207 protein-coding genes, 1 tRNA gene and 2 pseudogenes (2 of these 210 only partly in view) are annotated in these 229503 nt (G+C 73.1%); 135 read left to right on the top strand and 75 right to left on the bottom strand.

Features of this window, described 5'->3' with window-relative positions:
* Positions 1-367, bottom strand: partial view of an ABC transporter permease gene (locus tag QSK20_RS01700; protein ID WP_285786760.1) — the start only. It extends 524 nt beyond the left edge of the window; 367 of the gene's 891 nt are visible here — the first part of the coding sequence; the start codon lies at positions 365-367; its stop codon lies beyond the left edge, outside the window.
* Positions 364-1278, bottom strand: a complete 915-nt coding sequence (locus QSK20_RS01695; RefSeq protein WP_285786759.1) for an ABC transporter ATP-binding protein — start codon at positions 1276-1278, stop codon at positions 364-366. Before QSK20_RS01695 ends, QSK20_RS01700 begins: the two co-directional genes overlap by 4 nt.
* Before the next feature lie 133 nt (positions 1279-1411).
* Here QSK20_RS01695 and QSK20_RS01690 point away from each other — a divergent pair, with 133 nt between their 5' ends.
* Positions 1412-2590 carry a sensor histidine kinase gene (locus QSK20_RS01690; protein WP_285786758.1) on the top strand — a complete coding sequence of 393 codons (1179 nt, stop codon included), beginning with the start codon at positions 1412-1414 and terminating at the stop codon, positions 2588-2590.
* Positions 2587-3267: a response regulator gene (locus QSK20_RS01685; RefSeq protein WP_285786757.1), complete on the top strand. Its 681-nt coding sequence runs from the start codon at positions 2587-2589 to the stop codon at positions 3265-3267. Before QSK20_RS01690 ends, QSK20_RS01685 begins: the two co-directional genes overlap by 4 nt.
* Positions 3268-3303: 36 nt before the next feature.
* On the opposite strand, the gene QSK20_RS01680 is transcribed toward QSK20_RS01685, so the two are convergent.
* From QSK20_RS01680 to QSK20_RS01670, 3 genes are read right to left on the bottom strand one after another with little or no spacing between them, the layout of a single operon-like run.
* Entirely contained in the window at positions 3304-4008 is a 705-nt protein-coding gene (locus QSK20_RS01680; RefSeq protein WP_285786756.1) for a TVP38/TMEM64 family protein, read from the bottom strand.
* On the bottom strand, positions 4005-4724 hold the full coding sequence (locus QSK20_RS01675; protein ID WP_285786755.1) for a type 1 glutamine amidotransferase: 720 nt from the start codon (positions 4722-4724) through the stop codon (positions 4005-4007). Before QSK20_RS01675 ends, QSK20_RS01680 begins: the two co-directional genes overlap by 4 nt.
* A complete protein-coding gene (locus QSK20_RS01670) occupies positions 4714-5961 on the bottom strand; it encodes a MurT ligase domain-containing protein (RefSeq protein WP_285787180.1) in 1248 nt (415 codons plus the stop codon). Before QSK20_RS01670 ends, QSK20_RS01675 begins: the two co-directional genes overlap by 11 nt.
* Before the next feature lie 419 nt (positions 5962-6380).
* On the opposite strand from QSK20_RS01670, the gene mraZ reads away from it, so the two are divergent.
* The 25 genes and pseudogenes from mraZ to QSK20_RS01545 all read left to right on the top strand — a co-directional run bounded on the left by mraZ (position 6381) and on the right by QSK20_RS01545 (position 33317).
* On the top strand, positions 6381-6812 hold the full coding sequence (gene mraZ / locus QSK20_RS01665; protein WP_285786754.1) for a division/cell wall cluster transcriptional repressor MraZ: 432 nt from the start codon (positions 6381-6383) through the stop codon (positions 6810-6812).
* Positions 6813-7019: 207 nt separating this feature from the next.
* Complete coding sequence (gene rsmH, locus QSK20_RS01660; RefSeq protein ID WP_285787179.1) at positions 7020-8132, top strand: 16S rRNA (cytosine(1402)-N(4))-methyltransferase RsmH; 1113 nt, start codon at positions 7020-7022, stop codon at positions 8130-8132.
* The gene (ftsL, locus tag QSK20_RS01655) at positions 8129-8737 is read left to right on the top strand and encodes a cell division protein FtsL (RefSeq protein ID WP_285786753.1); all 609 of its coding nucleotides are present in this window, start codon (positions 8129-8131) and stop codon (positions 8735-8737) included. The genes rsmH and ftsL overlap by 4 nt, the downstream gene beginning before the upstream one ends.
* Positions 8738-8740: 3 nt before the next feature.
* Positions 8741-11023, top strand: a complete 2283-nt coding sequence (locus QSK20_RS01650) for a peptidoglycan D,D-transpeptidase FtsI family protein (RefSeq protein WP_285786752.1) — start codon at positions 8741-8743, stop codon at positions 11021-11023.
* Between the two features lie 79 nt (positions 11024-11102).
* Positions 11103-12686, top strand: a complete 1584-nt coding sequence (locus tag QSK20_RS01645; RefSeq protein WP_502888824.1) for a UDP-N-acetylmuramoyl-L-alanyl-D-glutamate--2,6-diaminopimelate ligase — start codon at positions 11103-11105, stop codon at positions 12684-12686.
* Positions 12683-14080: a UDP-N-acetylmuramoyl-tripeptide--D-alanyl-D-alanine ligase gene (locus QSK20_RS01640; protein ID WP_285786750.1), complete on the top strand. Its 1398-nt coding sequence runs from the start codon at positions 12683-12685 to the stop codon at positions 14078-14080. Before QSK20_RS01645 ends, QSK20_RS01640 begins: the two co-directional genes overlap by 4 nt.
* Positions 14077-15201 (top strand): phospho-N-acetylmuramoyl-pentapeptide-transferase, encoded by a 1125-nt coding sequence (mraY, locus tag QSK20_RS01635; RefSeq protein ID WP_088982898.1) that lies wholly within the window; start codon positions 14077-14079, stop codon positions 15199-15201. Before QSK20_RS01640 ends, mraY begins: the two co-directional genes overlap by 4 nt.
* Positions 15202-15431: 230 nt before the next feature.
* Positions 15432-16871, top strand: a complete 1440-nt coding sequence (locus tag QSK20_RS01630) for an FtsW/RodA/SpoVE family cell cycle protein (protein ID WP_285787178.1) — start codon at positions 15432-15434, stop codon at positions 16869-16871.
* On the top strand, positions 16871-17977 hold the full coding sequence (murG, locus tag QSK20_RS01625; RefSeq protein ID WP_088982899.1) for an undecaprenyldiphospho-muramoylpentapeptide beta-N-acetylglucosaminyltransferase: 1107 nt from the start codon (positions 16871-16873) through the stop codon (positions 17975-17977). Before QSK20_RS01630 ends, murG begins: the two co-directional genes overlap by 1 nt.
* A 112-nt stretch (positions 17978-18089) precedes the next feature.
* The gene (gene murC / locus QSK20_RS01620; RefSeq protein WP_285786749.1) at positions 18090-19637 is read left to right on the top strand and encodes a UDP-N-acetylmuramate--L-alanine ligase; all 1548 of its coding nucleotides are present in this window, start codon (positions 18090-18092) and stop codon (positions 19635-19637) included.
* Positions 19634-20449: a cell division protein FtsQ/DivIB gene (locus tag QSK20_RS01615; protein WP_285786748.1), complete on the top strand. Its 816-nt coding sequence runs from the start codon at positions 19634-19636 to the stop codon at positions 20447-20449. The genes murC and QSK20_RS01615 overlap by 4 nt, the downstream gene beginning before the upstream one ends.
* Positions 20450-20689: 240 nt before the next feature.
* Positions 20690-21805 carry a cell division protein FtsZ gene (ftsZ, locus tag QSK20_RS01610; protein ID WP_088982902.1) on the top strand — a complete coding sequence of 372 codons (1116 nt, stop codon included), beginning with the start codon at positions 20690-20692 and terminating at the stop codon, positions 21803-21805.
* A 9-nt stretch (positions 21806-21814) separates the two neighbouring features.
* Positions 21815-22561: a YggS family pyridoxal phosphate-dependent enzyme gene (locus QSK20_RS01605; protein WP_285786747.1), complete on the top strand. Its 747-nt coding sequence runs from the start codon at positions 21815-21817 to the stop codon at positions 22559-22561.
* A 186-nt stretch (positions 22562-22747) separates the two neighbouring features.
* Positions 22748-23455 carry a cell division protein SepF gene (locus tag QSK20_RS01600; RefSeq protein WP_285786746.1) on the top strand — a complete coding sequence of 236 codons (708 nt, stop codon included), beginning with the start codon at positions 22748-22750 and terminating at the stop codon, positions 23453-23455.
* 29 nt (positions 23456-23484) lie between these two features.
* Complete coding sequence (locus QSK20_RS01595) at positions 23485-23784, top strand: YggT family protein (RefSeq protein WP_145836246.1); 300 nt, start codon at positions 23485-23487, stop codon at positions 23782-23784.
* A 52-nt stretch (positions 23785-23836) separates the two neighbouring features.
* On the top strand, positions 23837-24637 hold the full coding sequence (locus tag QSK20_RS01590) for a DivIVA domain-containing protein (protein WP_088982906.1): 801 nt from the start codon (positions 23837-23839) through the stop codon (positions 24635-24637).
* Positions 24638-24686: 49 nt separating this feature from the next.
* Positions 24687-25325, top strand: a complete 639-nt coding sequence (locus tag QSK20_RS01585; protein WP_285786745.1) for a hypothetical protein — start codon at positions 24687-24689, stop codon at positions 25323-25325.
* A gap of 9 nt (positions 25326-25334) precedes the next feature.
* Positions 25335-25637, top strand: a complete 303-nt coding sequence (locus tag QSK20_RS01580; RefSeq protein ID WP_285786744.1) for a DUF167 domain-containing protein — start codon at positions 25335-25337, stop codon at positions 25635-25637.
* Between the two features lie 22 nt (positions 25638-25659).
* On the top strand, positions 25660-27162 hold the full coding sequence (locus QSK20_RS01575) for a potassium/proton antiporter (protein ID WP_285786743.1): 1503 nt from the start codon (positions 25660-25662) through the stop codon (positions 27160-27162).
* Between the two features lie 223 nt (positions 27163-27385).
* On the top strand, positions 27386-27802 hold the full coding sequence (locus tag QSK20_RS01570) for a TraR/DksA family transcriptional regulator (protein ID WP_088985674.1): 417 nt from the start codon (positions 27386-27388) through the stop codon (positions 27800-27802).
* A 66-nt stretch (positions 27803-27868) separates the two neighbouring features.
* Positions 27869-28450, top strand: a pseudogene (gene lspA / locus QSK20_RS01565) (signal peptidase II); the annotation flags it as partial.
* Between the two features lie 89 nt (positions 28451-28539).
* Positions 28540-29481 carry an RluA family pseudouridine synthase gene (locus QSK20_RS01560; RefSeq protein ID WP_285786742.1) on the top strand — a complete coding sequence of 314 codons (942 nt, stop codon included), beginning with the start codon at positions 28540-28542 and terminating at the stop codon, positions 29479-29481.
* 57 nt (positions 29482-29538) lie between these two features.
* Positions 29539-30549 (top strand): hypothetical protein, encoded by a 1011-nt coding sequence (locus QSK20_RS01555; protein WP_285786741.1) that lies wholly within the window; start codon positions 29539-29541, stop codon positions 30547-30549.
* 96 nt (positions 30550-30645) lie between these two features.
* On the top strand, positions 30646-32388 hold the full coding sequence (locus tag QSK20_RS01550) for a MinD/ParA family ATP-binding protein (RefSeq protein ID WP_285786740.1): 1743 nt from the start codon (positions 30646-30648) through the stop codon (positions 32386-32388).
* A gap of 56 nt (positions 32389-32444) precedes the next feature.
* Positions 32445-33317 carry a DUF2567 domain-containing protein gene (locus QSK20_RS01545; protein ID WP_502888823.1) on the top strand — a complete coding sequence of 291 codons (873 nt, stop codon included), beginning with the start codon at positions 32445-32447 and terminating at the stop codon, positions 33315-33317.
* Here QSK20_RS01545 and QSK20_RS01540 read toward each other — a convergent pair.
* Positions 33232-33936, bottom strand: a complete 705-nt coding sequence (locus QSK20_RS01540; protein WP_285786739.1) for an LON peptidase substrate-binding domain-containing protein — start codon at positions 33934-33936, stop codon at positions 33232-33234. The two genes, QSK20_RS01545 and QSK20_RS01540, sit on opposite strands and share 86 nt — an antisense overlap.
* A gap of 102 nt (positions 33937-34038) precedes the next feature.
* On the opposite strand from QSK20_RS01540, the gene hisD reads away from it, so the two are divergent.
* The 11 genes from hisD (at position 34039) to hisF (ending at position 42262) form a co-directional block, all read left to right on the top strand.
* The gene (gene hisD, locus QSK20_RS01535; protein ID WP_285786738.1) at positions 34039-35364 is read left to right on the top strand and encodes a histidinol dehydrogenase; all 1326 of its coding nucleotides are present in this window, start codon (positions 34039-34041) and stop codon (positions 35362-35364) included.
* Positions 35361-36488 (top strand): histidinol-phosphate transaminase, encoded by a 1128-nt coding sequence (locus tag QSK20_RS01530; protein ID WP_285786737.1) that lies wholly within the window; start codon positions 35361-35363, stop codon positions 36486-36488. Before hisD ends, QSK20_RS01530 begins: the two co-directional genes overlap by 4 nt.
* Positions 36489-36656: 168 nt before the next feature.
* On the top strand, positions 36657-37268 hold the full coding sequence (gene hisB, locus QSK20_RS01525; RefSeq protein WP_088982917.1) for an imidazoleglycerol-phosphate dehydratase HisB: 612 nt from the start codon (positions 36657-36659) through the stop codon (positions 37266-37268).
* Positions 37269-37317: 49 nt separating this feature from the next.
* Positions 37318-37491: a CG2302 family histidine operon protein gene (locus QSK20_RS01520; protein WP_285786736.1), complete on the top strand. Its 174-nt coding sequence runs from the start codon at positions 37318-37320 to the stop codon at positions 37489-37491.
* A complete protein-coding gene (gene hisH, locus QSK20_RS01515) occupies positions 37488-38108 on the top strand; it encodes an imidazole glycerol phosphate synthase subunit HisH (RefSeq protein WP_285786735.1) in 621 nt (206 codons plus the stop codon). The genes QSK20_RS01520 and hisH overlap by 4 nt, the downstream gene beginning before the upstream one ends.
* A gap of 58 nt (positions 38109-38166) precedes the next feature.
* Positions 38167-38493, top strand: a complete 327-nt coding sequence (locus QSK20_RS01510) for a hypothetical protein (protein WP_285786734.1) — start codon at positions 38167-38169, stop codon at positions 38491-38493.
* Positions 38494-38506: 13 nt separating this feature from the next.
* Positions 38507-39232: a bifunctional 1-(5-phosphoribosyl)-5-((5-phosphoribosylamino)methylideneamino)imidazole-4-carboxamide isomerase/phosphoribosylanthranilate isomerase PriA gene (priA, locus tag QSK20_RS01505; RefSeq protein WP_285786733.1), complete on the top strand. Its 726-nt coding sequence runs from the start codon at positions 38507-38509 to the stop codon at positions 39230-39232.
* An 87-nt stretch (positions 39233-39319) separates the two neighbouring features.
* Complete coding sequence (locus QSK20_RS01500; protein ID WP_285786732.1) at positions 39320-39763, top strand: MarR family winged helix-turn-helix transcriptional regulator; 444 nt, start codon at positions 39320-39322, stop codon at positions 39761-39763.
* Between the two features lie 5 nt (positions 39764-39768).
* Entirely contained in the window at positions 39769-40194 is a 426-nt protein-coding gene (locus QSK20_RS01495) for an organic hydroperoxide resistance protein (RefSeq protein ID WP_285787177.1), read from the top strand.
* Positions 40191-41189, top strand: coding sequence for an NADP-dependent oxidoreductase (locus tag QSK20_RS01490; RefSeq protein ID WP_285786731.1), 999 nt, complete (start codon positions 40191-40193; stop codon positions 41187-41189). The genes QSK20_RS01495 and QSK20_RS01490 overlap by 4 nt, the downstream gene beginning before the upstream one ends.
* 251 nt (positions 41190-41440) lie before the next feature.
* On the top strand, positions 41441-42262 hold the full coding sequence (hisF, locus tag QSK20_RS01485; protein ID WP_285786730.1) for an imidazole glycerol phosphate synthase subunit HisF: 822 nt from the start codon (positions 41441-41443) through the stop codon (positions 42260-42262).
* 144 nt (positions 42263-42406) lie between these two features.
* On the opposite strand, the gene QSK20_RS01480 is transcribed toward hisF, so the two are convergent.
* Together QSK20_RS01480 and yczE are read right to left on the bottom strand one after the other, a co-directional pair.
* Positions 42407-42871 carry a hypothetical protein gene (locus QSK20_RS01480; RefSeq protein ID WP_285786729.1) on the bottom strand — a complete coding sequence of 155 codons (465 nt, stop codon included), beginning with the start codon at positions 42869-42871 and terminating at the stop codon, positions 42407-42409.
* Between the two features lie 67 nt (positions 42872-42938).
* Positions 42939-43583: a membrane protein YczE gene (gene yczE, locus QSK20_RS01475; protein WP_285786728.1), complete on the bottom strand. Its 645-nt coding sequence runs from the start codon at positions 43581-43583 to the stop codon at positions 42939-42941.
* Positions 43584-43643: 60 nt separating this feature from the next.
* On the opposite strand from yczE, the gene yczR reads away from it, so the two are divergent.
* Complete coding sequence (gene yczR, locus QSK20_RS01470) at positions 43644-45098, top strand: MocR-like transcription factor YczR (RefSeq protein ID WP_285786727.1); 1455 nt, start codon at positions 43644-43646, stop codon at positions 45096-45098.
* 80 nt (positions 45099-45178) lie between these two features.
* Here yczR and QSK20_RS01465 read toward each other — a convergent pair whose 3' ends face one another.
* The 3 genes from QSK20_RS01465 to QSK20_RS01455 all read right to left on the bottom strand — a co-directional run bounded on the left by QSK20_RS01465 (position 45179) and on the right by QSK20_RS01455 (position 48875).
* Positions 45179-47005 (bottom strand): AMP-dependent synthetase/ligase, encoded by a 1827-nt coding sequence (locus tag QSK20_RS01465; RefSeq protein ID WP_285786726.1) that lies wholly within the window; start codon positions 47003-47005, stop codon positions 45179-45181.
* A gap of 129 nt (positions 47006-47134) precedes the next feature.
* Positions 47135-48085, bottom strand: coding sequence for a terpene synthase family protein (locus QSK20_RS01460; protein ID WP_285786725.1), 951 nt, complete (start codon positions 48083-48085; stop codon positions 47135-47137).
* A 160-nt stretch (positions 48086-48245) separates the two neighbouring features.
* On the bottom strand, positions 48246-48875 hold the full coding sequence (locus tag QSK20_RS01455) for a TIGR03085 family metal-binding protein (RefSeq protein WP_285786724.1): 630 nt from the start codon (positions 48873-48875) through the stop codon (positions 48246-48248).
* Between the two features lie 153 nt (positions 48876-49028).
* Here QSK20_RS01455 and QSK20_RS01450 point away from each other — a divergent pair, with 153 nt between their 5' ends.
* From QSK20_RS01450 to QSK20_RS01440, 3 genes are all read left to right on the top strand, one after another.
* On the top strand, positions 49029-50915 hold the full coding sequence (locus QSK20_RS01450) for an ABC transporter ATP-binding protein (RefSeq protein ID WP_285786723.1): 1887 nt from the start codon (positions 49029-49031) through the stop codon (positions 50913-50915).
* 247 nt (positions 50916-51162) lie between these two features.
* Positions 51163-52890, top strand: a complete 1728-nt coding sequence (locus tag QSK20_RS01445; protein WP_285787176.1) for an ABC transporter ATP-binding protein — start codon at positions 51163-51165, stop codon at positions 52888-52890.
* 89 nt (positions 52891-52979) lie between these two features.
* On the top strand, positions 52980-53735 hold the full coding sequence (locus QSK20_RS01440; protein WP_285786722.1) for a DUF2470 domain-containing protein: 756 nt from the start codon (positions 52980-52982) through the stop codon (positions 53733-53735).
* A 126-nt stretch (positions 53736-53861) separates the two neighbouring features.
* Here QSK20_RS01440 and QSK20_RS01435 read toward each other — a convergent pair whose 3' ends face one another.
* From QSK20_RS01435 to QSK20_RS01425, 3 genes are read right to left on the bottom strand one after another with little or no spacing between them, the layout of a single operon-like run.
* A complete protein-coding gene (locus tag QSK20_RS01435; protein ID WP_285786721.1) occupies positions 53862-54467 on the bottom strand; it encodes a TetR/AcrR family transcriptional regulator in 606 nt (201 codons plus the stop codon).
* Positions 54468-54485: 18 nt separating this feature from the next.
* Positions 54486-55241, bottom strand: a complete 756-nt coding sequence (locus QSK20_RS01430; RefSeq protein ID WP_285786720.1) for an ABC transporter permease — start codon at positions 55239-55241, stop codon at positions 54486-54488.
* Positions 55238-55975 (bottom strand): ABC transporter ATP-binding protein, encoded by a 738-nt coding sequence (locus tag QSK20_RS01425; RefSeq protein ID WP_285786719.1) that lies wholly within the window; start codon positions 55973-55975, stop codon positions 55238-55240. The genes QSK20_RS01430 and QSK20_RS01425 overlap by 4 nt, the downstream gene beginning before the upstream one ends.
* A gap of 204 nt (positions 55976-56179) precedes the next feature.
* On the opposite strand from QSK20_RS01425, the gene hisI reads away from it, so the two are divergent.
* The 3 genes from hisI to QSK20_RS01410 are packed head-to-tail and all read left to right on the top strand — an operon-like array spanning position 56180 to position 58888.
* Positions 56180-56674, top strand: coding sequence for a phosphoribosyl-AMP cyclohydrolase (gene hisI / locus QSK20_RS01420; RefSeq protein WP_502888822.1), 495 nt, complete (start codon positions 56180-56182; stop codon positions 56672-56674).
* Positions 56671-58224, top strand: a complete 1554-nt coding sequence (locus QSK20_RS01415; RefSeq protein WP_285786718.1) for an anthranilate synthase component I — start codon at positions 56671-56673, stop codon at positions 58222-58224. Before hisI ends, QSK20_RS01415 begins: the two co-directional genes overlap by 4 nt.
* Positions 58225-58279: 55 nt before the next feature.
* Positions 58280-58888 carry a Trp biosynthesis-associated membrane protein gene (locus QSK20_RS01410; protein ID WP_285786717.1) on the top strand — a complete coding sequence of 203 codons (609 nt, stop codon included), beginning with the start codon at positions 58280-58282 and terminating at the stop codon, positions 58886-58888.
* On the opposite strand, the gene QSK20_RS01405 is transcribed toward QSK20_RS01410, so the two are convergent.
* Positions 58881-59144, bottom strand: coding sequence for a hypothetical protein (locus QSK20_RS01405; RefSeq protein WP_145836219.1), 264 nt, complete (start codon positions 59142-59144; stop codon positions 58881-58883). The two genes, QSK20_RS01410 and QSK20_RS01405, sit on opposite strands and share 8 nt — an antisense overlap.
* 510 nt (positions 59145-59654) lie before the next feature.
* On the opposite strand from QSK20_RS01405, the gene trpC reads away from it, so the two are divergent.
* Genes trpC through trpA form a run of 3 tightly spaced genes read left to right on the top strand, consistent with a single transcriptional unit; the run spans position 59655 to position 62539 of the window.
* Positions 59655-60458 carry an indole-3-glycerol phosphate synthase TrpC gene (trpC, locus tag QSK20_RS01400; RefSeq protein WP_285787174.1) on the top strand — a complete coding sequence of 268 codons (804 nt, stop codon included), beginning with the start codon at positions 59655-59657 and terminating at the stop codon, positions 60456-60458.
* A 46-nt stretch (positions 60459-60504) separates the two neighbouring features.
* Positions 60505-61740, top strand: coding sequence for a tryptophan synthase subunit beta (gene trpB / locus QSK20_RS01395; protein WP_285786716.1), 1236 nt, complete (start codon positions 60505-60507; stop codon positions 61738-61740).
* Position 61741: 1 nt separating this feature from the next.
* Positions 61742-62539 carry a tryptophan synthase subunit alpha gene (gene trpA / locus QSK20_RS01390; RefSeq protein ID WP_285786715.1) on the top strand — a complete coding sequence of 266 codons (798 nt, stop codon included), beginning with the start codon at positions 61742-61744 and terminating at the stop codon, positions 62537-62539.
* A gap of 389 nt (positions 62540-62928) precedes the next feature.
* On the opposite strand, the gene QSK20_RS01385 is transcribed toward trpA, so the two are convergent.
* The gene (locus QSK20_RS01385; protein WP_285786714.1) at positions 62929-63594 is read right to left on the bottom strand and encodes an NUDIX hydrolase; all 666 of its coding nucleotides are present in this window, start codon (positions 63592-63594) and stop codon (positions 62929-62931) included.
* A gap of 103 nt (positions 63595-63697) precedes the next feature.
* Here QSK20_RS01385 and lgt point away from each other — a divergent pair, with 103 nt between their 5' ends.
* Entirely contained in the window at positions 63698-64843 is a 1146-nt protein-coding gene (gene lgt / locus QSK20_RS01380; RefSeq protein WP_285786713.1) for a prolipoprotein diacylglyceryl transferase, read from the top strand.
* A gap of 13 nt (positions 64844-64856) precedes the next feature.
* On the top strand, positions 64857-66050 hold the full coding sequence (locus QSK20_RS01375; protein ID WP_285787173.1) for an FAD-dependent oxidoreductase: 1194 nt from the start codon (positions 64857-64859) through the stop codon (positions 66048-66050).
* 72 nt (positions 66051-66122) lie between these two features.
* Here QSK20_RS01375 and QSK20_RS01370 read toward each other — a convergent pair whose 3' ends face one another.
* A complete protein-coding gene (locus QSK20_RS01370; protein WP_285786712.1) occupies positions 66123-66968 on the bottom strand; it encodes a GNAT family N-acetyltransferase in 846 nt (281 codons plus the stop codon).
* 145 nt (positions 66969-67113) lie between these two features.
* Here QSK20_RS01370 and gltB point away from each other — a divergent pair, with 145 nt between their 5' ends.
* The 4 genes from gltB (at position 67114) to QSK20_RS01350 (ending at position 77102) form a co-directional block, all read left to right on the top strand.
* The gene (gene gltB / locus QSK20_RS01365) at positions 67114-71805 is read left to right on the top strand and encodes a glutamate synthase large subunit (RefSeq protein ID WP_285786711.1); all 4692 of its coding nucleotides are present in this window, start codon (positions 67114-67116) and stop codon (positions 71803-71805) included.
* On the top strand, positions 71798-73273 hold the full coding sequence (locus QSK20_RS01360; RefSeq protein WP_285786710.1) for a glutamate synthase subunit beta: 1476 nt from the start codon (positions 71798-71800) through the stop codon (positions 73271-73273). Before gltB ends, QSK20_RS01360 begins: the two co-directional genes overlap by 8 nt.
* 119 nt (positions 73274-73392) lie before the next feature.
* Positions 73393-76089, top strand: a complete 2697-nt coding sequence (locus QSK20_RS01355) for a hypothetical protein (protein ID WP_285786709.1) — start codon at positions 73393-73395, stop codon at positions 76087-76089.
* A gap of 215 nt (positions 76090-76304) precedes the next feature.
* Positions 76305-77102 carry an SGNH/GDSL hydrolase family protein gene (locus QSK20_RS01350; RefSeq protein ID WP_285786708.1) on the top strand — a complete coding sequence of 266 codons (798 nt, stop codon included), beginning with the start codon at positions 76305-76307 and terminating at the stop codon, positions 77100-77102.
* A 257-nt stretch (positions 77103-77359) separates the two neighbouring features.
* On the opposite strand, the gene QSK20_RS01345 is transcribed toward QSK20_RS01350, so the two are convergent.
* Positions 77360-78139 carry an SDR family NAD(P)-dependent oxidoreductase gene (locus tag QSK20_RS01345; protein WP_285786707.1) on the bottom strand — a complete coding sequence of 260 codons (780 nt, stop codon included), beginning with the start codon at positions 78137-78139 and terminating at the stop codon, positions 77360-77362.
* Positions 78140-78492: 353 nt separating this feature from the next.
* Here QSK20_RS01345 and QSK20_RS01340 point away from each other — a divergent pair, with 353 nt between their 5' ends.
* The 5 genes from QSK20_RS01340 (at position 78493) to QSK20_RS01320 (ending at position 82231) form a co-directional block, all read left to right on the top strand.
* Positions 78493-78927 (top strand): hypothetical protein, encoded by a 435-nt coding sequence (locus tag QSK20_RS01340; protein ID WP_285786706.1) that lies wholly within the window; start codon positions 78493-78495, stop codon positions 78925-78927.
* Between the two features lie 195 nt (positions 78928-79122).
* On the top strand, positions 79123-79944 hold the full coding sequence (locus QSK20_RS01335) for a TerC family protein (RefSeq protein WP_285786705.1): 822 nt from the start codon (positions 79123-79125) through the stop codon (positions 79942-79944).
* 2 nt (positions 79945-79946) lie between these two features.
* Positions 79947-80489 carry a dihydrofolate reductase family protein gene (locus QSK20_RS01330; protein ID WP_285786704.1) on the top strand — a complete coding sequence of 181 codons (543 nt, stop codon included), beginning with the start codon at positions 79947-79949 and terminating at the stop codon, positions 80487-80489.
* Between the two features lie 194 nt (positions 80490-80683).
* Entirely contained in the window at positions 80684-81478 is a 795-nt protein-coding gene (locus QSK20_RS01325; protein WP_285786703.1) for a lipase family alpha/beta hydrolase, read from the top strand.
* A 201-nt stretch (positions 81479-81679) separates the two neighbouring features.
* On the top strand, positions 81680-82231 hold the full coding sequence (locus tag QSK20_RS01320) for a hypothetical protein (protein ID WP_285786702.1): 552 nt from the start codon (positions 81680-81682) through the stop codon (positions 82229-82231).
* Positions 82232-82298: 67 nt separating this feature from the next.
* On the opposite strand, the gene QSK20_RS01315 is transcribed toward QSK20_RS01320, so the two are convergent.
* Positions 82299-83171: an aldo/keto reductase gene (locus tag QSK20_RS01315; protein ID WP_285786701.1), complete on the bottom strand. Its 873-nt coding sequence runs from the start codon at positions 83169-83171 to the stop codon at positions 82299-82301.
* A 320-nt stretch (positions 83172-83491) separates the two neighbouring features.
* The gene (locus tag QSK20_RS01310) at positions 83492-85084 is read right to left on the bottom strand and encodes a GMC family oxidoreductase (RefSeq protein ID WP_285786700.1); all 1593 of its coding nucleotides are present in this window, start codon (positions 85082-85084) and stop codon (positions 83492-83494) included.
* Between the two features lie 322 nt (positions 85085-85406).
* Between QSK20_RS01310 and pyk the strand changes: the two genes are divergently transcribed.
* Genes pyk through QSK20_RS01295 form a run of 3 tightly spaced genes read left to right on the top strand, consistent with a single transcriptional unit; the run spans position 85407 to position 88249 of the window.
* Positions 85407-86855 carry a pyruvate kinase gene (gene pyk / locus QSK20_RS01305; protein ID WP_285786699.1) on the top strand — a complete coding sequence of 483 codons (1449 nt, stop codon included), beginning with the start codon at positions 85407-85409 and terminating at the stop codon, positions 86853-86855.
* Positions 86852-87730, top strand: coding sequence for an acyl-CoA thioesterase (locus tag QSK20_RS01300; protein ID WP_285786698.1), 879 nt, complete (start codon positions 86852-86854; stop codon positions 87728-87730). The genes pyk and QSK20_RS01300 overlap by 4 nt, the downstream gene beginning before the upstream one ends.
* A 51-nt stretch (positions 87731-87781) precedes the next feature.
* On the top strand, positions 87782-88249 hold the full coding sequence (locus QSK20_RS01295) for an RrF2 family transcriptional regulator (RefSeq protein ID WP_285786697.1): 468 nt from the start codon (positions 87782-87784) through the stop codon (positions 88247-88249).
* 33 nt (positions 88250-88282) lie between these two features.
* Here the strand turns inward: QSK20_RS01295 and QSK20_RS01290 are convergent, their stop codons facing one another.
* Positions 88283-89731, bottom strand: coding sequence for a pyridoxal-dependent decarboxylase (locus tag QSK20_RS01290; protein ID WP_285786696.1), 1449 nt, complete (start codon positions 89729-89731; stop codon positions 88283-88285).
* Positions 89732-90138: 407 nt separating this feature from the next.
* On the opposite strand from QSK20_RS01290, the gene QSK20_RS01285 reads away from it, so the two are divergent.
* Complete coding sequence (locus QSK20_RS01285) at positions 90139-92415, top strand: rhamnogalacturonan lyase family protein (protein ID WP_285786695.1); 2277 nt, start codon at positions 90139-90141, stop codon at positions 92413-92415.
* Between the two features lie 194 nt (positions 92416-92609).
* On the opposite strand, the gene QSK20_RS01280 is transcribed toward QSK20_RS01285, so the two are convergent.
* Entirely contained in the window at positions 92610-93620 is a 1011-nt protein-coding gene (locus QSK20_RS01280; protein WP_285786694.1) for an LLM class flavin-dependent oxidoreductase, read from the bottom strand.
* 92 nt (positions 93621-93712) lie between these two features.
* On the bottom strand, positions 93713-94192 hold the full coding sequence (locus QSK20_RS01275; protein WP_088982979.1) for an Lrp/AsnC family transcriptional regulator: 480 nt from the start codon (positions 94190-94192) through the stop codon (positions 93713-93715).
* A gap of 83 nt (positions 94193-94275) precedes the next feature.
* Between QSK20_RS01275 and QSK20_RS01270 the strand changes: the two genes are divergently transcribed.
* From QSK20_RS01270 to QSK20_RS01260, 3 genes are all read left to right on the top strand, one after another.
* Positions 94276-95466: a trans-sulfuration enzyme family protein gene (locus QSK20_RS01270; RefSeq protein ID WP_285786693.1), complete on the top strand. Its 1191-nt coding sequence runs from the start codon at positions 94276-94278 to the stop codon at positions 95464-95466.
* Positions 95467-95636: 170 nt separating this feature from the next.
* The gene (locus QSK20_RS01265; RefSeq protein ID WP_285786692.1) at positions 95637-95978 is read left to right on the top strand and encodes a YciI family protein; all 342 of its coding nucleotides are present in this window, start codon (positions 95637-95639) and stop codon (positions 95976-95978) included.
* 21 nt (positions 95979-95999) lie between these two features.
* Positions 96000-97217 (top strand): RNA polymerase sigma factor, encoded by a 1218-nt coding sequence (locus QSK20_RS01260; RefSeq protein ID WP_352232267.1) that lies wholly within the window; start codon positions 96000-96002, stop codon positions 97215-97217.
* A 104-nt stretch (positions 97218-97321) separates the two neighbouring features.
* Here the strand turns inward: QSK20_RS01260 and QSK20_RS01255 are convergent.
* Positions 97322-97404: transfer RNA gene (locus QSK20_RS01255), tRNA-Leu, on the bottom strand.
* Positions 97405-97487: 83 nt separating this feature from the next.
* Here QSK20_RS01255 and QSK20_RS01250 point away from each other — a divergent pair.
* From QSK20_RS01250 to polA, 11 genes are all read left to right on the top strand, one after another.
* A complete protein-coding gene (locus QSK20_RS01250) occupies positions 97488-98108 on the top strand; it encodes an ANTAR domain-containing response regulator (RefSeq protein WP_285786691.1) in 621 nt (206 codons plus the stop codon).
* Between the two features lie 54 nt (positions 98109-98162).
* A complete protein-coding gene (locus tag QSK20_RS01245) occupies positions 98163-99341 on the top strand; it encodes a hypothetical protein (RefSeq protein WP_285786690.1) in 1179 nt (392 codons plus the stop codon).
* A gap of 261 nt (positions 99342-99602) precedes the next feature.
* Entirely contained in the window at positions 99603-100763 is a 1161-nt protein-coding gene (locus QSK20_RS01240) for a branched-chain amino acid ABC transporter substrate-binding protein (RefSeq protein ID WP_285786689.1), read from the top strand.
* A 105-nt stretch (positions 100764-100868) separates the two neighbouring features.
* Positions 100869-101819 (top strand): branched-chain amino acid ABC transporter permease, encoded by a 951-nt coding sequence (locus QSK20_RS01235; RefSeq protein WP_285786688.1) that lies wholly within the window; start codon positions 100869-100871, stop codon positions 101817-101819.
* On the top strand, positions 101816-102925 hold the full coding sequence (locus QSK20_RS01230; RefSeq protein ID WP_285786687.1) for a branched-chain amino acid ABC transporter permease: 1110 nt from the start codon (positions 101816-101818) through the stop codon (positions 102923-102925). Before QSK20_RS01235 ends, QSK20_RS01230 begins: the two co-directional genes overlap by 4 nt.
* Entirely contained in the window at positions 102918-103760 is an 843-nt protein-coding gene (locus QSK20_RS01225) for an ABC transporter ATP-binding protein (RefSeq protein ID WP_416903245.1), read from the top strand. Before QSK20_RS01230 ends, QSK20_RS01225 begins: the two co-directional genes overlap by 8 nt.
* Positions 103750-104460: an ABC transporter ATP-binding protein gene (locus tag QSK20_RS01220; RefSeq protein ID WP_285786686.1), complete on the top strand. Its 711-nt coding sequence runs from the start codon at positions 103750-103752 to the stop codon at positions 104458-104460. The genes QSK20_RS01225 and QSK20_RS01220 overlap by 11 nt, the downstream gene beginning before the upstream one ends.
* Before the next feature lie 36 nt (positions 104461-104496).
* On the top strand, positions 104497-105405 hold the full coding sequence (locus QSK20_RS01215; protein ID WP_285786685.1) for an ABC transporter substrate-binding protein: 909 nt from the start codon (positions 104497-104499) through the stop codon (positions 105403-105405).
* Positions 105406-105407: 2 nt separating this feature from the next.
* Complete coding sequence (locus QSK20_RS01210; RefSeq protein WP_285786684.1) at positions 105408-106391, top strand: amino acid ABC transporter permease; 984 nt, start codon at positions 105408-105410, stop codon at positions 106389-106391.
* A gap of 97 nt (positions 106392-106488) precedes the next feature.
* On the top strand, positions 106489-107241 hold the full coding sequence (locus QSK20_RS01205; RefSeq protein ID WP_285787170.1) for an amino acid ABC transporter ATP-binding protein: 753 nt from the start codon (positions 106489-106491) through the stop codon (positions 107239-107241).
* A 90-nt stretch (positions 107242-107331) separates the two neighbouring features.
* Positions 107332-110031, top strand: a complete 2700-nt coding sequence (polA, locus tag QSK20_RS01200) for a DNA polymerase I (RefSeq protein WP_285786683.1) — start codon at positions 107332-107334, stop codon at positions 110029-110031.
* Between the two features lie 279 nt (positions 110032-110310).
* Here the strand turns inward: polA and QSK20_RS01195 are convergent, their stop codons facing one another.
* From QSK20_RS01195 to QSK20_RS01180, 4 genes are all read right to left on the bottom strand, one after another.
* Complete coding sequence (locus QSK20_RS01195) at positions 110311-110742, bottom strand: DUF3140 domain-containing protein (protein ID WP_285786682.1); 432 nt, start codon at positions 110740-110742, stop codon at positions 110311-110313.
* Positions 110729-110947, bottom strand: a complete 219-nt coding sequence (locus QSK20_RS01190; protein WP_285786681.1) for a hypervirulence associated TUDOR domain-containing protein — start codon at positions 110945-110947, stop codon at positions 110729-110731. Before QSK20_RS01190 ends, QSK20_RS01195 begins: the two co-directional genes overlap by 14 nt.
* 99 nt (positions 110948-111046) lie before the next feature.
* On the bottom strand, positions 111047-111598 hold the full coding sequence (locus tag QSK20_RS01185) for a Uma2 family endonuclease (RefSeq protein WP_285786680.1): 552 nt from the start codon (positions 111596-111598) through the stop codon (positions 111047-111049).
* 103 nt (positions 111599-111701) lie between these two features.
* Positions 111702-112508: a class I SAM-dependent methyltransferase gene (locus tag QSK20_RS01180; protein WP_285786679.1), complete on the bottom strand. Its 807-nt coding sequence runs from the start codon at positions 112506-112508 to the stop codon at positions 111702-111704.
* Between the two features lie 347 nt (positions 112509-112855).
* On the opposite strand from QSK20_RS01180, the gene rpsA reads away from it, so the two are divergent.
* Positions 112856-114346: a 30S ribosomal protein S1 gene (gene rpsA, locus QSK20_RS01175; protein ID WP_285786678.1), complete on the top strand. Its 1491-nt coding sequence runs from the start codon at positions 112856-112858 to the stop codon at positions 114344-114346.
* Positions 114347-114457: 111 nt separating this feature from the next.
* Positions 114458-115639, top strand: coding sequence for a dephospho-CoA kinase (coaE, locus tag QSK20_RS01170; RefSeq protein WP_285786677.1), 1182 nt, complete (start codon positions 114458-114460; stop codon positions 115637-115639).
* Between the two features lie 36 nt (positions 115640-115675).
* Here the strand turns inward: coaE and QSK20_RS01165 are convergent, their stop codons facing one another.
* Positions 115676-117481: a hypothetical protein gene (locus QSK20_RS01165; RefSeq protein WP_285786676.1), complete on the bottom strand. Its 1806-nt coding sequence runs from the start codon at positions 117479-117481 to the stop codon at positions 115676-115678.
* A 298-nt stretch (positions 117482-117779) separates the two neighbouring features.
* Here QSK20_RS01165 and uvrB point away from each other — a divergent pair, with 298 nt between their 5' ends.
* From uvrB to QSK20_RS01145, 4 genes are all read left to right on the top strand, one after another.
* The gene (gene uvrB / locus QSK20_RS01160) at positions 117780-119888 is read left to right on the top strand and encodes an excinuclease ABC subunit UvrB (RefSeq protein ID WP_285786675.1); all 2109 of its coding nucleotides are present in this window, start codon (positions 117780-117782) and stop codon (positions 119886-119888) included.
* Positions 119889-119967: 79 nt separating this feature from the next.
* Complete coding sequence (locus tag QSK20_RS01155; RefSeq protein WP_285786674.1) at positions 119968-120741, top strand: helix-turn-helix domain-containing protein; 774 nt, start codon at positions 119968-119970, stop codon at positions 120739-120741.
* A gap of 24 nt (positions 120742-120765) precedes the next feature.
* Positions 120766-121134 (top strand): VOC family protein, encoded by a 369-nt coding sequence (locus tag QSK20_RS01150; RefSeq protein ID WP_285786673.1) that lies wholly within the window; start codon positions 120766-120768, stop codon positions 121132-121134.
* Positions 121135-121233: 99 nt separating this feature from the next.
* Positions 121234-122100 (top strand): helix-turn-helix domain-containing protein, encoded by an 867-nt coding sequence (locus tag QSK20_RS01145; protein WP_285786672.1) that lies wholly within the window; start codon positions 121234-121236, stop codon positions 122098-122100.
* Positions 122101-122132: 32 nt separating this feature from the next.
* Here the strand turns inward: QSK20_RS01145 and QSK20_RS01140 are convergent, their stop codons facing one another.
* On the bottom strand, positions 122133-122894 hold the full coding sequence (locus tag QSK20_RS01140; RefSeq protein WP_285786671.1) for an SDR family oxidoreductase: 762 nt from the start codon (positions 122892-122894) through the stop codon (positions 122133-122135).
* An 81-nt stretch (positions 122895-122975) separates the two neighbouring features.
* Positions 122976-123269 (bottom strand): antibiotic biosynthesis monooxygenase family protein, encoded by a 294-nt coding sequence (locus tag QSK20_RS01135; protein WP_285786670.1) that lies wholly within the window; start codon positions 123267-123269, stop codon positions 122976-122978.
* A gap of 522 nt (positions 123270-123791) precedes the next feature.
* Between QSK20_RS01135 and QSK20_RS01130 the strand changes: the two genes are divergently transcribed.
* Positions 123792-124790 carry a TerC family protein gene (locus QSK20_RS01130; RefSeq protein ID WP_285786669.1) on the top strand — a complete coding sequence of 333 codons (999 nt, stop codon included), beginning with the start codon at positions 123792-123794 and terminating at the stop codon, positions 124788-124790.
* A 211-nt stretch (positions 124791-125001) separates the two neighbouring features.
* On the opposite strand, the gene QSK20_RS01125 is transcribed toward QSK20_RS01130, so the two are convergent.
* Both QSK20_RS01125 and QSK20_RS01120 read right to left on the bottom strand, forming a co-directional pair.
* Positions 125002-125958, bottom strand: coding sequence for a C40 family peptidase (locus tag QSK20_RS01125; RefSeq protein WP_285786668.1), 957 nt, complete (start codon positions 125956-125958; stop codon positions 125002-125004).
* 60 nt (positions 125959-126018) lie between these two features.
* Positions 126019-127116, bottom strand: coding sequence for a mandelate racemase/muconate lactonizing enzyme family protein (locus tag QSK20_RS01120; protein WP_285786667.1), 1098 nt, complete (start codon positions 127114-127116; stop codon positions 126019-126021).
* A gap of 42 nt (positions 127117-127158) precedes the next feature.
* Here QSK20_RS01120 and QSK20_RS01115 point away from each other — a divergent pair, with 42 nt between their 5' ends.
* Complete coding sequence (locus tag QSK20_RS01115) at positions 127159-127956, top strand: tyrosine-protein phosphatase (RefSeq protein WP_285786666.1); 798 nt, start codon at positions 127159-127161, stop codon at positions 127954-127956.
* On the opposite strand, the gene QSK20_RS01110 is transcribed toward QSK20_RS01115, so the two are convergent.
* The 3 genes from QSK20_RS01110 to typA all read right to left on the bottom strand — a co-directional run bounded on the left by QSK20_RS01110 (position 127925) and on the right by typA (position 131433).
* The gene (locus tag QSK20_RS01110; RefSeq protein ID WP_285786665.1) at positions 127925-128602 is read right to left on the bottom strand and encodes a lysoplasmalogenase; all 678 of its coding nucleotides are present in this window, start codon (positions 128600-128602) and stop codon (positions 127925-127927) included. The genes QSK20_RS01115 and QSK20_RS01110 overlap by 32 nt on opposite strands.
* Before the next feature lie 53 nt (positions 128603-128655).
* The gene (locus QSK20_RS01105; protein ID WP_285786664.1) at positions 128656-129501 is read right to left on the bottom strand and encodes a serine hydrolase; all 846 of its coding nucleotides are present in this window, start codon (positions 129499-129501) and stop codon (positions 128656-128658) included.
* A 63-nt stretch (positions 129502-129564) separates the two neighbouring features.
* Entirely contained in the window at positions 129565-131433 is a 1869-nt protein-coding gene (gene typA, locus QSK20_RS01100) for a translational GTPase TypA (RefSeq protein ID WP_285786663.1), read from the bottom strand.
* Between the two features lie 134 nt (positions 131434-131567).
* Here typA and QSK20_RS01095 point away from each other — a divergent pair.
* Both QSK20_RS01095 and QSK20_RS01090 read left to right on the top strand, forming a co-directional pair.
* Positions 131568-132968, top strand: a pseudogene (locus QSK20_RS01095) (DedA family protein); the annotation flags it as partial.
* 662 nt (positions 132969-133630) lie between these two features.
* Complete coding sequence (locus QSK20_RS01090; RefSeq protein WP_285786662.1) at positions 133631-135106, top strand: alkaline phosphatase PhoX; 1476 nt, start codon at positions 133631-133633, stop codon at positions 135104-135106.
* Between the two features lie 57 nt (positions 135107-135163).
* Here QSK20_RS01090 and QSK20_RS01085 read toward each other — a convergent pair whose 3' ends face one another.
* On the bottom strand, positions 135164-137290 hold the full coding sequence (locus tag QSK20_RS01085; protein WP_285786661.1) for an MMPL family transporter: 2127 nt from the start codon (positions 137288-137290) through the stop codon (positions 135164-135166).
* Positions 137291-137427: 137 nt separating this feature from the next.
* On the opposite strand from QSK20_RS01085, the gene QSK20_RS01080 reads away from it, so the two are divergent.
* Together QSK20_RS01080 and QSK20_RS01075 are read left to right on the top strand one after the other, a co-directional pair.
* A complete protein-coding gene (locus tag QSK20_RS01080) occupies positions 137428-137943 on the top strand; it encodes a MarR family winged helix-turn-helix transcriptional regulator (protein ID WP_285786660.1) in 516 nt (171 codons plus the stop codon).
* The gene (locus QSK20_RS01075; protein WP_502888820.1) at positions 137940-139565 is read left to right on the top strand and encodes a CocE/NonD family hydrolase; all 1626 of its coding nucleotides are present in this window, start codon (positions 137940-137942) and stop codon (positions 139563-139565) included. Before QSK20_RS01080 ends, QSK20_RS01075 begins: the two co-directional genes overlap by 4 nt.
* A gap of 48 nt (positions 139566-139613) precedes the next feature.
* Here QSK20_RS01075 and QSK20_RS01070 read toward each other — a convergent pair whose 3' ends face one another.
* Entirely contained in the window at positions 139614-139817 is a 204-nt protein-coding gene (locus QSK20_RS01070) for a cold-shock protein (RefSeq protein WP_088983014.1), read from the bottom strand.
* 161 nt (positions 139818-139978) lie between these two features.
* Between QSK20_RS01070 and QSK20_RS01065 the strand changes: the two genes are divergently transcribed.
* Together QSK20_RS01065 and QSK20_RS01060 are read left to right on the top strand one after the other, a co-directional pair.
* The gene (locus QSK20_RS01065; RefSeq protein ID WP_285786659.1) at positions 139979-140674 is read left to right on the top strand and encodes a class I SAM-dependent methyltransferase; all 696 of its coding nucleotides are present in this window, start codon (positions 139979-139981) and stop codon (positions 140672-140674) included.
* 92 nt (positions 140675-140766) lie between these two features.
* Entirely contained in the window at positions 140767-141387 is a 621-nt protein-coding gene (locus tag QSK20_RS01060; protein WP_285786658.1) for a DedA family protein, read from the top strand.
* 90 nt (positions 141388-141477) lie between these two features.
* Here the strand turns inward: QSK20_RS01060 and QSK20_RS01055 are convergent, their stop codons facing one another.
* The 3 genes from QSK20_RS01055 to QSK20_RS01045 form a co-directional block, all read right to left on the bottom strand.
* A complete protein-coding gene (locus tag QSK20_RS01055; RefSeq protein WP_285786657.1) occupies positions 141478-141702 on the bottom strand; it encodes a hypothetical protein in 225 nt (74 codons plus the stop codon).
* 82 nt (positions 141703-141784) lie between these two features.
* Positions 141785-142438 carry an MBL fold metallo-hydrolase gene (locus QSK20_RS01050; RefSeq protein WP_285786656.1) on the bottom strand — a complete coding sequence of 218 codons (654 nt, stop codon included), beginning with the start codon at positions 142436-142438 and terminating at the stop codon, positions 141785-141787.
* A 7-nt stretch (positions 142439-142445) separates the two neighbouring features.
* Positions 142446-143159 carry a maleylpyruvate isomerase family mycothiol-dependent enzyme gene (locus QSK20_RS01045; protein WP_285786655.1) on the bottom strand — a complete coding sequence of 238 codons (714 nt, stop codon included), beginning with the start codon at positions 143157-143159 and terminating at the stop codon, positions 142446-142448.
* Positions 143160-143323: 164 nt separating this feature from the next.
* Between QSK20_RS01045 and rsgA the strand changes: the two genes are divergently transcribed.
* The 3 genes from rsgA to QSK20_RS01030 all read left to right on the top strand — a co-directional run bounded on the left by rsgA (position 143324) and on the right by QSK20_RS01030 (position 148096).
* On the top strand, positions 143324-144370 hold the full coding sequence (rsgA, locus tag QSK20_RS01040; RefSeq protein WP_285786654.1) for a ribosome small subunit-dependent GTPase A: 1047 nt from the start codon (positions 143324-143326) through the stop codon (positions 144368-144370).
* A 187-nt stretch (positions 144371-144557) separates the two neighbouring features.
* Positions 144558-147497, top strand: coding sequence for an excinuclease ABC subunit UvrA (gene uvrA / locus QSK20_RS01035; RefSeq protein WP_285786653.1), 2940 nt, complete (start codon positions 144558-144560; stop codon positions 147495-147497).
* Between the two features lie 116 nt (positions 147498-147613).
* Entirely contained in the window at positions 147614-148096 is a 483-nt protein-coding gene (locus QSK20_RS01030) for a Rieske (2Fe-2S) protein (protein ID WP_285786652.1), read from the top strand.
* A 65-nt stretch (positions 148097-148161) separates the two neighbouring features.
* Here QSK20_RS01030 and QSK20_RS01025 read toward each other — a convergent pair whose 3' ends face one another.
* Positions 148162-151404, bottom strand: coding sequence for a penicillin acylase family protein (locus QSK20_RS01025; RefSeq protein ID WP_285786651.1), 3243 nt, complete (start codon positions 151402-151404; stop codon positions 148162-148164).
* Positions 151405-151577: 173 nt separating this feature from the next.
* Between QSK20_RS01025 and QSK20_RS01020 the strand changes: the two genes are divergently transcribed.
* Positions 151578-152534: an exonuclease/endonuclease/phosphatase family protein gene (locus QSK20_RS01020; RefSeq protein WP_285786650.1), complete on the top strand. Its 957-nt coding sequence runs from the start codon at positions 151578-151580 to the stop codon at positions 152532-152534.
* Positions 152535-152586: 52 nt separating this feature from the next.
* Positions 152587-154521 carry an excinuclease ABC subunit UvrC gene (uvrC, locus tag QSK20_RS01015; protein ID WP_285786649.1) on the top strand — a complete coding sequence of 645 codons (1935 nt, stop codon included), beginning with the start codon at positions 152587-152589 and terminating at the stop codon, positions 154519-154521.
* A 3-nt stretch (positions 154522-154524) separates the two neighbouring features.
* On the opposite strand, the gene recQ is transcribed toward uvrC, so the two are convergent.
* Positions 154525-156375 (bottom strand): DNA helicase RecQ, encoded by a 1851-nt coding sequence (recQ, locus tag QSK20_RS01010; protein WP_285786648.1) that lies wholly within the window; start codon positions 156373-156375, stop codon positions 154525-154527.
* 744 nt (positions 156376-157119) lie between these two features.
* On the opposite strand from recQ, the gene QSK20_RS01005 reads away from it, so the two are divergent.
* The 3 genes from QSK20_RS01005 to QSK20_RS00995 are packed head-to-tail and all read left to right on the top strand — an operon-like array spanning position 157120 to position 160936.
* Complete coding sequence (locus tag QSK20_RS01005; RefSeq protein WP_285786647.1) at positions 157120-159576, top strand: sensor histidine kinase; 2457 nt, start codon at positions 157120-157122, stop codon at positions 159574-159576.
* The gene (locus tag QSK20_RS01000) at positions 159573-159965 is read left to right on the top strand and encodes a roadblock/LC7 domain-containing protein (protein ID WP_285786646.1); all 393 of its coding nucleotides are present in this window, start codon (positions 159573-159575) and stop codon (positions 159963-159965) included. Before QSK20_RS01005 ends, QSK20_RS01000 begins: the two co-directional genes overlap by 4 nt.
* Positions 159962-160936, top strand: coding sequence for a TAXI family TRAP transporter solute-binding subunit (locus QSK20_RS00995; RefSeq protein WP_285786645.1), 975 nt, complete (start codon positions 159962-159964; stop codon positions 160934-160936). The genes QSK20_RS01000 and QSK20_RS00995 overlap by 4 nt, the downstream gene beginning before the upstream one ends.
* Positions 160937-160975: 39 nt before the next feature.
* Here the strand turns inward: QSK20_RS00995 and QSK20_RS00990 are convergent, their stop codons facing one another.
* Together QSK20_RS00990 and QSK20_RS00985 are read right to left on the bottom strand one after the other, a co-directional pair.
* Positions 160976-161449 (bottom strand): carboxypeptidase-like regulatory domain-containing protein, encoded by a 474-nt coding sequence (locus QSK20_RS00990; protein ID WP_285786644.1) that lies wholly within the window; start codon positions 161447-161449, stop codon positions 160976-160978.
* Positions 161450-161671: 222 nt separating this feature from the next.
* Positions 161672-162607 carry a trypsin-like serine peptidase gene (locus QSK20_RS00985; RefSeq protein WP_285786643.1) on the bottom strand — a complete coding sequence of 312 codons (936 nt, stop codon included), beginning with the start codon at positions 162605-162607 and terminating at the stop codon, positions 161672-161674.
* Positions 162608-163301: 694 nt separating this feature from the next.
* Between QSK20_RS00985 and rapZ the strand changes: the two genes are divergently transcribed.
* From rapZ to secG, 7 genes are all read left to right on the top strand, one after another.
* Positions 163302-164204, top strand: a complete 903-nt coding sequence (gene rapZ / locus QSK20_RS00980; RefSeq protein WP_285787168.1) for an RNase adapter RapZ — start codon at positions 163302-163304, stop codon at positions 164202-164204.
* The gene (locus tag QSK20_RS00975) at positions 164201-165319 is read left to right on the top strand and encodes a gluconeogenesis factor YvcK family protein (RefSeq protein WP_285786642.1); all 1119 of its coding nucleotides are present in this window, start codon (positions 164201-164203) and stop codon (positions 165317-165319) included. The genes rapZ and QSK20_RS00975 overlap by 4 nt, the downstream gene beginning before the upstream one ends.
* Before the next feature lie 80 nt (positions 165320-165399).
* Positions 165400-166380, top strand: coding sequence for a DNA-binding protein WhiA (gene whiA, locus QSK20_RS00970; protein WP_285787167.1), 981 nt, complete (start codon positions 165400-165402; stop codon positions 166378-166380).
* A gap of 262 nt (positions 166381-166642) precedes the next feature.
* Positions 166643-167647 (top strand): type I glyceraldehyde-3-phosphate dehydrogenase, encoded by a 1005-nt coding sequence (gap, locus tag QSK20_RS00965; RefSeq protein WP_088983031.1) that lies wholly within the window; start codon positions 166643-166645, stop codon positions 167645-167647.
* Positions 167644-168900, top strand: coding sequence for a phosphoglycerate kinase (locus tag QSK20_RS00960; protein WP_285786641.1), 1257 nt, complete (start codon positions 167644-167646; stop codon positions 168898-168900). The genes gap and QSK20_RS00960 overlap by 4 nt, the downstream gene beginning before the upstream one ends.
* A complete protein-coding gene (gene tpiA / locus QSK20_RS00955) occupies positions 168900-169691 on the top strand; it encodes a triose-phosphate isomerase (RefSeq protein WP_285786640.1) in 792 nt (263 codons plus the stop codon). The genes QSK20_RS00960 and tpiA overlap by 1 nt, the downstream gene beginning before the upstream one ends.
* 93 nt (positions 169692-169784) lie before the next feature.
* Positions 169785-170039 (top strand): preprotein translocase subunit SecG, encoded by a 255-nt coding sequence (gene secG, locus QSK20_RS00950; RefSeq protein ID WP_285786639.1) that lies wholly within the window; start codon positions 169785-169787, stop codon positions 170037-170039.
* 209 nt (positions 170040-170248) lie between these two features.
* On the opposite strand, the gene pgl is transcribed toward secG, so the two are convergent.
* The 6 genes from pgl to tkt all read right to left on the bottom strand — a co-directional run bounded on the left by pgl (position 170249) and on the right by tkt (position 178647).
* Positions 170249-171019 (bottom strand): 6-phosphogluconolactonase, encoded by a 771-nt coding sequence (pgl, locus tag QSK20_RS00945; RefSeq protein ID WP_285786638.1) that lies wholly within the window; start codon positions 171017-171019, stop codon positions 170249-170251.
* A 139-nt stretch (positions 171020-171158) separates the two neighbouring features.
* Entirely contained in the window at positions 171159-172175 is a 1017-nt protein-coding gene (locus QSK20_RS00940) for a glucose-6-phosphate dehydrogenase assembly protein OpcA (protein WP_285786637.1), read from the bottom strand.
* Positions 172172-173722 (bottom strand): glucose-6-phosphate dehydrogenase, encoded by a 1551-nt coding sequence (gene zwf, locus QSK20_RS00935; protein ID WP_285787166.1) that lies wholly within the window; start codon positions 173720-173722, stop codon positions 172172-172174. The genes QSK20_RS00940 and zwf overlap by 4 nt, the downstream gene beginning before the upstream one ends.
* 2 nt (positions 173723-173724) lie before the next feature.
* Positions 173725-175374 carry a phosphoglucose isomerase-related protein gene (locus QSK20_RS00930; RefSeq protein WP_285786636.1) on the bottom strand — a complete coding sequence of 550 codons (1650 nt, stop codon included), beginning with the start codon at positions 175372-175374 and terminating at the stop codon, positions 173725-173727.
* A complete protein-coding gene (gene tal, locus QSK20_RS00925) occupies positions 175371-176492 on the bottom strand; it encodes a transaldolase (protein ID WP_285786635.1) in 1122 nt (373 codons plus the stop codon). The genes QSK20_RS00930 and tal overlap by 4 nt, the downstream gene beginning before the upstream one ends.
* Before the next feature lie 16 nt (positions 176493-176508).
* Positions 176509-178647, bottom strand: coding sequence for a transketolase (gene tkt, locus QSK20_RS00920; protein ID WP_285786634.1), 2139 nt, complete (start codon positions 178645-178647; stop codon positions 176509-176511).
* Positions 178648-178935: 288 nt separating this feature from the next.
* Between tkt and QSK20_RS00915 the strand changes: the two genes are divergently transcribed.
* The 3 genes from QSK20_RS00915 to QSK20_RS00905 all read left to right on the top strand — a co-directional run bounded on the left by QSK20_RS00915 (position 178936) and on the right by QSK20_RS00905 (position 181343).
* Positions 178936-179892: a heme o synthase gene (locus QSK20_RS00915; RefSeq protein ID WP_285786633.1), complete on the top strand. Its 957-nt coding sequence runs from the start codon at positions 178936-178938 to the stop codon at positions 179890-179892.
* Between the two features lie 186 nt (positions 179893-180078).
* Entirely contained in the window at positions 180079-180414 is a 336-nt protein-coding gene (locus QSK20_RS00910) for a hypothetical protein (RefSeq protein ID WP_285786632.1), read from the top strand.
* Positions 180415-180428: 14 nt separating this feature from the next.
* Positions 180429-181343, top strand: coding sequence for an ATP-grasp domain-containing protein (locus QSK20_RS00905; protein ID WP_285786631.1), 915 nt, complete (start codon positions 180429-180431; stop codon positions 181341-181343).
* A 192-nt stretch (positions 181344-181535) separates the two neighbouring features.
* Here the strand turns inward: QSK20_RS00905 and QSK20_RS00900 are convergent, their stop codons facing one another.
* Entirely contained in the window at positions 181536-182519 is a 984-nt protein-coding gene (locus QSK20_RS00900) for a COX15/CtaA family protein (protein WP_285786630.1), read from the bottom strand.
* Between the two features lie 99 nt (positions 182520-182618).
* Here QSK20_RS00900 and QSK20_RS00895 point away from each other — a divergent pair, with 99 nt between their 5' ends.
* The 8 genes from QSK20_RS00895 to QSK20_RS00860 all read left to right on the top strand — a co-directional run bounded on the left by QSK20_RS00895 (position 182619) and on the right by QSK20_RS00860 (position 189417).
* Positions 182619-183377 carry a helix-turn-helix transcriptional regulator gene (locus QSK20_RS00895; protein ID WP_285786629.1) on the top strand — a complete coding sequence of 253 codons (759 nt, stop codon included), beginning with the start codon at positions 182619-182621 and terminating at the stop codon, positions 183375-183377.
* Positions 183374-184804, top strand: coding sequence for a Fe-S cluster assembly protein SufB (sufB, locus tag QSK20_RS00890; RefSeq protein WP_285786628.1), 1431 nt, complete (start codon positions 183374-183376; stop codon positions 184802-184804). Before QSK20_RS00895 ends, sufB begins: the two co-directional genes overlap by 4 nt.
* Positions 184805-184895: 91 nt before the next feature.
* The gene (sufD, locus tag QSK20_RS00885) at positions 184896-186047 is read left to right on the top strand and encodes a Fe-S cluster assembly protein SufD (RefSeq protein WP_285786627.1); all 1152 of its coding nucleotides are present in this window, start codon (positions 184896-184898) and stop codon (positions 186045-186047) included.
* Positions 186047-186373 carry a non-heme iron oxygenase ferredoxin subunit gene (locus QSK20_RS00880; protein WP_088983048.1) on the top strand — a complete coding sequence of 109 codons (327 nt, stop codon included), beginning with the start codon at positions 186047-186049 and terminating at the stop codon, positions 186371-186373. The genes sufD and QSK20_RS00880 overlap by 1 nt, the downstream gene beginning before the upstream one ends.
* A complete protein-coding gene (sufC, locus tag QSK20_RS00875; RefSeq protein ID WP_285786626.1) occupies positions 186373-187146 on the top strand; it encodes a Fe-S cluster assembly ATPase SufC in 774 nt (257 codons plus the stop codon). The genes QSK20_RS00880 and sufC overlap by 1 nt, the downstream gene beginning before the upstream one ends.
* Before the next feature lie 20 nt (positions 187147-187166).
* Entirely contained in the window at positions 187167-188471 is a 1305-nt protein-coding gene (locus QSK20_RS00870; protein WP_285786625.1) for a cysteine desulfurase, read from the top strand.
* A complete protein-coding gene (gene sufU / locus QSK20_RS00865; protein WP_285786624.1) occupies positions 188471-188944 on the top strand; it encodes a Fe-S cluster assembly sulfur transfer protein SufU in 474 nt (157 codons plus the stop codon). The genes QSK20_RS00870 and sufU overlap by 1 nt, the downstream gene beginning before the upstream one ends.
* A complete protein-coding gene (locus QSK20_RS00860; RefSeq protein WP_285786623.1) occupies positions 188941-189417 on the top strand; it encodes a metal-sulfur cluster assembly factor in 477 nt (158 codons plus the stop codon). Before sufU ends, QSK20_RS00860 begins: the two co-directional genes overlap by 4 nt.
* Positions 189418-189492: 75 nt before the next feature.
* Here QSK20_RS00860 and QSK20_RS00855 read toward each other — a convergent pair whose 3' ends face one another.
* The 9 genes from QSK20_RS00855 to QSK20_RS00815 form a co-directional block, all read right to left on the bottom strand.
* Entirely contained in the window at positions 189493-191406 is a 1914-nt protein-coding gene (locus tag QSK20_RS00855) for a TOMM precursor leader peptide-binding protein (RefSeq protein ID WP_285786622.1), read from the bottom strand.
* Positions 191403-193403 (bottom strand): TOMM precursor leader peptide-binding protein, encoded by a 2001-nt coding sequence (locus tag QSK20_RS00850; protein WP_285786621.1) that lies wholly within the window; start codon positions 193401-193403, stop codon positions 191403-191405. Before QSK20_RS00850 ends, QSK20_RS00855 begins: the two co-directional genes overlap by 4 nt.
* Positions 193400-194284, bottom strand: coding sequence for a TauD/TfdA family dioxygenase (locus QSK20_RS00845; protein WP_285786620.1), 885 nt, complete (start codon positions 194282-194284; stop codon positions 193400-193402). Before QSK20_RS00845 ends, QSK20_RS00850 begins: the two co-directional genes overlap by 4 nt.
* Positions 194277-196037 (bottom strand): nitroreductase family protein, encoded by a 1761-nt coding sequence (locus QSK20_RS00840; protein ID WP_285786619.1) that lies wholly within the window; start codon positions 196035-196037, stop codon positions 194277-194279. Before QSK20_RS00840 ends, QSK20_RS00845 begins: the two co-directional genes overlap by 8 nt.
* 1 nt (position 196038) lies before the next feature.
* Positions 196039-196845 (bottom strand): ABC transporter permease, encoded by an 807-nt coding sequence (locus QSK20_RS00835; protein WP_285786618.1) that lies wholly within the window; start codon positions 196843-196845, stop codon positions 196039-196041.
* Positions 196838-197632, bottom strand: a complete 795-nt coding sequence (locus QSK20_RS00830; protein ID WP_285786617.1) for an ABC transporter permease — start codon at positions 197630-197632, stop codon at positions 196838-196840. Before QSK20_RS00830 ends, QSK20_RS00835 begins: the two co-directional genes overlap by 8 nt.
* Positions 197629-198648: an ABC transporter ATP-binding protein gene (locus QSK20_RS00825; RefSeq protein ID WP_285786616.1), complete on the bottom strand. Its 1020-nt coding sequence runs from the start codon at positions 198646-198648 to the stop codon at positions 197629-197631. The genes QSK20_RS00830 and QSK20_RS00825 overlap by 4 nt, the downstream gene beginning before the upstream one ends.
* Positions 198645-199991, bottom strand: coding sequence for a glycosyltransferase family 2 protein (locus QSK20_RS00820; RefSeq protein WP_285786615.1), 1347 nt, complete (start codon positions 199989-199991; stop codon positions 198645-198647). Before QSK20_RS00820 ends, QSK20_RS00825 begins: the two co-directional genes overlap by 4 nt.
* A 113-nt stretch (positions 199992-200104) precedes the next feature.
* Positions 200105-200305, bottom strand: a complete 201-nt coding sequence (locus QSK20_RS00815) for a hypothetical protein (RefSeq protein WP_285786614.1) — start codon at positions 200303-200305, stop codon at positions 200105-200107.
* 247 nt (positions 200306-200552) lie between these two features.
* On the opposite strand from QSK20_RS00815, the gene QSK20_RS00810 reads away from it, so the two are divergent.
* Positions 200553-201200, top strand: a complete 648-nt coding sequence (locus QSK20_RS00810) for an acVLRF1 family peptidyl-tRNA hydrolase (RefSeq protein ID WP_285786613.1) — start codon at positions 200553-200555, stop codon at positions 201198-201200.
* A 76-nt stretch (positions 201201-201276) separates the two neighbouring features.
* Here QSK20_RS00810 and QSK20_RS00805 read toward each other — a convergent pair whose 3' ends face one another.
* Both QSK20_RS00805 and QSK20_RS00800 read right to left on the bottom strand, forming a co-directional pair.
* Positions 201277-202275: a MerR family transcriptional regulator gene (locus tag QSK20_RS00805; protein WP_285786612.1), complete on the bottom strand. Its 999-nt coding sequence runs from the start codon at positions 202273-202275 to the stop codon at positions 201277-201279.
* 73 nt (positions 202276-202348) lie between these two features.
* Complete coding sequence (locus QSK20_RS00800; RefSeq protein ID WP_285786611.1) at positions 202349-203026, bottom strand: HEAT repeat domain-containing protein; 678 nt, start codon at positions 203024-203026, stop codon at positions 202349-202351.
* A gap of 244 nt (positions 203027-203270) precedes the next feature.
* Here QSK20_RS00800 and QSK20_RS00795 point away from each other — a divergent pair, with 244 nt between their 5' ends.
* Complete coding sequence (locus tag QSK20_RS00795; protein WP_285786610.1) at positions 203271-204212, top strand: DUF559 domain-containing protein; 942 nt, start codon at positions 203271-203273, stop codon at positions 204210-204212.
* Positions 204213-204310: 98 nt separating this feature from the next.
* Positions 204311-204658 (top strand): DUF3024 domain-containing protein, encoded by a 348-nt coding sequence (locus tag QSK20_RS00790; protein WP_285786609.1) that lies wholly within the window; start codon positions 204311-204313, stop codon positions 204656-204658.
* Here QSK20_RS00790 and QSK20_RS00785 read toward each other — a convergent pair.
* Together QSK20_RS00785 and QSK20_RS00780 are read right to left on the bottom strand one after the other, a co-directional pair.
* On the bottom strand, positions 204574-204897 hold the full coding sequence (locus QSK20_RS00785; protein WP_285786608.1) for a hypothetical protein: 324 nt from the start codon (positions 204895-204897) through the stop codon (positions 204574-204576). The two genes, QSK20_RS00790 and QSK20_RS00785, sit on opposite strands and share 85 nt — an antisense overlap.
* Positions 204898-204908: 11 nt before the next feature.
* A complete protein-coding gene (locus QSK20_RS00780; protein ID WP_285786607.1) occupies positions 204909-205184 on the bottom strand; it encodes a DivIVA domain-containing protein in 276 nt (91 codons plus the stop codon).
* Positions 205185-205489: 305 nt separating this feature from the next.
* On the opposite strand from QSK20_RS00780, the gene QSK20_RS00775 reads away from it, so the two are divergent.
* Positions 205490-205729 (top strand): winged helix-turn-helix domain-containing protein, encoded by a 240-nt coding sequence (locus tag QSK20_RS00775; RefSeq protein ID WP_285786606.1) that lies wholly within the window; start codon positions 205490-205492, stop codon positions 205727-205729.
* A 183-nt stretch (positions 205730-205912) separates the two neighbouring features.
* On the opposite strand, the gene ypfJ is transcribed toward QSK20_RS00775, so the two are convergent.
* Positions 205913-206830 (bottom strand): KPN_02809 family neutral zinc metallopeptidase, encoded by a 918-nt coding sequence (ypfJ, locus tag QSK20_RS00770; RefSeq protein ID WP_285786605.1) that lies wholly within the window; start codon positions 206828-206830, stop codon positions 205913-205915.
* Positions 206831-207056: 226 nt separating this feature from the next.
* Here ypfJ and QSK20_RS00765 point away from each other — a divergent pair, with 226 nt between their 5' ends.
* Positions 207057-208661, top strand: a complete 1605-nt coding sequence (locus tag QSK20_RS00765) for an ABC-F family ATP-binding cassette domain-containing protein (protein WP_285786604.1) — start codon at positions 207057-207059, stop codon at positions 208659-208661.
* A gap of 142 nt (positions 208662-208803) precedes the next feature.
* Here the strand turns inward: QSK20_RS00765 and QSK20_RS00760 are convergent, their stop codons facing one another.
* Both QSK20_RS00760 and QSK20_RS00755 read right to left on the bottom strand, forming a co-directional pair.
* On the bottom strand, positions 208804-209367 hold the full coding sequence (locus QSK20_RS00760) for a GNAT family N-acetyltransferase (RefSeq protein ID WP_285786603.1): 564 nt from the start codon (positions 209365-209367) through the stop codon (positions 208804-208806).
* Positions 209368-209380: 13 nt separating this feature from the next.
* Positions 209381-209980, bottom strand: a complete 600-nt coding sequence (locus QSK20_RS00755; protein WP_285786602.1) for a cadmium resistance transporter — start codon at positions 209978-209980, stop codon at positions 209381-209383.
* A gap of 240 nt (positions 209981-210220) precedes the next feature.
* Here QSK20_RS00755 and QSK20_RS00750 point away from each other — a divergent pair, with 240 nt between their 5' ends.
* The 3 genes from QSK20_RS00750 (at position 210221) to QSK20_RS00740 (ending at position 213359) form a co-directional block, all read left to right on the top strand.
* Positions 210221-210448 (top strand): helix-turn-helix domain-containing protein, encoded by a 228-nt coding sequence (locus tag QSK20_RS00750; RefSeq protein ID WP_007072022.1) that lies wholly within the window; start codon positions 210221-210223, stop codon positions 210446-210448.
* Positions 210449-210494: 46 nt separating this feature from the next.
* Positions 210495-211259 (top strand): enoyl-CoA hydratase/isomerase family protein, encoded by a 765-nt coding sequence (locus tag QSK20_RS00745; RefSeq protein ID WP_285786601.1) that lies wholly within the window; start codon positions 210495-210497, stop codon positions 211257-211259.
* Between the two features lie 132 nt (positions 211260-211391).
* Positions 211392-213359, top strand: coding sequence for an ABC transporter ATP-binding protein (locus QSK20_RS00740; RefSeq protein WP_285787165.1), 1968 nt, complete (start codon positions 211392-211394; stop codon positions 213357-213359).
* Between the two features lie 11 nt (positions 213360-213370).
* Here QSK20_RS00740 and mug read toward each other — a convergent pair whose 3' ends face one another.
* The 6 genes from mug to QSK20_RS00710 all read right to left on the bottom strand — a co-directional run bounded on the left by mug (position 213371) and on the right by QSK20_RS00710 (position 218172).
* The gene (gene mug, locus QSK20_RS00735) at positions 213371-213985 is read right to left on the bottom strand and encodes a G/U mismatch-specific DNA glycosylase (RefSeq protein WP_502888818.1); all 615 of its coding nucleotides are present in this window, start codon (positions 213983-213985) and stop codon (positions 213371-213373) included.
* Positions 213982-214776 carry an SDR family oxidoreductase gene (locus QSK20_RS00730; protein WP_285786600.1) on the bottom strand — a complete coding sequence of 265 codons (795 nt, stop codon included), beginning with the start codon at positions 214774-214776 and terminating at the stop codon, positions 213982-213984. The genes mug and QSK20_RS00730 overlap by 4 nt, the downstream gene beginning before the upstream one ends.
* A gap of 210 nt (positions 214777-214986) precedes the next feature.
* Positions 214987-215544 (bottom strand): SCO6045 C-terminal-like domain-containing protein, encoded by a 558-nt coding sequence (locus QSK20_RS00725; RefSeq protein WP_502888817.1) that lies wholly within the window; start codon positions 215542-215544, stop codon positions 214987-214989.
* A 101-nt stretch (positions 215545-215645) separates the two neighbouring features.
* Positions 215646-216509 carry an MbnB/TglH/ChrH family RiPP precursor modification enzyme gene (locus QSK20_RS00720; protein ID WP_285786599.1) on the bottom strand — a complete coding sequence of 288 codons (864 nt, stop codon included), beginning with the start codon at positions 216507-216509 and terminating at the stop codon, positions 215646-215648.
* Positions 216506-217429, bottom strand: coding sequence for a TIGR04222 domain-containing membrane protein (locus QSK20_RS00715; RefSeq protein WP_285786598.1), 924 nt, complete (start codon positions 217427-217429; stop codon positions 216506-216508). Before QSK20_RS00715 ends, QSK20_RS00720 begins: the two co-directional genes overlap by 4 nt.
* Positions 217430-217599: 170 nt before the next feature.
* Positions 217600-218172, bottom strand: a complete 573-nt coding sequence (locus tag QSK20_RS00710; protein ID WP_088983071.1) for a TetR/AcrR family transcriptional regulator — start codon at positions 218170-218172, stop codon at positions 217600-217602.
* 92 nt (positions 218173-218264) lie between these two features.
* Between QSK20_RS00710 and QSK20_RS00705 the strand changes: the two genes are divergently transcribed.
* Both QSK20_RS00705 and QSK20_RS00700 read left to right on the top strand, forming a co-directional pair.
* Positions 218265-219116 (top strand): carbon-nitrogen hydrolase family protein, encoded by an 852-nt coding sequence (locus QSK20_RS00705; protein ID WP_285786597.1) that lies wholly within the window; start codon positions 218265-218267, stop codon positions 219114-219116.
* 279 nt (positions 219117-219395) lie between these two features.
* Positions 219396-220337: a serine protein kinase RIO gene (locus tag QSK20_RS00700; protein ID WP_285786596.1), complete on the top strand. Its 942-nt coding sequence runs from the start codon at positions 219396-219398 to the stop codon at positions 220335-220337.
* A 122-nt stretch (positions 220338-220459) separates the two neighbouring features.
* Here QSK20_RS00700 and QSK20_RS00695 read toward each other — a convergent pair whose 3' ends face one another.
* Positions 220460-220708: a DUF2630 family protein gene (locus tag QSK20_RS00695; protein WP_145836117.1), complete on the bottom strand. Its 249-nt coding sequence runs from the start codon at positions 220706-220708 to the stop codon at positions 220460-220462.
* A 77-nt stretch (positions 220709-220785) separates the two neighbouring features.
* Between QSK20_RS00695 and QSK20_RS00690 the strand changes: the two genes are divergently transcribed.
* The 8 genes from QSK20_RS00690 to QSK20_RS00655 form a co-directional block, all read left to right on the top strand.
* Positions 220786-221706: a GNAT family N-acetyltransferase gene (locus QSK20_RS00690; RefSeq protein WP_285786595.1), complete on the top strand. Its 921-nt coding sequence runs from the start codon at positions 220786-220788 to the stop codon at positions 221704-221706.
* A gap of 225 nt (positions 221707-221931) precedes the next feature.
* Entirely contained in the window at positions 221932-223254 is a 1323-nt protein-coding gene (locus QSK20_RS00685) for a cytochrome P450 (RefSeq protein WP_285787162.1), read from the top strand.
* Positions 223255-223268: 14 nt separating this feature from the next.
* On the top strand, positions 223269-224159 hold the full coding sequence (locus QSK20_RS00680) for a terpene synthase family protein (RefSeq protein WP_285786594.1): 891 nt from the start codon (positions 223269-223271) through the stop codon (positions 224157-224159).
* Between the two features lie 169 nt (positions 224160-224328).
* Positions 224329-225948: a prenyltransferase/squalene oxidase repeat-containing protein gene (locus QSK20_RS00675; RefSeq protein WP_285786593.1), complete on the top strand. Its 1620-nt coding sequence runs from the start codon at positions 224329-224331 to the stop codon at positions 225946-225948.
* 98 nt (positions 225949-226046) lie between these two features.
* Complete coding sequence (locus tag QSK20_RS00670; RefSeq protein WP_285786592.1) at positions 226047-228575, top strand: sensor histidine kinase; 2529 nt, start codon at positions 226047-226049, stop codon at positions 228573-228575.
* Between the two features lie 91 nt (positions 228576-228666).
* Positions 228667-229092 carry a roadblock/LC7 domain-containing protein gene (locus QSK20_RS00665; RefSeq protein ID WP_088983080.1) on the top strand — a complete coding sequence of 142 codons (426 nt, stop codon included), beginning with the start codon at positions 228667-228669 and terminating at the stop codon, positions 229090-229092.
* A gap of 6 nt (positions 229093-229098) precedes the next feature.
* Positions 229099-229485: a DUF742 domain-containing protein gene (locus QSK20_RS00660; protein WP_088983081.1), complete on the top strand. Its 387-nt coding sequence runs from the start codon at positions 229099-229101 to the stop codon at positions 229483-229485.
* A protein-coding gene (locus tag QSK20_RS00655; RefSeq protein WP_285786591.1) for a GTP-binding protein crosses the window boundary here: on the top strand, positions 229466-229503 show its start. It continues 559 nt past the right edge of the window; 38 of the gene's 597 nt are visible here — the first part of the coding sequence; its start codon is at positions 229466-229468; the stop codon falls past the right edge of the window. The genes QSK20_RS00660 and QSK20_RS00655 overlap by 20 nt, the downstream gene beginning before the upstream one ends.

The raw sequence follows: 229503 nt of genomic DNA, 5'->3' as shown, positions 1-229503 counted from the left end.
AGGCGTACTCACCGCCGATCGCGACCGCGCCGACACTGCTCGCCGCGAGCACCACGAAGAGCTGTGTCTGCTGGGGGAACGCATCCCACAGGGGGTTCAGCACGTTCCGCCGGTCGGCGGGCCAGTCCGTCCACTGCCGGCGGGTGTCGAGGCTGGCGTGGACGGCGAACCCGACCGTGGCGAGCAGGATCAGCCCGAGGGCGCCCCAGGTCGACCGGAGCGACCAGAGCTTGATCCACTCGGCGGCGACCAGGTCCCGGAAGCGGACCGGCCCGGTCGGCACGGCCGGACGGGCGTCGCCGTGGCCGGGAGCGGCGTCGAGGCCACCCCGGCCGGCGTCGCCGGTCCGGTGGCCGGCGGCGGTCATCGGGCCACCTCCCCGGCCCGGTGCTCGACGCTGGCGGCGGTCAGCGCCATGAACGCCTGCTCCAGCGAGGGGGTACGGGTCACCAGCTCGTGCACCGGGATCCGGTGGGCGGCGGCGAGATCACCGACCCGCGCCGCGCTGAGGCCGGTCACCGTGACCGACCCGTCGTCCTCGGCCCGCACCACACCGCCCTCGGCGGTCAGCCGGGCGGTGAGCGTGGTCTGCTGCGGGGTACGGACGGACACCGTGGTCCGGCCGCTCGCCGCGGCGAACTCGGCGAGACTCTGGTCGGCGAGGAGCCGTCCCCGGCCGATGACGACGAGCCGGTCGACGCAGTGCTCCATCTCGCTCATCAGGTGGCTGGAGACGAAGACCGTCCGTCCCTGGCCGGCCAGTTCCCGGAACAGGCCGCGTACCCAGCGCACCCCCTCCGGGTCCAGCCCGTTGAACGGTTCGTCGAACAGCACCACCGGTGGGTCACCGAGGAGCGCGGCGGCGATTCCGAGCCGCTGCCGCATGCCGAGCGAGAATCCACCCACCCGCCGCCGGGCCACCCCGGCGAGGCCCACCTCCCGCAGCGTCGCGTCGACGCGGGTGCGCGGGATGCCGTTGCTGGCGGCCAGGGCCCGCAGGTGTGCCCCGGCGCCGCGTCCGCCCTGCACGTCGGCCGCGTCGAGGAGCGCGCCGACGTGACGCAGCCCGCGTGGCCGGTCCCGGAACCGGACACCGTCCACCGTGACGGTGCCGCTGGTCGGCGCGGTGAGACCGAGGATCATGCGGAGCGTGGTGGACTTGCCGGCTCCGTTGGGGCCGAGGAACCCGGTCACGTGACCGGGGCGCACGGTGAGGGTCAGGTCGTCCACGGCCGTGGTGCGGCCGTACCGTCTGGTCAGCGAGGTCAGTCGGATCATGCGGTCCAGGCTGTCGGGCCGCCTCCGCCCGGTCGTCGTGCCGGCGGCCACACCCGACCACCGGCGGTACGCCCCGGGGCGTACGCCCCCGGGCCGATGTCCACCCGCTTCCCGCCTGGCTACCGTGTGCGGCATGCCTGCCGCCGTACCGCCGCGCCGCCTGCCGGCGCTCCTGTCGTCGGTGCTGCCCTGGGTGGGCGTCGCCGCGCAGCCCGTCGCGGTGCTCTACGCCCCCGTGGCGGAGTCCGGCGGCGGTGGGCTCGGCTTCGGCGGCTGGTGGATCCCGCTGCGCTACCTGCTGCCGGCCCTGGTGGTCGCCCTTCCCGCCGGCCTGCTGCCGCGCCGCCCCCTGGTGGCGCTCGGGATGATGCTGGCCGGAGCGACCATGGTCACCGCGACGGTCAACTCCGGTGAGGACAGCTACCTCTCCGACATCTGGTACCTGCAGTTCCTCGTGGTGGACGTGACGGTGGGGGTGGTCGTGGCGAGCCGTTCCCGCCGGCTCGCCCTGCCGGCCACCGCGCTGGTGCTCGTGGTGCAGGTCGTCGTGGCCTTCGTCAATCCCGGCACGGACCCGGTGAACCGCGCCGTCCTCTCGGTCCTGGCGGTCGTCACCGCCGCGACGGTGGGCAGTTCGGTTCGCGCCCGACGCCGTTACGCCGTCGCGCTGCGGTCGCACGCCGCGGCCGAGGCGGTCACCGCCGAGCGGCTGCGCATCGCCCGGGAACTGCACGACATGGTGGCCCACAGCATCGGGATCATCGCCATCCAGGCCGGCGTGGGCGCCCGGGTCATCGACACCCAGCCGGCGCAGGCGCGGGCCGCGCTGCGGACCATCGAGGCCACCAGCCGGGACACCCTCGCCGGGCTCCGGCGCACGCTCGGCGCGTTGCGTCGCCCGGAGTCCGCGTCGTCACTGGACCCGACGCCCGGTCTGGACGACCTGGACCGGCTGGTGGCCGCCGGGGCGGACGCCGGGATCCGGGTCGACCTGCGCCGGGTCGGGCGGGGAGCCGTTCCGGACGACATCGGCCTCGCCGTGTTCCGCATCGTGCAGGAGGCGGTCACCAACGTGGTACGGCACGCCGGCACCGACACCTGCCGGGTGGTGGTCGAGCAACGTCCCGACGAACTGGGCGTGGAGGTGACGGACGACGGTCGGGGCGGGCCGGTCGGCGGCGAGGGACACGGCATCGTCGGCATGCGGGAACGGGTCGCGCTGCTGGGCGGCCGGTTCACTGCGGCTCCCCGTCCCGAGGGCGGCTTCCGGGTGGTCGTACGGCTGCCCCTGCCGGCGGCGGTGAAACGGTGACCGTGTCGGGGGAGACCGCCGGTCGGATCCGGGTGCTGCTCGTCGACGACCAACCTCTGGTCCGCGCCGGACTGCGGGTGCTCATCACGGACGCGCCCGACATCGAGGTCGTCGGTGAGGCGGGCACGGGGACGGACGCCGTCCGGCTGGCCCGGGACGTCCGGCCCGACGTGGTGCTGATGGACCTGCGGATGCCCGGGATGGACGGCATCCGGGCCACCCGGGAGATCATCGCCCAGGGTGGGCCGAGCCGGGTTCTCGTCCTCACCACCTTCGACGACGACGACCACGTGCACGCCGCGCTGCGGGCCGGGGCGAGCGGTTTCCTGGTCAAGGACATGGCCCTCGACGACATCCTCGGCGCGGTCCGGGTGGTGGCCGCGGGGGACGCCCTGCTCGCACCGGGTGTCACCCGCCGGCTGGTCGCCGAGTTCGCCCGCCGCGCCGCGCCGGCCGCCCGCCCCCGACCTCTCGACGGGGTCACCGAGCGGGAACGGGAGGTGCTGACCCTGGTCGGTCGTGGCCTGTCCAACGGCGAGATCGCCGCCGAACTGATGATCAGCGTGGCCACCGCGAAGACGCACGTCGGACGCCTGCTCACCAAGCTCGACGCCCGGGACCGCGTGCACCTGGTGATCGCCGCCTACGACGCCGGACTGGTGACCCCGGCGGGCTGACCCGCCGGACGCCGGAACCGGCCGACCTCTGGCCGGTCACCCGGGCGGGCCGGCCGCCCCACCGGTGGCGCGACGGCGCCGTCGTTCCGCCCGCCACCAGGTGTGACCGAGCACGACGGTGGCGATCAGGCCCAGTCCGGCGGGAGCGACGGTCAGCCAGTTCACCTCGTCGGGGGTGCTGACCGCCGCGCCGAGCGCCGCATAGCCGAAGGCGGTGGGGGTCGAGGCGAGCACGCTGCCGACCAGGAACGGCAGCAGCCGCGCGCCGGTGGTGCCGTAGCCGTAGCTGACCAGCCCGAACCCGGAGATCGGCAGGAGCCGTACGGTCATCACGCCGAGCACGCTCTGCCGGGCGAACCAGCCGTCCAGCCGGGCGAGGCGGCCCCGGACCCGTTCGGCGACGAACTCCCGCCCGAGGGCCCGGCCGACCGCGAAGCCGAGCGCGGCCGCGAGCAGCGCGGCGCCGAGGGCGTAGACGGCTCCTTCGAGAGCGCCGAAGAGCGCCCCCGAGGCCAGCGTGACGAAGGTGCGGGGCACCAGCGCGACCAGCAACAACGCGCCGCCGGCGATGGCGGCTACCGGGGCGGCCCGGCCGAGGCGGTCGGCGTGCGCCGGCAGTTCGGCCAGCTCCGGCCGGGGCACCAGCACCAGCAGCAGCGCGAGGCACCCCAGCAGGAGCAGCAGGGACGCGAAACGGACGGCCGACCGCTGCGCGAGCAGCCGCCGGGCCGCCGGGATCATGGCCGGGCGGCGGCCACCGCGGCCTGGCGTTCGGCGCGCAACCGGTCGGGCCAGGTGTCGTTCAGCGGGGGAAGCTGGTGCGCCCCGGTGGCCCACCTGAGCAGCAGGTCGGCCAGGGCCGGGTTGCGGGCCAGCGCCGGACCGTGGGAGTAGGTGCCGAGCAGTTTGCCCCGCCAGGCCCCCTCGGTCTGGCCGTCGTTGCCCACTCCGGCGGTGACCCGGGCCAGCGGCGCGACGCCCGGCCCCAGGTGGGTGCGTCCACCGTGGTTCTCGAAGCCGCTCAGCGGGGGCAGGCCCAGCCGGGGGTCGATGTCCCCGGCGAGCTCGCCGACGGCCCGCGACGGACCCCGGTCGGACTCCAGGTCGAGCAGGCCCAGCCCCTGGCAGCGGGTGCCCTTGGCGAAGAACGAGGTGCCGAGCAACTGGTAGCCGGCGCAGACCCCGAAGACCACCGCACCCTGGGCGACCGCCTGGTGCAGCCCGCCGTCGGCGAGCAGCCGCTGCGCGCCGAGCGCCTGCGGGCCGTCCTCGCCGCCGCCGATGAGGTAGATGTCGGCGGCCGTGGGCAGCCGCTGGTCGGAGCGGACCTCCAGCACCTCGACCGGCATCCCGCGCTGCTGCGCCCGGCGGGCCAGGATCAGCACGTTTCCCCGGTCGCCGTAGGTGGAGAGCAGGTCGGGATAGACCCAGACGATGCGCAGGCTCTCAGTTGACACGGTCCAACTCCGCTCGGATGTCCTGGAACGCGGTGTAATTGGCGATGACCTCCAGGCGGCCCGGTGGGACGCCGCGGACCGCCTCGTCGAACGACCGGACGTGCTGGAACGGCACGTCGTTGACGTCGAGACGGACGGCCAGGTCGAAGGCCCGGTCGCCGGTGATCAGCACCTGCCGGCCGCGCAGCGGGCTGAAGTCGACGTCGAACAGCCAGGAGGTGTCCAGGCCGTCGGGGTCGCGGGCGTTGATGGAGAGCAGTGTCGGGGCGTGGTCGGCCATGTCGAAGGCCTCCAGCCAGCTCGCCGGGTTCTTCGCCAGCAGCAACCGGATGTTGCGCCCGTCCCGGTCGACCTGCGCGTACCGGCCGGCGATCGAGGTCACCTGGCCGAGGCGGGAGACCGCGTCGACCGGACGGACGCCGAACTCGGCGGCGACGGCGAGCGCGGTGGCCGCGTTGCCGAGGTTGACCCGGCCGGGCAGCTGGAGGAAGACCTTGTGCCACGCGCCGGTCGGGTCGACCACGCCGTCGTCCTCGACCACCCACTGCGGCTGGGGGCGGCGCAGCGGGCAGCCGGTGCACCACCACTGCTCGCCGGAGCGCTGGATGGACGAGCCGCACTCGGGGCAGACCCAGGAGTCGTCGTGCCACCGCTGGCCGGCGCTGAACCAGACCACGGTGGGCGGGGTGAGCCGGTGGTCGTGGCTGGCCGGCGGGGTGGCCGCCCAGACCACCATCGGGTCGTCGGCGTTCGCCACCACACGCATCTCCGGGTGGCGGACCAGCGCGGCCCGCCAGAGCTGCGCCATCATGGCGACCTCCTTGGCCCGGTCGAGCTGGTCGCGGGAGAGGTTGAGCAGGGCCACCACGTGTGGCTCGGTGGCCTCCATGACCTGGGCCAGGTAGTGCTCGTCCACCTCGAGCACCGCGTAGGGGGTGCTGCCGGCCTTGGCCAGCGCGGAGGTGTGGCCGGTGGGCATGTTCGCGCCGAAGGAGTTGGTGGCGACCGTGCCGAGCACGCCGACCGCCGCGGTGGTGAGCCGGGTGGTGGTGGTCTTGCCGTTGGTGCCGGAGATCAGGGCGATCGCCCGGCCCGCCGAGAGGTGGGCCAGCAGGTCCGGGTCGATCTTCAGACCGATCCAGCCGCCGATCACCGAGCCGTCCCCACGGCCCGCGGCCCGCGACAGTGCCGCGGCCGTACGCGACACGGAGCTGGCCACCTTTGCCCGCAGGGGCATCTTCGCGTCCGTCACGCGAGCGAGGTTACCGGACCGCCCGCTCCGTCAGATCGCCGCCGACGGCGAACCGTTCGGGCGGGGGGCTCCACCCGCCGGGGCGACCGGGCGGCCGGGCGGACGCGCGGCACCCGCCGGCCGGGGACGGTCGGTGCGCCGGCCGGGTGGATCTTGGTCCACCGGATGGAGTCGATCTATGTCGGAAAACGGACGCCGGCTGGGGGACGTTCCGGCCCTCCACTCCGCTCCACCCCTTCTGACGTGCGGTTTTGTCTTTCGGCGCGGCGCGCCGAAGGGTCGTTTCCGGTTGCAGGTGGAGGGAAGTGGAGTAGAGTGGAGCGCAATGGTGAGGCCGGGAGGGCCCACCGGCCCGGGGGGTCAGCGGCGCCGCGAACGCCGCCGAAGGGCGAGGGGGTTGGGCCGTGTTCCTCGGCACCCACACTCCACGCCTGGACGACAAAGGCCGGTTGATTCTCCCGGCGAGGTTCCGGGACGGGCTGGCGGGGGGTGTCGTGATCACCAAAGGGCAGGAACGCTGCCTCTACGTCTTTCCGACGCCCGAGTTCCAGCGCATCGCCGACCAGTTGCGTCAGCAACCGATGACGCACAAGGCCGCGCGGGCGTACAGCCGGGTCTTCTTCGCCAGCGCGCACGACGAGGTTCCCGACAAGCAGGGGCGGGTCACCGTCCCCGCCCACCTGCGTGAGTACGCCGGTCTCGACCGCGACCTGGCGGTGATCGGCGCGCACACCCGGGTGGAGATCTGGGACCGGACCGCTTGGGAAACCTACCTCGCGGAGAGCGAGGAGGATTTCTCCGACATCTCCGAGGGGGTGTTGCCCGGCGGTCTGTAGGGCGTGACGACGCCCGGCGTACTGCGAGATCTCCAGCCGCTTCGCGTTCCTGGCACCCCTTCCCCGGTGCCAGGGGCACGATCCGGTCTCTCCGAGCCGCGGTCGGGGAGCGGGCGGGAGCGGATGGGGATCTGGCGGTACGACGGGGCGTCGTGGCGACGACGCAGACAACACGAGAGAGAAGGTCCGGTACCAGTGGGGGTCGACATGGGGGAGCTACGCGGCACGCACGTGCCGGTACTGCTCGAGCGGTGTCTCGAGCTACTGGCCCCCGCGCTGGACCGGCCCGGGTCGACGGTCCACGTCGACGCCACCCTGGGGCTGGCCGGGCACGCCGAGGCGGTACTCGAGGCGCATCCCCGGACCACCCTGATCGGTCTGGACCGGGACACCGAGGCCCTGGCGCACGCCCGGGCCCGGTTGGCCCGGTTCGCCGACCGGGTCCACCTCGTGCACGCCGTCTACGACGAACTGCCCGAGGTGCTCGACCGGCTGGGTGTCCCGGCCGTCGACGGGATCCTCTTCGACCTCGGGGTCTCCTCACTGCAACTGGACGAACCCGACCGTGGGTTCGCCTACGCGCGGGACGCCCCGCTGGACATGCGGATGGACCAGACCCGGGGGACGACCGCGGAAGAGGTGGTCAACACCTACTCCCACTCGGACCTGGCCCGCGTCCTGCGGACCTACGGCGAGGAGCGCTTCGCCGGCCGGATCGCCTCGGCGATCATCCGGGAGCGGCAGCGGGAGCGGATCACCTCGACGGCCCGGCTGGCGGAACTGGTCCAAGAGGCCATTCCGGCACCGGCCCGACGAACCGGCGGTCACCCGGCGAAGAGAACGTTTCAGGCTTTACGGATCGAGGTAAACAGGGAACTGGCAGCGCTGGAGACGGCGCTGCCGGCCGCGCTCGACGCACTGACCGTGGGTGGCCGCATGGTGGTCCTGTCCTACCAGTCACTGGAGGACCGGCTCACCAAGGCGGCGCTCGCCGAGCGGACCCGACGTCAGGGTCCGGTCGACCTCCCGGTCGAACTGCCCGGCACCGGCCCGACGTTCCGGCTGCTCAGCCGGGGCGCCGAGCTAGCCGGGGAGACGGAGGTCACGGCGAACCCACGGGCCGCGTCGGTGCGACTGCGTGCCGCGGAGCGGATCGACCCCGACGCGGAACGCCCGGGCGGTGCCGAACGCGAACGGTACCGCCGGCGGGTCAGGGCGATGCACCAGGGGGTGGGGTTGCCCAAGGGTTCCACAGTGGACCTGCGGGTGGCCCCGGACGACGGCACGACGACGGACGACGAAGAGGGGGAGGGATCATGAACGTCAACAAGCGCGACCGCCGGGACTCTCCCGGCGCGGGGCAGCGTACACCGCGGTCGGGGGGCCGGACCGTGGCGGCGCGGACCGCGTCGGTGGGCACCGGTGCCACCGGACCGGACCGTACCCGGCGACAGGGTGAGAACCGCGCCCGGGAAGCGCGCGAGTTCCCGACCCAGGGCAGTGCCGCGCTGCAACCGGCGCCGCGGAGCGGCAGCGCCACCCGGCCGACCGCGCCGCGCCTGCGGGTCGCGCCGCCGCCGCCGGTCTCCGTGCCGCGCGCGCCGTTCGTCGGCCTGGTCCTGGTCCTGGTCGTCGGCGGGGTGCTCGGCATCCTGCTGGTCAACACCAAGATCAACGAGAACGCCTTCCGGCTGGAGAAGCTCCAGCAGCAGCAGGCCAAGCTCGACGTCGACCAGCAGCAGCTGGAGAAGCGGATCGCCGAGTCGGAGGCGCCGGGCAACCTGACCGCCGAGGCACGCAAGCTGGGTCTGGTCGAGTCGGACGACCCGGCCTTCATCCAGCTGCCGGACGGGCAGATGATCGGCGTACCCCGCCCGGCGAGTGGCCAGCCGGCCATCACGAGCCAGCAGGGCACGGGAGACTGACCCGTGGCCCCCAGACCAGAGGAACCGCGCCGGGACGCCACAGGCTCCCGGCGCGGTTCGTCACGTGCCTCCGGTGACCGGGGTGGCGAGCCGCGTGAGCCGGGCGTCGGCGGGATCTCCGGCGCGCGGTCGTACACGCCCCGGGGCCGTACCGTCCGGGAGAGCCACGACGAGCGCGCCGGCACCGCCCGGGGAACCGGCCGGGACGAGCGCGTCACCCGGCAGTCGGGGCTGCCGGGCCGCAGCGAGCGCGAGGAACGTACCGCCGCCGCCCGCCGCACCACCGGCGCTGACCAGCGACGCAACCCGCGTGGCACGCGTTCCGCCGACCCGTTCCGCCCGGCCCTCCAGGTGCTCGACGGAGGCCGGACCGGAGCCGGGCGCACCGGCCGCCGGGCCGCGCCGGCCGCCCGGACCACCGTGATCCGGACCGTCGACCCCGCCGGCACCCGGGCCGGCGCGCGGGGGACGGCACGAGACGGCGGCCCGCCGGACGAGGAGCCCACACCGCCCCGTCGTCGTGACCGGCGACCGGCGACCGCCGCGCGGCGGCCCGTCCGCAGACCGCGCCGTCCGCCGTTGCTCGCCGACCCGCGCCGCCGGCTGCGGCTCGGCACCGTCCTGACCCTCGCCCTCTTCGCCGTCATCGGTATCCGCCTGGTCGCGCTCCAGGCCGTGGAGGCCCCGGCGTACGCCGGCGGCGGCGTCACCGACCGACTGCGTAAGGTGGACCTGCCCGCTCCGCGCGGGGCGATCTACGACCGGGACGGCAACCCGCTGGCGCACAGCGTCGAGGCCCGGTACGTCTTCGCCGACCCGACCCGGGTGAAGGACATCCCGGCCGCCGCCAAGGCGCTCTCCCCGCTGCTCGGCATCCCGGTCTCCGACCTGGCCGAGCGGATGGCCCCGCGCGTCCGCGAGGACGGCAAGGAGTCCGAGTTCGAGTACCTCGCGCGGGGCGTCGAGATCGGCACCGCCAGGAAGATCCTGGAGCTGGAGCTGCCCGGTATCGGCGCGCACCGGGACGAGCGCCGCGAGGTGCCCGGGGACGACCTGGCGGCGAACCTGATCGGATTCACCAGCCAGGACATGGTCGGGCTGGAGGGTCTGGAGGCCCGCTACGACGACCTCCTCGCCGGTGAGGACGGCAAGCGGGTCTTCGAGATCGGCGCGGGCGACCTCAGCGCGCCGATCCCCGGTGGCTACCGCGAGACCACCGAGGCGAAGCCGGGCAGCTCGCTCGCGCTCACCGTCGACCGGGACCTCCAGTACCGCTACCAGGAGATCCTCAGCGACCGGATGGCGAAGGTCAACGGCAGCACCGGCGCGGCGGTCGTCATCGAGATCCCGTCCGGCGAGATCCTGGCCCAGGCCAGCCACCCCACCTACAACGCCGCCGCCCCGGAGAAGAGCAAGCCCACCGACCGGGAGGACGCCGCCACCAGCTTCGTGGTCGACCCCGGCTCGGTGCACAAGGCGATCACCTTCGGCGCGGCGCTCCAGGAGGGGGTGATCACGCCCGACACGACCTTCCCGGTGGAGAACTACATCGTCAAGGGGGACACCCCGTTCCGGGACACCCACCCGGCGAACGGCCAGCCGATGACTCTGGCCCGGATGATGGCCTACTCCTCGAACGTCGGTACGATCAAGATCGCCGACCAGCTCGGCAAGGAGAAGCTGTACGAGTACCAGCAGCGGTTCGGGCTGGGCAAGCCGACCGGGGTGGGCATGCCCGGCGAGGCGCCCGGCCAGTTGCTGCCCCCGTCGGAGTGGAGCGGCTCGTCGGCCGGCTCGGTGCCGATCGGGCACAGCGTGGACGCCACCCCGTTGCAGATGGCCGCCGTGTACGCGGCGATCGCCAACAACGGCACCTGGGTCCAGCCCCGCCTGGTCAAGGAGACCATCGACCCGAACGGGAAGCGCACCCCCACCAAGCCGCCGGTCACCCGGACGGTGCTCAGCCCGGAGAACGCCAAGGCCCTGCGCGCCATCCTGGAGGCGGTGACCACCGAGGCGGGCGCCACCGGCGTCACCGCGGCCGTTCCCGGCTACCGGGTCGCCGGCAAGACCGGCACCGGCTGGCGGCTGGTGGACGGGAAGAAGCAGCCCGGCGAGGTGGCCTCGTTCATCGGGATGGCCCCGGCGGAGAACCCGCGCTACGTGATCGCGGTCTTCGCGCACACCCCGGGCGGTGGGGGCGGCGCGATCGCCGGCCCCGCCTTCCGCGACATGATGGGGTTCACCCTGCGTCACTACAAGGTGCCCCCGACCGGGGAGAAGTGACCGGAGTTCACGGTCTATCCGCGCTGACCAGGCAGACCGGGACATCATCGGTGAGTGGGGACGAACCACCGGGGCGGCTGTGCGGCCCCCGCCGACCGACCGGGTAGGGTCTGACGCCGTGCCCGGCAATCCACGCCCCCGTACCGTGATCGGAATCCGGCTCGGCGCGCTCGCCGCGCGACTCGGTGTCGAGCCGCCGGCGCAGGCCGCGGACGTGCCGGTGACCGGGGTGACCCACGCCAGCCAGGAGGTTCGCGCCGGCGACCTGTACGCCGCGCTGCCCGGCGCCCGCCGGCACGGCGCGGAGTTCGCCGCCGCTGCGGCGGCGGCCGGGGCGGTGGCCGCGCTGACCGACGAGGCCGGGCGGGCGGCGGTGGCCGCCGCCGGGCTGCCGGCACTGGTCGTCGCCGACCCACGGGACGCGCTCGGCCCGCTCGCCTCCGCCGTCTACGGCGATCCGACCGAGGGGCTCACCGTCATCGGGGTGACCGGCACCGCCGGCAAGACCTCCACCGCCTACCTGGTCGAGTCCGGACTGCGCGCCGCCGGCCACACCACCGGCCTGATCGGCACCGTCGAGACCCGCCTCGGCGACCTGGTGGTGGACAGCGTCCGGACCACCCCGGAGGCCACCGACCTGCATGCCATGCTCGCCGCCGCCCGGGAACGCGGGGTGACCGCGGTGGTCATGGAGGTCTCCAGCCACGCGCTGGCCATGGGGCGGGTCGGCGGCGCCCGGTTCACCGTCGGCGGGTACACCAACTTCGGCTCCGACCACCTGGACTTCCACACCGACACCGCCGACTACTTCGCCGCGAAGGCCCGCCTCTTCGACGGCCGCTGCGCGACCGAGGTGCTCAACCTCGACGACCCGGCGCTGCGTCCGCTCTTCACGCCGGCCACGGTCAGCTACTCGGCCGCCGGCGACCCGACCGCCACCTGGTGGGCCTCGGACGTCGACGAGGCCGGCTACGCCCAGCGGTTCACCGCGCACGGCCCGGACGGGCTGACCGTCGCCGCCGGCGTGGCGCTGCCCGGCCGGCACAACGTCGCCAACGCCCTGCTCGCCATCGCCAGCCTGGTGTCGGTCGGGGTGGACCCGCGTACCGCCGCGGCCGGAGTGGCCGACTGCCCGGGCGTGCCGGGGCGGCTGGAGCTGGTCCGGGCGCCCGGCCCGGTGAAGGGCGTGGTCGACTACGCGCACAAGCCGGACGCGATCGTCGCGGCCCTGGCCGCCCTGCGGGAGCTGACCGTCGACGGTGGCCGGTTGATCTGCGTCATCGGGGCCGGCGGGGACCGGGACCGGGGCAAGCGTCCGGTGATGGGGGCAGCCGCCGCGCAGGGGGCCGACGTGGTCCTGGTGACCGACGACAACCCCCGCACCGAGGACCCGGCGGCGATCCGGGCCGAGGTCCGGGCCGGTGCCGAGACGGCGGCCGGCGCGCCCGCCGCCCGGCCGGTGACCGTTCGCGACGTGGCCGGCCGACGTGCCGCCATCGACGAGGCGGTCCGCACGGCCGGTCCGGGTGACGTGGTGGCCGTGCTCGGCAAGGGCCACGAACGTGGCCAGGAGGTCGGCGGCGAGGTGTTGCCGTTCGACGACCGGACGGAACTGGCGGACGCGCTGCGCGCCCGCTTCGGAGACCGGGTGGAGCAGTCGTGATCGCGCTGACGCTGGCCGAACTCGCCACCGCCGTCGACGGACGGCTGGTCGGCGCCGACCCGACCGCCACGGTGCGCGGTCCGGTCGAGTTCGACTCCCGTAAGGTCCGCCCCGGCGGACTCTTCGTCGCCTTCGACGGGGAGAAGGTCGACGGGCACGACTACGCGGCCCGCGCGGTGGCCGGCGGCGCGGTCGCCGTCCTCGGCACCCGGGAGGTGCCCGGCGTGCCGATGGTGCTGGTCGCCGACGCGCTCGCCGCGATGGGCCGGCTCGCCCGTGCCGTGGTGGACCGGCTGCCGGGGCTGACCGTCGTGGGCATCACCGGCTCCTCCGGCAAGACCACCACCAAGGACCTGATCGCCCAGCTCACCGTCCGGCTCGGCCCGACGGTGGCTCCGCCCGGGTCGTTCAACAACGAGCTGGGCCACCCGTACACGGCGTTGCAGGCCGGACCGGAGACCCGGTTCCTGGTGCTGGAGAAGGGCGCGCGGGGGCTGGGCCACGTCCGTTACCTCTGCGACGTGGTGCCGCCCCGGATCTCGGTGGTGCTCAACGTCGGGGTGGCGCACATCGGGGAGTTCGGCTCCCGGGAGACCATCGCCCTGGCCAAGGGGGAACTGGTCGAGGCGCTGCCGGTCGACGGGCTCGCCGTGCTCAACGCCGACGACCCGCTGGTCGCGGCGATGGCCGACCGCACCCGGGCGCGGGTGGTCCGCTACGGCGAGGCGGTCGACGCCGACGTGCGGGCCACCGACGTGACGCTGGACGAGCGCGGGCGCCCCTCGTACACCCTGGTCACGCCGGAGGGCAGCGTCCCGGTGCGGCTCGGGCTGACCGGCCGCCACCAGGTCTCCAACTCGCTGGCCGCCGCCGCAGTGGCCCGGGAGTTGGGCATGCCCCTGGCCGACCTGGCCGAGGCGCTCGGCGGGCTGGGGCTGGTGTCGACCCGGCGGATGGACGTCTTCGACCGCCCCGACGGGGTGACGGTGATCGACGACTCGTACAACGCCAACCCGGCGTCGATGGCGGTGGCGCTGCGCGCGCTGGCCGGCATGCGGCGGGACGGGCGGACGATCGCGGTGCTCGGCTACATGGCCGAACTGGGCCCGTTCGAGGTCGACGGGCACCGGGAGGTCGGCCGGCTCGCGGCCGAACTGGGTGTCGACCGGCTGCTCGTGGTGGACGCGGCGGCGGCACCGATCCAAGCAGGCGCGACAGCGGTAGGAAACTGGGGAGGAGAATCGGTGCTGCTCACCGATCAGGCAGCGGCCGTCGAGGTGCTGCGCAGTGAGCTACGGCCAGGGGACGTGGTCCTGGTCAAGGGCTCCCGGTACCGCACCTGGGAGGTGGCCGACGCGCTGCGCGTCGACACCGGGGGTGGGGACGCCGCATGAGGGCCGTCATCGTGGCCATCGGGGTGGCCTTCCTCGTCTCGCTCCTCACCACCCCGATCGCGATCAAGGTGTTCACCCGGCTCAAGGCGGGACAGCCGATCCGATCCATCGGGCTCGCCAGCAACCAGGGCAAGAAGGGCACCCCCACCATGGGCGGGGTGGTGTTCATCATCGCCACGGTCATCGCGTACGTCGCCGGGCACCTCGCCCTGACCACCCTGCCGGACCAGCAGATCGCCCAGGTCGAACCGACCATCACCGCGCTGGTGCTGCTGGGGCTGATGGTCTTCTCCGGCGCGGTCGGCTTCGTCGACGACTTCGTCAAGGTCCGCAAGCGCAACAGCGGCGGCATCAGCGCGCGGGCAAAGCTGATCGGCCAGATCCTGGTCGGCGCGGTCTTCGGCGTGGTGGCGCTCTACTTCCCCAGCAGCATGACCGACGCGAGCGGCGCGATCACCAACGTCGAGACCGTCGGCAGCACCACCCTGAGCTTCATCCGGGACATCCCGGCGCTGGAGGTCGGCAAGGTCGCCTCGGTGGTCATCTTCATCTTCGTGGTGATGGCGGCCACCAACGGCGTGAACCTCACCGACGGTCTGGACGGTCTCGCCACCGGCGCGTCGGTGATGGTCCTGGCCGCCTACGCGCTGATCGCGTTCTGGCAGTACCGGCACTGGTGCGCCGACCCGAACTACACCGAGGACTACTGCTACACCGTCCGGGACCCGCTGGAGATCGCGCTGATCGCCGGCGCGGCGGCCGGGGCGTGCGTCGGCTTCCTCTGGTGGAACACCTCGCCGGCCCGGATCTTCATGGGCGACACCGGCGCGCTCGGCCTGGGCGGGCTGATCGCCGGCATGGCGATGTCCACCCGTACCGTGCTGCTGCTGCCGATCATCGGTGGGCTTTTCGTGATCATCACCATGTCGGTGGTCATCCAGATCATTTCCTTCAAGACCACCGGCAAGCGGGTGTTCCGGATGTCCCCGCTCCAGCACCACTTCGAGTTGGCCGGCTGGAGCGAGGTCAACATCGTGGTCCGTTTCTGGATCATCGCCGGGATCGGGGTGGCCATCGCGCTCGGCCTCTTCTACAGCGAGTTCCTCGCCAACGTCGGCTGACGCCCGTCGGGTGGTAGCAGGGGTCCCTTGTTACGCAAAAAGCGGTAGCAGGGGACCCCTGCTACCACCCAGGCGGCAAGCCGACACGCCGAGAGTCGGGGGTTCCGCGCGAAGCGGGCGGCGGCAGCGGCGATGATGGGCGGGTGGGGGAGGACCGAGGAAACACCAGGACGGTCGACGGGCAGCCGCGGGGAGCCGCCGCGGGGCGTACCACCGACCCGCCCGCGCCGCTGCGCGGCCTGGACGCCGCCGGTGGGCTTGCGGCGTTGCGCGGCCTGCTCGCCCGGCCGCTGGCCTCCTACTACCTGCTGATCTCCAGCGCCGGCCTGCTGCTGGTCATCGGGTTGACCATGGTCTTCTCCGCGACCAGTGTGAAGGCGTACGCCGAGGAGGGGAACGCCTTCGCCGCGCTCACCAAGCAGGCGATCTTCGCGGTGATCGGCATCGTCGCCTTCTGGGCCTGCCAACGACTGCCGGCCCGCACCTTCCGGGTGCTCGGCGGGCCGGTGCTCGGGCTGTCGGTGGCGTTGCTGGTGCTGCTCAACCTGCTGCTGGTCTACGGCCGGCTGTTCGACACCGACCCGAGGATCGGCCCGTTCGAGGCGGAGCTGCTCTGGCTCTACCTGGGACCGATCGGGTTGCAGCCCTCCGAGCTGGCCAAGTTCGCCATGGTGCTCTGGGGGGCCGACGTGGTCGCCCGCAAGGGCGTCAAGCTGGGCTGGTGGAAGGAGCTGGCGACCCCGCTGTTCCCGGTGGTCGGGCTGCTCTTCGTCCTGGTCGGTTACAACGACCTGGGCACCATGCTCTGCCTGTTGGCGCTGGTGATCGGCCTGCTCTGGGCGGCCGGGGTGCGCAAGCGGGTCTTCGCCGTGCTCTCCGTGGTCGGCCTGGTCGGGGTGGGCCTGCTGGTGGCGGTCGCCTCGCTCGGCGCCGGCTCCGGGGTGAAGGGCGAGGAGAACTACCGGCTGGCCCGGCTGACCATGTTCATCGACCCGCCTCCTCCCGAGGAGTGCAAGATCGCCGGCTGCTACCAGCTCGCCCAGGCCCGCTACGCGATCGACCTGGGCGGCTGGTTCGGCACCGGGCTGGGCCAGAGCCGGACCAAGTGGGACTGGTTGCCCGCGGCCAACAACGACTTCATCTTCGCGGTCATCGCCGAGGAGCTCGGGGTGGTCGGGTGCGTCGTGGTGCTGGTGCTGTTCGCGGTGCTCGCGTACACCGGCCTGCGTATCGCCCGGCGGGTCGAGGACCCGTTCCGGCGGCTCGCCGCCGCCGCCGTCACCACCTGGCTGGTCAGCCAGGCCGTGATCAACATCGGTGGGGTGGTGGGGCTGCTGCCGATCACCGGCCTGCCGCTGCCGTTCATCTCCGACGGCGGCAGCGCCCTGGTGGTCACCCTCGCCGCGATCGGGATGCTCGCCTCCTTCGCCCGGGCCGAGCCGGACGCCGCGCGAGCCCTGCACGCCCGTCCGCCCGCCCGATGGGTCCGACTAGTGTGGGCCCCGTTGCCGCCGCTTCCCGGCCGGCGTCGCCGGCCGGCGACGCCCCCGGCCGACCGTGGGTCCGTACCCCGGGCGCGGACGCGGCGGAAGGACGACGACGAGACCGCTCCGCGCGGCGCCCGGGGCACCCGGACCCGCGCCGGGTCGGCCAGTGAGAGGAGACGCTGATGGGTCCGCTGCGTTCGGTGGTGCTCTGCGGAGGGGGCACCGGGGGACACATCTACCCGCTGCTCGCCTTCGCCGACTGCCTCCGCCGGCACGACCCGAACGTCCGGATCACCTGCCTGGGCACACCGAAGGGCCTGGAGAACGAGCTGATCCCGCCGCACGGCTACGACCTGCGCACGATCCCCGCCTACCAGCTGCCGCGCTCGGTCAACATGAACCTGGTCCGTACCCCGGGTCGGATGTGGACCGCGGCCCGCGCCGCCGGCAAGGTGATCGACGAGGTACGCGCCGACGTGGTCGTCGGCTTCGGCGGGTACGTCTCGGTGCCCGGCTACCTCGCCGCCTGGCGGCGGGACCTGCCGATCGTCATCCACGAGGTCAACGTGCCGCCGGGCGTGGCGAACCGGCTCGGCATGAAGTTCACCCAGCACGTGGCGGTGGGCTTCCCGCACCAGCCGGTGCAGGCCGAGGCGCTGCGCGAGGCCCGGGTGGTCGGGGTGCCGCTGCGGCGGGGCATCGCCGGGCTGGACCGGGTCGCGTACCGCAACGCCGCGCGGGCCCGCTTCGGGCTCCGTCCCGACCTGCCGGTGCTCTTCGTCGCCGGCGGCTCGCAGGGCGCCCGCTCGATCAACCTGGCGGTGGCCGGGGCGGCGAAGGAGCTGGCCCGCTACGGCGTGCAGGTGCTGCACGTGATCGGCGCCCGCAACGAGCCGGTGCCGATCCCCACCGACCTGCCGGTGCCGTACGTCACCCTGCCCTACCTGTCCGAGATGGAGCTGGGCTACGCCGCCGCCGACCTGATGCTCGGCCGGGGCGGGGCGATGACCTGCGCCGAGGTGGCCGCGATCGGCCTGCCCACCATCTACGTGCCGTACCCGCACAGCAACCAGGAGCAGAAGCGCAACGCGCTGCCCGTGGTCGAGGCGGGCGGCGGGCTGCTGGTGGACGACGCCGAGCTCACCCCGGACTGGCTGGAGCGGACGGTGATCCCGCTGATCCGTGACCCGCACCGACTCGCCGCGATGGGCGCCGCCGCCGCCAACTACGGCCGGCGCGACGGCGACGAGGCGCTGCTCCGGTTCGTCCACGAGGCGGTGGCCCGGTGAGCCGGGCGAACACGACTGGCCCGGTGCGCCGGGTGACCACCACCGGCCCGGTGCCCCGGGCGAACACGACCGGCCCGGTGCCCCGGGCGACCGCGACGGGAAGGCACCATCCATGAACACCGCGCAGTTCTCCCCGGCCGGCACACTGACCGCCGAGGACCTGGGCACCATCCACCTGATCGGCGTGGGCGGGGTCGGCATGAGCGGCCTGGCCCGGCTCTTCCTCACCCGGGGCATCCGCACCACCGGTAGCGAACTGCGGGAGTGGCCCTCGCTGGCCGGCCTGCGCGCGCTGGGCGGCACCATCCACATGACCCACGAGCCGGCCAACCTCGACGGTGTGGACACCGTGGTCTACTCGTCGGCCATCCCGGCGGACCACCTGGAGATGGTGGAGGCCCGCCGGCGCGGCCTGCGGGTGCTGCACCGCTCCGAGGCCCTCGCGGCGGCGATGACCGGCCGGCGGGCGGTGGCCGTCGCCGGCACCCACGGCAAGACCACCACCACCTCGATGGTGACCATGGTGCTCCAGCAGGCCGGGGAGGACCCGTCGTTCGTCATCGGCGGGGAGATCTCCGAAGTGGGCTCGGGCGCGCACCACGGCACCGGGCAGTACTTCGTGGTGGAGGCCGACGAGAGCGACCGGTCGTTCCTGATCTACCGGCCGTTCGTCTCGGTGATCACCAACATCGAGCCCGACCACCTCAACACCTACGGCGACTTCGCCACCCTGAAGGCGGCCTTCGCCGAGTTCGCCCGGCTCACCGACCCGGAGGGCTTCATCGTCACCTGCGCCGACGACCCGGCCACCCGGGACCTGGCCGCGACGCTGCGGGCCGAGGGCCGCCGGGTGTACACGTACGGCGAGGCGCCCGACGCCGACCTGCGGCTGACCGGCACGGCGTCGTCGGCCCGGGGCGTCCGCTACCTGGCCGAGGTGGACGGACGCGCGCTCGGCGAGATCCGCCTGCCGGTGCCCGGCCGCCACATGGGACTCAACAGCGCCGCCGCGGTGCTCACCGCGTACCTGCTGGACCTGCCGCTGACCGCCGCCACGGACGCGCTCGCGGCCTTCCCCGGGGTGCGGCGGCGGTTCGAGCGCAAGGGCGTCGCCGACGGCGTCCTGGTCTACGACGAGTACGCCTACCACCCGACCTCGATCACCCTGGCGCTGCGGACGCTGCGCGAGGTGGCCGGCGAGGGACGGCTGCTCGTGGTGTTCCAGCCGTACCGGCTCTACCGCACCCGCGACCTTCAGGCGGAGATCGCCGAAGGGCTGGCCATCGCCGACGAGGTGGTGCTGCTGGAGGTCTTCGGCCCGGGTGAGCTGCGCCAGCCGGGGGAGGGGTCGGCCGCCCTGGTCGAGGCGATCGACCTGCCCGCCGAGCGGAAGGTCTTCGTCGACTCCTGGGAGGCGGCGCCGGTGGAGGTGGCCCGGCGGGCCCGTCCCGGCGACGTGGTGGTCACCATGGGCGCGCCGCCGATCTCCCTGATGGGTGACCAGCTCCTCGACGCGCTGCTGGCCCGGACCGGCGACCCCGGCGCGGCCGGCCCGACGGCCGCCGAGGCCCCGGTCGGCACCACCACCGCCCCGGTGACCGACGTCGCCCGGGACGCCCCGGCCGCCGGCACGGACGGCGTGTCGCCCGCGGCCGGATGAGTCCCGGCCCGGCGCGGGGACGGACGGCCGGCACGGAGCCCGGAGGGCGGCGCGGCCCGGTCCGCCGGTGGCAGCTGGTCCGGGCCGGCACCGACGCGGTGCCGCCGTCGACCCGTCGCTTCATGCAGCGCGCCCGGCAGCGCCGGCTGCGTGCCGCACTGCCGTGGGCGGTGGCGGGCGGGGTGCTGGTGCTCGCCCTGATGGTCACCTGGGTGCTGCTCGGCACCGGCCTGTTCGGCGTGCGCGAGGTGCGGGTGGTCGGGACCGAACTGGTCACTCCGGTGCAGGTCCGGCAGGCGGCGGCGGTGCCGGACGGCGTCCCGCTGGCCCGGGTCGACCTGGCGGCGACGGCGGGCCGGATCGGCGAGCTGCCGCCGGTCGAGCGGGCCACGGTGACCCGGGACTGGCCGGGTGCGCTGGTGGTACGGGTGGTGGAGCGGACGCCGGTGGCGGTGGTCCCGCAGGGCGAGCGGTTCGTCGTGGTGGACCGGTTCGGGGTGGCGTTCCGGACGGAACCGACGCGCCCGGACGGCCTGCCGCTGGCCCGGGTCGCCCGCCCCGGCCCGGACGACCCGGAGACCCGGGCGGCGCTGGAGGTGCTCGCCGTGCTCACCCCGCCGTTGCGCGAGGCGCTGGTGGACGTCACGGTGGAGGGGCTGGCCCGGATCACGGTCCGACTCTCCGAGGGGCGCACGGTCGTCTGGGGCGACGCGACGCGGGGCGAGGACAAGGCCCGGGTGGCGGCCACCCTGCTCGGTCGGGATGCCGACACCATCGACGTCAGTGCCCCCGACGTGGTGACCTTCCGCTGATCGGGGTGGCCGGGAGGGTGAGCCTGCCCGCTCTCCGCGACGACACGCCGGTCAGGTCCTTGGCTCATCGGGCGGGGACGCTTACGTTGCCCGGAAGAGGATCAATAGTTGACATAACTGTAAGCCTCTAGTAGAGGGTGAAGGTTAACCCTTCGTCTTCACGGGTGATAGTTGACGTCGACGGCGATCCGGGGCGAGCCGTCGGTCGGCGTGACCAATCTCGAAGGGAAAGGACCGGAGATGACACCTCCGCACAACTACCTGGCGGTCATCAAGGTCGTCGGCATCGGGGGCGGCGGGGTCAACGCCGTCAACCGGATGATCGAGGTTGGGCTCAAGGGCGTCGAGTTCATCGCGATCAACACCGATGCGCAGGCGCTGCTGATGAGTGACGCCGACGTCAAGCTCGACGTCGGCCGGGAACTGACCCGGGGGCTCGGCGCGGGCGCCAACCCCGACGTGGGCAAGAACGCCGCCGAGGACCACCGCGACGAGATCGAGGAGGTGCTCAAGGGCGCCGACATGGTCTTCGTGACCTGCGGCGAGGGCGGCGGCACCGGCACCGGCGGGGCGCCCGTGGTGGCCAACATCGCCCGCAAGCTCGGTGCGCTGACCATCGGTGTGGTCACCCGGCCGTTCTCCTTCGAGGGCAAGCGGCGGCAGGTGCAGGCCGAGGCCGGCATAGAGGAACTGCGCAACCAGTGCGACACGCTGATCGTCATCCCGAACGACCGGCTGCTGGCCCTCGGTGACCGGGGCATCAGCATGATGGACGCCTTCCGCCAGGCGGACCAGGTGCTCCTCTCCGGTGTCCAGGGCATCACCGACCTGATCACCACGCCCGGTCTGATCAACCTGGACTTCGCCGACGTCAAGAGCGTGATGAGCGGCGCGGGCAGCGCGCTGATGGGCATCGGCAGCGCCCGGGGCGAGAACCGCGCCGTCGAGGCGGCCGAGGCGGCCATCTCCAGCCCGCTGCTGGAGCAGAGCATGGACGGCGCGCGCGGCGTGCTGCTCTCCATCGCCGGCGGCTCCGACCTGGGCCTGTTCGAGATCAACGACGCGGCCCAGCTGGTCACCGACGCGGCCCACCCGGACGCGAACATCATCTTCGGCGCGGTCATCGACGACGCGCTCGGCGACGAGGTGCGGGTGACCGTGATCGCCGCCGGCTTCGACGGCGGTGCGCCGGCGTACAAGGCGGTCGACTCGGGGCGCAAGACCAACCAGAACCAGCCGACCACCCCGCCCGCGCCGACCCCGCAGCAGGCCACGATGCCCCCGCCCAGCCAGTCGCCCCGTCGGGTGCTCTTCGACGACGTCGACGTGCCCGACTTCCTCAAGAACGGGTCCTGAGACGCGCCCATGACCGACCGGACCACCCAGGTACGCCCCGACCGCCGTGCCGACCTCGCCGCCGGGCTGGCCCGGGTCCGGGCGAGGATCGCCGAGGCCTGCGCCGCCGCCGGGCGGGACCGTGCCGAGGTGACGATGATCGCGGTGACCAAGACCTACCCGGCCGGTGACGTGCTCGCGCTGGCCGGGCTCGGCGTCGCGGACGTGGGGGAGAACCGCGACCAGGAGGCGTCCGCCAAGGCCACCGAGGTGGCGGCGGCCGGGGCGCACCCCCGGTGGCACTTCATCGGGCAACTCCAGCGCAACAAGTGCCGGTCGGTGGTCCGCTACGCCGACGTGGTCCACTCGGTGGACAGTGTCCGGCTGGCCGACGCGCTCGGCGCTGCCGCCGGCTCGGAACGGGACCGGCCGTTGGACACGTTGGTGCAGGTCAGCATCGACGGTGACCCGGCCCGGGGTGGGGCCCTGCCGGACTCCGCCGACCCGGACCGGGGCCTGCTCCGGGTGGCCGGGGCGGTGGCCTCGGCCGCGCCGCTGCGGCTGGCCGGGCTGATGGCGGTGGCGCCGCTGGGCTGGGAGCCGGAGCGGGCGTTCGCCCGGCTCGCCGAGGTGGCCGAGGGGTTCCGGGCCGTCCATCCGGGAGCCAGCGCGCTCTCCGCCGGCATGAGTGGCGACCTGGAGATCGCGATCGGATACGGCGCGACACATGTCCGCGTCGGCAGCGCGTTGCTCGGAATGCGTCCCACGCTGCGGTAGCCTTCGCGGGAAGGCAAATTACATCAGTGTTGTTTGGGCCGGCGTCCCATGTCGGGGGTCAGGCGGACGACCGCGAATCGTCCGTTGCGGTTGCCGGCCCGGTCCGGTGGGCAAGGGGAGTCCCAACGCGACACGCGGGCACGGGCACGGGGGCGCGTGCCGCACGGCGGACGGAAGGGCGCGGCGATGGGTGCACTGCGCAAGGCGGGGGTCTGGCTCGGTCTCGTCGAGGAGGACGACGAGCGGGGCTACGACGACGGTGGCTACGAGAAGGGTGGCTACCGCGAGTCGCGGTACCGGCAGAGCCGGTACGCCGAGGAGTTCGCCGACGACGATGACGACGACAGCGACGACCCGCCGGCCCCCCGGCCGCGTGCGGGCGAGCGGACCCGGCTGACCGAGCGGGCGTCCGCCCGTGCGGACAGCGACCGGGCCGACGCCGACCGGCTGGAGCGTACCGAACGGACGGAGCGCGCGGAGCGGGCCAGCGTCCGCTCGATCACCCGGTCCGGCGCCGGGGAGACGTCCGGCGTGGCGTACCACACCCGGGACAACCTGGCCCTGGCGCCGCAGGCCCAGCCCCGGGAGCGGGCGGTGGTCGCCGAGGAGGAGCAGCGTTACCAGATCACCACGCTGCATCCGACGACCTACCGCGAGGCCCGGACCATCGGCGAGCACTTCCGCGACGGTGTCCCGGTGATCATCAACCTCACCGAGATGGACGAGGCGGATGCCCGCCGTCTGGTGGACTTCGCCGCCGGATTGGCGTTCGGGCTGCGGGGTACGATCGAGCGCGTGACCAACCGGGTGTTCCTGCTCTCGCCGGCCAATGTCCAGGTCACCGCGGAGGACAAGGCCAAGATTGCTGAGGGTGGCTTTTTCAGCCTGGGTTAACACCCCCCGACCGAGGGACGTCGCCTACCGTGTTGTCGATCCTGCTCCAGGTGCTGTACCTGATCCTGTACGTCTTCCTGCTCCTCCTGCTCGCCCGCTTCGTGCTCAGCGCCGTCCTCCAGTACGGTCGCCGCTGGCAGCCTGGTCGGGGAGCGTCGGCAGGACTGGAATCCGTGTGGAGCGTCACTGATCCGCCCCTCAAGGCGTTGAGGCGGGTGATCCCTCCGCTGCGGATTGGTACCGTGAGCATCGACCTGGCTTCCCTTGTGCTCCTGGTTATCCTGTTCGTGCTGATGGAGTTCGTGTTAAGGCGGCTGATTCTCGGGTGAACACCCGGTGACCCAGCCCGCTACGCGGCCGCAACTGACCCGAGGAGTTTCGATGCCGCTGACCCCGGCCGACGTTCACAACGTCGCCTTCAAAAAGCCGCCGATCGGCAAGCGGGGGTATGACGAGGAGGAGGTTGACGCCTTCCTGGACGAGGTCGAGCGCGAGCTGGCCCGTCTGATCGAGGAGAACAACGAGCTCCGCGCCCAGGTGGAGCGCGGTGGTCGTGGTGCCGCCCCGGCCGGCCCCGGCGCCGACCCCCGGCTCGCCGCCGAGCTGAACGACGTGAAGGCCCAGCTGGACCGCATCCAGCGGGACAAGGCCGCCGCCGAGCAGGCCGCCCGCGCGATGCAGGCCGAGCTGGAGCAGGTCCGTTCCCAGGGGGCTCCGGCCGCTGGCGGGGACGGTGAGCAGCAGGCGCTGCGGGTGCTGATGATGGCCCAGCGCACTGCCGACGACCACCTCTCCGACGCCCGCCGGGAGGCCGACCAGCTTCTCTCCGAGGCCCGGACGAAGGCCGAGGAGGTCACCCGCGAGGCCCGCAACAAGGCGGACGCGCTGGAGCGGGACGCCCGCCAGCGGCACCAGGAGGCGATGGGCGGGCTGGACGCCAAGCGCACCGCGCTGCAGAAGCACATCGAGGAGCTCAAGCAGTTCGAGCGCGAGTACCGCACCCGGCTCAAGGCCTACCTGGAGAGCCAGCTGCGTGACCTCGGCGCCCGGGGCCAGGACCTGGAGGCGGACATCACCCGCACCGAGGGTGGCCGCAGCGTCGGCAACGGTGGCCTGGCCGCCGCCGGCCTCGGCGGGTCGTACAGCGGGGGCCGCTCCAACGCCCTCGAAGCCGGCCACTGAGCCCGGTCACCAGCTGACCCGGATCGGACGACGCGACGGGGGATGAGCCGTGATAGTCGGCAGTCTCGTGCTCATCCTCGTCGCCGTCGTGCTCCTGGTGGCTGGTCTCGTCGGCGGCTCCAGCGTTCTGCTGGTCGCCTCCATCGGGGCCAGCCTGCTGGCCGCCGTGGCTCTCGTGGTGGGTGCCCGCCAGGTGGCCACCGCCCGGGCAACGGCGGATGCGGCAGTCTCGACCGATCGTCGGCGTGAGCCGGCGGCGGCCGGGGCGACAGCGACCGGTCCCCGGCGCACCGCCGGGCCGACCGTAGCGGCCCAGTTCGCCCCCACGACGGACGGCACCGGTGACAGCGGGTGGCGGCAACCGCCCGGGTCGCCGGTGGCCGAGTCGGAACCACCGGGCCCGCCCGGTGCACCGGCCGCCGAGATCCGGGACGACGATCCGGGGCCGGCCGACGACGAGCCCGGTGTGCAGGAGGTCTCCCCGGCCGACGCGGCCCGGGTGGCCCGGCTCGACACCGAGGTCCTGGTGGTCGACGGTCGACCCCGCTACCACGTCGCCGACTGCCTCCACCTGCTCGGTCGGGAGCCCGAGCCGCTGCCCGCCTCCGAGGCCGTCGAGTTGGGTTTCACCCCCTGCGCGGACTGCGCACCGGACACGGTCCTGCTCGCCGACTCCCGCCCGTCCTGACCGGTCGCCGTGGGCGGGGAGGCACTGACCGTCGCGGTCCGGGTCAAGCCCGGGACGTCCCGCGCGCGGGTGGGCGGGCGGTACGACGGCCCACACGGCCCGGCCCTGGTCATCGCGGTGAACGCCCCCGCGGTGGACGGCCGGGCGACCGAGGCGGCCCGGCGGGCACTGGCCCAGGCGCTCGGCGTACGACCGGCGGCGGTGTCCCTGCGTGCCGGCGCGGCGAGCCGCGACAAGCTCTTCCTGGTGGCGCACGCCGAACCGGCCGTGTCGGTGTTGCTCTCCCGACTGCGCGACGGACCGGACGGGTGACGGTCGTCCCGGGCGGGCGTCCGTGACGCACGACCTGGACGTCGCGCTGCTGGTCGGCGCGGCGGTCCTGCTGGTGGCCATCGGGGCGGTCCGGTTCTCCACCCGGCTGGGTGTGCCGAGCCTCCTGGTCTACCTGGCGCTCGGTGTGCTGATCGGCCGGTCCGGCCTGGGCATCCGGTTCGACGACGCCGAGCTGACCCGGATGCTCGGCTTCTGCGCGCTCATCGTGATCATCGCCGAGGGTGGGCTCACCGCCCGGTGGAGCACCCTGCGTCCGGTGCTCGGGTTGGCCACCGCGCTCTCCACGGTGGGGGTGCTGGTGAGCATCCTGGTGGTGGGGATCGCCCTCCACCTCCTGCTCGACCTGGACTGGCGGCTCGCGCTCCTCTACGGCGCGGTGCTCTCCTCGACCGACGCGGCGGCGGTCTTCGCCACCCTGCGCCGGCTGCGTCTGCCGCCCCGTCTGGTGGCCACTCTGGAGGCCGAGTCGGGGATGAACGACGCCCCGGTGGTGCTGCTGGTGGTGCTGCTGTCCCGGGGCTTTCCGCTGCCGCACCCGTGGTGGTACGAACTGCTCCTGGTCGGGTACGAGCTGACCGCCGGCGCGGCGGTGGGCTTCGCGGCCGGACACCTCGGCCGGCTGGCGTTGCGCCGGGCCGCGCTGCCCTCGGCGGGGCTCTACCCGATCGCGGTGGTCGGGTTCACGGTGCTGGCGTACGCGGTCGGGGCGTCGGTGCACGCCTCGGGGTTCCTCGCCGTCTACGTGGCCGGGGTGCTGCTCGGCAACGCCCGGCTGCCGCACCGGCAGGCGATCCTCGGCTTCGCCGACGGGCTGGCCTGGCTGGCCCAGATCGGCCTCTTCGTGCTGCTCGGGCTCCTGGTGACCCCGGCCCGGTTGGACGAGGCGATCCTGCCGGCCATGGTGGCGGGTCTGGCGTTGCTCTTCCTCGCCCGGCCGCTCAGTGTGGCCGCCGCGGCGGCGCCGTTCCGGTTCGGGATACGGGAGCAGGCCTTCCTCTCCTGGGCCGGGCTGCGCGGCGCGGTGCCGATCGTGCTCGCCACCATCCCGCTCTCCGCTGGGGTGCCCGGTGCGGACCGGCTCTTCGACTCGGTCTTCGTGCTCGTGGTGATCTTCACGGTGGTGCAGGCCGGGACGTTGGCCCCGGTCGCGCGGCGGCTGCGGGTGACCGCGCCGGCCGAGCCGGCGGAGATCCGGGTGGAGACGGCCCCGCTGGAGCGGATGCGGGCGGACCTGCTCCAGTTGGAGGTGCCGGCCGGCTCCCGGCTGGCCGGGGTGCACGTCGACGAGTTGCGGCTGCCGCTCGGGGCGTCGGTGACCCTGGTGCTGCGGGACGGCACCGGTTTCGTGCCCGGCCCGGACACCCGGCTGAAGGTCGGGGACAGCCTGTTGATCGTGGCGACGGCCGGGGTGCGGGACGAGACGGAGCGACGGCTGCGGGCGGTCAGCCGTCGGGGACGGTTGGCCCGCTGGTTCGGCGAAACCGGGAACGATAGCGGCGATTGACCTGCTATCGTCCTTTTGCTCCGATTGAGGATTGTTCGGGGATGAAATACGGGATATCGGTGCGGCACGTTGTCGGACGCCTGTACGTTCCGTATTCTTGCGAATCTCTGGAGTGCGCGACGGCCCTGTCGCGCGCCCCTTTTGTTCATGGGGGACGCCACCGCCGGCGACCCCCGTCCAGGCACCGGGGACCGCCGCGGGTGCCGCGGCCGAGGGAGTGACGATGGCGAAGCCAGACACCAGGACCGCCGGCCGGAAGTCGACGGCGAAGTCCCCCCGCAGCGCGGCCGAGACCGAGAAGATCCGGGCTGCCCTGGCGGCACGGCGTGACGAGTTGCGCGCCGAGTACGATCAGACCCTGAGCGAGATCACCGAGCTCCAGCGCGACCGGCTGACCGACTCGGCCGGTGACGACCCGGCCGACACCGGCTCCCGGACCTTCGAGCGGGAGCAGGAGATCTCTCTCGCCAACAGCATCCTGGAGCGGATCACGCAGGTCGAGCGGGCACTGGAGCGGCTTGACGAGGGCGGCTACGGCTGGTGCGAGCGGTGCGGCAACCCGATCCCGGTGGAGCGGCTCGCCGCCTTCCCGTCGGCCACCCTCTGCGTGACCTGCAAGCAGCTGGAGGAGCGCCGCTGACGCGTGCTCCCCGGCGGCCGGGCCGAGGTCGGTGAGCGATCACCGCGGAACGTCGATGGGGAGCAGATGACGGCAGCAGGGCCGGACGGGCCCGGAACCGCCGAGCCGGGCGGTGGCGGGCCCGGACGCCGGGCGATCGTGGTGCTCGCCGGCACCGCCGGGCTCGCCTTCCTGGCCGACCTGTCCACCAAGCACCTCGCGTTGGCCACGCTGGACGACCGCGACCCGGTCCGCCTGCTCGGCGGGACGGTCTACCTCACCTCGACCCGCAACAGCGGCGCCGCGTTCAGCCTCGGCGCCGACCACACCTGGGTCTTCTCGCTGATCACCATCGCGGTGGTCGGCTGGATCGGCTGGATGGCGCTGCGCCTGCGGTCGGTGCCCTGGGGGCTCTCGCTCGGGCTGGTGCTCGGTGGTGCGTTCGGCAACCTCGCCGACCGGATCTTCCGGGCACCGGGGCCGTTCGTCGGTCACGTGGTCGACATGGTGAGCCTCTTCGACCCGTACGGTCGGGTGTGGCCGGTGTTCAACCTCGCCGACAGCGCGCTGGTCTGCGGGGTGGCGCTGGCCGTCTTCCTCGAACTCACCGGCCGGCAACGCGACGGCACCCGCCTCGGCGCGGACGGCCCCGCACCGGCCGGGAGTCCGGCGGAGACAACGGACGCCGCGCGGTCGGGGGAGACGCCCCCGACCGAGGGCCGCCGGGAGAGCACCGACGTCGAACTGGGGGAGCGGGCATGACCACTGCGTACGGAGACGGCGACCACCGTTCCCTGCCCGTCCCCGACGGCCTCGACGGCATGCGGCTGGACCAGGCCGTGGCCCGGCTGTTCGGGCTCTCCCGCACCGCCGCCGCGGCCCTGATCGACGCGGGCGACGCACTGGTCGACGGCGTGGTCCGGGCGAACTCGCACAAGGTCAAGGCGGGTTCCTGGCTGGAGGTGACCCTGCCCGCGCCGGCCGCCCCGCCGACCGTGGTGCCGCAGGCGGTGCCGGGGCTGCGCGTGGTCTACGCCGACGACGACATCGTGGTGGTGGACAAGCCGGTGGGGGTGGCCGCCCACCCCAGCCCCGGCTGGACCGGTCCGACCGTGATCGGCGGGCTCGCCGGGATCGGTCACCGGATCTCCACCAGCGGCGCGGCCGAGCGGCAGGGCGTGGTGCACCGGCTGGACGTGGGCACCACCGGGATCATGGTGGTGGCCAAGAGCGAACAGGCGTACACCGCGCTGAAGCGGGCCTTCAAGTACCGCGAGGTCGACAAGCAGTACCACGCGGTGGTGCAGGGCCACCTCGACCCGCTGAGCGGCACCGTCGACGCCCCGATCGACCGGCACCCGAACCACGACTACCGCTGGGCGGTGGTCTCCGGTGGCAAGCCGAGCATCACCCACTACGACACCATCGAGGCGTTCCCGGCGGCGAGCCTGGTCGACGTCCGGCTGGAGACCGGTCGGACCCACCAGATCCGGGTGCACTTCTCGACACTGCGCCATCCCTGCGTGGGCGACCTCACCTACGGCGCGGACCCCACCCTGTCGGCCCGCCTCGGCCTGTCCCGACAGTGGCTGCACGCCCGCGCGTTGAGCTTCCTGCACCCCCGAACGGGGGACGAGGTCCGCTTCGTGAGCGACTACCCTGACGACCTGGACCGCGCGCTGGGACGCCTGCGCGACTGACGTGCCGGCCACGGCGGCGGTCCACCGGTCACCCATCCGACGAGGGGACGGTCATCCGTGCGCGCCGGTGAGCTGTTGCGCCGACTGGACCAGCGGTGCCTGCCGCCGCTGGTCCGCGCCCTGACCGGTCGGGGCGGCCCCCGGCCGCGACTGCTGGGCTGGGTCGCGCTCGCCTCGGTGGGCGCGGTCCTGCTCACCGCGGCCTGGGCCACCGGCCGCCCGCCGGTCGGCGACCGGACGGTGGGGGAGGTGACCCGGGTCGGCGTCGGCGAGGGCGACTCGATCCCCGGCTACCTCCGCTCCGCCGGTGACGAGCTCGCCGCGCTGCCCGACCCGGCGCCGTCGGCGTCCGCCGGGTCGACCTGGGCGCTGGTGTCCCTGGCGGAGTACCTGCCGCCGGAGCGGCTCGCCCCGGTGCTCGGGGACGTCCCGGTCTCGGCGGTCTTCGGCCGGGTGCCGCTGCCCGGCCGACAGACCCAGATCGTGCGTATTCCGGCGCTGCGCGTGCCCGAGGACGTGCGCGCCGGAATGGTCGAGCTCGCCGGCCGCAAGGACCGGGAGGCGGCCGACTACCGGGCCCGTGGCGCGGAACTGACCGGCGACACCCCGCAGGAGCGGGAACTGCGCGGGTTCTACGCCAGTGGCGCCGAGGTGGCGGAGGTCGAGGCGGCGGCCTATCGCGCCGGCTGCTCCTGCGTGTACGCGGCGGTGGTCCGGGCCGAGCCGGCCCGGCTGCGGACGGTGGCGGCCCGCCCGGGCGTCCGGGCGGTGGACCCGGCCCCGGAGATCGAGCGGTTGGACCGGACCGTCTTCACTCCACCCCTGCCCGAGCAGGAGGACCTGGTCCGCCCGCCCGCCGACGAGCGGCTGCCGACCGCGTCGTCGCCCCCGCCGACCGGCCGCCCCGCACCCACCACGACGCCGGAAGGTACCGTGACCAGCGCCCCGGCTCCGACCGCGCCGCCCAGCCCGGCCGGTCCGGGCGGGGCGACCACGGCAGGACCGGAGCCGTCCGGGGCCGGCACGTCCGCCCCGATCGACGGGCGCGATTCCGAACCGCCGCCGTGAGACCGGCGACGGGGAGGTGCGCGTACCGGTGTGGTCCGAATAGGGTTGGCTTCGTAGCCTGTCAGGCGGAGATCGATGGCGCTGGGAGGGCGAGCCTTGGACGGCACCGAGACCGGTTGGGGTCGGTCGGCCGAACCAGCACCGCGTTGGCGCACGCTGCTCGACCGGGCCCGGCTCGGTGGCCGCGGCGGCGGGGAGCAGGTCGAGGCCGACCGGGAGATGGACGAACCGTTCCTGCCACCGGCACCGGAGCCACTGCCCCGGCGGGGTGGCGGCAACGGTTACGCCGGTCGGGCGCGGGCGGTCGAGCCGGTGTACGGCGGGGAGTACCGGTCGGATCCGGGGTATCCGGCTGACGCCGGTCACCCGGCCGAGTCGGCGTACCGTGCGGATCCCGGCTACCGGTCCGAGCCCGGGTACCGCGTGGAACCGGTGTACCAGGGCGGGACGACCTACCCGCCCGAGCCGACCTACCGGGCCGAACCCGGCTACCGCGCCGACGCCGAAACCGGCTACCGCGCGGGTTCCGGCTACCGGTCCGACAGCGCCTACCGGCCCGACGACGGCTACCAGGCCCCACCCGCCTACCGGCGGCCCGAGCCGGCCTACCCGGCGGAGCCGGCGTATCCGGCCGAGCCCGCGTACCAGCCCGAGCCGGTCTACCAGCCCGAGCCGAGCTACCGGGCGGAGCCGGCCTACACCGAGCCGGCCTACCAGCCGGAGCCGGCCTACCAGCCCGAGCCTGCGCACCCGGTCGAGCCGGGGTACCGCGCGGAGCCGTCCCCGCCGGTGGAGTCCCGTTACGCGCTGCTGGAGCAGTACCGGCACAACCCCTACCCGGCCGAGAGCCGCTACCCGGCGGTGGAGAGTGGCCACCGCCAGCCGGAGCCCGCCTATCCGCCGGCGGTGGAGAGCGGCCACCGCCAGCCGGAGCCCGCGTATCCGCCGCCGGTGGCCCGGGCGGCGGTGCCGGCAGTCGTCGACCGGGGCTACCCGGCCCGGCTGGAGTGGCGTCCGCAGGCCGCCGAGAACGAGCAGGAGCGGGCCGCGGCGATCCTGCGCCGCGACTTCGGCACCCCGCGCGTGCTCGCGTTCGCCAACCCGAAGGGCGGGGTGCACAAGACCACCGCCACCGTGCTGGCCGCCGCGACGGTGGGCAGCGTGCGCGGGCGGGGCGTGCTCGCCTGGGACGACAACGAGCTGCGCGGCACCCTCGGGCTGCGCGCCGGCAGCGCCCGGCACGCGCGGACGATCCGGCACCTCATCGCCGACCTGGCCTCGATCGAGATCAGCCAGGGTCCCGACCTGGTGGAGCAGCTCGACGACTACCTGCGGCACGCCTCCGACGGCTCGTACGACGTCCTGGCCGGGGAGGAGAGCCCCCGCTTCGCCCAGAAGCTCGACAAGTACACCGTGCAGCGGGTGCTCGACCTGCTCCGGCGCACCCACGACGTGATCTGCGTGGACACCGGCAACAACGTGGAGAGCCCGAACTGGCGGGCGGTGATGAACGCCGCGGACCAGCTCGTGCTGACCACCGTTCCCCGGGAGGACGCGGCGTTCAGCGCCGACTGGATGCTCGACTGGCTGCACGAGGTCGGCATGGGCGAGCTGGCCGACAACGCGGTCACCCTGCTCTCCTGTCCCAACCCGGAGCGCTCGTCGCTGCTGGACGACTTCCAGCGGCACTTCGCCACCCGGACCCGGGCGGTCGCGGTGGTGCCGTACGACCCGGCCCTGGAGACCGGCTCGTCGATCGAGTACCACCAGCTCCAGCCGGCGACCCGTGAGGCGTGGCTGCGCGCCGCCGCGGTGATGCTGGAGCCCTTCGCCCGGTGAGGTCGTGGTCGGCGACCGGCGTGCCGTCACGTCGGGCTGCCTGAGAGGATCACCGGGTGAGCCCGGCAGTTCCCGATCCCGACCGTCCCGTCGACCCCGCCGACGCGGCGCACTCTCCGCCCGCCGGCACCGACGGCTCGTCGACCGCCGTGCCACCGACCGGCGCCAGCCCACCAGCCGGGTCCGACGGGGCAGCGGACGCCGACGCGTCGACCGGGCCCGACGGACAGCCCGACGGCGGCGGACCGACCGGTCCTGCGGGACCGGACGGCACCGGTGTGCCGACCGGGGCCGACGGACCGGTACGGCGGGCGCTGACCCGGGCGGCCGGCGCGGTCGGGCTGCTGACCCTGCTGGGCGTCCCCCTCGGGCTGCTCTGGGCCACCCTCGCCCCGGGCACCCCGGTGGTCAAGACCACCGACGGGGCGGTCTACGCCGAGGCCCAGCCGGAGCAGCCGATCGCGGCGGACGGCTGGTTCAGTCTCCTCGGCCTCGGCTTCGGGGTGCTCGTGGCGCTCGGCCTGTGGTTCCTGCTGCGTCGGCACCGGGGCCCGCTGGGGCTGCTCGCGGGCGTCCTCGGCAGCCTGGGCGCGGCCGTGGTGGCGTGGCAGTCGGGCCGGCGGGTCGGGTTGGCGGAGTTTCAGCGGCTGCTGGTCGAGGCCCCCACCGGGCAGCACTTCGACAAGCCGGCCGACCTGCGTGCGGGCGGCGTCGACCAGGTGCTCGGCCTGCTGCCGGTGCCGCACGGCAACCTGCTGCTGCCGGCGTTCGCCGTCGCCGTGACGTACACCCTGCTGGCCGGCTGGTCGCGGTGGCCGTCGCTGCGTCCGGAGCCGGAGGAGGTCAGTTGGGTGCCGGCGGGGACGCCAGTTCCCGCAGCGGCACCGGAACCGCCCGCACCTGACGCAGCAGAGCCGCCTCGCGGTTGAGCAGCCGCAGCTCGGCGCGGAGCCGGCCGGCGGTGTCGTCGATGGCGAGCAGTCGCTGACGATCGGCCACGGTCAGCGCGGCGGTCGCCGCCACCAGGTGGGAGAGCACCGTGGGGTCGTCCGGCAACTGTTCGGCGATCGCCTCCGGATCGGGCCGGATCAGCGTCAGGTACTGCCGGAACACCGCGATCACCCGGGCGGCGAGCAGCCCGGTGCTCTCGTCGGCCTCCTCCGGTTCGGGCAGCCACTCCACGTCGCCGGTGAGGTACGGCGCGGCGTGCTCGTCGATCCCGGTCAGCCGGAACCGTCGCCGGCCCACGGTCACCACGTCGAAGCCCCCGTCGGCCAGCTCGGTGATCTGCCGCAGCTCCGCCGTGCAGCCCACCTCGTGCAGCGTCATCCCGGCCAGGCCCGGCGGCGACCCGTCGGCCGGCGCGGGCGGGGCCACCTCGGAGCCCCGCTCGATCGCCACCACCCCGAACTCCCGGGGCGTGCCCTCGGGACGGGCGAGCAGGTGACGGATCAGCGCGCGGTACCGTTCCTCGAAGATGTGCAGCGGCAGCACCAGCCCGGGGAAGAGCACCGTCTGGAGTGGGAACACCGGCAGCCGTGCGGTCACGCCGTCGAGGGTAGCCCGATCCGGTGGGGCGTGGCTCGCCTCACCGTCCCGGCGTTCGGACGCCTCGCCGGGCTCCCGCGCGCGGCCGCCTAGACTCGCAGTGTGCTGAATCGGATCGACCTGCGGGGGAGCGACACCGACCCGCGCCGCCTGCTGCCCCGTGCCCGACTCGACGTCTCCGTGGCGGTCGAGCGGATCCGTCCGCTCGTCGAGGCGGTGCGGGAGCATGGTTACCCGGCGATCCGGGAGGCCAGTGAACGCTTCGACGGGGTGGCCCCGGAGCGGCTGCGGGTGCCGGCCGAGGCCATCGCCGCCGCCGAGGGGACGCTCGACCCGGCCGTGCGTGCCGCGCTGCTGGAGTCGATCGCCCGGGCCCGCCGGGTCCACGACGACCAGCGCCGCACCGACCACGTCACCCGGGTGGTGCCCGGCGGCACGGTCACCGAACGCTGGGTGCCGGTCGACCGGGTCGGCCTCTACGTCCCCGGCGGTCTGGCGATGTACCCGTCCACCGTGGTGATGAACGTGGTCCCGGCCCAGGCCGCCGGCGTCCGCTCGCTGGTCGTGGCCAGCCCGCCGCAGCAGGACAACGGCGGCCTGCCCGACGCGCGCGTGCTGGCCGCCTGCGCGCTGCTCGGCGTCGACGAGGTGTACGCCGTCGGCGGCGCCCAGGCGGTGGCGATGCTGGCGTACGGCTCGACCACCGACGCCGACGGGGCGACCCGCTGCGCGCCGGTCGACATGATCACCGGGCCGGGCAACATCTGGGTCACCGCCGCGAAGCGGCTGCTGCGCGGGGTGGTCGGCATCGACGCCGAGGCCGGCCCGACCGAGATCGCCATCCTCGCCGACCACACCGCCGACCCGGCGCACGTCGCCGCCGACCTGGTCAGCCAGGCCGAGCACGACCCGCTCGCGGCGAGCGTCCTGGTCACCTGCTCGGTGACGCTGGCCGACGCGGTGGACCGCGAGCTGACCCGCCAGGTGGCCGCCACCAAGCACGTCGAGCGGGTCACCACCGCGCTGACCGGTGAGCAGAGCGGGATCGTCCTCGTCGACGACCTGGAGGCGGGACTGCGGGTGGTCGACGCGTACGCCGCCGAGCACCTGGAGATCCAGACCGCCGACGCCCGCGAGTGGGCGTTGCGGGTGCGCAACGCCGGGGCGGTCTTCGTCGGCGCCTGGTCGCCGGTGTCGCTCGGTGACTACTGCGCCGGCTCCAACCACGTGCTGCCCACCGGCGGCTGCGCCCGGCACTCCTCCGGCTTGTCCGTGCAGTCCTTCCTGCGCGGCATCCACCTGGTGGAGTACACCGAGGAGGCGCTGCGCGAGGTGGCCGGGCACGTGGTCACCCTGGCGAACGTGGAGGACCTGCCCGCGCACGGCCAGGCGGTGCGGGTCCGCTTCCCCGGGCAGGCCCTGTCATGACCGCCCCCGACGACCTGCCGGTCGCCGCCGCACCCGACGAGGCGCCGGTGCGGGCCAGCCTGGACGACCTGCCGATCCGCGACGACCTGCGGGGCCTGAGCCCGTACGGCGCGCCGCAGCTCGACGTGGCGGTGCGGCTGAACACCAACGAGAACTCCTACCCGGTGCCCGAGCCGGTGGTCGAGGCGATCGGCAAGGCCCTCGCCGCCGAACTGCGGGACCTCAACCGCTATCCGGACCGGGACGCGGTGGCGCTCCGCGCCGACCTGGCCGGCTACCTGGGCCACGGACTCACCGTCGACGGGGTCTGGGCGGCCAACGGCTCGAACGAGATCCAGCAGCAACTGCTCCAGGCCTTCGGTGGTCCGGGGCGGCTGGCGCTGGGCTTCACCCCGGCGTACTCGATGCACCCGCTGCTGGCGCTGGGCACCGGCACCGCCTGGCAGCCGGCCCGGCGCGGCGCGGACTTCGGGCTGACCGTGGACGACGCGGTGGCCCAGGTCCGTGAGCACCGCCCGGACGTGGTCTTCCTCTGCTCGCCGAACAACCCGACCGGCACCGCGCTCGTCCCGGAGGTGGTGGCCGCCGTCCTGGACGTCGCTCCCGGCATGGTGGTGGTCGACGAGGCGTACGCCGAGTTCGCCCGACCCGGCACGGTCAGCGCGCTCGCTGTGCTCCCCGGCCACCCACGCCTGGTGGTGACCCGGACGATGAGCAAGGCGTTCGGGTTCGCCGGCGGACGCCTCGGCTACCTGGCCGCCGACCCGGCCGTGGTGGCGGCGGTGCAGTTGGTGCGGCTGCCGTACCACCTCTCCGCGCTGACCCAGGCCGCCGCCCGCGCGGCGCTGGCCCACCGGGACGCCCTGCTCGGCACGGTGACGGCGATCATGGCCCAGCGGGACCGGATCGTCGCGACGCTGCGGGGGCAGGGGCTGCGGGTCGCCGACAGCGACGCCAACTTCGTGCTGTTCGAGGTCGGCGGGGACCAGTCCGTGGCGTGGCGGGCGTTGCTCGACCGGGGGGTGCTGGTCCGCGACGTCGGCCTGGCCGGCTGGCTGCGGGTCACCGCCGGAACCCCGGCCGAGACCGACGCCTTCCTGGCCGCCATGGAGGACATCCGGTGAGGACGACGTGTCGAGCCCCGCAGTCGCGAACGAAAGGTTGTCCGGGTGAGCGCGAGGAGTGAGCCGGTCCTGCGAGCCCCGCAGTCGCGAACGAAAGGTTGTCCGGGTGAGCGCGAGGAGTGAGCCGGTCCTGCGAGCCCCGCAGTCGCGAACGAAAGGTTATCCAGCATGAGCCGGACCGCCCGGGTGGAGCGGACCACCAAGGAGACCAGGGTGCTCGTCGAGATCGACCTCGACGGCACCGGCGCGGCGGAGATCAGCACCGGCGTCGGCTTCTACGACCACATGCTGCACCAGATCGCCCGGCACGGCGGCTTCGACCTCACCGTGCGGACGGTCGGCGACCTGGAGATCGACGCCCACCACACCATGGAGGACACCGCGCTCGCCCTGGGCAGCGCGTTCGACCAGGCGCTGGGGGACAAGGCCGGCATCCGGCGGTACGGTTCGGCGACCGTCCCGATGGACGAGGTGCTGGTCCGCGCCGCGGTCGACCTCTCCGGCCGGCCGTACGTGGTGCACGACGAGCCGCTGCTCACCCCGTACATCGGGCCGGTCTACCCGACCAGCATGACCCGGCACATCTGGGAGTCGTTCGGGCAGGCCGCCCGGATCACCCTGCACGTGGACGTGCTCCGGGCGGCCCGTCCCGGTGGCCACCCGGACGCGCACCACGTGGTGGAGGCGCAGTTCAAGGCGGTCTCCCGGGCGCTGCGCGAGGCCACCGCGATCGACCCGCGCTCGGCCGGCGTGGTGCCGAGCACCAAGGGGGCGCTGTGACCGCCGGGCGTCCAGGGGGCGCTGTGACCGCCGGGACGGGGCACCGCTGATGGGCGCGGTGCTGCCCTCGCTGCTGTTGATCCTCGCCGGCATCCTGGTCGGCGGGGTGGTGTCCCTGCACCGGCAGGGGGCCGCCCGGAGCGTGGTCGTGGTGACCGGCCTGCTCGCCCTGCTCGCCACCGCCGGAGGCGTGCTCTGGCTGATTCCGGAGGTGACGTCGTGACCCGCGTCGTGGTGCTCGACTACGGGTCGGGCAACCTGCGCTCCGCCGAGCGGGCGCTGCAACGGGCCGGGGCCGACGTGACGGTCACCGACGACCTGGCCGCCGCGGCCGCCGCGGACGGACTGGTGGTGCCGGGCGTCGGGGCGTTCGCCGCCTGCATGGCCGGGATCGAGGCGCTCGGCGCCGGCCCGGTGATCGCCGACCGGGTCGCCGCCGGCCGTCCGGTGCTCGGCATCTGCGTCGGCATGCAGGTGCTCTTCTCCCACGGCGAGGAGCACGGGGTGGTCACCAAGGGGCTCGGCCTGCTGCCGGGCGGGGTGACCCGGCTGGCCGCGACCCGGCTGCCGCACATGGGCTGGAACACGCTGCGCCCGCCGGCCGACTCGACGCTGTTCGCCGGGCTGCCCGAGGACGGACGGTTCTACTTCGTCCACTCGTACGCCGTCGCCGACGTGGCGGCGCTGACCGCCGCCGGCGCGGTGGTGACCACCAGCCGCCACGGAGAGGACTTCGTCGCCGCCGTGGAGCGGGGCGCCCTCTCGGCGGCCCAGTTCCACCCGGAGAAGTCGGCCGACACCGGCGCGCTGCTGCTGCGCAACTGGCTGGCCACGCTGTGACCGGCAGCCGCGTGGACGCGCCGGGCGGCACCGGCACGCGGGGCGGGTGGGCGGGGCGGTGAGCAAGGAACGGGCCCGACTGCGGGCCGTCCGAGAGGCCGAACGCGAGCGGGAGAAGGCCGCCCGGGCCCGGAAGGTGGCCCGCCGGGAACGCCGGCGGGCCCTGCTGCGCGGGCTGCGGCCACGCTGGCAGCGGCGGCGGACCGGCCGCCTCCTGGCCCGCCGGAGCCGGGCCGAGCGCGCCGGCATCGTGGTGCTGACGCTGGCCGTGCTGGCGTCGATCTGGACGCTGGTGCCCGATCCCGCGCTGCGGGTGCTGCTGATGGTGCTACTACTGCTCGTACTCCCGGCGATCGTGGTGATCGCCCTGGACCGTCGTACCTGACAAGGAGAACACGTTGAGTCTGACCCTGCTGCCCGCCGTGGACGTCGCCGACGGGCAGGCCGTCCGTCTCGTGCAGGGCGCCGCCGGTAGCGAGACCACCTACGGCGACCCGCTGGAGGCGGCGCTGGCCTGGCAGCACGACGGCGCGGAGTGGATCCACCTGGTGGACCTCGACGCGGCCTTCGGCCGGGGGTCGAACGCCGGGCTCCTCGCCGAGGTGGTGCGTCGGCTGGACGTCAAGGTGGAACTCTCCGGCGGGATCCGCGACGACGCCTCGCTGCGCGCCGCGCTGGCCACCGGGGCGGCCCGGGTGAACATCGGCACCGCCGCCCTGGAGGATCCCCAGTGGTGCGACCGGATCTGCGGCGAGTACGGCGACCGGGTGGCGATCGGGCTGGACGTGCGGGGTCGTACCCTGGCCGCCCGGGGCTGGACCCGCGACGGCGGTGACCTGTACGAGGTGCTGGAGCGGCTGGACAAGGCCGGCGCGTCCCGGTACGTGGTGACCGACATCACCAAGGACGGCACCATGCGTGGGCCGAACCTGGACCTGCTGCGCGAGGTCTGTGCCCGTACCGACGCCCCGGTGATCGCCTCCGGTGGTGTCTCCACGCTGGACGACCTGCGCGCCCTGGCCACCCTGGAGCCGGTCGGGGTGGAGGGGGTCATCGCCGGCAAGGCGCTGTACGCCGGCGCGTTCACGGTGGCCGAGGCGCTGCGGGTGCTCGCCGACGCCTGACCCGGCACCCGGCCCGGCACGCGCCGGGCCGGGTCCCGCCCGGCCCGTCAAGTTGTGCACAATCAAATTGCGAGCTACCTTTTCCGGGTGGACGACGACCTGGTTCTGCGCCGGCAGGTGTGCTTCGCGCTCTACACCGCCTCCCGGGCCGTCACCGACGTGTACCGGCCGATCCTCGACCGGCTGGGGTTGACCTACCCGCAGTACCTGGTGCTGCTGGTGCTCTGGGAACGCGACGCCGCCCCCACCGTCTCCGAACTCGGCACCGAGCTGCGGCTCGACTCCGGCACCCTCTCCCCGCTGCTCAAACGGCTGGAGGGGGCCGGACTGGTGGTCCGCCGCCGGGCGGCCCGCGACGAACGGCGGGTGGAGGTCGAGCTGACCGACGCCGGCCGCGCGCTGCGGGAGCCGGCCTGCGACGTGCCGCACCGGGTCGCCGCCTCCACCGGCCTCACCCTCGACGAGCTGGTCGCGCTCCGCGACACCCTCACCCGGGTGACCGAGACCATCCACCGACAGAAGGGGAAGTGACCACCATGCAGGTGCTCTACACCGCCGCCGCCCACGCCACCGGCGACGGCCGGGACGGCCACGTCCGCACCTCCGACGGCACGGTCGACCTCGACCTGGCCGTACCGAAGGAGATGGGCGGCGCCGGCGACGCGGCCAACCCCGAGCAGCTCTTCGCGGCCGGGTACGCCGCCTGCTTCCACTCGGCGCTGCGCCTGGTCGCCCGGAAGGCCCGGGCCGACGTCAGCGGCTCGGTCGTGGACGCCGAGGTCGGTATCGGCCCGAACGGCGACGGCGGGTTCACCCTCACCGTCGCCCTGCTGGTCGACCTGCCGTCGGTGCCGCGCGCCGCCGCCGAGGAACTCGTCGCCCACGCCCACCAGGTGTGCCCGTACTCCAACGCCACCCGGGGCAACATCGAGACCACGCTGACCGTCCGGGACGCGGCATGACGACCAACCGGGAGATCCACCTCGCGTCCCGGCCGGACGGCTGGCCCACCCCGGAGAACTTCCGCCTGGTCGACACGTCCGTCCCCACCGCCGGTGACGGTCAGCTCGTGGTGCGCAACCTGGTCATGTCGGTCGACCCGTACATGCGCGGGCGGATGAACGACGTGAAGTCCTACGTCCCGCCGTTCCGGCTCGACGCCCCGCTCGACGGCGGCGCGGTCGGCGAGGTGGTGCAGAGCCGGGCCGAGGGGTTCGCCCCCGGTGACGTGGTGCTGCACGGTCTCGGTTGGCGGGAGTACGCCCTGGTCGACGCCGGCTCCGCCCGCACGGTCGACCCGACGCTCGCACCGGTGAACGCGTACCTGAGCGTGCTCGGCATGCCCGGGCTGACCGCGTACGCCGGCCTGTTGGAGGTCGCCGGCATGCGCGCGGGCGAGACGGTCTTCGTCTCGGCCGCCGCCGGCGCGGTGGGCAGCCTGGTCGGGCAGATCGCGAAGCTACGGGGCGCGGCACGGGTGGTCGGCAGCGCCGGCTCGCCCGCCAAGGTCGAACGCCTGCGCGCGCTCGGCTTCGACGCCGCCTTCGACTACCACGACGGCCCGGTACGCGACCAGCTCCGCGCCGCCGCGCCCGACGGCATCGACGTGTACTTCGACAACGTCGGCGGTGACCACCTGGAGGCGGCGATCGGCGCGCTGCGGCCGCACGGCCGGGCGGCGATCTGCGGGATGATCGCCCAGTACAACGCCACCGAGCCGCCGGCCGCGCCGCGCAACCTGGCCCTGGTGATCGGCAAGCAGCTCACCCTGCGCGGGTTCCTGGTCAACTCCTACGGCCACCTGCGCGAGCAGTTCGTCCGGGAGGTGTCCGGCTGGCTGCGCGACGGCCGGCTGCACCACGACGAGACCGTCGTCGACGGCATCGAGAACGCCCCGGCGGCCTTCCTCGGCCTGCTGCGCGGCGAGAACCTCGGCAAGATGCTCGTCCGCCTGTGACCTCCGCCACCCTGCCCGGCTGAGGCGAGGGGCGGGGTGAGATGTGCGGGGGAGTGTGCGTGCGGGGTGGTGTGGGGTGCCAGGTGGTAGCAGGGGACCCTTGTTACCGCTGTTTGCGGAGCAGGGGGCCCCTGCAGGCACCCCGGGCCCGGCGGGCGGTGCGTGCCGGGCGGAGCCCGGTGGACGCCGGTGGACGAGGGAGGCGGGCCGAGGCGAGGGGCGGGCGTCCGGGTGGGCGGTAGGCTCGCGGCATGACGGTGGCGGTACGGGTCATTCCCTGTCTGGACGTGGACGCCGGACGCGTGGTCAAGGGCGTCAACTTCGTCGACCTGCGGGACGCCGGCGACCCGGTCGAGTTGGCCGCGGCGTACGACCGGGCCGGCGCGGACGAGTTGACCTTCCTCGACGTGACCGCCTCCTCCGACGACCGGGGCACCATGCTCGACGTGGTCCGCCGGACCGCCGAGACGGTCTTCATCCCGCTCACCGTCGGCGGGGGCGTCCGCCGGGTCACCGACGTGGACGTGCTGCTCCGGGCGGGCGCGGACAAGGTCGGCGTGAACACCGCCGCCATCGCCCGCCCCGAGCTGATCGCCGAGATCGCCGAGCGGTTCGGCCGGCAGGTGCTCGTGCTCTCCCTCGACGTGCGGCGGGCGCCGGCCGGCACCACCGGCAGCGGATTCGAGGTGACCACCCACGGCGGCCGGCGGGGAACCGGCCTGGACGCGGTGGAGTGGGCGCACCGGGTGGCCGGGCTCGGCGCGGGCGAGATCCTGCTCAACTCGATGGACGCCGACGGCACGAAGACCGGCTTCGACCTGGAGCTGATCCGAGAGGTGCGGGCGGTGGTCGACGTACCGGTGATCGCCTCCGGCGGGGCCGGGGCGGTGGCCCACTTCCCGCCGGCCGTGGCGGCGGGCGCCGACGCGGTGCTCGCGGCCAGCGTCTTCCACTTCGGCGAGTTGAGCATCGGCGACGTCAAGGACGCCCTGCACGCCGCCGGGCATCCGGTCCGGCTGTCCGCGGCCGCGCCGGCCGTGGCGACCCCGGCCGGGGTGCCCGCCGAGGCCTGACGGCGCGCCGGCGAGCGGACGGTGTCGCGGCCCCACATCACCAGCAGCGACGCCGGGGCCGGCACCCGGATCGAGGCGACCGGGTCGGCTGCGTCCCGCTCCGGATACCGGCAGCTCACCGGCACCGGGCCGCTCGGTCGGCGGTCAGCTCCGGCCCGGACCGCCGCCCTCCGGCGAGCGGCGCGGGCTCGGGATCGACCGTTTGACGTACTCGTGGACGGCGGCGGCGTGTTCCTCCTCCGGCAGCGCCCAGTCGGCGTGCCCCGGCGTGTGCCGCCGGCTCAGCGCGGTCTGCACCGTGTCGACGGCGGTGGAGAGTCCGGCCGGCGGCCGGGTGCGCCAGAGCTGCTCACCGTCGGGCGTGATCCGGAACCAGCCGTCGGTGACGCTCACCAGACCCGCGCCGACCAGGCGTCGTACCGCCGTCTCCACCTCGTGCCGCTGCGGAATCGCCTGGTTGAGGTGGTCGGCGGTGGAGAGCACGTCGGTGAGGCGGACCCCCTCCGGCCGTCGGCTCGACGGGGCCCGGCGGTGCCGTCCGGCGCCGCTGGCGATCACCAGTGCCACGAAGATCCAGGCGTCCGACCAACGCCATCCCTCAGCCCCCATGGGGAAATGATGCCGGCTGAGTGGCCCGGAGTAAAACATCCGGTTCCACGCGCGCGGGACGCCCAGCTCAGGCCGGTTCGGCCAACGGTCGCGCCGGCGAGTCGACCGGGGCGACGGTGACCAGTGGCAGGAACGCCTGGGTCAGCGGGCCGATGCCGAGCGCGTAGGCGACCGTCCCGACCCCGACCGTGCCGCCCAGCAGCCAACCCAACGCGAGCACGGTCACCTCGATGACCGTGCGGACCAGGCGGACCGACCGGCCCGGGTGACGGGCGACGTACCCGGTCATCAGCCCGTCCCGTGGCCCCGGACCGAACCGCGCGCCGAGGTAGAGCGCGGTGGCCAGGCCGTTGAGCAGGACACCGGCGACGAGTAGAGCCCCCCGGGCGGCGAGCGGGCGCACGTCGGGCAGCAGCGCGAGGCTGGCGTCGATCACCAGGCCGACGACCAGGACGTTGCTCACCGTGCCGAGGCCGGGGCGTTGCCGCAGCGGCACCCAGAGCAGCAGCACCAGGACCCCGGCGAGGATGGTGACGGTGCCGAAGGAGAGCCCGGTACGCAGGGCCACGCCCTGGTGGAGGACGTTCCACGGGTCCAGGCCGAGGCTGGACTCGATCATGAACGCCATGCTGACGCCGTAGAGCGCCAGTCCGCCGTAGAGCTGGACCAGACGCCGGGGCAGACGGTCACGGAGGTTGCCAGTCGAGGCCATGCATGCCAACCTAAGGGCCAATCGTGGCGGTGTGAGAGAGCCAATCGGGAGGGAGTGGCCATGACCAGCCAGGTACGAGGAGGGCAACTGGCCCGATTGCTCGGCCAGTGGCATGCTCTGCCGGGCCGCCGCCGGTCTCCGGACTACGCCGCCCTCGCCGCCGCCGTCCGGGGCCTGCTCGCCGACGGCCGGCTGCCGCTGGGGGTACGCCTGCCCGCCGAGCGGGAACTCGCCGAGGCGCTGCGGATCAGCCGCACCACGGTCACCGCCGCCTACCGCGAGTTGCGCGAGAGCGGGCACCTGACCAGCCGGCGCGGCGCGGGTAGCTGGACCATGCTCCCGGGCGGCCACCGGGTGGCCAGCTCCGGCCTGTGGACCCCACAGGACGACCTGGACATGATCGACCTCGGCATCGCCGCACTGGCCGCCCCGCCGGAGCTGATCCCGGCCACCCGGGCCGCCACCGAGGACCTGCCCCGCTACCTGGGCAGCGCCGGCTACCACCCGACCGGGATCATCGAGCTGCGGGAGGCGATCGCCCGGTCGTACGTCGAACGCGGCCTGCCCACCAGCCCCGAGCAGATCATGGTCACCAACGGCACCCAGCACGCGTTGGACCTGGTGCTACGACTGGCGCTCGCCCCGGCCAGCAGCGTGCTCGTGGAGTCGCCGACCTACCCGAACGCGCTCGCCGCGCTCGCCGCGCGGCGGGCCCGGATCGCCACGCACGGCCTTGCCGTCGACGCCGGCTGGGACGCGGACCTGCTGCTGGCCAGCATCCGCCAGTCCCGACCCCGGCTGGCCTACCTGATCCCCGACTTCCAGAACCCGACCGGCCACCTCATGCCGGTCGAGCTGCGCGAGCGGCTGGTCGGCACGGCCCACGCGGCCGGCACCGACCTGGTGATCGACGAGTCCTTCGTCGACCTGCCGCTGGACGGCACGCCGCTGCCCCCGCCCACCGCCACCTTCGACCGGCACTCACGGGTGGTCACCATCGGCGGGATGAGCAAGCCGTACTGGGGCGGTCTGCGTATCGGCTGGGTACGCGCCTCCGCCCCGCAGGTGCAGCGTCTTGCCGCCGCCCGGATCGGGGTGGACATGGCCAGCCCGGTGCTGGACCAACTCGTCGCGGTCCACCTGCTCGCCGAGGCGTCGACGATCGTGACCGCCCGGCGGGAGCAGCTGGCCCGCCAGCGGGACGCGTTGCTGGCCGCGCTGGCCGACCGGTTGCCCCAGTGGCGGGTCGCCGTGCCGCGCGGTGGGGTGACCCTCTGGGTGGAACTGGACGGGCCCGTCTCCAGCGCCCTGGCCCGGGCCGCCGAGGAGGTCGGCGTACGTCTCGCGCCCGGCCCCCGGTTCGGGCTGGACGGCACGCTGGAGCGTTTCCTGCGGCTGCCGTTCACCCTGCCCGCCGCCGACCTGGTCGACGCGGTGCACCGGATCGCCGCCGTCCGGTACGACCTGGACCGGGCCGGCCGACCGCAGTGGCGGGAGCCCTCCGTCATCGCCTGACCCCGGCACCGTACGGGTGACGGTCCCGGACCGGCCCCGGGACGGCCTCCGCGATCGGGGCCGTCCCGGGGCCGGGCGGGTCAGATCTCGGCGAGCGCGCCGTCGTACATTTTCTCGATCTCGCTGGCGAAGTTGGTCTCCACGCCCTTCCGCTTGATCTTCAGCGACGGAGTGATCTCGCCGTCCTCGATGGTCAGGTCGCGCGGCAGGATGGTGACCTTCTTGATGGTCTCCCAGCGGTTGAGCTTGCTGTTGAGCTCCGCGACGTACCCCTCCACCATCTCCTTCGCCTGCGGCGAGGTGACGATCGTGGTGTAGTCGCGGCCCTCCAACGGACCGCCCGCCGCCCAGCCCTTGATCGCGTCCGGGTCGAGCGTGACCAGCATCGTGCAGAAGTTGCGGGCCTGGCCGATCACGATCGCCTGGGAGGTGTACGGGCAGATCGCCTTGAACATGCCCTCGATGAGCGACGGCGCGACGTACTTGCCGCCGGAGGTCTTGACCAGGTCCTTCTTCCGGTCGGTGATCTTCAGGTAGCCGTCGGCGTCGAGCGTGCCGATGTCACCGGTGCGGAAGAAGCCGTCCTCGGTGAAGGCGGCGGCGGTCTCCTCGGGCAGGTTGTGGTAGCCACGCATCACCGGCCGACCCCGGAGCAGGATCTCCCCGTCGGTGTCGATCCGGCACTCCAGGTCGCCCATGGCCTGGCCGACGGTGCCGATCCGCAGCCCGTCCGGCCGGTTCACGAAGTTGCCGGCGCTGCTCTCGGTCAGCCCGTACCCCTCGGAGATCGGCAGGTTCGCCGCGGCGAAGAAGGTGGCGATGTCGGGGCTCAGCGGCGCGGAACCGGACACCAGTACCCGGATCCGGCCGCCGAGCCGATCCTGGATCTTGCTGAAGACCAGCTTCTCGGCCAGCCGGTGGCGCAGCCGGAGTCCGCCCGGGACCGGCTTGCCGGCCTGCTCCAGGGCGACCTTCTCCTTGCCGACCCGGACCGCCCAGCCGAAGATCTTCGCCTTCAGGCCACCGGCGTCCCGCGCGGTGGTGACCGACTTGTTGTAGACCTTCTCGAAGACCCGGGGCGCGCCGCACATCAGCGTCGGGCGGACCACGGAGAGCATGTCGACCAGCTTGTCCACCCGGCCGTCGACGTAGGTCGGCAGGCCGACGTGGGTCGCCCCGCAGAGCAGGGTCTTGCCGAACGAGTGGGACAGCGGAAGCCAGAGGTACTGAAGGTCGTCGCTGCGCAGCAGCCCGACGTCGGCCTGCGCCACGCCCTCCCAGCACCAGCCGCCGTGCAGCAGCTGGACGCCCTTCGGGCGGCCGGTCGTGCCCGAGGTGTAGATCAGCGTGGCCAGGTGGTCGGGTCCGAGCTGCGCGACGATCCCGTCGATCAGGCCCGGCTCGGCGGCCAGCGCCCGGGCTCCCCGCTCCTCCAGTTCGGCGAGGGTGAGCTGGGGGACGGCCGCGTCCGGGTCGGCGGCGCCGTCGAAGAGGACCACGTGGGTCAGGGCGGGCAGGTCGGCGCCGGTGACCTTGGCGGCCTGGGTGGGGTTCTCGGCGAAGAGCACCCGCGAGCCGGAGTCGGCGACGATGTAGCAGGTGTCGTCCGGCTCGGTGGTCGGGTAGACCGTGGTGGTCGCCCCGCCCGCGCACATCACGCCGAGGTCGGCGACCACCCATTCCAGCCGGGTGTTGGCCAGGATCGCCACCCGGTCCTCCAGCCCGATGCCGAGACCGTGCAGGCCGGCGGCGACCGCCTTGGCCCGGTGTCCCACCTGCTCCCAGGTCAGCCAGACCGGTCCCGAGTCGTCGGGGGCGGGGTGGGCGAAGGCGGGACGGTCCGGGGTGGCCGCCACGCGCTTGAGGAACATGTCCGGGATCGAACGGTACGGTACATCGAGAGCCATCGCTGCAGCCGCCTTCAGGGGGTGGTGACGTGATCGTGGTCACGCTGGTCTGCGGTTACCGAAGGGTATTGCGTACACCCGGTCATCGGCTAGCCCCGGCCCCTCCGGCGCTGCCGTGTCCCGGCGTGGTCAGGTGTAACGGTCGGCGTTGAGCGACCAGTCCCAGGTGGCCCGGATCCAGCCCCGCCGGGCCGCCACGAACCGGTGGGTGGCCGGGTCGGCCGTGCGTAGCAGCGCGGTCTCCCGTTCCGTGTAGTCCGCGAGCGTCCGGTTGAACAGGTCCGCCGCCGCCAGCAGGGCGGCCTGCTCTGGACTCCGCTCCTCCCCGGCGATGGCGGAGACCAGGTTGTGCCCGTCGCCGGTCAGCCGGTCCTCCTTGCGGTAGGAGAAGACGTCGTTGCACCAGCACACCAGGTCTGCGGCGAGGGTCTCCAGGGCGGCCAGGGCCGGGTCGGTCCGCTCGTCCGGCGGCGGTCCGTCGTACGCCAGGTCGGTCAGGGTGAAGCTCGGGTGGACCGCGCCGGTGTGCCGGCGCATCTGCACGTACTCGGCGACGCCGGGCACCCGCTGGTGCTCCCGGTTGGCCGCCTCCCAGAGCAGTGCCAGCAGGTACTCCCGCACCTGCCCGGTGAAGGCGAGCAGCACCGCCGGGCGGGCGTGCTCCCGGACCCGCCGGCACAGGTCGTGCAGCGCGACCCCACGCGGGCCGGCGGCGCCGAGCAGCGCCGGAGGCGCCGGGTCACCGCGCAGGTCGAGGACGTCGAGCAGACCCGCCACGGTGGGGGCCAACCGGGTCGGGGTGTCGCCCAGCCCGTCCTCGTCGCAGGCGTCGTCCACCGCGAAGAGCCAGGTGATCAGGTCAGTCAGCAGGCGGAGCCGCTCCACCGACGCCTCCGGGCAGGCCCGGCCGGCCAGGTCGGCGGCGGCGGCCCCGGCCAGCCGGCGTCGGCTCTCGGCGGACCCGGTCAGGCCGAGCCGTTCCGCCCAGTCGGCGCTGTCCCGCGCGACCTGCGCGACCGCCGGGTGGCACCGGCCCGGGAACGGTGGTTCCCGTAGCGTAGAAAGCGCGAAACTCCGCATGCCACCCCCTGCCACACCGTCCCGGGCGGGGCGGACCGACAAATCTGTGCGGGGGCAAGATATCGGACTTGTTCTTTCCGTTCGCCTCCGGCCCGGTCGTCGGTCGTCGGCGTTCCCGCCCGGCGGCACCGCGAACCGTCGCCGCTCCGCCGCCGGGGCGTCAGAGGCCCAGCTTGGCGGTGCGTAGCCGGTCCACGGTCGCGGTCGCCCCGTCGAGCTGCACCCGGGCCGCGCGCTGCCGACCGGACAGGAAGAGGGTCAGCTCGCCGGGCGCGCCGACCAGCCGGACCGCCTCGCCGCCGCGTCCGCAGCGCACCTCCCCGTACCCGGGGGCCTGGACGAGCAGGCTCGCCGGGAACCGGCGCAGGGCGAGGCGGGCCAACGGGGCGGCCCGCTTCCAGAGCGCGGCGTGCAGCCCGGCCGGCAGGTCACGCGGCTGCCAGTCGGGGGCGGCCCGCCGGACGTCCTCGTGGTGGATGAAGAACTCCATGGTGTTGACCAGTTCGTCGGTCAGCGGATTGCTCAGCGGGCTCCACACCGGCGGCTGGCGCACCTGCGCCACCAGCTCGGCCCAGGGCCGCGCCGCGATCCGCCGTCGCACCTGCTCGGCGTACCCGCGCAGTGGCGGCAGCAGGATCCCGCCCGCCGCGTCCGGCCGGCGCTCCCGGACCACCAGGTGGGCGGCGAGGTCCCGGGCCACCCAGCCCTCGTTCAGGGTCGGCGCGTCGGGGCCGAGGGCCAGCATGAGGTCGGCGAGCGCCTGGCGCTCCGATCGGGCGTACCGCGACATCCTCCGATGGTAGGCCGCGCCCCGCCGGACGGCCCGTCGTGGCGCGACCCGCCTCGTGCCAGAGCGGACAAAACCGAACCCGGGTCGCCGCACGGGACACCGACCGGTAAGGATGAGGGAGATAATTGCGGCTTACGGCGGGGGAAGTAGAGCGTGTCGAGCAGGACGAGTACGGCCGTGCTCGCCCGGGGCCTTCGGGTACTCGGGCGGGCCATTCGGGAACAACCACGGATCTTCACGGTCGCGGTCGCCGGCAGCGTGCTGTTCGGCGCGATGGTGATCGGCAGCGCGTACGTGATCGGCGCGGTGGTGGGGGACGTGGTGGTGCCCTCGATCGCCCGTGGCTCGGTGGAGACCGGCGTGCTGGCGCTGGCCGCCACCGCCCTCTTCGGGATCAGTCTGCTGCGGGTGGTCGGCATCTTCGGGCGTCGGCTCGGCGCCGGCTACATGCAGTACCGCCTCCAGGCGTCCTACCGCCGCCGGGTGACCCGGCGCTACCTGGACCTGCCACTGTCCTGGCACCAGCGGCACGCCACCGGCACCCTGCTCTCCAACGCCAACTCCGACGTGGAGGCCGCCTGGTACCCGATCGCGCCGCTGCCCTTCGCGGTCGGCACGCTGGTGATGGTGGCCGGGGCGATCATCGCGCTCTTCGCCACCGACTGGGCGTTCGCCCTGGTCGGGCTGGCCGTCTTCCCCGCCCTGTTCACGCTCAACGTGGTCTACTCCCGGCGGATGGCCCCCCGCCAGGCCCGCGCCCAGCAGCTGCGGGCCGAGGTCAGCGGCATCGCCCACGAGAGCTTCGACGGCGCGCTGGTCGTCAAGACGATGGGCCGGGAGGCGCAGGAGACCCGCCGGTTCGCCGGCCGCGCGGCGGAGCTGCGCGACGCGCTGATCGCCGTCGGCCGGCTGCGCGGCCTGTTCGATCCGCTGCTGGAGACCCTGCCCAGCATCGGCACCCTCGCCGTGCTGGTGGTCGGCGCGATCCGGCTGCGCCAGGAGGCGATCACCGTCGCCGAACTGGTCAGCGTCGCGTTCCTGTTCACCGTGCTGGCCGTACCGGTGCGGGCCATCGGCTGGGTCCTCGCCGAGCTGCCGCGCAGCGTCGCCGGCTGGGACCGGGTGCAGCAGGTGCTCCGCGCCACCGGCGAGATGGCCTACGGGGACCGGGTCCTCGACCCCACCGGCGGCGGGCCGGCCACGCTCGCCTTCGCCGACGTCTCCTTCCGGTACGAGCCGGCCGAGGCGCACCTGCCCGGCGCCGAGGTGCTCGGCGCGGTCACCTTCACCGTGCCCGCCGGGCGCACCGTCGCCCTGGTCGGTCCGACCGGGGCCGGCAAGTCGACGATCGCCGCCCTGGCGGTGCGTCTGGTCGACCCGGACCGCGGCACCGTCGCCCTCGACGGCGTCGACCTGCGGGAGCTGACCACCGCGTCGCTGGCCGGCAACGTCGCGCTGGTCGCCCAGGTGCCGTTCGTCTTCGACGACACGGTACGCGGGAACATCACCCTGGACCGGTCGGGCATCAGCGACGACGACGTCTGGGCGGCGCTGCGGCTGGCCGAGGCGGACGGGTTCGTCGCGGCCCTGCCCGACGGGCTGGACACCCGGGTCGGCGAGCGGGGCACCTCGCTCTCCGGCGGGCAGCGGCAACGCCTCACGCTGGCCCGCGCGCTCGCCGGCCGTCCCCGGCTGTTGGTGCTCGACGACGCGACCAGCGCGGTCGACCCCCGGGTCGAGGCGGCCATCCTGGCCGGGCTGCGCTCCTCGGCGGCCGACGGGACGGGCGCGGGCACCTCGATCCTGGTGGTGGCGTACCGGCGCGCCACCATCGCCCTGGCCGACGAGGTCATCTACGTCGAGCAGGGCCGGGTGGTGGCCCGGGGCACGCACGCCGAGCTGCTCGCCGCCGTGCCCGGCTACGTGGACCTGGTCACCGCCTACGAGCAGGCGGAGGCCGAACGCGAGCAGGCCCGTACGTACGAGGATCCGCCGGTGGTCCCGGTGGCCACGGGCCTCGAAGTGGAGATGGACCGGTGAGCGCGAGGAGTGAGCTTGCGAGCCCCGCAGTCGCGAACAGCGGTGGTTCGGTGAGCGCGAGGAGTGAGCTTGCGAGCCCCGCAGTCGCGAACAGCGGTGGTTCGGTGAGCGCGAGGAGTGAGCTTGCGAGCCCGGCAGTCGCGGACGGGAGGCTGAGCCGGTGAGCGCGGTCGTGGTGGAGGAGAAGGTGGAGCCGGTGGGCGGGTCGGGGCAGCCGCCGGAGCGGACCGAGACGGCCTGGCGCACCATGCGCCGGGGCCTGGCGCTCTCCCCGGAACTGCGGGTGGGCCTGGCCGGCACGTTGGGTCTGGCGCTGGTCTTCATGATCGGCCGGGCGGCCGTTCCGGTGGCGGTGCAGCAGGGCATCGACCGGGGCCTGGTCGGCGGGATCGACCTCGGCACGGTCGGGACGGTGGTCGCCCTGACCGCCGCGACGCTGGTGGTGACCACGGTCTGTGGCTACCTGATGATGCGCCGGCTGTTCACGGTCAGCGAGACGGCGTTGGCCAACGTCCGGACCCGGGCGTTCCGGCACGTGCACGACCTGTCGATGCTGCACCAGCAGTCCGAGCGGCGCGGTTCCCTGGTGTCCCGGGTGACCAGCGACGTCGACCAGATCACCCAGTTCCTCCAGTGGGGCGGGGTGATCCTCATGATCAACATCGGCCAGCTCGTGGTCACCACCATCGTCATGCTCGTCTACTCCTGGCAGCTGACCCTGGTGGTCTTCGCCGCCTTCCTGCCCGCCGTGCTGGTGATCCGGGCCCTCCAGCGTCGTCTCGGCGCCGCGTACGGGGTGGTCCGGCAGCGCCTGGGCGCGCTGCTCGGCACGGTCGCGGAGAGCGTGGTCGGCGCGCCGGTCATCCGGGCGTACGGGGTCGCCGGGCGGACGTCCCGCCGGCTGGACGAGGCGATCGAGGACCACCGGCTCGCCCAGCAGCGGGCCATCCGGTTCAGCATCCTGGGCAGTTCCGTCGGGGAGTTGGCGGCCGGTGTCGCCCTGGCCGGCGTGGTCGTGGTCGGGGTGAGCCTCGGCGCGGACCGTACGCTGTCGGTCGGTCAGATCACCGCGTTCCTGTTCCTGGTGACCCTGTTCATCCAGCCCGTGCAGATCGCCACCGAGGTGCTGAACGAGGCGCAGAACGCGATCGCCGGCTGGCGGCGGGTGCTCGACGTGCTGGACCTGAGCCCGGACGTGGCCGACCCGGGGGAGCAGGGGCGCGAGTTGCCGCCGGGCCCGCTGGACGTCCGGTTCGCGCAGGTGGGCTTCGCGTACCCGGGTGGGCCGCCGGTGCTGCACGACATCGACCTGGAGATCCCGGCGAAGACCCGGGTGGCGGTGGTCGGCGAGACCGGCAGCGGCAAGACCACCTTCGCCAAGCTGCTGACCCGGCTGATGGATCCGACCACCGGCACCGTGCTGCTCTCCGGCGTGCCGCTGGAGCAGGTGCGGTTCGACTCGCTGCGCAGCCGGGTGGTCATGGTGCCGCAGGACGGCTTCCTCTTCGACGCGACGGTGGGGGAGAACGTCCGCTTCGCCCGGCCGGAGCTGACCGACGAGCAGATCGTCGCGGCCTTCACCGAGCTGGGACTCGTCGACTGGCTGGAGGGGCTGCCGTCCGGGCTGGACACCCCGGTCGGGGAGCGGGGCGAGGCGCTCAGCGTGGGGGAGCGGCAGTTGGTCGCGCTCGCCCGGGCGTACGTCGCGGATCCGGACCTGCTGGTGCTGGACGAGGCGACCAGCGCGGTCGACCCGGCCACCGAGGTGCGGCTCCAGCGGACCCTGGACGCGGTGACCCGGGGCCGGACCACGCTCGCCATCGCGCACCGGCTCTCCACCGCCCAGGCGGCCGACGAGGTGATCGTGGTGGACCGGGGGCGCGTGGTGCAGCGTGGCCCGCACGACGAGCTGATCCGGGAACCGGACTCGGTGTACGGGCTGCTCTACGCCTCCTGGCTGGAGCAGACCCGGTGACCGGCGGGGCGGCGGATCGGCTGGACGCCGGTGGTCGGGTGCTCTAACCTCCTGGGTTAGGTTAGCCTAACCTACGGAAAGGGGCGGTCATGCGACCGAGCAGCGCCGAGACGGTCCGGACCCTGGTCGCCGGCCGCCTTCCCGGGCTGGTGCACCTGGCGCACCGCCCGGGGCCGTACCAGGTCCGGCACGTCACCGACCCCGACGGGCGGGTGCTGATGCTCGTGCCGGTGGTCAGCGACCTGGCCGCCGCGCTGCGCCCCGCCGGAGCGGCCCGGGACGCCGCCGCGGTGGTGCTCGACGTGCTGGACCTACCCCCGGCGGCGGGCGCGCCGTCCCTGGGCCGGGCCTGGGTCTCCGGATGGGCGGCCCCGCTGGACGGGGCGACCGCCCGTGACGCCGCCGTCGACTTCGCCACCGTGGAGCCGACCGGTGACCTGCTCGACGTCGGCACCCGGTTCCGGCTGTACCGCTTCGAGGTGGCCGAGGCCCGGCTGGACGTCGCCGGAGAGGTGCGGCGCGTCCCGCGCGACGAGTACGCCGCCGCCGACCCGGATCCGCTGCACCCGGTCGAGGCGGCGCTCCTGGCCGACCTCGCCGAGCACCACGGCGACCAGATCGCCGCCTACCTGCGCCGGCAGCTCGGCCGGCTCGGCGACCGGGCCGGCGCGCCGCCCCGGATCGTCCGCGTCGACCGGTACGGCCTGGTGGTGTCCCTGGGCGGGCCCGGTGCCCGGCAGCGGGCCCGGTTGTCGTTCCCCCGGCCGGTCGCCGACCACGCCGACCTGGCCCGGCTGCTGCACCCGGTGCTCTGCCGGCACCGCGCGTCCGCCCGTCCGGCCTGACCCCGGCTCCCGGCTCCCGGCGCGTCCCGGCGCGGCCCGGGTGGTAGCAGGGGTCCCCTGTTACCGCTTTTTGCCGAGCAGGGGTCCCCTGCAAACACAACATCCCGGCCCAGAGGACCGACCGGGTCAGTCGGGGAAGGCTCCGTCCAGCGGCCCGGTCAGGTACCGCTGCACGCCGGGGGCCACCGCGGCGACCAGGGCTTCCGGGGGTGCGGAGGCCAGCGGTTCCAGCCGGACGACGTACCGCATCAGCACCAGCCCGCCCATCTGGGCGGCGACCAGCGCGCCGCGCAGCGGCCGCTCGCCCGGATCGGTGTCGAGGTGCTGGAGCACCCGGCGCAGCACCTGGGTGACCAGGAACTCCCGCAGCAGCCGGGCGGTCCACTCGGTGGTCACCGCCGAGCGCAGCAGCGCCACCCCGGCCATCCCGGCCGGTGAGTCCCAGACCGCCAGGAAGGTCCGGACCAGTCGTTCGCCGGTCCCCTGCGGATCGCCGTCGAGCACCTCGGGCAGCAGCCGTCCCGGGTCGATCGGGGCGTTCATCGCGGCCAGGAAGAGCTTGTCCTTGCTGCCGAAGTAGTGGTGGACCAGGGCCGGGTCCACCCCGGCCGCGCCGGCGATCGCCCGGATCGACGCCGCGTCGAACCCGCGCGCGGCGAACGCCGTCCGGGCCGCGTCGAGGATCGCCTCCCGGGTGTCCGGGTTGCCCGGTCGTCGTCCGCGTCCGCTCATCGCCGCCTCTCGCCGCCGTCAACCGCTGCGTCGGCGCAGCGTGGCCGCGGCGAGCACCAGGGCCAGCAGCGCCGACGCGGCCACCACCGCCAGGTCCCGCCACATCGTGGTGGTGGGCTCGGCGTGCGCGCCGACCTCCTGCAACGCCTCGACCGCGTACGACAGGGGCAGCGCGTCGCTGACCGCCCGGAGCCAGCCGGCCATCTGCTCCCGTGGGACGAAGAGCCCGCAGAGCAGGAGTTGGGGAGCCACCACGACCGGCATGAACTGTACGGCCTGGAACTCGGTGCGGGCGAAGGCGCTGCACAGCAGTCCCAGCGCCATGCCCAGCAGGGCGGTGACCACCGCGATGACGACGACCAGCCCGCCACTGCCGGCGGTGTCCAGGTCGAGCAGCCCGTACGCCACCGCGCCACTCACCACCGCCTGCGCCGTGGCGGCCAGCCCGAAGGCCAGGGCGTACCCGAGGAGCAGGTCGAGCTTGCCCAGCGGGGCGGTGAGCAGCCGCTCCAGGGTGCCGGTGGTGCGCTCACGCAGCATCGCGATGCTGGTCACCAGGAACATCACCATGAAGGGGAAGAACCCGAGCATGACCAGGGCGACCCGGTCGAAGGTGGACGGTTGTCCCGGTGGGGTGGGCTGCTCGGCGTACATGAAGTGGACCAGCGCGAGCAGCGCGCCGGGGACCACGACCAGCAGGGCGATCGTGCGGGGGTCGTGGCGCAGTTGGCGCAGCACCCGCCCGGCGGTGGCCGCCACGATGCGCGGGTTCACGACCCCTCCCGTCCGGCGCGACCCGCCTCGGTCGCCCGGATCAGGCGCAGGAACGCCTCGTCCAGGTCGGTCACGCCGGCCGCCGCCCGCACCCCGTCGGGGGTGTCGTCGGCGAGCAACCTGCCCTGCCGGATCAGCAGCAGCCGGTCGCAGCGGGCGGCCTCGTCCATCACGTGGCTGGAGACCAGCAGGGTGGTGCCGGCGGCGGCCATCTCGTGGAACCGGGCCCAGAGGTCGGCCCGGAGCACCGGGTCCTGCCCGACGGTGGGCTCGTCGAGCACGACCAGCTCCGGTCGGCCGACCAGGACGCAGGCCAGGGAGACCCGGCTGCGTTGCCCGCCGGAGAGGGACCCGACCAGCTGGCCGGCGGCGTCGGCGAGCCCGACCTCGGCCGTCGCGCGGTCGGCGTCGGCCCGGTCACGCCCGTGCACCGCGGCGAAGTACCGCACGTTCTCCCGGACCGTCAGGTCGGCGTAGACGCTCGGCGCCTGGGTGAGATAGCCGACCCGCTGCCGCAGGGCCGGTGTCCCGGCCGGGCGACCGAGCACGGTCACCGTCCCCGAGCTGACCGTCTGCACCCCGACCACCGCGCGCATCAGGGTGGTCTTGCCGCTGCCGCTCGGGCCGAGCAGCCCGGTCACCGAGCCGCGTGGCACGGCGCAGCTCACGCCGTCCAGCACCCGGCGCCCGCCCCGGTCGACCACGAGGCCGTCCAGGGTGATCGCACTCTCCATGCCACCCTCCCGATAATTCATCACCCGTTGAACTCAACGCTAGACGAGGTGGCTGCCCGGCACAACGCTCCCGTCCCGCGCGCCGTCCGTCGACCGTTTCCGATCAGTTGTCGTCGGACCGCCGGGACGCCCACCGGCCGGCGACGTCCGGCACATCGGGACGCGGCTGGGACCTCCACGCCGCGTGCGGGACAATCGGTGACTGTGCCCGTACCTGACGCGCCGGTGACCGGCGTACCCGCCAGCCCGAACCGCCCGGCTCCCACCGGGCCGGTCCGTCCGTCCCGGCTCGACCCGGACATCGCGGCCCGACTGCGCCGTGGCGCCGACGGCCTGGTCGCCGCCGTGGTCCGTCAGCACGACACCGGCGAGGTGCTGATGGTCGCCTGGATGGACGACGAGGCGCTGCACCGCACGCTGACCACCGGGCGGGCCACCTACTGGTCGCGCAGTCGCCAGGAGTACTGGGTCAAGGGCGCCACCTCCGGCCACCACCAGTACGTCCGCTCGGTCGCCCTGGACTGCGACGGTGACGCGCTGCTGGTCAGCGTCGACCAGGTCGGCCCGGCCTGCCACACCGGCCGGCGCAGCTGCTTCTCCGCGGACCTGCCGGTCGTGACCGGCCACCCCGGGGAGCCGCCCCTCGGTGGCCCCGCCGGCGACCTCACGGCCACCGACCCCGGGGCGGGTGCGGCATGACCGACGGCGTGGTGAGCCCCGACCTGGCCACCTTCACCGCACTGGCGGCCCGCTGGCGGGTCGTCCCGGTCACCCGGAGGCTGCTGGCCGACGGCGAGACCCCGGTCGGCGTCTACCGCAAGCTCGCCGGCGGCCCGGGCACCTTCCTGCTCGAATCCGCCGAGCAGGGCGTCGGGTCGGCCGGGTTGGCCTGGTCCCGGTACAGCTTCGTCGGCGTCCGGAGCAGCGCCACCCTGGTCGAGCGGGACGGCGAGGCCACCTGGCTCGGGCAGCCGCCCGCCGGCGTGCCCACCGGGGGCGACCCGGCCCGCGCGCTGCGCGACACGGTGGCCGCGCTGGCCGGGCCGGCGTTCGACCCGACCAGCGGCATGCCCCCGCTGACCGGCGGCATGGTCGGCTACCTCGGGTACGACCTGATCCGCCGGATCGAGCGGCTGCCCAGCCTCAGCGAGGACGACCTCGGGGTGCCCGAACTGGGCATGATGCTCGCCACCGACCTGGTGGTCCTCGACCACTACGAGGGTTCGGCGATCCTCATCGCCAACGCGGTCCTGCCCCCGCCGGACGAGCCCGACCGGGCCGCCGAGGTGACCGCCGCCTACCACCACGCGATCGGCCGCCTGGACGCGATGACCTCGGCGCTCTCCCGGCCGAACGCGCCGATGATCTCCACGGTCGACCGACCGCCGGCCGGCGCGGTGGCCTGCCGGACGGCCGAGGGGAACTACCCGAAGGCAGTGGAGGCGGCCAAGGAGGCGATCCGGGCCGGGGAGTGCTTCCAGATCGTGCTGGCGCAACGCTTCGAACGGCGCACCGACGCCGACCCGCTGGACGTCTACCGGGTGCTGCGCACCACCAACCCCAGCCCGTACATGTACCTGCTCCGCTTCGACGACTTCGACATCGTCGGCTCCTCGCCGGAGGCGCACCTGAAGGTCACCGGCGCCGACGACGGCCAGCGTCGCGCGCTCTTGCATCCGATCGCCGGCACCCGGCCCCGGGGCGTCGACCCGGAACACGACGCCCGGCTCGCCACCGAACTGCTGGCCGACCCGAAGGAACGCGCCGAGCACGTCATGCTGGTCGACCTGGGCCGCAACGACCTGGGCCGGGTGTGCCGGCCGGGCACGGTCGAGGTGCCCGAGTTCGCCACCATCGAGCGGTACAGCCACGTGATGCACATCGTCTCGACCGTGGTCGGCACGCTCCGGGAGGACGCCACCGCGTTCGACGCGCTCGCCGCGACCTTCCCCGCCGGCACCCTCTCCGGCGCGCCGAAGGTCCGGGCGATGGAGATCATCGAGGGGTTGGAGCCGGTCCGCCGGGGCCTCTACGGCGGTACGGTCGGTTACTTCGGCTTCGGGGGTGACCTGGACATGGCCATCGCGATCCGTACCGCCCTGCTCCGGGACGGCTGGGCGTACGTGCAGGCCGGTGCCGGGATCGTGGCCGATTCTGATCCCGCCGCCGAGGACCGCGAGACCCGGGCGAAGGCCGCCGCGGTGCTTGCCGCCATCGCCGCCGCCGAGACCCTCCGGCCGGCCCGGTGAGCGCGAGGAGTGCAGCGGAGCGGAGCCCCGCAGTCGCGAACGGAAGGCGGCACCGGTGAGCGGCACGACCGACCCGTCGGTCGGTGGCGGCAACCCGGCGCGGGCCGGGCGGCGCGAACTGACGTACGCGGTGCTGCTCTGCCTGGCCGGCGCGGGCCTGGCGGTCTGGGCGGCGACCCGGACGTGGGCGGTCGAGGTGATCCCGCGACCGATGCCGCTGCCGGCGCTGCGGGAGGAGCGGTCCGGGGCCGCCCTGCTGCCCTGGCTGCCCGCGCTGGCGGTGGTCGCGCTGGCCGGCGCGGGCGCCGTGCTCGCCACCCGGCGCGGGCTGCGCCGCGCGGTCGGGCTGGTGATCCTGGTGCTCGGCGCGGCCGTGGCGGTGGGTGGCGGGTACGCCCTGACCGCCACGTTCGCCGGTGAGGTCAGCCGGCAGTGGCCGGCGCTCTGCCTGCTCGGCGGCGTGCTCGCGGCGGTCGGTGGGGGGTGGACGGCCCTGCGCGGGGCCGCCTGGCCGGCGATGGGTGCCCGCTACGAGCGTCCGGCCCGTGGCGGCGGTGCCACCACCTCCGGCGGGCCGGAGGCCACCGGCGCGGCGGCGTCGACGCGGGGCACCACCGACGCGTGGGACGCGCTGGACCGGGGCGAGGACCCGACGGTCAGCTGACCGGCTGCCGCTGGTCGGCGCGGGCGGCGGCCCGGGTGGCCGCGAGTTCCTCGACGAGGCGGTGCAGTTCGGCGCGACGGTCGGCGCGGGCCCGGTCCGCGCAGACCGCCTCCCAGGCGTTGCCACGGGCGGTGCGCATCCGCTCCTCGCCGACGACCGCCCGCTCCAGGGTGTGCACCACGCCGACGGCGAGCGAGGCGACCGTCCGGGAGATCGTGGTGAGTCCGATGGTCGATGCCGGCTGGCCAGTACTCATGATCACTCCGCAACGGGTCCGTTGGGTCGGTGGGGCGAACCCGCTCTCCGAGTCTGCCCGACGTTGATGCTGTCGGCTTCACGTTTCGACGTGATGACCGCCGCATCAACACTCCATGGGGACGAACGCCGTGCTCAGGGCCGTTCGTCCTTGACCTACGTCACACCGGACGGCCGGGGCCGGACCACCCCACCAGGGGCGCGACGCCTCGCGCGGACAACCGCCGCCGGTGGTGTCATGATGATGAGGATGATCGATGACCCGGTGGCGGCGGGCGGTGGGGACGATCGCGGTGGTCGACCCGACCGGTTGCGCTCTGTGTTTTTCCGCTCACCGGAAGTCGGTCATTATGCCCCAGCCCATCTCGTGAGGCGCGCCATACCCCCCCACCTGGGGTTGAGCGCCGCCACCTAGCATCGGCCCATGACACCCGGAGAGGGGAGTCCGTTGGTGACTGCTGAGCATGCGCACGCGGAGGGGGACGAGGCCGGTCCGGCGGCGCCCGCCAGCGTGCTCGACGAGATCCTGGCCGGCGTCCGCGAGGACGTTGCCCGGCGGCAGGAGCAGATTCCGCTGGAGCGGATCCGCGAACTCGCCGCCGCCGCGCCACCGGCGCTGGACGCGTACGCGGCCCTGCGGCGGCCGGGCGTCGCGGTGATCGCCGAGGTGAAACGTTCGTCGCCGTCGCGCGGCCAACTCGCCGAGATCGCCGATCCCGCCGACCTGGCCGGCGAGTACGCCGCCGGCGGCGCCCGGGCGATCAGCGTGCTGACCGAGGGACGGTGGTTCGGCGGGTCGCTGGACGACCTGGCCGCCGTCCGGGCCGCGGTGAACGTCCCGGTGCTGCGCAAGGACTTCGTCGTCTCCAGCTACCAGGTGCACGAGGCGCGGGCGCACGGGGCCGACCTGGTGCTGCTGATCGTCGCGGCGCTGGAGCAGAACGCCCTGGTCGGGCTCCTGGAGCGGATCGAGTCGCTCGGGATGACCGCCCTGGTCGAGGTGCACGACGAGGAGGAGGCCGACCGGGCCCTGGAGGCCGGTGCCCAGGTGATCGGGGTCAACGCCCGTGACCTGCGTACCCTGGAGGTCGACCGGTCGGTGTTCGAGCGGATCGCGCCGGGCCTGCCCAGCAACGTCGTGAAGATCGCCGAGTCCGGCGTGCGTGGTCCGCACGACCTCATCCGGTACGCCTCGGCCGGGGCGGACGCCGTTCTGGTCGGCGAGGGCCTGGTCACCCAGAAGAGCCCCCGCGAGGCGGTGTCGGAGCTGGTCAACGCCGGCAACCACCCGGCCACCCCGCGTCCGGCGCGCTGAGGCGCGCCGGTCCCGCCACTCCCCGTCAGCACCGAGAGGACCACCGATGAGCGCCAACGCGCGGGCCGGCGCGGCCGGCCTGCTCCCCGACCCGGCCGGCCACTTCGGCCGGTACGGTGGCCGGTTCGTCCCCGAGGCGCTCGTCGCCGCGTTGGACGAGCTGGACGTGGCGTACCGGCACGCGATGACCGACGAGACGTTCCTCGCCGAGTTCGACGCGTTGCTGCGGGACTACGCCGGCACGCCGTCCCGGCTCTACACGGCGAACCGGTTCTCCGCCAAGGTCGGCGCGCGGGTGCTGCTCAAGCGGGAGGACCTCAACCACACCGGGGCGCACAAGGTGCGCAACGTGCTCGGTCAGGCGCTGCTCACGAAGCGGATGGGCAAGACCCGGGTGATCGCCGAGACGGGGGCCGGGCAGCACGGGGTGGCCACCGCCACCGCCGCCGCCCTGTTCGACCTGGAGTGCGTCGTCTACATGGGCGAGGTCGACACCGAGCGGCAGGCGCTGAACGTGGCTCGGATGCGGATGCTCGGCGCCACCGTCGTCCCGGTCACCAACGGCTCGCGCACCCTCAAGGACGCGATGAACGAGGCGATGCGCGACTGGGTCGCCCACGTCGACGACACGCACTACCTGATCGGCACCGCCGCCGGGCCGCACCCGTTCCCGGCGATGGTCCGCGACTTCGTCAAGGGCATCGGCGAGGAGGCCCGGCAGCAGTGCCTGGACCTGACCGGAGCGCTGCCCGACGCGGTCGCCGCGTGCGTCGGCGGGGGCTCCAACGCCCTCGGCATCTTCCACGCCTTCGTCGGTGACCCCGACGTCCGGCTGTACGGCTTCGAGGCCGGCGGCGCGGGCGTCGAGACGGGCCGGCACGCCGCCAGCATCACCGGCGGGTCGTCCGGCGTGCTGCACGGCACCCGCACCTACGTCCTCCAGGACGAGGACGGGCAGACCATCGAGTCGCACTCGATCTCCGCCGGCCTGGACTACCCGGGCGTCGGACCGGAACACGCCTGGCTGCACGACAGCGGCCGGGCGACGTACGAACCGGTCACCGACGACGAGGCGATGGCCGCGTTCGAGCTGCTCTGCCGTACCGAGGGGATCATCCCGGCGATCGAGAGCGCGCACGCCCTGGCCGGCGCGGTGAAGATCGCCCCCCGTCTCGCCGCCGAACTGGGCCGGGAGCCCGTCATCGTGGTCAACCTCTCCGGTCGGGGGGACAAGGACGTCCACACCGCCGGCGGGTACTTCGGCATCCTCGACAAGGAGTGACATGAGCCGGATCGGGGTCGCCTTCGACAAGGCCCGCGCCGAGGGCCGGGCGCTGCTGGTCGGCTGCATGCCGGCCGGCTTCCCCACGGTCGAGGGGAGCATCGCCGCGATGACCGCCATGGTCGAGGCGGGCGTCGACGTCATCGAGGTGGAGATCCCGTACTCCGACCCGGTGATGGACGGGCCGGTGATCCAGAAGGCCAGCGACATCGCCCTCGCCGGTGGCGTACGCACCCGGGACACGCTGCGGATCGTCGAGGCGGTCGCGGCCACCGGCGCGCCGGTGGTGACGATGACCTACTGGAACCCGATCGAGCAGTACGGCGTCGACGCGTTCGCCCGGGACCTCGCCGCCGCCGGCGGCACCGGCCTGGTCACCCCCGACCTGATCCCGGACGAGGCCGACGAGTGGCTCGCCGCCTCGGACGCGCACGGCCTGGACCGTACGTTCCTGGTCTCGCCGTCGTCCACCGACGCGCGGCTGGCCATGACCGTCGCCCACTGCCGGGGCTTCGTCTACGCCACCGCCGTCATGGGCGTCACCGGCGCGCGGGCCCAGACCTCCGACGCCGCGCCGACCCTGGTCTCCCGGGTCCGCGCGGTCACCGACCTGCCGGTCGGGGTCGGACTCGGTGTGGGGACCGGCGCGCAGGCCGGCACGGTCGGCGGGTACGCCGACGGCGTGATCGTGGGCAGCGCGCTGATCCGGTGCCTGCTCGACGCCCCCGACCAGGCCACCGGTCTGACCGCGCTGCGTGCCCTGTCCGCCGAACTGGCCGACGGCGTCCGTACCCGCTGACCGGCCTGCCGGCCACCACCGGGTCGGCCGTGCCCACCCGCGCCGTTCGCCGGGCGGAGGTGTCTGCCCGAGGACGCTTTAGAGCTGCCCCGTCCACGCGCCCACCCACCGCGTCGCGCGGTGGGTCGGGCTGCCCCGTCTGTGCGTCCAACCATCGTGTCGCGGGGTGGGCCATGCTGCCCCGTCTGTGTGCCTACCCATCGCGTCGCGGGGTGGGGCGGGCTGCCCCGTCTGTGCGGGCAGCTCCAAAGCGTGCGTCCGGGGCTACCTCCACCCCGCCGGCCTGACGCAGCGTGACGTGGCGAACCGGGACCGCAGGTCCGGGAACCGGACACGGCGCGGGGCCGCAGGGAGCGTGACGTGGTCCGGGGCGCCCGCCCGGCCAGAACTCAGGCGGCGTCCGCCGGGTCCACGGTGTCACCGGCCGTCGGGGTGGCCGCAGCCGCCCGTCGGGTCGGCCCGGCTCCGCAGGCGGCCGGTGCCGTATCTCCGGGACGGGCCGCCGGCAGCCCTGGGTGGGCGGCGGGCAGCCCTGGGTGGGCCGTGGGCAGTCCGGGCTGGGCCGTGGGCAGTCCGGGATGGGTTGCCGGCAGTCCGGCTTCGGCGCGGGGTCGTACCGCGCGGAGCACGCCGGAACGACCGGCCGCCGCGTCGGCCACCGCCCACCGGGTGACCGGGGTGACCGGCTCCGGCAGCCGGCCGGGATCGTGCCAGGACAACCGGCAGCCCCCGCCCGGCGCGCCGGCCGGGGCGGTGCCCGTGACCCGGGCCCGGAGCACGTGCACCAGGACGTCCGGCCGTGGACCGGCCCGCCCGGCCCGTGGCGCGTCGGACACCGCCGGCAGGTGGTAGATCCCGACCAGGTCCACGACCTCGACGGTCAGGCCGGTCTCGGCGTGCACGTCACGTACCACCGCCTGGCCCGGGGTCTCGTCCGGCCGGGACCGGCCGCCCGGCAGCGCCCACCGTGCCGCCCGCCGGCCCTGCCGGCAGAGCAGCACCCGCCCGGCGTCGTCGGTGACCACCGCGGCGACCGCCCAGGTGAGCGACCTCATGGACAAACAGCCTACGGCCACCCAAACCAGAAGTCACCCGGTGGCGAATGGGCACCGGACCGGGATGTCACCGACACGGGTCACAGCGGTAGCGTGTGCACCCGTGACTCTCGCCTCGCTGACACCCCAGGCGGCCCTGCCCAGCCCCAGCACCGCCGTCTGGCAGCTCGGTCCGGTCCCGATCCGGGCGTACGCGCTGTGCATCGTCGCCGGAATCGTGGTGGCCTGCCTGGTCACCGAGTACCGGCTGCGTCGCCGGGGGGTGGCTCCGGGCGCGGTGTTGGACATCGCGGTCTGGGCCGTGCCGGCCGGCATCATCGGCGCGCGGATCTACCACGTGATCACCTCTCCCGACAAGTACTTCGGCACCGGCGGCGACCCGGTGGCCGCCCTCTACATCTGGGAGGGCGGCCTCGGCATCTGGGGCGCCGTCGCCGGCGGCGCGGTCGGCGCGTGGCTCGCCGCCCGGCAGCTCGGCATCCCGTTCGCCGTGGTGGCCGACGCCCTCGCCCCCGGGCTGCCGCTGGCTCAGGCGGTGGGCCGGCTCGGCAACTGGTTCAACAACGAGCTCTACGGCGGCCGGACCACCCTGCCCTGGGGGCTGGAGATCCACCGGATGGACCCGGACAACCCCGGCCAGGCGCTCCGCGACGAGGCCGGCCAGCCGATCGTCGAACCGGGTCTCTACCACCCGACCTTCGCCTACGAGGCGCTCTGGAACGTCGGTGTCGCCCTGCTGGTCCTCGCCGTCGACCGGCGGTTCCGGCTGGGCCGGGGCCGGGCCTTCGCGCTCTACGTGATGGGCTACACCGCCGGCCGGTTCTGGATCGAGCTGATGCGGACCGACGAGGCCTCCGAGATCCTCGGCGTCCGGCTCAACGTCTGGACCTCGGCCCTGGTCTTCCTGGGCGCCCTGGTCTACTTCCTCCGGGTCCGGGGGCCACGCGAGTACGTGGTGCCGATCCCGGCCGACGAGCCGGTGCCGGCCACCGGCGGCGGGAACGTCTCCCAGCGCGACCTGTCCCGCACCGAGACCAGCCCCGACCTGGCCGCCCCGCGCGGCTACCGGGTGGTCGGCGAGGAGCAGTTCCGGGCGTACCGGGAGACCGGCACGGTGCCCGACGGACCCGCCGGGGAGGACGCCCCCGCACCGGCATCGGACGGCCCGGAGCCGGACGCCGCCGGCGACGGTGCCGGCAGCTCCCGGGACGTCGACACCGGGCCGCGTTCCACCGACCGCGACGGCTGAGGCGACCATGGCAGTGCGGAGCGCCGTGGTGGTGGGCGCCGGCACCGGCGGCCTGGCGGTCGCCGGTGCGCTGGCCCGCTCCGGCTGGCAGGTCACCCTCCTGGAGCAGGCCGACCGGGTACGCCCCGAGCCGACCGCCGTGGTGCTCTGGCCCAACGGTGTCCGGGCGTTGCGTACCCTCGGCCTCGGCGCCGGCCTCGACGCCGTCGCCACCCCGCTGCCCGACGGCGGTATCCGCCGGCCGGACGGGCACTGGCTGGTGCAACCCCGGCCCGCTCCGCCGGAGCGGACGCCGGTCGTGGTGCACCAGGAGGATCTGCACGACGCCCTCGTCGCCGGCCTCGACCGGGTGGACCTGCGGACCGGGGTGACCGTCCGCACGGTGCGGGCCGGCGGGAACGGGCGCCCCTCGGTCGGCGACGGTCTCCACCAGTACGAGGCGGACCTGATCGTGGCCGCGGACGGCGTGGAGAGCGTGATCCGTCGCCAGCTCGCCCCGGAGGCCAAGGTGGTGGCCTCCGGCAGCGCCACCTGGCGGGCGGTGATCCCCTGGTACCGCGCGCCCCGGATCCCGGCCGACCAGCCGCTGGGCGGGGAGATCCTCGGTGCGGGCTACCGGTTCGTCTCCGCGTCCCTGGGGGAGCGGGGCTCCGCCGGGGGGACTGCCCGGGGCGGCGTGTACTGGATGGCCACCGCGGCGGGAGCGCCCCGCCCGGAGTCGGCGGAGACGCAACTGGCCCTGCTCCGACGCTGGTTCGCCGGCTGGCCCGCGCCGGTCGAGGCGCTGCTCGCCGCCGCCGAGCCCGCCGATCTGGTGCAGCAGGAGGTCCGCGAACTACGTCCGCTGCCCCGCCAGTACGCCTTCCGTTCCGGGCCCGGCGGGGTGGTGCTGCTCGGCGACGCCGCGCACGCCATGCCGCCGCACCTCGGGCAGGGCGCCTGCCTGGCCTTCGAAGACGCGGCGACGCTCCAGTCCCTGCTCCGGGAGACCCGGCTGCCCGACGCCGTGACCGGGTACGACCGCACGCGCCGGCCCCGGGTGGCCGGCGTGGTCCGGCAGACCCGCCGGATGTCGGCGGTGCTCCAGACCCGGGGGCGGCTCGCCCTGCGCGCGCGGGACGCCGCGCTCGGCCCGATCACCACCCGCCTGCTGGGCCGCGCCGCCTCGTCGGCCGCCCAGTGGCGTCCGCCCTCCTCGTCGGCCTGACGGGCCCGGGAGGGCGGCGTCGGCGCACCCCCGCGGGAGGGCGGCGTCGGCCGACCCGGGCGGGGAGCTGCCTCAGGGCAGCACGGGGGCGGGCTCGGCGATGCAGGCGGTGCCGATCCGGCGGAAGCCGACCCGGACGTAGACCCGGGCGATCTCCTCGCTGCCGGCGGAGAGGAAGACCAGGTCGGTGCCGGCCTGACGCAGCGCGTGGGCGAGGGTGGCGGTCACCGCCGCGCCGAGGCCCCGGCCCCGGGCCACCGGCAGGGTGGCCACTCCGGCGATCTCGGCCACGTCGTCGACGCGCATAGCCATCCCGCAGGCCAGGGCCCCGTCGGCGGGCGTGCCGGCGAGGGCCGAGATGCGCCGGCCGTCCGCGGTCCGGGTCGTCTCCTCCTCGACCGCGGCGAGTTCCAGTTCGTTGATGGCGGCGTCCCGCTCGGTCGGGCCGGCGTCACCGCGGGCGGTGCCGGGCGCGCTGAAGCCGACCGCGGCCACCGCCCGGCGGGTGGCCACCTGGGCGGCGAAGTCCGGCGCCGCCGGGTCCAGCAGCCAGACCGGTACGTCGGTGAGCCCGGCCGGGTCCGGGCACGCCGCCGGATCGAGGACCAGCAGCGGGGCCTCCAGCACGGCCAGTCCCGCCGAACGGGCCACCGCCAGCAGGTCCGGCGTCGTCTCGTGGACCCACTCGAAGGCCTCCGGCAACCCCAGTTCGCGCTGCCGCGCCCGCACGTCGTCGATGTCGGCGACCGACGGCGGTCGGGTAGCGTCGGGTCGGGGGCGTGCGTAAAACGGCCATCCGGCACCCTCCCGGACGAAAAGCACCAGCGCGCCGAACTCCTCGGCACGGGCCGCGTCACGGGGTACCGCGTCGTAGAAGCGTTCCAACCGGTCGAACAACTCAGCGGGTACGTGATCCACCGCGCGAGACTACACGTCCCAGATGTTGGAAGTGTGATCAATCCTTACTGGTCTTGCGTGTCGAGCCCTAACGTAGACTCAATAGACCCTGTAGGGCCGACGTCGTCCCGACCTGATCCACACCTGAGCGACGACAGGAGGCCCGGTGGCCTTTCCGTACCCTCCCCACCCGCAGTCCGCCCCGCCCGTCGGCCCGCGCCCGAGCGCCGGGGCGGCACCCGCCCAGGGCCTCTACGACCCGGCGAACGAGCACGACGCCTGCGGTGTGGCCTTCGTGGCGGACCTGTACGGGCGACGCTCCCACGAGGTCGTCGCGAACGGCCTCGGCGCGCTGTGCCGGCTCGACCACCGGGGCGCCCGGGGCGCGGAACCCAACACCGGCGACGGCGCGGGCATCATGATCCAGGTGCCGGACGCGTTCCTCCGCGCCGTGGTGGACTTCCCCCTCCCGCCGACCGGGCAGTACGCCACCGGTCTGGTCTTCCTCCCCGACGACGACGCCGACGAGGCCCGCGCCCGCCGGGTGCTGGAGAAGTACGCCCTGGTCGAGGGGGCCGAGGTGCTCGGCTGGCGGGACGTGCCGGTGGACCCGAGCGACCTCGGCGAGACCGCCCTGGCCGCGATGCCCCGGGTCCGCCAGCTCTTCCTCGCCGCGAACCGCCTCACCGACTCCCCGGACGGCCCGGCCGGCACCCCGCTGACCGGCCTCGACCTGGACCGGGTGGCGTTCTGCGTCCGCAAGCAGACCGAACGGGAGACCGCCGAGCGGGGCGTCCCGGCGTACTTCCCGTCGCTGTCCGGGCGCACCATGGTCTACAAGGGGATGCTCACCCCCGACCAGCTCCCGGCGTACTTCCCGGACCTGCGGGACGCGCGGGTGACCAGCGCCATCGCCCTGGTGCACTCCCGCTTCTCCACCAACACCTTCCCGTCCTGGCCGTTGGCGCACCCGTACCGCTTCATCGCCCACAACGGCGAGATCAACACGATCCGGGGCAACCGGAACTGGATGCAGGCCCGCGAGGCGCTGCTGCGGACGCCGAACCTGCCCGGCAACATCCGCCGGCTGTTCCCGATCTGCACCCCGGCCGCCTCCGACTCGGCCAACTTCGACGAGGTCCTCGAACTGCTGCACCTGGCCGGGCGGAGCCTGCCGCACGCGGTGCTGATGATGATCCCCGAGGCCTGGGAGAACGACCCGGACATGCGCGCCGACGAGCGCGCCTTCTACCGGTTCCACGCCAGCCTGATGGAGCCCTGGGACGGCCCGGCGTCGGTGGCCTTCACCGACGGTTCGGTCGTCGGCGCGGTGCTGGACCGCAACGGCCTGCGGCCGGGGCGCTGGTGGCGTACCGCCGACGGGCTCGTCGTGCTCGGCAGCGAGGCGGGCGTGCTCGACCTCGACCCGGCCCGGGTGGTCGCCAAGGGGCGGCTCCAGCCCGGCCGGATGTTCCTGGTCGACACCGTCGCCGGCCGGATCGTGCACGACGACGAGATCAAGGCCGAGCTGGCCGCCGCCCAGCCGTACGGCGACTGGCTGCACGCCGGGCTGATCGAGCTGGACGAGCTGCCCGCCCGCGAGCACACCGTCTACACCCACGACTCGGTGCGCCGCCGGCAGCAGACCTTCGGCTACACCGAGGAGGAGCTGAAGATCCTCCTCGCGCCGATGGCCCGCTCCGGCGCGGAGCCGATCGGCTCGATGGGCACCGACACCCCGATCGCCCCGCTCTCCACCCGGCCGCGCCTGCTCTACGACTACTTCCACCAGCTCTTCGCGCAGGTCACCAACCCGCCCCTGGACGCCATCCGGGAGGAACTGGTCACCAGCCTCCAGACCACCATCGGCCCGGAGGGCAACCTGCTCGACCCGGGGCCGGCGAGCTGCCGCCAGGTGGTCCTGCCGTACCCGGTGATCGACAACGACGAGCTGGCCAAGCTCCTCTCCATCGACGAGGACGGCGACCTGCCCGGCTTCAAGGCGGTCCGGGTGTCCGGGCTCTACCGCATCCGGGAGGGCGGGGCGGGCATCAAGGCCCGGCTGACCGAGATCTGCCGGCACGTCTCCGAGGCGATCGAGGACGGCGTCCGCATCCTGGTCCTCTCCGACCGGGACTCGAACGCCGACCTGGCCCCGATCCCGTCGCTGCTGCTCACCGCCGCCGTGCACCAGCACCTGGTGCGCGAGCAGACCCGCACCCAGGTGGCGCTGGTGGTGGAGTCCGGCGACTGCCGGGAGGTCCACCACGCGGCCGTGCTGATCGGGTACGGCGCGGCGGCGGTCAACCCGTACCTCGCCTTCGAGTCCGTCGAGGACATGATCACCACCGGGGCGCTGCCCGGCGTGGCACCCGCCAAGGCGGTCCGGAACTACGTCAAGGCGCTCGGCAAGGGCGTCCTGAAGATCATGTCGAAGATGGGCATCTCCACCGTCTCGTCGTACTGCGGCGCGCAGGTCTTCGAGGCCGTCGGGCTGGACACCCAGCTCGTCCAGCGCTACTTCCGGGGCACCCCGAGCACGATCAGCGGCATCGGGCTGGACGGCATCCACACCGAGGTCGCCGCCCGGCACGCCCTGGCCTGGCCCGCCCCGGGCACCCCCGCCTCGCCCCGGCTGGAGGTCGGCGGCGAGTACCAGTGGCGGCGCGAGGGTGAGCTGCACCTGTTCAACCCGGAGACGGTCTTCCTGCTCCAGCACGCCACCCGCAGCCGGCAGTACGACGTCTTCCGCGAGTACACCGGCAAGGTCGACGCGCTCGCCGCGCGCTCCGGCTCGCTGCGTGGCCTGTTCACGCTGCGCAGCGGCGTCCGGCCGCCGGTGCCGATCGAGGAGGTCGAGCCGGCCAGCGAGATCGTCAAGCGCTTCGCCACCGGCGCCATGTCGTACGGGTCGATCTCGGCGGAGGCGCACGAGACCCTCGCGGTGGCGATGAACCGCCTCGGCGGCAAGTCCAACACCGGCGAGGGCGGCGAGGACCCCGACCGCCTCCACGACCCGGAGCGCCGGTCCGCGGTCAAGCAGATCGCCAGCGGCCGGTTCGGCGTGACGAGCGAATACCTGGTCAACGCCGACGACCTCCAGATCAAGATGGCGCAGGGCGCGAAGCCCGGCGAGGGCGGCCAGCTCCCCGGCAACAAGGTGTGGCCGTGGATCGCCCGGACCCGGCACGCCACCCCCGGCGTCGGCCTGATCTCCCCGCCGCCGCACCACGACATCTACTCGATCGAGGACCTCGCCCAGCTCGTGCACGACCTGAAGTGCGTCAACCCGGCCGCCCGGGTGCACGTCAAGCTGGTCAGCGAGGTCGGTGTCGGCACCGTCGCGGCGGGCGTCGCCAAGCTCAAGGCCGACGTCATCCTGATCTCCGGCCACGACGGCGGCACCGGCGCGTCCCCGCTGAACTCGCTCAAGCACGCCGGCACCCCGTGGGAGCTGGGCCTGGCCGAGGCGCAGCAGACGCTGCTGATCAACAAGCTCCGCGACCGGGTCACCGTGCAGGTCGACGGGCAGCTCAAGACCGGCCGGGACGTGCTGGTCGCGGCGCTGCTCGGGGCCGAGGAGTTCGGCTTCGCCACCGCCCCGCTGATCGTCGCCGGCTGCGTGATGATGCGCGTCTGTCACCTGGACACCTGTCCGGTGGGCATCGCCACCCAGAACCCGGTGCTGCGCGAGCGCTTCAACGGCAGGCCCGAGTTCGTGGAGAACTTCTTCCTCTTCCTCGCCGAGGAGGTCCGGGGCTACCTGGCCGAGCTGGGCCTGCGCAGCATCGACGAGGCGATCGGCCGCACCGAGCTGCTCGACGTCGCCCCGGCGGTCGAGCACTGGAAGGCCAAGGGGCTCGACCTGGGTCGCGTCCTGCACCTGCCGGAGCTGCCCGAGGGCGCGGCGCGGCGCGGTGTCCGGGTTCAGGACCACGGCCTGGAGCTGGCCCTGGACAACGAGCTGATCCGGCTGGCCGGGCCGGCGCTGCGCGACGGCACCCCGGTCCGGGTCGAGGTGGCGGTGCGCAACGAGCACCGCAGCGTCGGCGCGATGCTCGGCGGCGAGGTGACCCGTCGGCACGGCGGGGCCGGGCTGCCCGACGACACGATCGAGTTCGTGCTGCGCGGCACCGCCGGCCAGTCGTTCGGCGCGTTCCTGCCGCCCGGGGTGACCCTGCGGCTGTACGGCGACGCCAACGACTACGTCGGCAAGGGCCTCTCCGGCGGGCGGGTCGTCGTCACCCCGGACCAGGCCGCCCCGTTCGTCGCCGCCCGTGCCCCGCAGGGCGCACGCGCCGAGGACCAGATCGTCGCCGGCAACACCATCCTGTACGGCGCCACCGCCGGCGAGGTCTTCCTGCGCGGCCGGGTGGGGGAGCGGTTCGCGGTCCGCAACTCCGGCGCGACGGCGGTCGTCGAGGGCGTCGGCGACCACGGCTGCGAGTACATGACCGGCGGTACGGTGGTCGTCCTCGGGCCCACCGGCCGTAACTTCGCCGCCGGCATGTCCGGTGGCCTCGCCTTCGTGCACGGGCTGGACCGGCGCCGGGTCAACACCGAACTGGTGGACCTCGCGCCGCTGCGCGGCGAGGAGCGTGAGCTGCTGCACGACCTGGTCCGCCGGCACGTGGCCGAGACCGGCTCGACGGTCGCCGAGGATCTGCTCAAGCGCTGGCCGGAGGCGGTGGAGGAGTTCACCGCGGTGGTCCCCCGGGACTACCGGCGGGTGCTGGACATCATGCGGGCCGCCGAAGCCGCCGGCCGCGACGTCGACGATGCGGTGATGACCGCGCTGTCCGCGCCGGCCGTGCCGGTGACCCGGACGGTGGCGGCCCAGGAGGTGGCTCGTGCCTGACCCGAACGGTTTCCTGCGCTACCCGAGGCGGCTGCCGAACCGCCGCCCGGTGCCGGTGCGGATCAGCGACTGGCGGGAGGTCTACCCGCCGGCCGACGAGGGCCTCGTCCGGGAGCAGGCCACCCGCTGCATGGACTGCGGCATCCCGTTCTGCCACGACGGCTGCCCGCTGGGTAACCGCATCCCGGACTGGAACGACCTGGTCCGCACCGGGGACTGGGCGGCGGCGGTGGAGTCGCTGCACGCCACCAACAACTTCCCCGAGTTCACCGGCCGGCTCTGCCCCGCCCCGTGCGAGGCGGCCTGCGTGCTCGGCATCGCCGACGATCCGGTGACCATCAAGCAGGTCGAGGTGGAGATCGCCAACGCCGCCTTCAACCGGGGGCTGGTGACCCCGGCGGCCCCGGTCGCGCCGACCGGCCGCCGGGTCGCCGTGGTCGGCTCCGGTCCCGCCGGCCTGGCCGCCGCCCAGCAGCTGGTCCGCGCCGGTCACGCGGTGACCGTGTACGAGCGCGACGACGCGGTCGGCGGTCTGCTCCGGTACGGCATCCCCGACTTCAAGCTGGAGAAGGAGCACCTCGACCGGCGGTTGGCCCAGCTGACCGTGGAGGGGGTGGAGTTCCGCACCGGCGTGAACGTGGGCGTGGACGTCACCGCCGAGCAGCTCCGCGCCGAGTACGACGCGGTACTGCTGGCCTGCGGCGCGCTCGCCGGCCGGGACACCCCGCAGACCCCGGGACGTGGCCTGCGCGGCGTCCACCAGGCGATGGAGCACCTGGTCGCGGCGAACCGGGTGGTCGCCGGCCGGGACCCGGCGACCCCGGTCGACGCCACCGGCAGGCACGTGGTGATCATCGGTGGCGGTGACACCGCCGCGGACTGCCTCGGGGTGGCGCACCGGCAGGGCGCGCTCGGCGTACACCAGCTCGACCTGTACCCGGAGCCGCCGCACACCCGGGACGCCGCGCGTGACCCGTGGCCGACCTGGCCGTGGCTGCTGCGTGACTACCCGGCGCACGAGGAGGGCGGCCAGCGGGTCTTCGCCGTCGCCGTGCAGGAGTTCGTCGACGACGGCACCGGCCAGGTCCGGGCGGTCCGGATCGCCGAGGTGACCGTGGAGAAGCGCGACGGCCAGCGGATCGTCACGCCGGTGCCCGGTTCGGAGCGGGAGCTGCCGGCCGACCTGGTGCTGCTGGCGATCGGCTTCGAGGGCACCGAGGAGCAGCCGCTGCTCGCCCAGTTCGGGGTGGAGCGCAACGCCCGGGGTGCGGTCGACGCCCGCCCCGACTGGCAGGCCGGGGTGGACGGGGTCTTCGTCGCCGGTGACATGCACCGGGGTGCGTCCCTGATCGTCTGGGCGATCGCCGAGGGCCGGGCCGCCGCCGCCGCGATCCACAGCTACCTCGGCGGCACGGGCACCCTGCCCGCGCCGGTGACCTCCTCCACCCGGCCGCTCGCCGCGCGCTGACCTGTCCCGGTACGGCCGGCGGCACCCTCCGGTGCCGCCGGTCACCGGATCCGGCGCTTGCCGGTCCGCGCGACACTGGGTGCTCCGGTGTTCACGCACGGCCACGTCGGAGGTGTCGGGTGCGGGAGTCCACAGCTCAGGAGCAGCAGCCCACCCCGGGGCGGGACCCGCTCCCCGACGGTGGGCTGGACTTCCTCGCCCTGCTCGCCCGACTGTTGCGCCGACCGCGTCGCGGCGACCGGCGGCTGCCGGTGTTCTGGCTGGTGCGCCCCACCGGCGCCGCCGACCTGATGTCCGTCCTGCGACGGCTGGTCGGGCAGAGCCCGCACCGGCGGGTGCCGCACGCCGTGGTCGACGTCCGGACGCTGCCCGAGGGCGCGGGCCTGCCGGCCGTGCTGCGGGAACTGCACCGGCAGCTCTGCGTCGAGGCGTTCGGCGCCGAGCGCATCCGGTTCCGGCACTATCCGCTGGCCGACTGGTTGATGCAGCAGAGCCTGACCTTCGGCGTCGAGGCCGAGGACGGCCGCTCGGCGCTGGTGCGCCGACTGCGCGACCGGCGCGGTCAGGGCACGACGGGGGAGCCGCTGGCCCCCGGCGGGGACGCCGCCACGGTCGTCTCCCAGGTGCTGTTCTGGCTCGTCCGGCGGGCGGTGCCCAGTGTGGTGTTCCGGATCGCGGTCTCCGGCCGGCTCCCGGTGCTCGGACGGCCGTACTCGTGGTTCATGCGCCAGCAGTACCTCGCCCCCCAGCAGTCGGTGACCTTCCTCGGCTTCGCCGAGCGACTCACCACCGGTTGGCGGGACGGGGAGCAGCCGGACCAGGTGGACAAGCTGGTGCTGCACGCCTTCCTGGAGGACCTGCGGCGGGCGTACCGGCGGCGACCCTGGCGGCCGTCCGAGTGGCGGCGGACCACCTCGGTGGTGCTGCTGCTCGACCACGTGGTCCCGGGCGACCAGGGGCACCGGCTCGTCCGTCTGCTCAACGACGTCCGCAACGAGACCGGGCGCAACGACCCGCTGATGGTGCTCGCGGTCGGGGCGGAGCCGCCGCCGGAACCCGCCGTCGTGACGCCGTTGGCCGACGCCGAGGAGGCGTACGACGAATGGGTCGAGGGGGTGCCGGAGGCGCGGCGGCTGCGCCGGCCGGCGGCCTGGCTGGTCCCCCTGGAGGTCGGCGCGCCGGTCACCGCCGCCCAGACGCGCGGTGCCCCGCGCGGGTTCGCCGCGCCGGATCCACCCTGGTGGTCCCGACGGTTCCTGCCCGCCGCGCTCAGCCTGGTGCTGGTCGCCGCGGGCGGCGCGTGGGTGGGCACCCGGTGGGGGGCGGGCTGCGTGCCGTCGTTGGCCGGGCAGGTGAAGGTCGAGCTGGTCGGGTCGGAGTGCGTCGGCTACAGCGACAGCGAGGCACAGGTGTTCAACGACGACCCGGGGCAGGACCGGCTGCGCGCGATCCAGCGTCGGATCTTCGCGCAGAACCGGGCGGCCGAGCGGGCCTGGGAGCGCAGCGGCAGGCGGCGGCCCTTCCTCACCCTGGTCTACCTGGGCACCCTGACCGGAAACCCGACCCGCGAGGACGAGGAGTCGTACGTCTCCGAGCGGGAGGAGCTGGAGGGGATGGCGACCGCCCAGTACGCGTTGTTGCAGATCTCCGCCGGAGCCCCCGGTGCCGCCCTGCTGCGGATCGTGGTCGCCAACGGTGGCCGGCAGATGCGCCACGCCGGCCGGGCCGTGCGGATGCTCGCCGAGCTGGCCCGCGAGGATCCGACGCTGCTCGGCGTGGTCGGTCTGGTGGAGAGCCGGCGGCACACCGCCGAGGCGATCGGCGAGCTGAACCGGGTCGGCCTGCCGGTGATCGCGCCGAACATCTCCGGCGACGGCATCGGCAGCCGCTCGCGGCTTTACATCCAGGTCTCGGCGCCGAACACCGAACAGGCCCGGCTGTTCCACGAGTACGCCCGGGCGCGGCGGCTGACCGACGCGCACGTCTACTACACGACGGGCGAGGGCAGTTCGCTGGCGGAGGACATCTACGTCGCCACCCTGGTGGCGGACCTCGAACAGCGGTTCGGTGACCGGCTCGCCCGGCCGGTGCAGTGGCAGCCCGGCACCTCGATGACCCGGGAGTGCGGCTACGCCGGCATGCTGGTCTTCGCCGGCCGGTGGTCGGAGTTCGACGGTTTCCTGCGGGCGTTGCAGCGGGACTGCGCGAACAACCCCCCGCGCAACCTGGTCGGCAACGACTCGGTCAACCGCTACATGGCCAACCGGCAGTTGCGTCGCAGCGCGCCGGGCAACCTGCCGGTGACGTACGTGTCGAAGGCCTCGCTGGCCACCTGCGCGGTGCTGCGGGCCGCCGCGGCGAGTGGCCGGGACGAACCCCGGGCCACCTTCCTGCGCTGGATCTCCAGCGACGACCTGCTCGACCGGCCGCGCTGCACGCCCGGCGGCGACCAGGTCGGCGAGCGCGTCAGCCTCGCCTACGACGCGACGACGATGGTGGTCCGCGCGGTGGAGAGCCTCGCCACCCGCCTGCACCACGGGGACGACAGTCCACGGTGGCGGCCCGAGGCGGTCAACCCGGTCGGCGTGCACGCCGAGGTGCTCCGGCAGATCGACGGGGACGGCTACCGGGGGATCTCGGGCCTGCTCCGGGTGGACGTCGACACGGGTGTGCCGGCACAGAAGCGGCTGGCGATGATGCGGGTGGAGCGGGTGCCCGACGTGGCGGACGAGCCGGTGGAGGTCTTCCACTGCGGGGTGGCCGACACGTGGCGGCCGGACCCGCCCTGCGCGGCCTCCGCCCCGCCGACCGGTTGACCGTCCCCGGGTCGCGGCGTGTCGCCGCCGCGGGGCTGGTGCCTGTCGTGGCTGCTGTCGAGCTGCCCCGTCCGTGCGCCCGTCCCGCGTGGCCCAACTCGACGTTCTTCCATATATCGCTATGTTTCGATAGCATTACCGCCTGGTAACCCCCCCGGACCCAGGCCACGCGCGCGGCTGAAGGTTCCACCACCCCCACCCGTGGAGGACCGTCCATGCCCCACCGCTCGCTGGCCCGTGCCGTCACCGCGTTGGCCGCGCTGGTCGCCACCACCCTCGCCGTCCTGCTCGTGCCCGGCGCCGCCCAGGCCGCCGCCATCCACTACGTCGCGCTCGGCGACTCCTACTCCTCCGGCGTCGGCGCCGGGTCGTACGACCCGAACACCTGCCTGCGCAGCTCCAAGTCGTACACGTCGCTCTGGGCCCAGCAGCACGCCGTGGCCAGCTACAAGTTCCCGGCCTGCGGCGGGGCGAAGACCGACGACGTGCTCAACGAGCAGATCGGATCGCTGGACGCCACCACCACGCTGGTCACCATCACCATCGGCGGCAACGACGCCGGCTTCTCCAGCATCCTGGAGAACTGCCGGTTCGGCAGCGAGTCGGACTGCACCAACCGGGTGAACGAGGCGAAGACCTTCGCCACCACCGTGCTCCCCGGCCGGCTCGACACCACGTACGCGGCGATCCGCAACCGCGCGCCGAACGCCCGCCTGATCGTGCTCGGCTACCCGCGTCTCTTCGAGACCGGCTCGTGCGGCCTGCTCGGGATGAGCAAGTCCAAGCGGATCATCCTCAACGAGGCCGCCGACCTGCTCGCCCAGGTCACCGCAGACCGGGCGGCGGCGGCCGGGGCCACCTTCTCCGACACCCGCTCCTACTTCGCCGGGCACGGCGTCTGCGCCAGCGCCCCCTGGATCAAGGACGTCACCGGGCTGATCGAGGCCTACCACCCGAACGCCGACGGCTACCGCCTCGGCTACCTGCCCGCCCTGAACGCCGTCACCGGCTGAACCCGAGCCTTCCCACCACCACCAATCCGACAGCCGACGGTCCACCCGGGCCGTCGGCTGTCGGCCGCCTCCGCCACGTGCCGTTCGTCACCCTCGATCGGTAGGCGCCCGTCGCGCGATACGAGTTTCCCACCAGGATCGAACGCCCCACCCGCTCCACCTGTCGCCCGTCGATCATGGAGTTGTGGTGCCGCAACTAGCGGCTTTTGTGGGTGTTCGTCTGGTGCCCGAACTGCATGATCGACGAGGCGAGGCGATCACCTGATCGGCGAGCCGCCGTCGACCGGGATGGTGTGGCCGTGGATGAAGGACGCGTCGTCGCTCGCGAGGAAACAGACCGCCCGGGCCACCTCGTCGGGTTCGCCGTACCGACCCGCGGGGGCCTGCATCGTCAGGTCGTAGAACGGGAAGTCGCTGGTGATCTCGGCGCCCTCGAACGCGGCGGTCTTGATGACGCCGGGTCCGATACCCACGGCGCGGATGCCCCGGTGGCCGTAGTCGTAGGCGATCTGTTTCGTCAGCCCGATGACTCCGTGCTTGGCCGTGGTGTACTCGGCCCCGACCTCGCTGGCCACCAGACCGGATGCCGAGGAGACGTTGATGACGACGCCGCTGCCGCGCTCCAGCATGTGGGGCAGCGTGGCCTTCGTCGCGAGGAACACGCCCTTGAGGTCGACCTCCATGACCCGATCCCACTGACTGTTCTCGATCTCGAGCAGCGGGACGTAGGCGCCGAACACGCCGGCGTTGTTCACCAGCACGTCGATGCGGTCGTACGCGTCGAGAGCGGCGCTCACCATACCGGCGACCGAACCCTCGTCGGTGACGTCCGCTGCCACCCCGACCGCGTTTCCTCCGGTGTCGCGGATCAGCTTGACCGTGGCATCGGCGTTTTCCAGGGAGAGGTCGGAGACGACGACCTTCGCCCCTTCCCTGGCGAGCTCCACGCACAAGGATCGACCGAGACCGGAGCCAACCTGCTCGGGGCTGTAGCCACCTCCCGTCACGAGTGCGACCTTGTCCTTCAGTCCGCGCACACCAATTCCTCCTGTCGTGTGGGGAGACTGTTCCTGGTCGACTGGATCGACACCTGTCGGCCGGGTCGGTGCCAATGCCACCGAAGCTGTCGCTGCACGCCAACTGCCCAGGTGGTTCCGGATGGCCGGCACCGTCCGTCCGTACGCCCTTCGGGTGCCATGCGGATCGCCGGTAGCTGAGGCGGGCGGCGAGGTGAGCCGAGCTTCTTCGCCGTGGGCCGTTGAACCCCGCGCGGGCGAGGGCGGATCCGGAGGCCGGATCCGCCAGCGAGTGAAGCCCGTTCGGCGACCTTGGACAGTTACCGTCGTATGCGATCGGTAACTGTCCAAGGTCGACAACCGTGGAGGCGGACATGAGCGGATCCGGTGGCGACGGACGCAACGGCGGAGAGTTGAGCGGCTTCCGGATCGGCCACGTGCCAGCCGGGGTCGGTGACCTGGTGTCGGACTTCGCCACCGAGTGGGACGACGTCCGGTTCGCCTCCCGGGTGTGGGAGCGGGAGACCGCCGAGGGCGTCCGGGTCGACCTGCGGGTGCACGTGCTGCGCGGCGACCGGCTCGCCACCCTCGCCGACCTGCGGGACTTCCTCGCCGAGTACCACGAGCGCGACCCCGCCGACGCGGCGTTCACCGAGTTCCGCCACGGCGAGCTGCCCGGCCTGGTCGGTGCGACGGAAGCGTTCTGGCTGGTCACGCCCGGTGTCGCGGTCGACGTCCTGCTCGACGCGACGGTCGGCGGCCAGCCGGAGTTGCTGGCGGTCGCCACGGGGGTCGATCCGCTCACCTGACGCTGGACCGGCGGGTGAGTGGATCGAGAGCTGCGCTGCCCTGTCGTCGCCTGGTCGGTTGACGTCGATCCACCCGGGGTACAGGGGGCCGGCACGGTGTCGGGCCGCGCCGTGCAGACGTGGCCCGGCACCGCATGACAGGATCCGCCTGGACCGGGCGGACGACCCGGCGGTGATCAGGAAGTCGAGGGTGAGATGGAGTTTCTTGCCAGCCCCGAGCTGTGGATCGCGTTCGCGACCCTGCTCCTGCTGGAGATCGTGCTCGGTATCGACAACGTGGTGTTCATTTCGATCCTGTCCGGCCGGCTGCCCGAGCACCAGCAGGCGCGGGCGCGGACCATCGGGCTCTCCCTGGCGTTGATCACCCGACTCATCCTGTTGGCCTCCTTGTCCTGGGTGATCGGCCTGACCGCTCCGCTGTTCACCGTCCTCGGGCAGGAGATATCCGGACGGGACCTGATCCTGTTGGTCGGTGGTCTGTTCCTGCTCGGCAAGGCGACGTACGAGATCCACGAGCACCTGGAGGGCGCCGACCACGCCCGGTCGGGCAAGGCCGCCTCGTTCGGCGCGGTCATCGCGCAGATCCTCGTCCTGGACATCGTCTTCTCGCTCGACTCGGTGATCACCGCGGTCGGCATGGTCGACGAGCTGGTCGTCATGGTGGCGGCGGTGATCATCGCGATGATCATCATGCTGGTCTCGGCCGGCGCGGTCAGCAACTTCGTGAACCGGCACCCGACGGTCAAGATGCTGGCCCTGTCGTTCCTGCTGCTGATCGGGGCCAGCCTGATCGCCGAGGGCTTCGACCAGCACATCCCGAAGGGCTACGTGTACGGCCCGATCGCCTTCTCGATCTTCGTGGAGTTCCTCAACCTGCGGGTCCGGTCCAAGCAGAAGCGCGAGGAGTCGAAGCCGGTGCACCTGCACCCGACGTACGTCAAGAACGGGCAGGTCGTCGCCGCCCCGACGGCCGCCCCGCAGGCCCGTACGGCGACCGATCCGGCCCCGAAGGGCTGACGGTGGCGAAACTGCTGTACTCGGCGTCGACGTCGACGGACGGGTTCATCGCCGGGGTGGGCGGCGACATGTCGTGGCTGACCCCGTACCTCGGCCCGAACCCGACGATCGACGACGTCGCGGCGCGTACCGGCGCGCTGCTCGTCGGTCGGCGGACCTTCGGCGGCGACGACCCGTACCGCGATCTGCCGGGGGAGGGGGAGGCGTTCGGCGGCGGCTGGGACGGGCCGCAGTTCGTGCTCACCCACCACCCGCCGGCCGACCCGGTGCCCGGCGTCACCTTCGTCTCCGACCTGGCGACGGCCGTCGCGCAGGCGCGGGCGGCGGCCGGCGACGGGTACGTCAACGTCCTCGGCGCGGACGTCGCCCGGCAGTGCCTCGCCGCGGGCCTGCTGGACGAGGTGTTGGTCTCCGTCGTGCCCGTGCTGCTCGGCGACGGGGTGCGGCTGTTCGACCATCCCGGCGGCTCGACCGTCCGGCTCGAACCGGTCGGCGTCACCCAGGCGCCGCCGGTCACCAACATCTGGCTGCGCGTGGTGCGCTGAGCGTCGGCGGTACGAAAGGGGTCGCCCCGGATCGGGGCGGCCCCTTCGTGCTGTCCGGGTGGCGGCTCATTACCCGCCCGTAACTTTTCATTGACGTCTCCAAATCTTCCCGGGCATCATGTGTCCACGATCGATCGGACGTCCCCCGCCAGCCTCCCGCCACCACCGGGACCACCCCCACGGAGGGCGCAGCCATGCTGCTCCGAAAGATCCTCGTCACCGCCACGGCCGCCGCCGCGCTCCTGCTGCCGGCCACCGCCGCCACCGCCGCCGCCCCGGCGCCCGACGGGACCGTCACGACGACCGCGTCGACCGGGATCGGCGCGTCCGCCACCAACCCGGTGATCGTCGTCGGCGGCCTCTCCGGGGTCGCCATCGCGTACGAGCCGCTCGCCGCCCGGCTGCGTGGCGACGGCCACCGGGTCTCGATCTACCAGCTCCCCGGCCTCGGTCTCGGCGACATCGCCGCCTCCGCCCGCTCCTTCAGCGGGTACGTCGCCCAGGTGCGCGCCGCCACCGGCGCGGCCCGGGTCGACCTGGTCGCCCACTCCGAGGGTGGCCTGGTCTCCCGCTACTACCTGAAGTACCTGGGCGGCACCGGCTCGGTCGGCCGGCTGGTCACCCTGGGCAGCCCGCACTACGGCACCTACGTCGCCGACATCGCGAAGTTCCTCGGGCTCGGCGACTGCATCGGGATCGTCGCCTGCCAGCAGATGACCATCGGCTCGGCGTTCCTCAACGACCTCAACGCCGGGGACGACACCCCGGGCGCGGTCCGCTACACCACCGTCCGGACCCTCCAGGACGAGCTGGTCCGTCCCACCCAGAACGCGACCCTCGCCGACGGGGCCACCAACGTGCTGGTCCAGACCCCCTGCCCGCTGCGGATCGTCGGGCACCTCGGGCTGGTGCTCGACGGCACCACGTACACCGTCATCCAGGACGCGCTCGCCGACCGGGCGATCACCCCGAACTGCTTCGCGGTCTGATCTGACGCGCCACCGGCCGGTACCGGCGGAAGCACGACGCCCGGTGCCGGCCGGACAGCGCGGTCACCCGTCGGCCCGGTCGCGTCGGCGGGTGTCACATCGCTGTCAGAGTCACTCCAGCCAATAGAGCAATTTCTATGCTCGTGGTGGTTCGTTCCCGGCGCCGTCGCCCGCGTCGGCTGTCCGTCCTGGAGGTGTCCCGTGCCCCCCGACCACGTCCTGCCCACGTCCCGCCACCGCCACCGCCGTCGTTCGTCGACCCTGATCCTGCTGTTCGGGCTGCTGCTGGGGTTGGTCGCCCCAGCGGTGGTGACGACCCCCGCGTCGGCGGGTCCGGTCATCCAACGCGACTCCAACTGCTGGTCCGCCGGGTGGAGCGTGCCGCCGGGCGTCACCAACCCGGTCGCCCTGACCTACTCGTGGATCGGGAGCCGATCCAACGGTGGCTACACCTACCGGTACTGGATCGTGGAGGAGCCGGGCCCGTACTACCGGAGCAGCTACGTCGCCAAGTGCGACGGCGACCTGCTGGTCTCCACCTCGTCGCTCACACCGACCAGCGGGTTCGGCACGCCGTTCTGCACCAGCGCCGGGGACATCTACCCGCCGCAGGCGGCCTACGCCGACCGGTACGTGGGGCAGCGCGTCGCCTGGCAGCGGCCGTACCTCGGGAAGATCACCTTCCGGTTCTGGCACCGGGAGTGGCTCGGCCTGACCTGGTACTACGACTCCAGTTCCGTGGTGCGGTGCTGAGCCCTGACCCGCCAATGGGGCGGCCCCGGTCGCGGACGAACCGCACCGGGGCCACACCATCAGCCGCTCAGGCGGCGCGACTGAGCGCCTCGAACTCGTCGTCGGTCAGGGTCACCTCGGCGGCGGCCACGTTCTCCTCCAGGTGCGCCACCGAGGACGTACCCGGGATGGGCAGCATGACCGGCGACCGGCGCAGCAGCCAGGCGAGCGCGAGCTGCGCGGGCGTCGCGTGGTGCCCGGTGGCGATCGCGTCCAGCGGGCCGCCGGGGCGGGCCAGGGTGCCGGTGGCGATCGGGAACCACGGGATGAACGCCAGGTCGTGCCGCTCGCAGTGCTCCAGCACCGGCTCGGCCCGCCGGTCGGCCAGGTTGAACAGGTTCTGCACCGAGACGATCGGCACGGTCGCCCGGGCCTGCTCGATCTGCTCCACCGTCACCTCGGAGAGCCCGATGTGCCGGATCTTGCCCTCCTGCTTCAGCAACGCCAGCTCGCCGAGCTGGTCGGCGAGCGGCACCTGCGGGTCGATGCGGTGCAGCTGGTAGAGGTCGATGGTCTCCAGGCCCAGGTGCCGCAGGCTCAGCTCGCACTGCTGGCGCAGGTACTCCGGTCGGCCCACCGGCCGCCAGTCGTCCGGGCCGGAGCGGGTCAGTCCGGCCTTGGTAGCGATCACCAGGTCGTCGCGGTACGGGTGCAGCGCCTCGCGGATCAGCAGCTCGCTCACGAACGGCCCGTACGAGTCGGCGGTGTCGACGAAGGTGACGCCCAGCTCCACCGCCCGGCGCAGCACCCGGAGCGCCTCGGCCGGGTCCTTCGGGTCACCCCACACCCCCGGGCCGGTGAGCTGCATCGCCCCGTACCCGAGCCGGTCGACAGGCAGGTCCCCACCGATCCGGTACCGCCCCGACGCCTTCGCCGGCTGACCACTCGTCCCGACTGCCATGATCCGGATCCTCCGTACCTCGTCGTCCACCGGCGGTCGGCTCCGCCGTGCAGCTCCTCCGTCGGTCTTACCCGACACGCCGTTCCCGACGCGCGCGTCGGATGTGAGGTGATCGTCGGCCGTCCGGCCGGCCGAGGGCTGGAGGCTGGGGTGGTTGCAGGGGACCCCTCCTCGGCAAAAAGCGTGAACAGGGGACCCCTGCTACCACCGCGGAGAGCGCGCTACCACCGCGGAGAGCGCGCTACCACCGCGGAGAGCGCGCTACCACCGCGGAGAGCGCACTACCACCGCGGAGCATCACCGGTGCGGGACGCTCGATCTCAGACGCGGCTGCCCAGGATGACGTCGGCGGCGCGCCAGGCCAGCGCGGCCACCGGACCGTTGATCCAGGCCGACACCAGCACCGGCAGCACCGAGGCGTCCACCACCCGGAGCCCGTCCACCCCGCGCACCCGCAGGTCCGGGTCGACCACGTCGGCGTCGTCCGGGCCCATCGCGCAGGTGCCGACGGCGTGGTAGCCGCAGTAGCCGTGCGTCAGCGCCGCGTCGAGGATCTCCCGCTCGCCCCGGACGGCCGCGCCGGGCAGCGTCTCGGTCACGATCCGCCGGGCGATCGGCCCGGTCGCGAAGAACTCCCGCATCCGGCGGAACGTCGCCACCGCCACCGACCGGTCGTACGGGTCGGTGAGGTAGCGCATGACGATCCGGGGCGGGGTCGCCGGCGCCGGGCCGGTGATCTCCAGGCTGCCCTCGCTCTCCGGCCGGGTCACCCCGCCGAGGCACATCAGCCCGGCCTCCCGTTCCAGTTCCAGCGCCCGGCCCGGCCGGGGCGGGGCGGCCGAGAACGGCGCCATCAGCAGGTGCGCGTCCGGCCGGTCCCCCTGCGGCGTCGAGCGCAGGCAGGCGGCCACGTCGTGCACCGGCAGGGCGAGCGGTCCCCGCTTGGCGACCAGCCAGCGCATCGCCGCCAGCGACTGGCCGAGGACGTTGTTGAGGAGGGGGTTGTACCCGATCTGGCCGGCCAGCCGGTACTGGAGGGCCATCATCCGGTGCTCCCGCATCCCGGCGCCCACCCGGGGCCGGTCGGCCAGCACCGTCACCCCGGCGGCCCGCAGCGTGCCGGCCGGCCCGATCCCGGAGAGCTGGAGCAGCTGCGGGCTGGCGATCGCGCCGGCTGCGAGGATCACCTCGGCGCGGGCGTACAGGTCGACGCTGCGCCCGGCCCGGTGCACCCGCACCCCGACCGCCCGGCCCGCCGTCACCAGCACCCGCTGGGTCACCGTGCGCACCAGCACGGTCAGGTTCGGCCGGTCCCGCACCGGGTGCAGGAAGGCGTGCGCGGCGCTGACCCGCTGGCCGTCCCGGATGGTCGCGGTGGTGTAGCCGATCCGTTCGTCGTCGCCGTCGTTGAGGTCGTCGGTACGCCGCAGCCCCTGCCGGACCCCGGCGTCGATCATCTCCTCGCAGAGTTCGTTCGTGCCGACGGCCGTGGAGAGGCGCAGCGGACCGTCGGTGCCGGCGCCCGCCGCGCGGTACGGGCTGTCCTCGATCCGCTGGAACACCGGGCGCATCGCGTCCCAGCCCCAGCCGGGGTTGCCCCGGTCGGCCAGCGCGTCCCAGTCGGCCGGGGCGCCCCGGCCGTAGATCATGCCGTTGATCGAGCTGGAGCCCCCGACCAGCCGTCCCCGCTGCCACACCTCGCGCCCGGAGGGGGTGGTGGCGGGGTAGTGCCAGGCCGTGCTCCGGTCGTCCATGAGCTTCGAGAAGCCCTTCGGGATGCGGACGAAGAGACTGCTGTCCCAGCCGCCGGCCTCGACCAGCAGCACCCGGGTCGCCGGGTCCGCGCTGAGCCGGTGCGCCAGCACGCAGCCCGCCGTGCCCGCGCCGACCACCACGTAGTCGAACTCTTCCACACTGGACCCCCGGTCGGCGATCGATGGATCAGACGGTAGTCGGTCGGTCACTCACCTGGCGTCGGGGGGTCGGTCACCGTCCGTCGTCGGCCCGGTCGTGGATGACGATCCGGACACCGATCCCGCCGGGCCGAGGGACGACCCAGCGAAGCGCGACGGCGAGGAGTACGATTCCGGGCGCGCGGTCGCCGATGCCCGCCACCTCAACGTCCCGGTGCGGCCCCGCCCGCCGGCCATACGCGCCCAGCGCGTCGTTGGACAACTGTTCCGCAATCCGCAAGAGGGTCGGCACCCAGCCCGGCCCGGGGGAGAGACTAGCCTGATGGGCGTGACACGCCGCGCGAAGATCGTCTGTACTCTCGGTCCCGCCACCTCCTCGCCGGAACGCATCCGCGGGCTGGTCGAGGCGGGCATGAACGTGGCGAGGCTGAACTTCAGCCACGGCAGCCACGCCGACCACGAGGCCGTCTACCGGCTGGTCCGCGAGGCCGCCGAGGCGGCGGGCCGTCCGGTCGCCGTCCTGGCCGACCTCCAGGGTCCGAAGATCCGCCTCGGCCGGTTCGCCGACGGGCCGCACGAGTGGCGCACCGGCGACTCGGTGGTGATCACCGGCGACGAGGTGCTCGGCACCAAGGACCGGGTCTCCTGCACCTACCGCAAGCTGCCGCAGGAGGTGAAGCCGGGCGACCGGCTGCTGATCGACGACGGCCGGGTCGCCGTCGAGGTCACCGACGTGACCGGCAACGACATCCGGTGCCTGGTCACCGAGGGCGGCCCGGTCTCCAACAACAAGGGCGTCTCGCTGCCGAACGTGGCGGTCAGCGTGCCGGCCCTGTCGGAGAAGGACGCCGAGGACCTCCGCTTCGCCCTCGGCCTCGGGGTCGACATGATCGCGCTCTCCTTCGTCCGCTCGGCCGAGGACATCAAGCTCGTCCACACGATCATGAGCGAGGTCGGCGTGCACCGGCCGGTGCTGGCCAAGGTCGAGAAGCCCGAGGCGGTCGACCACCTCGAGGCGATCGTGCTGGCCTTCGACGGGGTCATGGTCGCCCGGGGCGACCTCGGCGTCGAGCTGCCGCTGGACCAGGTCCCGCTGGTGCAGAAGCGGGCGGTGCAGCTCTGCCGGGAGAACGCCAAGCCGGTCATCGTGGCCACCCAGATGCTCGACTCGATGATCGAGAACTCCCGGCCGACCCGGGCCGAGGCCTCCGACGTCGCCAACGCCGTGCTCGACGGCGCGGACGCGGTGATGCTCTCCGGCGAGACCAGCGTCGGCAAGTACCCGGTGCTGACCGTCAGCACCATGGCGAAGATCGTCACCACCACCGAGGCCGGCTCGTTCGCCGTGCCCCGGCTCCAGCACGACCCGCGTACCCACGGTGGCGCGCTGACCTCGGCGGCCTCGTCGATCGCCCGGGCCATCGGCGCGAAGGCGCTGGTCGCCTTCTCGCAGACCGGCGACACCGTGAAGCGGCTCTCCCGGCTGCACTGCGACCTGCCACTGCTGGCGTTCACCCCGGTCCCCGAGGTCTACCGGCAGCTCGCCCTCTCCTGGGGCGTGCAGACCTTCCTGATGCCGTTCGTGGAGCACACCGACGACATGTTCCGCCAGGTCGACCAGGCGCTGCTCGGCCTCAACCGAGCCAACCCGGGCGACTACGTGGTGATCGTCGCCGGCAGCCCGCCCGGCACCCCCGGTTCCACCAACACGCTGCGGGTGCACCAGCTCGGCTCGCTCGTGGACGCGGCCTCGGCGCGGGCGTTGCAGTGACCGACGTCCTGACCGGCCAGGCCGCCGTCGACCAGCTGCTGGAGGTCCTCGACCTCGCGCCGACCGGCGCGACGACCTTTCGGGGGATCAGCCCCCCGGTCGGTCCCCAGCGGGTGTACGGCGGCCAGGTCGCCGGTCAGGCCCTGGTGGCCGCCGGCCGTACGGTCGACCCGGAGCGGTTCGTGCACTCGCTGCACGGCTACTTCGTCCGCCCCGGCGACCCGAGCGAGCCGATCGACTACGAGGTGGAGAACGTCCGGGACGGGCGTTCCTTCTCGGTCCGCCGGTCGGTGGCCCTCCAGCACGAGAAGCCGATCTTCTTCATGTCGGCCTCGTTCCAGCGCTACGAGGAGGGGCTGGACCACCAGGCCCCCACCCCGCCGGACGTGCCCGGCCCCGAGGGCGTCCCCACCATGACCGACCGGCTCGCCCGTTACCCCGAGCGGCTCGGTATCTGGGCGATGATCCCCCGCCCGATCGACGTGCGCTACGTCGGCGAGCCCGGCTGGGTGCGCCCCGGCGACCGGCCCCCGGACCCGCACCAGCGGGTCTGGATGCGCATCGACGGCAAGCTTCCCGACGATCCACTGCTGCACGCCTGCGCCCTGACGTACGCCTCCGACCTGACCCTGCTCGACTCGGTGCTGTCGGTGCACGGCGAGGTCTGGGGGCCCGGCGGCGTGGTCGGGGCCAGCCTCGACCACGCGCTCTGGTTCCACCGCCCCTTCCGGGCCGACGAGTGGTTCCTCTACGACTGCTGGAGTCCGTCCGCCTCCGGCGGGCGGGGACTGGCCACCGGTCGGATGTTCACCACCGACGGCCGGCACATCGCCAGCTCCGTGCAGGAGGGGCTGTTGCGCCGGGTGGCGGGTTGACCGGCCGGGGCGACCGGCAGGCCGTTCCGACTGGCCGGTAACCTGTCCGACATGCGTCTCTCCGCCCGGGTCGACTACGCGTTGCGTGCGACCGCCGAACTCGCGTCGGTCGCCGGTGACGGACCCGGACGGACCCGCCCGGTCACCGCCGAGCAGATCGCCCGGGCGCAGGACATCCCGCCGAAGTTCCTGGAGAGCATCCTGCTTCAACTGCGCCGGGGCGGCGTCGTGCACGCCCAGCGTGGCCCGGAGGGCGGCTACTGGCTGGCCCGGCCGGCGGCCGAGATCTCCCTCGCCGAGGTGATCCGGGTGATCGACGGCCCGCTGGCGCACGTCCGGGGGCAGCGCCCCGAGCAGGTCGGGTACCACGGTGCGGCACGGTCGTTGCAGGAGGTGTGGATCGCCCTGCGCGCCAGCGAACGGGAGATCCTCGAACTGGTCACCATCGCCGACGTGGCCACCGGGACCCTGCCCGAGCGGGTCAACCAGCTCGCCGCCGACCCCCGAGCCTGGAGCTGACCCGCCCTCTCGCCGTCACCGCCCCCTTCGCCGTCACCGCGCCGGAGCCTCCCCGGCGAGCAGGTGCTCCGCCGTGGCCCGGAGCAGTTCCCAGGCCTCGTCGACGTGCTCCTCGCGGGTCTGCGGGGAGCCGACCGTCAGGCGCAGCGTGTACCGGCCCCCGACCCGGGTGTGCGTCAGGTACACCCGGCCGGTGGCGTTGACCCGCTCCAGCAGCGCGGCGTTCGGCTCGTCCGCGCCCCGGAGCCGGAAGCAGACCAGCGAGAACGGATGCGGCGCGGTCAGCTCGAACCGGTCGTCGGCGCGGACCCGGTCGGCGAAACGGGCGGCCAACGCCACCCCGGAGCGGACGTGCGCCCGCAGTCCCTCGACGCCGTACCAGCGGAGCACGAACCAGAGCTTCAACGCCCGGAACCGGCGGCCCAGCGGCACCTGCCAGTCCCGGTAGTCGATCACCGCTCCGGACTCGGTGGCCGCGTTGCGCAGGTACTCCGGCAGCACGGTCAGCGCCTCGACCAGTTCCGCCGTGTCGGCCACCCAGAACGCGTCACAGTCGAAGCCGGTGAGCAGCCACTTGTGCGGGTCGAAACAGTACGAGTCGGCGTACTCCAGGCCCGCGTGCGACCAGCGCAGCTCCGGGCAGACCGCCGCCGCGCCCGCGTACGCCGCGTCGACGTGCAGCCAGACGCCGTACTCGGCGCAGATCGCGCCGATCTCCGGCAGCGGGTCCACGGCGGCGGTGGAGGTGGTCCCGATCGTCGCCACCACGATCGCCGGTACCACCCCGGCGGCCAGGTCGGCCTCGATCGCCGCGCGCAACGCCGCCGGGCGCATCGCCTGCGTCTCGGGGTCCACCTCGATCGGACGCACCCCCTCGTCGCCCAGGCCGGCGATCCGGGCCGCCTTCTCGATGGAGGAGTGCCCCTGGGTGGAGGTGTACGCGCGGTAGCGGCGGTCGACGCCGACGGCCCGCCACCGGCCCCGGCCGGCCCGGTGCAGCGCCACCAGGGTGGCGACCAGGGTCGCCGACGAGGCCGAGTCCTGGATCACGCCGCCGCCCCGACCGGACGAGTGGAACCGCTCCGGCAGGCCGAGCAGCCCGGCCAGCCAGTCGAGCATCCGCGTCTCCAGCTCGGTGCAGGCCGGTCCGGTGGCCCACAGCATGCCCTGCACGCCGAGCCCCGAGCTGACCAGGTCGCCCAGGACACTCGGACCGCTGGTGTTGGCGGGGAAGTACGCGAAGAACCCGGGATGCTGCCAGTGGGTGAGCCCCGGGGCGATCACGGTGTCGAGGTCGGCGAGCACCGCCTCGATCGGCTCCCCGACGGTCGGCGGACCGGCGGGCAACGCGGCGGTGACCGTCCCCGGCGGGTCCTGCGAGGTCACCGGGCGCGCGTCGAGCGTCGACCAGTAGTCGGCGATCCAGTCCACCACCGCGTGACCGGCGCGGCGGAACTCCTCGGGGTCCATGTGAGCTGCCACCCGACGAGTCGATCAACAATCCGTACGCCAGGCAAGGGGGTGTGACCTGCCCCGACGGCAGGCACCGGGCCACAGCCGCGGAATCCGCACAGCTGCGGCCCGGTGCACCACACCGCAGCACCCCCGACCCGTCCCGACCGGGGATGCCCTACCACCACCGGAACCAACGTTAGGCGACCCCCGCCACCCGTGGGTGAAGCCGGTGTGAAGATCGTGTTTCGGGCATCTTGCCCGCCCCGGCCGGCGAGTGTTGTGCCCCACAACGAGGTCTTCTATCGTCCATCGTGCGTGGGGCCTTTCCTCCCGGCCGGTGCTGTTCCGGCCGGAGCCGCAGCGCGGCGAGCGACCGTCGACCGGGCAAGGCGACGGTGCCACCGCCGTGCGCCCGACCTCCCCGAGAGGCCCGCATGCGTACCCGAACCACCCGCACCGCCCTGCTCGCCGCCACCACCGCCGGCGCCCTCGCCGCCGGCCTCCTGACCACCGTGGTCGCCTCGGCCGCCGCCGTCGGCTGCCGGGTCGACTACCGCGTGACCAACCAGTGGGGTGGCGGCTTCGGGGCCGACGTCGCCGTCACCAACCTCGGCGACCCGGTCACCGGCTGGACCCTCACCTGGTCCTTCACCACCGGACAACAGGTCGACCAGGCGTGGAACGCCACCGTCACCCAGTCCGCCGACCGGGTCACCGCCCGCGACGTCGGCTACAACGCCGTGATCGGCAGCGGAGGCACCACCAGCTTCGGCTTCAACGCCTCGTGGAACGGCACCGCCAACCCGGCACCGGCGAGCTTCGCGCTCAACGGCACGACCTGCACCGGCGCGACCCCCACCACCCCGCCCGGGACCACGCCCCCGCCCACCACCCCGCCACCGACGACCCCGCCCCCCACCACACCGCCGCCCACGACACCACCCCCCACCACGCCGCCGGCCGGGGCCAAGCAGGTGGAGGACCTCGACCGGGGGCTGGTCAGCGTCCGCTCCGGCACCGGGAACCTCGTCTCCTGGCGGCTGCTCGGCACCGAGACCTCCGGGGTGTCGTTCAACCTCTACCGGGGCGGCACGAAGGTGAACGGCACGCCGATCACGGGCGCGACCAACCACCTCGACAGCGGGGCCGCCGCCGGGGCCACGTACACCGTGCGGGCCGTGGTGGACGGCGTCGAGCAGCCCGCCTCCGCGCCTGCGCTGTCGTTCGCGGGCGGTCACCTCGACGTGCCGATCCAGCCCCCGCCCGGTGGCACCACCCCCAGCGGTGAGGCCTACACCTACGTCGCCAACGACGCCTCCGTCGGTGACCTCGACGGCGACGGACGCTACGAGATCGTGCTCAAGTGGGACCCGACCAACGCCAAGGACAACTCGCAGAGCGGGTACACCGGCCCGGTGTTCGTCGACGCGTACACCCTCACCGGCACCCGGCTGTGGCGCATCGACCTCGGCCGCAACATCCGTGCCGGCGCGCACTACACCCAGTTCCAGGTGTACGACTACGACGGCGACGGTCGCGCCGAGGTGGCCATGAAGACCGCCGACGGCACCCGCTCCGGCACCGGCCAGACCATCGGCTCCGGCTCCGCCGACCACCGCAACTCCAGCGGCTACGTCCTCGCCGGCCCCGAGTACCTGACCATGTTCGACGGCCGTACCGGTGCGGTCCTCTCCACCGTCGCCTACGACCCGCCGCGCGGGAACGTCTCCTCCTGGGGCGACAACTACGGCAACCGGGTCGACCGGTTCCTGGCCGGCACCGCCTACCTCGACGGCCAGCGCCCGTCCCTGATCATGGCGCGCGGCTACTACACCCGGGCCGTCGTCGCCGCCTGGGACTTCCGCAACGGCACCCTCACCAAGCGGTGGACGTTCGACTCCAACGCCTCCGGCAACGGCGCCGCGTACGGGCAGGGCAACCACCAGCTCTCCGTCGCCGACGTGGACGCCGACGGCCGCCAGGAGATCGTCTACGGGGCCGCCACCCTCGACGACAACGGCCGGCTGCTGCACTCCACCGGCAACGGCCACGGCGACGCCATGCACGTCGGCGACCTCGACCCGGCGCGCGCCGGCCTGGAGGTCTTCAAGGTCGACGAGGACGCCAGCAAGCCCAGCTCGTACTTCGCCGATGCCCGTACCGGTCAGATCATCTGGTCCACCCCGGCGTCCGGCGACAACGGCCGGGGCGTCTCCGGCGACATCTGGGCCGGCAGCCCCGGCGCCGAGTCCTGGTCGTCCGTCGCCAGCGGGATCGCCAACACCCGGGGCCAGAACGTCGGCCGCAAGCCCTCCTCGACCAACTTCCTCGTCTGGTGGGACGGCGACCCGGTCCGGGAACTCCTCGACGCCACCCGGATCGACAAGTACGGCACCGGTGGCGACACCCGGCTGCTCACCGGCAGCGGCGTGGCCGCCAACAACGGCACCAAGGCCACCCCGGCGCTCTCCGCCGACATCCTCGGCGACTGGCGGGAGGAGGTGATCTGGCGTACCAGCGACAACACCGCGTTGCGCATCTACAGCACCCCGACGCCGACCGCCACCCGGATCCACACGCTGATGCACGACCCGCAGTACCGCACCGCGATCGCCTGGCAGAACACCGCCTACAACCAGCCGCCGCACCCGGGCTTCTTCATCGGTGACGGCATGCCCACCCCGCCCGCCCCGAACATCTACCCGCGCTGACCCCGCCGACCGCCCTCCCGGTGTCCGCGCGCGGAACGCCGGACACCGGGGGAGCGGTGGGGGTGGACCGCTGTCCCGCCAGGCCTGGTGCCGCCCGTCCGGTGCCGCCCGTCCAGTGCCGCCCGTTCAGTGCCGCCTGTCTGGTGCCGCCCGTTGGCCGACGACCCCGCCCCGTGCTCCCGGTGGGCCGTCGGTCAGCCCGCGCGCCGCAGTCCGCCGGCCACCTGCTCCGCGACCAGCTCGAACGACCGCACCCGGTCCGCCACGTCGTACACCAGGGTGGTCAGCATCAGCTCGTCGGCCCCGGTCCGCTCCAGCAGCTCGCCGGCCTGCCGGCGGACCGTCTCCGGCGAGCCCATGAACTGGCCCTCCCCGCGCTGCGCCACGAACACCCGCTCCGGCTCGGTGTACGGGTACTCCGCCGCCTCCTCCGGGCTGACCAGGGGCTCCGGCTTCCCGGAACGCAACTTGAGGAACGACAGCGCGGCCGGGGCGGCCAGCCACCGCGCCCGCTCGTCGGTCTCCGCGCAGACGGTGTTCACCGCCACCATCGCGTACGGCCGGTCCAGCCATTGCGACGGCCGGAAGCTGCGCCGGTACAACGCCAGGGCCGGCTCGGTGTTCGCCGCGCTGAAGTGGTGCGCGAACGAGAACGGCAACCCGAGCGCCCCGGCCAGCTGCGCGCTGAACCCGCTCGACCCGAGCAGCCAGACCGCCGGCTGCTCGCCCCGCCCCGGGGTCGCCACGATCGGCCCCGGCCGCTCCCCGCTGAAGTAGTTCATCAGGTCGGCCAGCTCCCGGGGGAACCCCTCCGCCGACAACCCCTCCATGGTCCGTCGCAACGCCAGCGCGGTCACCTGGTCGGTGCCCGGGGCCCGGCCGATGCCCAGGTCGATGCGGCCCGGATGCAGCGCCTCCAGGGTGCCGAACTGCTCGGCCACCACCAGCGGCGCGTGGTTGGGCAGCATCACCCCGCCCGAGCCCAGCCGGATCGTCGAGGTGTGCGCCGCCAGGTGCGCGATCAGCACCGCCGGCGCCGAACTGGCGATCGCCGGCATGTTGTGGTGCTCAGCCACCCAGAACCGGCGGTAACCCAGTTCCTCGGTGCGCCGGGCCAACTCGGTGGTGTGTCGCAGCGCCGCCCCCGAGGAGGTCCCCGCCGCGACCGGAGCAAGATCAAGAACAGACAACGGTACGTCGATCACACGCCTGACCAACCCGGTTCGCTCCCGCCTTGTTCCTGCAAGGGCACCCTGTTACCGCATTTTGATGAGCAGGGGTCCCCTGCTACCACCCCTCAGCCCAGCCCGCGCACCTGTTCGAAGATCAGGCTCGTGTGGGCGTGCTGCACCGCCGGGTCCACCGCCAGGTGGTCCAGCACGAAGTCCCGCAACGCGTCCCCCGACGCCGCCCGCACGTGCAGCACGTAGTCGTCCACCCCCGCCACGTGGAACACCGACACCACCCCCGGCAGCCGCACCGACCGGGCCCGGAACGCGTCCACCGCCGCCCGCTCGTGTGCGGTCAACCGCACCGACACCAGGGCCTGCAACGGCAGCCCCACCGCCGCCGGATCCACGTCCGCGTGGAACCCCCGGATCGCCCCGCACTCCCGCAACGCCCGGACCCGGCTCAGGCATGTCGACGGCGCCACCCCCACCCGTTCGGCGAGCGCGTTGTTCGGAATCCGGCCGTCCCCGGCCAGGACGGCGAGGATCGCCCGGTCGGTGTCGTCGAGGGCGGCGAAGCGCCGTACATCATTCGGTGCGACTGGCATCCATCCATGATCTATCGAACATCCGTCGACAGGCGCGCAGCGACACAGAATCTTGTACGGAAACCTTGCCCAACATCCTCGGGATGTTCGAGGCTTCCGCCATGACCGCGCTGGACACCCGGGCCGTGCACGCCGGCCGCGACGACCTCACCGGCCTCGGCGTCCACGTCCCGCCCATCGACCTCTCCACCACCAACCCGCTGCCCTCGGTCGACAGCGGCGGCGACGCCTACCAGACCCTCGCCACCGGCGAACCCCTCCCCGCCGGCGGCAACGCCGTCTACCAGCGCCTCTGGAACCCCACCGTCGCCCGCTTCGAGACCGCCCTCGCCGAACTCGAAGCCACCACCGACGCCGTCGCCTTCGCCAGCGGCATGGCCGCCCTCACCGCCACCCTGCTCGCCGCCACCCGGGACGGGAAACGTCACCTCGTCGCCGTCCGGCCCCTCTACGGCGGAACCGACCACGTGCTCGCCAGCGGCCTGCTCGGCACCGAGGTCACCTGGGCCCGCCCCGACCAGGTGGCCGCCGCCGTCCGACCCGACACCGCCCTGGTCGTCGTCGAGACCCCCGCCAACCCCACCCTCGACCTCGTCGACATCGCCGCCCTCGCCACCGCCGCCGGCGGTGTCCCGCTGCTGGTCGACAACACCGTCGCCACCCCCGTGCTCCAGCAGCCCGTCCGGCACGGGGCGGCCCTCGTCCTGCACAGCGCCACCAAGAGCATCGGCGGACACGGCGACGTCCTCGCCGGCGTCGTCGCCTGTGACAGCGGCTGGGCGGCACGACTGCGCCAGGTCCGTGCGCTCACCGGCGCCGTCCTGCACCCGCTCGGCGCGTACCTGCTGCACCGGGGACTCCAGACCCTCCCACTGCGGGTCCGCGCCCAGCAGGCCGGCGCGGAGAAACTCGCGGCCTGGCTCGCCACCCACCCCCACGTCGCCCGCGTCCACCACCCCAGCCTCGCCGACCCCACCGGGCTCGTCGGCCGGCAACTGCGCGGCACCGGAAGCCTGCTCTCCTTCGAGGTACGCGGCGGCGCGCCCGCCGCCTCCGCCGTCGCCGCGGCCTGCCGGCTGATCACCCACGCCGTCTCCCTCGGCGGCGTCGACACCCTCATCCAGCACCCGGCGTCGCTGACCCACCGCCCGGTCGACGGCCCGGCCAAGCCGCCCGCCGGGCTGCTCCGCCTCTCCGTCGGTCTCGAGGACCCGGAGGACCTGCACGCCGACCTCGCCCGCGCGCTCGCCTCGGTGGACGGCCGAGAATTCTGAAGCGGCGGTGGTAGTGGAACGCCCCTCCCGTTCGTCACCCACCTGACGAAGCCCTCGTTGTCCCGGACCGGCGAACCCCGTTCGCCACCCGTGCCGACGAAGACCGAGAGGAGCACGACCATGGACCCGGTCGCCACGAGCGCCACCGACACCGCGAGGAGAACCGCCCGATGAGGTACCTGATGCTGGTCTGCACCGACCCGGACCACCAGCCCGGCCCGGACGACGCGGTCCCGGACGTCGAGGACTGGGTCACCGAGATGGACGGCAGGGGCGTCCGGCTGATGGGTAGCCCTACCCGGCCGGCCAGCGACGCCACCACCGTGCGGGTCCGCGACCGCCAGGTGCTGCTGACCGACGGTCCGTACGCCGAGACCAAGGACCAGATCGCCGGCTTCGACATCATCGAGTGCGCCGACCTCGACGAGGCCGTCGAGGTGGCGTCCCGGCACCCGATGGCGTGGCGAGGGAAGATCGAACTCCGCCCGTTCTGGCTCGACGACGAGGACTGACCACGGAAACGGAAGACGCCGGTGCCGGCTGAGTTGACCGAACGCATCGCCGGGATCTACGCCGACGCGTGGAGCCGGATCGTGGCCACCATGATCCGGCTCACCGGCGGCGACTGGCACCTGGCCGAGGAGTGCGCCCAGGACGCGTTCACCCAGGCCCTGCGGAAATGGCCGGAATCCGGCGTACCCGACCAGCCGCTGGCCTGGCTCACCACCGCCGCCCGGAACCGCGCGATCGACCGGATCCGCCGCGCGTCGACCGAGGCCGCGAAGCTACGGGAGCTGACCGCGGCGGGCCCGGAGCCCGAGCCCTACCGCAGCGACAGCGACATCCCGGACGAACGTCTGGAACTGATCTTCACCTGCTGCCACCCGGCGCTGAACCTCGACGCCCAGGTGGCCCTGACCCTGCGCAGCCTGACCGGCATGAGCACCGCCGAGACAGCCCGGGCGTTCCTGGTGCCGGAACGCACCATGGGCCAGCGCATCTTCCGCGCCAAACAGAAGATCGTCCATGCCCGCGTCCCGTTCCGGGTGCCGCCGGCGCACCTGCTCCCGGAACGGCTGCCTGCCGTCCTGCACGTGCTCTACCTGCTGTTCAACGCCGGCTACGGCGACCGGGAGAAGGCCCGGCTCAGTCGGGAGGCCATCCGGCTCGCCCGGGTGCTGACCGCCGCGCTGCCCGACGAACCCGAAGCGCTCGGCGTGCTCGCCCTGATGCTGCTGCACGACGCCCGGCGGGACTCCCGGACCGACGCCGCCGGTGACCTGGTGACCCTGGCCGACCAGGACCGCTCGCGCTGGGACCGGGAACGGATCGCCGAGGGCGTCGCCCTCTGCGAACGCGCCCTGCGTCACCGGCGCGCCGGACCGTTCCAGCTCCAGGCGGCCATCGCGGCGTGCCACGCCACCGCGCCGGTCGCGGCCGACACCGACTGGCCGCAGATCGTCGGGCTGTACGACCATCTCGCCCGCGTCGCCCCGAGCGCGATCGTGGACCTGAACCGGGCTGTCGCGGTCGGCATGGCCGACGGCCCGGAGGCGGCGCTGCCCCTGGTCGACGCGATCGCCGCCACCGGGCAGCTCGACGGCTACCACCTGCTGCACGCCACCCGCGCCGACCTGCTGCGCCGCGCCGGCCGGACGGTGGAGGCGGTGGACAGTTACCGGCTGGCCCTCGACCTGGCCCCCACCGACGCCGAGCGCCGGTTCCTGCGCGGTCGGCTGGGCCGCTGCTGACAGTTGTGGCTCGCCTGAAGGGCCCGGCCCGTTCGGCGTGCCGGGCACGGTCGCGATCTCGGGCGCATGCATGGCGACATCATCGAACGTGTGTATGACAGAAGTGCCGGGAGCGGGATTCGAACCCGCAAGCCCTTTCGGGCAGAAGTGTTTGAGACTTCCGTGTATGCCGTTCCACCATCCCGGCGGGTGGGCCCAACTGTACCGGACTAGGCTTCTGCGAGAACATGGGTGGTAGCGGTTTGATGATCGACGGTGGGAGTTGGGCTGGTGGCCGAGACGCAGACGGATGCCGAGCGCAGGCGCGTGCTGATCGCCGAGGATGAGGCGCTCATCCGGCTCGACCTGGCCGAGATGCTCGTCGAGGAGGGCTACGAGGTGGTCGGGGAGGCCGGCGACGGCGAGACCGCCGTCCGGCTCGCCGAGGAACTCAAGCCCGACCTTGTCATCCTCGACATCAAGATGCCGATCATGGACGGCCTGGCGGCGGCCGAGCGGATCGCCGGGGCGCGGATCGCGCCGGTGATCATTCTGACCGCGTTCAGCCAGCGGGACCTGGTCGAGCGGGCCCGGGCGGCCGGCGCGATGGCGTACCTGGTGAAGCCCTTCCAGAAGAGCGACCTGGTGCCGGCGGTGGAGATCGCCCTCTCCCGCTACTCGGAGATCGCCGCGCTGGAGGCCGAGGTCGCCGGGCTGACCGACCGCCTGGAGATCCGCAAGACGGTGGAGCGCGCCAAGGGCGCGCTGATGAGCACGTACAACATGAGCGAGCCGCAGGCCTTCAAGTGGATCCAGCGGACGGCGATGGACCACCGGATGACCATGAAGGAGGTCGCCGAGCGGATCCTGACGGAGACCTCGGGCGGTGAGGTGGCGCCGTCCGGCTCCTGAGCCCGGCGGTGTCGGGGCCGCCCCGGCGGGGTCCGGACCGATAGCATCTCGTCCATGTCTCGCCGGCGCGCGGTGGCGCTGCTCGCTCTGGTCGCCGTGCTGCTGTCCGGCTGCGTGCGGTCGCCGGACACCGATGCCGACACCGACGTCCGGCCGCTGACGCTGGCCTGGCAGCCGCTGACCCTACCGGCGCCGCCGGGGCCGCCCGGTCGTCTGCTGGTACGTGACGTGGTGGCCTGCGCCGACCGGTGGTACGTGGTGGGTGCGGTCGCCGACGCGGTCGGCGACACCCGGCCGGCGGCCTGGTCCAGTCCGGACGGTGTGACCTGGGCGGCGCTGCGGATGCTGCCGATCTCGCACTACGGCCGGCAGCACGTGCTGTACTCGGTCGCCTGCCGGGACGGCCGGATCGCGCTGCTGGGGGCGAAGAGCGGCGGCGCGCACGGCAATCCGCGTACGGCCACCTGGCGGCAGTCGCCGGACGGGGCACTGACCGAGGTGGCCGCCCCGTTCGAGTTGTTCGGTGGTCCCCGGGCGGTGAACGTGGCCCGGATCGCGGCCGGCCCGTCGGGTTGGTTGATCGCGGGCAGCCGTCGGGACGGCGCGGCGGTCTGGTCGTCGGCCGACGCCGACCGGTTCGCGCTGCGGGAGGGGGCGGCCGAGCTGGCCGGCGACGGTCGTGGTCGTACCTCCGCCCACGACGCGGCGGCCGGACCCGCCGGTTGGTTCCTCGCCGGTTCCCTCCTTCCCACCGGTGGGACTTCCCTTCTGCCGGTCGCCTGGACCTCCTCCGACGGTGTGGCGTGGCGGCGGTGGATGCTGCCCGCCGTGGCCGGCGACGGCCAGGCGCACCGGGTGGCCCGGGTGGGGTCGGCCGTGGTGGTGGTCGGTTCCCGGGGCGACGGATTCGGCGCGTGGCGGTGGGACGGGGCGGGCTGGCGTGAGGCCGGCGCGTTCGGCGCGGCGGCCGGGCCCGGGGTTGCCTGGGTGGACGGGCTGGCCGTGGCCGGGGAGCAGGTGGTCGCGGTGACCGGGGACGGCGGCGGGTACGGGATGTGGATCTCGCCGGACGCGGGCGGCTCCTGGCGGCCGGTGGGGCTGCCTGCGGCGGTGCCCGACGGCGGTGACTCGGCGGTGGCCGTGGCGGGTGCCGGCGACCGGGTCGTCGTGGTGGCCGACGACGGGAAGTCGTCCCGGGTCTGGTCCACGTCGGTTCGTGACGTCGGTCGATAGCCGCGCAGGTCGGCGGCCTGCCCCGGTGCCCGGGTCGGGAGGGGTACGTGGTAGGTGAAACGGCCACTCTTACAGTTATCGTCCTTGATTTACCACGGTCTGTAACGGTTCGGTCAACGACAACTTCCGGGTCTTACGCCACAGCTCAGCGTGGGATAACGTCCCGCCCCAGACCGGCGACGACGGTCTGGTTCGTCCGTCCCCGCAAGAGCCAGTTCGAAGCGGGTGGTTCGAGCCATGGGACTGAGGAGGGTTCGAGCCTTGAGGCAGAAGCTCGCACGCGTGATCGGCGGCGTGGCCATGATGGCGCTCGTCGCGGGTGGTGCCGCGTGCTCCAGCGGTAGCGACGACGCCGCGTCCGGTGGGGACGCGTGCGGCAACAAGATCGCGTTCTTCGGCGCGTTGACCGGTAGCTCCGCCGCGCTCGGCATCAACGAGAACAACGGCGTGAAGCTCGCGGTCGACCAGTACAACAAGGCGAACCCCGACTGCAAGGTCGAGCTGGTTCCGCTGGACTCGCAGGGCAGCCCGGACCAGGCGCCCGGTCTGGCGCAGAAGGCCATCGACGACGAGAAGCTCCTCGGCATCGTCGGCCCCGCCTACTCGGGTGAGTCCGAGGCCGCCGGCCCGCTGTTCAACGAGGCCGGTCTGGTGACGATCACCCCGTCGGCCACCAACCCGACGCTGGCGAAGCAGAACTGGAAGACCTTCTTCCGCGCGGTCGGCAACGACCTGAGCCAGGGCCCGGCGGCCGGCAACTACATCAAGAACGTCATCAAGGCCGAGAAGGTCTACGTCATCGACGACCAGTCGGCGTACGGCGCGGGCCTGGCCGACGAGGTCAAGAAGGTCCTCGGCCCGGCGGTCGTCGGCTCGGACAAGGTCCAGGGCGAGGGCAAGCAGGTCGACTTCTCGGCCGTGGTCACCAAGGTCAAGGCCGCCGGTGTGCAGGCGGTCTTCTACGGTGGCTACTACCAGGAGGCCGGCCTGATCCGTAAGCAGCTCACTGGCGCCGGCGTCACCGCGCCGCTGGTGGCCGGGGACGGCGTGAACGACGCCGCCTACATCACCTCGGCCGGTCAGGCCGCTGCCGAGGGCACCATCCTCACCTGCCCGTGCCAGCCGGCCACCGAGGCGCGGGGCAACTTCATCGCGGACTACAAGGCGCTCAACGGCACCGACCCGGGCACCTACAGCGACACCGCCTACGACGCGGCGAACATCCTGCTCGCCGGCATCAAGGACGGCAAGACCACCCGTCCGGCGCTGCTGGAGTTCGTGAAGGGCTACAGCGGCGAGGGCGTCGCGGCCAGCTACAAGTTCGTCGAGGGCGGCGAGCTGGACCCGGCGCAGGTCAAGGTCTGGGCGTTCAAGGTCACGGGCGGCAAGGTCGTCCCGGACCAGGAGGTCCCGAAGTCCTGACGGCCGGTCGCTGCTACAGCGGTTGATTCGTGATCGCGGGTGCGGCCGGGAGCTCGCTCCCGGCCGCACCCGAACTGTTTCCAGACCTGATGGAGCGTCCCTCCCTTGGACTTCGACGGCCTGTTCTCCAACTTCGGGGAACTCACCACGACCGGCCTGACGCAGGGCGCTATCTACGCCCTGGTCGCGCTGGGGTACACGCTGGTCTACGGCGTGCTGAGACTCATCAACTTCGCCCACTCCGAGGTGTTCATCGCCGGCGCCTTCGCGGCGCTCTGGACGTGGGGCGCGCTCGGCCTCAACCAGGACTCGGTGGTGACCGGGTTCGGCTCGATCGTGTTCTACCTGCTGGTGGCGCTGCTAGCGGCAGCGGCGGCCTCGGCGCTGACCGCGACGGTGATCGAACGGGTCGCCTACCGGCCGCTGCGTAAGCGTAACGCCCCGCCGCTGGCTTTCCTCATCACCGCGATCGGCGCGTCGATCGTGATCGCCGAGGCGTTCGGCGTCTACACCCGCCGGCTTCCGCAGGGCATCCCGATCATCGTCAAGAACGACACGGTGTTCTCGATCGCCGGGGTGCCGATCACCAAGGTGCAGATCCTGACCGTCGTCGCCGCGGTGGGAATGATGATCGCGCTCGACGTCTTCATCAACCGCAGCCGGGTCGGCCGGGGCATCCGGGCGGTGGCCCAGGACCCGAACACGGCCGCCCTGATGGGCGTCAACAAGGACCGGATCATCCTGATGGTCTTCATCGTCGGCGGCGCGATGGCCGGTGTCGCCGGCCTGCTCTACGACGTGCGGATCGGAAACCTGACCTACAGCGTCGGCTTCCTCCTCGGCCTCAAGGCGTTCACCGCCGCGGTGCTCGGCGGGATCGGCAACCTGCGCGGCGCGCTCGTCGGTGGTCTGCTGCTGGGAGTGGTGGAGAACTACGCCTCGGGCCTGTTCGGCTCGGAGTGGAAGGACTTCGCGGCGTTCGCCGTCCTGGTGGTGCTGCTGATGTTCCGGCCGACCGGCCTGTTGGGTGAATCGCTGGGGAGGGCACGGGCATGACGACCGTTCTGGAGCGGGTGCGCTCCGGCCGTCAGGCGGCCGGGGAACGTTGGCGGGACATGCCGCGCTGGGTGCGCTGGATGGTCCTGGCCGCGGTGATCGTGTTCTTCTACGCGTTGCCGAACAAGGAGTTCTACCAGTACCTCGGGCCGATCCCGACCACGGGTTCGAACTTCACCCAGGTGCTCTTCACCGTCTCGATCTACGTGCTGCTCGCCGTCGGTCTGAACATCGTGGTCGGTTTCGCCGGCCTGCTGGACCTCGGCTACTTCGGCTTCTTCGCCGTCGGCGCGTACACGGTGGCGGTGCTGACCTCGCCGGGCAGCGACCTGAAGACGCTCTGGCCGTGGCTGCTGGCGGTGCCGTTCGCGATCGCGTTGACCATGGTCTCCGGTGTCATGCTCGGCACGCCCACCCTGCGACTGCGGGGCGACTACCTGGCGATCGTGACCCTCGGGTTCGCCGAGATGATCCGGATCGCCGCGGTCAGCTCGGAGTTCCTCAAGGGGCAGCGGGGCTTCAACCAGATCCCGCACCCGCCGGGTCAGTACGCCGACGGCCGCCCGGTCTTCGGCGTGCTGGACGCCCGGCCGTACTACTGGCTGGTGCTGACCCTGATCATCCTGGTGGTCATCGGGGTGCGGAACCTGGAGCGCAGCCGGGTCGGCCGCGCCTGGGTGTCCATCCGGGAGGACGAGGACGCGGCCCAGCTGATGGGTGTGCCGACGTTCAAGTTCAAGCTGTGGGCGTTCGCCGCGGGCGCGGCCATCGCCGGCCTGGCCGGGGCGCTCTTCGCCGGTAAGCAGAACTTCGTCAACTCGCAGAACTTCGAGCTGCTCAACTCGATCATCATCCTGGCGGCGGTGATCTTCGGCGGCTCGGGCAACATCTTCGGCGCGATCGTCGGCGGCGGCCTGGTGGCGTACATGATCGAGCGGTTCCGTGGCATCGAGCTGTTCGGTGTCGAGCTGTACGAGTACCGGTTCCTCTTCTTCGGCCTGGTCCTGGTGGTCATGATGATCTTCCGGCCCGAGGGCCTGATCCCGAACCGACGACGAGCGGCGGAGTTCAAGGATCGCCGCAAGGAGGTGACCGTCGGTGAGTGACGAGCAGAAGCCGGTCGTGCCGGCGCAGGCGACCGCGCCGGCCGCCGAGACGCTGCCGAACCGCGAGCCGCTGCTGGAGGTCGACAACGTCACGCTCCGCTTCGGCGGCGTGGTGGCGCTGAACGAGGTGGACTTCACCCTCTACAAGGGTGAGATCCTCGGGCTGATCGGCCCCAACGGGGCCGGCAAGACCACCTGCTTCAACGCGATGACCGGCATCTACCAGCCCACCGAGGGCCAGATCCGGTTCCGGGGCGAGAAGATCAGCGGCAAGAAGCGGCACCAGATCACCCAGATGGGCATGGCGCGGACGTTCCAGAACATCCGTCTGTTCCCGGAGATGACCGCCCTGGAGAACGTGCAGGTCGGCGCGGACGCGCACCACAAGACCAGCGTGATCTCGGCGCTGTTCCGGCTGCCCCGGCACCGCCGGGAGGAGCGCGAGGGCCGGGAGAAGGCCGAGCGGCTGCTGGAGTTCGTCGGCATCCCGCACCGGCTGCACGAGTACGCCCGCAACCTCTCCTACGGCGAGCAGCGGCGGTTGGAGATCGCCCGGGCGCTGGCCACCGACCCGGTGCTGCTCTGCCTCGACGAGCCGGCCGCCGGCTTCAACCCGGCGGAGAAGGAGGAACTGCTCCAGCTCATCCGGCAGGTCCGGGACAAGGGCGTGACGGTGCTGTTGATCGAGCACGACATGCGCCTGGTCATGGGCGTCACCGACCGGATCGTGGTGCTGGAGTTCGGGAAGAAGATCGCCGAGGGGCTCCCCGCCGAGGTGCGGGACAACCCGAAGGTGATCGCGGCGTACCTGGGGGTGCCGGACGATGCTGCTTGAGATCGAGGACATGAGCCTGCTCTACGGGCGGATCAAGGCACTGCACGGCATCAGCCTGACCGTCGACGAGGGCGAGGTCGTCGCGCTGATCGGGGCCAACGGCGCCGGCAAGACGACGACCATGCGCGCCATCTCGGGCATCCGGCCGATCGCGTCCGGGAGCATCAAGTTCAACGGCGAGGACATCTCCAAGCTCCGGGCCGACCTGCGGGTGCGGCGGGGCCTCTGCCAGGCGCCGGAGGGCCGGGGCATCTTCCCGGGCATGACGGTGCTGGACAACCTGGACATGGGCGCGTACACCCGCCGGGACCGGGCCGGGATCGCGCAGGACCTGAACCGGGTGCTGGAGCTGTTCCCGCGCCTGGCCGAGCGGCGCAAGCAGGCCGGCGGCACGCTCTCCGGCGGTGAGCAGCAGATGCTGGCCGTGGGACGGGCGCTGATGAGCCGGCCGAAGCTGCTGCTGCTGGACGAGCCGTCGATGGGTCTGGCGCCAATGCTGATCCAGCAGATCTTCTCGATCATCACGGAGATCAACCAGCAGGGCACCACCATCCTGCTCGTGGAGCAGAACGCGCAGCAGGCCCTGGCCCGGGCGCACCGCGCGTACGTGCTGGAGACCGGCCGGATCGTCAAGAGCGGTACCGGCACCGAACTCCTGCACGACCCGGCCGTCAAAGAGGCGTACCTCGGCGTGGCCTGACCGGCCCGTCACCCCTCATTCCCAAGGAGCCCACACATGTTCAGGACCAACGGAGGCCGCCGCGCGCTGCTCGGCGCCGCCGGCGCGGTGCTGCTCACCCTTCCGCTCGCCGCGTGCGGCGAGAAGGAGGAGACCGGGAACGAGCCCGGGTCCGGCCCCTCGGTCAGCGCGTCGGTCGACGCGGCGCTGGCCGCCAAGGTGCCGGACGCGATCAAGGCCGACGGTGTGATCAAGGTCGGTACCGACTCGACGTACGCCCCGGCGGAGTACCTCGACACCGACGGCAAGACGGTGATCGGGTTCGACATCGACCTGTTCAACGCGGTGGCCCAGAAGCTCGGCCTGAAGGCCGAGTACGAGTCCGCCCCGTTCGACGCGATCCTGCCCGCCGTCTCCTCCGGCAAGTACGAGATCGGTGTCTCGTCGTTCACGATCAACGCCGAGCGTGTGCAGAGCGTGCACATGATCAGCTACTACGAGGCGGGCACGCAGTGGCTGGCCAAGGCCGGCGCCTCGATCGACATCGAGAACGCCTGCGGCAAGAAGGTCGCCGTGCAGACCGGCGCGGTGCAGGTCGACGACCTCAACGCCCGGTCGAAGAAGTGCACCGACGCCGGCAAGCCGGCGATCACGATCGACCAGTACCAGGGGCAGAGCGACGCCACCGCCGCCGTGGTCAGCGGCAAGAACGACGCCATGCTCGCCGACTCGCCCGCCGTGGCGTACGCGGTGAAGCAGAGCAACGGCCAGCTCCAGCTCGTCGGGGACATCTACGAGTCGGCCCCGTACGGCTACGCGGTCAACAAGGAGCAGCAGGCCTTCGCCGAGGTGCTCAAGGAGGCCGTGCAGGCGGTCATCGACGACGGCACGTACGAGGCGGCCCTGAAGAAGTGGGGCGTCGAGGGCGGCGGCATCAAGACCTCCGCACTGAACCCGACCAGCTGACCATGTCGGTCGGAACGGAACCAACCGAACGGGCACGGCCGGAACCCATCCGCGCCGTGCCCGTGCGGCGTCCCGGGCGGTGGATCGCGGTCTTCGTCATCGGGGTGCTGGTGGCCATGTTCGTGCACCTGCTGGTGACGAACAAGGCGTTCAACTGGTCGTTCATGGTCGACGAGATGTTCCGCCCGCCGATCATCGAGGGGCTGCGCGGCACCATCGCGCTGACCGTGCTGGCGATGCTGATCGGCGTGGGGCTCGGCATCGTCATCGCGATCATGCGGCTGTCGGAGAACCCGATCCTGCGCGGCGTCTCCTGGGTCTACACCTGGTTCTTCCGGGCGGTGCCCCGGCTGGTGCTGGCGATCCTCTTCGGCAACCTGGGCATCCTCTGGTCGCGGATCGAGGTCGGGCTCCCCTTCGACCGGCAGATCGGCGCGCTCTTCGGGGTGGACGACTTCGAGGCCCGGCTCTTCGGCTTCTCCGCCGTCGACATCCTCACCGGCTTCGTCGCCGGCATGCTGGCGCTCGGCCTCTCCGAGGCGGCGTACATGGCGGAGATCGTCCGGGCCGGCATCCAGTCCGTCGACGAGGGGCAGACCGAGGCCGCCCAGGCGCTCGGCCTGCGCCGGTCGCAGATCCTGCGCCGGATCGTGCTGCCGCAGGCGATGAGGGTGATCATCCCGCCGACCGGCAACGAGACCATCGCGATGCTGAAGGACACCTCCCTGGTGGCTTTCGTGCCGGTCTCCACCGAGCTGTTCTTCCAGCTCAAGGGCGTCGGCACCCGGACCTTCCAGGTCTTCCCGATGTACGTGGCGGCGTGCCTGTGGTATCTGCTGCTCACCAGCGTGCTGCTGGTCGGGCAGTACTACCTGGAACGGCACTTCTCCCGGGGCGTCGGCCGCAGCGCGCGGGCGAGGACGAAGCTGCGCGGGATGACCGCCGAGACCGGCGGCCGGACCGGAGAGGTGGTCAAGGGTGACTGAGATGACCGCGAAGCAGCCCGGTGGTGCCGGCAGCGACGGTGTCCCGGCTTCGGCCGGCACGGCGACCGGGGCCTCGGCCGGCACGGCCACCGACCTGATGGTCCGGGCCGAGCAGGTGCACAAGTCGTTCGGGTCGGTCGAGGTGCTCAAGGGCATCGACCTGGAGGTGCGCTCGGGCGAGGTGTGCTGCCTGCTCGGGCCGTCCGGCTCCGGGAAGTCCACCTTCCTGCGCTGCATCAACCACCTGGAGAAGATCAACGCCGGCCGGATCTGGGTGGACGGCGAGCTGATCGGCTACCGGGAACGCGGCGGCAAGCTCCACGAGATGCGGGAGAAGGAGGTGGCCGCGCAGCGCCAGGCCATCGGCATGGTGTTCCAGCGGTTCAACCTCTTCCCCCACATGACCGTCCTGGAGAACGTCGTCGAGGCGCCGGTGCTGCTCGGCCGGGAGAAGAAGGCGGCGGCCCGGGAGCATGCCGCCGCGCTGCTGGACCGGGTCGGGCTCAGCGACAAGCTCGGCAACTATCCGGGCCAGCTCTCCGGCGGCCAGCAGCAGCGGGTCGCCATCGCGCGGGCGTTGGCCATGCGGCCGAAGCTGATGCTCTTCGACGAGCCGACCAGCGCGCTCGACCCGGAGCTGGTCGGCGAGGTGCTGGACGTGATGAAGGACCTCGCCCGCGACGGCATGACGATGATCGTGGTCACCCACGAGATCGGCTTCGCCCGGGAGGTCGGCGACTCGCTGGTCTTCATGGACGGCGGGGTCGTGGTGGAGTCCGGTCCGCCCCGGGAGGTGCTGGCCAACCCCCGGCACAGCCGTACCCGGGACTTCCTGGCCCGGGTGCTGTGACGCCGGTGCCGCGGCGGGAACCGACCGCCGCGGCACCCGGCGGGCCGGTCGCGCCGGGCGCTGTCGGGGGTACGGACTAGAGTCGCCTGCGTGACAGCTACGACCCCGCGCCTGCTCCTCGTCGACGGCCACTCCCTGGCCTACCGGGCCTTCTTCGCCCTGCCGGTGGAGAACTTCTCCACCACGACCGGGCAGCCGACAAACGCGGTCTACGGCTTCACCTCGATGCTGATCAACGTGCTCCGCGACGAGCAGCCCACCCACCTCGCGGTCGCCTTCGACGTCTCCCGCCGGTCCTTCCGCACCGAGAAGTACGCCGAGTACAAGGCCGGTCGGTCGGAGACCCCGGCCGACTTCGTCGGCCAGGTCAGCCTGGTCAAGGAGGTCCTCGCCGCGCTGCGGGTCCCGGTGGTCGAGAAGGAGGGGTACGAGGCCGACGACGTCATCGCCACCCTCGCCTGCCAGGCCCGCGACCAGGGCATGTCGGTGCTGATCTCCACCGGCGACCGGGACGCCTTCCAGCTCGTCGACGACAAGATCACCGTGCTCTACCCCCGTAAGGGCGTCTCCGACCTGGCCCGGATGGACGCCGACGCGGTCGAGGCGAAGTACGGCGTCCGCCCGGAACGCTACCGGGACCTCGCCGCGCTGGTCGGCGAGACCAGCGACAACCTCCCCGGCGTGCCCGGCGTCGGCCCGAAGACCGCCGCCAAGTGGATCAACCTGTACGGCGGGGTGGAGGGCGTCGTCGCGCAGGCCGACCAGATCAAGGGCAAGGCCGGTGACAACCTGCGCGAGCGGCTCGCCGACGTGCTCCGCAACTACGACCTGAACTGCCTGGTCGCCGACCTCGACCTGCCGTTGCGGGCCGAGGACACCCGCTGGACCGGCTGGGACCGGGAGGCCGTGCACCAGGTCTTCGACACGCTCCAGTTCCGCATCCTGCGGGACCGGCTCTACCAGTACCTGGAGGCGGTCGAGCCGGAGGCCGAGGCCGGCTTCGAGCTGACCGGCGAGGTGCTCACCGAGCCGGGCGCGGTCGCCGCGTGGCTCGGCGCCCACGCGCCGGCCGACACGCCGGTCGGGGTGGCGGTCAAGCTCGACACCGGCCCGAACCGCCGGCACACCGCCTCCGTGCTCGGGCTGGCCCTGGCCACCGGGGCGGGCGCGGCGGCCTGGTTCGACCCGGCGAAGCTCGGCACCGAGGACGAGTCGGCGTTGGGGGCCTGGCTGACGGACGCCGCGCGGCCGAAGGTGCTGCACGACAGCAAGCCCGCCGTGCTGGCCCTCGCCGCGCACGGCTGGACCCTGGCGGGCATCCACCGGGACACCCAGATCGCCGCCTACCTGGCCCGCCCCGACCAGCGTTCGTACGACCTGACCGACCTGGCGTTGCGCTACCTGCACCGGGAACTGCGGGTGGACGCCCCGGAATCCGGCCAGCTCACCCTGGAGGGGTTCGGCGACAACAGCGAGGCCGAACAGAACCTCATGCTCCACGCCCGGGCCACCCTGGACCTGGCCGAGGCGATCGACGCCGAGCTGTCCCGCGACGGCGAGCAGTCCGCGCGGCTGATGGCCGGGGTGGAGCTGCCGCTGATGCGGGTGCTGGCCGCGATGGAGCAGGTCGGCATCGCCGCCGACACCGACTACCTGCACGAGCTGGAGGCGCACTTCGCCGGTGAGGTGAAGGGCGCCGCGCAGGCCGCGTACGCCGAGATCGGGCGGGAGTTCAACCTCGGGTCACCCAAGCAGCTCCAGGAGATCCTCTTCGGTGAGCTGGGCCTGCCCAAGACCAAGAAGATCAAGACCGGGTACACCACCGACGCGGACGCCCTCCAGTGGCTCTTCGCGCAGACCCAGCACCCGGTCCTGGCCCACCTGCTGCGCCACCGGGACGTCGCCAAGCTCAAGGTGACCGTCGACGGCCTGCTCAAGTCGGTCTCCGACGACGGCCGCATCCACACCACGTTCAACCAGACGGTGGCCGCGACCGGCCGGCTCTCCTCCACCGAGCCCAACCTCCAGAACATCCCCATCCGCACCGAGGAGGGCCGGCGGATCCGTCGGGCGTTCGTGGTCGGCGAGGGGTACGACTGCCTGCTCACCGCCGACTACAGTCAGATCGAGATGCGGATCATGGCGCATCTCTCCTCGGACGAGAAGCTCATCGACGCGTTCAACTCCGGGGCCGACTTCCACGCCGTCACCGCCTCGTCGGTGTTCGGCGTGCCGGTCGAGGAGGTCACCGCCGACCAGCGGCGCAAGATCAAGGCGATGAACTACGGCCTGGCGTACGGGCTCAGCGCGTTCGGCCTCGCCCAGCAGCTCGGCATCACCGCCGAGGAGGCCCGGGGCCTGATGGACGACTACTTCGCCGGGTTCGGCGGGGTCCGCGACTACCTGCGCACGGTGGTCGACAAGGCCCGCCAGGACGGCTACACCTCCACCGTGCTGGGCCGCCGCCGGTACCTTCCCGACCTGGTCAGCGACAACCGGCAGCGCCGGGAGATGGCCGAGCGGATGGCGCTCAACGCCCCGATCCAGGGTTCCGCGGCCGACATCATCAAGCTCGCCATGCTGCACGTCGACACGGCGCTGCGGGACGCCGGGCTGCGCTCGCGGATGCTGTTGCAGGTGCACGACGAACTGGTCTTCGAGGTGGCCCCGGGGGAGCGGGAGGCGCTGGAGGCGCTGGTCCGGCGCGAGATGGGCGGGGCTTATCCCCTCTCGGTGCCGCTGGAGGTGTCGGTGGGCGACGGACGGGACTGGAACAGCGCCGGTCACTGACGGCGGCGGCTTTTGTCCCGCATACCCCCCACCGTGCGTCGATCATGGACTTTGGGCACCGGACAAAATGCCGTCATCACTATCAATCGGGCGCCATAACTCCATGATCGACGGCGTGTGGGTGGCGTGAGCGTGGTCGGGGCGGGTTCCGGGCAGCCCGACCCGCTCCGGGCGGTCAGGCTTGGTCCCTGCGCGGGCCGGGCTGCCCGGAACCCCTGACGTGGTCCGGGTGGGCGGCCAGCAGCCGGGCGGCCCGCGCCGAGCCGGTCCTGGTCGTGGCTAGCGGGACGGGCCGCGGCGGGACCGGGGTGGGGCACCGTGTCGCTTCAGGGCACGGCGGGAGGGGCCGCCGGGTGGCGGCAGCGGTGCCTTGAGCGGGTCGTGGCCCCAGTTCATCAGCGAGTACCGCCACTTCGTGTCGCGGACGTCGCCGGACGGGCGCTGGGCCATGTGCCGGTGGACGTACCCGACGACCTTGCGCATGTGCTTGACGTCGGCGGCGGAGAGTTCCGCGCGTTTGCGGCGCAGCAGGTCGACGATCTTCCGGCCGGACTCGTGGCCGACCGTCTCGCCGCTCTGCTTTCCCTTCCTGCGCCAGCCGACGTGCTGGGACTCCTCGGTCTCCAGCCACTTCGACAGCTCGCCGGGCTTCATGTTCACCGCCTCGGTGAACTCCCGGTAGGTGTCCCGGTCCTGCTCATCGTTCTTCATGGCGCAACGCCTCCGGCTTGTGCGCGACGTCCCGACCCGAGTCGTCGTTGCGGATGCGGTACTGCGGGTGCTCCGGGGACGCGTTCACCGCGTGTCCCCGCACGTGCGTCCGGTCGGTCAGTTTCTCCTTGACCACGCCGTGGGCCCGGCCGCTGTGGCTGGCCCAGGAGACGTGGTCGCCCTCGCGGAAATCCCTGTCGGCCATGCCTGCCGGGTACCCGCCGCCGGTGCCCGGAAACGGGGCCGGCGGGGTCGGCACCGGAATTCGGCCCGCCGGGGGCAGCGTCGGAACCGGGCCGCCGGGTCAGGGGGCGAGTTCGGAGACCGGGAGCTTGATGTCGAACGGCTCGGCCAGCTCGACCAGGGCCGAGCTCTCGGCGACCAGCTCGTACTGGCGTTCACCGCCCGGCCCGATCCGGTCGCCGATCCGGTACGTGTACAGGTGCACCGGGTCCTGTTCGATGCGCCAGTAGTACGGGATGCCGGCGGCGGCGTACTCGCCCGGCTTGGCGAAGCGGTCGACGCGGCGGGTGCCCGGGGAGACCACCTCGACGGCGAGGACGACGTCCTCGGGGCGCAGCAGGGACCGGTCGGCGGTGATGCCGGCCCGGTGCAGCAGCACGTCCGGCTGGCGGCTGGTGTTGGCGTTCAGTGCCACCCCGACCGCCTGCGCGGCATGGAGATGCTCCGGCGCGTGGGTGTGCAGCCACATCCACAAGCGGCTGGAGATGCTCTGGTGGCCCAGGGTGGGGGAAGGTGTCACCTGGATGACTCCGTCGACGAGTTCGACGCGGGGGGCGTCGTCCGGCAGGGCGAGGAGGTCCGCCAGCGTGTAGTCGGCACGCTGCTGCCGCATCGGATCCGGACACCAGGGGCCAGGTGATGTCGGGACGGGCTCGGCGCTCACCGGGTGAGCGTAACCCCGGACGGGGTGACCTGGCCGGACAGCGGATGCGACGTCAGGTGGTGGGCTTCTCGGCGACGAAGACGGCGGTGCCGGGGAAGAGCCGGCCGCGCAGCGGGCTCCACTGGCCCCAGATCCCCTCGTGTCCCTCGGGCCACTCCGGTTCGACGAGGTCGAGCAGGCGGAACCCGGCGCCGACCAGCTCCCGGATCCGGTCGCCGAGGGTGCGGTGCTGCTCGACGTAGGTGGCGACGCCGTGCTCGTCCTGTTCCACGTAGGGAGAGCGGTCGAAGTAGGAGTGGACGGCGGTCAGCCCGCCCTCGCCGGGGTCGTCGTAGAAGATCCAGCGCATCGGGTGGGTGACCGAGAAGACCCACCGTCCGCCGGGACGCAGCACCCGGGCGACCTCGCGCATCACCGCCGCCGAGTCGGCCACGAAGGGTACCGCGCCGAACGCCGTGCAGACCGTGTCGAAGGCCGCGTCGGCGAACGGGAGGGCGAGCGCGTCGGCCTGCACCAGCGGGACGCGTACGCCGGTGCGGTCGGCGGCCCGGGCGGCGTGCCGGAGCATGCCGGCGGAGAGGTCCAGGGCGACCGGCGCGGCCCCCTGGGCGGCCAGCCACCGGGCGGCGGCGGCCGCTCCGCAGCCGAGTTCCAGGATCCGTCGACCGGCGACGTCGCCGAGCAGGCGGGCGTCGGCCTCGCGCAGTCCCTCCGGGCACCAGACGAAGTCCACCTCGCCGAGGAAGTGGCCGTGTTCGGCCTGGTAGTCGTCGGCGTCGGCGTCCCACCAGCGGCGGTTGGCCCGGCGCGCCTCGGCGTCGCCGACCCGGCGGCGCAACACCCGGTTGTCGTCGTCCACGCCATCACGCTAGGCCCCGTCCGGTGGGTCGGCGGCGGCGGTGTGCCGGGACGGCTGTGACGCGTGTTACACAAGTGGGGGATTGCGGGCGATTCTTCGGCTTTCGCAGCTGACGCGCCCCGCAGAGGGTGGGAGGGCTTGCACGCTGTGGTAATGCACCCGGTAGGCTAGAGGATGCGCTCGCGGATCGTGTGTCTCGGCAGGGAGCAGGCGCGCGGTCAACGGAGCCACATCATGATCTCATTTGGCGATCGTTCGGTGTGCCCGGAGGCGGATCCGCTGGCGCGAACAGGTCACTGCGACACAAGCCTGCTGTGACACACCATCCGACCGGAGCAACCGCCCACATGACGAGCAGCATCGAGGCCCCCTCGAGCGCCACCCGGGTCACCCACGACGATCTCGGTTCCGAGGAAGCTTTCCTCGCCGCGATCGACGAGACCATCAAGTACTTCAACGACGGCGACATTGTCGAAGGCACCGTCGTCAAGGTCGATCGGGACGAGGTCCTGCTCGACATCGGCTACAAGACCGAGGGTGTCATCCCCTCTCGGGAGTTGTCGATCAAGCACGACGTGGACCCGGCCGAGGTGGTGTCGGTTGGTGACCACATCGAGGCCCTCGTCCTCCAGAAGGAGGACAAGGAGGGGCGTCTGATCCTCTCGAAGAAGCGGGCGCAGTACGAGCGGGCCTGGGGCACGATCGAGAAGATCAAGGACGAGGACGGCGTCGTCCGCGGCTCGGTCATCGAGGTGGTCAAGGGCGGCCTCATCCTCGACATCGGGCTGCGTGGCTTCCTGCCCGCCTCCCTGGTCGAGATGCGTCGGGTGCGCGACCTCCAGCCGTACGTCGGCCGGGAGCTCGAGGCCAAGATCATCGAGCTGGACAAGAACCGCAACAACGTGGTCCTGTCCCGCCGGGCCTGGCTCGAGCAGACCCAGTCCGAGGTGCGCACCGAGTTCCTCAACAAGCTCCAGAAGGGGCAGGTCCGCAAGGGCGTCGTCTCCTCGATCGTCAACTTCGGCGCGTTCGTCGACCTCGGCGGCGTGGACGGCCTGGTGCACGTCTCCGAGCTCTCCTGGAAGCACATCGACCACCCGTCCGAGGTCGTCGAGGTGGGCCAGGAGGTCGAGGTCGAGGTCCTGGACGTCGACCTGGACCGCGAGCGGGTCTCGCTGTCGCTGAAGGCGACCCAGGAGGACCCGTGGCGTCAGTTCGCCCGTACCCACGCGATCCAGCAGATCGTGCCGGGTAAGGTCACCAAGCTGGTGCCGTTCGGCGCCTTCGTCCGGGTGGACGACGGCATCGAGGGTCTGGTCCACATCTCCGAGCTGGCCGAGCGCCACGTCGAGATCCCGGAGCAGGTCGTCCAGGTCGGCTCCGAGGTCATGGTCAAGGTCATCGACATCGACCTCGAGCGGCGGCGGATCTCGCTCTCGCTCAAGCAGGCCAACGAGGGCTTCGTCGAGGGCGAGGAGCACTTCGACCCGACCCTCTACGGCATGGCCGCGACGTACGACAACGAGGGCAACTACATCTACCCGGAGGGCTTCGACCCGGAGACGGGCGAGTGGCTCGAGGGGTACGACAAGCAGCGCGAGACCTGGGAGAACCAGTACGCCGAGGCCCGTCAGCGCTGGGAGGCGCACACCAAGCAGGTGCAGAACTCCCGCGCCGCCGACGCCGAGGCCGCTGCCAACCCGGCTCCCGCGGTCACCGGCGGCACCACCTCCTCGACCAGCCCGGCCCCGAGCCGGCAGACCGAGGAGCCGTCCGGCACCCTGGCCACCGACGAGGCGCTCGCCGCACTGCGGGAGAAGCTCGCCGGCGGCAAGTGATCCACAGGCACCACCCGAAGGCCCCGTCCCCGGCTCCCCACGGCGGACGGGGCCTTCCCCTGTGCGGACCCTCCGGTTGGCAGGGCGGAGGCGATCGGGTTCACTGGTGCGGTGTTGAGGGTGGGGCTGACCGGAGGCATCGGTTCCGGTAAGAGCGCGGTGGCGGCGCGGTTCGCGCGACTCGGCGCGGTGATCGTCGATTCGGACCGGGTCGCCCGGGAGGTGGTCGCCCCCGGCAGCGAGGGCCTTGCCGAGATCGTCACCACCTTCGGTGCGGGGGTGCTCGCCCCGGACGGCTCCCTCGACCGGCCGGCCCTCGGGGCACTGGTCTTCGGCGACGAGGCAGCTCGCCGTCGCCTGGAGGCGATCACCCACCCCCGGGTCCGGGCCCGCTCCGCCGAACTGGCCGCCGCCGCGCCGCCGGACGCGGTCGTGGTCAACGACGTACCGCTGCTGGTGGAGGTCGGGCTCGTCCCGACGTACCACCTAGTGGTGGTGGTGCAGACGGCGCCGGAGATCCGGTTGGCCCGGTTGGCCCGGGACCGGGGGATGAGCCGCGCCGAAGCCGAGCGGCGGATCGCCGCGCAGACCGACGACGTGCGCCGGCGGGCCGCCGCCGACGTGGTGCTCACCAACGACACCACCCTCGACGACCTGCACACCGCCGTCGACGCGCTCTGGCACGAGCGACTCCTGCCGTACGAGGCGAACCTGCGTGAACAGCGGGTGGTACGGACCCGGCAGGTCCGGCTCGCCGAGCCCGACCCGACCTGGCCGCAGCAGTACGAGCGGCTCGCCGCCCGGATCCGGCACGCGCTGGCCCCCGTGGACGTACGGATCGACCACATCGGCTCGACCTCGATCCCGGGCCTGCCCGCCAAGGACGTCATCGACGTCCAACTCGCCGTGCCCTCGCTCGACGAGGCGGACGGCGTGCTCGCCGAGCGGCTCGCCGCCGCCGGGTTTCCGCGCTTCCCCGGTCAGTGGTGGGACAGCCCCCGCCCTCCGGGCGGGGAGTCCTGGCCGAAGCGGTTGCACGGTAGCGCCGACCCCGGCCGGCCGGTCCACCTGCACGTCCGGGAGACCGACTCACCGGGCTGGCGGTACGCGCTGCTGATGCGTGACCACCTCCGTGCGGACCCGGAACAGCGGGCCGCCTACCTGGCGATGAAACGCGCCATGGCGGCGGCGACCCCGGACAGCGTCGGGTACGCGTTGGCCAAGGAACCGTGGTTCGACGAGGAGCAGGTCCACGCCGAGGAGTGGGCCGCCCGCACCAGCTGGCGTCCCTGACGTCGACGGCCGGCGAGGGCCGGCGGGACGGGAGGATCAGCGGGCCGGCGGCCGGGGCGTCGGGTTGGGGACCGGGACCGGGGGGAGCCGGGGCACCGGCGCCTGTACCAGGTCGAGTTGGGCCCAGGCGCCGACCCCGGTCCGCAGTTCCAGCCGGCGCAGCACACCGGACCGGTCGAGCCAGTACCGCAGCGCGTGTCCGCCGGTGCGTACCTCGATGACGTCCACCGGCCGCTTGCCGGTGCTGTCCCGGCGTAGCCAGGTGGCCCGGTCCGGGTCCGGTGGCTCCCGGCTGGCCAGCAGCGCCGATCCGATCAGGCGGTCCAGCTCACCCGGGCCGGGTCTGACCCGCTCCCAGCGCGCGTCACGGGGCGGTGGCAGCGGTGGCCGGGCGTCGGGGGCCTCGTCCCCGACCGGCAGCCTCGTCCGGGTCACGCCCGACCGGTCGTGGCGGGCCACGGTCCGCTGGTCCGGCGCGTCGAGGTCGGTCGTGGCGAGGTAGACGACCTGCCCGCGCCAGTCCAGCCAGCCGCCGCCGCGCAGGTTCGCGCCGGTGCCGGTGGGGACGGCCAGGACGAGCGCGGTACCGCCGAGGGCCTGGTTCCGGGCGGGCATCCGGGTCAGCCGGTCCGCCTCCTCCCGGGTCAGGTCCCGGGGCAGCCCCGGGGCGCCGCCGAGGACGGCCACCGGAGGCAGCGGCGGGCGGTGCGACCGGTCCAGGTCCAACGTCACCGGTACGGCGCCGGGCAGCCGGGCGGCCAGCCGGTGCAGCCGGGCGTCCCGGTCCACCCAGTAGCGCCACCCGGCGTCCGCTGGAGGGTGGGGTGTGCCGGCGGCGGGTGGCGGGGTGGGAGTGCCGCTGGCGGGGGTGCTGGTCGGGGCCGGGGTCGTAGCGGCCGTGCCGCTGGCCGGGGCGGCGGTGAGGGACGGGGTCGCCGTGCCGCCGGTCGGCGCGGCGGTGGGGGCCGGGGTCGTGGCCATGCGGAACACGTCCACCGGGGTGCGGCCGACGGTGTCCCGGGCCACCCAGCGGGCGCCCCCGAGCCGGGCCACCGGGTCGGGCCGGTCGGCCGAGAGCGTGAAGAGCAGGTCGAGGAGAGCAGCCAGGGCGGGACGGTCCGGCAGGTCGCGGATCCGCCAGTTGTCGGCCGGGGGCACCAGGGGCGGGGCGGCCGGGGTGAGCACCGCTGCCGGGTCGGGGCGGACCGCCACGACGCCGGGGGTGGCCTGCACCAGACCACGGAGCGGCCCCGCCCCGGGGCCACCGACGTCGAGGTAGACCAACGGCCGGGTCCAGTCGACCCAGCCGACCGCCTCGACGCGGTCGCCGCCCCGGCCGACGGTGGCCCGCAGCCGGGCCCGTCCGTCCCGGTAGTTGGTGACCCGGACGGCGGCCAGCCGCTCGGCCTCGGTGAGGGTGAGGGCACGGGCCGGGTCCGGCGGGTCGGGTCGCCAACTGAGCAGTCCGGTGACCAGGGCCGTGGCGGCGACGAGGGCCACCGCGCCGAGCCCGACCAGGAGGGTGCGCCGACGGCGTGACCGGTCGCCGCCGGCCGGACCCCCGGGATCCGTCCGCGCGGGGCCGTCCCGGTCGCCGGGGTCGTCCGGATCGACGTCGCCGGAGTCGTCCGGAGCCGTGTCGTCGGTCTGGTCCGTGTCGTCGGGATGGTCCGTAGCCGTGTCGTCGGTCTGTCGCGCCTCGCCCGGAACGTCCGGATCCGCGACGCTGGGAACGTCTGGATCCGCCTTGCCCGGAACATTCGGATCCGCCTCGCCGGGGACGTCCGGATCCGCGTCGCCCGGGGCGGGCGACGCGGATCCCGGGGCGGGCGATGTCTCCACGAGTGGTTGAACGCCTCGACCGGGCTGGGGTGACGAGCAGGGCGCTCGCGGCGGCCGGTCTGCGCGCTCGGCGCGACCGCGTCGGGGGCGCACGCCGGTCGACCCGGGTGCCGCGACCCCTGCGCCGGGCGGGTCGGCCGACGAGGGCCGGGCCCCGGCCCGGTCGGCCGCCGCGAGCGGCCTACGGTGCACACCTTAGCGTGGTGAGATGTAGCCCACAATCAGAATATCGAAGCTGGTCAGGGTGGCTCCCGTGGTACGGGCCAGAGTGTCGGACCGGCGGCGTACCGTGGAGGTCATGGCGCTCGACATCCCCCGTCTCGACGGACGTTTCCAGGTCGTCAGCGAGTTCCAGCCGGCCGGCGACCAGCCCGCCGCCATCGACGACCTGGAGCGGCGCGTCCGCCGGGGCGACCGGAACACGGTGCTGCTCGGCGCGACCGGCACCGGCAAGAGCGCCACCACGGCCTGGCTGGTCGAGCGGCTGCAACGGCCGACCCTGGTCCTCGCCCCCAACAAGACCCTCTGCGCCCAGCTGGCCAAGGAGTTCAGCGAGCTGCTCCCGCACAACGCGGTCGAGTACTTCGTCTCCTACTACGACTACTACCAGCCCGAGGCGTACATCCCGCAGACCGACACCTACATCGAGAAGGACTCCTCGATCAACGAGGAGGTCGAGCGGCTGCGGCACTCCGCCACGATGTCCCTGCTCACCCGACGCGACGTGATCGTGGTGGCCACGGTCTCGGCGATCTACGGCCTGGGCACCCCGGAGGAGTACCTCGACCGGGCCGTCCGGGTGACCGTCGGTCAGGAACTCGACCGCGACCAGCTCCTGCGCCGCCTGGTCGACATCCAGTACACCCGCAACGACATGGCCTTCCAGCGTGGCACGTTCCGGGTCCGGGGCGACACCCTGGAGATCATTCCCGCGTACGAGGAACTGGCCGTCCGGATCGAGCTTTTCGGCGACGAGGTGGAGAAGCTCTACTACCTCAACCCGCTCACCGGCGACGTGGTACGCGAGGTCGACCACCTGCTGATCTTCCCGGCCACCCACTACGCCGCCGGTCCCGAGCGGATGGAGCGGGCCATCGGCGACATCGAGGCGGAGTTGGCCGAGCGGCTGGCCGAGCTGGACCGGCAGGGCAAGCTGCTGGAGGCGCAGCGGCTGCGGATGCGCACCACCTACGACATCGAGATGATGCGGCAGGTGGGCTTCTGCTCCGGCATCGAGAACTACTCCATGCACATCGACGGCCGGCTGCCGGGGAGCCCGCCGCACTGCCTGCTCGACTACTTCCCCGACGACTTCCTCACCGTCGTCGACGAGTCGCACGTGACGATCCCGCAGATCGGCGGCATGTACGAGGGCGACGCCTCGCGCAAGCGGATGCTGATCGACCACGGCTTCCGGCTGCCCAGCGCGGCCGACAACCGGCCACTGCGCTTCGACGAGTTCCTGGAGCGGGTGGGCCAGATGGTGTTCCTCTCCGCCACCCCCGGCCCGTGGGAGCTGGAGCAGGCACAGGGCGAGTACGTCGAGCAGGTGATCCGCCCGACCGGCCTGATCGACCCGGAGGTCGTGGTCAAGCCCACCAAGGGCCAGATCGACGACCTGATGCACGAGATCCGGCTGCGGACCGAACGCGACGAGCGGGTGCTGGTCACCACGTTGACCAAGAAGATGGCCGAGGACCTCTCCGACTACCTCCTGGAGAACGGCATCCGGGTGCGCTACCTGCACTCCGAGGTCGACACGCTGCGCCGGGTGGAGCTACTGCGCGAGCTGCGTAAGGGCGAGTACGACGTCCTGGTCGGCATCAACCTGCTCCGGGAGGGCCTCGACCTGCCCGAGGTGTCCCTGGTGGCGATCCTCGACGCCGACAAGGAGGGCTTCCTGCGCAGCGGCAGGTCGCTGATCCAGACCATCGGCCGGGCGGCCCGGAACGTCTCCGGCCAGGTGCACATGTACGCCGACAAGGTCACCCCGTCGATGGCCGAGGCGATCGACGAGACCAACCGGCGGCGGGCCAAGCAGGTCGCGCACAACGAGGCCCACGGGATCAGCCCCGAGCCGCTGCGCAAGAAGATCCACGACATCCTGGACGACATCTACCGCGAGGCGGAGGACACCGAGACCGACCACCGGGTCGGTGGCGCGGTGCGGCAGCTCTCCCGGGGCAAGGCCCCGGTCAAGGAGACCCGGAGCCGGGCACGGACGACCGCCGGCCCCTCCCGGGAGGGCATGGCCCGCGCCGACCTGGCCCAGCTCATCCAGGAACTCAACGACCAGATGCTCGCCGCGGCCCGGGAGCTGCAGTTCGAGCTGGCCGCCCGGATCCGCGACGAGGTCGCCGACCTCAAGAAGGAGCTGCGGGGCATGGACGCGGCCGGGGTGAAGTGACGTCCCGGTGACGGGCGCGCCGGCCGGTTCGCCGGACTCCCTGGTTGTCGGGACGCCCCACCCCGGGCTGAGGCCCTGGGTGGACCGGTACCTCGGCTACCGGGAGCACTCCGCGCGGCCACTGGTCCGCCGCCAGGCGGCCGGTGCCTTCGTGGTGCTGATCCTCGGCTGGGGCGACCCGCTGGACGTGGTCGACCCGCGCTGCGCCACACGTGGCGCGTACCGGGTCGACTCGTTCGTCGCCGGGACGTTCGACGGGTACTGCCACACCCGTACCGTCGGCGTGGGCACGGGCGTGGAGCTGCTGCTCACCCCGCCGGCCGCCCGTCGGATCCTCGGCCTGCCGCTGGGGGAACTGACCAACCGGGCGGTCGACGTGGCACAGCTCCCCGGCGGGTGGTTGACCCGACTGCGGGACCGGCTGGCCGAGGCGTCCGACTGGCCCCGGCGCTTCGCCCTGCTCGACGCGGCGCTGGCCGCCCGGCTCGGTGCCGCCGAACCGGTCGATCCCCGCCTCGACCGGGCCTGGCAGCGGCTGACCGACACCGACGGCCGGATCGGGGTCGCCACGCTCGCCGCCGAACTGGGTTGGAGCCGGCGACACCTCAGTGTGCTGTTCCACCGTGAGGTCGGGCTGCCACCGAAGACCACCGCCCGGCTGCTGCGTTTCCAGCGCGCGTACGCGACGGCGACCGCTTCCGGCACCGGGGTCGACCGGGCCGGCTGGGCGGTTCTCGCCGCCCGGTGCGGGTACTTCGACCAGTCGCACCTGATCCGCGACTTCCACGAGTTCGCCGGGGCCCGGCCGACCGAACTGCTGGTGGCGGGATCACATCCGTCCAATCCCGGCTGACCGCCACCGCCGCAGAGTGGACCCATGCGAACCGTCTACCCGATCCTCACCTACCCCGACGTCCGGGCCGCCATCTACTGGCTCGGTGTGGCCTTCGGTGCCACCGTCCACCAGGTGCACGACGCGCCCGACGGCACGGTCGCGCACGCCGAACTGCTCCTCGGTACGGGCCTCGTCATGCTCGGCCCACGCCGGCACCCCCGGAACCGGCCGGCGGACGACGAGTGGTCCCTGTACGTCGCGGTCGACGACGTCGACGCGCACTGCGCCCGGGCCCGTACCGCGGGCGCGGAGATCGTCCGGGAGCCGTCGGACACCGACTACGGCTCGCGGGAGTACTCCGCGCGGGACCTCGCCGGCACGGTCTGGTCCTTCGGGACCTACCGGCCATGACCGGGGGCGATGTGCCCCCCACCACCCGTTGTTGCTCTCGGTGAGCAGGGTATTGCGTCGGGTGGTGACCCCCCGTAGTCTCCGACGGTGGGAGGCCGGATGCCGCTGCCAACGAGTCCCGTTATCCGCCGGGCGCGCCTGGGCGCGGAACTGCGCCAGCTCCGTCGTCAGGCGGCGCTCACGCTCGACCAGGTCTGCGAACGGCTCGGCTGGGCCTCCACCTCCAAACTGTCCCGCATCGAGTTGGGGCAGAGCCGTCCCGACCTGGCCGACGTCTTCGACCTGCTCGACGTCTACGAGGTCCCGGTGGCGCAGCGGGAGGCGCTGATCGTCATCGCCCGGGACGCCGCGACCAACCGGAGCTGGTGGAAGGCCCTCGGCGAGATGGGGGACCGGCAACGCACCTACGCCGAGCTGGAGGCGGGCGCGGCCACCATCTTCGAGTACCAGCCCGCCGTGGTGCCGGGTCTGCTCCAGACCCGGGGGTACGCGCGGCTGCGGGTGACCGCCGGCCGGCTCCTCGATCCGGGGATCGACGTGGAGGCGGACACCCGGGCGCGGTCGGCCCGGCAGGACGTGCTGCACCGGGCGGACGCGCCCCGGTACACCGCCGTCCTCGACGAGGCCGTGCTCACCGGAGCCGGGGTGCCCGCCCCGGTGTGGCGGGACCAGGTGCGGCACCTGGTGACGACGGCACGGCGGACGAACGTGACGATCCGGGTCCTGCCCCGGGGTGTCCCGGTGGCCGGGAGCGTGATGCATCCGCTCACGCCGTTCTCCTGCTACGCCTTCCCGGACCCGGCCGATCCCCGCACCGTGGTGCTGGAGGCGCTCACCACCGACCTGCGGTTGACCGCCGAGCCGGACGTCCGCCGCTACGAGCAGCTCGCCGGCTGGCTGCTCGACGCGGCCCTCTCCGCCGCCGACACGATCGAGCTGCTCGCCGGGCACGTCACCGAGGAGTGAGTCGGCGGCCCGGTGGGCCGTTCCGCCGCCGGTCAGGCGTACCGGTGGAAGCCGCCCTCCGAGTCGATGACCTGACCGGTGATCCAGCGGGCTTCGGGTGAGCAGAGGAAGGCCACCAGCCGCGCCGCGTCGTCGGGGGTGCCCCAGCGCCCGCCGGGGAAGTGGCGGGCCACGGCGGCGTGCACGTCGGGTGGCGCGTAGCCGGTGTCGGTGGGGCCGGGGTTCACGCAGTTGACGGTGATGCCCCGGGGCATCAGCAGCGGTGCGAGCTGGGTGGTCAGGTTCTCCACCGCGGCCTTGCTCGCCGCGTACGCCAACTCGTCCGACATCGGACCGAGCCGCTGCCCGCTGGAGAAGAGCAGCAGCCGGCCGCCCTCGCCCGCGGTGAAAGCGGCGGCGAAGGCCTCGGCCAGCAGCAGGGTGGCCCGGACGTTGACCAGCAGGTGCCGGTCGATCTCGTCCGCCGCGAGGGTGCCGAGCGGGGTGCGGGTGGAGTAGGCGTGCACCGCCACCACCGCGTCCAGTCGGCCGTACCGCCGGACCGCCTCGGCCACCAGCTCGGCCGGCGCGGCCGGATCCAGCAGGTCGGCGGTGACGTACCGGGCGCGTCCGTCCAGGTCGTCGAGGAGGGTCGGTACGCCCTGCGGGTCGCCGCCGTACGGTTGGGCGTCGTCGTAGCGGGGCAGGCCGGTGAGCAGCAGCCGGTGACCGGTCGCCGCGAGGGTCCGGGCGACCGCCGCGCCGATGCCGATGCCCCGGCTGACCCCGGTCACCAGGGCCACCCGATCGGTCATGTCCGCCAGCCAACCACAGGCGCCGGACGGACGCGACCGGGTTCCACCCCGGCCGGTGCCCCCGACGGCCCGACGCCGTCGTCAGGCCGGCACGTCGACGAAGTGCTCGACCCGGGGCGGGCCGGCGAAGTGCGGCCCGATCAGAGCCCGCCACCGTTCGAACCGCTCGGTGCCCCGGAACTCGCGTTCGTGGGACTCGACGGAGTCCCACTCGACCAGCAGCACGAACCGTGACGGGGACTCGATCCCCCGGGTCATCCGCACCGACCGGCAGCCGGGGGTCCCGGCGAGGATCGGGTGACCCTGGGCGTACGCGGCGGCGAACGCGTCCTCGTGTCCGGGCAGTACGTCGATGAGCGCGACCTCAAGCACCATGTCCCGCAGCCTGCCATGCCGGTGCTCGACGCCGGGCGGGGGTGGGCCCCGTCCCACGCCGGCAGGGATCGGCGGTGCGCGCTCGGCTACCGACGTTCACAAGTGACACCTAGCCTCCTAGGATGCCATGCGCGGTGTGTCGCCCCGTCCTCACGCCCGGTCAACCGCGCCGAGCAGCGCGAACACCGCCCACAGTGGTTCGGGAGTGACGGAACGGTGACAGGCAAGGGAACGTGACGTGGTCGGCATTCGTCGCCTCGGAAGGTGCGCGGGGAGGCGTCGATGGTGAACAATGACCGCCGAGGAGGGGAGTATCCCTCACGATGGTGTCGTCAGCACGGTCGAACGTCCCCCGGACGGTCGACCCGGTGCCATCGGTCATCGATCCGTTCGCGGAGCGGTGGCAGGAGAGACCTCCGACAGTCACCAGAGTCAGCGTCGCCGGCACACCGAGCCTTGGGCTGTTCCTGTTCCACAGGGTTGCGGTGTGCCGGTCGCTGTGTGCCTGCCGGAGGATAAGCTGTGAACGTGTCCGGACTGGTCTGGGCCGTGACCCTGATCGCGTTGACCGCGATCCTGGTCTTCGACCTCTTGGTCATCGGCCGTCGCCCCCATGAACCCAGCGTCCGTGAGTCCAGCCTCTGGGTGGGATTCTACGTCGGCCTGGCCCTGCTCTTCGGCGTCGGTCTGTGGTTCTTCGGTGGTGGCAAGGTCGCCGGCGAGTTCTACACCGGCTGGCTCACCGAGTACAGCCTATCGGTGGACAACCTCTTCGTCTTCGTGATCATCATGGCCCGGTTCGCGGTGCCCCGGCAGTACCAGCAGAAGGTGCTGTTGATCGGTATCGTGCTGGCTCTGATCATGCGAGGCGCGTTCATCGCGGCCGGCGCGGCCTTGATCTCGCAGTTCACCTGGGTCTTCTACATCTTCGGCGCGTTCCTCATCTACACGGCGATCAACCTCGCCCGGCAGGGTGAGCCCGACGAGGACGAGTTCACCGAGAACGTGCTGATCCGGTGGAGCCGGCGGGCGCTGCCCATCTCCCAGGGCTACGACGGCGCGAAGATGACCACGCGGGAGTACGGCAGGCGGCTCTTCACCCCGATGCTGATCGTCATGATCGCGATCGGCACCACCGACCTGATCTTCGCGCTGGACTCGATCCCAGCCATCTTCGGCATCACCCAGGAGCCGTACCTCGTCTTCACCGCGAACGTCTTCGCGCTGATGGGGCTCCGGCAGCTCTACTTCCTCCTCGGTGGCCTGCTCAACCGCCTGATCTACCTGAGCACCGGCCTGGCCGTGGTGCTCGGCTTCATCGGGGTGAAGCTGGTGCTCGAGGCCCTCGCCGACAACAACCTGCCGTTCGTGAACGGTGGCGAGCACGTCGGTTGGGCTCCGCACATCCCGATCTGGCTCTCGCTGACGGTCATCCTCGGCACGCTCGCCGTGGCCACCGTCGCCAGCCTGGTCAAGTCCTCGCGGGACCGCCGCCGAGAGCTGCTCGCCGTCAAGCACTGACCTGACGGCTCAGCCCACCCCCAACCCCACCGGGCACGCGCTCTGGCGCGTGCCCGGCCGTGCGCCGCCTCCCGTGGTTGCAGGGGACCCTTCCTCATCAAAAAGCGGTAGGAAGGGTCCCCTGCAACCACCGCACCACGCACCACCGCACCGTTGCGGGTGCGGGTGCGGGGTGCGTGAAGGTGGCGGCGCGGGGAGCCCGGGGTGGATGTCAGACCCGGTGGACGCCGACCAGGGTGGCGGTGCGGTCGTCGGGGAGGCGTTCCTCCAGCACCCGGCGGCGCTGGTAGCAGGCGTGCAGCATGCGGCGGTCGTCGCCGGGGCGCGGTAGCGCGCTGACGATGCCGACGTGGTGGATGCCGCGGCCGGGGCGGGCGAAGAAGTACAGGTCGCCGGGGCGTTCGGTGCCGAGTTCCACGGGGGTGGTCGCGTCGGCCTGGTCCCCGGCGTCGCGGGGCAGCCACACCCCGAAGCGTCGCCAGGCGAGGTGCACCAGGCCGGAGCAGTCGATCCCGGCCGGAGACGTGCCGCCCCAGATGTAGACGACGTCGAGGAGCCGTTCGGCGACGGCGAGCGCCTCGTCGGGGGCCGCCGGGCGGGTCGGCAGGGGCACGGTGTGCCGGTCGGGAAGCCAGAGCGGTTCGGCGTGGCCGGGGGCGTGTACCGGCCGCCAGCCGTCGACGGCCGGCCCGGTGGGGGTGAGCCGGGTGCCGAGGACGACGCCGGGAACACGGACGTCGCCGTCGGGGGTGGCGTGCAGGGCGGTGACGGTGGCGTCGACGACCAGCGGGCCGGTGGGGGCCGGTGCGTCGGCGGCCGGCGGGCCGGTGGGGGCCGGTGGGTTGGTGGGCGCGGCGGTGAGCTGGCCGGTGGGCAGCCAGCCGGGGTAGCCGCGTGGGTCGAGGCCGGCGGCGGCCTGTTCGACGGCGACGACCCGCACCCAGCCGTGCGGGCCCACCTCGGTGACCAGCACCTCCTCGCCGAGCAGGAGTTGGCTCAGGACACAGTCGCCGACCTGCTGGTCGGTGTCCATGCCGGCGATCCAGGCGCCGGTGTCGACGTGCGTCCCGAGCGCGGGGGTGTCGATCGGGCGGACCGCGTCGGGGCAGGTCCAGAGGGTCGCCACGGCGACCCGGACGACGGCCCGCTGGCCGGCTCGCAGTTCCACGTGCACTCCCAGGCGTCGGGCGGTCGTCTGCGGTGACCCTATGAAAGATTCCGACAGCCATCAACCATGCTGTTGAATCTTTGCTTCATCGATGGCTTTCACGCCGAGACCGGGGGCGTCGGGGAGCACCACGGTGGCGCCGTCGTACCGTATGCCGCCGCGTACCGGCGACCAGGCCAGCCACCAGGCGGCGTCGAGGTCGGCCACGACGGTGGTGCCGTACGCGGCGACCAGGCTGGCGGCGGCGCCGACGCCGATCTGGCTCTCCATCATCGAGCCGACGAGGGTGCCCATGCCGTGCGCGGCGGCCAGGTCGAGCAGGGTACGGGCCGGCCGGAGCCCGCCGGCCTTGGCGAGCTTGACGTTGACCAGGTCGGCGGCGCGGCGGCGGATCACCTCGACCAGGTCGCGGGGCCCGAAGACGGACTCGTCGGCGAGGATCGGCACGTCCACCCGGTCGCTGACCCAGGCCAGCCCGTCCAGGTCCCAGTGGGCGACGGGCTGTTCGACCAGTTCGACGTCGAGGCCGGCGTCCTCGATGCCGCGGATGACCCGGACCGCCTCGCGGGGCGTCCAGCCCTGGTTGGCGTCGAGGCGGATCCGCATCCCGGGACCGACCGCCGCGCGGACCGCGCGGACCCGGTCGAGGTCGCCGGCGGCGTCGGTGCCCACCTTGAGCTTGAGCACGGTGAAGCCGTCGGCCGCGCGGTGCCGGGCGGTGGCGGCCAGGTCGACCGCGTCCCCGGCGGAGACCGTGACGTCGGTGGGCACGTGCCGGCTGGTGCCGCCGAGCAGCCGCACCAGGGGTACGCCGAGGCGGCGGGCGGCGAGGTCGTGCAGGGCGGTGTCGACGGCGGCCTTGGCCGCCTCGTTGCCGGCGACGGCGCGTTGGATCTCGGCGCAGCGGGCGTTGAGGTCGTCGGCGGCCCGCCCGGCGATCAGCGGCCCGAGGATCTCGTGGACGCAGGCGCGGGAGCCGTCGATGGAGGCGCCGGTGACCTGCCAGACCTGGGGGGCCTCGCCGAACCCGGAGCGCCCGTCGTCGTCGACGATCTCGACCACGAGGGTCTCGACGGTGGTGGTGCGGCGCAGGGCGGTGACGAAGGGGGTGTGTAAGGGGGCGGAGAGCCGGTGGGTGCGTACCGCGGCGATCGTCATTGCGGCAATCTATACAGACACACGCGCGGCAGGGGAGGCCGGATGAGGGTGCGGGACTGGGAACTGGTGGGCGCGCCGAACGCGCGGGACCTGGGCGGCCTGGTGGGCGCGGACGGGCGGCGGGTGCGGGCGGGTCGGCTGATCCGTACCCCGGCGTTGGGGCGGCTGACCGACGAGGACCTGCCGGTGCTGGCGAAGCTCGCCCCGGCGTGTGTGGTCGACCTGCGGTATTCCGCCGAGATCGCGGAGGCTCCGCCGGACCGGCTGCCCGGTGAGCCGACGGTGGCGCACCTGCCGGTGCACGACCCGGCGCACCCGGTCTTCACCTACGTCTCGGCGTTGCTGCTCGGGCACGACCTGGACGCGTACGGGGAGCTGGCGGAGCAGGGCACCCCGGCGGCGATGGCGGCGATCTACCGGTGGTTCGTGACGGGGGAGTCGGCACGGCACGGGTTCGCGACGGCGCTGCGGCTGGCGGCCGACCCGGCGAACCTGCCCCTGGTGTTCCACTGTTCGGCGGGCAAGGACCGGACGGGCTGGTTGGCGGTGGTGCTGTTGACCGTGCTGGGGGTGGACGAGGCGGCGATCCGGGAGGACTACCTGCGGCACAACGAGTTGACGGTGAGCCTGCGGGAGGTGCTGCTGGAGGCGATGCGGCGGCGTCGACCGGAGCTGGACGCCGACGCGGTGCGCCCGGTGCTGGAGGTACGCCCGGAGTACCTGGACGCCGCCTACGCCGAGGTGGCGCGGGTGCACGGGTCGTTCGGGGCGTATCTCCGCGACGGCCTGGGGGTGACCGACGAGCTGGTCAGCGCGCTGCGGGCGAATCTGCTGGAGTGAGTCGGGCGACGAGGCCGGTGACGATGAGCGCCTGGCCGAGGCAGTAGGTGCTCATCACCCACACCCCGTGGCCGGGCAGTTGGCCGACGTCGGCCAGGCTGGTGGCGATGATCAGGTCGGACAGGAGGAAGAGCGCGCCGCCGAGGGCGACGCGGGGGCCGTGTCCGGCGGCGGTGGTGGCCATGGTGGCCAGCGCGACGGCGTACCCGGCGATGGGCAGGGCCAGTCCGGCGTCGGTGAGGCCGGGCCACATCCAGGCCAGGGCGGCGGTGGTGGCGACGGCGTATCCGGTTCCGACGGCGACCAGCGGTGGGCGGCGCAGGGCCCGCGCGGCGCCGTGGCGGGTGAACACGGTGATGTAGCACAGGTGCGCGCCGAGGAAGAGCGCCATGCCGATGAGGAACGCGGTGGTGCTGTCGATCAGAAGGGCGATGTCGCCGCCGGTGGAGAAGGCGAGCGCGGCGAGGACCAGCCGGTCCGGTCGCCGGCCGTGGGCGGCGGCGACCCGCCAGAGGTACGCGGCGAGCGCCGGGATCAGCAGTGGTTTGGTGAGCAGGACGCCGAGGCGGTGGTCGGTGGCGACGGCGGTGAGGTTCGCCACGGTCAGGACGGTGAAGACGAGCAGCGGCAGCCGGTGGTGGCGCATGGGGGCTCCTGGTGGGGGTGGGGAGCGGGGGTGGGTGGTCGCCGGCTTCCGGGTCAGGAGGCGGGCTGCAGGTCGTGGCGGGCGGCCCAGACCCGGGCGGAGACGTCGGCGAGCAGCCGGCACGCGTCGGGGTCGGTGAGGTCGGTGGTGGTGCAGACGGCGAGCACGTATGGGGGCGCGTCGTGGGGGTGGACCACGCCGACGCCGTGCCGGACGCCGGTGACCCAGCCGTTCTTGTGGGCGATGGGCACCCCGGCGGGGAGCCCGGCGGGAAGGTCCTCGCGGAACTCCTGGGCACGGAGCACGTCGAGCATGGTGGCGCAGCTGGCGGGGGTGGCGATGGGGCCGGGGCGGGTGGCGCCGGTGGCGAGCGCGCCGAGCAGGGCGGCGAGGTCGGCGGCGGTGACCAGGTTGGTGATGCCGGCGGCGCGGGCGGTGTAGTCCTCGATGCCCCGCCCGGTGACGCTGTGCCGGGCCCCGGCGAGCGCCCAGACGTCGGCGACGGCGGGGAGGCCGACGTGGCCGAGGAGGATGTTGGTGGCCAGGTTGCTGGAGCGGACGATCATCCGTTCGGCGAGCCAGCGCAGCGTGGCGGTGCGGTCGAGGCGGTCCCAGACGGCGTTGTCGTTGTCGTAGTGGGGGGTCAGGGAGAACCGCGGCCCGTCGGGGTGGGCGGACGGGAAGTCGTTGTGCACCGGCACCGGGGTGTCCGGGTCGAGGGCGCCGGCCTCGGCGGCCCGGTAGAGGGCGGCGAGCACGGCGACCTTCATGGTGCTGGCCGCGTAGTGCGGGGCGTGCTCGGCGTGGGTCCAGGTGGGGGCGGCGTCGAGGCGGCCGGCGTACACCGAGGCGGTGCCGGGCACGGCGGCCAGGCGGGCGTCGAGGTCGTCCCAGGTCATGGCGGTGACCGTAGCCGATCGCCGATGGTCGCGGGGGCCGGTGCGGCCCCCGCGACCGGTGGTTCAGCCGGCGTGCTTGCGGCGGGCGGCGGCGCGGGCGCGCTGGGTCTGGTCGAGGACGACCTTGCGGATCCGGACGGCGGTCGGGGTGACCTCGACGCACTCGTCCTCGCGGCAGAACTCCAGGGCCTGCTCCAGGGAGAGCTTGCGCGGCGGGATGAGCTTCTCGGTCTCGTCGGCGGTCGACGAGCGCATGTTGGTGAGCTTCTTCTCCTTGGTGATGTTGACGTCCATGTCGTCGGAGCGGGAGTTCTCGCCGACGATCATGCCTTCGTACACCTCGGTGCCCGGCTCGACGAAGAGCTGGCCGCGTTCCTGGAGGTTGGTCATGGCGAACGCGGTGACCGAGCCGGAGCGGTCGGCGACCAGGGAGCCGTTGTTGCGGGTACGCAGCTCGCCGAACCACGGCTCGTAGGACTCGAAGACGTGGTGCAGGATGCCGGTGCCCCGGGTCTCGGTGAGGAACTCGGTGCGGAAGCCGATCAGGCCCCGGGCGGGCACGAGCCACTCCATCCGGATCCAGCCGGTGCCGTGGTTGACCAGCTGCTCCATCCGGCCCTTGCGGGTGGCCAGGAGCTGGGTGATCGCGCCGAGGTACTCGTCGGGGGCGTCGATGGTGAGCCGTTCGACCGGCTCGCAGGTCTTCCCGTCGATCTCCCGGGTGACCACCTGCGGCTTGCCGACGGTGAGTTCGTAGTTCTCCCGGCGCATCTGCTCGACCAGGATGGCCAGGGCGAGTTCGCCCCGGCCCTGCACCTCCCAGGCGTCGGGGCGCTCGGTGGGCAGCACCCGCAGCGACACGTTGCCGACGAGTTCCTTGTCGAGGCGGTCCTTGACCATCCGGGCGGTGACCTTGGCGCCCTTGACCCGTCCGACCAGCGGGGAGGTGTTGGTGCCGATGGTCATCGAGATGGCCGGCTCGTCGACGGTGATCAGCGGCAGTGGGCGGGGGTCCTCGGCGTCGGCGAGGGTCTCGCCGATCATGATCTCCGGGATGCCGGCGACCGCGATGATGTCGCCCGGTCCGGCGCTGTCGGCGGGCTTGCGCTCCAGGCCCTCGGTCATCAGCAGCTCGGAGATGCGGACCTTGGCGATGGTGCCGTCGGTGCGGCACCAGGAGACGCTCTGGCCCTTGGCGATGGTTCCCTGCCGGACCCGGCACAGCGCGAGCCGGCCGAGGAACGGGGAGGCGTCGAGGTTGGTGACGTGGGCCTGCAGCGGGGCGTCCTCGTCGTAGGCGGGCGGCGGGATGGTGTCGAGCAGGGTGCGGAACAGCGGTTCGAGGCTGGTGCTGTCCTCGGGGACGGCGCCGTCGGCGGGCTGGGTCAGCGAGGCGATGCCGTCGCGGGCGCAGGCGTAGACGATCGGGAAGTCGATCTGCTCCTCGTCGGCGTCGAGGTCGAGGAAGAGTTCGTAGGTGTCGTCCACGACGTCCTTGATCCGGGCGTCCGGGCGGTCCACCTTGTTGATCACCAGGATGATGGGCATCCGGGCCTTCAGCGCCTTGCGCAGTACGAAGCGGGTCTGCGGCAGGGGGCCCTCGCTGGCGTCGACGAGCAGCACCACCCCGTCGACCATGGTCAGGCCGCGTTCCACCTCGCCGCCGAAGTCGGCGTGGCCGGGGGTGTCGATGATGTTGATGGTGACCGGGTCGGAGCCGTCCGCCGGGAGGTAACGCACGCCGGTGTTCTTGGCGAGGATGGTGATGCCCTTTTCCCGTTCCAGGTCCATCGAGTCCATCACCCGCTCGGTCGTCTCGCCGCGGGCGCCGTAGGCGCCGGCCTGCCGCAACATGGCGTCGACCAGCGTGGTCTTGCCGTGGTCGACGTGGGCGATGATGGCGACGTTGCGGAGGTCGGTGCGAAGCTGCATTCCTCCATCCTCCCGTCCGCCGGGATCAGGGGCGGCGTCGGGGTCACCCCGGAGCAGGCCCGGATCTCCGGTGAAACTCCTGTCACACTGGGTGCTGATGCTGGCATGCTGACCGACGTGTGTCGGGGGCTTGAGTGCACGATCTGGTGAACCTGCTGGAACACCTGCCGGCCGAGCTGATCTACCTGGTCGCGGCGTTGATCGTCGCGGGGGAGACAGCGCTGCTGATCGGTCTGGTCGCGCCGGGCGAGGCGACGCTGCTGCTGGTGGGCTTCCTCTCGTTCACCGGCACCCTGCGCCTGGGGCCGGCGATGCTGGTCATGATCGCCGCGGCGGTGCTGGGGGACTCCCTCGCGTACCGATCGGGTCGCCGGTACGGTCCCCGGCTGCGCGCCTCCCGCTGGGGGGCCCGGGTCGGGCCGCAGCGGTGGGGGCGCGCCGACGCGATGCTGGAGCGGCTGGGCGGTCGGGGGGTGTTCGCGGCCCGCTGGGTGGCGTTCGCCCGCACCCTGGTGCCTCGTCTGGCGGGCGCGGCGGGGCTGCCGTACCGCCGGTTCCTGCCGTGGAACGTCGGCGGCGTGGTCACCTGGGTGGGTGGCTCGGTACTGGTCGGCTACCTGGCCGGCGAGTCGTACGAGACGGTCTCGGCGTACCTGGGGCGGGCCACCGGGGCGGTGCTGGTGCTGGCCGGGTGCGTACTGGTGATCGTGCTGGCCGGCCGGTGGCTGGGGCGGAACCCGGACCCGGCGCGGGCGCTGTTCGACCGGGCGCTGGCGGTGCCGCCGCTGAGCTGGGTGACCCGCCGGTACGGCATCCTGCTGTTCCTGCTCGGCACCCGGATCGGCGCCACCTGGGCGCTGCTGCTGAACGTGACGGCCGGGCTGGCGCTGCTCTTCGGTGCCGGCCTGGTGATCGCCTGGCTGCTCGGCGCGGTGGTCCGGCACAGCGGCCTGGCCTCGGTGGACACGGCGATCGCGCAGTGGTTCGCGTCCCGGCGCACCCCGGGGGCGGTGGACGTCACCCTGGCGGTGGTGTCGGCGTTCCGGGGGCCGGTGCTGATCGTGGTGGTGGCCCTGGTCGCCGGAGTGCTGGCCTGGCGGCGGCACACCTACCGGGCGGACCTGCTCGGCCTGCTCGGGACGGTGGGCGCGTTCGTGCCGCCGGTGGTGCTGGCGGTGGTGGCCGACGTCACCGCACCGTCGGAGACGTTGCTGTTCCCCACCCAGGTCGCGGTGGTCTCGGCCGGGTTCTGCACCCTGGCCTGGCTGCTGGCCCGGGGCGCCCGGTGGCCGGTGGCGGTGGCCTGGTGGACGGGCGCGGCGGTCGGTGTCGCCGGAATCGGGTTGGCCCGGCTGTACCTGGGGCTGAGTTCGGCCAGCGGGGCGGTCAGCTCGGCCCTGCTCGGGGTGCTCTGGACGGTGGTCTTCGTGGTCGCCTGGGCCACCCACGACCGTGCCCAGCGCGCCGAGGCGTTGCCGCCCGCCCCCCGCCCGCCCGAGCCGGTCGCCGCGGGCGGCACCGGTGCCAGCGTGCCGGGTGGTGTCAGCGCGCCCGGCGGTGGCAGCGTGCCGGGTGACAGCAGGGGACCCCTGCAGTCGATTTCCGACGAGCAGGGGTCCCCTGCAACCACCCGGAAAGCGGAAGCGCCGCCCGGCGGGGACCACGCCGTCGCGTCGCCGCCCACCGGCGGGGACGACAGCGGGCCGCTCTGACCTGATCCTGGTGCTTCCAGGTCGACTCGACCCGGTGGTGCAACTGCTCAGCTCTACCTGGACCTCGACGCGCCCAGCCTGGACGACGCCACCGCCGAAACGTCGCCGCCGGCAACCCACCGCACACACGCAGTGGTGGCAGCTCAGATGCACGACACGCCGAGCGGATCACACCTCAGGCAGCCACGAAGCCTCGGAACCGGGTATCGGGCGGCCCCTGCCGGTCGACCTCCTCCACACCGCCCCGGTCAGGTCCATCACTTCGCCGCTTTCTGGATCAGCTCCCGGGAAGCCCTACACGGCAGCGCCTCCCCACGCCTCCTTGCGCGCCCGCCGCAGCTCTGCGCCGACCGGGTGCGTCTGCCTGGACTACTGAACGCCGGGTGGACCCCGGGTGTCCGGGAGGTTGCCAACATCGATCGGCCTGACGAGGATCACGGTGGCGGTCACGCCCGTGGCCGGCCCGGCGACGAAGGAGTCCCCTCATGTCCGACGTGAACCGGCGTGGCCTGCTACGCGGTGCGGCCGCAGTGGCCGGCGGCGCGGTCCTCGGTGGTCCGTTCCTCGGGTTCGCGGCCCGAGACGCCGCCGGTGCGGCCGGCCGCCGGCCCCGCCCCCGGCCGGCCCTGGAGCCGGTGCCCGACCTGCGGGACGGCAAGGTGCGTCTCTGGCTGCCCGACGGGTTCCGGTACCGGTCCTTCCACGACACCGAGTTCCCGGTGACCCTCGACGACGGCACCGCGCTGCCCGGCCGGCACGACGGCATGGGGGCCTTCCCGGGGCCGGGCGGCACCGTGCGGCTGGTCCGCAACCACGAGGTCGGGGGTCCGATCCCGGCCTTCGGTGACCCCGCCGAGGCGTACGACCCGATGGCCCCGGGCGGCACCACCACCGTCGAGGTGACCCGGTTCGGTGCGGTCCGTCGCTCCTGGACCAGCCTGAACGGCACCATGATGAACTGCTCCGGCGGGCGGATGCCGTGGGGCAGCTGGATCACCTGCGAGGAGACCGTCAACGGGCCGGACGTCGGTCCCGACTACACGGGCGCGCCGAACGTGTCGCTGACCAAGCGGCACGGATTCGTCTTCGAGGTTCCCGCGGACGGGCGGGGCGACCGGCGGCCGGTCACCGCCGCCGGCCGGTTCTGCCACGAGTCGGTGGCGTACGACCCGCGCGGCGGGCACCTCTACCTGACCGAGGACAACTTCGGCTACGCGTCCGGCTTCTACCGCTACACCCCGCCGAAGGACCCGATGCGGATCGGCCGGCTGGCCGACGGGGGCCGGTTGCAGATGCTGGCGGTGCGCGGGCGACCCAACCGGAACCTGGCCGCCGCGCAGCGGCGGCACGCGACCTACCCGGTGGAGTGGGTCGACGTCGACGACCCGGCGCCGTCGTTCCCGTACACGCCGGGGCAGCCCGCGCCGACCAGCAACGACACCGCGCTGACCCACGTCGCGCGGCAGGGCTGGGAGCAGGGCGCGGCGTACTTCTCCCGGCTGGAGGGGGCGGTGTACGACGACGGGGTCGTCTACTTCACCGCCACCCAGGGCGGCGGACCGGCGGAGACCTCCGTCGGGCCGATCGCCGACGGCTACGGCAACGGGCACGGCCAGGTGTGGGCGTACGACTGCCGGGCGCGGGTGCTGCGCCTGGTGTACGAGTCGCCCGGCCCGGACGTGCTCGACTTCCCGGACAACGTCACCACCAGCCCGCGCGGCACCTTGGTGGTGTGCGAGGACAACACGTCGGACAACTTCATCCGGGGATTGACCCCGCGCGGTGAACTGTTCGACATCGCCCTGAACCGGCTGACCAGCAGCACCGGCGCGGACCGGTCCAACGACGAGTTCGCCGGGTCGACGTTCAGTCCGGACGGGCACACCCTGTTCGTCAACATCCAGGCCAGCCGGGGGATGACCTTCGCGATCTGGGGTGACTGGGCCCGGATCGGGGTCTGACGCGCCACGGCGGCGGCCGGCGAGCAGCCGGCCACCGCCGTGGTCGAGGATCCCGGGTCAGTCCCGGGCGGACACCGCCTCCCGCGTGTCGGTGCTGTCGGTGGCCGGCTCGGAACGGATCCGGTTCGGCCACCAGAACCGGTCGCCGAGCAGGAACGCCAGCGCCGGCACCAGGACCGTACGGACCAGCAGGGTGTCGAGCAGGACACCGATGCAGACGATGATGCCGATCTGGGTGAGCAGGATCAGCGGCAGCACGCCCAGGACGGCGAACACCGCGGCGAGCAGCACGCCCGCGCTGGTGATGACGCCGCCGGTGACCCGCAGGGCGGAGAGCATCCCGTCCCGGGTGCCCATCCGGCGGGCGTCCTCCCGGGCCCGGGTGACCAGGAAGATGTTGTAGTCCACCCCGAGGGCCACCAGGAACACGAACGCGAGCAGCAGGGTCCCGCTGTCCAGCGCCGGGAACCCGAGCACGTGGTCGAAGAGCAGCCACGCCGCGCCGAGGCTGGCGAAGAACGACGCCACCACGGTCAGCACCAGCAGCACCGGGGCGAGCAGGCCACGGAGCAGCGCCACCAGCACCCCGAGCACCAGCAGCAGGATGATCGGCAGGATGAGCCGCAGGTCCCGACCGTCGGCCTGGTCGGAGTCGTACGTCGCGGCGACCGTGCCGCCGACCACCGCGCCGGAGAACGCCCCGACGCCGTCGATGGCCGGTGGCGCGGAGTCGGGTACGGCGGCCACCGCCTCGCGTAGCGCCTCGACGGCGCGGTCGGACTCGGCGGTGCCGGGTTCGGCGTCCAGCACCACGTCGACCTGGGCGACGTTCTGCCCGGCGTTGCCGGGGCGGGCGGAGGAGACGCCCGGTACGGCCGCGGCGGCCTCGGTGACCGCCGGCACCGCGGTGGGCGAGGTGAGCACGGCGACGGGCTGGGTGGAGCCGGCCGGGAAAGCTTCGGCGAGGGTCTTCGCCCCGGCGACCGCCTCCGGTTCCACCCGGAACTGCTCGGTCTCGGACAGGCCGGTGCGGATGCCGAGCCCGCCCAGCGCCAGGCCGACGAGCAGTAGGGTGGCCAGCGCGGTGACCGGCAGCGGCCGGCGCAGCACACCCGTGCCGAGCCGGCCCCACAACTTGCCCTCGCGGGCCGCGCTGCCCACCTTGGGCACGAACGGCCAGAAGAGTCCCCGGCCGAAGATCAGCAGCGCGGCGGGCAGGACGAGCAGCGCGGAGAGCATGGCGAACACCACACCGGTGGCGCAGGCCACGGCGAGCGCCCGGTTGGTCTCCTGCTCGGACAGCAGCAGGGTGAGCACCCCGAGCACCACCGTGCTGCCGCTCGCCAGGATCGGCTCGGCGGTGCGCCGCACCGCGGCCCGCATCGCGACGAACCGGTCCTCCTCCCGGCGCAGTTCCTCCCGGTAGCGGGCGATGAGCAGCAGCGCGTAGTTGGTGGCCGCGCCGAAGACCAGCACGCTGGCGATGCCGGTGACCTCGCCGCTGTTCAGGTTGATGCCGACCGCCGGGACGATGGTCTCGATGGCCCGCAGGGTGGTCTGTTCGGTGGCGGCCACCACGGCCAGCGGCACCAGCCACAGGAACGGGCTGCGGTAGGTGATCAGCAGCAGCACCGCCACCACGCCGGCGGTGACCGCGAGCAGGGTGACGTCCGCGCCCTCGAAGACCTGGCCCAGGTCGGTGGCGAACGCGGGTGGGCCGGTGACCTCCGCCCGCAACGGGTCGGAGAGACCGTCGAGGCTGTTCCGCAGGTTCCCGACCCGCTCGGCGACGGCGTCCTGCCCGCCGGCGGTGGACATCGGCACGGCGAGCAGGGCCACCGTGCCGTCCGGGGAGACCTGCGGTGGCGCGACGCGACCGTCGACGGCGAACCGGCCCAGCTCGCCGGTCACGCCGGTGACGCGGTCCCGGTCGGTCCCGGTGAGCGGGCCGCCGTCGTCGCGGCTGACCACCACGATCGCGGCCTGGACCTCGCGGGACGGCAACTGCTCCTGGAGACGCTCCGCCTGGGTGGACTCCCACTCGACGGAGAGGCCGGTGGCTGAGACCGGAGCGGGATTGTCGGGTTTGGGAAGGCCGAAGACGGCCCCCACGATCACGATCGCGAACGCCACGGTGAGCCACGCGGACAGCCGGCTGCGGGCGACGCGGGTGAAGACGGACATCGGGATGCCTCACGGTTTCTGGACGGGGTAAATTCTCACCAGCCAAGTATCTTGATAGCCGAGATTATCGACTGGTGAGTTATGCTGCAACCGGGACAACGACAAGGGAGACGCGACGCAACGTGGCAGGTCACGGCATGTACCGGCGACGCGACACCCGCCGCGAACACCTCATCGCCGAGATCATCAACGACCTCCGGCGGTACGCGGTGGACGCCCAGCACGTCGCTCACGCCTTCGCCGGCCTGCACGGCCTCGGCGGCACCGACCTCCAGGCGCTGATCGCCGTGATGGACGCCGAGCTGCGCGGGGACCCGATGACCCCCGGCCGCCTCGGCGAGCACCTCGACCTCTCCTCCGGCTCGATCACCGCCCTGGTGGACCGGCTGGAGCGGGCCGGGCACCTGCGCCGGGACCGGGATCCCTCCGACCGCCGCCGGATCCTGCTGCACTACGCCGAACGGGGCGCCACCGTCGCGAAGGAGTTCTTCCGGCCGCTCGGTGCCCGTACCGACCAGGTGATGGCCGACTTCACCGACGTCGAACTGGAGATCGTGCACCGGTTCATGGTGGGCATGACCGCCTCGCTGCGGCAGCACCGCGACGACGTCCGCGCCGCCCGCCCCGACCCGCCCCGACGCCGGACGGAATGATGCTCACCCGGCTCGCCACCGGCCTGCTGCGGCTACCGCCGGCCCGGGCCCGGGTCACCCTCACCCGGGACCTGCCGGTTCGGGTACGTGACGGGGTGATCCTGCGCACCGACCACTACGCGCCGGACCCGCCCGCCGCCCCCGCCGTGCTGATCCGCACCCCGTACGGGCGGAGCGGGCCGATGCGGCTGCTCGGCCGGCTCGTCGCCGCCCACGGCTACCACGTGGTGATCCAGTCCTGCCGGGGCACGTACGGCTCCGGGGGCACCTTCGAACCCCTCGTGCACGAGCGCGCCGACGGCCTCGACACCCTCGACTGGTTACGCCGGCAACCCTGGTACACCGGCGCGTTCGGCATGTTCGGCGCCAGCTACCAGGGCTTCGTGCAGTGGGCGTTGGCCGCCGAGGCCGGCGACGAGCTGCGCGCCATGGTCGCCGTGGTCACCGCCTCCACCACCCGCGACTCCACCTACGCGGGGGAGTCGTTCTCCCTGGACACGGTGTTGACCTGGGCGGAGCTGCTCCAGGCGCAGACCGTGCCCTGGCTGGCCCGACAGTGGGAGCTCAAACGCGGTCAGCCCCGCCTCGCCGCCGCCCTGGCCCACCTGCCGCTGGCCGAGGCGGACCGGGTCGCCACCGGCGCGACCGTCCCGTTCTTCCAGGAGTGGCTGCGCCACCACACCCCCGACGCGGCGTACTGGCGGGAGCGGGTCTTCGACGGCCGGCTCGCCGAGGTGCGGGCCCCGGTGCTGATGGTCAGTGGCTGGCACGACATCTTCCTGCCCGCCCAGCTCGCCGACCACGCGGTCCTGCGTGCCGCCGGCACCCCCGGCCGGCTGACCGTCGGTCCGTGGACCCACGGCAGCCCCGGACTGCTGCTCGCCGCGCTGCGGGAGGGACTGGACTGGCTGGACACCCACCTCGCCGGCCGGCGTCCCGCCACCGGCGCCCCGCCGGTCCGGGTGCATGTCGGTGGGGACGGTGGCGGCTGGCGGGACCTGCCGGACTGGCCGCCGCCGGCCGGGCGGAGCAGCTGGCACCTGCACCCCGACGGGGCGCTGCGACCGGAGCCGTCGGCGGAGTCCGCTTCCGACCGGTTCCGGTACGACCCGGCCGACCCGACCCCGTCGTTGGGCGGGCCGCTGCTGGTCGCGCAGCGGGCCGGACCGGTGGACAACCGTCCGGTCGAGGCCCGTTCCGACGTGCTCACCTATACCAGCGCGCCGCTGACCGTCCCACTGGAGGTCGTCGGCCCGGTGCACGCCGAGGTGTACGTCCGCAGCGAACTGGCGTACCTCGACGTCTTCGTCCGACTCTGCGACGTGGATCCGCGCGGGCGGTCCTGGAACGTCTGCGACGGACTGGTACGGCTCTGGCCGGGCCGCTTCCCGCCCGACGACACCGGCACGGTCCGGGTACCGGTGCCGCTCTGGCCCGTGGCACACCGCTTCGCCCCCGGACACCGGCTGCGGGTGCAGGTCACCGGCGGCGCGCACCCCCGCTACGCCCGTAACCCCGGCACCGGCGAGCCGCTCGGCGTGGCCGTCGACCTGCGGGCCGGATGGCGGGAGGTGCGGCACGGTCCGGCACACCCGTCGGCGGTGCACCTGCCGGTGCCGTGACGCACGCGGTGGCGGCGCCCCTGACGGGTGCGCCGCCACCGGCACGGTCTACAGCGGGCGGACGTTGTCCGCCTGCGGACCCTTCTGACCCTGGGTCACCTCGAACTCGACCTTCTGTCCCTCGTTCAACTCCCGGTAGCCACTCGTCGCGATCGCCGAGTAGTGGACGAAGACGTCCGGGCCCCCGCCGTCCTGCTCGATGAAGCCGAAGCCCTTTTCCGAGTTGAACCACTTGACCGTGCCGGTTGCCATGCATCTCTCCCTGTTGCCATGGGAGACCACCGGCGTCCGGCCGATGATCGCCCTGTACCACCCCGACAGTAACCGGCCGGACCATCGTCCGCTGGCCGAAGTGCCGTGTCGGCGAGGCGAAAGCCACCCGCCGCCGTCAGGATGACGGCATGCTTGCCGGGATGGACGGCCCGACGCGCGACGCCGCCGCCGCACTGCGGCGGGAGATCGGCGCGCCCGGCGGCGGCCCCGACCGGCTGCGGTTGCTGCCGACCCCGCTGGTGCCCGAGGTCCGACTGCACGTCGCCGAGGACGCCATCCTCTGGTGGGCCCGGATGGAGGCCGACGCCGGGCACCGGCTGCCCGCCCCCTACTGGGCCTCGGCCTGGGCGGGAGGTCAGGCGCTGGCCCGCTACCTGCTGGACCATCCCCGGGTCGCGGCCGGACGCCGGGTGCTCGACCTCGCGACCGGCTCGGGGCTGGTGGCCATCGCCGCCGCCCTGACCGGAGCGGCGCGGGTACGCGCCAGCGACATCGACCCGTACGCGGTGGCCGCCGTCGGCCTCAACGCCGACGCCAACCGGGTCGCCGTCGACGCGACCGCCACCGACCTGCTCGACACCGACGGCGGTGACGTCGACCTGCTGCTGGCCGGGGACGTCTTCTACGACCGGCCGATGGCCGACCGGGTGCTGCCCTTCCTGGAACGGGTCGCCGGCCGGGGCGTGGACGTGCTGGTCGGCGACCCGGGGCGGGGCTACCTGCCGGAGGAACGGCTGGAGCCGGTCGCCGTCTACCGGGTACCCAGCACCGAGCCCGCCGTCGAGTCGTCGGTGCGCCGGGTACGCATCATGCGTCCGCGCCGCCGTCCCGGATGACCCCGACCCCGGGGGCTCCGGGTCGTTCTCAGGGAAAAGCCGGGGCCAAAGCCCCATGTGTACGGTGGCGGTCCCGGCATAGCCTCATCGGCATGACGGAATGGCTGACCCAGATCGGAGAGCTCCCCACCCTGTTGTTGATGGGGGTGCTCGGGATGGTCATGCTCTTCGACGCCATCCCGCTGCTCGGCGTGCTCGTCCCCGGGGACGTGGCGGTGCTGGCGGCGGTCGGAGTGGGTCAGCCCGCCGCGACGTTCGCCTCCTTCGCCGCCGTCGTCGGGGGCTGCCTGGCCGGCTGGTCGGCGAGCTTCCTGGTCGGCCGCCACTACGGCGGGCGGCTGCGCGCCAGCCGGGTCGGGGACTGGATCGGGGAGGACCGCTGGGCGGCCGCCGAGGGCATCCTGCACCGGGGCGGCGGGCGGATGGTGCTGGTCGCGCCGTTCCTGCCGGTGTTCAACGCGCTGCTGCCGCTGGCGGCCGGCGGGCTGCGGATGCCGTACCGGCGCTTCGTGGCCTGCGCCGCCTCCGGGGCGGTGCTCTGGGCGGGCCTCTACGTCGTGCTGGGCTCGCTGGCGCGGTCGCTGGGCGGCCTGCTGCCGGGAGAGTCCGCCACCTGGGGCACCCTCGGGTTCGGCATGCTCTTCGGCATGGTGGTGCTGCTGGCCAGCCGGCGCCGGCTGCGCGCCGCGGCCGTTACCGCCGACGCGTCGTAGCGAGACGGGACCGGCGACGCGTCACCCGTCGTGAGCGCCCGCCACCATCCCCGCCAGGGACACGCAGCGTGATCGCAGGTGGCTCGGCGATCACCTTGCCGGGCCACCGGCCTGGTCTTCGGCGGTGTCCAGCAGGTCCAGCAGGGTCGGCCCGTCGGGCTGTTCCGATCGGGGCATGGGGATGTGCGGCGGGAGGAGTCCGAGTTGCCGGGCGCACTCCTCGCCGTAGCCGTCGTACAGCCGCCCCTTCGTCACCGGGTGGTGGCAGCGGCGGCACCGGACGGGTGGCGGGTCGGGCAGCAGTGGTTCGATCATGGGACGGTGGTCTCCTGTGGGATGTGCGGGAGCCCGGAGCCGACGACGGCCGGCCTCGGGCCTCCTCGCCACGACGGGCGGTCTACCAGCCTCGTGCCCGCCACTGCGGCACCGCCGGGCGTTCCGCGCCGAACGTGGAGTCCTTGCCGTGACCGGGGTAGAACCAGGTGTCGTCGGGCAGCCGGTCGAACAGTTTGTGCTCGACGTCGTCGATGAGCGAGGCGAACCGCTCCGGGTCCTTGTCCGTGTTCCCGACGCCGCCGGGGAACAACGAGTCTCCGGTGAGGAGGTGCGGGGTGCCGGCCGGGTCCCGGTAGAGCAGCGCGATCGAGCCGGGGGTGTGCCCGACGATGTGGATCACCTCCAGCGCGCAGTCGCCGACCGGGACGGTGTCGCCGTCGGTCAGCGTCTCCGACGGGATCGGCAGCCCCTCGGCGTCGTCCGCGTGCACCAGCGACCGGGCGCCGGTGGCCGCGACCACCTCCTCCAGGGCCACCCAGTGGTCCATGTGCCGGTGGGTGGTGACCACGGCGGTCAGGCCGGCGTCGCCGACCAGGTCGAGCAGGCGGGGCGCCTCGTTGGCGGCGTCGACGAGCACCTGGTCGCCGGTGGCCCGGCACCGCAGCAGGTAGGCGTTGTTGTCCATCGGTCCCACCGACAGCTTGGTGATGGTGAGCCGGTCGAGTTCGCGTACGGCAGGGGGGCCGCCGGGGGTGACGTCTCCGCGGTAGGTCATCGGTCTTCTACATCCATTCGGGTGGTTGCGGGAGGGCGCCGTCGGGGACGACGGTGAGCGTCCGGCCCTCGGAGCGGCCGGTGAGCCAGGCGGCCAGCTCGGCAGCGGGGCCGGTGATCGTCGGGGCGTGCTCGGGGGCGCCGACCGCCAACTGGTGCCGGGCACCGTCGAAGCGCAGCACCATGGCGGGCGCGTCGGGCCGGTCGGCCAGCCCGGCGGTCACCTCGTGCAGCAGCCGGTGGGCGAAGGGTTCCGACCAGTCGGCGGGACGGTAGTCGGCGGCGAGGTCGACGTGGTGCACCTCGATCTCCCGCAGCCGACCCCAGACGAGGGTGGCCGCCGGCACCGGGCCGCGTCGGCCCCGTACGGTGGCGGCCCATGCCTCGACCGGCATGGCGGCGACCGCCCCGGCGAACCGGTCGGCACAGCGGCGCAGGTCGTCCAGGTGCGCCTCGGGCGGACGGGACGCGCCGGTGGCGATGTCCGTCTCCCGGGCGGTCGCGCTGGCGTACATCGGGACGTGCTCGCCGGTGCGGGCGGCGGTGAGCAGGTTGACCAGACCGTCGGCGTTGCGGGCCAGGTGGGCCAGGACGTGACCCCGCGTCCAGCCGGGCAGCAGCGACGCCGCGGCGAGTTCGGCGGTGTCGAAGCGCGCGGCGGTGCGGAGCAGGCGGTCCGTGGCGGCGTCCACCTCGCCGGAGAGCAGAAGCGGATCGGTCACCTGGCGACCCTATCCCGGGCGGTGGCGGCGTGCCGGCGGAAATCGGTTTCGGCGTGTCGGTGGGCCACCTACCGTCGACGTCGACACAGGCAACGGCTTGGGACGGGGGTGTTTTCGCTGGCCGCGTGCCCGTCGATCACTCGCTTGCAACCGATGGGAATGCCATGACGATCGATCTCACCGCCCTCGGCTGGGACCCCGCCCGTGCGGCGGCCGTCCGGCGCGGGCAGCGTCCCGGCCGGGTGGCCCGGGTCGACCGGGGGGTCTGCACGGTGCTGTGCGCCGAGGGGCCCGTCCGGGCGAGTCTGGGCGGTGCGGTCCTGGCTGCGGCGGCACGTGACCTGACCAGCCTGCCCTGTGCCGGCGACTGGGTGCTGTTGGGCACCTGGCCGGACGGCCCGGTCACGGTGGAGAAGGTGCTGCCCCGCCGGACGGCGCTCGTCCGGCGTACCGCCGGCCGGGACGCCAGCGGGCAGGTGCTGGCGGCGAACCTGGACGCCGTGGCGGTGGTCGAGCCGGTGCACCCCGAGCCGGACGTCGCCCGGATGGAGCGGCTGCTCTCCCTGGTGCACGCCTCCGGCGCCCGGCCACTGGTCGTGCTGAGCAAGGCCGACCTCGCGGCGGACGCGGCGGCGGTGGCCCGCCAACTGGCCCGGGTCGCCCCGGGTGTGCCGGTGCTGCCGGTCAGCGCGGAGGACGGGGCGGGGCTGGAACCCCTGCGCGCCGAGGTCGTCCCGGGGCGGACGCTCGGACTGCTCGGGATCTCCGGCGCGGGCAAGTCGAGCCTGGTCAACGCACTGGCCGGTGCGGTGGTGATGCCGACCCAGGCGATCCGTCGGGTCGACGGCAAGGGGCGGCACACCACCACCTGGCGGGCGCTGGTGCCGATCCCCGGTGGCGGCGCGGTCCTGGACACCCCGGGTGTGCGGGCGGTCGGGCTGCTGGACGGTGCCGACGGCCTGGACCGGGCGTTCGCCGACGTCACGGCGCTCGCCTCGACGTGCCGGTTCAGCGACTGCGGGCACGCGGTCGAGCCGGGGTGCGCGGTCCGGGCGGCGCTGGAGAGCGGTGAGCTGACCGCGCGGCGCTGGGAGAGCTGGCGCAAGCTCCAACGGGAGTTGACCGTCGAGAGCCGGCGTCGGGAGGCCCGGCTGGCCGCCGAGCGGCGGGGTGGCTGGCGGCGCGGGCGGCGGCACAGCGCCCGGCCCTGAGTCCGGACCCGGGCGGTCGCCCGCCCGGGTACAGGCCGGCTGAGCTGGGGGAATGCGTCGGCGCGGGAAAGTGTCGTACCCCGGGGCTAGAGTTGCCGGGGCGCTTTCCTGCGCCGAACGACCGCTCGAAACACCACCAGAGCGGTACAGATCACCTCATCTTCCTCAAGCCTGGAGTACTCGGACAGTGGCCGACCGCCTGATAATCCGTGGCGCGCGCGAGCACAACCTGCGTGACGTCAGTCTCGACCTGCCCCGGGACGCGCTGATCGTCTTCACCGGGCTCTCCGGGTCGGGTAAGTCGAGCCTGGCCTTCGACACGATCTTCGCCGAGGGGCAGCGGCGCTACGTCGAGTCGCTGTCCTCGTACGCGCGGCAGTTCCTCGGGCAGATGGACAAGCCCGACGTCGACTTCATCGAGGGGCTCAGCCCGGCCGTCTCGATCGACCAGAAGTCGACCTCGCGCAACCCGCGCTCCACCGTCGGCACCATCACCGAGGTCTACGACTACCTCCGGCTGCTCTTCGCCCGCGTCGGCGAACCGCACTGCCCGGTCTGCGGTGAGCGGATCTCCAAGCAGAGCCCCCAGCAGATCGTCGACCGGGTGCTCGCCATGACCGAGGGCACCCGGTTCATGGTGCTCGCGCCGGTGGTGCGCGGGCGCAAGGGCGAGTACGTCGACCTCTTCGCCGAACTCCAGGCCAAGGGCTACGCCCGCGCCCGGGTCGACGGCGTGGTGCACCCGCTGACCGAGCCGCCGAAGCTCAAGAAGCAGGAGAAGCACACCATCGAGGTGGTGATCGACCGGCTCACCGTCAAGCCCAGCGCCAAGCAGCGGCTGACCGACTCGGTCGAGGCCGCGCTCGGGCTCTCCGGCGGGCTGGTCCTGCTCGACTTCGTCGACCTGCCCGAGGACGACCCGGAGCGGGAACGCCGCTACTCCGAGCACCTGGCCTGCCCGAACGACCACCCGCTCGCCATCGAGGACCTGGAACCCCGGGTGTTCTCCTTCAACGCCCCGTACGGCGCGTGCCCCGAGTGCACCGGCCTGGGCACGAAGAAGGAGGTCGACCCGGAGCTGATCATCCCCGACCCGGAGCGCACCCTGCGCGAGGGCGCGATCCAGCCGTGGGGCACCGGGCACAACCTGGAGTACTTCCTCCGTCTGCTGGAGGCGCTCGGCGAGAGCGAGCACTTCGACCTGGACACCCCGTGGCGGGCGCTGCCGGCCCGGGCGCAGAAGACCATCCTGCACGGCTCCGGCGACCAGGTGCACGTGCGCTACCGCAACAAGTACGGCCGCGAGCGCTCCTACTACACCGGCTTCGAGGGCGTGGTGCAGTGGATCGAGCGCCGGCACTCCGACACCGAGAGCGAGTGGTCGCGGGAGAAGTACGAGGGCTACATGCGGGACGTGCCCTGCGCGGCCTGCGGTGGCGCCCGACTCAAGCCGGAGGTGCTCGCGGTCACCCTGGCCGGCAAGAGCATCGCCGAGGTGTGCAACCTGTCGGTGGGGGAGTGCGCCGAGCTGCTCGCCGGCATCGAGCTGACCGACCGGCAGAAGATGATCGCCGAGCGGGTGCTCAAGGAGATCAACGCCCGGCTGCGGTTCCTGCTCGACGTCGGCCTGGACTACCTCTCCCTCGACCGTCCGGCCGGCACCCTCTCCGGCGGCGAGGCGCAGCGGATCCGGCTCGCCACCCAGATCGGGTCCGGCCTGGTGGGCGTGCTCTACGTGCTCGACGAGCCGTCGATCGGCCTGCACCAGCGGGACAACCACCGCCTGATCGAGACCCTGCTGCGGCTGCGCGGCCTGGGCAACACGCTGATCGTCGTCGAGCACGACGAGGACACCATCCGGGTCGCCGACTGGATCGTCGACATCGGCCCGGGCGCGGGCGAGCACGGCGGCCGGATCGTGCACTCCGGCTCGGTGCCCGCCCTGCTGGAGAACGCGGAGTCGGTCACCGGGGCGTACCTCTCCGGCCGGAAGTCGATCCCGACGCCGCCGCAGCGCCGCCCGCAGACCCCCGGCCGGGAGCTGGTCGTGCACGGCGCGCGTGAGCACAACCTGCGCAACCTGACCGTGGCGTTCCCGCTCGGGCAGCTCATCGCGGTCACCGGGGTCAGCGGCTCGGGCAAGTCGACCCTGGTCAACGACATCCTCTACGCGGTGCTGGCGAACCAGATCAACGGGGCCCGGCTGGTGCCCGGCCGGCACACCCGGATCACCGGCCTGGAACACGTCGACAAGGTCGTCGGCGTCGACCAGTCGCCGATCGGCCGTACGCCCCGGTCGAACCCGGCCACCTACACCGGGGTCTGGGACCACGTCCGCAAGCTCTTCGCCGAGACCACCGAGGCGAAGGTCCGGGGGTACGGTCCGGGCCGGTTCTCGTTCAACGTCAAGGGCGGCCGGTGCGAGGCGTGTTCCGGCGACGGCACCCTGAAGATCGAGATGAACTTCCTGCCCGACGTGTACGTCCCCTGCGAGGTCTGCAAGGGCGCCCGGTACAACCGGGAGACCCTGGAGGTGCACTACAAGGGCCGGACCGTCGCCGACGTGCTGGACATGCCGATCGAGGAGGCGGCCGAGTTCTTCTCCGCGATCCCGGCGATCCACCGGCACCTGAAGACCCTGGTCGACGTCGGTCTCGGGTACGTCCGTCTCGGCCAGCCCGCCCCGACCCTCTCCGGCGGTGAGGCGCAGCGGGTCAAACTCGCCTCCGAGCTGCAGAAGCGCTCCACCGGCCGGACGGTCTACGTGCTCGACGAGCCCACCACCGGCCTGCACTTCGAGGACATCCGCAAGCTGCTGATGGTCCTGGAGGGGCTGGTCGACAAGGGCAACACGGTGATCACGATCGAGCACAACCTCGACGTGATCAAGAGCGCCGACTGGCTGATCGACATGGGTCCGGAGGGCGGCCACCGGGGCGGCACCGTGCTCGCCACCGGCACCCCGGAGGAGGTCGCCGAGGTGTCCGAGAGCCACACCGGCCAGTTCCTGCGACCGGTGCTCGGCCTCGACGGCGAGGCCCGGGGCGCGGCGGCGGCCACCGGCCGGGCGGCGAAGGCCAACGCCGGCCGCCGTACCACCCGGCGGGCGCCGGCCCGGTCCCGCTGACGTGAGCGGGGTGTCGCCCCGGGCGGTGGTTGAACCGTCCGGCACAGTGGTTCGTGTTTACCTGGTGTGACCGCGGATCATGGAAGGCGGCACGGAGCGCGAGAGAGAGGTTGGGCATGAGTGACGACAACGGGCTGACCGGACCGGCCACCCGCCGCACCCTGCTCGCCGGGGCCGGCGCGGTCGGCGCGGCGGTCGTCCTGACCGCGTGCGGTGGGGACGACGAGCCGACGGGTTCCGGCTCCGCCGCCCCGACCAGCGGCGGTCCGGGCGGGTCGCCCAGCGCCGACGCGGGCGGCGACCGGGGTGCGGCCGACGCCATCGTCGCCACCGCCGACGTCCCGGTCGGCGGCGGGGTCATCTTCGCCAACAAGGGTGTGGTGGTGACCCAGCCCAGCGCCGGGGTGTTCAAGGGGTTCAGCCCGATCTGCACCCACCAGAAGTGCCCGGTGTCGAGGGTCGACGGCGGCACGATCATCTGCACCTGCCACAACAGCAGGTTCTCCATCGAGGACGGCTCGGTGAAGGGCGGCCCGGCCAAGCAGCCGCTGCCGGCGAAGGAGATCGTCGTCGACGGCGACCAGATCCGCCTGGCCTGACCATGGCACCGGCGTGGCCGGCACGGTTTCCCGTGCCGGCCACGCCGTTTCACGTCGGGGCGGGGTCAGTGGGTGTACACCGCCATCTCCCAGAGCGAGAAGCCGTAGGTGGTGGCCCGGGTCAGGCCGCGCATCCGCACGTACCGGGCGTTCTCGGTGGGGAAGGTGAGCGCGTCGGTGCCGCCGTCGCCGGCCGTGGTCGACCAGGCGGTCCGCCAGGTGCTCCCGTCGGCGGAGACCTCGATCCGGTACGACCGCGCGTACGCCTCCTCCCAGGCCAGCACCACCCGGCCGACGGGGCGGGCCGAGCCCAGGTCGACGGTGAGCCACTGGTCGTCGGCCCGGGAACTGGACCACCGGGTGCCCAGGTCCCCGTCCACCGCCCGCCCGGCGGGGTAGCCGAGCTGGCTGCTCGACGCGGTGACCGTCCGCTGCGCGGCCAGGTTGGTCAGGTCGTCGCCACGCTTCGCCGGGAAGGAGACGACCTGCTGGTAGGTGGGCCGGTTCTGCCAGGCGATCGGGGCGTGGGTGATCCCGCCCAGCGGTGACTGGATGATCGCGTCGGCGCACCACTGGTCGCCGGCCGCGCAGGTGCTGTCCCCCGGGTAGGTCTGGGTGGCCGGGGTCGCCGCCGCCGCGCCGAGCGTGTCGAGCAGGATCTGCCGACACCCGGCGAGGCTGCCGTTCCCGCAGTGGGTGCGGCCGAGGCCACCGGCGACCGGGGCGCCGAGCACCGCGCGCAGGTCCTTGTCGACCCAGCCCCACCAGCCGTACTGGAACGCCGAACCCTTGTGCAGCTGCGTCGTGCTGGCCGAGCCGGGCAGGGTCGACTTGTCGCCGGACTGGTGACCGGAGGGGGACTCGTTGATCGACAGGGTGTTCACCAGCGCCTGGTAGAGGTCCGCGCCGAGCGGCTCGGCGAACATGCCCCGGACCAACAGCGGCCACCAGGCGTCGAAGGTGCGGATCGCCTCGGCGTGCCGGTAGACCTTCGAGCCCTTCGCGGTCTCCACCCGCAGCGCGCCGTCCTGCCGCCACGCCTTGAGCCGGCTGATCTCGGCGGCCAGGGTGGCGTCGGTGACCGGCTGGCTCTCCAGCACCCGGATCAGCTCGTCGAGCACCTCGACGCCGCGCAGGTCGGTCAGGCCGGCGCGTTGCACCAGCGCGGTGAGCGAGGCCCGGTCGAACTTCTGGCCGGCCGCGATGGCCGCCTTGATCGGCTTGTCGAGCAGGTCACCCCGGTGCACCGCGCCGAAGCTGAAGTTGCCGTCGGCCGCGCCGAAGTCCTTGGCCTGCTTGTTGTTCCAGCTGATGTAGTAGTCCTGGTTCTTCGACTGCGGGTGGGTGGCCAGCGGGGCGTACCGGGCGGTGTTGGTCGCCGGGTCGTAGCCCTGCCACTCGTACGCCGGTTCGGCCCGCATCGGCAGGTTCGGGTTGGACCCGGCGGCGCGCAGCGGGTGCAGGCCGGAGGTCATGTACGCCGACTCGGTGGAGTTGACGTAGAACCAGTTGAAGGCGTACTCGACGTTGTTCGCCGAGGTGACGAAGGCGTCGGCGGAGCCCATCAGGGTCGGGTCGTTGAACATCTGGAAGCCGATCGCCGAGACGGCCTCGTGCCGGTAGGTGGAGCGCAGCTGGGTGAAGGCGTGCGGCCGACCGCCCACCGTGCCGCGCCAGGCCACCAGGCCCAGCTTCGTCCGCCAGGCGACCAGCCGGTACGACCCGGCGGGCGTGCCGTCGGCCAGGGTCGGCTTCCACGTGTTGACGTGGGACAGCTTCTCCATCGGCAGGCACTGGCCGCGGAACAGGTAGTGGTCGCTGGTCGGCGTCGGCGCGCTGCCGTCGGGGGTGCAGAGCGGCACCGCGTACGTGTCGGTGATGTCCTGGTTGGCGGAGGTGGCGCTCCAGGCGTAGTCCTGACCCCGGCCGAGCAGCACGTAGAGGTTCAGGCCGGCGAACGCGGCGCCCCGGGCGCTGATGCCCGGCCCCTGCAACTCCTGGACCATCAACAGCTGCGGCGCGAAGTAGCCGGTCTGCGGGCCGAAGACGGCGATCGGGTGCCCGGTCGCGGAGTGCGCGGCGGAGACCACGGCGGCGTTGGACATGCCCCGGTGGGCCGGGCTGATGGTCAGCCCGGAGAGCGCGGCGGCCAGGTCCGCGCCCGGGGTGGGGGTGTTGTTGCCGGCGGAGCCGGTGGGGTCGGTGAAGACCGGCTCCGGACGGGCCGAGCCGGCGTCGGGCAGCGCCACGCTCGCCGCGTTCGGGTCGGCCGCGCCGTACGGGAAGCTCTGCCCGTCGTGCAGGGTCAGCACGGTCTCCGGGTCGTTCTGCCCCCGGAAGGCGTTCCACACCCGGTCGCCCTCGGTCGGGCCGTACTTGGCCCGGGCGGCGATCCGGACCAGCGCGGACTGCATCTCGGTGCCGCCCCCGCCGCCGAACAGGCCGCCGACCACCCCGGCGATGGCGATCAGGTCGGTCATGGTGAACGGCTCCGGGCCGCCCTCGTTGGTGATCGCGTCGAGGTGTCCGGTCAGCACGTACTCACCGGGGCAGTTGCGGTCGTCCATGCAGTCCCGGACGTAGGCGTTGATGCCGGCGATGTACTCCTGCACGTCGGCGTAGAGCTGCGCGCCGCGCGGACCCCGGGCGCGCAGCGCGTCGACCTGGGCCTGGAGGTCGGCCTCGGTGTACGGCGAGTTGCGCCAGACGCTCTGCTCCAGGGCCCGGTTGCCGGGCGCGCCGCCGGCGAACGGGGTGAGGGTGCCCCGCCCGACGTGCCGCAGCAGGTCGATGGTGAAGAGCCGGTCCTCGGCCCCGGCGTACCCGGCGCCGTACATGGTGCCGCCCCGGGTGGTGCCGGTGATGTGCGGGACGCCGGTGGCCCGGTCCCGCACGATCCGCACGTCGGCGCGCGGCGAGTAGCTCCGTTCGACCTGGTTGGGCGGGACGCCGAAGGACGCGTCGGTGAAGAACGAGCCGATCTGGTCCGCGCGCAGCCCGGCGTAGCCGTAGACCAGGTCGGCGTACCGGCCGAGCTGGTCGCCGGAGTGCCGGGGCATGGTGCCGAGGGTCTGGTGGGCGAGGATCTCGACCAGGGTGGCGTTGCCGTTCTGGCCGGGCGGCACGATGTCGCCGCACTCGCCCAGGCAGTAGTCGTTGGCGGCGAACGTGGTGGTGCCGGTGGCCTTTCCGGTGAAGGCCGGTGCGGCGTCCGCCGGGGGCGGGGCGGGGGAGACGAGCAGGGCGGCGAGGCCGACGACGGCGGTCGCGCCGGCCAGTAGGCGACGGGTGGTGGCGGGACGGGACATGTGATCCTCCGCTAGCTGGGGATCATGACGCGGGACGGGAAGTGCCGGGGGTTACGTGAAGAACATTCGGTTACCGGATGGTAGGCCGGACCGGCCGGCATGGGAAGACATCAACCGTGGTCCCTGTCCAAGGTGTTGAGTGTGGCGCAGTTGCTCGATAGCCTTCGATCCCTGTGCCGTCGCCGGGTCGGGCGCGGTCCACCGTCGAGAAGGGACACCGGATGCTCGCCGTACGCCTGCTCGCGCCGGCGGCGCTGCTCGCCGCCCTCGTCTCCGTGCCGACGTCCGCCGCCGCGGCACCCGAGCCGGCCGCCTCGGGCGCCTTCTCGGTGCTCACCTACAACGTCGCCGGCCTGCCCGAACCCCTCTCCGGCAGCAACCCGGCGGTCAACACCCGGCCGATCGGGGAACGGGTCAACGCGTACGACATCGTGCACGTCCAGGAGGACTTCAACTACCACTCCGACCTGTACGCCACCGACCGGCACCCGTACCGGACGCGGACCAGCGGACCGGTGCCGTTCGGCAGTGGCCTGAACACGATGTCGAACCTGCCGTACGCGAACTTCCAGCGGGTGACCTGGAACCGCTGCGCCGGCACCGACTGCCTCACCCCGAAGGGCTTCACCGCCTCCCGGATCCAGCTCGCCGAGGGGGTGTACGTCGACTTCTACAACGTGCACGCCAACGCCGGCAGCGACGAGCGGGACCTGGCCGCCCGGCGGGACAACCTCGCCCAGCTCTCCGCGTACATCACGGCCAACTCCGCCGGCAACGCGGTGGTGGTGATGGGCGACCTGAACGTCCGCTACACCCGCACCGGCGACACCATCCGGGAGCTGGTCGCCGCCAACGGCCTCACCGACGCGTGGGTGCAGCAGGAACGCGGCGGCGTGCCCCCGGCGCTCGGCAGCCCGGCGCTGACCTGCGACCCGGCCAACGTCACCAACGCCTGCGAGGTCGTTGACATGATTCTCTACCGGAGCAACCAGACGGTACGGCTCCAGCTGAGCCGCTACCACAACGAGCACCAGCGGTTCCTGGACCCGGCCGGCGACCCGCTGTCCGACCACTACCCGCACGCGGCCTGGTTCTCCTGGAGCGTCGACCCGGCGGCCAGCGGCACCTGAGGCGACCGGCACGCCACCGGGAGTGTCGGTGGCAGCGGTTAGGCTCGCAGGCGTGGCCGACCCGTCGACGTACCGCCCCGCCCCCGGCACCATCCCCGAGTCCCCCGGGGTCTACCGGTTCCGGGACGGCACCGGTCGGGTCATCTACGTCGGCAAGGCCAAGAACCTGCGCAGCCGCCTCAACTCCTACTTCGCCGACCCGGTCGGGCTGCACCAGCGCACCCGGCAGATGGTCTTCACCGCCGAGTCGGTGGAGTGGACCTCGGTGGCCACCGAGGTCGAGGCGCTCCAGCTCGAATTCACCTGGATCAAGCAGTACGACCCGCGCTTCAACGTCCGCTACCGGGACGACAAGTCGTACCCGTACCTCGCCGTCACCCTCGACGAGGAGTACCCCCGCCTCCAGGTGATGCGCGGCGCGAAGCGCAAGGGGGTGCGGTACTTCGGGCCGTACTCGCACGCCTGGGCGATCCGCGAGACGCTCGACCTGCTGCTGCGGGTCTTCCCGGCGCGGACGTGCTCGGCCGGGGTGTTCAAGCGGGCCGGCCAGGTCGGGCGGCCCTGCCTCCTGGGGTACATCGGCAAGTGCTCCGCGCCCTGCGTCGGCAGCGTCACCGCCGAGCAGCACCGGGACATCGTCGACGGCTTCTGCGACTTCATGGCCGGCCGCACCGACACCATGGTCCGCCGGCTCGAACGCGACATGACCGACGCGAGCGAGCAACTGGAGTTCGAGCGCGCCGCCCGGCTGCGCGACGACGTCGCCGCCCTGCGCCGGGCGATGGAGAAGCAGACCGTCGTGCTCGGCGACGGCACCGACGCCGACGTGGTCGCCTTCGCCGACGACCCGCTGGAGGCCGCCGTCCAGGTGTTCCACGTCCGCGACGGCCGGGTCCGGGGCCAGCGCGGCTGGGTGGTGGAGAAGACCGAGGAACTCACCACCGGCGACCTCGTCCACCACTTCTGCACCCAGGTGTACGGCGGGGAGCAGGGTGAGGCCGACGTGCCCCGCGAGCTGCTCGTCCCCGAGCTGCCCGGCGACGCCGACGCGCTCGCGGACTGGCTCTCGACCCGGCGGGGCAGCCGGGTCACGCTGCGGGTGCCGCAGCGCGGCGACAAGCGGGCCCTGCTGGAGACGGTCGGCCGTAACGCGAAGGACGTCCTCGCCCGGCACAAGCTGCGCCGCGCCGGTGACCTGACCACCCGCAGCCAGGCCCTCGACGAGATCGCCGAGGCGCTGGGGATGGACACCTCCCCGCTGCGCATCGAGTGTTACGACGTCTCCCAGATGCAGGGCACCGACGTGGTGGCCAGCATGGTGGTCTTCGAGGACGGCCTGCCACGCAAGAGCGAGTACCGCCGGTTCGTCGTGCGGGGTGCCACCGACGACCTGTCGGCCATGTCCGAGGTGCTGCGCCGCCGGTTCGCCCGCTACCTGGACACGCGTGCCGAGACCGGCGAGATCGGTGACGAGACGGCCACCGACCCCGACCGTCCGGGGATCGACCCCACCACCGGCCGGCCCCGGAAGTTCGCCTACCCGCCGCAGCTGGTGGTGGTCGACGGTGGCCCACCGCAGGTGGCCGCCGCCGCGACGGCCCTGGCCGACCTCGGCGTCGACGACGTGGCGCTCTGCGGGCTGGCCAAGCGGCTGGAGGAGGTCTGGCTCCCCGACGACGAGTTCCCGGTCATCCTGCCGCGCACCTCCGAGGCGCTCTACCTGCTGCAACGGGTCCGCGACGAGGCGCACCGGTTCGCCATCACCTTCCACCGGCAGCGCCGCTCCAAGCGGATGACCGAATCCGCGCTGGACACCGTGCCCGGTCTCGGTGAGGTCCGCCGCAAGGCGCTGCTGCGGCACTTCGGCTCGCTGAAGCGGGTCGCGGCGGCCACCGTCGACGAGATCAGCGAGGTGCCCGGCATCGGTCCACGCACCGCCGAGGCGATCCTCGCCGCGCTCGGCGCGAGCGAGCCGACCCGCTCCTGAGGGTCACCCGGTGAGGACGGCGAGAAGCTGCTCACCGTACTTGGCGAGCTTGTTCTCGCCCACCCCGCTGATCCCGGACAGCCCGGCCAGCGAGGTCGGGGCGTCGGTGGCGATCTGCCGCAGCGTGGCGTCGTGGAAGATCACGTACGCGGGCACGCCCTGCTCCTTGGCGGTCGCCGCCCGCCACGCGCGTAGCCGCTCGAAGACCGGTGCCGCCTCCGGCGACAGCTCGACGGCGGCGGTCGCGCCGCTGCGGGCCTTCGCCGGCCGGCCGGCCTTCCCGGACGTCGTCGGGCGTTCCGGCTCGCGGCGCATCATCACCGTGCGCCGCCGGCCCAGCACCTCGGCGCTCGCCTCGGTCAGCGCGAGGGTGCCGTAGTCGCCCTCGACGGCCAGCAGCCCCTCGGCGAGGAGTTGGCGCACCACGCCCCGCCACTCGGCCTCCCGTAGGTCGTCGCCGATGCCGAAGGTGCTCAGCGAGCTGTGGCCGTACTGGACGATCTTGTCGTTGCTGCGGCCCAGCAGGATGTCGATGCAGTGCCCCGCACCGAAGCGCTGGTTGCGCTCCCGGTCCAACCGGTAGACCGTGGAGAGCAGCTTCTGCGCGGCGACCGTGCCGTCCCAGGACTCCGGCGGGTGCAGGCAGGTGTCGCAGTTGCCGCAGGAGGCGGTGGCCGGCTGGCCGAAGTACTCCAGCAGTTGCCCGCGCCGGCAGCGGACCGTCTCGCAGAGGGCGAGCATCGCGTCGAGGTGGGCGGCGAGGTTACGCCGGTGCGCGACGTCGCCCTCGGAGGTGTCGATCATCTTGCGCTGCTGCACCACGTCCTGGAGGCCGTACGCGAGCCAGGCGGTCGACGGCAGGCCGTCCCGCCCGGCGCGGCCGGTCTCCTGGTAGTAGCCCTCCACCGACTTCGGCAGGTCCAGGTGGGCGACGAAGCGGACGTCCGGCTTGTCGATGCCCATGCCGAAGGCGATGGTCGCCACCATCACCAGGCCGTCCTCGCGGAGGAACCGCTGCTGGTTGGCGGCGCGGGTCGCCGCGTCCAGCCCCGCGTGGTACGGCAGCGCGGCGATGCCGTTGGCCACCAGGAATTCGGCGGTCTTGTCGACCGACGCCCGGGAGAGGCAGTAGACGATGCCGGCGTCGCCGGGGTGCTCGTCGCGGAGCAGGGCGAGCAACTGCTTGCGCGGCTCCCGCTTCGGCACGATGCGGTACTGGATGTTCGGCCGGTCGAAGCTGGCGACGAAGTGCCGGGCGTCGGTCAGGTCGAGGCGGGTGGCGATCTCCGTCCGGGTCGCGGAGGTCGCGGTGGCGGTCAGCGCGATGCGTGGCACCCCCGGCCAGCGCTCGTGCAGCATCGACAGGGCGAGGTAGTCGGGGCGGAAGTCGTGACCCCACTGCGCCACGCAGTGCGCCTCGTCGATCGCGAACAGCGCGATCCGGCCCCGGTCGAGCAGGTTCAGCGTGGCCCGGCTGCCCAGTGCCTCCGGTGCCAGGTAGAGCAGGTCGATCTCGCCGGCCACGAACTCCGCCTCGACCAGGCGGCGGGTGTCCGGATCGAGCGTGGAGTTGAGGAAGCCGGCCCGGACCCCGACCGCGCGCAGCGCGTCGACCTGGTCCTGCATCAGCGCGATCAGCGGGGAGACGACCACCGCCACGCCGTCGCGCAGCAGTGCCGGGATCTGGTAGCAGAGCGACTTACCGCCGCCGGTGGGCATCAGCACCAGGGCGTCCCCGCCGCCGGTGACGTGCTCGACGACCTCCTGCTGGAAGCCCCGGAACGAGTCGTAGCCGAAGACCCGCCGCAGCACGTCCAACGGGGTTTCGGTACGCAGCGCGGTGGGGGAGTCCATCGGGAGAGTGTACGAGCGCCGGGTGACAGCGGACGCTCGCGTACGGGCGTGTGGCGCCCCGGTCGGCGCGCAGCGGCCGCCGGGGCGATTTGCGCCTCTGCCGCAGGGCTATTGCGGGAAGCGTCCCATTCGGTCGGAAAAAGTCGGTGGCGTAACAGAAAACAATCGGTCAACTACAATCTGCTCGATTGGTCGTGGTAATGCCCGGAGCGGCTCTCGGAATGGCCGTCCCGGCGGTGTCGGTCCGGGCTGCCGGCTCGGTGCCGGCGGTCCGTCGGCGGTCGGTCCGGCGCGTTCGGCTCACCCGTCCGGCGGGCCGTCGCCGGCCAGGTCGTACCGACCTGCGGTACGGGCCCGTCGACGGAGCCCGACACCGCGGACGCCGCCCCAGAACATGAATGGTCGGCCGGTCGCATTCGTCCGAACGGTGGATGGGCGGAACCGTACGCAGATGTCGCCGGACGGCGCGCGGCAAAGCTGCTCCACGCTGGTCCGAGGACGACCGGAATCAATTCGAGATAACGCTAACGTAAACGTCGCCGGACGTATACCTGTGACCTGGCGTAGGCGCGTATCGTGCCGGTTCGTGTCGCCATTCCGGTCATCCGGCGGCTGGTCACCCGTCGCCACGGAAGGCGTTCCCTCCGTCGGCCGGGTGCCCACGTCGGCGCGCACCCCCCAACCCAAGCCGGTACCGGGCCGACCCACGGGCCGGCCGTTCGTCCCGACCGCCCGGAGGTCCGCGTGCCCGCACCCCGCACCGCCCGCGTACGCCGGCACCGGCAGTCCGACCGGGCGCACCGGTTGTGGTCGGTCCGGACCCAGCTGCTCGCCCCGATCATGATCGCGACGGTGGGCCTGCTCGCCCTCGGTACGGTGCAGACCAGCTCCGCCCTCGCCGCCTCCTTCGACGCCCAGCGGGCCCGGGTGCTCGCCGGCACGGCGACCGCGACCGTGCAGCTGGTCCACGAGTTGGAGCGGGAGCTGGCCGAGACGGCCGCGTTGCGCGGGCGCGGCGGGACCTCGGGCCGGCAACTGGTCGACGCCCAGCGCCGACGGGGCGACGCGGCGGTGCAGCGGTACCGCACGGCCGCCGCTGCGGCCCGCGCCGCCGCGCCGGAACTGGCCCCGGCCCTCGACGCGGCGGACGAACAGCTCGCCCGGCTCGACGAGGCCCGCTCGGCGGCGCTCGGCGACCGGCCGGCCGACCCGCTCTACCTCGGCCTGGTCGACGCGCTGCTCGCCGTCGCCGACGCGCTGCCGGCGCAACTGCGGGACACCGAGCTGGCCAACGCGGCCCGGGAGGTGGCCTCGGTCGCGGCGCAGGAACACATCGCGGCCCTCGAACGGGACCTGCTCCGGGCCAGCTTCACCCGGGGCACGCTGAGCAGGGGGGACCTGGTCCGGGCCGGGCAGCTTCGGGGAGCCCGGGAACAGCGGCAGGCCGAGTTCTCCCGCATCGCCGGGCCCGGGTCGCTGGCGACCTACCAGCGGCTGCTGACCGGCCCGGACGTCGCCGCCGCCGGTCGGATGCGCGACGACGCACTGGGCGTCGACGCCGACTCCGCCGCCCTGCGGGCCGACGGCGACGCCTGGTTCGTCGCGCAGAGCAGTGTCGTGCGCCGGTACAACCTGGTCGGGCGGGAACTCTCCGAGCAACTCGACGCGCGTGCCGCGGCGCTGGCCACCGACGCCCGTACCAGCGCCCTGCTCACCGGGTCGATCACCCTGACGCTGGCCCTGCTCGCCGTCGTGGCGGCCACCGTCCTCGCGGTCCGCATCAGCCGCCGGCTGCGCGACCTGCGGGCCGCCGCCCTGGTCATGGCCCGCCGGGAACTGTCGGACCGGATCGACGCCATCACCACCGGCGTGCCGTACGGTGCGGACGGCACCTCGGCGCTGGAGCGCACCGCCCGCATCGCCCGGGGACGCGACGAGATCGCCCAGGTGGCCGACGCGTTCAACACCGTCAACCGAGCCGCCCTGCACCTGGCCGGTGAGCAGGCGGAGCTGCGTCTCGACGTGACCCGGATGGTCGAGGCGCTGGCGCGCCGGATCCGTACCCTGATCACCCGTCAGCTCCGGATGCTCGACGAGTTCGAGCGTGAGGAGACCGACCCGGACGCGCTGGCCCGGCTCTTCGCCCTCGACCACCTGGCCGCCCGGATGCGGCGCAACGGCGAGAACCTGCTGGTGCTGGCCGGCGGGGAACCGGGCCGCTCCCAGGAGGGCGCCTACCTGCTGACCGACGTGGTGACCGCCGCCTCCTCCGAGATCGAGGAGTACACCCGCGTCGAGGCCGACCTGCCGCAGGTCGGGATCGCCGGCAGCGTGGTCGGCAACCTCGTGCACCTGCTCGCCGAACTGCTGGAGAACGCCACCGTCTACTCGCCGCCGCACACCAGCGTCCGGGTCGACGGTCGGCGCACGGTCGACGGGCTGGTGATCCGGATCCACGACCAGGGCATCGGGATCAGCGACACCCGACTCGCCGAGATCAACGAGCGCCTCGCCGCGCCGGCCACGCTCTCCAGCGCGGCAGCCGGCAGCATGGGCCTGCACGTGGTCTCGCACCTGGCGGCACGGCACGCGATCCAGGTCTCGCTGCACGCCACCGGCACCGGCACGATGGTCAACGTCGAGTTGCCCGAGTCGGTCCTCACCCTGCCCCGGAACACCTTCCGGCCGGCGCCACCGACGGTGGAACGGGCCGCCTCACCGACCGTCGCACACAGCGTCGCGCGGACCGCCCCGCCGAGCGTCACGCGGTCCGTGCCGACGGTCGGCGCCGGGGCGGACAGCTGGTTCCGCCCGGGCGCCGGGACACCGGCGGGTCCGCCGACCTGGTCGCCGTCGGCTCCGCCGACCTGGTCGCCGTCGACGGCTCCGGCCGGCGGGGACCGTGCGGCCCCGCCGGCGCCGGTGGTGGCGCTGCCGGCCGTGGGCAGCCTCGACCGGCCGGCCAGCCCGTACCACCCGACGTCGCCCGCCGCGCCCAACGGTTCCGGCGGGCTGCCCCGGCGCACCAGGGGACAGGAGCTGACAGCCGAGCTGTGGTCGTCCCCGCCGCCGACGTCCGTGCCCCGGGCAGAACTGCTCGATCCGGACGTCGTCCGCGCCCGACTGTCCGCGCTGGCCGAGGGCGTTGCCAGCGCGATGCGGCGCAGCCAGACCGCAGATCCGACCAGGAGGCAGCAATGATCCCACCCACCCGCACCGGGCTCGACTGGCTCCTGGCCAGCTTCGCCGACCAGATCCCGGACGTGGCGCACGCCCTGGCGGTCTCCGGTGACGGCCTGCGGCTGGCCGCCTCGCCCGGGTTGGCGGCCGACCAGGTCGACCAGCTCGCCGCGGTGATCAGCGGCCTGGCGAGCCTGACCACCGGCGCGGCCCGGTTCATGGCCGCCGGCCGGGTCCGCCAGCAGATCGTCGACATGGACGGCGGGGTACTGCTGGTGATGGCGGTGGGCAACCGGGCGCTGATCGGGGTGCTGGCCGCCCCCGGCTGCGATCTCGGACAGATCGGCTACGAGACGGCGATGCTGGTACAGCGGGTGGCCGAGGCGCTCGAACCGGCGGCCCGCACATGACCCGGCGACGGACCGTGCTGGCCGCTCCGTTCCTCGTCGCGTTGCTCGGCGGCGGCTGCTCCGAGGACCGGTCGGCGGGCGACGACGACGCCTGGCACGGCGGGCGGATCTTCCTCGCCACCGGCAACACCACTGGCGTCTACTACCAGCTCGGCGGAGGCTACGCCGACATCATCAGCCGGCACCTGCCCGGGTACGAGGCGCGGGCCGAGCCGACCGGCGCGTCCGGGGACAACATCCCCCGGGTGGTCACCGGCGACATGGAGATCGGCTTCAGCTCGGCCGACACGGCGGCGGACGCCATCGCCGGTCGGGGCGCCTTCCAGGCCGGCCCCCAGCAGGTGCAGGCGCTGGCCCGGATCTACAGCGACTACATCCAGGTGGTCGTCCGGTCGGACGCCGAGATCGAGACCATGGACGACCTGCGGGGCAAACGGGTCTCCACCGGCTCTCCCCGCTCCGGTACCGACGTGATCGCCACCCGGCTGCTCACCGCCGCCGGCCTCCACCCCGAACGCGGCGTCGAACGGGAACGGTTCTCGCTGCCGGAGACCGTCAAGCGGATGCGGGCCGGCACCCTGGACGCGTTCTTCTTTTCCGGCGGGTTGCCCACCCCCGGCATCGCCGACCTGGTCACCGGTGCCCCCGACACCTTCGCCTTCCTGCCGATCGCCAACCTGGTCGGGGCGCTCACCAGCGCACACGGGCCGGTCTACACCAGCGCGGTCCTGCCCCGGGCGGCCTACGGCGCGCGTCGGGACGTACCGACCGTCACCGTGCCCAACCTGCTGCTGGTCAACCCGGCGATGCCGGAGAAGCTGGCGTACGACCTGACCCGGCTGCTCTTCGCCCACCAGCCCGAACTGGCGAGGGTGCACCCGGAGGGCGGCAACATCGACCGAACCACCGCCGGAGACACCGAGCCGATCCCGCTGCACCCCGGCGCGGCCCGTTTCCACCGGGGCGGCTGAGGACCCGGGAGCCCGGCCGCTGACGGTCGCCCGGGGACCTCAGCGGACGGTGAGGTGGAGGGTGCTTTCCCGGCCGACCCGTACGTCGGCCGTGGTGGTGACGCGAGGCGCGCCGTCGGCGGACACGACGGTCACCTCGTACCGCCCCGGGGCGAGCCGCCAGCGGAAGTAGCCGTCGTCGTCGGTGGTCACCACCAGTTCCGGCACCGGCACCGGGGGAGTGTCGAGCGAGCGCACCCGGATCGTCGCGTTGACGACCGGCGCGCCGGTCGGGGTGCGGACGCGTCCGCTGACCACTCCCCGGTTCCCCGGCGGGAGGTCGTCGTCCACGTCGTCGCCCGTGTCGTCGCCCGTGTTGTCGTCCGGCTCGTCCGGTCGGTCGCTCACCGGACGGTCCGGGCTGCCGGTGGCGGGTGGCGGGGCGTCCGCGGAATCGTTCTGCCCCTGGCACCCGGTGAGCAGGGCGCCGAGGACGGCCGCCGACAGGCCGATCATGCCGAGACGTTTTCGCATGGTGCCCGGGCCCCTTTCCGTGTTGGTTCCGACAGTCGGGATTCCGTCCGTCGAATTGCGTCGGAAGCCTGAGGGCGATTGTTTCCGTAACTGTTACCGCCCCGTCGTTCACTTCTATCACGGATTTCGGGTGCGGATGGTCGGAACGCGGATGGAACGGTTCCGGACACGGCGTACGCCGAGCGGGCGGCACCTGTCCGGGTGCCGCCCGTGAACGGTGGATCAGGGCAGGGACGTCCAGTACTGCATGTTGGCGAAGACTCCCTCGGTGATGCGCTTGCCCGAGTTGGGGTTGCCGCCGTAGCCGTGGTAGGCCATGACGCACTCACCGCAGCCGGACCGGTTGTAGTGGACCGGGCCGCCGCTGTTGCCGCCGACGGTGTCGTTGCGGTAGTAGACCTTCTCGGTGGTGGAGTTGACCACCGTGGCCTGGACGCCCTCGTCGAGGTCGCCGCACCACTGCTCGAGCGGCTTGTCGCCGGGGTAGCCGCAGGCCCGGGTGGGCAGGCCGTTCAGGCTGGCCGCCTGCCACCAGTAGCCGAACCAGCCGACGGTGTCACCGAGCCGGCAGTTGAGCTTGACGGTGCCGTAGTCGAACTCGTGGTTGGCGTTGGTGGTCCAGCCGACCACCGAGTGCAGGCTCTTGGCCGTGCAGGAGCCGTACGGCGCGCCACCGGAGCCGTTGTACCCGGGGTAGACCACCACGTTGGTCGACCAGGATCCACCGGATCCGCCGCTGTGCAGGCAGTGGCCCGCGGTGCCGACCACGTCCGGCCCGTAGAACCAGCCGGTGCAGCGACCGCCCGAGAAGGTGATCAGCGCGACCGCCCGGTAGGGGAAGCCGGTGGTCGGGTTGATCCGGTACCGCTGGTCGGCACCGATGATCGAGTTGGTGCCGGGTGCGCCCTCGTCGACCGCGCGGTCCCGGGACCGGGTCGGGGCGCCGGTGCCGGCGAAGCTCGGTGAACTGGTGGTCGTGGCCGCGACGCCGGGGCCGGGAGCGGGGACGTTGACGCTGGCGGTGGGGGTGTCCGGGCTGACCCGGCTGGTGGCGGGCTCGGCCGAGGCCGGGACGCCGCCGGCGGCGAGCAGGGCCGCCGCCGTGGCGGTCGCCACGGCGAGCAGACGGACCCGACGACGGACTGACAATCGCGTCATGACTCTCCCTCACAGGGCGGGGATACGGGCAGGCCTCACCCTAGCGAAACCAATTGCAAATGGGCATATCTCGATTTGTTTATTTCGGTTATCCGCACAGGGCTGGCTCCGGTCGCGGAGTCGTGGTATCGCTCGTGCGCCTAATGGCAGAAATGGAGATGGGGTGACATGTGGGGGTTGCCCGGGTGGGTTCGGGGTCGGGAGGCAAGTCCGGAAAAGGCGGCCGGCGGGGTATAGGGGCGTTTGCCATCCGCGACATTCCCATGAATGGGCGTCGAAATGGGCTCTGTCGGATTCCGTAAAATGTTACATCGGATTGACCGGCATTGCTCGACCCGTCATGGCGGAACCACCCGTACGTGCTGGCCGGCTCGACGGACGACGCCGGCAACCCGGGTCGGTCGGGGCGGACGGGTGGTTGCAGGGGTCCCCTCCTACCGCATTTCGACGAGGAGGGGACCCCTGCACACACCCCACACACCCCACACACCCCACACGCCCCACGCACCCCGGCCACGGGGCCGTGGCGCGCCGGACGGGCCGGGGAACGGGGTCGGGGGTCGACGGGTCGGACGCGGGATAGAGTCGCTCCCTGACGTTCGCGGTCGGTGGTGGCCGCAGGGCCACCGCCGGGGGGTAGCAGGTGAACGAGGCGCTGACGGGCCAGGCTCCGGTGGCGGAGGGCTCCACACCGGTGGAGCCGTACGCCGGGACACCGGCCGAGCCGTACACCGAGGGCGAGACGAGCCTGGTCGTGGTCACCGGGCTCTCCGGCGGCGGCCGGAGCACGGTGGCCCGGGCCCTGGAGAACGTCGGCTACTACGTGGTCGACAACCTGCCGCAGGCACTCCTGCTGGACATGGCCGAGCTGGCGTCGAAGGCCGGCGGCGCGGCCCGGCGTACCGCGATGGTGCTGGACGTGCGCTCGCGCGCCTTCTCCACGGACCTGGCCGGCGCGATCCGGGAGCTGAGGGAGCGGGGCTTCTCGCCACGGGTGGTCTTCGTCGACGCCGACGACGAGGTGCTCATCCGGCGGTTCGAGAGCGTCCGCCGCTCGCACCCGCTGCAGGGCGACGGCCGGCTGGCCGACGGCATCGCGGTCGAGCGCAGCCTGCTGGAGGAGGCCCGGGACCAGGCCGACGTGATCGTCGACACCAGCCACCTCAACGTCAACCAGCTCCGGCGGCGCATCGAGGAGCTCTTCGGCGAGGAGGACGCCCGGCGACTGCGGGTCACCGTGCTCTCCTTCGGCTTCAAGTACGGTCTCCCGCCGGACGCCGACTTCGTGCTCGACGCCCGGTTCCTGCCGAACCCGTTCTGGGTGCCGGACCTGCGCGAGCAGACCGGCCGGGACACGCCGGTCAGCGAGTACGTGCTCGGCCAGGAGGGCGCCGAGGCGTTCGTCTCGGCCTACGCCGACCTGGTCAGCGCCACCACCGCCGGGTTCGAGCGGGAGGGCAAGCGGTACCTCACCGTGGCGGTGGGCTGCACCGGGGGCAAGCACCGCAGCGTGGCGATCACCGAGGAACTGGCCGCGCGACTGCGCCAGTCCGGTCTCGCCGCCAACGCCCAGCACCGCGACCTGGGGCGCGAATGACGGCGACGAAGGTGGTGGCCTTCGGCGGTGGGCACGGTCTCTCCGCGTCCCTGCGCGCGCTGCGTCGGTGCGCTCCCGAACTCGACCTCGACATCACCGCGGTGGTGACCGTGGGTGACGACGGTGGTTCCAGCGGTCGGCTGCGCGCCGCCCGGGGCGGACTGCCCCCCGGCGACCTGCGTCAGGCGCTGGTCGCCCTGGCCGGGGACCACCCGGCCACCCGACGTAGCGCGCGGCTGTTCCAGCACCGGTTCGCCCGTACCGGCATCGACGTCACGACCCCGGCCGACGTCGCGGTCGCGGTCGGCGGCCCGGCGGCGACCGACGGCCCGGCGGTACGGCCTCCGGCCGGCGGGGCCCCGTCCCCGGCCGCCCGACGGGCCGCCCCGGTCGGGAACGGCGACCGGCCCGACGGCAGGTGCGCGGACGGCCTGGACGGGCACGCGGTCGGCAACCTGGTGCTGTTCGGCCTGATGGAACTGCTCGGCGACCCGGTGGTCGCGCTGGAACACGCCGGCACCATGCTCGGCACGGTCGGCCGGGTCCTGCCGATGTCCTGCGAACCGGTCGGCATCGAGGCGCAGGTGCGGGGCGCGGACCCGACCCGACCGGACGAGGTCCGCACCGTACGCGGACAGCACCAGGTGGCGGTCACCACCGGCCGGGTGGAGTCGCTGCGGCTCACCCCGGCCGCGCCGGTCGCCTGCCCCCAGGCGGTGGCGGCGATCCTGGACGCCGACTGGCTGATCTTCGGACCGGGAAGCTGGTACACCAGCGTCCTGCCGCACCTGCTGGTGCCCGGCCTGGCCGACGCGGTCGTCGCCAGCCCGGCCCGGCGGCTGGTCACCCTGAACCTCTCCGCCGAGAAGGAGACCCTCGGGCTCTCCGCCGCCGGCCACCTCGCCGCGCTGCGCCGCTACCTCCCGGAACTCACCGCCGACTGTGTGCTCGCCGACGACCGGGTGGTGAACGATCCGGGGTCGCTGGCCCGTGCGGCAGAATCCCTGGGAGCCCGGCTCGTGCTCGCCCCGGTCGCCGTCGCCGACGGCAGTCCCCGGCACGATCCGGTCGCCCTGGGCGCCGCCCTGGTGCCGGTCCTGGGCGCCGCTCGTTAACCACCTACGTAATCACCGGTCGTTAAGCACCTACGTAAGCACCGGCGACACGCCGGAACCGGTCCGTGAGGGGACGCACAATGGCGATGACGGCTGCGGTCAAGGACGAGCTGAGTCGGGTCGACGTGCCCAAGCCCTGCTGCCGACGGGCGGAGATGACCGCCCTGCTGCGGTTCGCCGGTGGGCTGCACATCGTCTCCGGTCGGGTGGTGGTCGAGGCGGAGCTGGACACCGGGGCGGTCGCCCGACGCCTGCGCCGCGAGATCGCCGAGGTCTACGGCTACCCGAGTGAGATCCACGTACTCGCCTCGGGTGGCCTGCGCAAGGGCAGCCACTTCATCGTCCGGGTGGTCAAGGACGGCGAGTCGCTGGCCCGGCAGACCGGGCTGCTGGACGTCCGGGGCCGCCCGGTGCGCGGGCTGCCCCCGCACGTGGTCGCCGCCAACGTCTGCTGCGCGGTGTCGGCCTGGCGGGGCGCCTTCATGGCGCACGGCTCGCTGACCGAGCCGGGCCGGTCCAGCGCCCTGGAGATCACCTGCCCCGGCCCGGAGTCGGCCCTCGCCCTGGTCGGCGCGGCCCGCCGGATCGGGATCACCGCCAAGAACCGCGAGGTGCGCGGGGTGGACCGGGTGGTGGTCAAGGACGGCGACGCGATCGCCGCGCTGCTCACCCGGGTCGGCGCGCACTCCAGCGTGCTCGCCTGGGAGGAACGCCGGGTGCGGCGCGAGGTCCGGGCCACGGCCAACCGGCTGGCCAACTTCGACGACGCCAACCTGCGCCGTTCGGCGCGGGCGGCGGTCGCCGCCGCCGCCCGGGTGACCCGGGCGTTGGAGATCCTCGCCGACGACGCCCCCGAGCACCTCACCTCCGCCGGCCGGTTGCGGCTGGAGCACCGGCAGGCCTCCCTGGAGGAGCTCGGCGCGCTGGCCGACCCACCGCTGACCAAGGACGCCATCGCCGGCCGGATCCGCCGGCTGCTCGCGCTCGCCGACAAACGCGCCCGCGACCTCGGCATCCCCGATACCGAAGCGGCAGTCACGCCCGACATGCTCGTGGTCTGATAGGACGGTGGGCCGGTGGCGGCGTCCGGGTTCACGCCCCGGCGCAGCGAGCCGTCCTGTGCTCGGATAGGGTCGCAGCGTACGGCAAGGGGGCCGACAACCGGCTTCCCCCGCCGTACCCACCGCCTCGGCGGTCTGGTCCGTCGGACCGCGGCGGGGTGGCCGAGATGAACTGTCAACGGCCGGCTCCAACGGTCGGCGCACACCAACTCGCCGGCCGCAGTCTGGCGCCGGCGGACCAGAACGCGAGGAGATGGGACCTGTGACCATCCGGGTTGGCATCAACGGCTTCGGCCGTATCGGCCGCAACTTCTTCCGGGCAGTGCTGGCGTCCGGCGCGGACGTCGAGGTCGTCGCCGTGAACGACCTGACCGACAACGCCACGCTCGCCCACCTGCTCAAGTACGACAGCATCCTCGGCCGGCTCCCGCACGAGGTCAAGGCCACCGCCGACGAGATCACCGTCGGCGGCAAGACCATCAAGGCGTTCGCCGAGCGCGACCCGAGCAAGCTGCCCTGGGGCGACCTGGGCGTGGACGTGGTCATCGAGTCGACCGGCTTCTTCACCGACGCCACCAAGGCCAAGGCGCACGTCGACGGTGGGGCCAAGAAGGTCATCATCTCCGCCCCGGCGAAGAACGAGGACGTCACCGTCGTCATGGGCGTCAACCACGGCGACTACGACCCGGCCAAGCACACCATCATCTCGAACGCCTCCTGCACCACCAACTGCCTGGCCCCGATGGCGAAGGTCCTGCACGACACCTTCGGCATCCAGAAGGGTCTGATGACCACGATCCACGCGTACACCCAGGACCAGAACCTCCAGGACGCGCCGCACTCGGACCTGCGCCGGGCCCGCGCCGCCGCGCTGAACATCGTGCCGACCTCCACCGGCGCCGCGAAGGCGATCGGCCTGGTCCTGCCCGACCTCAAGGGCAAGCTCGACGGGTACGCGCTGCGCGTGCCGATCCCGACCGGCTCCGCCACCGACCTGACCGTCGAGGTTGGCCGCGAGACCACCGTCGACGAGGTCAACGCCGCCATCAAGGCCGCCGCCGAGGGGCCGCTCAAGGGCGTCCTGGTCTACAACGAGGACCCGATCGTGTCGGCCGACATCGTCACCGACCCGGCCTCCTGCATCTTCGACGCGCCGCTGACCAAGGTCATCGGCAACCAGGTCAAGGTCGTCGGCTGGTACGACAACGAGTGGGGCTACTCGAACCGCCTGGTCGACCTGGTCAAGCTGGTCGGTAGCTCGCTGTGAGCATCCGTACCCTCGACGACCTGCTCGCCGAGGGGGTTTCAGGTCGGCGCGTCCTGGTGCGCGCCGACCTGAACGTGCCCCTCGACAAGCAGACCGGCGCGATTAACGATCATAATTCCGCCTCCGCGCCGCAAGGCGGCACTCCGGACGGAATGAGGATCGCCGACGACGGCCGGATCCGGGCGGTGCTGCCGACGCTCGGCGCGCTGGTGCAGGCCGGGGCGAAGGTGGTCGTCTGTTCGCACCTGGGCCGCCCCAAGGGCGCGCCGGACCCGCAGTACAGCCTCCGGCCGGTCGCCGGGCGGCTCGGCGAGCTGCTCGGCGCTCCGGTGCAGTTCGCCGCGGACACCGTCGGCGACTCGGCCCGGTCCACCGTGGAGGCGCTGGCCGACGGCCAGGTCGCGCTCCTGGAGAACCTCCGGTTCAACAAGGGTGAGACCAGCAAGGACGACGCCGAGCGGGGCGCCTTCGCCGACCAGCTCGCCGGCTTCGGCGAGGCGTACGTGGACGACGCGTTCGGCGCGGTGCACCGCAGGCACGCCAGCGTGTACGACGTCCCGGCCCGGCTGCCGCACGTGGCCGGTCGGCTCGTGCTCCGCGAGGTCGAGGTGCTCGGCAAGCTGACCGGCGAACCGGAGCGCCCGTACGTGGTGGTCCTCGGCGGCTCCAAGGTCTCCGACAAGCTCGCGGTGATCGAGGCGTTGCTGCCGAGGGTCGACCGGCTGCTCATCGGCGGCGGGATGTGCTTCACCTTCCTCAAGGCCCAGGGCCACGAGGTGGGCACCTCGCTGCTGGAGGAGGAGATGGTCGAGACCTGCCGCAACCTGCTGGAGCGGTCCGAGGGCAAGATCATGCTCCCGGTCGACGTGGTGGCGGCGGACGCCTTCGCCCCGGACGCGGCGCACGACACCGTCCGCGCCGACGGCATTCCGAGCCACCGGCTCGGGCTGGACATCGGCCCGGAGACGGTCGCCGGCTTCGCCGCCGCGCTCTCCGGTGCGAAGACGGTCTTCTGGAACGGCCCGATGGGCGTGTTCGAGATGCCGGCGTTCGCCAACGGCACCCGGGGGGTCGCCGAGGCGATCACCAAGACCGACGCGTTCACCGTCGTCGGCGGCGGCGACTCCGCCGCCGCGGTGCGGGCGCTCGGGCTCGACGAGTCCTCGTTCGGGCACATCTCCACCGGCGGGGGCGCCTCGCTGGAATACCTCGAGGGCAAGACCCTCCCCGGCATCGCGGCGCTGGAGGACTGATGGCGGCGATCACCCGCCGGCCCCTGATGGCCGGCAACTGGAAGATGAACCTGAACCACTTCGAGGCCAACCTCCTGCTCCAGAAGCTGGCGGCCAGCCTCACCGAGAAGCAGCTCACCGACGTCGAGTGCGTCGTGCTGCCGCCCTTCACCGACCTGCGGACGGTGCAGACCGCGGTCGACGGCGACAAGCTGCTCATCGGCTACGGCGCCCAGGACCTCTCCGCGCACCAGTCGGGGGCGTACACCGGGGAGATCTCCGGGGCGATGCTGGCGAAGCTCGGCTGCTCGTACGTGGTGGTCGGGCACTCGGAGCGGCGCGCGTACCACCACGAGGACGACGCGCTGGTCAACGCCAAGGTCACCGCGGCTCTCGGCAGCGGGCTCACCCCGATCCTCTGCGTGGGCGAGGGGCTGGACGTGCGGGACGAGCAGCGGCACGTCGCGCACTGCCAGGACCAGCTCACCGCCGGCCTGAAGGGGCTCAGCGCCGAGCAGGTCACCAAGGTCGTCATCGCGTACGAGCCGGTCTGGGCGATCGGCACCGGCAAGACCGCGACGCCGGAGGACGCCCAGGAGGTGTGCGGTGCGGTGCGGGAGCGCCTCGCCGAGCTGTACGACCAGGCGACCGCGGACCAGGTCCGGGTCCTCTACGGCGGGTCGGTCAAGGCGTCGAACGTCGCCGCGATCATGGCCAAGCCGGACGTGGACGGCGCGCTCGTCGGCGGCGCCAGCCTCGACGCCGAGGAATTCGCGCAGATCTGCCGCTTCCCGGAACACATCACCCGCTGATCGCTCGCTATCCTTGACTCCGCCCGTCCGTCGGTCGGTGCCGCACGCCCGACACGCGGGGCGAGGATCGCAATGAGAGGACTGACCCCAGCCATGCCGACTTGGTTCGCATACACGTTGATCGGGTTGCTGACGATCACGAGCATCCTGCTCACCTTGCTGATCCTGCTGCACCGGGGCAAGGGCGGCGGAATGTCGAGCATGTTCGGCGGCGGGGTCAGCTCCAGCCTCGCCGGCTCGTCCGTGGCCGAGAAGAACCTCGACCGCTACACCGTCCTGGTGGGCATCGTCTGGTTCGCCTGCATCATCGGCCTCGGACTCTGGCTCAAGCTGGCGGTTCCCGCCTGAGGCGGACGCTTCCGTCGTCACCACCCGCGCGCGGCCCGTACCCACGGGTCGCGCGCGGTTCCGTTTCCACCCCTACCGCCCCGCCGCCCGTTCCGCCCCGGTCGCCGGTCGCCGGTCGCGCCCGTGTGTGTGGGTCCGCGTGGTTGCAGGGGCACCTTGCAGTGCGAAAAGCGGTAGCAAGGGTCCCCTGCAACCACCCGGGGCGGGGGTCAGCGGAGGCTACGGAAGCGGGGGCGTACGTCCACCGCGGCGGCCCGGTCGAGCAACCAGAGGGTACGGCCGACACCCGCCACCCCGGCGGCCGGCAACTGCACCGGACCCGCGCCGTCGAGCGCCATGTGGACCGCCGCCGCCTTGTCCGAGCCGCTGGCGATCAGCCACACCTCCTCGGCGGTGTTGATCGCGGGCAGGGTCAGCGTGGTGCGGACCGGCGGCGGCTTGGGGCTGCCCCGGACCGCGCTGACCGGACGGCTCTCGTAGTGCACCGGATGTTCGGGAAAGACCGACGCGACGTGGCCGTCCTCGCCGACGCCGAGGAGCAGCACGTCGAAGTGGGGCAGGGTGGCGTGCCCGGGGCGGGCCGAGGCGGCGAGTTCCTCGGCGTACCGGGCCGCCGCCGCCTCCGGGTCCGCCCCGGCCGGGCCGTCGGAGGCCGGCATCGGGTGGATCCGGGCCGGGTCGAGGGGGAGCTGGTCCAGCAGGGCGGCCCGGGCCTGGGTCTCGTTGCGCTCCGGGTCGCCGGCGGGGAGGAAGCGTTCGTCGCCCCACCAGACGTCCACCCGCGACCAGTCGACCGCGTCGCGGGCCGGAAGGGCCACCACCGCCCGGTAGACGGCGGCGGCGATCCGCCCTCCGGTCAGCACCACCGACGCCTGGCCCCGGTCGGCCTGCGCGTCGAGCAGCCGTACCAGGAGCCGGGCCGCGACCGCCTGCGCCAGCAGGTCGGCGTCGGCGTGTACGGCGACACTCGCCTCACTCATCTCGTGCCTTCTCGTCGACCGTCGGGCGTCCCGCCCGGCGGTACCTGGTCGTCGCCCGGGCGGCCCCGCCCGTGTACGTGTGGTCCGCCGCCGGTCCGCCCGTCACCGGGAAGGGTGACGGGCGAACCGGATCGGGCGGTCAGGAAGCGTCGTTCGTCGTGGCGTGCGCGGTGACGCCCGCCTCGGCGCGGCGCGCGGTGCTCGGGTCCTTCCAGACGTGCACCCGCTGGGCGGGCCGGTCGTCCAGGCCGGAGATCCCCGCCGCCGCCCCGAGGGCCTCGGCGTAGATCTGGTCGGCGTCCAGCCGGCGCAGCTCCTCGGCCAGCTCGTCGCCGAGGGGCCGCCGCACCAGCGGCAGGCTCCGGTCGGCCTGGCCGGTACGCCGGAACGTCGCCGTGCTGTCCTCCCGGGTCAGGGTCAGCTCGTCGCCGTTGGCACAGCGCAACCGCACCTCACGCATCCGGGGCTGCCCGTCGACGTGCTCCCAGCGCGGTTCGATGCCGAGCCGGCTGCCCAGCCAGCCGCACATCAGCGCCGCCGTCGGGTCGGACCGGGGGGCCAGCACGGTCGCCTCGGTGACCTCCGCCTGCGTGGTGTCGAAGGCCCCCGCGACCAGGGTGCGCCACGGGGTGATCCGGCTCCAGGCCAGGTCGGTGTCGCCCGGGGCGTAGTCCCGGGCCCGCTGGCGCAGTGCCTCGATCGGGTCGGCGGCCTGGGCGGCGTCGGTGATCCGCCGGTCGGCGACCACCCCGAGGAAGTCGGTGGCGATCTCCTCCGGCGGTTCGTCGTGCCACCAGGTCACCACCGGCACGTCCGGCACCAGCAGGGGCATCACCACCGACTCGGCGTGCAGCGCGAGCCGGCCGTACATCCGGGTGACGACCGCCTCGCACGGGCCGAGTCGACCGCCCACGACGATCTCCGCGTCCAGCCGGTTGTGGTCCCGTTCCACGTCGGAGCGGACCACGACCAGCAGCCGGCACGGGTGCGCGGCGGCGGCGATGGTGGCCGCCGCCTCCGCCTCGCGGACCCGCTTCTCGTCGACCACCACGATCAGCGTGAGGGCCATGCCACTGGCCACCCCGCCCGCGCTGCGCCGCTCGGCGGCGAGCGCCTTGACCACCTCGTTGCCGGTGGTGTCCCACAGCCCGATCATGCGCGTCTCCAGGCCCGGCCCTCGCGGGCCAGCATCTCGTCGGCGGACCGTGGACCCCACTCGCCGGCCCGGTACGGCTGCGGCTTGGTGCCCGCCCACGCCCGTTCCAGCGGGTCCACCACCTGCCAGCTCTGTTCCACCTCGGCGGCGTCCGGGAAGAGGGTGCGGTCGCCGATCAGCACGTCCAGCACCAGCCGTTCGTACGCCTCCGGGCTGGCCTCGGTGAACGCCTCGCCGTACTGGAAGTCCATGGCGATGTCCCGGACCTCCATGGTGGTGCCCGGCACCTTGGAGCCGAACTTCAACACCACGCCCTCGTCCGGTTGCACCCGGATGACGAGCTGGTTGTTGCCGAGCATCTCGATGTCGGCGTCGTTGAACGGCAGGTGCGGGGCGCGCTTGAACATGATGGCCACCTCGGTGACCCGGCGGGGGAGCCGCTTGCCGGCGCGGATGTAGAACGGCACCTCCGCCCAGCGGCGGTTCTGGATGCCGAGCCGCACCGCGACGTACGTCTCGGTGGTGGAGTCCGCCGGGACGCCCTCCTCGTCCAGGTAGCCGACCGCCCGCTGCCCACCCACCCAGCCGGGCAGGTACTGGCCGCGGACGGTGCCCTCGGAGATGTCCTCCGGCAGGGTGATCGCCCGGAGCACCTTCAGCTTCTCGGCCCGGATCTCGTCGGCGCCGAAGCTGGTCGGCTCCTCCATCGCGACCAGGGCCAGCAGTTGCAGCAGGTGGTTCTGGAGGACGTCCCGGGCCGCGCCGGCGGAGTCGTAGAACCCCGCCCGGCTGCCGATGCCGACGTCCTCGGCCATGGTGATCTGCACCGAGTCGACGTAGTGGGAGTTCCACAGCGGCTCGAACAGGTTGTTCGCGAAGCGCAGGGCGAGGATGTTCTGAACGGTCTCCTTGCCCAGGTAGTGGTCGATCCGGAAGACGTCCTGGCTGGTGAAGACGTCGTCGACCAGGTCGTTGAGTTCCTTCGCCGAGGGCAGGTCGTGCCCGAACGGCTTCTCCACCACGACCCGCCGCCAGCCACCGGAGCGGGCGTTGTCGGCCATTCCGGTGCGGGCGAGCTGCTTGAGCACCACCGGGAACGCCGCCGGGGGGATGGAGAAGTAGAAGGCGGCGTTGCCGGCGATGCCGTGGGTGGCGCGCAGCTCGTCGAGGGTGGTCGCGAGGTGGTCGAAGGCCGCGTCGTCGTCGAACGACCCGCCGACGAACTTGATGTTGCCGGCCAGTCGCGCCCACACCTCCTCCCGCCACGGGGTGCGCGCGTGCTTCTTGGCCGCCTCGTAGGCCAGCGACTCGAAGTCGCCGTCGCCCCAGTCCCGGCGGGCGAAGCCGAGGACCACGAAGCCCGGGGGCAGCAGCCCCCGGTTGGCCAGGTCGTAGACCGCGGGCAGCAGCTTCTTGCGGGCCAGGTCCCCGGTGACGCCGAAGATCACCAGAGCGCAGGGCTCCGGGATCCTCGGCAGCCGCCGGTCCTGCGGGTCGCGTAGCGGGTTCACGCCGCCTCCTCGGTCCGCCGGATCCGTTCCGGTCATCGTCACGTCCGGAACCGTCGGGCCGTGTCCAGCAGGTGGGCCACGCCCGCGGTCCGGTCGGTCAGGTGCAGCCGCACCAGCGGACGGTTCCGGCCGGCCAGGGCCTGCCGGTCCCCGGCGGCCTGGGCGGCCTGGAGCTCGCCGAACGTGTACGGCTTCCCGGGCACCGGCAGGTCCTCGGCGACCGCCCCGGTGATCTGGAGGAAGCTGCCGACCTGCGGACCGCCCTTGTGGTACTGACCGGTGGAGTGCAGGAAGCGCGGCCCCCAGCCGAAGGTGACCGGCCGTCCGGCCGCCCCGGCCAGCAGCGGCCGCAGCTCGCCCGCGTCGGCGTCGGCGAACCGGTCGAGGTACGCCATGACCGCGAGGTAGCCGCCCTCGGCCAGCCCGTCGGTCAGCCAGCGCAGCACGCCGGTCAGGTCGCCCGGAGCGCCCGCCGGGGCGTACACCTCGACCGGGCCGTCGGTGAAGGACGGCGACTCGGTGACCGGCCCGGCGGCCAGGATCTTGTTGGTGTTCTCCTTGCTCTCGGTCACGTTCGGCTGGTTGAACGGGTCGATGCCGAGCACCGCCCCGGCCACCGCCGTGGCGTACTCCCAGGTCAGGAAGTGCGCCCCGAGCGGGCCGTTGACCGCGACCTGCGGCTGCGCGCCGCCACCGGGCACCGCGCCGGCGGGCAGCGCCCCGCCGTAGGTGACGGTGAGCACGTCGTCGCCGGTCGCGCCGGGGCTGTCCGGCGACTCCACCACCACCGGCAGGATGCCGACGCCGGACTTGCCGGTCGACTCGGCGACGAGCTGCTCGGCCCAGTCGCCGAGCCCCTCGATGCCGGTGCCGTCACTGACCAGGGCGAGCTTGTCCCGGCCCTGGGTGGCGGCGGCGCCGAGCGCGGCCCCGAGCGCCAGGCCCGGGTTGTCGCGCTCGCCGCCGAAGCTCTCCGCGAGCGCCTCGGCCTCGTCGATCAGTTCGGCGACGTCGACCCCGGCCAGCGCGGACGGCACCAGCCCGAAGGCGGTCAGCGCGGAGAACCGGCCGCCCACCTCCGGGTCGGCGAGTACCACGTGGGCGCCCATCTCGGTGGCGGTGGCCTCCAGCGGGGAGCCCGGGTCGGTGACGATCACGAAGTGCCGCCCGGCCTCGGCCTCGGTCATCCCCGCGTCGAGGAACGCCTGCCAGTACGCGCGCCGGTGGCTGTCGGTCTCGACCGTGGAGCCGGACTTGCTGGCCACCACGACCACCGTCCGTTCCAGCCGGTCGGCCAGCGCCGCCCGGACCTGACCCGGGTCGGTGGTGTCCAGCACGGTCAGCGGCTTCCCGAGGGTCCGGGCGATGACCTCCGGGGCCAGCGAGGAGCCGCCCATCCCGGCGAGGACCACGTGGTCGAGGTCGCCCAGCTCGGTCTTCAGTTCGGCGAGCTGGGGGAGCAGGTCGCGGCTGCGGCGGTGGGTGTCCACCCAGCCGAGCCGGATCTTGGCCTCCTGCTCGGCGTCCGGACCCCAGACGGTGGCGTCCTTCTGCGCCAGTCGTCCGGGCACGCCGTCGCGCACCAGCGCGTCCCGGGTGGAGGTGGCGCCGGCGGCGTCCACCGCCGCCGCGCCGTACACCGCCAGTCCGGCAGCGGCCTCCACCGGGCCGTCCAGCAGGTCACTCACGCCTTGCCTCCTCGCTGCGCCGCGTCCAGCGACGTCCGGACCCCGTCGAGCAGTTCCTGCCAGCTCGCCTCGAACTTCTCCACACCCTCACGTTCCAGGGTGGCGATCACGTCGGCCATGTCCACGCCGGCCGACTCCAGGTCGGCGAAGACCTGCCGCGACTCGTCGTACGCCCCGGTGACCGTGTCGCCCCGGGTCTCGCCGTGGTCGGCGTACGCGTGGACCACCGGCTCCGGCATGGTGTTGACCGTGCCGGGGGCGATCAGCTCCTCGACGTAGATCACGTCCCGGTAGTCCGGGTTCTTGGTCGAGGTGGACGCCCAGAGCGGGCGCTGCGGGTGCGCCCCGGCGTCGGCGAGGGCCTGCCAGCGGTCGGAGGAGAAGACCTCCGAGTAGCGCTCGTACGCCAGCCGGGCGTTCGCCACGGCGGCCTTGCCGCGCAGCCCCTTGGCTTCGGCGGAACCGATCTTCTCCAGCCGCTTGTCGATCTCGCTGTCCACCCGGGAGACGAAGAACGAGGCGACCGAGCCGATCGTCGACAGGTCGTGGCCGTTCGCCTTCGCCTGCTCCAGGCCGGCGAGGAAGGCCTCCATCACCTGCGAGTAGCGGTCCAGCCCGAAGATCAGCGTGACGTTGACGCTGATCCCCTCGGCGAGGGTGGCGGTGATCGCCGGCAGCCCGGCCTCGGTCGCCGGGATCTTGATGAACAGGTTCGGCCGGTCGACCAGCCACCAGAGCGCCTTGGCCTCGGCGACGGTCTTCTCCGCCTCGTGGGCCAGCCGCGGGTCCACCTCGATCGACACCCGGCCGTCCACCCCGGCGCTGCCGTCGTACGACGGGCGCATCACGTCGCACGCCCAGCGCACGTCGTACGTGGTGAGCATGCGCACGGCCTCCTCGACCTGCACGCCCCGGGCGGCCAGGTCGCGGACCTGCCAGTCGTACTCGTCGGCGTCCTTCAGCGCCTTGGCGAAGATGGTCGGGTTGGTGGTCACCCCGGCCACGTGCTTCTCCCGCCGGAGCTGGTCCAGCCCGCCGGAGCTGAGCCGGGTCCGGGAGAGGTCGTCCAGCCAGACCGCCACGCCTGCGGCGGTCAGTTCCTTCAACCTGTCAGTCATACCGTCCACGCTCCCCTCAGTTGCCGGTGGTGAAACCGGTGATGTCGCCGATCCGGGTCTGCGCCGCGTGCGCGGCCGCCACGATCCGGTCGGGGGTGAAGCCGAACTGCTCGAAGAGCACCGAGTGCGGCGCGCTGGCCCCGTAGTGCTCCAGGCTGACCGTCTCGCCGCTGTCGCCGACGATGCCCCGCCACGACATGCCGATGCCGGCCTCGACGCTGACCCGGGCCTTCACGCTGCGCGGCAGCACCGACTCGCGGTACGCCTCGTCCTGCGCGAAGAACCACTCCTGGCAGGGCATCGAGACGACCCGGGTGGGGGTGCCCTGCTCCTCCAGCCGCTCCCGCGCGGTGAGGCAGAGCTGCACCTCCGAGCCGGTGCCGACCAGGATCACCTGCGGCTTGCCGTTGGACGCCTCGGCCAGCACGTAGCCGCCCTTGGCCACGCCCTCCGCGCCGGCCAGCGTCGACCGGTCCAGGGTCGGCAGCGGCTGGCGGCTCAGGGCCAGCGCGGTCGGCCGGTCGGTGTGCTCCAGCGCCGCGCGCCAGGCCCAGGCGGTCTCGTTGGCGTCGGCCGGGCGGACCACGTCCAGGCCGGGGATGGCCCGCAGTGCGGTCAGGTGCTCCACCGGCTGGTGGGTGGGGCCGTCCTCGCCGAGGCCGATCGAGTCGTGCGTCCAGACGTAGACCACCGGCAGCTTCATCAGCGCGGCGAGCCGCACTGAGGGACGCATGTAGTCGCTGAACACCAGGAACGTGCCGCCGTACGGGCGGGTGCCGCCGTGCAGCGCGATGCCGTTGAGGATCGCGCCCATCGCGTGCTCACGGATGCCGAAGTGCAGGGTGCGGCCGTACTCGTGGCCGGGGAACTCCTTGGTGGCGTGGCTGGCCGGGACGAAGGACGGCTCGCCCTTCATCGTGGTGTTGTTGCTCTCCGCCAGGTCGGCCGAGCCGCCCCACAGCTCCGGCAGCACCGGGGCGAGGGCCTCCAGGACCTTGCCCGAGGCGGCCCGGGTGGCGACGCCCTTGGCGTCCGCCGGGAAGGTGGGCAGCGCGTCGGCCCAGCCCTGCGGCAGGGTACGGGTGGCCAGCCGGTCGTAGAGCGCCCGGCGCTCCGGATTCGCCTTCGCCCACCCGTCGAACGCCGCCTGCCACTCCTGCTGCGCCTGCGTGCCCCGGGCCAGCGTCTCCCGGGTGTGCGCGAGCACCTCCTCGGTCACCTCGAAGGTGCGCTCCGGGTCGAAGCCGAGCAGCTTCTTGGTGGCGGCGACCTCGTCGGCGCCGAGCGCCGAGCCGTGGATCTTGCCGGTGTTCTGCTTGTTCGGCGCGGGCCAGCCGATGATGGTGCGCAACGCGATGAACGAGGGGCGGTCGGCCTCCGCCTTCGCGGCGAGCAGCGCGGTGTACAGCGCCTCGACGTCCTCGTGGTAGTCGCCCTGGTCGGCGTCGCCGCGCCGCCAGTCGACGGTCTGCACGTGCCAGCCGTACGCCTCGTAGCGGGCGGCGACGTCCTCGCTCTTGGCGATCCGGGTGTCGTCCTCGATCGAGATCTCGTTGTCGTCGTAGATCAGGGTGAGGTTGCCGAGCTGCTGGTGGCCGGCGAGGGCGCTGGCCTCGTGGCTGATGCCCTCCTCGATGTCGCCGTCCGAGGCGATGCACCAGATGTGGTGGTCGAAGACCGACGCGCCCGGGGCGGCGTCCGGGTCGAAGAGGCCGCGTTCCCGGCGCGCCGCCATCGCCATGCCGACCGCGTTGCCGAGCCCCTGCCCGAGCGGGCCCGTGGTGGTCTCCACGCCGGGGGTGTGCCCGTGCTCGGGGTGGCCGGGCGTCAGCGAACCCCACTGCCGGAGCGACTTCAGGTCGTCCAGGCCGAGCGGGTAGCCGCTGAGGAAGAGCTGGATGTACAGGGTGAGGCTGGAGTGGCCGGCGGAGAGGACGAAGCGGTCCCGTCCGGGCCAGTTCGGGTCGGCCGGGTCGTGCCGCATCACCCGGTTGAAGAGGAGGTACGCCGCGGGCGCGAGGCTCATCGCCGTACCGGGGTGACCGTTGCCGGATTTCTCCACGGCGTCCATGGCCAGCACGCGGACCGTGTCGACGGCCCGGCGGTCGAGGTCGGACCAGGTCAGGTTTGGGTGCTTGGGTCGGTTGGCAGCCACGATGGTTGTGCTCCTCGGCAGATGGGCGGAACCCTCAGAGATGACCCTATCGAGCGGTGGTAAACCCCCGCCCAGGGATCTCTGCATGCGGTTTCGTCTCCGGTCGCCCGGTCACCCGCCGGTGCCCCGTCCAGCGTTCCGGCACGCCGCGCAGATGTGATGGCGGGCACGGCTGACGGGGCGAACGGGCTGCGCGGATCACGCCGCGTAGGCTGTCGGTCGGTGTGTGGGTCCGCGAACCGGCCGCCGCCGAGCCGATCTCCTGCCGATGCCGGAAGGTGGCCGTCCGTGAGCATGATCACCGAGCGCCCCGTCAACAGTCCCGCCGCAGGGCCTGCGGCGGAGGTGACGTCGGAGGGCGCCGGTGCGCGGCGGGACGTCCGGGCGGTGGTCTCGGCGTACGTCACGCTCACCAAGCCCCGGATCGTCGAGCTGCTCCTGGTCACCACCGTCCCGGCGATGATGCTCGCCGCCGACGGCCTGCCGTCGCTCTGGCTGGTCGCGGTCGTGGTGGTCGGCGGTGCCCTCGCGGCCGGCGCGGCCAGCGTGATCAACTGCTACATCGACCGGGACATCGACCAGGTCATGCGGCGCACGAAGCGCCGTCCGCTGCCGACCCACACGGTCACCCCGCGCAACGCGCTGGTCTTCGGGCTCGTCCTGGCGGCCGTCTCGGTGGCGCTGATGGCGGCCTTCACCAACTGGCTGGCCACCGGGCTCACCCTGGCCGCGATCGTCTACTACGACCTGGTCTACACGCTCTGGCTGAAGCGGACCACCCCGCAGAACACCTTCTGGGGCGGGGCCTGCGGCGCGGCACCGGTGCTGATCGGCTGGGCGGCGGTGACGGGTTCGCTCGCCCCGGCCGCGTGGGCCCTCTTCGCGGTGGTCTTCTTCTGGCAGATGCCGCACTTCTACGCGCTGGCCATCAAGTACAAGGCGGACTACGCCCGGGCCGGCATCCCGATGCTGCCGGTGGTCGCTTCCACCCGCCGGGTCAACGCCGAGATCATCATCTTCACCTGGCTCACCGTCCTCTCCTCGCTGGCGCTCTGGCCGCTGGGGATGAGCCCGATCTACGGCGCGGTCGCCCTGGCGGTCGGGGCGGTGTTCATCGTCGAGGCGCACAAGCTGTGCCGGCGCTCCACCCGGGGCGAGGCGGTGAAGCCGATGCGGCTCTTCCACTGGTCCACGACGTACCTCACGATCCTGGCGGCGGCGGTCGCCCTCGACGCGCTGCTGTAGGGGTCGTTCGGCGCCGTTCGGACCGCTGTCACCGTTCTGTAATATTCTGCGCCTGATTCGCCCCGGCAAATCCGGACATATTGGTCCGAATTACCTGTGGTCTTCCTTAAACCTCCGGGTAATTGGCATCACAAAAGGTTCATCGTTCTCGCCCACCCGTGGCGGCATCTGCTTACGCTGCCCGACATGGCAGATGGTTCCGATACAACGCTGACGGCTGATCAGATCGCCTCCGGCAAGGCCCCCGACGGCCTCGTCGCCGGCATCCGGTCGTTCGCCGCCGGGCACGGCGGCGCGACGGCGGTCATCGAGTACGTCGGCAAGCGGGGCGCGCGCATCGTGCTGGTGGGCTCCGACGGCGAGTGGGGAGACCAGTTCGCCGACGGCACCGACGTGGCGCGGCAGGCCTGCGCGCTGGCCGGGGTCGCCGTGGAGAACGCCTGGGAGCGGGAGCTGATGGACCAGATGCGGCCGAGCAACGACCTGTGGCGCTCGATGGCCCGGCGCACCATGGCGCGGTAGGCGGATCCGCGACCTTGACCCACGACCACCAGCCGACCCGGGGGGAACCCCGGGTCGCTCTCGTCACCTGCGCCGAACTGCCCGACCTCGAACCGGACGACCGGCTCCTGCGGGCCCCGCTGGCCGTCCGCGGCGTACGCGTCGACACCGTCACCTGGGACGCCCCGGACGTCGACTGGGCCGGCTACGACCTGGTGGTGCTCCGCTCGACCTGGGACTACGTCGCACGTCGCGACGAGTTCGTCGCCTGGGCGCGCGCCGTGCCCCGGCTGGCCAACCCGGCCGACGTGGTCGTCTGGAACACCGACAAGCGCTACCTCGACGTGCTCTCCGCCGCCGGGGTGCCGACCGTGCCCACCACGTGGGTCGCGCCCGGCGAGCCCTGGCAGCCGCCGGAGCGGGGCGAGTACGTCGTCAAGCCGGCGGTCAGCGCGGGCAGCCTGGACAGCGGCCGGTACGACCTGGCCGACCCCGGGCACCGCCGGCTCGTCGCCGACCACCTGGGGCGGCTCGGCGCCGCCGGACGGGTCGCCATGGTGCAGCCCTACCTGCACGCGGTCGACACGGCGGGGGAGACCGCACTGCTGTTCGCCGGCGGGCCCACCGGTCCGGTGTTCAGCCACGCGATCCGCAAGGGTGCCATGCTCACCGGCCCCGACCAGCCCACCGCGGAGCTGTTCCACGCCGAGCAGATCGACCCGCGTACCGCCACCCCCGAGCAGCTCGCGGTGGCCGAACGGACCCTGGCGGCGGTGCCCGGTGGTGCGGAACGCCTGCTCTACGCCCGGGTCGACCTGATCCCCGGCGCGGACGGCACGCCGGTCCTGGTCGAGCTGGAACTCACCGAGCCCTCGCTCTTCCTCGGTCACGCCGAGGGGGCCGCCGACCGGTTCGCCGACGCGATCGTGGCCCACCTGCACACCATCTGACCCAACCCGCTTCCGCCCCCGCTCTCGTCGCGGTGGGCGGGCTCGGGGTGGGGTGGGGTGGGGTGGTAGCAGGGGTCCCCTGTTACCGCTTTTTGATGAACAGGGGTCCCCTGCTACCACCCCACCCGGGCCGGAAGGCGCGGAAGCGTGGGAGGGGTGCGGAGCGGGCGGGAGGCGTGCGGAGCGGGTGGGTCAGCTGTGGGTGGCGCCGACCGGGTGTGCCCGGGCGTCCGTATCCGCCTCGGTGTCCGTCTCCGGGGTGGCGGGGACGGGGCGCCGTTCGCGGGTCGACCACTGCACCGACAGGGTGGCCAGCAGCACCAGGCACGAGCCGAGCATGTGCGCGCCCACCAGCAGCGCCGGCAGGTGCGTGAAGTACTGCACGAAGCCGATCAGTCCCTGGCCCAGCTCCACCGCGACGAGCACCAGTGCCGCCCGGGCCGCCCCGGTCGCGCCGACCGCCCGGAAGGCGAACACCAGCGCCACCGAGAGGCCGATCAGCAGGAAGACGCTGTCGGCGTGCACCTGGGAGATCGTCTCGGGGTCCAGTCCGTTGCGGGCCGCGCCGTGGTCGCCGGCGTGCGGGCCGCTGCCGGTGACCCACGTGCCGATGACCAGCACCGCCGCGCTGACCACTGTGGTGATCGCGGCCAGGGTGCGCAGTGGGGCCGGCACCACCGCCACCGCCGGGCCGTCCGGGTCCTTGATCCGCCGCCAGAGCGCGTACGCCGCCGCGATCACCGCCATCGAGGCGAGGAAGTGCAGCCCGACCACCCACGGGTTGAGGTTGGTCAGCACGGTGATCCCGCCGACCACCGCCTGGGCGGGGATGCCGAGGAAGACCGCGACCGCCAGCGGCAGCAGTCCGCGCCGCCGGGGCCGGTGCAGCAGGACCGCGACCAGGACGGCCAGCGCGATCAGGCCGACCGCGAAGGTGAGCAGCCGGTTGCCGAACTCGATGACCCCGTGGATGCCCATCTCGGCGGTCGTGGTGTATGACTCGTCGGTGCACCGGGGCCAGGTGGGGCAGCCGAGACCGGAGGCGGTCAACCGGACGGCCCCGCCGGTGACCACGATCCCGACGTTGGCGATGATCGAGGCGAGCGCGAGTCGGCGCAGCAGGGCGGCGGAGACCGGGAACCGGGCGGCTGGCTTCACAGCGCGAATCCTACGCACTGTAGTGCTCGGGTTCCCGGGGGCCTCCGCCGAGCCGGTGGCTCGGATCACCGGAACCGGGGTTTGCGGGTGCCCGACGAATTACGTAACGTGGGCGTTGTGAAAAACGCGGCGGCGCTCTCCGGGCAGCAGCCGGCGACCGCTGCGGTCGCCGGGGCGTCCGCGTCCGCCGCCGACGTGTCCACCCGTGAGCGGGTCACGCAGCTCCTGCTGGAGCGGGGTGCGACCACCGCGGTGCAGCTCGGCGACGCGCTGGGGCTCAGCCCGGCGGCGATCCGCCGCCATCTCGACGCGATGCTCGTCGACGGCGACGTGGTCGCCCGCGAGCAGGCGGTGCGGGCGCACCGGGGGCGTGGCCGCCCGGCCAAGGTCTTCGTGCTCACCGACGCCGCCCGGGTCCGCTGCGGCACCCACCACTACGACAACATGGCCACCGCCGCGCTGCGCTGGATCGCCCGCACGGGCGGGTCGGCGGCGGTGGAGGCGTTCGCCGCCGAGCAGGTCGCCGCGCTGGAGCGCCGGTGCCGGGCGGCACTGGAAGACGCCGGGGAGGACCCGCTCGCCCGAGCGGAGGCGCTCGCCGGGGCGCTGACCGCCGAGGGGTACGCGGCCAACGCGTCCACGATCGCCTCCGGCGGCCAGCTCTGCCAGCACCACTGCCCGGTGGCGCACGTGGCCGCCGAGTTCCCCCAGCTGTGCGAGGCCGAGACCTCGGTGATCTCCCGCCTGGTCGGCACGCACGTGCAGCGGCTGGCCACCATCGCCCACGGCGACGGGGTGTGCACCACGCACATTCCCGGCCAACCGGGGCGTGTTCCGTCCGGTAAGACCGTCTCCACTGTGAGGACAGATAGATGACCGAGCAGATCGTTCAGCCCCTGACCCAGGAGGAGCAGCTCGCCGCCCTCGGTCGTTACGAGTACGGCTGGGCCGACCCCGACGTCGCCGGGGCGACCGCCCAGCGTGGCCTCAACGAGGCGGTGGTGCGGGACATCTCGGCCAAGAAGAACGAGCCGGCCTGGATGCTCGACCTACGCCTGAAGGGTCTGCGGCTGTTCGGCCGCAAGCCGATGCCGGCGTGGGGGGCCGACCTCACCGGGATCGACTTCGACAACATCAAGTACTTCGTCCGCTCCACGGAGAAGCAGGCCACCAGCTGGGAGGAACTGCCCGAGGAGATCAAGAACACCTACGACAGGCTGGGCATCCCGGAGGCCGAGAAGCAGCGGCTGATCGCCGGGGTCGCCGCGCAGTACGAGTCCGAGGTGGTCTACCACAAGATCCGTGAGGACCTGGAGGAGCAGGGTGTCGTCTTCCTCGACACCGACACCGCCCTCAAGGAGCACGAGGACATCTTCAAGGAGTACTTCGGCACGGTGATCCCGGTCGGCGACAACAAGTTCGCCGCCCTGAACACCTCCGTCTGGTCCGGCGGCTCCTTCATCTACGTGCCGAAGGGCGTGCACGTGGAGATCCCGCTCCAGGCGTACTTCCGGATCAACACCGAGAACATGGGCCAGTTCGAGCGGACGCTGATCATCGTCGACGAGGGCGCGTACGTGCACTACGTCGAGGGCTGCACCGCCCCGATCTACTCCTCCGACTCGCTGCACAGCGCGGTCGTGGAGATCGTGGTCAAGAAGAACGCCCGCTGCCGGTACACGACCATCCAGAACTGGTCGAACAACGTCTACAACCTGGTCACCAAGCGCGCGGTCTGCCACGAGGGCGCGACCATGGAGTGGATCGACGGCAACATCGGCTCCAAGGTCACCATGAAGTACCCGGCGGTCTACATGACCGGCGAGCACGCCAAGGGCGAGGTGCTCTCGGTGGCCATGGCCGGTGAGGGCCAGCACCAGGACGCCGGCGCCAAGATGGTGCACGCCGCACCGCACACCAGCAGCACCATCGTGTCGAAGTCGATCGCCCGGGGCGGCGGCCGTACCTCGTACCGGGGCCTGGTGCAGGTCATGGAGGGCGCGCACCACAGCGCGAGCACGGTCAAGTGCGACGCGCTGCTGGTCGACACCATCTCCCGCTCGGACACCTACCCGTACGTCGACATCCGCGAGGACGACGTGTCGATGGGGCACGAGGCGACCGTCTCCAAGGTCAGCGAGGACCAGCTCTTCTACCTGATGAGCCGGGGCCTGAGCGAGGACGAGGCGATGGCGATGATCGTGCGCGGCTTCATCGAGCCGATCGCCAAGGAGCTCCCGATGGAGTACGCCCTGGAGCTCAACCGCCTGATCGAGCTGCAGATGGAGGGCGCGGTCGGCTGACGTCGACCCCACCCAGGGGCGGGCCGGTCCGACCGGCCCGCCCGCCGTCTGGCACCGGACACCGTTGTCGCGAGAACTGATCAAGGAAGAGATGACTATCCAGGCTTCCGCGCCGCCGCCGAGCACCAAGTCGCAGGCGCTGCGTTCGTACGACGTTGCCGACTTCCCGGCCCTCACCGGCCTTGAGGAGGAGTGGCGTTTCACCCCGCTGAAGCGGTTGCGGGGTCTACTGGACGGGACCGTCACCGACGAGTCCGCGCACTGGCCCGCCTACGAGGTCGGCCCGCTGCCGGACGGGGTGACCGTCGGCACGCTGGCCAAGGACGACCCGCGCCGGGGCAGCGTGCTGACGCCGTTCGACCGGGTCAGCGCCCGCGCCTACGGCGAGGCGGACCTCGGCCGGCTGGTCCGGGTCGCCCCGCAGGCCGTGGTCCACGAGCCGGTGACCGTCACCGTGCAGGGCGGCCCCCGCGACGTGCTCTCCTTCGCGCACACCTTCGTCGAGGTCGGCGCGTTGTCCGAGTCGGTGCTCGTGGTGGAGCAGGTGGGCAGCGGCACGCTCGGCGAGAACGTCGAGGTGTCGGTCGGTGACGGCGCGAAGCTCACTCTGGTCACGGTCGCCGACTGGGCCGACGACGCGGTCCAGGCCCAGCACCTGAAGATCAAGCTTGGCCGGGACGCCCGGGTGACGCACGTGCAGGTCACCCTCGGTGGCGACCTGGTGCGGCAGTACACCAGCGTGGAGTACACCGGCCGGGGCGGCGAGGCCGAGCTGTACGGCGTCTACTTCGCCGACTCCGGCCAGCACCTGGAGCACCGGCAGCTGGTCGACCACAGCATCCCGGACTGCCGGAGCCACGTCGGGTACCGGGGCGCGTTGCAGGGCGAGAGCGCCCGGACGGTCTGGGTCGGCGACGTGCTGATCCGCGCCGAGGCGACCGGCACCGACACGTACGAGATCAACCGGAACCTGCTGCTGACCGACGGCGCGCGGGCCGACTCGGTGCCCAACCTGGAGATCGAGACCGGCGAGATCGCCGGGGCCGGCCACGCCAGCGCCACCGGTCGCTTCGACGACGAGCAGCTCTTCTACCTGATGGCCCGGGGCATCCCGGAGGCCGAGGCCCGTCGTCTGGTGGTCCGGGGCTTCTTCGCCGAGATCCTCAACAAGATCCCGGTGGAGTCGCTGCGGGAGCGGCTCGGCGAGGCGATCGAGGCCCGACTGGCCAAGGCCGGCGCCTGATGATCAGGATCTGCTCGACCGGGGACGTGCCGAAGGGCACCGTGATCAGCGCCGACGTCGACGGCACCGCGATCGCCGTGGTGCACGCCGACGACGGTGGCTTCTACGCCGTCCACGACGAGTGCTCGCACGCCGCCGTGGCCCTCTCCGAGGGCGAGGTGTCCGGCTGCACGCTGGAATGCTGGCTGCACGGTTCGCGTTTCGACCTGCGGACCGGTGAGCCGAGCGGGCTGCCCGCCACCGAACCCGTACCCGTCTACCCCGTCGAAGTCCGCGACGGCGACATCTACGTCAGTCTCACGCCGAGCAATGGAGTGACCCGATAATGAGCACCCTGGAGATCCGCGACCTGAAGGTGTCGGTCAAGCTGCCCGAGGGTGAGCTCAAGCCGATCCTGCACGGTGTCGACCTGACCGTGCGTTCGGGGGAGACCCACGCCATCATGGGCCCGAACGGCTCCGGCAAGTCGACCCTGGCGTACTCGATCGCCGGTCACCCGAAGTACGAGATCACCGGCGGCACGGTGACCCTCGACGGCGTCGACGTCCTGGAGATGTCCGTCGACGAGCGGGCCCGCGCCGGCCTCTTCCTGGCCATGCAGTACCCGGTCGAGGTCCCCGGCGTCTCGGTGGCGAACTTCCTGCGGACCGCCAAGACCGCCATCGACGGCGCGGCCCCGAAGCTGCGCACCTGGGGTGGCGAGCTGCGCGGCGCGATGGAGCGGCTCCAGATGGACCCGGCCTTCGCCCAGCGCAACGTCAACGAGGGCTTCTCCGGCGGTGAGAAGAAGCGGCACGAGATCGTGCAGCTGGAACTGCTCAAGCCGAAGATGGCGATCCTCGACGAGACCGACTCCGGCCTCGACGTGGACGCGCTCCGCGTGGTCAGCGAGGGCGTCAACCGGGTCCGCGACACCGGCGACACCGGCCTGCTGCTGATCACCCACTACACCCGCATCCTGCGCTACATCAAGCCGGACTTCGTGCACGTCTTCGTGGCCGGGCGGATCGTCGAGGAGGGCGGCCCGGAGCTGGCCGACAAGCTCGAGGAAGAGGGCTACGAGCGGTACGTCGCCGGGGCCGGCGCGGCGCGGGCCTGAGGAAGGGCCGGTCACCGGAGATGACCACCATCACGATCCCCGCCGGGATGCCGCAGTACGACGACGTGCCCCGCTTCGACGTGGCGAAGGTGCGCGCGGACTTCCCGATCCTCGACCGGGAGATCAACGGGCACCCGCTGGTCTACCTCGACAGCGCCAACACCTCGCACAAGCCGCGCCAGGTGCTCGACGTCCTCGCCGAGCACTACGCGATGCACAACGCGAATGTGTCCCGTTCGGTGCACACCCTGGGCACCGAGGCCACCGAGGCGTACGAGGGGGCCCGGGCGAAGATCGCCGCGTTCGTCAACGCGCCCAGCGTGGACGAGGTGGTCTTCACCAAGAACTCCACCGAGGCGATCAACCTGGTGGCGTACGCGTTCTCCAACGCCTCGCTGCGCGCCGACGCCGACCCCCGGTTCCGCCTCGGTCCCGGTGACGAGGTGGTGATCTCCGAGATGGAGCACCACTCGAACATCGTCCCGTGGCAGCTGCTCTGCGAGCGGACCGGCGCGACCCTGCGCTGGTTCCCGGTCACCGAGCACGGCCGGCTCGACGACTCCGGCCTGGAGGACCTGGTCAACGAGCGGACGAAGCTCGTCTCGCTGGTGCACGTGTCGAACATCCTCGGCACGGTCAACCCGACCTCGCGGATCACCCAGCGGGTCCGTGAGGTGGGGGCGCTGCTGCTCTGGGACTGCTCGCAGTCCGCGCCGCACATGCCGCTCGACGTGGTCGACCTCGACGCCGACTTCGTCGTCTTCACCGGGCACAAGATGTGCGGCCCGACCGGCATCGGCGTGCTCTGGGGCCGCTCCGGGCTGCTGGCGGCGATGCCGCCGGTGCTCGGTGGCGGCTCGATGATCGAGACGGTGACGATGGCGGGCTCCACGTTCGCCGCGCCGCCGGCCCGGTTCGAGGCGGGCACCCCGCCGATCGCCGAGGCGGTGGCGCTCGGCGCGGCCGTGGACTACCTCACCGGCATCGGCATGCGGGCGATCCAGTGGCACGAGAAAGAGCTGACCGCGTACGCGCTGGACGCCCTGGCGACCGTGCCGGGGCTGCGGATCTTCGGTCCGGCCGTGCCGGTGGGCCGGGGCGGCACCATCTCGTTCGCCCTCGGCGACGTGCACCCGCACGACGTCGGGCAGGTGCTCGACTCGCTCGGCGTGCAGGTGCGGGTGGGTCACCACTGCGCCCGCCCGGTCTGCACCCGGTTCGGGGTGCCGGCGATGACCCGGGCGTCGTTCTACCTCTACACCACCACCGCGGAGATCGACGCCCTGGTGGCGGGACTGGAGCAGGCACGGAAGGTGTTCGCCTGATGCAGCTCGACCAGCTCTACCAGGAGATCATCCTGGACCACTACAAGCACCCGCAGGGCCGCGGCCTGCGCGACCCGCAGGAGCCGGGCGACCGGGTCGCCGAGGCGCACCACGTCAACCCGACCTGCGGGGACGAGGTGACCGTCCGGGTCGCCACCGACGGCACCGTGCTGCACGACATCTCGTACGACGGCATGGGCTGCTCGATCAGCCAGGCGTCGGCGAGCGTGCTGCACGAGCTGCTGACGGGTCGCCGGACCGACGAGGCGTTCGCCGTGCACGAGGCGTTCGTCGAGCTGTTGTCCGGTCGTGGCCAGGTCACGCCGGACGAGGACGTGCTCGGTGACGGGGTAGCGTTCGCGGGTGTCGCCCGCTATCCCGCCCGGGTCAAGTGCGCGCTGTTGTCGTGGATGGCGTTCAAGGACGCCGCGGCACGCGCGGGGGTGGGCGCGAGCCCGGAGGTGAAGGCATGAGTTCCGAAGACACCGCGACGGCTCCCACGCCGTCGCCCGAGGCGGCCGTGACGCCGCCCGACGGCACCGCGACGGCGCCGTCCGAGCAGGCCGCGACGGCCACCGACGGGGAGGGCACCCAGACCCCGGCCGCCGCGTCGGCCGGCGGCAAGGCCGCGCTGGCCGACATCGAGGAGGCGATGAAGGACGTCGTCGACCCGGAGCTGGGCATCAACGTGGTCGACCTCGGCCTGGTGTACGGCGTCCACGTCGACGACGACAACGTCGCCACCATCGACATGACGCTGACCTCGGCGGCCTGCCCGTTGACCGACGAGATCGAGGCCCAGTGCCGGCAGGCGCTGTGCACCGGCCCCGGTGGGGGACTGGTCGCCGACTTCCGGATCAACTGGGTGTGGATCCCGCCATGGGGCCCCGACAAGATCACCGACGACGGTCGGGAGCAGCTCCGCGCCCTCGGCTTCAACGTCTGACCCAAGCACACCCGTGAGCGCGCCGTCCCCGCCGGGGGCGGCGCGCTCACGCGTCTGCGCGTGGCACCTCCGGTGTCACGGGAACGGATGCGGGTACGGGTTGATCTCGGCTGCCGCCAGCGGAACGTCCCGGTAGCCGAGGCGTACCGGCAGGTCGCGTAGCCGGGGCAGGTCGACCCGCCGGTTGCGGTGCCCGAAGGCCATCGGCAGCAGCCCCGGCACGATGACCTTGACACAGGTCAGGTCCGCAGTGGCCTGTTCGAGCGCGGTCTGGTCGACCACCACCACGTCGAGGCCGTCGCGCAGGTAACGGTCGACCACCCCGGTCAGGTCGGCCAACAGGTCGTCGGCCGGTCGGTGGCGTTCGGCGGCCGGGAACGCCTCGGCCATCGACCGGATCTCGTCGCGTTCGTAGAGGAAGCCGAACCGGTGCCAGCTCTCCGGGGAGGCCGCCACCAGGGCGTGGTCCTCCATGCGCACCACGAGGTCCGGATCGGCGACCAGGCCGGGGGCGGTGGTGTCGTCGGCGACCATGTCCCGGGTCGCGTCGGCGACGCTGGCCAGCTCGACGAGCCCCGCCCAGAGCGCCCGCTCCGGGTCGAGGTGCGCGCCGGCACCGCAGAACGCCTTGGGCTGGCCCGGCCGGTCCTCCTCGTCGACGAGCATCAACCACAGCGCCGGGATGCCCTCCGGCATGGTGATGTCGAAGACGTGCAGCCGGCTGCCGGTGGTCCGTTCCAACCACCGCACCAGCAGCCGGGTCATCGGGTCCGCGGAGGTCGTCGGGTCGATCCGGGGCACCGGCAGCCGGGCGTACCAGGTCGCCAGGAAGGCGTCGCGCTCGGCGACCTCGAAGATGCCGTGCAGGATCGCCTCCTCCATGTTCCCGCCGAGCGCGCAGCCGTTCGAGCTCTCCACGCCGAACATGGTCTGGTGGGAGCCGTAGTAGGCGAAGCTCTCCGGCACCAGCACCGGGCCGCCGCGTTGGAACGAGTAGCCGTACACCCACTCCACCGGCAGGTCCGGGTGGTACCGCACCGACTGGTGGCTCGGCGGCTGCTCGGGCAGGCCGAGGGTCACCGGGTCGACGGCCCGGTCCGGGCCCAGCTCCCGGTAGGAGGCGGTGACACTGGTGCGTCGGGTCCGGGGCAGGGTGCCGCCGAGCCGTTCCAGCGCCTCGGCGATGGCGACCGACACGCTGGCCGGGTAGCTGAACGTCCGTCCGTAGCCGGACAGCTCGGTGCAGCAGGCGGGGCCGCCGATCGCCGCGGCGAGAATCATCGGGTGGTGGTGGTAGACGGTCATCGTCGAGATCAACCCGGTCTCGCCGTCGACCATCAGGTCCAGCAGCCGCTCGTGCTCGCCGGCGAGACTGCGTGCCCGGTACTCGTCGGGTCGGGGCTTGGGCCGGGACACCAGCGTCAGACTGCCCGCTGCCGGGCTGTCGTCGGGCAGGTGACCGCAGAGGCGGCACTCCGGGTCGGCGATGAACCGGTGCCGGTCGACCCGCAGGGTCGCGGTGTCGACCTCCAGCACGGCGCCGGCGCAGCGGGGCGCCCCGTCGGCGGCCACCCGGGCCAGCTCGTCGGCGACCAGGGCGGCCACGACGGCCTGCACCGGCGGCGCGAGCACCGGTGAGGGCGGCTGCGCCGTGCCGGCGTAGAGGGCCTCCCACAGCGCCGACCGCTGCGGCGTGCCGGTGACCCGGGCCCGGCCCTCCCGGATCCGGACACAGTGGTGACAGCCCGGCGTGCCGGCCCGGGTGTAGGGGCCGATCCGGACCCCGCGCGGGGTCGGGTAGACCGGTAGGAAGTCCCGTCCGGCCCGGTGGGCGTCGGTCGCGGCGGCGAGCACCCGGTCGGCCTCCGGCCGGTCGAGGACGACGAGGTCGACGTCCGGCGCGGTGTGCGGGGCGAGGCGTGCGGCCACCGCCCGGTGCAGGACGCCCTCGCCGAGCGACCGCAGGCCCGGCTCCGTGGTGAGTGTCATCGGTTTCCTCCGGTGCCGTCGGTCAGCGTCATCGGTTCCCTCCGGTGCCCGTCGGTCAGCGTCGCCTCGACCACGAACGGGAGCACGTCCCGCAGGGCCGGCACCTCGTCGACCGGGCGGACCACGAGCCGTCGTCCGCGGGCCGCGAAGCCCTTGACCAGCGTTTCCAGGTCGTCGTCCCAGGCGCCGACGCCGGCGTCCGGCCCGACGTCGGCACCGTCCGGGCCCCGGCCGGTGAGGATCGCGGCGGCGGCCTGGGTGGCCAGTTCCAGCGCCACCTCGGGCTCGGTGGCGCAGGCATGCGCGAGCCAGCGCTCACCGGTGCCGACGAACACCGTCGGCACGTCGGATCCCGCCCGCCAGGCGCGTAGCTCGTGGCCGAGCACGGCCATGTCGTCGGCGAGTCGCCGGGCGTCCGCCGGCCACCGGTTCCGGTCCCACCCGTCGTCCCCGGTGGCCGCGCCGGGCTCAGGCGGCCCGCCGGCCGTGGCGTGCGCCAGCCGGAGCGCCGCCCGGCCCTGGGCCTCCGCCCAGCTCAGGCCGCCGGCCACCACCCGGGGGTACGACATCCCGCCGGGCACCGCCACCGTGCTCCCGGCCAGCGGGTCCCACCACTCGTCGGCGTCCGTCCCGCCGGCGTCGGCGGTGGGGCGTTCGCGCCCGGCGTCCGTCCGACCGGCGTCGGCGGCGAGGCGTTCGAGCCCGGCGACGGTGGCCCGGACGAGGGCCTGCCGGCGGCTCGTGCCGACGGCGGTGACCACCCGGGGGCCGCCCCCGGCGCCGGTCAGGTCGGCGACGGTCGCCGCCAGGCAGCTGACCGACAGCTGGGAGTGCTCGCCGGTGCCCACCTCGACGACCGGGCCGAGTCGCCGGTCGATCAGCGTCGTCACCCGGGTGGCGAACGTGTCCGGGTCGAGCGGCGGCCGGCCCGCCATCGTGGCCACCCGCTCGGCGAGCCCCCGGGCGTCCCGTCCGCCGCAGGTGCCGCAGCGGGGGTGTGCCCCGAGCAGGTGCTCACTGGTCTCGCCGGTGGCCAGGTCGAGGTGGGTCATGGTGTTCGTCGCGGCGTCCGGCCCGCCGACCGCGCCCCGGAAGTAGGCGAATCCGAGGACCGCGCCGAGCAGCGTGGCCATCGGGGCGCTGCACTGCGCCGACCGACGGTCCGGCCGGTCGTGCCGGGCGAGGACGCCACCGGCGGGGCCCGCGCCGTGGGCGGCGCGTACGCCGCACTCCCAGCAGCCGGCCGCGACCCCGCCGCTGGTCGGCCCGACCCAGGCGGCGTCGTCGGCGGGTACCGCGTGCAGCGCGGGAATCCCGGCGGTGTGGGCCGCCCGGGTCACGGCGAGCGCCCGGCCCGCCATCTCCCGGTCGGTGCAGTGCAGCACCGCGTCGAACCCGTCGAACACCGCCGCGAGTGCCGCCTCCGCCCCGGGGCCCGTCGTGACGTCGGGGACCTGCCGCAGCGTCACCGACGGGTCGCCGTCGCGGCAGCGGTCCAGGATCCGCCGGTACGCCTCGTCGTCGGCCGGCTCCTCGCCGGTCTCCATCACCGTGGCCGTCCGCAGGCCCAGGTCGAACAGGGTCTGCACCAGGCTGTGCAGGGCCGGCCCGGCGCCGACGACCAGGGTCCGGGAGTTGCGGAAACCCTCGAAGCGGCGCACCGGAGCGTCGGCGACGTGCTCGGCGTACATGATCGCCTGCCGGTACCGCTCCAGTTCCCAGTCCGACAACCCGTGCGCCGGCTCGGCGTCCAGGTCGCGGGCGATGCCCCGCCGCACGAGCATGGCCACCATGTCGGCGACCACGCGCTGCTGGGCGGGGGGCAGACCGGCGGTGAGGACCTCGACCGTACGGCTGCCGTCCAGGTGCGGAGCGAGCTGCTGGACCAGCCGGTACGCGGAGCCGCCGCTGATCTCGGTGCTGCCCCGGCCGGTCTCCAGGTAGACGCCGTTCTCGACCGCCACGTAGAGCAGGTCGTCCCGGAGTTTCGCCCTCATGTGGTCTCCTTCTGGTGCAGGTGGCCCATCCGGACCAGGACCGACCGGCCGGTGTCGGTGAACGCCTGCCGGCCGTGCAGGTAGCGGGAGTTGTCGACGACCAGGACGTCGCCGGCCCGCCAGGGCACCGCGACGGTCAGCCGCTGCGCGACCTCCGCCGCGACCGACAGCAGGTGCGCGGGAACCGGCCCGCCGGCCGCCGTACGGACCCGCAACCGCTGGTCGTGGTACTCGTCGTCGCCGGGGCGGCTGATGAACAGCGAGTTGCCGAACGCCGGCACCCCACCGAACCGGGTCGGCGGGGTGCACCGGGTGCCGAAGCCGGTGACCAGCCCGGTGTCGGAGGCGTCGACCCGCACCGACTCCCACGGCCGCAGGTAGGGCTGCCACTGCCGCAGCGCCGACCGGACGGCCGCCGGGTCGTCGGTGCCGAAGGTCCGCTGCCACTCGCCGTCGGGCAGGGTGTTCTCCCAGACGATCTCCAACTGCTCGAACGCGGCGCGGACGTCGTCCGGCAGCGCGGCGAGCAGGGCGACGCCGTCGCACAGCGTGGTGCGGCCCCCGTCGGCGGCCGGTCGTACGCACAGGAAGGTGAGCAGGTCGGGGGAGCCGGGGGCGTACGACGCCTCCCGGTGCAGCGGCATGCCCCGGGTGCCCCGGGTGACCGTGGTGGTGGTCCGGTCGTCGCCGATCACGTCACGTTCCCGGTGGAAGCCGCCCGCGTACGCGGTGGGCTCCATCAGCGCGTCGCCGAGCGCCACGAAGCTGTCCCGCCGCCACCCGCCGTCCCGCAGCAGCGCCACCCCGTGCTCGGCGACCGCCGCCAGGACGTCCGCCGGTGTCCGTGTCCCGGTGAGCACCGGGACCTGGTTCTCATGCATCCGCGCTTCCTTCCGTGAACGCCACGGCCAGCGCGCCGGCCCGTGGTCTGGACGTGCCGACCAGCAGGTGCAGCAGGGGCACCGCGCCGGCCGGCAGCCCCAGCAGGGCGGTGGCCGCCACGGCGTCGAACCCGCCCATCGGCCGGGTGGCCGCCCCGACGGTCCCGGCGGCCAGCGCGGCGAGCTGCACCGCGACCCCGGTACGCAGGAACAGGTCCCGCAGGTCGACCGGGTCGAGACGGTCGACCGGGTGGTCGCCCTCGGCCACGACGAAGAGACTGGCGCCGGCCCTGCCCATCCCGGCGTCCAGGCGGTCGGCCAGCCGGTCGGGGGCCCCGTCGTGGGCGGCCGACGGCCACAGCAGGTGCCGTTCCCGGTCGTACCGGTAGGCGCCCGGGGCCAGGCCGTCCACCCGGTCGACCAGGCACCACAGCGCGGGATGGCGCGGGTGCCCGGTCAGCTCGGCCAGCCCGCCGGCGGCCCGGTGTCCTCCCGCGTACGCGAGGATGCCGGCGAGCTGCCCCAGGGTCAGCCCCGGCGCGAGGTCGTTGGCCGACGCCCGGTGGGCGGTGGCGGCGCGGGACGGCGCTGCCGGCGACGGCAGCGCAACCGGCGGCGACAGCGGCGCGACCGGTGGGGACCCGATCGGCGGCGACAGCGGCGTGACCGGCGGCGGTCCGATCGGCGTCGGTGGCGTGACCGGTGGCCCGGCGGTGGGTGCCGGTGCCGGATCCGTCGGCGGTGCGGGGGTGTCGACCGGCGCGACCCGTGCGGCCCGGCCGGCGCCGGTCCGGATCGCCAGGTGCAGCGCGGTGACGGCGGGGTCGGCCTCCGCCAGGTTGTGCCGGTCGCCGTCGAGTCCCGACGGAGCCGGCGTGGCGGTCGACAACGGTTCGGCGGTCGACAACGGTTCGGCGGTCGGCAGTGGAGTGATGGTCGACAGTGGCGCGGCGGTCGACAGTGCGGCGGCGGCCGGCCCGGGGGCGGCGACCGGGGCACCGCCGAGGCGGGCGGCCGGCAGCTCGACGACGGCGACCACGGTCTCCAGGTCGCCGTCCAACCCGAGCAGGGTCTCGCCGACCCTCGGATCGAAGGCCAGGTGGACCCGACCGGCCAGCGGCGATCCGGCGAGCTGACCGAGCAGGACGCCGCTGTCCATCATGGCGAGCTGGTAGCCGAAGGCCCGGTACTTGCCGGCGTTCTTGACGACGCGGCAAGCCACCACCAGCGCGTGGCGCGGCTCGGATGCGGCGGCACCGAGCAGGTGGTCCAGGGCGGCGGCCGGGTCACCGGGGCGGAGCAGCTCCAGGGTGTGGTGTGCCGCGTCGTGGTGGTAGACCCCCGGCGGCAGGTCGGCGGTGCCGGCCCAGACGACGTACAGCTCGGCGGGGTGGAACGCGCCCCCGGAGGGGACCGCGCGCCGGGTCGTGAACCATGCGGGCAACAGCCGTGCCAGGTCGGGGACGGTGCTGGGCCACCCGCGCATCGTGGCGAAGGCGGTGTTGGTGATCAGCTCCAGCCGGCGGGGCGCGTACCCCAGCAGCAGCGCGCTGAGCCGGTCGGCTCCGGTGGCCCCCAGCGGCGGTGCGCCCGGCCCCGGCCAGCGCAGCGGCCACCGTGGGGCGTCCCGGTACCGCTTGCCCTGCGGGGCGGGATGGTCCGGGGGCACGGCGAGGTCCTGCGCCGCCACCGCCGCCAGGTACCGCGCGGCGACGCCGCCGGTCGTGCCGTCCACCGGATCCGGGACCGTCATCTCAGGTGCCTGCGCTTTCGTAGCGGCGCAACCCGAGGTTGAACACCGCCCACGCGCCGGCGACGGCGGCCAGGGCGACCAGCGGGGTCAACGCGCCGACGGTGGCCGAGCCGCCCTTGTCGAGCAGCGCCGCGGCCGGGAAGTAGCCGACGAACGCCACCGGGACCACGGTCAGCAGCGACCGCACCCCCGGGCCGTACACCGACAGCGGGTAGCGGGCCAGGTCACCGAGCAGGTGCACGCTGACCGCGATCGAGTTCGACGGGCTGAGCAGCCAGAACGCCAGGGCGTTGGTGGCGAGGCTGAGGGCGGTCTTGACCAGCATGCCGCTGACCAGCAGGATGCCCGCCCACAGCAGGGTGAGCGGCGTCCACGCCACCTCGATCCGGCCGGCGGCCGTGCCGAGCAGCGCACCGCCGATCAGCACGTTGCCCAGCCCGTTGACGCCGACCGCCGAGCCGGTCACCTGGAGCACCACCGGGTAGGGCCGGACCAGGAAATAGTCCAGACCACCCAGGTTGACCATGCCGCTGAGCTGCCACGCGCCCTCGCAGAACAGCGAACCGACCCCCTCGGCCAGCATCACCGTCCCGCAGACGCAGAGCACCTCCCACCGGGTCCAGCCCATCAGCACCGGTGTCTGCGCGAAGATCGTCACGACGAACACCAGCCCGGCGAGCTGACCCAGCACCGTCGCGCCGACGGTGAGCAGCGCGTCGGCCCGGTACTCCAGCACGGCGCGCAGGTGGGCGCCGAGCAGGCGACGGTAGATCCCCAGGGTGCCCGGCGGGCGGACGCGGTCATCCACCGTGCACCACCAGCCGGCGGACCGCGGCCCGCCACACCAGACGCGCCGCCAGCCAGAGCAGTACGGTCCACAGCAGTTGCACCCCGACGAGGGAGAGCGCCGCGCTGCCCCGGGCCTCGCCGAGGAAGATCAGCGCCGGGGTGGAGACGATGCCCGGGAACGGGGAGAGCGCGCAGATCGTCTGCAACCACTGCGGGTAGAGGGCGATCGGCACCAGTGCGCCGGAGAGGATGCTCGTCACCGCGACCCGGGACATGCTGAGCCCGTGGAAGTTGCCCGTCCAGAAGCAGGCCAGCCCGACCGCGTAGACCAGGGCGAACTTCAGCGGTACGACGGCGGCGAGGCTCACCAGGAACAGGGCGGCCTGCGACGCGTCCGGCAGCGGCGTGCCGCCGAAGACCAGCAGCAGGACGGTGCCCATCGCCGCGACCACCATCAGCTCGCCGAGCAGGTAGCCGACCGCCTCGGCGAACCGGGCCAGCTGGTAGTCGATCGGCCGGACCAGGTCCAACGCGACCGACCCGTCCAGCACCCGCAGCGCGAGCTGCCCGTCGGTGAAGCTGGAGAGGATGGTCCCGGTGAGGAACGAGACGAACAGGTAGCCCTTCATCTGCTCCCAGGACAGCCCGGCCAGGCTGCCGTCGGCGTCCCCGGCGAACAGCGCCCGCCACACCGCGAACAGCGCCACCGCCTGGACCACGCTGCCGACCAGTTGCAGCAGGAACTCGGTCCGGTAGACCAGCACCGTGGACCAGGCCATCCGGCTCAGGCTCAGGTACGGGGTCATCCGGCCCCGACCGTCCGGCCCAGTTCCCCGGCGTACGCGCGGCGGACCACGTCCTCCAGCGACGGCTCGTCGATCCGCAGGTCCACCACGCCGGCGACCGCCGACACCGCCGAGACCACCTCGCCGGCCCCGAACCGGTCCTGGTCGAAGGTGACCGACAGGCGCCGTGGCGACTCCCCGGCGGTGACCCGCGCACCGGGCAGCCCGACGTCGAGGTCTCCGACCCAGTCCCGGTCCAGGGACAGGTGCAGTGTCCGGTCCCGGGCGAGCATCTGCCGGACGGCCTCCACCGGCCCGTCGAAGATCACCCGGCCGCCGTCGACGACGACCAGGCGGCGGCACACCTGCTCGATGTCGCCGATGTCGTGCGTGGTGAGCAGCAGCGTCGTGCCGGCCCGGCACTGGGCGCGCAGGAAGTCCCGGACCGACTGCCGGGCGATGATGTCCAACCCGATGGTCGGCTCGTCCAGGAACACCACCCGGGGCGAGTGCAGGAGCGCGGCGGCCAGGTCGGCCCGCATCCGCTGGCCCAGCGACAGTCGCCGGGCCACCACCGGCAGCAGTTCGCCCAGGCCGAGCAGCGCGTCGAACTCGGCGAGCCGTTCCGCGTACCGCTGGCGGGGGATGCGGTGGATGTCCCGCAGCAGCGCCAGGGAGTCGCGCACCTGGAGGTCCCACCAGAGCTGGCTGCGCTGACCGAAGAGCACGCCGATGTTGCGGGCGTTGGCGTGCCGGTTCCGGTGCGGGTCGATCCCGCACACCTCGACCTGCCCGGCGGTCGGGTGCAGGATGCCGGTCAACAGCTTCACCGTGGTCGACTTGCCGGCACCGTTCGGCCCCACGTACGCCACCGCCTCGCCGGGGCCGATGGTCAGGTCCACGCTGTCGACCGCGGTGTGTTCGTGGTGCCGGGGCCGCACCAGGTGCCGGAGCGAGCCGGCCAGCCCGGGTGACTTGTCCGGCGTCCGGAACGTCTTGGTCAGCCCGCGCGCCCGGACCAGCGGAGCGGTCGTCACGTGCCGGCCTGACCCGACGGCACCGGCAGGGGACGCAGGGTCAGCACGTCACCGAGCCCGTCGACGCGGGTGAGGTCGGTGGCGAACGCGGCGTCCAGGGCACGGCGTACGTAGTCCAGCCCCGCCGGCCCCGGGGGCAGCGCCGCCGTACCGGGATCGTCGGTGCGGACCAGGCGCACCTCGCCGGCCAACTGTCCGGCGACGTTGACGAACTGGCAGAGGTCGTCCCAGCGCAGGTACCGCCAGAAGTCGACGCTGACCACCGAGTCGAGGCTGCCCGGCGCGATCGGCGGGTTCATCCCGATCAGGTGGTGGTTCGTCGGGCCGGGCGGGGCACCGTAGTCGAAGGTCAGCGCCTCGGCCGGGAGGTCGGCCTCCGCGCTGCCCGTGCCCACCCACAGCACGCGCGGCCCGGGGAGACGGTCGGCGAGCCGCGCGACCGCCGGCCCGATCCGGCACGTTCCATGCCGTACGCAGTCGGTGACGGCGGAGCGGTAGTGCACGATCCGTTCCACCGAGTCGTACACCTCCAACATGCCGTAGAACTCCCACTCGATGACCGGCTCCGCGACGAGTTCCCGGTTGGCGGCGAAGTCGGCCCAGTTCCGGTCGATGTTGCGGTGGTGCGGCAGGTGGTAGGCGCGCGCCTCGTCGTCGTAGGCGAAGTTCAGGCCGGTCACGCCGAGGTGCTTGTGCACCCGGTAGAACAGCTCGATGTCCTCCAGGCCCCAGCGCAGCCCGAAGCGTTCGTCGAAGCCACCGACCCGGTCGAACAGGTCACGGGCGAGCGAGATGTTGTGGGTGTAGCTGAACAGCCAGCCCACCCGCAGCCACTCCGGTCCCGGGGGCTCGCCGTGCGGGAAACGCAGGTCCCCGCCGCCGTCCGCGCGGCGGCGGGGGACGTCGGTGAGCTCCTTGCCGTCGAGCGCCGCCTCGACGTGTGCCACGCTCAGCTCGTCCCGGCGGCCGAGCAGTACGGGCGGGCGACCGGCGACCTCGTGGTGGGCCAGGTGGCGTTCCAGCAGCTGCGGCGAGGTGTACGAGTCGGCGTCGAGGAACAGCAGCAGCGGTGCCCGGGTGTGCCGGACGGCCTCGTTGCGGGCGGCGGCCCGTCCCCGCCGTTCGGGGAACTCCAGCAGGCGCAGGTCGATCCCGTCGGCGGCCCCGGCGATGCCGGCATACCCGGCGGGGGAGCCCCCGTCACGGATCACGACCACCTCGAACCGCTCGGGGTCGAGGGTCTGCCGGGTCAGCGACCGTAGGGTCGGCGCCAGGCACTGCGCATCCTGGTGGGTGGGTATCACCACGCTCAACTCGACCGTGTCGTCCGTCCGTGCCGCCATCCGACGTCCTCCCGTCAGGGTCACCTCGTGGGGGTCGGGGTGCCGGTCGTGCCGGCACCCCGACCGTGACGCGTCCGTGCCCGGTGCCGGGGCCGGCCGCGCCTGTCACCAGATCAGTGGCAGTTGATGCAGCACCACTGGATGGGCCGGCCGCCGCAGCCGCCGCCGCAGCAGCTCCGGCCGTCGTTCGCGCCCTCGGTGACCGAGATGCTCCCGGTCGGCGCGACCGCGTACAGGTTGGTCGTCTCGTCGGTCTGCTCGGTCCAGGACACCTCGTCGAGGTCCAGAGCGGTCAGGTCGAGTGGTCCGTTCATGTTCCACCTCCAGTCGTCGGATGGTCGTTTCGGAGCCTAGGGAGCGCTCCCATTCATCGAGCGGCAATGTTGATCACAGAATGGTCAACGGGTGCCGATCGAGGGGTGGGTGACCATTCCGTGACAAGTGACAACGTGATCGCTCGCCGTGTTTTCGCTGCTGTGGATGCCCGGGCCCCCGACCGGAGGGCGCGGGCGCGGTGCTGCGAAGCTCGGTCGACCGGACCGGTACGGGAGGATGGTGGGCATGCGCAGTTGGCCGGCACCGGGTGGGGGACGCTGGGTCGAGGTCGAGCCGGCCCGGGTCACCCGCTGGGTCGAGGGTTTCGCCACCCGGCACGGCGCTCCGGCCACCACCGGTGCGCCGTACGGGCTGCTGTTGACCGCCCCCGACGGCGCGACCGCCGAACTGCACGCCCCGCCCGGCGCGCCGGCTGCCCCGGACGTGACCGGCTTCGCGGCGGCGGCCACCGCTCCCCGCCGCATCGGCCTGCTGCTGGCCCGCAAGGGTGGCGTGGCGGTCGGCGTCGCCGACGGCGACAAGCTGACCGTCTCCAAGGTGGACACCCGCTACGTGCAGGGGCGCACCGCCGCCGGAGGCTGGTCCCAGCAGCGGTTCGCCCGCCGCCGCGACAACCAGGCCAAGGCGGTCCTCGGCGACGCGGCCGACCTGGCCGTCCGCCTCCTGCTGCCCGAGGCGTCGACGCTCACCGCCCTGGTCACCGGCGGCGACCGCCGTGCGACCGACACCGTCCTCGCCGACCGTCGTCTCGCCCCGCTGGCGGCGCTACGCGCCGACCGTCACCTCGACGTCCCCGAACCCCGGCACCCCGTCCTGCTCGCCGCCATCCCGGCCGCCCTGGCCGTGCACGTCCTCGTCCACGATCCCGAGTGAGCGGAGCCGCCGACCGGCTGTCGCGCTCCGTGGGTCGCCGGCCGGCTCCCCGTCCGGCGACCCGCCGATGGATGCGTCATCGTGCGTCGCGCAGCGTGCGGACGTAGGTCGCGGTGAGCGCGACCACGCGGTCCCCGTCGTCGGACAGCTCCGCGAGGGCAGTCGACGCCGTGCTCCCCGGCAGGTCGGCGAGCGCCTGGACGAGCCGTAGACGTGCGGCCGGCTCGGAGACGCCGGGAACGAGACGCTCGACGAGCCCGGTGGCGATCCGGTCCGCCGACGCGGGATCACCGGCCAGCGCGCTGAGCGCGTCGGCCGCGTCGACGTCGTTCGTTCCCTCGACGATCATCTCGACCAGTGTCGGGACCGCGTCGACCACGCCACGTGCCCCGAGCACCAGGGCGGCGTACCTGCGGACCGCGAGGTCGGCGTGGGTGAGGGCGTCCCGCAGCAGGTCGGTCGCCGCGTCGTGCGGGATCTCGGCGACGGCCCGGACGGCACGCCGGCGCACCTCGGCCGTCGGCGCGTCGAGGCCCTCGGCGAGCAGGCCCAGCCCGTCGTCGCCGGACTGGGCCAGAGCCCAGCGGAGGGCACCGGCGACGTTCGGATCCGCCTCGCTCAACGCCGCCTCGACCAGGGCCTCCACCGGCACCTCCCCGACCGAGGAGAGCGCGGCGCGTTGGCGCCTGTCCGCGCTCTCCGAACCCAGGTCCCTCAGGAGCGCGACGACCTGGAGGACGTCCGCCCAGTCGTCGGGTTCCGCGGCGCCGATCCGGCGCAACCGGTTGAGCAGCTCCACCTCGCCCGCGATACGTTCCCGGGTCTGGCGGACGAGGTCGTCGACGAGGTCCGAGGGCCGGAAGCCGGGATCGTCGAGCGCGCGCCCGACCTCCCGCAGCGACAGCCCCAGTGACCGCAGGCTCTCGATGTGGAAGATCCGTCGGATGTCCTCGCCGGAGTACTCCCGGTAGCCGGCCACCGTACGACCCGTCGGCCGGACCAGGCCGAGCGAGTCGTAGTGCCGGAGCATGCGGGCGCTGACCCCGGACCGTCGGGCCACCTCACCGATCAACACCGCCGGTCACCCCTCCTGGCTGGTCGTCTCTCCCGGCCGGCAACTCCTCCTGCCGGTCATCTCTCCTGGCTGCTCACCCCTCCTGGCCGGGTGATCCCTCCTGGCTGGTCGGGCCGAGGGCCACGATGCGCTTCGCCTCCTCGACCGCGAAGCCGAATCCGGCATCCGGGTCGTGCAGCAGCCGTTCCGTGGCGATCGCGTGCTGGCGCACCCGGGGATCGCGATGCCTTGCCGCAGCACGCAGCGCCGGCTCGATCATCTCACCGAGCGCGACCAGCGCCCGGCTGAGACTCAACTGCGTCTCCCGCCCGCCGCGCCCGAGTTGCGTCGCCAACACCTCGGCCAGCCCGGGTTCGTCGCCTTCCGGTACGAGCACGACCGCCGCGCGCCACGCGGCCCGGGCCACCTCGTCGTCGACATCCGTCAACAGTTCCGGGGTGATCGCCGGCCACGCCCGTCGGTCTGCGATCTTGGACAGCGTGTGCAACGCCTGGCTCCGGGCCTGCGTTCGCTCCGACCGGAGTTCGTCGAGGAGCCTCGGCACCGTCACCGACGACGGGTGCCGGGTGAGCGCCCAGGTGAGCATGTCGCGGACGAAGAACTCCGGCTCGACCGCGCACCGCCCGACGAGCGGGTCGACGAACCGTGGGTCCGGGGCAGTGCCGACCGCCAACGCCGCCCGCAGCCGCACCGACGGGTCACCGCTGGCCAGCCCCCGCAGCACGTCCGCTCTCTCATTCGGCCTGGTCATCTCCATGACCACAGTCAAAACCTTGTCACCGTGTGAAGGTCAACCGACGTCACTGACTCCTCCGCTGTTCCTGACAGCTCAGATGTACGACACGCCGATGGCATTCCACCGCATCAAGCCACGAATCGACGGTCCCCTTACCAGACGACCAGCCTGGGTTGGCACTTGTCCACAGTCCGGGGGCTGTCCACAGATCCGAGGGCGGTCGGTTGCCCGGCGCGGCCCGGGCCGGCACGGTCGACGGATGAACGAGGTGCTGCGGGATCTGCTGGAGCGGGGCGGCGGGCTGGTCACCCGAGAGGTGGCGATGCAGGTGGTGCCTCCCTGGACGCTCCAGTACGCGTGCGCCACCGGCCACCTGGTGCGCGTACTGCCCGAGGTGTTCGCCGCAGCGCACCTGCTGGCCCCACGCCCCCATCTCCCCACCCTCGGCCGCCTGCACCCGGCGCTCGGACACCGCGCGGTCTGTGCCTGGGCCGGCGGGCGGGCCGCGCTCAGCCATCTCAGCGCACTGCACGCGTGGGGCCTACGCCAGCAGGCGACCGGCGACCGGCTGCACCTGAGCGCCCCGCCGAACCCCACCGTCCGGACCCGCCCCGGCGTACACGTGCACCGCCGGCAGGGCTTCGTCGTCGGGCCGCCATACGTGGTGCGGCGTAACGACCTGCCGGTGACCCCTCTGGATCGGACCCTGGTCGACTCGTGGCCGTTGCTGTCGCCCGCCGAGCGGCGGGCACCGGTGCTCCGCGCGGTCAACGACCGGCACACCACCCCGGAGCGGCTGCGTCACACCCTGGACGACACCCCGAAGCTGACCGACCGGACGGCGCTGCGCACCCTGCTGACCCGGCTCGCCGAGGGTTGCCGCAGTCCGCTGGAGATCTGGGGACACGATCACGTCTTCACCGGTCCGGGGATGCCACCCTTTCAGCGGCAGGTCCGCATCCGGGTCGGCCAGCGCACCATGTACCTCGACATGTTCGCCGAGCGGGAACGCGTCAACATCGAACTCGACGGGGCGACCACACACGGCGACCCGTGGCAGCGGGAGATCGACCTGCGCCGGGACGCGCTGCTGGCCACCCAGGGCATCCTGGTGGTCCGCTTCGCCCACCGTCGCCTCGTGCACGAGGCCGACCAGGTACGCCGGGAAACCCTCGCCATCCTCGCCAGCCGGGCAACCTGACCGGGCGCGTCACACCCGCACCCGACGCAGAGCCTCGAACTGACCGTCATACTCGATCGTCGGCCCGGGGACGCCCTGGGTTCTGAAGGTAGGTGACCATGGCAGGACGAGGGCTACCCGAGGCGGCGGTGGACCAGGTGCGCCGTTGGTGCGCGGAGCGGGTGCCCGAGCGTGTCCGTGACCAGGTACGCATCGCGTGCGAGGAGGCACCCCGACACCTGACCGTGGTGGAGTGCCGGTCGCCCTGGAACGGTGACCCGGGAGCGGAGTGGACGAGGCTACCGGTGGCCCGCTTCCACTACACCCGGAGCACCGACACCTGGACGCTCTACTACCGGGGCCGTAACCTCCGCTTCCACCGCTACGATCCGGCCCCGCCGAGCGCCGACATCGGCAGCCTGCTGGCCGAGGTGGACCGGGACCCCACGGCGATCTTCTGGGGCTGACCACCCAGCCGGCCGGCACCACCTACCTGGTCGAGCCGGTGCAGGCCGGCAGGCTGGACGAAGAGCTCCCGCCTGGCGGTGGCCAGACCGGCGGCGTCGAGCACGTAACCGGTCAGCCAGATCCAGCCGTCGAACGTCGGCCGGTCGAGATGCACCGCGACCACCCGCAGCGTCAGCGCCCGGCCCTCGCCGAACTGCACGGAGGCGCACCCGTCGATCCGCAGCAGGTCACCGGGCATGAGGCGCACCGCTACCAGTGCCCCCGGTTCGGCCGGCACTCCCGCGCGTGCAGGGTCTGCCAGTCACGCAGAGCCCGTTTGAGCCGCTCGTTCTCCTGGTCGAGCAGGCTGAGCTGTCGGTACAGGTCGGCCAGCTCGTCGGCGAGGTCGGTCAGGAACTCGCGTACCTCGTCGGAGTCGACGCCGCGCCGACGTGGGCTGAACTCGCGGTTGCGTACCTCGTGCGGGGTCGTCCGGTGCGGCAGGCCGGTCCCGTAGGGCTGACCGGAGCGGTACACCTGGGCCACGTCGGTCCTTTCGGGGCAGGGAAGGGCGGAGGGTTCGTGCGGGGGAGGGGCGGGTCGCTGCACGCCGGCACGCGGCGACCCGCCCGGCCCTGCCGCCGCAGCTCCCATCAGCGGTACGACGACAGAGCGGTCCGAGGGTCGGGGCAGGCACGCGTAACCCACCCCGACCAGGGGAACGAGCCGATCCCGTTGTTATACGAGGAGTAGCTCGCCGGTAACTCTAACGGCTTAGCCGTTTAAGTCAACTCTCGGTTGTTGTGCCAAGGCTTTTCGTGATCGAATTGGCGTGCCACACGAGGAGTGCCATGCCAACGACACCCGACTACATCCGCATAGCCGACGACATCATCAGGGCGGTGAGGGAGAAGAGGCTCAAGCCCGAGGACAAGCTCCCTCCGATCGCTCAGATGGCCGCGGACAACCGCGTCGGCACCTCCACGATCCAGATGGTCTACGTCCGGCTTGAGGCACTGCGGGTCATCCGTCGGCATCAGGGCAAGGGCATCTTCGTCACCGATCCGGCGCTCTGGATGCGGGAGCCCTGACCTCCTCAGTGGCCGGACCACGGATCGCCCGCCCTGACACTGGGTGTCCGAGGCTTCGTGGCTGCCTGAGGTGTGATCCGTTCGGCGTGTCGTACATCTGAGCTGCCACATCTGCGTGCGGTAGGGCCGACGAGGCCCCGGCCGGCGTCGGTCGCCGTACCGGGGCCCGTTGCACCCGCCTGGCTACACGCTGCCGCTGAAGGTGTCGCACTGCTTCGGGTCGCCGGTCTCGTAGCCCCGGGTGAACCACTCGCGGCGCTGCTCGGACGTGCCGTGGGTGAACTCGTCCGGGTTCACCGGCCGGTTCGCCCGCTCCGAGATGGCGTCGTCGCCGATCTTCTCGGCGGCGTCGATGGCCTGGTTGATGTCCTGCTCGCTGATGCTGGTGAAGATCTTCTGCCCGCTGGCGTCGGCGGTGCCGGTGGCGTTCTTCGCCCAGGCGCCGGCGTAGCAGTCCGCCTGGAGTTCCATCTTCACCGACAGCGCGTTCGCGTTGTCCGGGTCGCGCTGCTGCTGGCGGCGCACCTGCTGCTCGGTGCCGAGCAGGGTCTGCACGTGGTGGCCGTACTCGTGGGCCAGCACGTACGGCTGGGCGAACTCGCCGGCCGCGCCGAGCTGGTCGGCGAGCACCTGGTAGAAGGTCAGGTCGATGTAGACCTGCCGGTCGGCGGGGCAGTAGAACGGGCCCACCCCGGAGTCGGCGTTGCCGCAACCGGTGGAGACGGCGCGGCTGAAGAAGACCGTGTCCCTCGCCTCGTACCGCTCACCGAACCGCTCCGGCAGCGCCGTCTGCCAGTACGCCTGGATCGAGTTGACGTAGAGCGTGTTGCGGCAGTCGAGCTGCTCGAGGGCGTTCTCGGCGGAGCACTTCTGCTCCAGCGAGGAGTTGTCGCCCTGTTCCGACCCGCCGCCGTCGAGGGCCGCGTTGAGGCCGAAACCACCGCCGGCCAGGGCCACCACCACCGCGATGACCAGGCCGATCAGGCCACCCCGGCCGCCGCCGCCGACCGGGATGGGAATGCCGAGGCCGCCTCCACCGCCGGAGCCCCGCCGGTCGTCGACCTGACTGGTGTCGATGCGCGCGTTCTCGTTCAGCTCCATGGTTACCCCGATCGTTCGCCAGCTCCGGGTGAGGTGATGACCGACGATCCGGTACCCGATGATCTTGTGAGGTAATCCGGACGGGGCGCTCCGGCGGCCCGGTACACTCGGACCGTGCTGCTCTGCGAAGGCTGAACCGCCCCGCGCCGACGGGTAAATCGATCCCGCCGGCGCTTTCGCGTGCCCTGAGTCAGCCCTTTCGGCCCCTGAGAGCGAGTTCGCCACCATGATCACTGCCACCGGCCTGGAACTTCGTGCCGGCGCCCGGATCCTGCTGTCCGACACCACCCTGCGTGTGCAGCCGGGCGACCGGATCGGCCTGGTCGGCCGCAACGGCGCCGGCAAGACCACCACGCTCAAGGTGCTCGCCGGGGAGGGGCAGCCCTACGCCGGGCAGATCGACCGACGCAGCAACATCGGCTACCTCCCGCAGGACCCGCGTACCGGCGACCTGGAGGTCACCGGCCGGGACCGGGTGCTCTCCGCGCGCGGCCTGGACGTGCTGATGTCCCAGATGCAGGAGATCGAGGCGAAGCTCGCCGAGGGCCCCGACGAGCGCCTGGTCCGCCGGTACGGCGCGCTGGAGGACCAGTTCGCCTCCCTGGGCGGGTACGCGGCCGAGGCCGAGGCCGCGCGGATCTGCGCCAACCTGGGCCTGCCCGACCGGGCGCTCGCCCAGACCATCGGCACCCTCTCCGGCGGCCAGCGTCGTCGGATCGAGCTGGCCCGGATCCTGTTCCGGGACGCGGGCGAGAACGGCGGCGGCATCCTGCTGCTCGACGAGCCGACCAACCACCTCGACGCCGACTCGATCACCTGGCTGCGCAGCTTCCTCGCCAACCACAAGGGCGGCCTGATCGTGATCAGCCACGACGCGTCGCTGCTGGAGGCGGTGGTCAACAAGGTCTGGTTCCTGGACGCCACCCGGAGCGTGGTCGACGTCTACAACCTGGGCTGGAAGGCGTACCTGGAGGCGCGGGAGACCGACGAGCGCCGCCGTCGCCGGGAGCGGGCCAACGCCGAGAAGAAGGCCGGCGCGCTGATGGCGCAGGCCGACAAGATGCGCGCCAAGGCCACCAAGACCGTCGCCGCGCAGAACATGGCCCGCCGCGCCGAGCGGCTGCTCTCCGGGCTGGAGGAGGTCCGGGTCTCGGACAAGGTTGCCAAGGTGCGGTTCCCCACCCCGGCCCCGTGCGGGAAGACCCCGCTGACCGCGACCGGCCTGTCGAAGTCGTACGGCTCGCTGGAGATCTTCACCGACGTGAACGTGGCGGTGGACCGGGGTTCCCGGGTGGCCATCCTCGGGCTCAACGGCGCCGGCAAGACCACCCTGCTGCGGATGCTCGGCGGCCTGCTGGAGCCGGACACCGGCAGCGTGGACGCCGGCCATGGGCTCCGGCTCGGGTACTACGCCCAGGAGCACGAGACCCTCGACGTGGACCGGACGGTGCTGGAGCACATGCGCAGCGCCGCGTTCGAGCAGTCCGACACCGACCTGCGCAAGATCCTCGGCGCGTTCCTCTTCTCCGGCGAGGACGTGGACAAGCCGGCCGGCGTGCTCTCCGGCGGGGAGAAGACCCGGTTGGCGCTGGCCACCCTGGTCTGCTCCGGGGCGAACGTGCTGCTGCTCGACGAGCCGACCAACAACCTCGACCCGGTCAGCCGCGAACAGGTGCTCGACGCCATCGCCCGCTACCCGGGGGCGATCGTGCTGGTCACCCACGACCCGGGGGCGGTCACCGCGCTCAAGCCGGACCGGGCGATCCTGCTGCCCGACGGCGACGAGGACGCCTGGAGCGACGACCTGCTCGAACTGGTCGAGCTGGCCTGAGCGTCGACCGAGGGCCGGGAGCACGTATCCCGGCCCCGGCCCCGGCCTTCGCCGCCGGCCGTCAGCCGTCAGCCGTCAGCCGCCGGCCGTCAGACCAGCCTGGCCGCCGGGGCGGGGTCAGGCCGAGACGGGTTCCGCCGGGTCACCTCCGGCCGGTGTCCCCAGGCGGAGGCCATTCGTCGGCGAGCACCGACCAGACCTGGTGGTCGTGCCGCTGGCCCCGGTAGTGGAACGCCGAGCGCAGCACGCCGTCCAGCCGCATGCCGAGCCGCTGGGCGACGGCGGCGCTGCGGGCGTTGTGCGCGGCGTTGACCCACTGCACCCGGTACAGGCCGCGCTCGTGGAACGCCCAGTCGATCATGTGGCGGATCGCGCGGGTGACCAGCCCGTGCCCCTCGGCGGAGCGTTCCAGCCAGCAGCCCACCTCGCCGGTGCCGGCCCGGGCGTCGAGACTGACGAAGAGCGTGCCGCCGACCAGGACGCCGTCGCGCCAGATGCCGTAGATCCCACCGGTGTCGGCGGCCCGGCGGTCGGCGTGTCGCTGGAGCACCGCGCGGGCCGACTCCAGGTCGGTGCTCAGGCCGGCGAACGGGACCCACGGGTCGACGTACTCCCGGGCCCGGTCCATGTGCGCGAGGAACTCGGCCGCCTGCCACGGTTCGAGCGGGCGGAGCTGGGCGTCCTCGGTGAGCGGGACGGCGAACACGTTTTCTCTCCTCTCACCCGAGCAGGTCGACCAGGTGGCCGACCACCCCGGAACCGGCCAGGATCACCACGCCGATGGCCATGAAGATCACCGGCACCAGCCAGTGTCCGGTCCGCTCCACCAGCCGCACCACCCGGGGGTGTCCGCCGAGCCGGGCCCCCACCACGCACCACAGGCCGACCCCGGCCACGAAGACCAGCAGGAACACCAGGGCCTCGGCGGGGGAGAGGGTGCGGAACACCGGCACGTAGACGGCGATGTTGTCGGCGCCGTTGGCGATGGTCACGCCGGCCACGCCCGCCAGGCCGCCGACCACCGCCGGGGCCTCGTCGTCGTCCCGGCGCAGCAGGGCCCGTACGCCGAGCGCGACGGGAAGCAGGCCGAGCAGCCCGGTCCACGGCTCGGGCACCACCAGCAGGCCGACGGCGGCGATCGCGGCGACGGCGACCAGCGCGGCGATTCCGGCGTACTGGCCGGCGACGATCTGCCAGCGGCGGGGTCGGCCGGTGGCGCGGGCCGCGACGAACAACACGGTGAGTACCACGATGTCGTCGACATTGGTCGCGGCGAACACCACGGCCGCACCGGCCGCGGTGCTGAGGGGGTCGGTCACGCGGGCAGGGTACGCGCTGTGTCCCGGTCCCGCTGCGCACCGGCGTCTGCCCAGGTCAGCGCGGTTCGGGGGGAGCAACCGAGGCGACGTCACCCGATCGTGTCATCACTCTATCGGGAAGCTGACACTGCATAGCGTGTCGATTGGCGAAGAGTTGATATCTGGCGCATGATCGTTCGAGGCGGTCTAATAGGTTGGACCGTTATCCGAACCGCACAGTCTGCGACGTGAGGAATCAGCATGGCAGCCACTGGCACAGCCACCAGCACTGAGAAGGGTCGCCGGATCGTCGGAGCCGAGCGTCAGACACTCGCCAAGGACCTGGTAAAGCGGTACACCGGGGGCGAGAGCATCCGGGCCCTCGCGGCCTCGACCGGCCGATCCTACGGGTTCATCCACCGGGTGCTCACCGAGTCCGGGGTGCAACTCCGGCAGCGCGGCGGCGCTCGTCGCCGCAAGAAGGCGTGATCGTCCCGCCACCGTCGTTCCTTCCCGCCACGCCCCGGACCGCCCGGTGACGACCGGGCCCGGGGTACGGCTGGAGTGCGCCGGCCCGGTGGCCACCGTGACGTTGTGCCGTCCCGACGTGCTCAACGCCCAGACCCCGGCCATGTGGCATGCGATGAGCGACTTCTCCCGCACTCTCCCCGGCGATGTCCGGGTGGTCGTCGTGCGCGGCGAGGGCCGGGCGTTCTCCGCCGGACTGGACCTGTCGGTCGCCAACGCGTCCGGGCCGGGTTCGTTCGCGGAGCTGGCCACCCTGCCCGAGCAGGAGTGCGCCGACCGGATCGCCGAGTTCCAGTCGGCGTTCACCTGGCTGCACCGGCCGGACGTCGTCTCCGTCGCGGCGATCCAGGGGCACGCCATCGGTGCGGGCTTCCAGCTCGCGCTCGCCTGCGACCTGCGGGTGCTCGCCGAGGACGCCCGGCTGTCGATGGCCGAGGTCACCCTCGGGCTGGTGCCCGACCTGGCCGGCACCGGTCGCCTGGTCGACCTGGTCGGCTACTCCCGGGCCCTGGAGATCTGCGCCACCGGCCGCCGGATCGACGCCGCCGAGGCCGACCGGATCGGTCTGGCCACCCTCGTGGTGCCGACCGCCGAGCTGGCCGGGGCGACCACGGACCTCACCGCCGCCCTGTTGGCCGGCAACCGGGACGCGGTCGTCGAGATCAAGGCCCTGCTCGCGGGCGCGGCGCGGCGGACCCCGGCGGAGCAGCAGCGCGCCGAGCGCGAGGCGCAGGTCCGGCGGTTACGGGACCTGGCCGGACGCGGGGAGTGATGTAAGGACCGCCCGGGAAGAATCGGATTACCGCCGAGGTTGTCGTACTGGTCGGGACAATCGACCTGACAGCGCGGGCGGTCCCGCACGACCCGGAGGTGACGCGTGAATCCCAACGGCGGCATGGGGGGCATGGGCGGCTGGAGCATGCTCCGGTCGATGCGCAACTCCGACGACGTCTCCACCCACCGGCTCAACCGGGGCACCGGACGACGGATCGTCGCCTTCGCGCGGCCGTACCGCCGGGACATCGTGGTCTTCCTGGTCACCGTCGTCCTCGCCGCCATCATCGGGGTCGCCACACCGGTGCTCGCCGGTGACGTCATCAACGCGATCACCGGGGGCGGCACCGAGGCCGGCGCGACCGTGGTGCGCCTCGCCCTGTTCATCGCCGGCCTGGCCGTCGCCGACGCGATGCTCTCGCTGGCCCAGCGCTGGTACTCCGCCCGGATCGGCGAGGGCATCATCCTCGACCTGCGCACCCGGGTCTACGACCACGTCCAGCGGATGCCGTTGCAGTTCTTCAGCCGCACCCAGACCGGCGCGCTGGTCAGCCGACTCAACAACGACGTGCTGGGCGCCCAGCGGGCGTTCACCTCGACCCTCTCCGGCGTGGTCAGCAACGTCATCCAGCTCGTGCTCACCGCCGCGGTGATGTTCACCCTCTCCTGGCAGATCACCGTCCTGTCCCTGGTGCTGCTGCCGATCTTCATCATCCCGGCCCGTCGGGTCGGCAAGCGGCTGGCCGAGATCACCCGCGAGTCGTACAACCTCGACGCCAAGATGAACGCCACCATGACCGAACGGTTCGGGGTGGCCGGGGCGCTGCTGGTCAAGCTCTTCGGCGCGCCCGAGGTCGAGGCCCGCCGCTTCGCCGCCCGCGCCGAGCGGGTCCGCGACATCGGCATCCAGTCGGCGATGTACTCGCGGACGTTCTTCGTGGCGATGCTGCTGGTCGCCTCGCTGGCGCAGGCGCTCACCTACGGCCTCGGCGGCTGGCTGGCGGTCACCGGCGCGGTCAGCGCCGGTACCGTGGTCACCCTGGCCCTGCTGCTCACCCGCCTCTACGGGCCGTTGACCGCGCTCTCCAACGTCCGGGTCGACGTGATGAGCGCGCTGGTCTCCTTCGACCGGGTCTTCGAGGTGCTCGACCTGAAGCCGGGTATCGAGGAGAAGCCGGACGCGGTGTCCGTGCCGCGCGGCAACGGCCGGGTCGAGTTCCACGACGTGCGGTTCCGCTACCCGAGCGCGGCCGACGTGTCGCTGGCCTCCCTGGAGGAGGTCACCGCGCTGGACCGCAGGACCAACGAGCCGGTGCTGCGCGGGGTCTCCTTCGCCGTCGAGCCGGGCCAGATGGTGGCCCTGGTCGGGCCGTCCGGCGCCGGCAAGTCGACCCTGTCGATGCTGATGTCCCGGATCTACGACGTCACCGAGGGGCAGGTGCTCGTCGGCGGGGTGGACGTCCGGGACGCCACGCTCGCCTCGCTGCGCGACGAGATCGGTGTGGTCACCCAGGACTCCCACCTGTTCCACGAGACCATCGCGGAGAACCTCCGGTACGCGAAGCCCGACGCCACCGACGACGAACTCTGGGCCGCGCTGGCCGGCGCGCAGGTGGCCGATCTGGTGCGGGCCCTGCCCGACGGGCTGGAGACGATCGTGGGGGAGCGGGGCTACCGCTTCTCCGGCGGCGAGAAGCAGCGCATCGCCATCGCCCGGCTGCTGCTGAAGGCCCCGTCGATCGTGATCCTCGACGAGGCCACCGCGCACCTCGACTCGGAGAGCGAGGCCGCCGTGCAGCGGGCGCTGTCGGTGGCGCTGGCCGGGCGTACCGCGCTGGTGATCGCGCACCGGCTCTCCACCGTGCGGGACGCCGACCAGATCCTCGTCCTCGACGAGGGACGGATCGTCGAACGTGGCCGCCACGACGAGCTGGTCGCGGTCGGTGGCCTCTACGCCGAGCTGTACCGCACCCAGTTCGCGGTGGTCGACTCGCCCAGCCCGTACGCCGACGCGACCGGCCCCGAGCCGGTGGTGACCACGGTGCCGATGGCCGCGTACGTCGCCGAGCAGGCCCTGCCGCCGTCCGCCGCGAACTGACCGGCGCCGGGTCAGCCCGGTTCGCGTACCGCCGCCCGCAGTTCGCCGAAGGCGGCGCCGAGCGTCTCGGCGGTGAAGTGGGCGTTCAGGCCGCTCGGGTTCGGCAGCACCCACAGCCGAGCGTCGCCGAGCCGTTCCGGCTGCGGCCCGAAGGTGGCCTTGGGTCGGGCGAAACCGGTCCGGTACGCGGTCACCCCGACCACCGCCACCCACCGTGGCCGGTGCCGGACGACCTTGTCGGTGAGCACGTCCGCCCCCGCCACCAGCTCGGCGGCGGTCAGCTCGTCGGCGCGGGCGCTCGCCCGGGCCACCATGTTGGTGATGCCGAGGCCGAGGCCCGGCAGTTCGCCCTGCTCGCTGGGGTGCAGCTGGCGCGGGGTGAAGCCACCCCGGTGCAGGGCGGGCCAGAACCGGTTGCCGGGGCGGGCGAAGTGCCAGCCGGTCGCCGCCGACCACAGCCCCGGGTTGATCCCGACGAAGAGCACGTCCAGCCCGTCGGCGAGCAGGTCGGGAATGGTCCGGTCCGCCGCGGCGGCGAGCTGCTCGCGGGTCGGCCGGGGAGACGGCACCGACCGACCGGCCGCCGGGCTGGTCCGGGGCCGGCGACCGCTGCGTGTGCTGGTCACAGGTCGCGGGTCGCGCCGCCGTCGACCGGGATGGTCACCCCGGTCAGGTAGCCGGCGGCGGGGGAGAGGACGAACGCGGCGACCCGACCGAACTCGGCCGGATCACCGATGCGACGCAGCGGGATGCCCGCCTCCGCCTCGGCCCGGGCCCGCTCGGCGTCGCCGCTCGCGGCGAGGAGCTGCCGGTTCCGGTCCGTCATGATCCGCCCTGGCAGCAGCCCGACCACCCGGACGCCCCGGGGACCGTACTCGTCGGCGACGTCCTTGGCCACGCCGGCCAGGCCGGGACGCAGCCCGTTCGAGATGCCGAGGCCGGTGATCGGGTACCGCGCCGAGGTGGAGAGGACCAGACCGATCGCGCCGCCGGCCGGTCGCGCCCGGTCCGTCGGCTCCCCGTCCCCCGCGAGCGCGGCGGCGACGGTCCGGAGCGCGCGAACCGTGCCGAGGAAGACCGTCTCGAACGACTGTCGCCACTGCTCGTCGCTGACCCCGGCGGCGCTGCCCGGAGGTGGTCCGCCGACCGAGACCAGCGCGCCGTCCAGCCGGCCGAAGCGCTCCCGGGCGGTGTCGACCAGCCGTTGCGGCAGCGCCGCGTCAGCGAGGTCACCGGCGGTCCCGACGGCGTGCGCCGGGCCACCGAGCCGCGTGGCGGCGGCGGAGACCTCGTCGACGTCCCGGGCGGAGAGCACCACCTTCGCCCCGTCGGCGACGAGACACTCGGCGGTGGCGTACCCGAGCCCACGGGAGGCGCCGGTCAGCACGTACACCCGGTCGGCGAGTCCGAGATCCATGCCGTCGATCCTGCCCCAACCGGTGGGGTCCGCTGTCGCCGGGTGCCGCGCGGGCGTGAGGACCTCCCGCCAGGCTGCGTCGGGCGTGCCCCGACCGCTGCCGTCGGGCGGCCGTCGGTCGTACCGCCGCTGGCCGCTACCGTCGGGCGGCCGTCGGTCGTGTTCCGACCGCTGCCGTCGGGTGGCCGTTGGGCGTATCCCCGCTGGCCGCTACCGTCGGGTGTCGCGTAGTCGTACCCGGCCGGCGATCTGTACCGCGACGGCGTCGTCGATCCGGACGACCGCCGGTAGCCGGCGCGGGCGGGGTGGCCGTTCGCCGTCGTAGCGGCTGGTGGCCTCGCGGACGGCGAGTTCCCCGGCGGCCAGTCGGGGCAGCCTGCTCCCGGCCCGCAGCGCTCGGGCGAGGTCCCAGCCGTCGCGCAGCCCACCCCGGGTGGGACGCGTCGCCGCCCATCCGGCGAAGGTCGCCGGCCAGGCGTCGCCGAGTCCGGCGGCGAGCAGCGGCCAGTGCCGGGCGACGTCCCCGGCGCGCTTGCGTAGCAGCGCCTCGCGGGCCGCGGCGAGCCGCCGGGTGTCGAAGCCGGGCGGCGGGTCGGCTCCGGCGACCAGCGCCGCGACCAGCGCGGCCTGCCGGACGGCAAGGTCCCCCGCACCGCCCGCACCGTCGGCACTGCCCGCACCGCTCGCACTGCCCGCACCGCTCGCACTGTCGGCCCGTGCGGTGCTGCCCGCTGCGTCGGGTGGTAGCAGGGGACCCCTGCTACTCAAAAAGCGGTAACAAGGGTCCCCTGCTACCACCTCAGCCACCTCAGCCACCTCAGCCGGGGCCGGGGGACGGTGGGCGGCGGTCGGGGTGGGCGGGGCGTCGTTCATGTGACCACCGGCCAGCCCGCCGTCGTGGCCAGCGCGTCCAGTTCGGCGCGGAGCGTCGCCGCCGGGGGATACCGCCCGTCGCGTTCGAGCAGCAGCGCGGGCGGCCGGTGCCGGGCGCACAGTGCGCCGACCAGGTCGAGGACCTCCGGTGGCACCGGGTCGGTGTGCGTGTCGTGGTAGAGCCCGTCGTGCTCGGCGCCCCCGGCGACGTGCACGTACGCGACCCGCTCCAGCGGCAGCCGGTCGAGCAGCGTGAGCGGGTCGGTGTCCCGGTTGCGGGCGTTGGCGTACACGTTGGCGATGTCGAGCAGCAGCAGGGCGTCGGTGCGTTCGAGGATCTCGGTGACGAACGCCGCCTCGTCCAGTTCGTCGTCCGGCCAGTCGAACAGGGCGGCGATGGGTTCCAGCGCGATCGGCACCGGCAGCTCCGCCTGCGTCCGCCGGACGTTGGCCGTGACCGCCGCGACCGCCTCCCGGCTGCGGGGCAGCGGCAGCAGGTGACCGGCCTCGACCCCGCCGGCCCGGACGAAGGCGATGTGCTCGCTGACCAGCGGCGCGTCCAGCAGGTCGGCGACCGCGGCCAGATGGGCCACCCGGGCCGGCTCGACCGGTTCCGCGCCGCCGAGCGAGAGCCGCACCCCGTGCGGTACGACGGTGACGCCGGCCGCCCGCAACTCGGCGAGCCCGTCCGGCGGCGGTCCGGCCGGGGCGACGCTCTCCGCGATCACCTCGACGAAGCGCAGGCCGGGCAGGTCGGCGACGAAGCCGGCGATCTCCGGCCGCCACCCGATGCCGACACCCGCCGGCGGCGCCGCACGGTTCGCGCTGGCGGGCCCGGTCGGGTGGGGCGGGGTGGTCATCCCCCGCACCCGCCACCGCAGCCACCGCCACCGCAGCCGCCGCCACCACCGTCCCCACCACTGCCACTGTCCCCACCGCCGCTGCCCCCACCGCAGCCGCCGCTGGATCCCGAGCCGGTGGTGGAGGTCCGCTGGATCTCGGCGGCGTCGGCGAAGGCGGGGTCGACCGCCCAGAGCGTGGCGGTGCCGAACAGCGCGACGCCCATCGCCGCCCCGGCCGCGCCGTAGGTGCCGTACGCGGGCGAGGCGGAGGGCGTCAGGTAGCGGTATTGGGCCCGCAGGTTGTTCAGGGCGGTCTTGCCGGCGCGGGTCCGGAACGGCGTCCGGGCGGCCTGGATCACGAAGATCACCGCGAGGACGACCATGACGGCGACCAGGAAGCCCACCGGCTGGTCGTTCCGGATCCCGGCGAACAGACGCACGACGCCCACGAAGAGCAGCAGGAACAGCAGCGCCGGACCGAACCGGGCGGCGCGCCGCCGGTCGGCGTCGAGGGCCAGCCCCCGGCTCTCCAGGTCCTGCCGCAGCTGACCGAGCGCGGTGGCCACCCAGTGGTCCTGCGGCAGGTCGCGGGTGCGGACGCCCCGGCCGGCCGCGTGGTGCACCGCCTGGTCCAGCGGGGTGGCGCCGGCGGGCAGCGGACCGGTGGCGCGCAGCAGCTTGCGCCGGTCCGCCCCGACCGCGCCGACGCTGCGCAGGGCGCCGATGGTGCTGTAGACGGCCAGCCGTGGGCCGCCGTTGAGGTACGCCGCCTGCTGCGGCCCGAGGTGGTCGAAGCCGGGCGCTCGGTGACCGTCGAAGAGCCAGGCACGGTAGAGGATCGAGCCGAGCGCCAGCAGCGCGGCCACGACGAGGTAGCCGGTGGCGAAGGTGGGGCCGGAGATGCCCCAGGTGTCGCCCGGTGCCGCCAGTAGGGTCATCGTCTGCTCCTGTCCGCGAGGGGTGGCGGCCCCATTGTGGAGCAGGTCCGCCAGCGAGGGAACGGCCGGTGAGCTGGGTCGTCGTACCGCTCCCGGGGATCCGGCCGGCTCCGGGCGCGACGGGCGTGCCGGGGCGGTCGTGGGGGTGTCGTGCGGGGCGCCGGGGCGGGTCAGCGGCGGCGGACCGCCTCCTCGACCAGGTCGAGGACCGGGCCGAGGTCACCGGCGGGGCGTCCCATGGCCAGGTGCAGGACCAGACCGTCGTAGGCCAGTTCGAGGAAGCGGGCGAGCACGTCGATCGGTACGTCCTCGCGGAGCACGCCGGCCTCGCGCTGGCGGGCCAGCCGTTCCCGGGTGGCCTCGGCGATCGCGGCGGACCGCTCGGCCCAGCGGCGGGCGAAGGACGGGTCGGTGCGCAGCCGGCGGGAGACCTCCAGTTGGCTGCCGAGCCAGCCGGTGGTGTCCGGTGACATCGCGCGGGCGAGCAGGTCCCGCATGACCTGCACCAGGCCGTTGCGGGCCACCGTCTCCACCATCGCCGCCGCGTCGTCCTCGGCGACCGCGAGGAAGAGGGAGTCCTTGTCCCGGAAGTGGTGGAAGATCGCGCCCCGGGAGAGACCGGTCGCCTCCTCCAGCCGACGCACGGTGGCTCCCTCGTAGCCGTGCCGGGCGAAGCAGGCCCGCGCGGCGGCGAGGATCTCCTGGCGGCGCGCGTCGAGCTGGTCCTGGCTTACTCTGGGCACGTTCCGATCGTTCCAGGTGCCCCCGTCCGGCGCAAACCGTACGTACGGCTTGCGTTCGTGTCCGGGCCGGGGACGCGCCCTACGATCGCGGCATGACGTCCCTACCCTCCGCCACGTTGACCGTGGCCGCCGTCCAGGCCGACCCGGTACCGGGTGACGTGGCCGGTAACGCGTCGAGCACCGCCCGGCTGGTGCGCCGCGCGGCCGACTCCGCCGCCCGGCTGGTGGTCCTGCCCGAGCTGTTCCTCTCGGCGTACCACCCGCCGGTCCTCGGCGCCGACCCGGCCGGCACCGACGTCGCGGCCGATCCGGACGCCCTGGTCGCCGATCCCCGCCTCGACCCGGTACGCGCGGCGGCCCGGGACACGGGCGCCGTGGTGGTCGTCAGCGCGGCGGTCCGCCACCCGGACCGGCGGCGGACCATCTCCGCCCTGGTCGTCGACCGGACCGGGACGGTCCGCGTCGGCTACGACAAGCAGCAGCTCTGGAGTGAGGAGCGGAAGCTGTTCACCCCGGGCCGGCGCGGGGCGACGCTGGAGGTCGACGACTGGCGGTTCGGCCTCGGCATCTGCTACGACGGCTGCTTCCCGGAACACGGTCGCGCCGCGGCGGACGACGGAGCACACGGCTACCTCTGCCCGAGCGGCTACGTGGTCGGCTCCGCGCACCGGCGGGACCTCTACTACGCGGCCCGGGCGCTGGACAACACGATGTACGTCGTCTTCGCCAACTCCGTCGACGGCGTCGCCCCCTGGCGGTTCAACGGCGGAGCGGCGGTGTACGACCCGGAGGGGCGCTGCCTGGTGCGTGGCGCGGACACCGGGGAGGACGTGCTGGTCGCGACGCTCGACCCGGAGCAACTGGCCCGGACCCGCGCCGACCACCCGATGCTCGCCGACCGGTTGCCCGACCAGGGACCCGAGCGGGTCCGGGTCACCGGCTGAGGGCACGACCGGTTCCGGTGCGGGTCACCGGCTGAGGCCGCGGGGCGGTCGCCCGGCGCGCACCGGGCGCCACCGGCCCGGCGGGACGAGCCGCCCTGGCACACCGGGCCTGTCCGGCGTCGGTAAATCGGTTGCGGGCCGGACGGCCGGTGGTGAGCATGGTCCACGCAGAGCGCACTCCGGGCGTCGCCCGGTCGAGGAGAGGGGGTCGGTCATGGCCGTCTTCGCAGGGTCCTTCCACCTGCCTCCACCAGCCTCGACCAAGGGATCACCAATCCAGTGCGTGAGAACGACTTCCCGTCGGCGCGTGAGCGCCGGCCGCGCGGCAAGCGCCGCTTCGACGACGACGAACCACAGTTCCTGAAGCACGGCCGGCAGCCCCGGCCGACCCCCGTCGAGGACGACGGGGACCCCGACCAGCCGCTGGTCGGTGACCGCTGGTCGACCTGGGACCAGGCGACCACCGGCCCCGAGCCGTACCCGGACTGGGTGGTCACCGAACTCGCCGCCCAGGACACCGAGCTGGGGGTGCTGAAGACCGGCAAGGAGGCGGACGTCCACCTCGTCCGGCGCGCGGTGCCGGACACCGACCGGTCCTGCCTGCTGGCGGTCAAGCGGTACCGGGCCCCGGAGCACCGGCTGTTCCACCGGGACGCCGGCTACCTGGAGGGCCGCCGGGTACGGCGCTCCCGGGAGACCCGGGCGATGGCCGGTCGGACCACCTTCGGCCGGCAGATGATCGCCGGTCAGTGGGCGGCGGCCGAGTTCGCGGTGCTCTCCCGGCTCTGGGAAATCGGGGTCGCCCTCGGTACGGTCGCGGTGCCGTACCCGGTGCAACTGATCGGCACGGAGCTGATGCTGGAGTTCATCGGCGACGCCGAGGAGGGGCAGGCCGCGCCCCGCCTCGCCCAGCTGCGGCCCGAGCCGGACGAGCTGCGCGGACTCTGGGAGCAGTTGGTGGACGTGCTGGTCGTGCTGGCCCGCACCGGTCACGCCCACGGGGACCTGTCGCCGTACAACCTCCTGGTGCACGACGGCCGGCTGGTCCTCATCGACCTGCCGCAGGCCGTCGACGTGGTGGCGAACCCGCAGGGCGCGGAGTTCCTCGCCCGGGACGTCCGCGTGGTGGCCACCTGGTTCGCCGCCCGGGGACTGCCGGCCGACCTGGTCGACCCGGCCGCGCTGACCGGGCAACTGCTGCGCGAGGCCGGACTGCGCTGACCGCTGACCGGGCCGGACCCGCCCCGACCGGGCGGGTCCGGCCCGTACCGCCGCCGGCGGGTCGTCCGCGTCGTGACGGGCTCAGCCAGCTCCTCGCCGCGGGGCAGGGCGGAGCGGCCGGGTCACTGGAGGTAGCGTTCGACCTCCGGGACCGGCCGGACGCCCTGGCTCTCCGGGTCGTTGTGGTTCTGCCGGGCCGCCCGGCGGCGCCGGAGCAGGTCCCAGCACTGGTCCAGCCCCTCCTCCAGTTCACGCAGCCGGGCCCGGGCGGCGTCGTCGGTGCCGGCCTGCGCGGACTGTGCGTCCGCCCGGAGCCGGTGCTCCTCGTCGACCAGCTCGGCGATGCGGTTCAGGATGGTCTTGTCGTCCATGTGTCGAGCGTGGCACAGGCCGCCCCGCCGCGCCCGGCTTCCCGGACGCCGACGGGGGTTCGGTAGGTTGCCGACCGATGACCGTCACCATCCGCCCGTTCCGGCCCGAGGACGCGACCGCCGTGGCCGCGGTGCTCCGGGTCGCCGCGCCGTACTGGGTGTTCAGCGCGGCGGCGCTGCGCTGGCAGTCGACCCACGGGGCACCGGCCGCGCGGCAGCGGATGCTGCTCGCCGAGGTCGACGGCGAGGTGGTCGGGGTCGCCCGGACCGGACTGCTGCACGAGAGCGCCGAGCCGGGGCTCGGCTACGCCAACCTGAACGTGCTGCCGGAGCGGCGGGGCGGGGGCGTGGGTTCGGTCCTGCTCGCCGCCGCCGAGCAGCGGCTGCGGGCGATCGGCGCACGGGAGGCGTACGCGAAGGTGGTGGACGAGCCGGCGGCGGTCAGCTTCGCCGAGCGGCACGGTTACCGGCGCGGACGGAGCACCACCCACCTGCGGCTGGACCTGACCACCGGGGCGCTGCCCCCGGTGTCGGCCCCGCCCGGGGTGCGGATCACCACGGCGGCCACGCTCGCCGAAGACCCACGTCCGCTGTACGAGGCCGACCTGGACGCCTCCCGGGACGAGCCGGGGGACGTGGGCATGGACGTGATCGGTCTGGCCGACTGGCGGACCACCTACTGGGACCGTCCGGACCTGGACCGGACACTGACGACCGTCGCGATCTGTGCCGGGGTGGTGGCGGCGTTCACCTTTGCGCTGACTGATGGCTCAGATCGTTACCAGTCGGGGATGACCGGCGTGCGGCGGGCGTACCGGGGGAGAGGGTTGGCCGGCGCGGTCAAGCGCAGCGCGTTGCACCGGGCTGCCGAGGCGGGCTTCACCACCGCTCTGACCAGCAACGACGCGGGAAACGAGGCGATGCTGGCGATCAACCGTCGGCTCGGCTACGCCCCCGTCGCCGTCGAGTGGCGGTACCGGCGGACCCTGTTCCGCTGACGCTCCGCGCGATCGTCCTTTCTGGACGCTGCAATTATTGTCAACGAAAATTTCTCGCCCCCCGTCTGGTGAACCGGACATCGTGATGGCATGCTCAGCGGGTTGTGTGACTCGCAATGACGGTCCCGCGACTCAGCGGTGATACCGGGAGGAGCCCAAAAGGTGGGAACGTCGCACCCCTTCCCGGCGCGAGCCAGTCGTCCCGCGAGGGTCCCCCTGCGCCGGATGCTGCCCGCCCTGGTCCGTGATCCGGCCCGCGCTCTCATCGACGCGGGCAACCGGACCGGGGGCCGGCTGGCCCGCATCAACCTCGGCTCGTTCCGGCCCTACCTGGTCACCCATCCCGACCACGTCCAGCACGTGCTCCGCGAGCGGGCGGAGAACTACGAGCGGGCCGGTGACGGGCTGTTCTGGCGGCCGGTCAAGCGGCTCTTCGGCGAGGGGATCCTCGGCGAGGGGCAGATCTGGTCGGCCAGCCGCCGGATGCTCCAGCCGATGTTCACGGCCAAGCGGGTCGAGTCGATGATCGACGGGATGGCCGAGGCGATCTCCGACGCCGTCGACGAGCTGGACGCCCCGTCGCGGGTGGGACGTCCGGTCGACATCGGCAACGAGCAGTCCCGGATCGTCTGCCGGGCGATCATGAAGGTGCTCTTCGCCGACAAGATCTCGGTGCCCGACGCGATGCGGGTCGTCGACGCCCAGGACGCCATCGCCAGCGCGGTGATCCCCCGGATCGTGGTGCCCTTCGCGCCGCTGTCACTGCCCATGCCCGGCGACCGGACCTTCCGCCGGGCGGTCCGGATCGTCGACGAGGTGCTCGTACCCATCGTGCGGGAATCCCGGGCCACGGCGGAGGAGGGCGACGACGTCATCTCCACGCTGTGGCGGGCGCGCACCGACGACGGCCGGCAGCTCGACGAGCAGCAGGTCCGCAACGACACGGTGGCGATGTTCGCGGCCACCACCGAGACCACCATCAACGTGCTGACCTGGCTCTGGCCGCATCTCGACGAGCACCCGGAGGTCGCCGACCGGCTCTACGAGGAGATCAACCGGGTGGTGGGCGACGAGCCGGTCCGCCGTGAGCACCTCGGCGAGCTGCGCTACACCCGGATGGTCCTCGACGAGCTGCTGCGCCTCTACCCGATCGGCTGGCTGATCCCCCGCCGCGCGGTCGCCGCCGACGTGGTCGGCGGGGTGGAGATCGAGGCCGGCGCGACCGTGGTGGCCAGTCCGCTGATCACCCAACGGATGTCGGCGTTCTGGGACCGGCCCGACGAGTTCGACCCGGAGCGGTTCCGCCCCGAGCAGGTCCGGGCCCGGCACCGCTACGCCCACTTCCCGTTCGGTGGGGGCCCGCACCAGTGCCTCGGCATGTACCTCTTCTACCTGGAGGCGCAGCTCATCGTCGCCACGATGCTGAGCCGGTACCGGTTCCGGCTCCGGCAGCCCGGGGTGCCCGGTCTGCGGCTGGCGGCGGCGTTGCGGCCCCGCCGCCGGGTGGAACTGACCCTCACCGGTGCGGCGACCTCGGCCGCCGCCTGAGCGGAGCGGACGGAATGGACCTCAACGCCCACGCCTCGGACGCCGTCGAGCAGGGCCGGATCTGCGCCCTGGCCGCCCGGGGGCAGCGCGACCTGCAGAAGGTCGCCGCCGGTCACCCGGAGCTGTTCGCCGGTGCTCCCTTCGACGGCGCCCTGTTCGGCAACATCGCCATGGCCATGGCGTTCAGCGCGCCCTGGTCCGGTGTGGCGGAACTGCGGGTCACCAACCGTGCCGTGCTGTGGGGGTTCGCCCTCGACTGGCAGGTGGACTACCTGGCGAAGTCGCGTACGGAGATCGACCGGCTGGTCGAGACCAGCCTCGCGGTGGTCGACGGCGCCGCCCCGGCGTCGGACGACCCGTTCGCGCGGTTCTTCGCCGAACTCTGCGCCGACCTGGCCGCCGTGCCGGCCTATCCGCGCCTGCGTGACGTGTGGCGGGCGGCGGTCCACCGGACGCTGGCCGCGATGGCGGTCGAGTGGGAGTGGCGGGCGGCCCGGCGGGACCTCACCGGCACGTTGCCGACCTTCGAGGAGTATCTCGCCAACGCCGACAACCTGGCCTGCACGGTGGTCAACGTCGCGCACTGGATCCACACCGGCGACGAGGAGACCCACCGGTCGCTGCCCCGCCTGGTCGAGGCCAGCGACGAGGTGCAGCGGGTGCTGCGGCTGGTCAACGACCTGGGCACGTACCAGCGGGACCTGGAGTGGGGCGACCTGAACGCGATCATGCTGGTGCCCGACCGGGCCGAGGTCGAGCAACGGGTCGACGTCCTCACCGGACGTTGCCACGAGCTGCTGGCCGACCTGGCGGCCGACTGCCCCCGCCCGGCGACGTACCTCGCCCGGCAGGTCGGCTTCAGCAGCGGCTTCTACCGTTCCACCGACTTCTGGGGGGCCCGGTGAGCGCGAGGAGTGCAGCGGAGCGGAGCCCCGCAGTCGCGAACATGGCTGGTTCGGTGAGCGCGAGGAGTGCAGCGGAGCGGAGCCCCGCAGTCGCGAACATGGCTGGTTCGGTGAGCGCGAGGAGTGCAGCGGAGCGGAGCCCCGCAGTCGCGAACGAATGGCTGGCCCGGTGAGTGTCCTCACTGCCGCCCGCGAACTGGTCGGGGAGATGACGGCGACACCGACGGGGCAGTCGTCGGTGTCGGTGTACGAGACGGGCCGCCTGGTGAGCCTGTCGCCGTGGTTGACGCTGCACGCCGAGCGGATCCGCTACCTGCTCGACGCGGAACACCCGAGGGGCGGCTGGGGCGGCCCCGGCGGTTACGGGCTGGTGCCGACGCTCAGTGCCACCGAGGGCCTGCTCGCCGCGCTGCGCCGGGGCGACCTGGCCGGAACTCCGGCGCAGCGCCGGGGCGCGGTCGCCGCCGTCGACCGGGGACTGTCCGTCCTCGGCGAGCGGCTCGCCGCCGTTCCCGCGTCGGCCCTGCCGGACATGCCGGCCATCGACCTGATCGTTCCGGCCCTGGTGGAGGCGCTCACCGTCCACCTCGACGCGGTGCGGGAGGACCCCTCGCCCGAACTGGAGCGGTGGCGGGGGGTCGCGCCCCGGCTGTCGTTGCCGCCGGGGATGACGCCCACCCGGCTGGCCCGGGTCCGGGCGGCCCTGGCGTCGGGGCACCCGCTGCCCGACAAGCTGATGCACGCGCTGGAGGTCACCGGGCCGGCGGCGCGTCGGGCGGCCGGGGTCGTCCCGGTCGGACCGGGCACGGTGGGCGCCTCACCCGCGGCGACGGCCGCCTGGCTCGGCGTCCCCGACGCCACCACCTCGACCGCGCGGGCCTACCTGGAGGGGGTGGTCCGGCAGCACGGCGGTCCGGTCCCGTGCACCAGCCCGATCAGCGTGTTCGAACGGTCCTGGGTGCTCAGCACACTGTCGAGGGCCGGGGTGCCGGTGACCGTACCGCCGTCGGTGCTGGCCAGCCTGCTGGACACCCTCGGTCCGGCCGGCACGGCCACCGCCCCGGGGCTGCCCGTGGATGCCGACACCACCTCGGTGACCCTCTACGCGCTGGCCCGTGCCGGACACCCGGTCGACCCGTCGAGTCTCTGGTCCTTCGACACCGGGGAGCACTTCTGCACCTGGCCGAAGGAGGACGGCGCCTCCATCACCACCAACGCGCACGTGCTGGACGCGTTCGGCTGGCACTGGCGGCACACCGGCGAGCGGTCCCGGCAACTCGCCTCCGTGGTGCGGCGGCTGACCACCTGGCTGACCGACCGGCAGGCGCCGGAGGGCTCGTGGAGTTCCGACCGTTGGCACGCCTCGCCGTACTACGCCACCAGTTGCGCGGTGCTCGCCCTGCACGGGTACGGCGTCGGCGCGGCGGTGGAACCGGCGGTGCGGCGGGCGGTGCACTGGGTGCTGGCCGGTCAGCACCCGGACGGATCCTGGGGGCGCTGGGGCGGCACCGCCGAGGAGACCGCGTACGCGCTCCAGGTGCTGCTGTCCGCCGGGCAGACCACCTCCGAGCGGTGCGCCGAGGCGATCGGGCGGGGTTGGCGGTGGTTGGTCACAATGGCCGGTACCGACGGTGAACCAGCGCTCTGGCACGACAAGGACCTGTATCGTCCGTCACTGATCGTCCGCTCAGCGGTGCTCGGGGTGACCTGGTGGGGGCGCAGGTGCGCCGGTCCGGAACCGGTCGAGACGGGCCCGTCTTCCCGTAGCGCCATGATCAGGATCGCTTGAGTGAACCTCCCGACGCTGCTAGCGTGCGCCGGGGTCGATCGGTACGTCGACCGCCCACGCTCGGGCACGTCAATCGAATCCCCGGCCAGGACGGTGTAATGGGTTCCCGCAGTACGAATCTCCGTACGAAAGTCGTCGCACTGCTCGCGTCGCTCGTCGCGCTCTGGGCCTTCGCGGCGTGGGTGACCGTCGGGGACGGCTTCAACCTGCTCGGGGTCCAGACCCTCAACGCCCGGGTCTTCGCGCCCAGCGAACCGCTTCTGCTGCAGTTGCAGAAGGAACGTCGTCTCTCCCTGGCCTACCTCGGCCGGCCGGAGGCCGGGCAGTTGGAGGCGCTGCGGGGGGAGCGGGAACGCACCGACGAGCTGGCCCGCGCGTTCGAGGAGTCGGCGGTCAACTGGCGTACCGAGATTCCGGCGAGCGCCGAGGTCGAGCGGGCGGTCGACGACGTGCTCACCGGTCTGGAGGGACTGACCCGGACCCGCACGGAGATCGACGACAAGAGCATCGACCGGACGACGGCGTTGACCTCCTACGTGGAGGTGGTCAACGCGATGTTCCGCCTCTACGACGAGCTGGGTGGTCTCGACGACCGGCAGGTCGCCCACGACACCGCCGCCCTGATCGAGCTCAACCGGGCCCGGGAGCTGCTGTCCCAGGAGGACGCGCTGCTGCACGGCGCGCTCGCCGCCGGCCGGATCACCGCGACCGAGCAGGCGCAGTTCGCGCAGCTCGTCGGCGCCCAGCGCTACATCGCGGCCAGCACCATCAGCGCCCTGCCCGTGGCGGACCGCAACCGCTACCAGCAGATGTCCCAGGGCGAGGCGTACCAGCGCCTGCACACCCTGGAGGACCAGGTCATCCAGGCCCGCAACGCCGAGTCCCGCCCGCCGGTCGAGCTGGACGCCTGGCGCAGCGCGGTCGACCCGACGTTGCAGCAGCTCAACGATGTCGTGGGCGCCGGCGGTGACGACGTGGTGGATCGCGCCACGCCGGTCGCCATCGGGGTCATCACCCGACTGGTGCTGGCCACCGGTCTGGGTCTGCTCGCCGTCGTCGCCTCGATCATCGTCTCGATCACCACCGCCCGGGCCCTGCTGCGGCAGTTGGAGCGCCTTCGGGAGGCGGCGTTCCAGCTCGCCCGGGAGCGGCTGCCGAACGTGGTGGAGCGGCTCGGTCGCGGCGAGGAGGTCGACGTGGCCGCGGAGGCGCCTCCGTTGGAGTTCGGCGACGACGAGATCGGGCAGGTGGGTCAGGCCTTCAACGTCGTGCAGGAGACCGCGATCCGGACCGCCGTCGAGCAGGCCGATCTGCGGCGTAACGTGCGTGACGTCTTCCTCAGCCTGGCCCGGCGCACCCAGGCCCTGGTCCACCGGCAGCTCACCCTGCTCGACGCGATGGAGCGGCGGGAGAACGACGCCGAGGAGCTGGAGGACCTGTTCCGGGTCGACCACCTGGCCACCCGGATGCGGCGTAACGCGGAGAACCTGATCGTCCTCTCCGGATCCACGCCGGGCCGGGCGTGGCGGCGCAACGTGCCGATGGTGGACGTGGTCCGGGGCGCGGTGGCCGAGGTGGAGGACTACACCCGGGTCAACGTGCTGCCGCTCGGTCCGGTCTCGCTGGCCGGTCGCGCGGTGGGCGACATCATCCACCTGCTCGCCGAGCTGATCGAGAACGGGCTGTCGTTCTCGCCTCCGCACACCACCGTGGAGGTGCGGGGTCAGCTGGTCGCCAACGGTTTCGCCCTGGAGATCGAGGACCGTGGCCTGGGCATGAGCGAGGAGGACCTCGCCGCCGCCAACGAGCGCATCGTGGACCGGTCGGAGCTGAACCTCGCCAACGCCACCCGGCTCGGCCTCTACGTGGTCAGCCGGCTCACCGAGCGGCACGGGATCCGGGTGCACCTGAAGGAGTCCCCGTACGGCGGCACCACGGCGGTCGTGCTGATTCCGCTGGACCTGGTCACCGCCGGCGAGGAGGAGCCGGCCGGGCCGGGCGCCCCCCGCGCCGGTGGGGCGGAGCCGCCGGCCGGGCCGGCCGCCCGCGAGGTCGAGCAGTCCGGTCCGCGTCCGGCGGTGACGCTGGCGAAGCCGGAGACGCCGCGCCGGGCGCCCGAGAGCGCCGACGGCGACGAGCCGCACCAGCTCCCCACCCGGGTACGGACGACGCTGGAGCGGCCCCGGGCGCCGCAGGACACGCCGGCCGAGGACGGGTCGGGCCTGCCGACCCGGGCCCGGCGCTGGTCGGAGCAGTCGGCGCTGGACGGGCCCACCTTCCCCACCGGCCTGCCGGTGGCCACCCCGCGCACCGAGCCCGAGCGGAAGGTGGAGCACGGTGGCCCGACCCCCTGTCCGGTCGAGGAACCGCCCCGGACGGAGTCCGGTCTGCCGATGCGGGTCCGCCAGGCGAACCTCGCGCCCGAGCTGCGGGACGAGGCGCCCGCCGTGGACGCCCCGGACGACGACGAGGGGGTCCGCCCGCCCGAGCAGGTCCGACGGATGATGAGTTCGTACCAGACCGGCACCCGGCGGGGCCGCACCGACGCGGCCCGGCTGCTGGGCGGCCCGGCCGGTGGTCCGGAGCAGGCGGAGGCGCCGGACGACGAGGATCGGCAAGCGACGTGAGCGGGGCTCGGTGGCGGGTGTTCCCGTCCGCCGGCCCCGGAGTGAGCCCAGACGAGCACGGCGACCAGCCGGGTTGAGAAGAGGACGACGAGTGGCGCAGAAGACGGCTTCGAGTGCCGACCTGACGTGGTTGTTGGATGATCTGGTCGGCCGGGTGAAGCAGGCCGAACACGCTATCGCTCTCTCCACGGACGGCCTCATGATGGCCTCGTCCCGGGGGCTGAGCCGGGACGACGGCGAGCACCTGGCGGCGATGGCGGCCGGCATCCAGAGCCTGGCCCGGGGGGCGGGCAAGCGGTTCGGCGGCGGGCAGGTGCAGCAGACCATCATCGAGATGCAGTCGTCGTTCCTGTTCGTCACGGCGGCCGGGCGGAACGCCTGTCTCGCCGTGCTCGCCTCCGAGGACGCCGACGTGGGGCTGATCGCGTACGAGATGGCGATGCTGGTGACCCGGGTCGGCAAGTACGTCGCGTCGCCGTCCCGGTCGTCGGAGCAGTCGGCCGTCGCCGAGAAGTAGCCCGTGATGACCGTTACCGGGGGGCCGATGGAAGAGCAGTGGGTGGACGACCACGCGGGACCGGTGGTGCGACCGTACGCGGTGACCCGTGGACGGGCCCGGCCGGTCACCGGCACGTTCGACCTGATCTCCCTCGTGACGGCGATCCAGTCGGATGTCACGCCGGAGGCGGGTCTCGGGCCGGAGCACCTCGCCATCGTCGGGCTCTGTCAACGGATGCAGTCCGTGGCGGAGATAGCGGCGCATCTCGACCTGCCGGTGGGCACCATCCGGGTGCTCCTGGGTGATTTGGTGGCCCGCGAGCTGGTGCAGGTCCGTGAGCCGCGGGCCACCGGCGGCCTTCCCGACGACAGCATTTTCGAGGCGGTTATCAATGGACTACGGGCACTCTGAGCAGCCGGCGGAGACGGT

The sequence above is a fragment of the Micromonospora sp. NBRC 101691 genome, assembly GCF_030269285.1.
Lineage (GTDB): Bacteria > Actinomycetota > Actinomycetes > Mycobacteriales > Micromonosporaceae > Micromonospora > Micromonospora echinospora.
Note: the sequence above shows the minus strand (reverse complement) of the source record. Positions and strands in the feature narration are given on the sequence as shown.

Excerpts from the sequence above, each read along its gene's own strand:
- QSK20_RS01695 (WP_285786759.1), bottom strand. The coding sequence starts at position 1,278 with ATGATCCGACTGACCTCGCTGACCAGACGGTACGGCCGCACCACGGCC.
- QSK20_RS01690 (WP_285786758.1), top strand. The coding sequence starts at position 1,412 with ATGCCTGCCGCCGTACCGCCGCGCCGCCTGCCGGCGCTCCTGTCGTCG.
- QSK20_RS01680 (WP_285786756.1), bottom strand. The coding sequence starts at position 4,008 with ATGATCCCGGCGGCCCGGCGGCTGCTCGCGCAGCGGTCGGCCGTCCGT.
- QSK20_RS01670 (WP_285787180.1), bottom strand. The coding sequence starts at position 5,961 with ATGCCCCTGCGGGCAAAGGTGGCCAGCTCCGTGTCGCGTACGGCCGCG.
- rsmH (WP_285787179.1), top strand. The coding sequence starts at position 7,020 with ATGGGGGAGCTACGCGGCACGCACGTGCCGGTACTGCTCGAGCGGTGT.
- ftsL (WP_285786753.1), top strand. The coding sequence starts at position 8,129 with ATGAACGTCAACAAGCGCGACCGCCGGGACTCTCCCGGCGCGGGGCAG.
- mraY (WP_088982898.1), top strand. The coding sequence starts at position 14,077 with ATGAGGGCCGTCATCGTGGCCATCGGGGTGGCCTTCCTCGTCTCGCTC.
- murG (WP_088982899.1), top strand. The coding sequence starts at position 16,871 with ATGGGTCCGCTGCGTTCGGTGGTGCTCTGCGGAGGGGGCACCGGGGGA.
- murC (WP_285786749.1), top strand. The coding sequence starts at position 18,090 with ATGAACACCGCGCAGTTCTCCCCGGCCGGCACACTGACCGCCGAGGAC.
- QSK20_RS01615 (WP_285786748.1), top strand. The coding sequence starts at position 19,634 with ATGAGTCCCGGCCCGGCGCGGGGACGGACGGCCGGCACGGAGCCCGGA.
- ftsZ (WP_088982902.1), top strand. The coding sequence starts at position 20,690 with ATGACACCTCCGCACAACTACCTGGCGGTCATCAAGGTCGTCGGCATC.
- QSK20_RS01605 (WP_285786747.1), top strand. The coding sequence starts at position 21,815 with ATGACCGACCGGACCACCCAGGTACGCCCCGACCGCCGTGCCGACCTC.
- QSK20_RS01600 (WP_285786746.1), top strand. The coding sequence starts at position 22,748 with ATGGGTGCACTGCGCAAGGCGGGGGTCTGGCTCGGTCTCGTCGAGGAG.
- QSK20_RS01590 (WP_088982906.1), top strand. The coding sequence starts at position 23,837 with ATGCCGCTGACCCCGGCCGACGTTCACAACGTCGCCTTCAAAAAGCCG.
- QSK20_RS01570 (WP_088985674.1), top strand. The coding sequence starts at position 27,386 with ATGGCGAAGCCAGACACCAGGACCGCCGGCCGGAAGTCGACGGCGAAG.
- QSK20_RS01560 (WP_285786742.1), top strand. The coding sequence starts at position 28,540 with ATGACCACTGCGTACGGAGACGGCGACCACCGTTCCCTGCCCGTCCCC.
- QSK20_RS01530 (WP_285786737.1), top strand. The coding sequence starts at position 35,361 with ATGACCGCCCCCGACGACCTGCCGGTCGCCGCCGCACCCGACGAGGCG.
- hisB (WP_088982917.1), top strand. The coding sequence starts at position 36,657 with ATGAGCCGGACCGCCCGGGTGGAGCGGACCACCAAGGAGACCAGGGTG.
- QSK20_RS01520 (WP_285786736.1), top strand. The coding sequence starts at position 37,318 with ATGGGCGCGGTGCTGCCCTCGCTGCTGTTGATCCTCGCCGGCATCCTG.
- QSK20_RS01495 (WP_285787177.1), top strand. The coding sequence starts at position 39,769 with ATGCAGGTGCTCTACACCGCCGCCGCCCACGCCACCGGCGACGGCCGG.
- QSK20_RS01490 (WP_285786731.1), top strand. The coding sequence starts at position 40,191 with ATGACGACCAACCGGGAGATCCACCTCGCGTCCCGGCCGGACGGCTGG.
- hisF (WP_285786730.1), top strand. The coding sequence starts at position 41,441 with ATGACGGTGGCGGTACGGGTCATTCCCTGTCTGGACGTGGACGCCGGA.
- QSK20_RS01480 (WP_285786729.1), bottom strand. The coding sequence starts at position 42,871 with ATGGGGGCTGAGGGATGGCGTTGGTCGGACGCCTGGATCTTCGTGGCA.
- yczE (WP_285786728.1), bottom strand. The coding sequence starts at position 43,583 with ATGGCCTCGACTGGCAACCTCCGTGACCGTCTGCCCCGGCGTCTGGTC.
- yczR (WP_285786727.1), top strand. The coding sequence starts at position 43,644 with ATGACCAGCCAGGTACGAGGAGGGCAACTGGCCCGATTGCTCGGCCAG.
- QSK20_RS01465 (WP_285786726.1), bottom strand. The coding sequence starts at position 47,005 with ATGGCTCTCGATGTACCGTACCGTTCGATCCCGGACATGTTCCTCAAG.
- QSK20_RS01460 (WP_285786725.1), bottom strand. The coding sequence starts at position 48,085 with ATGCGGAGTTTCGCGCTTTCTACGCTACGGGAACCACCGTTCCCGGGC.
- QSK20_RS01455 (WP_285786724.1), bottom strand. The coding sequence starts at position 48,875 with ATGTCGCGGTACGCCCGATCGGAGCGCCAGGCGCTCGCCGACCTCATG.
- QSK20_RS01445 (WP_285787176.1), top strand. The coding sequence starts at position 51,163 with ATGCGCCGGGGCCTGGCGCTCTCCCCGGAACTGCGGGTGGGCCTGGCC.
- QSK20_RS01440 (WP_285786722.1), top strand. The coding sequence starts at position 52,980 with ATGCGACCGAGCAGCGCCGAGACGGTCCGGACCCTGGTCGCCGGCCGC.
- QSK20_RS01435 (WP_285786721.1), bottom strand. The coding sequence starts at position 54,467 with ATGAGCGGACGCGGACGACGACCGGGCAACCCGGACACCCGGGAGGCG.
- QSK20_RS01425 (WP_285786719.1), bottom strand. The coding sequence starts at position 55,975 with ATGGAGAGTGCGATCACCCTGGACGGCCTCGTGGTCGACCGGGGCGGG.
- QSK20_RS01415 (WP_285786718.1), top strand. The coding sequence starts at position 56,671 with ATGACCGACGGCGTGGTGAGCCCCGACCTGGCCACCTTCACCGCACTG.
- QSK20_RS01405 (WP_145836219.1), bottom strand. The coding sequence starts at position 59,144 with ATGAGTACTGGCCAGCCGGCATCGACCATCGGACTCACCACGATCTCC.
- trpB (WP_285786716.1), top strand. The coding sequence starts at position 60,505 with ATGAGCGCCAACGCGCGGGCCGGCGCGGCCGGCCTGCTCCCCGACCCG.
- trpA (WP_285786715.1), top strand. The coding sequence starts at position 61,742 with ATGAGCCGGATCGGGGTCGCCTTCGACAAGGCCCGCGCCGAGGGCCGG.
- QSK20_RS01385 (WP_285786714.1), bottom strand. The coding sequence starts at position 63,594 with ATGAGGTCGCTCACCTGGGCGGTCGCCGCGGTGGTCACCGACGACGCC.
- QSK20_RS01350 (WP_285786708.1), top strand. The coding sequence starts at position 76,305 with ATGCCCCACCGCTCGCTGGCCCGTGCCGTCACCGCGTTGGCCGCGCTG.
- QSK20_RS01340 (WP_285786706.1), top strand. The coding sequence starts at position 78,493 with ATGAGCGGATCCGGTGGCGACGGACGCAACGGCGGAGAGTTGAGCGGC.
- QSK20_RS01335 (WP_285786705.1), top strand. The coding sequence starts at position 79,123 with ATGGAGTTTCTTGCCAGCCCCGAGCTGTGGATCGCGTTCGCGACCCTG.
- QSK20_RS01325 (WP_285786703.1), top strand. The coding sequence starts at position 80,684 with ATGCTGCTCCGAAAGATCCTCGTCACCGCCACGGCCGCCGCCGCGCTC.
- QSK20_RS01315 (WP_285786701.1), bottom strand. The coding sequence starts at position 83,171 with ATGGCAGTCGGGACGAGTGGTCAGCCGGCGAAGGCGTCGGGGCGGTAC.
- pyk (WP_285786699.1), top strand. The coding sequence starts at position 85,407 with ATGGGCGTGACACGCCGCGCGAAGATCGTCTGTACTCTCGGTCCCGCC.
- QSK20_RS01295 (WP_285786697.1), top strand. The coding sequence starts at position 87,782 with ATGCGTCTCTCCGCCCGGGTCGACTACGCGTTGCGTGCGACCGCCGAA.
- QSK20_RS01285 (WP_285786695.1), top strand. The coding sequence starts at position 90,139 with ATGCGTACCCGAACCACCCGCACCGCCCTGCTCGCCGCCACCACCGCC.
- QSK20_RS01275 (WP_088982979.1), bottom strand. The coding sequence starts at position 94,192 with ATGCCAGTCGCACCGAATGATGTACGGCGCTTCGCCGCCCTCGACGAC.
- QSK20_RS01270 (WP_285786693.1), top strand. The coding sequence starts at position 94,276 with ATGTTCGAGGCTTCCGCCATGACCGCGCTGGACACCCGGGCCGTGCAC.
- QSK20_RS01265 (WP_285786692.1), top strand. The coding sequence starts at position 95,637 with ATGAGGTACCTGATGCTGGTCTGCACCGACCCGGACCACCAGCCCGGC.
- QSK20_RS01245 (WP_285786690.1), top strand. The coding sequence starts at position 98,163 with ATGTCTCGCCGGCGCGCGGTGGCGCTGCTCGCTCTGGTCGCCGTGCTG.
- QSK20_RS01230 (WP_285786687.1), top strand. The coding sequence starts at position 101,816 with ATGACGACCGTTCTGGAGCGGGTGCGCTCCGGCCGTCAGGCGGCCGGG.
- QSK20_RS01220 (WP_285786686.1), top strand. The coding sequence starts at position 103,750 with ATGCTGCTTGAGATCGAGGACATGAGCCTGCTCTACGGGCGGATCAAG.
- QSK20_RS01215 (WP_285786685.1), top strand. The coding sequence starts at position 104,497 with ATGTTCAGGACCAACGGAGGCCGCCGCGCGCTGCTCGGCGCCGCCGGC.
- QSK20_RS01210 (WP_285786684.1), top strand. The coding sequence starts at position 105,408 with ATGTCGGTCGGAACGGAACCAACCGAACGGGCACGGCCGGAACCCATC.
- QSK20_RS01205 (WP_285787170.1), top strand. The coding sequence starts at position 106,489 with ATGGTCCGGGCCGAGCAGGTGCACAAGTCGTTCGGGTCGGTCGAGGTG.
- QSK20_RS01195 (WP_285786682.1), bottom strand. The coding sequence starts at position 110,742 with ATGAAGAACGATGAGCAGGACCGGGACACCTACCGGGAGTTCACCGAG.
- QSK20_RS01190 (WP_285786681.1), bottom strand. The coding sequence starts at position 110,947 with ATGGCCGACAGGGATTTCCGCGAGGGCGACCACGTCTCCTGGGCCAGC.
- QSK20_RS01185 (WP_285786680.1), bottom strand. The coding sequence starts at position 111,598 with ATGCGGCAGCAGCGTGCCGACTACACGCTGGCGGACCTCCTCGCCCTG.
- rpsA (WP_285786678.1), top strand. The coding sequence starts at position 112,856 with ATGACGAGCAGCATCGAGGCCCCCTCGAGCGCCACCCGGGTCACCCAC.
- uvrB (WP_285786675.1), top strand. The coding sequence starts at position 117,780 with ATGGCGCTCGACATCCCCCGTCTCGACGGACGTTTCCAGGTCGTCAGC.
- QSK20_RS01150 (WP_285786673.1), top strand. The coding sequence starts at position 120,766 with ATGCGAACCGTCTACCCGATCCTCACCTACCCCGACGTCCGGGCCGCC.
- QSK20_RS01145 (WP_285786672.1), top strand. The coding sequence starts at position 121,234 with ATGCCGCTGCCAACGAGTCCCGTTATCCGCCGGGCGCGCCTGGGCGCG.
- QSK20_RS01140 (WP_285786671.1), bottom strand. The coding sequence starts at position 122,894 with ATGACCGATCGGGTGGCCCTGGTGACCGGGGTCAGCCGGGGCATCGGC.
- QSK20_RS01135 (WP_285786670.1), bottom strand. The coding sequence starts at position 123,269 with ATGGTGCTTGAGGTCGCGCTCATCGACGTACTGCCCGGACACGAGGAC.
- QSK20_RS01120 (WP_285786667.1), bottom strand. The coding sequence starts at position 127,116 with ATGACGATCGCCGCGGTACGCACCCACCGGCTCTCCGCCCCCTTACAC.
- QSK20_RS01115 (WP_285786666.1), top strand. The coding sequence starts at position 127,159 with ATGAGGGTGCGGGACTGGGAACTGGTGGGCGCGCCGAACGCGCGGGAC.
- QSK20_RS01110 (WP_285786665.1), bottom strand. The coding sequence starts at position 128,602 with ATGCGCCACCACCGGCTGCCGCTGCTCGTCTTCACCGTCCTGACCGTG.
- QSK20_RS01105 (WP_285786664.1), bottom strand. The coding sequence starts at position 129,501 with ATGACCTGGGACGACCTCGACGCCCGCCTGGCCGCCGTGCCCGGCACC.
- typA (WP_285786663.1), bottom strand. The coding sequence starts at position 131,433 with ATGCAGCTTCGCACCGACCTCCGCAACGTCGCCATCATCGCCCACGTC.
- QSK20_RS01090 (WP_285786662.1), top strand. The coding sequence starts at position 133,631 with ATGTCCGACGTGAACCGGCGTGGCCTGCTACGCGGTGCGGCCGCAGTG.
- QSK20_RS01085 (WP_285786661.1), bottom strand. The coding sequence starts at position 137,290 with ATGTCCGTCTTCACCCGCGTCGCCCGCAGCCGGCTGTCCGCGTGGCTC.
- QSK20_RS01080 (WP_285786660.1), top strand. The coding sequence starts at position 137,428 with ATGTACCGGCGACGCGACACCCGCCGCGAACACCTCATCGCCGAGATC.
- QSK20_RS01075 (WP_502888820.1), top strand. The coding sequence starts at position 137,940 with ATGATGCTCACCCGGCTCGCCACCGGCCTGCTGCGGCTACCGCCGGCC.
- QSK20_RS01070 (WP_088983014.1), bottom strand. The coding sequence starts at position 139,817 with ATGGCAACCGGCACGGTCAAGTGGTTCAACTCGGAAAAGGGCTTCGGC.
- QSK20_RS01065 (WP_285786659.1), top strand. The coding sequence starts at position 139,979 with ATGGACGGCCCGACGCGCGACGCCGCCGCCGCACTGCGGCGGGAGATC.
- QSK20_RS01060 (WP_285786658.1), top strand. The coding sequence starts at position 140,767 with ATGACGGAATGGCTGACCCAGATCGGAGAGCTCCCCACCCTGTTGTTG.
- QSK20_RS01055 (WP_285786657.1), bottom strand. The coding sequence starts at position 141,702 with ATGATCGAACCACTGCTGCCCGACCCGCCACCCGTCCGGTGCCGCCGC.
- QSK20_RS01050 (WP_285786656.1), bottom strand. The coding sequence starts at position 142,438 with ATGACCTACCGCGGAGACGTCACCCCCGGCGGCCCCCCTGCCGTACGC.
- rsgA (WP_285786654.1), top strand. The coding sequence starts at position 143,324 with ATGACGATCGATCTCACCGCCCTCGGCTGGGACCCCGCCCGTGCGGCG.
- QSK20_RS01030 (WP_285786652.1), top strand. The coding sequence starts at position 147,614 with ATGAGTGACGACAACGGGCTGACCGGACCGGCCACCCGCCGCACCCTG.
- QSK20_RS01025 (WP_285786651.1), bottom strand. The coding sequence starts at position 151,404 with ATGTCCCGTCCCGCCACCACCCGTCGCCTACTGGCCGGCGCGACCGCC.
- recQ (WP_285786648.1), bottom strand. The coding sequence starts at position 156,375 with ATGGACTCCCCCACCGCGCTGCGTACCGAAACCCCGTTGGACGTGCTG.
- QSK20_RS01000 (WP_285786646.1), top strand. The coding sequence starts at position 159,573 with ATGATCCCACCCACCCGCACCGGGCTCGACTGGCTCCTGGCCAGCTTC.
- QSK20_RS00995 (WP_285786645.1), top strand. The coding sequence starts at position 159,962 with ATGACCCGGCGACGGACCGTGCTGGCCGCTCCGTTCCTCGTCGCGTTG.
- QSK20_RS00990 (WP_285786644.1), bottom strand. The coding sequence starts at position 161,449 with ATGCGAAAACGTCTCGGCATGATCGGCCTGTCGGCGGCCGTCCTCGGC.
- QSK20_RS00985 (WP_285786643.1), bottom strand. The coding sequence starts at position 162,607 with ATGACGCGATTGTCAGTCCGTCGTCGGGTCCGTCTGCTCGCCGTGGCG.
- QSK20_RS00975 (WP_285786642.1), top strand. The coding sequence starts at position 164,201 with ATGACGGCGACGAAGGTGGTGGCCTTCGGCGGTGGGCACGGTCTCTCC.
- whiA (WP_285787167.1), top strand. The coding sequence starts at position 165,400 with ATGGCGATGACGGCTGCGGTCAAGGACGAGCTGAGTCGGGTCGACGTG.
- tpiA (WP_285786640.1), top strand. The coding sequence starts at position 168,900 with ATGGCGGCGATCACCCGCCGGCCCCTGATGGCCGGCAACTGGAAGATG.
- secG (WP_285786639.1), top strand. The coding sequence starts at position 169,785 with ATGCCGACTTGGTTCGCATACACGTTGATCGGGTTGCTGACGATCACG.
- pgl (WP_285786638.1), bottom strand. The coding sequence starts at position 171,019 with ATGAGTGAGGCGAGTGTCGCCGTACACGCCGACGCCGACCTGCTGGCG.
- QSK20_RS00940 (WP_285786637.1), bottom strand. The coding sequence starts at position 172,175 with ATGATCGGGCTGTGGGACACCACCGGCAACGAGGTGGTCAAGGCGCTC.
- zwf (WP_285787166.1), bottom strand. The coding sequence starts at position 173,722 with ATGACCGGAACGGATCCGGCGGACCGAGGAGGCGGCGTGAACCCGCTA.
- tal (WP_285786635.1), bottom strand. The coding sequence starts at position 176,492 with ATGACTGACAGGTTGAAGGAACTGACCGCCGCAGGCGTGGCGGTCTGG.
- QSK20_RS00910 (WP_285786632.1), top strand. The coding sequence starts at position 180,079 with ATGGCAGATGGTTCCGATACAACGCTGACGGCTGATCAGATCGCCTCC.
- sufB (WP_285786628.1), top strand. The coding sequence starts at position 183,374 with ATGACCGAGCAGATCGTTCAGCCCCTGACCCAGGAGGAGCAGCTCGCC.
- sufD (WP_285786627.1), top strand. The coding sequence starts at position 184,896 with ATGACTATCCAGGCTTCCGCGCCGCCGCCGAGCACCAAGTCGCAGGCG.
- QSK20_RS00880 (WP_088983048.1), top strand. The coding sequence starts at position 186,047 with ATGATCAGGATCTGCTCGACCGGGGACGTGCCGAAGGGCACCGTGATC.
- sufC (WP_285786626.1), top strand. The coding sequence starts at position 186,373 with ATGAGCACCCTGGAGATCCGCGACCTGAAGGTGTCGGTCAAGCTGCCC.
- QSK20_RS00870 (WP_285786625.1), top strand. The coding sequence starts at position 187,167 with ATGACCACCATCACGATCCCCGCCGGGATGCCGCAGTACGACGACGTG.
- sufU (WP_285786624.1), top strand. The coding sequence starts at position 188,471 with ATGCAGCTCGACCAGCTCTACCAGGAGATCATCCTGGACCACTACAAG.
- QSK20_RS00860 (WP_285786623.1), top strand. The coding sequence starts at position 188,941 with ATGAGTTCCGAAGACACCGCGACGGCTCCCACGCCGTCGCCCGAGGCG.
- QSK20_RS00855 (WP_285786622.1), bottom strand. The coding sequence starts at position 191,406 with ATGACACTCACCACGGAGCCGGGCCTGCGGTCGCTCGGCGAGGGCGTC.
- QSK20_RS00850 (WP_285786621.1), bottom strand. The coding sequence starts at position 193,403 with ATGAGGGCGAAACTCCGGGACGACCTGCTCTACGTGGCGGTCGAGAAC.
- QSK20_RS00845 (WP_285786620.1), bottom strand. The coding sequence starts at position 194,284 with ATGCATGAGAACCAGGTCCCGGTGCTCACCGGGACACGGACACCGGCG.
- QSK20_RS00840 (WP_285786619.1), bottom strand. The coding sequence starts at position 196,037 with ATGACGGTCCCGGATCCGGTGGACGGCACGACCGGCGGCGTCGCCGCG.
- QSK20_RS00830 (WP_285786617.1), bottom strand. The coding sequence starts at position 197,632 with ATGACCCCGTACCTGAGCCTGAGCCGGATGGCCTGGTCCACGGTGCTG.
- QSK20_RS00820 (WP_285786615.1), bottom strand. The coding sequence starts at position 199,991 with ATGGCGGCACGGACGGACGACACGGTCGAGTTGAGCGTGGTGATACCC.
- QSK20_RS00815 (WP_285786614.1), bottom strand. The coding sequence starts at position 200,305 with ATGAACGGACCACTCGACCTGACCGCTCTGGACCTCGACGAGGTGTCC.
- QSK20_RS00810 (WP_285786613.1), top strand. The coding sequence starts at position 200,553 with ATGCGCAGTTGGCCGGCACCGGGTGGGGGACGCTGGGTCGAGGTCGAG.
- QSK20_RS00800 (WP_285786611.1), bottom strand. The coding sequence starts at position 203,026 with ATGACCAGGCCGAATGAGAGAGCGGACGTGCTGCGGGGGCTGGCCAGC.
- QSK20_RS00795 (WP_285786610.1), top strand. The coding sequence starts at position 203,271 with ATGAACGAGGTGCTGCGGGATCTGCTGGAGCGGGGCGGCGGGCTGGTC.
- QSK20_RS00790 (WP_285786609.1), top strand. The coding sequence starts at position 204,311 with ATGGCAGGACGAGGGCTACCCGAGGCGGCGGTGGACCAGGTGCGCCGT.
- QSK20_RS00785 (WP_285786608.1), bottom strand. The coding sequence starts at position 204,897 with ATGCCCGGTGACCTGCTGCGGATCGACGGGTGCGCCTCCGTGCAGTTC.
- QSK20_RS00775 (WP_285786606.1), top strand. The coding sequence starts at position 205,490 with ATGCCAACGACACCCGACTACATCCGCATAGCCGACGACATCATCAGG.
- ypfJ (WP_285786605.1), bottom strand. The coding sequence starts at position 206,830 with ATGGAGCTGAACGAGAACGCGCGCATCGACACCAGTCAGGTCGACGAC.
- QSK20_RS00765 (WP_285786604.1), top strand. The coding sequence starts at position 207,057 with ATGATCACTGCCACCGGCCTGGAACTTCGTGCCGGCGCCCGGATCCTG.
- QSK20_RS00750 (WP_007072022.1), top strand. The coding sequence starts at position 210,221 with ATGGCAGCCACTGGCACAGCCACCAGCACTGAGAAGGGTCGCCGGATC.
- QSK20_RS00740 (WP_285787165.1), top strand. The coding sequence starts at position 211,392 with ATGGGCGGCTGGAGCATGCTCCGGTCGATGCGCAACTCCGACGACGTC.
- QSK20_RS00730 (WP_285786600.1), bottom strand. The coding sequence starts at position 214,776 with ATGGATCTCGGACTCGCCGACCGGGTGTACGTGCTGACCGGCGCCTCC.
- QSK20_RS00720 (WP_285786599.1), bottom strand. The coding sequence starts at position 216,509 with ATGACCACCCCGCCCCACCCGACCGGGCCCGCCAGCGCGAACCGTGCG.
- QSK20_RS00715 (WP_285786598.1), bottom strand. The coding sequence starts at position 217,429 with ATGACCCTACTGGCGGCACCGGGCGACACCTGGGGCATCTCCGGCCCC.
- QSK20_RS00705 (WP_285786597.1), top strand. The coding sequence starts at position 218,265 with ATGACGTCCCTACCCTCCGCCACGTTGACCGTGGCCGCCGTCCAGGCC.
- QSK20_RS00695 (WP_145836117.1), bottom strand. The coding sequence starts at position 220,708 with ATGGACGACAAGACCATCCTGAACCGCATCGCCGAGCTGGTCGACGAG.
- QSK20_RS00690 (WP_285786595.1), top strand. The coding sequence starts at position 220,786 with ATGACCGTCACCATCCGCCCGTTCCGGCCCGAGGACGCGACCGCCGTG.
- QSK20_RS00685 (WP_285787162.1), top strand. The coding sequence starts at position 221,932 with ATGCTGCCCGCCCTGGTCCGTGATCCGGCCCGCGCTCTCATCGACGCG.
- QSK20_RS00680 (WP_285786594.1), top strand. The coding sequence starts at position 223,269 with ATGGACCTCAACGCCCACGCCTCGGACGCCGTCGAGCAGGGCCGGATC.
- QSK20_RS00670 (WP_285786592.1), top strand. The coding sequence starts at position 226,047 with ATGGGTTCCCGCAGTACGAATCTCCGTACGAAAGTCGTCGCACTGCTC.
- QSK20_RS00660 (WP_088983081.1), top strand. The coding sequence starts at position 229,099 with ATGACCGTTACCGGGGGGCCGATGGAAGAGCAGTGGGTGGACGACCAC.